Genomic DNA, 230,686 nt, shown 5'->3' on the forward strand with positions numbered 1-230,686 from the left:
CCCTCTTTTTCGTATCTATCAAACACTTCAACACCACTCTTACATAGTATGAAAGTATATTTTATGCGATCTGTTTCTTTAGTTTCGGGGATTTTATCGAAATCTTCGGGAGGAACAACAAATGTTTCAAAAAACACACTGTTTTTTCCATAAGGACTGTCAATGTCTCTGCTCAAGACGTAATTTAATCTTTGTATCATATCATTTGAATTTATTATGAGCCAAATGTAGATACAGGTAGCGACAGAACTTGACGTATTACATTTTAATCTTGTTTCAATTTTGTTTTTCCAAACTTCAAGCCCAACAGTATGTTTGATTTATTGTAAATAAATACATTGTTTTGAGCAGAAACTTTCATTCCTTTATTGAATTTAAAATCTTCTGAAAATAAATCATCGGTAAACAAAAGGCCACAGTCAAAGTAAATGCTGTCTAATTCATGTCCGTTTTCTGAAAACGGAGAGATTTTTTTGATTTCAAGATTCTGAACCTCTACTTTGTTTTCAAGCATTACTTTTAAATCATAATCTACCTGCTAAATTGTTTTTTTGGGAGCAGGAGAACAAGAAGAGAACAATTATCAGTAATAAAATATTTCTTTTTCGTCATTTCAAAGGAAATTTAGTTTGTTGAACTTCGGGGTCAATTCCTCGATCAGAAACATTTTGAACCATTAACAACTTATCATCTGAACCGTACATTTTGATTTTTACCAAGCCTTATGCTTTTGGTAGTATTCAATGTCTTTTTCAAAACGTTCTGTTGAGCCATTATTTGGAAATTCTTCTCGCACTACTACCAATTGTTTTTCTTTTCCTTTTTTCGAAAATCTTTTTTGTTCGTTAAAATTTTTATTTCCTTTCTTTAACTTTTGTTTTTTACAACTTGACAGCTTCAAGATTTATAAATTTTGGAAACCAAAAAGAGACTGCCTTTGATTAAGACAGTCTCTTTATGTTAAGAGTAAACTAAAAATTACTTGTTATTACTCAAATTTATCAACTATTTTCTTCAACAAATTTTTTAAAATCCTGCAAAAATTTAATGAACTCATCATGATTCAAATCTAAATCCTGCTTTTTAGATTTTTCTCCTGCCCTTTGTTTCATGAGGTCTACGAAGAAAAACCCATATTTATTGCTTCGGAAGAAAACATCCTCGTTTTGCCAGTCAAAAGACACATCAGGTTCTTTATTTTTGCTTTGCTCGACACCTTCAATTAATTTTTGAATTTTTTGTGGAGTCCAACCCGAATCTCCGAACCTAAACAAAACATTATATTTTTCTTCTTCAGGCATTATTCCAAAAGTAACTATATCTTCTATTACTTCAATGTAAAATTTATATTTCATTTTCTTTTATTTTTAAATAATTGGATAAGCATTCATGATTTTACCTGTATTGTCAACTTCTATTCTAATTTTAAATCCTACTGAAGTTGAACCCTCGTACTTATCAAATAAGTCAGTAGGTGCCTTTATTTTTTTATTTAACCCTTTAGCTACCGTATTTTCATATACATACGCTATTTCCTCTTGTATTCTTTTAAGATCCCAATTTTTGGGAAACATAGAAGATTCTGCATTTTTTACAAAATAACCGCCTAATCTCTTAGGCGGTTAGAATCTAACTGTTTTCCTCTACAAACTTTTTAAAATCCTGTAAAAATTTGATAAATTCATCGTGATTCAAATCCAAGTCTTGTTTTTTAGATTTTTCACCTGCCCTTTGTTTCATAAGGTCTACAAAGAAAACCCCATATTTGTTGCTTCGAAAAAAAACGTCTTCGTTTTGCCAGTCAAAAGACACATCAGATTCTTTATTTTTGCTGTGTTCCACACCTTCAATTAAAGTTTGAATTTTTTGTGGTGTCCAACCTGAATCACCAAAACGAAATAACACATTTATTTTTTCTTCTTCTGGCATTACGCCTAAAATTATTGTACCTGTTGTTTCGATTATGTCTTTATAAAATTTATATTTCATCTTTTTTATTTTTAATTTATTATTGGATAAGCATTCATAATATTACCAGAAGTATCTACTTCTATTCTAACTTTAAAACCATTTGTTGTTAAGGCTTCATATTTATCAAATAGATCTGTTGGACTCCTTCTTAATTGTCCAACTCTCTTTACCACAGTATTTTCATACACATACGCTATTTCCTCTTGTATTCTTTTAAGATCCCAATTTTTAGGAAACATAGAAGATTCTGCATTTTTCACTAAATAGCCATCTTTGTATTTTATACTGATTTTAGCCTTAAAAGGAACATCATCTGCTAATTGTGCCATAGAATAAATTCCTTCAGGTTCTATTATTTTCTCTACATCAATAATTCCGTCAAGAATAGCTGAACCTCTGTGCCCACCTTGTGAAACCAAAAACTCATCAAGATATTTAAACCCAGAAGGTTGTATACGCTCAAGCAAACTTGTATTAAATTCTCCATCTAAATGATTGAAAAAACCTTTGTCAAATTTACTGAGCCATCTTCCGAAAGCCAATTTACGCAAACCTTCCACATCATCTGTCAATTCATAGAATTTTTTCTTCAAATAATGAGCTAAATTCCCGCTTTTTACTGCTTCTACTAACTCTAAAAATTCCTTTTTTAACCATTTCCACAGGTCTGCCAATGAATTACCAATTTTCTTACCTATGTTTTTAGAAAAATTTATTGCTTTTCCTAATTTTGCTGATTTTTGAGATACTCTACTAATTTTACCTGCTGCCTGTGCTATCTTCTCAGAGATTTTTCCAGCAAGAGATGCGCCTCCTGTAAAATATGCAATAATAGCATCCAAAATAAGTTCAAAAGCAATAGCACCTACAAAGTATGCCCAAAAATAGTCATTAAGCTCTGAAAATTTCTTTTTTAGCATGTCAGTAAATTGTGAAATTTCTTTCCAAATTTTACCTTTGCTAAAAATATTTTTAATTCCACTAAGAAACTCTTTTGAGTTTTCAGCAAATAAATCTACAAAATCTTCAATAAACTCTAACTTTTCTTGATGTTTTGTAAGCTCTACAGGGCTTAATTTCTCCATATTTAAAAAAGGAAGATTGTCAGTAATCATAGCTAATAATATAATTACTGTTTGAGCCAATGAGATAAGACCGTTAAGTAATCCACATAAAAAAGCATTGATTTTTGCTACTTCCTGATTGATTTTTTCTCCTATAAACGCTCCAATCCCAGAGATGACATCTAAAACATCCTTAAAGAATGATTTTAGTTTATTATATACATTTTTAATGCTTTCAGGGATATTATCTTCTATGAAATTCTTTAAATAGAAGACTACAGCAAAGAAAATATCGTCTGCTATTGTTGGGGTTGCTTTAACAACAGTTGAAACTATTGCCAAGGAAATTTCATCAAAATAATCTACAAAATCTTTGAGCTTGTTAAATCCTTCACTTGCTATTTCAGAAGCATTCTGCATAGTTTTGTATTCTCTGGCAGAAATAGGAACAGGAATAATGGGCTTATATTTTGCTTCTTGTTTTTGAAATCCGCTTGTACCTACTTTATTTTGATAAGTACTGTACATCGGTAATACAAAATACTTCTCGTAATCATAATTTTCTTCCGTGAATTTCCAACTTTCAACAGTTTCAATACCTCCTCTAAGCCAATCAGCCAATTGATTATTTAAAGAAAATACCTTTTTAAAGGCTTCATTCAATTTGGTTTGTTCTGCAATTTCCAAATAGATTGCACCCTTTAAAAGAGTTTCGTTTATCTTTGTATCATCTGCAAACTCTCTAACAAGATTGTCAAACCCACTTACTGTTATTGATTCTGTTGGAGTTACATATGTGGTATTTTGATTATTACTATAAATTCTGTTAAAGAAGTTTTTGGCATCTTTTCCCATTTTTACCCGACAGGCAGTGCCAAAAAAGTTACTTTTTTTAGGGTCATCTTCTTCATAGAAAACTTTAAATTGTTTCTCTTCTACCCCCTCTTTTTCGTATCTATCAAACACTTCAACACCACTCTTACATAGTATGAAAGTATATTTTATGCGATCTGTTTCTTTAGTTTCGGGGATTTTATCGAAATCTTCGGGAGGAACAACAAATGTTTCAAAAAACACACTGTTTTTTCCATAAGGACTGTCAAGGTTTCTACTCAAGACATAATCTAATCTTTGCATCATAATAGTGAATTTTAATTATTATGAGCCAAATGTAGATACGAGTAGCGACAAAACTTGACGTGTTACATTTTAATCTTGTTTCAATTTTGTTTTTCCAAACTTCAAGCCCACCAATCTGTTTGATTTGTCATAAATAAACACACTGTTTTGAGCAGATACAGTCATTCCTTTGTTGAATTTGAAATCTTCTGAAAACAAATCATCGGTAAACAAAGTTCACAATCAAAATAAACACTGTATAATTCCTGACCGTTTTCAGAAAAAGGAGAAATTTTCCTGATTTCAAGATTCTGAGCCTCTACTTTGTTTTCAAGCATTCCTTTTAAATCATAGTCTACCTGCTCTACTGTTGTTATTTTGGAGTAGGAAAGCATTGTTATTGCTAAAATTTAAATTTTGTTAATATTTTCAATTTTTTCGCACGAGAAAATGTTAAAACCTTTAACATAGGTTTCTTTAACATTTATTAACCTTTGAAGGCATTGAATTTTCTTGTGGAAAAATAAGTTCATGGAAAATTCACGGCACACCTACGAAACTTCGACAAATCGTGTATGGGGAGAGTATCAAAAAAAGAAGTGAAAATCAAAAAACTTTTGTTATATTTGCCAACTCAAATTTATTTAAGTATAAAAAATTAGCCAATTATTTAATCTATAGGCTACCAAATTTGATATCATGCCGGATTTAAAAATACAGGAAGCAAAACTTCTTTTTAAGAAAATCCACTCTAACCCAAAAAGTTACGATTTACAAATCAATGAAGAGGGGATTACAGGCAGAGATGATAAGATAAGTTTCAGACTTTACAGGACAGGAGAAAGGGTTGCCTTTGAAGTAACAATTGACGGACTTTCCTTTACCAATACCACTGGAGAATGGAACAATGCGATGATCATGCTGAGCAGCACGATCAAGAAAATAGAACGAGAACAAGAGAATTTAAAAATAGAACAAGCAATAGATAAACTCAGAAAATACCTGTCTGAAGAAAATTGAAAAATTTTAAAAAATAATTTGGCAGATTAAAAAAAAGTTTATAGTTTTGCACTCACATTTGAACGATATGGCAAATCATAAATCAGCATTAAAAAGAATTAGACAAAACGAAGTTAGAAAAGTTCGTAACAGATATTATCATAAGACTGCTAGAACTGCTCTTAAGGTCTTGAGAAATGAAGAAAACAAAGCTGCTGCTACAGAGCAACTGCCAAAAGTTATTGCTTTATTGGATAAATTAGCTAAGAAAAATATTATCCATAAGAATAAAGCAGCTAACTTGAAAAGCAAGTTAACAAAACACGTTAATAAATTAGCGTAAAAGTATAGTAGGCCCGTTCGTCTATCGGTTAGGACCTCAGATTTTCATTCTGGTAAGAGGGGTTCGATTCCCCTACGGGCTACAAATTTAATCACTACTAACCGAGTGGTTGATAAGAGTTGAAACTTATAAAAACAAAAATCTAACCCGCTAATTTTAGTGTTAGATAGATGGCCCGTTCGTCTATCGGTTAGGACCTCAGATTTTCATTCTGGTAAGAGGGGTTCGATTCCCCTACGGGCTACTTAACAGGAAAAGTAATTTAATTACTTTTCCTGTTTTTTTTGATATATGTGACTCATTGGGGAGCTAAGAAAATAAATACATAAATTTCATATATTCTACCATGCCTTTCATTAAATTTGCCTACTAGCATATTCACTAAATCACGATAGATAGTTGAGCGGTTTACAAAATTTAATTGATGCGATCTCAAAGCATATTAAGCTTACAAAAGAGGATCAGGTCCTCATGGATACTTTCTGGTCAAAAAAGATTTTAGAGAAAGGGGATTATCTATTGAGAAACGGAGAAGTTTGCCGCACGGATAATTATATTGTATCCGGAACCCTGAAGGCATTCTATATCAATGCCGACACCGGTAACGAAGAGATTCTTTATTTTGCCATAGATGACTGGTGGGCAACGGACATGGAGAGTTTCCGGAAACAGAGGCCTTCCATATACAATATTCAGGCATTGGAAAAAACAGAACTTTTACAGATAAGCTATCATTCTTTTCAAAAAATGCTGGAGCAAATTCCCTCTCTCGAAAGATATTTCCGGATTATTCTAGAGAGCTACCTTGGAGCTTTACAAAAAAGAATTATCTATAACCATATCTACACTGCAGAATACCGGTATCTGGATTTCTTGCAGACCTATCCAAAAATCGCAGCTAAAATACCACAGTATTTGATTGCTTCATATCTGGGAATTTCGCCAGAATTTCTGAGCAGGATCCGGAAGAAAAATAAGATCCGTTGAACTAGATCAATATTCTTCATCTTTTATGTTCAGAACTTTGCTTTATTAAATTTAAATAGATGAACAATTTACTTATTATTAATGCAAGTATCAGAGATGAACGGTCATACAGCAGAAAACTGACCCAAATATTCGTTAATAACTGGATGGATAAACACCCCGGCGATCATTTCTCCTTCAGAGAGGCAGGCCTGGAAATCATTAAACCTATTAATGAAAAATGGATAGCTGCTGCTTTTACAAAACCGGAACATCAGAATGAAGAACATCAGGAAGCTTTACAGTTTAGCAATGAATTGGTAAAGGAACTGAAAGACAATAATATTTATGTCATCGGAACACCTATGTATAACTGGTCTATTCCCAGCGGACTGAAAGCTTATATAGATCAGGTCATGAGGATTAATGAAACCTGGAAGTTCCGCTCCGGAAAACCTGATGGAGATTACGTAGGAATGCTTGAAAACAAAAAGCTGTTCATTCTTTCCAGTAGAGGCGATACCGGTTATGGTGAAAACGAAAAAAATGAGCATATGAATTTCCAGACAACCTATTTAAAATTTGTTTTTGGGATAATGGGAGTTAAAGATGTAACTATAATTTCACTGGATAACGAAGAGTTTGGCGGTGAAATATTTGAGCAGTCAAAGCAAGAGATTTTTCATATACTCAACAGCATTGAATAATGAAAATTTTAAAAAATAATTTGGCATCTTCAGCAGCAAATATAATAGAGGTCTTGGACCTCTATTATATTTGCTGCTTAGTATTTGCATCATTTATTGTCAATTAATGCAAAAAATCTTACCTTTGTATTCGTCAGATGATAAGATGTATATGCAAATTCAAAGGAAAACATTAGCTCAGGAGGTCGCAGACAGATTAATTCAAGGAATAATCAACGATGAATATGCCATTGGTGATAAGCTTCCGACTGAACCGGAACTGATGAAAATTTATGGGGTTGGTAGATCCAGCATCCGTGAAGCAATAAAAATCTTATCGATAAAAGGAGTCCTGAGTGTCCAACAAGGTGTGGGCACATTTGTTATTTCGAAGAATATCCAGGAATCACTGGAAACTAAGATCAATAAAGCTGAATTCAATGAAGTATATGAAGTACGCTCACTCTTAGATTCAAAAATAGCGGCGAGAGCAGCAGTTCATCGCAGCGAAAAGGAATTAGAGACTATTAAAATGTATCTAGATCTCAGAGATCAGTTTGCAGAAGAAAATCAGGCCTTGAAATGCTACCAGGCTGATATCAACTTTCATATATCTATTGCTGAAGCATGTGGCAATAACCTTTTAAAAGAAATTTACAAAATCACTAGTAAACATATCTTCAGAACTTTTGAAAGCAGTCATAACAATAATACAGATTCTTTTAAGCTTTCTCAAAAAATACATGCGGATCTTTATAGTTGTATTGAGAATAAAGATCCTGAAAATGCAGCCCGTATTGCCCAACTCATCGTTGATAGGGTATATTAATAAAAAAAATTAACAAAATTCATCAGATGACATGATGAATTTAAAATTATAATTCATGAAAAATCCACAAACGCAGACAATTGATGCCAACAAAATTGTTTACCCAATCTTATTTATGATCAGTTTTTCTCACTTTTTAAATGATCTGATACAATCTACTATTCCTTCGTTATATCCTATTTTAAAAGGCGAATTTAGCCTGTCTTTTGCGCAGATTGGTATCATTACGTTGGTGTTCCAGCTTACTGCATCTATTTTACAGCCCTTTGTTGGAATTTATACGGATAAAAAACCGAATCCGAGATCTTTAGCAGTAGGAATGGGATTATCAATGGCTGGATTGTTACTTCTGGCAGCAGCCCATCAATATTATATGATCCTGATTTCGGTTGCATTAATCGGGATGGGATCTTCCATTTTTCACCCCGAGGCGTCCAGAGTTGCACAATTGGCATCCGGCGGGCAAAAAGGACTTGCCCAATCCATTTTTCAGGTAGGAGGAAATTCAGGAAGTGCTATCGGCCCTCTATTGGTTGCTTTAGTTGTGCTTCCTTTGGGACAGGGCTATGTCAGTCTTTTTGCTATTGCCGCTTTTATAGGAATTATAGTATTATGGAGAATTGGAAACTGGTATGCCGAAAGATTGTCTCTAAAAAGAACAGCTCAGCATTCCAGTAATATTATAACTGTAGAACTATCCCGTAAAAAAGTTATATTTTCAATTACAGTTCTGCTGGCACTGGTATTTTCCAAATATATTTATTTAGCATCAATGACTAATTATTTCACGTTTTTTCTTATTGATAAATTTCATATTTCTGTAAAAGATTCTCAGCTATATTTATTTATGTTTCTTGCGGCGGTTGCTATAGGAACAATTTTAGGGGGAAAACTGGGTGATAAATACGGAAGAAAGAAAATCATATGGATTTCTATACTTGGAGCTGCCCCTTTCACACTTTGTCTTCCTTATCTTCCGCTGGTATGGACTGTAGTATTTGCGGTTTTAATCGGGTTAATTATAGCTTCAGCATTTTCTGCGATTTTAGTGTATGCCACAGATCTTTTGCCCAACAAAATTGGATTGATAGCAGGGTTGTTTTTTGGTTTTATGTTTGGGATGGGCGGAATCGGTTCTGCCGTATTAGGAGCTTTAGCAGATGATACCAGCATTGAATATGTATTTAAAATCTGTGCATTCCTACCTCTTATGGGGATAATAACAGCTTTTCTGCCTAATATTAAAGGACGAAAAAAATAATTTCTTTGAAAGAAGAGTTTCATGAAAGCCTGATGAGCTAACAGAGACAGCATCTGATAAAATCTTTGTTGAAATATTTAAAGATCACATTTTTTGTAATTCACATTAATTAGAAATAATATTGCTCATATACACTTTTATGCTTAAATTTGGATTAAACATTAACCAAAAAACTCTATAATATGAAATCTATTCTATTTTCAAAAAGTCGCCTTTTTCAGGCCGCACTATTTTTAGCTTTTTTATTCCAATCGGGCAATACACAGGCACAAAACAGAATCTATGCTCATGATCAGCTCTCCAATGTGTATGGGGTATGCCTGGGCTGTGCCGTACAGAATCCTTTAAATGCCTTGGGAGATAACGAAGATAACTATTCTACCATGGTCATGGGTACCGTTTTATTGGGAGGCGTTGAACAGACACTGAGATTCCCTGAAGTGAGGCTCAATACTAAATTGGTAATCGGTATCGGTACCAATAACATTCCTCTGACTGTTCAGCTCTTAAGCGGCGTATACATAGAAACGCTGAGCGGACCGACAGCCAACAATGACAGCCAAATGGTAACCGGCAACTTGCTAAAACTTTCAGACAACCCTGCCAGAGCAACTATTGAATTTGTTCCTGTCAGCTCATATGACGCAGTTAAAATAAGACTGAGTGGTGGTGTACTAAGTCTGGGTGGCGGATTCAGAGTATATTACGCATACCAGGATCCTCTTTCCACCATTATGGCTTACAGTAAAGGCGGACAAATCACTTTAGGAGGTACTGTTCCATTGGAAGGGTCTGAGGTTACCCTGAGAAATACTTCCGGCAAAGAAGTGCACCGCTCTACCCTTCACTCCAAAACATTTGAGTTGTCTTCTCCACAGCCTGAAGGAATTTATATCCTGACCGTAGAAACAAAAGATAAAAAGACCTATTCGCGTAAGATCAGAATCAATAATTAAAGAATATCAAGGAATCGGGCTGGCTTTTAGCCAGCCCGATTCTCTTTTTACTGCGTGCTTTAAAGCTAAAAAACCGGCGGCCCAAATGGGCCGCCGGTTCATTGAAATATATAGACTGTGATGGTTATTTTTTAATCAGCTTCTGCTGGTAGACTGCTTTATCAGTTACAGCCTTCAGGATATACACTCCGTTTGGAAGCATACTTACATTGATCTTACCGTTGTTCAGCTGTGCATTTACCATTTTACCGGAAGCATCATAAACAGAAACGTTTAGGATTTTCTCCTGAGTTTTAAGAGTCAGAATATCTGTTACCGGATTCGGATAAATACTGAATTCTATTTTCTTCACTTCTGCTGTGGCCAACGTAGAAGCTGTACTGTTGACAGTAAGCACTTTTTCAACTACTCTTCCATTTGAATTAAAACTGATTTTAATATCAGCCGTTCCCGAAGCAACCGGAGTTAAAACAAGTTCATCATTCGCATTGATCACTGCAGAAACCGCTGCAGGATTTGAATTTGACTTAATTGATTTTACAATAGCTGAAGAAAGATTGTCTTCGTCAGAAACTACTGTTTTCAGGTCAATTACAGAAGCATTATTCACATTAACCTGCGATGGAAATGTACTGCTCACCGTAGGAAGCGTATTATCCGGGAATACTGCCATAGCCGGGAACCAATAATAGTCATTGAGTGTTTTTGTATTGGTAATGGTTCCGTTAACACCGATAGTATGTATCCAGTTTTTCTGATAATGTGCGCCAAAACCACTTTCAGTAGTGTTTAGAATCAATTCATCAGTAGTTGGATTCACACGAAGTCCAGCACCGTATGGAATTTGCTTATAAGTACCTGTCTGACCGGGAATTGCTGCAAAGTTTTCGTTGAATGTCTTTGTCGTAACATCAAACTTAACAATCTGTGATCCTGAAACAAAACTGTTAACTGAATTGATCCAGTATAAAACATTCTGCTTGCTGCTCGCTGAAAAGCTTCCTGCATTCCATGCTCCCCAAGATCCTAAATACTTAGTAGTTGGAATGGTATATGAAGTAGTAACAAAAGTAGTTGGGTGAATACTCACCACTTTCTGGTCCTGAATCGCCCAGATACTTCCATCTTTCGCCTGAGCAATAGAATGGAAAGCTCCAGGTATTGTACTGATCAAGGTATCAGTTGCAGGATCAATGACTAAAATTCCGGCAGACTGCTTCACGGCAAATACATATTTAGATGAACGGATCATATTCCCAATCTGTCCGGCATATTGGCCTCCACCGCCTGTTCCAGCGATTACACTTCCAACCTGTAAATTCGCAATGTCAAATATATAAATTCCGTTAGAGGCTCCAATATATCCTTTATTTTCATCCACTCCAACGAATGATCTTCCGTCACCGCCTCCGATATTGTTGAAACCTGCAATTTTCTGCATCGTCTGTGCATTGGCTACTACCAGCCTTCCTCCAGGAGTATATTGTGTATCTCCTCCATCTGCTGCCTGTTTTGAGATAAAATAGAATTTGTCTCCGTAGATTGTTCCATACTGTGTTGTAGCTCCAAAAGCATGGTTGTTATTTGCATTGCTATAGACACGGTAATTAATTTGTCCATTATTGCCAATGAAATTTACAGACCCGTTGGTATGCCCGTACCATTCTTCATTCACCATAAAGTAGCCATCAGTAAAATTGGTAGAAACAACAGAAGCAGCAAAAGCAGATACCGGCGTCAACGTTGAGGAAATAGGAAAAGAAGCGAGTCCAGGATTAAAATTCCATACATCCCAGGAACCGTTCTGAAGCGCACGGGAAGAAGCTCCTACCCCTGAATATCCAAAATCAGCATCCGTAGGATCTTTTACCCAATAAGACCAGTAGCTGTTATACCATCCTGATCCCCAATGATCCCCGGCATCTGCCGCAGTAAAATCATCGAAGTCATACGCCCCTGTATTTACAATACCATTTACAGGGTAAAAAGGATAGGTTGTATTCCCGTTTTTATAAAGTGCATTGGTATTTTGCCCATTAAGATCAAACCCCATTCCTCCGATGGCTGTTCCGAACTGTGTTCCCGGATAAAACAATGTGAAAAATCTGTGATCTGCCTTTGCAATGGCTTTCATCATATCTTCTCCGGTAGCGTTTCCGTTCCATCGGAATCCCCATACCAAAGCATCAGGATTCTTGCTGTCGTTCCACTGGACCACAAATGCGGCTTCATTGGTACCACTTCCTACCCAATACTGGATGTCAGAGAAACTGATGTTGGTGGTTACTGTCGTATTTAGTTGATTGCTGCTTCCCGGAATATCATTTCGGGGCACACCCTGCACTTTTACCTGCGCATTAGTAAAGAGCGCAAATAAAAAGAGCATGGTCAAAAGGTAAAACTTTTTCATTTTGAATTATTTATTAAATTTTTGTTATCAGTACCGTTTAGTTAAGATGCATGTCATAAGCTCCCGCCACTTCCGTAGAAACTTCCCCAAGCCATCCTGCTTCCTGATTGATTCCCGTGTACACCTTAATAAAATCAATACCCGGAAGTTTTACATACTTCCCGTTTTTGTCTACAGCCCAGGAAATATCAATGTTGGAGGCTTCATCATTATTGGGTGCGTTGTCTGCATAGCCGTAGTCATAAGATGTTCCCACCCAATAAGTCCCCGTTCCGCTCTGGTCGTGGAAATTATCCTTCAGCCTTGTTCCCGTAAGACTGTAAGAAGCACCGGAAAGCCACAAAGGATAATAGCTTTGTGTATGGAAGGTGTTTTTAGTTTTAAATCCAGAATTCCCAAAATTATCCTGCCATTTGATGTACTCCACATCAGTCTGCCAAAACTCACTTCCGGGAACAGGGGGCTTATTTTCATTGGGTTTGAAGTAGGTTATGCTATAGTTTTTAGTGGTCGTATTTTTAAAATATTCGCTTCCGGCAATCTCGTACCATTCGTCTTCGTCGGGTTTACCATTTTTGTTTTTATCGTAGCCCACCATGATGATTCCGGGCTCACATGATCCCGATCTGGTTGTGCCGGCATTGTTTCCCCAGAATGCATTTCCGAGAATTTTGAAATCTCTTCCCTCAAGATTAGGAATGGTATGGTCAAAGCCGAAAGCAACATAACCTCCGAAACCGCCAAGCGTGATCATTGTAGCATTTTCTCCTATCAATGATTCCTTTGCTCTCTGAAGCATATTGGCTTCAGTATTTCCGGTAGCATATTCCGGAACCTCGTTCGTAAACTGCCCTACAGCCGGACGAAATTCAAAGACATCTGAAATATATTTACTATAAGGTGTAAGCTCTTTATTAACAATAATTGTTGACTTATAAATTTTCACAGCTCCTTTCACTTCTACTTTTAAGGTTAAAGGGTAAGTTTTTACAAGAGGACTTACAAAATCCAGCTGCAGCTGATCGGAAATCACAGAATCATTGATACTCCACGTCAGCTTTCCTTCAATTTTTGGATCTATATTCAAGAGTTTCAGTCTGTCAACAGTATAGGATTCCTTAAGAGCTTCCGCAGGAAAGGTCACTTCTTCCATTACTTCTTCACTGTCGTTCTTACAGGCTACAGTTCCCAACAAAACCGAAGAGAGAAGAATTGTTTTTAAAATATGTTTCGTTTTTCTTTCCATTTTTTCTGATCTGATTATTTATATAAAAAAGCAAAGTGAGCGGGGATATTCCCACCTTCTGTTTTCCACTTGAATTTCCCGGTCTTGTCGAAACAGTATACATATCCTGTGGTCACATAGTTTTTCGCATCCGTTAGATAGATGTCTTCCGTATAAGGATTTACAACAATTCCATAAGGCGCTTTGATCTCATCCACATATTGCTGGTCAATAATTTTGTTGGAAATGACCTGCTCGGTTTTTACATCGATGATTCCGAAAGTTTTAACGTAGGTATGGGTATTGTAATTAAATTCATTCCCATAATAATACAGCTTGTCATTCACGATCGTCATTCCACTGACAGCGACATGAAAATCTTTTTTCACAGTTCCTGTAGCGGCATCCACAAGGAAAAGACTGGATGGAATATTGTAATAATCCCCTCTTGAACTCACATAGAGATCTCCATAGTTATCCTTTTTAATACGGTGAAGATTAATGGCTACATCAATTTTTTTTGTTTCCGTGAATGTATTAAGGTTGATGACAGAAACAGTTTTATCATAATTTGGAAATCTGTAACCTCCGGAATTGGCCACAAAAAGCTGATCTCCCATTACTTCTATCTCTTCAGGCTGATACCCGACTACTACCTGTCTTTCAATATTCAGGGATGTGGTGTCAATTTCCACTACTTTTCCCGGTGGAGAGTTCGGATTCAGCTCAACGGGACCGGCATAGCTGCTGGCATAAACTTTATTGCCCTTAAAAGCCAGATAACGGCAGTTCTGCAACTGTATGGTTTTGATGCGTTTGGCTGTTTTTGCTTCCAATACTTCAATTTTATTGGAAACATTCACCACAACATACATTTTGCTACCGTAGATCATGATATGATTTCCCACATCACCCAATTCTTTTACCACAGAAGGATTGGTTTCCCCGTAAATATTCTTGCGGTACGTTCCTGTAGCATAATCGAAATAGTCGAGTGTACATTTGTTGCTGCCCATATTTCCTTCGTTCAGAAGATAAAATCCTTTAATAGGCAGATCTTGTCCGGTACTTACCTCTTTTGTTTCCGAAGGAACTATGTTGTCATCTGTCCTGCATGAGAACAGAAAGAAAAGAGTAAAAGCCAGCAGGCAAAAGTTTAGTTTTTTCATAATGTAAAGCTTACAATAAGTTTAAAATTTCTTCCGGGCATCGGATAATTCCTGACCACGTCATAGTATTGATTAAGGACATTGTTGACCTCAAAACCGGCTTTAATCTGGTGAGAATGCCAGTTGAATTTTTTCTGAACGGATACATCATGCGTGTACCATGGCTGAAGATAATTGGCTTTGATATTATTCAGCTGGGCATCATAGCGTTCTCCGGTGTACATAAAACTGTAATTGAAACTCCAGTCTTTATAGTCTGCCATCATGGTAAAGGTCAATGCATGCCATGGAACATAGGAGATCTGGTCACCGTAATAATCGTCACTTTTATCAGTATAATCTCCGGCACGCTGATAGGTATAGCTTACCAAAGGTTTTAGTTTCACTTTATTAATGTCAAATTCAGCCTGAACATTTACGTCTGCCCCAATGATTTTCACTGTACCCAAATTCACCATCATCCATCTGAAAAGATTGGTGGTAGGAACAGCGATAATCTTGTTCTCTACTTCATTATAATAGCCATCCACTTTCACATAGATGCCTTTAAAAAATTGATGGTCATAGAGCTTCTCGTAGGTAAAACCTGCATCGTACTGATTCGTGTATTCAGGTTTCAGCATGATATTCCCGATCATTGTGTAATACAGATCATTGAAAGTAGGCATCCTGAAGACTCTTTTGTAGAAAGCCCGTACGGTAAGCTCTTTGGATTCAAAAGGCTGATAGTTCAGGAAAACGGAAGGGGTCCATTCGGTTTTATCGGGAGATTTTGCATTCATTTTCACTTCTTCGTGGACGAAAGTTCCGAGAATACTTCCCAAAAACTTAAAACGGTTCCACTGATAGGTCGTGGCAAAAGAAACAAGCGAAGTATATCGGGTAGGATATGAAAAATCTCTCAGACTGGCATTGAGATTATTATATTGAAAGTCAAAGCTCGCACTTACATCCCAGTTTTTATTAATAGAATACATATTGGAATTGGAAAAATAGAGTTCTCTCTGAACATAAGAATTATCTATCGGCAGAACGGTTGTTGCCACATTCACCGTATCTAAAAACCGGGTGTAGTCATAAGCAAATTTAGCTTTGAACTGTGTTTCGAATTTTGGAAACAGTTTTTTGCGGAAACTGGCCTGAACAAAATAGTTTTCATCCAGCATCTGCTGACCTTTAGGTGTGAAATTATTGTTAACAATGGCCGTAGGAACTCCGCGATCGGAAATATAGCCGTATCCGCGTACATTCCAGCTTCCTTCATTAATGGTTCCGTTTAAGGCTCCTTCAAAACGCTTCGCCCGGATATAGGAATCATATCTTCTGGCAATGGTATCATTGGCAACAGATCCGTCAGAATTTTTCTTTTCGTATTTATACTTATACAATCCATCAGTCTGTACAAATTCCGAACTGAGACTTGCTGAAACTCTGCCTGAAAGCTTCTGCTCCAAACGGAAGGAAGGATTAAATAAACTGATGGAGCCTAATTTCAACTTCACCGTTAAGTTGGTCTTCTGATCGCCTTTAAAAACTGGTATTTTAGGCTGAAGATAAATAGATCCGGAAGATCCGAAATCCTTTGCAGGCTGAAAAATTTCACTTTTCTGTCCGTTGTATAAAGAAATCGCTTCAAGATCATCCAGTGAAAACTTTCCAAGATCCACGATTCCGTTCTGAACATTTCCCAGCTGGATACCATCATAGAAAACACCCACATGCTGGCTTCCCATACTCCGGATATTGACCGTTTTCAGGCCGCCCATCCCGCCATAATCTTTGATCTGAACTCCTGAAAAATACCGTAAAGCATCGGCCACCGACTGGCTGTTCAGTCTTTCAAGCTGTTCTCCGGAAAGTACCTGTGCAGGAAGAATTTCTTTAAAATCTTTTTTGTAAAGCTGGATAGGAAGAATGGTTTTCTCCCTGATGGTGTCTCCGGATTGAGAGAATATAAGTTGAGATGCCATCACAAATAATGCGATAACACCTTTTTTAAACTGTGAAGCAGTACATTTTCTGACCATTAGCTCATTGAGAATAATGCTGACGCTAATGGATATAAGATAGCAAAGATAAAGCACAGCTGTCACTGCACAGAATCCTTGTTGTCCTAAGCTTTATTCCACGAAAGCATCAAACGTTTATCTTCTGGCAGGTCTTCTGACTTACTCCGTTTTTGAAATCCTTCCCATTAAAAACAGTGGATATACTCTTCAAAAACTTTGATGTGGAGCTTACAGCAGCGGGTCTGTTCTGGATTTTCACCGGATTCCCTTTTAAGTGCTTTTTACAGCGCACCAGATTGCGGCAAAGATAGAAAATAACTTAATATATGCAATAACGGCATAATAAATTAATTCTCAATACTATGAAAAAAAGCAAATATTATGAAGATGCATTAAAACAGGTGGCTTCGGGAATCTCAGCCACCTGTTTTTAGATAAAGTTTGAAATTTTTATGAGACTAAAGATTGAATAATTTGTACCTGATGGCTTTAGGCCATTATATTAAATTCCAAAATTGATAAAAACACTGAACCTGGATTTTGCTTCAATGTCCCTGCTTGCCAGATTGGAATAAACAGGCAGCATGACTTCTCCACCCAGACTGAATTTTTTATAGGAAGCTTCAAAACCGAGCTTTCCGTATAAGGCACTTCCTGCTGTTTTGGGCAATACCTCGTCAAACTGTTTGTTTTTATCATAGACCTCGCCCTGAAGTCCGGCTTTGGCAGAGAAAATGGTCTTTTCATTTCCTGCAAGCTGATAAAAACCTGTTGCGGCATAATTCCACTGGTTTCCGAAACGGTAATTCTTTTTGTTTTCGGTTTTTACGGTGTAATCGGTATTGACCAGCACAGCCAGTTTATTCTTTTGAAACTTATAGTTCAAAGCGGCCTGATAATCCCAGCTTCCCGTTCCCAGCTGAAAACTTGGATTGACTCCTGAAGCTCCTTTTTCATCAAATTTTCCCAAAGGAATTTTTACTCCCAAACCACCATTCAGCTGATGAAAATTATCTTTGGAGCTAAGGATCCGGTAAATTCCCATCAGGTTCAGATCTCCGATTCCATTGATATTGATATCGCCCTGCATTGTTCTCTTCTCATGAAAATGAAATGGCAGGCTGGCGTATACACTCAGCTTTTCTGTCAGTGGAATTTTTCCCCAAACCTGCAGGGTATTGAAATACTGATCCTGTGTAAGATCTTTTACAAAAAGGTTTTCTTTGGCTTTATAATGCTGGGCAAAATATTTGATCCCGATAAACTGCGGGTTCAGCAAAGATTCAAAACCGGAGGAACCATTTCCTGCTGCACAGCCACACGCATCACAGTCATCAAATACAAGTTTATCTATATGATCTGTGATAAACAGACTGTCGTTGATGGTTTTAGCCTGACAGCCCCATGATAGTGTCAGGCCCAGTATAAAAATTATTTTTTTTATGTTCATTCTGCTCATTCTGCAAATTTTGGATTAGAAATAAAGTTTTTATCGGATAAGGTTTTCAAAAAGGCGATGACAAACTGCTTTTCCTGCGTATTCATCGCAATTCCGATATGGCCGTTCTGTTTCAGCCGCGGATCCAGATTGGGATTGTCTTCTACGTTATCTGAATAGAAATTAAGAACGGCTTCCAACGTGTAAAATCTTCCGTCATGCATATACGGTGCGGTATATTCTACATTTCTAAGACTAGGTACACGGAATTTCATCCAATCCACCTGATCAAGGGTTACCCGATAACGCCCGGCATCTTTGAACTGGGCATTGTAATACATTCCTGTATTTCTAAAGCTTTCGTCCGTAAATAATTCTCCACTGTGACAGCTGGTACATTTCTGCTTAAAAAGAGCAAATCCCTGGGATTCCTCTGGGGTAAAAGTTTCTTTTCCCTGTTTTACTTTGTCGTATTTCGAGTCTGCAGAGATCATACTTGCCATAAACTGCGATAACGCTTTCAATATTCTTTCACCCGTCATATTTTCGTCACCATAAGCTGCCATGAAGAGTTTTTTATATTTCTGATCATCCTTTAATTTAGAAATCACCTCAGGCATGGAACTGTCCATTTCATTGACATCCGTGATCGGTATGATTGGCTGTTCATTCAGATTATGGATCACACCATCCCACATATATCTTTTGAGAAATGCCATGTTTTGAATAGGTGGCGCATTACGGATTCCTATTCTGTCGTCTACTCCATGACTAACCGTATGGCCATGGTGCGTGAAAGCATTTTCCTGAATATGGCAAAAGCCACACGATATGGTATTATTTCTTGAAAGCTTTCCTTCGTAAAATAATTTTCTACCCAACTCTACTCCGTTTTTTGTCACCGGATTACCGGATGCTTCAAACGTCATTTCCGGAAAGTACGACGGAAACTGTAAGGAATAGGCTTCATCTTTTTCCAGCGGCTGGATGACCTCATCTGAACAGGACCAACAGCTCAGAAAAGTAATGACCAGCAGCATTGTTTTTAATAAAATCCTAATCATTATGGACATGATCTACTTTAAACATCGCGGTAAGGTTATTGGTAACATCCACCAAATGCTGGCTTGAACCCATCATCATATTATTTTCTGTATTTAGGGAAAGTGTTTTGCTGCCGCTCAGAAACTGATTAAGATCTGCAAGAATGTGGATGGAAGGTCTTATCTGAGCCGTTACTCTGGCGGTTGTCGGAAGATTCAACGTAATTTCCCGGTAAAGATCCGGAGTATTATTAGCCGTTACATTTCCCATGTTTCCGGTGTGATTCATAAATTCCGTATCTGCAGAGGCAGTTCCGTATTTCCCTTCCAGTTTTACAAAGACATAACCGGCTGCCCACGACCAGGACATTCCTTTCTGCTTGGCTTTCGTCCAGAACTCTGCCTGGCCGTCCTGTCCCAACAGATAAGCCTTCTGACTGATCCCAAGTCCAAATCTTACTTTCTTGTAATTGTTTTTCGGAATTCCGTTCAGATCGAGATAAACAACTCCTGCAACAGCATCTGCCTGATCTATGATGAAAGCGCCTTTGTCGGGATTGTTTTCATTGTATTTGAATTCTTTTCCGTTTTCGTCAATCAGTGTGATGTTACTGATGACATATTTTACAGCGGAGAAATTATGTTTCTGCCCGGCTGCTGAGGTTTGTACTGTTTGGTTCAGTACGATATTCCCCAGATTATTGAATCCGTTTTCAAATTTTATCTGAAGGTTTCCGGTTGAAGTATCATCCTGTGGATCGTCATCATCGCTGTTCCGGCATGATGATAAAGTGAATAAACTAAAGGCAATAAAGAATAATGATAAAAATTTATAGGTTTTCATTTTGATTTTTTAAGTTGAATTTTTAAAATAGAAATGCTTTTGAATGGGTGAGCATTCATTTTTTTAACCACAAAAGGCGCAAAAGTTTTTTGACACTTTAGTTACTTGAAGTTGAAATGCTTTTGAATAAGAAGATCACTTAAGTTTTAAAAAAATCAAAGATTTTTATCCCGAATAATATGCGTAAACATCTGTGCAATTTGTGATGAAAATCTCACATCCAAGGCACAAAAGCTTTTGACACTTTAGTTACTTGAAGTTGAAATGCTTTTGAATAAGAAGATCACTTAAGTTTTAAAAAAATCAAAGATTTTTATCCCGAATAATATGCGTAAACATCTGTGCAATTTGTGATGAAAATCTCACATCCAAGGCACAAAAGCTTTTGACACTTAAGTTTTTTAAAGTGAATTGGAAAACGGAATAAAAGAACACTTAAGTTTTGAAAATCAAAGATTTTTAAACTATATGAACTTTTCTTTGTGGTTTTTGTAAATGATTAAAATTGAACTTAAAAAACCGGTGGTTTGAATATGTGTTTGAGAAACAGAAAAGAATAGGCGTTTTCGTAGAGAAAATTGGAGTGTACAGAAAGAAAACTTTCTGCTTTTTTTATTCCTGTAATTTCAGGAAGCGTACAGATATCAAGAATTTTCTGTCCTGAGTTTTTGATTTTGTTTAAAGGCGAAGAATCAGAATTATTAGTTTTTGCGAGTTCTTTGCTCAGGTAGCATTTACCGTTACAGTGAAGCTCCGGCTTGCTTTTATTGATGCAGAGAACGGTGGAAATATAATCATAATTTACAGCATACTCCACCAATGGGATCAGAGGTCTGAACGCCATATAAAGAGTGAGGAATATGCTGCAAATTAAATTCATCTTTTATTTCTTGCTTACGGCTTCATCATATCTTCTGCTTACCTCTTTCCAGTTCAGCACATTCCAGATGGCAGTAAGATAGTCTGCTCTTTTGTTCTGGTATTTCAGGTAATAAGCGTGTTCCCAAACATCAATTCCCAAGATCGGAGTTCCTTTTTCTTCCACAACGTCCATCAAAGGGTTATCCTGATTCGCTGTAGAAGACACAAATAATTTTCCGTTTTTATCTACAGAAAGCCATGCCCATCCTGAACCAAAACGGTCTGCACCTGCTTTGCTGATCTTTTCTTTGAATGCATCCATGCTTCCGAAAGTTTCCGTGATCGCTTTAGCCAGCTTTTCAGAAGGCTTGGTGTCTTTTACAGGTGTAAGAACGGTCCAGAAAAGCTCGTGGTTGTAATGTCCTCCTGCATTGTTTCTTACTGCCGGCGTAAGTTTGGAAACTTCTGAAAGGATCTGGAAGAGGGTTTGCTTCTCCTGAGGTGTTCCCGCAATTGCCTTATTCAGATTGGCAACATAACCTGCAGCATGCTTTGAATAGTGAATTTCCATTGTCTGTGCGTCTACCGAACCTTCCAGTGCATTGTATGCATAAGGAAGCGGTGTCTGCTTAAACTGCGCAAAAGCAAACTGTGCGGCGAATACGGCACTTAAAGCTGCTATTTTCAAAATCTTCATAACGTTTTGTTTTATGGTTTAACAATATTTTTATACTTATAGAAGGAAAGCAGGAGGATGGAAAAGGGAAGTCATTTCTGTCTGAAGATGAGTATACTCCATTGATACTTCTTCATCTCATCTTTTTAACCCTCTGCATTCATGACTTTCTCCAATCATTATCCCAGTCATTACTTTCTACATTAAGACTATCCTACTTCATGATTACCAATTCATTCAGTCTTTTAATCCTCTACATTGATGACTCTCATTCATCATTACCCTCATCATTAAACTTCCATCTTCATTCTTCCATCTTCCTTTCCCTACTCTATTTCAATAATTTCTTAATATCCTCGATCAATATTTCCCGATCTGGATGATACTTCCCGTTAAGTTTAGGGGTTTTTCCCTCAGGATCTTCATAATTCAATCCTGAATAATACAGGATGGGCATATTATCTTTATTGTATCTGCAACGGATATTTCCTTCTTTATCCACCAAGGCGATCATTCCGCTGTGGTTAAGGCTTTCGCTGTCGTCTTCCTTATCTCCCACATAGATATTGAACTGGTCTGCCAGTTTTCCGATATAATCTCTGTTTCCGGTAAGAAAATGCCAGTCCGGAGATTTTGCGCCTACACTTTTAGCATGTTCTTTCAATGCGGCAGGTGTATCATTTTCCGGATCTATACTTATTGAAATAATCCCAAATTCAGGACTGTTTACCTCATCTTCAATAAATCTCATATTCCGGTTCATCACAGGACAAATCGTAGGACATCTGCTAAAGAAAAACTCTACCAGATATACTTTTCCCAGCATGTCTTTATTGGTGATTTTTTTATTATTCTGGTCGGTGAGTTCAAAATCGGGAACCTTCATTACGGTATACAGGTTCTTCTTAAAATATCCCATTCCTACACCTATTCCCAGAAACAGCAAAGCAAAAATAGCAATCGGAATAATCACCTTTCTCTTTGCTCCGTTTTTGGTCTTATTATTTTTGGGCATATTTCTCAGGATTTTTTTTGAACTCGTCCTTACAGTAGCTGCTGCAAAAACCGTACGTTTTATTTTTATAGACTGCCGTATCTTTCATATCATCTTCCGTTTTCATGTGACAGATAGGGTCTTCCGCATTGGCAAATTTTACTTTTTTAGTTGTCGATTTTGAAGAGGCAGTGCTTTTTTTATGCTTTACTTTAGGGGTTTCCTGGGCACAAGCGAATAATGAAACTGACAATAATGCAGTCAAAATAATTTTTGATTTCATTTTAATGGTAAATTGAAATTGATAGTATTATGAATGTATGAATTAATTTTTAACACAAAGAGAAACACCGTTTTTACCATAGATTGTTTATAAAAAATCAGGTCATAAAAAACGAAGGCACTTTGAGCAAAAACTAAAAGAATAGTTGAAATTAAGCTAAAGGAGGATGGAATATTCTGGAAAAGTATTCCGAAGTATGTTCAATACTATAATCTGAATGTATAGTATCATTTTCAGCATCAGATCCTTTCTGTCCTAAAAATGAAAGGATATCGTGGAAAACAAAAACATCCAGAACGGATATTTTGATGACCTGGGAATTGTTGGACTGTTTTTCAGTTTTCGCCAGTTCTTTGCTTACGTAACACTTCCCTTTACACGTTGACTGAGGAATATTCCTGTTCTCACAGAGATTTTTTACAATATAATCATAGTTCACGGCATAGTTTACCAATGGCAAAACAGGGCGTAATGCAATGGTAAAAATGATGAATATGGAAATAAAAAGTCTCAATGATCAGTTCTATTGTACAAATATACTACTCAAATTGATTTTATAGCTTAGTATATGATGAATGTCATTGATTATTTTTTAGATTAGGGATTAGGGATTAGGGATTAGGGATTAGGGATTAGGGATTAGGGATTAGGGATTAGGGAAAATAAAGCTTCTTACAATTGCGCTAGCTTTCCTCTCGTAGATTATGGGGATTTTGCAGATTTTTTGCTGTAATAAAAAACCTTATAGGTTTTAGAAACCTATAAGGTTTGGGTGTTTCTTATTTTTTTAATGAAAGATGTAGGGTTTTTAATCGCAAAGGCGCGAAAGAGATTACAAAAAGGTTGTTTTAAGGCGCTAGGATTTTATCTCCGATAAAATTTTGAAATGCTAATAATTTTCCGTTTTATCTTACAGCCTAAAACCTATTATTTTACACCTGCTAACTACAACCTATAGCCTAACATCTGCTACCTAACTAAACTTCATCCTCTGAATCCTAACTGCATTTAAAATAGCCAGCATCGCTACTCCTACATCTGCAAATACAGCTTCCCACATCGTTGCCAGACCTCCGGCTCCCAGGGCTAGGACTACAGCTTTTACCGCAAAGGCTAAAACAATATTCTGCCAAACGATTTTTTTGGTCTGTTTACCTATATTGATCGCCATTGGGATTTTGCTCGGTTTATCGTCCTGGATAACGACATCTGCGGTTTCAATCGTGGCATCACTTCCGAGTCCGCCCATAGCTATTCCTACGTCACTGAGTGCTACTACCGGAGCATCATTTACGCCATCGCCAACAAAGGCTACAGTTTGATTTTTTGCTTTGATTTCTTTTACTTTATTGACTTTGTCTTCCGGTAAGAGATCTCCAAAAGCACTGTCAATACCCAGTTGGTCTGCCACATATTTAACAACAGTACTTTTATCGCCGCTCAGCATAGTGGCTTTTACGCCCATTCTATGCAGGTTGTCAACAGTTTCTTTCGCATCGCTTTTTATACTGTCTGCAATGGTGATGTAGCCCGCAAACTTTTTATCATAAGCTATGGCAATAAGTGTGTAGACAATATTGGCATGATTGGTATCATAGGTGATATTGAATTTATCCATCAGCTTAAAATTACCAACCAATAATTCTTTTCCATTGACTGAAGCTTTTAAGCCATGTCCTGCAATTTCTTCCACATTTTCCAGGGGAAGAGAATGGTCAATCTCTCCTGCATAGTTATGGATTGCTGTGGCTACAGGGTGTGTACTTTTGCTTTCCAGGGCATTGACCAGTTTCAGGATCTCTTCTTTATTGAATTCGGACTGAATACTTACTTCCTGTACTTTGAATACGCCTTCCGTCATGGTTCCGGTTTTATCCATCACCACATTCTGGATTTCTGCGATACTGTCTAGGAAATTACTTCCTTTAAATAAGATCCCGTTTCTGCTTGCTGCTCCAATTCCCCCGAAATATCCTAAAGGAATGGAGATCACCAATGCACAAGGACATGAGATCACCAGAAAGATCAAGGCTCTGTATAACCAGTCTCTGAACTGATAATCATCAACAAAGAAATACGGCAGAAGACAGATTCCTATGGCCAGAAATACGACAATCGGTGTGTATACTTTTGCGAATTTTCTGATGAACAATTCGGTCGGTGCTTTCTGCGCAGTAGCGTTTTGAACCATTTCCAGAATTTTACTCAGCTTGCTGTCTTCGTAAGCGGTATTGACTTTTACGAGAGCAATGCTGTTCATATTGATCATCCCGGCCAGTACGGCTTCCCCTTTTGTTTTAGTGTCCGGTTTACTCTCACCTGTGAGCGCTGCGGTATTGAATGAAGCTGATTCGGTCATCAGCTCACCGTCAAGGGCCAGTTTTTCACCGGGCTTCAACTGGATGATATCTCCTATTTTGGTTTCTTTGGCTTTAATGGTCTTTGGTTGACTGGCTTCAATGATCGTCACCTCATCAGGTCGCTGATCCAATAAGGCCTTGATATTTCCTTTGGCTCTTGAAACGGCCATTCCCTGGAATACTTCTCCTACGGAATAGAAAAGCATTACAGCCACACCTTCGGGATATTCCCCGATCACAAATGCACCTACTGTAGCGATTCCCATCAGGAAAAATTCGGAGAATACATCTCCCTTGATGATGCTTTCATAGGCTTCCTTTAAGACCGGAATACCTACGGGAGCATAGGCCGCCAGATACCAGACCAAACGTACCCAGCCCGTGAACCATTCTGTTTTTACATAATTGTCTAATGCTATTCCTATCAGCAGCAACAGGAAAGAGATGATGGCAGGAAGAAACATCTGAAAAGGTGTTTTGTCTCCTGTATCGTGAGAGTGATCATGCCCGTCTCCTTCGGAATGATCGTGTGTATGCTGTTCTTTCTTTTTGGGTTTTGTACTGCAACATTCTTCCATAAATACTATTTTGATGTAAAATTAGGGTTATACTCCATGCAATACTATTGCAAACTTTCAAGACAGTTTTCGCAGATTCCTTTGGCAAAAAGTCTTATTTCATCGATTCTGAAATTGGCCTGAACATTTTCAGGGAAGGAAATATCTTCTCTGCAGGTGGTCTGCTTGCATATTTTGCAATAAAAATGCAGATGCCAGTCTTTGTGGGTTTTCTCATCGCAGCCGTCATCACATAATTTATATTTTGTAGTGGTATTTTCCTGTATGCTGTGGACAATTCCTTTTTCTTCAAACGTTTTCAGCGTCCGGTAAATGGTGGTCCTGTCCGCATGATCAAAATGATTTTCCACTTCCGAAAGGGAGAGTGCCGCTTCCTGCGTACTCAAAAAATCATACACCAGAATTCGCATGCTGGTAGGCTTGGTATTTTTATCGATGAGTTTGGTTTCTATATCTTTTTTCATTTGTACGATTATTTTAATGGATCACATTTCGTAATACAAAGAATTATCTTTTTTGACAGGAACGTTCTGATCTCCTGCCATCTGTTTAATATTAATTTCTATGGTCAGTGCCAATGCGGTCACAGGCGTATCCACAGGTCCGTTTTCAAAAGGATCCTGCATGATGATTGATGTTTTTTCTATTGCAAGAAACATGACCGGAATAAGGAACGTAATGATAATTTCAACAGCCAACTGTTCATCATCCAGTCCAAAAGGAAGAATGGCAGCAAAAACATAGATTAAGGTATGCAGCAAAATACTGTACGACCTTGGAAAAACTGTATTTTTAAGCCTTTCACATTTCCCCATACTGTCGCAGAGCCTGGTGATAATGTCATTCAGCTGCATCTGCTGAAAATCCGTTAGAACTTTTGAAGAAGCAATTTCTCTGAGCTGTTGGGAATGTCCATCCAGAAGGGCATTCGGAATATTCGCCGCTTTGATCTGATGGTCATCCAGATAATTCTGAACCCTGTCTGAAAAAGGCTGTCTTCTCAGAGATTCACCAAGAGCATACGTCCAGATGATCTGCCTTTCTGCAAATTCCTTTATGATTTTATCTTCTCCTGCCGGGAAAAACTGGATCACCAACCTCATCAGCGTTCTCGAATCATTCACTATCGCTCCCCAGACTGTTCTGGCTTCCCACCATCTTTCATAGGATTGGGAAGTCCGGAATGCCAGCAGCAATGAAACAGCCGTTCCCAAAAGAGCCGGAATATTAAGGGGAAGTGAAATTTTCCGGAACCACGGGAGAAGGTCTAATAATCCTATGGACACAGCAAATATTCCCATATACAGAATCTGGGTTTTTATTTCACGGATGAAATACCAGATGGATATTTTTTTGTTTAACAGCATAACTGAATGATGTATTAGAATGTTTCTTATTCTTACCCTGAAAATGTACCGTAAACACCTCTAATTTAGGCATAAAAATCGGTAGTTCTTCAGGCCGGTTTCTATAAATCGATGAGCATTTCCTTATTTTAATGCTCATGCCCGCCGGAATTGGAAAGTTTAGCATTAATGAAAAAAGCTCCTTTTACTACAATTCTGGCATCAGCAGGAATTCCTTTAACAGGCGTAATGGCTGTATAGCCCATGTCTGACGTTCCTTTTATCACTTCTAACTTTTCAAAATTTAAGGTTTTTTGATGTTGGACAGGTTCTCCTTTTTCATTTTTGTGATCGTCTCCACCTTCTTCCTCTTCATGCTCCTCCGGTTTTTTATCTGTGCGGATGAAGACATAGTATTTTCCGTCTGCTTCTACAATGGCTTCATTAGGGACGGCGGGCGTTGTATTTTTATCAAGACTGACGATGCCGGTGATATTCATGCCGTCGATCAGACCAGCTTTATTTCCGGTCACTGTGCCATGTACTGAGACCGTTTTGCTTTCGTTTTCAAAAGAAGATCCTACACTGTACACCATGGCATCATATTCTGTTTCAGGATTATTGGTCAGCTTAAAATGCACGATCTGCCCTACTCTCATTTTTGGAAGATCTTTTTCAAAAACCTGGAGGTCAAGGTGGATAGAATTGTTGTCAATGATTTCCGCCACAGGTGATGAAACATCTACATAGCTTCCGATCTGTGCTGAAATACTGCTTACGGTTCCGCTAATGGGTGCTGTAATCACCAACCCTGATCTCATATTGCTATTATTTACTTTTCCCGGACTTATTCCCATCATCTGAAGCTGTCTCAGCAGGGAAGCTTTTTTCGTTCTCAGGGTTTTAAGTTCTGCATCTGAACTCTGCAGGTTTTTCTTGGCACCTGCATCATTGTCAAAAAGCTCACGTTGTCTTCTGTATTCCTGTTCTGCATAGGTAATTCTGCTGTTCGTCGTCAGATATTCTTCCTGTAGCCGGATAAATTCAGGATTTGCAATGGTTGCGATCACCTGTCCTTTTTTTACGATACTTCCTACCTGTACATTCAGGGTTTTGATCACTCCGCCGTACAGAGAGGTGATTGTTGCTTTATTATTATTAGGAACTCTCAGAAGACCGTTTGCTTTGATGGTGGAAGTAAGTTCCTTCATTTCTATGGGACCTAAAGATATCCCGACGGATTTGATCTGGTCTTCGGTTAATGATGCGATAGTCTGGGGTGCTTCTTTATGACCGCCTTCAGTTTTTTCAGTCTTTTCTTCGTTTTTTTCAATCTGCGTTTCTTTTTTTCCGCAGCTTGAAAGTAAAAGTGCTGTGACAGTAAGAGATATGATATTGTGCTTTATTTTCATGTTACTTATTGATGATTGAATTAATGGTAACTACAGATTGGTTGACCTGCTGAATGGATTCTAAATATTTCAACTGAATATTGGTGGCGGTCTGCAGGGCAAAAAGATATTCTACATAAGAGATTTCCCCTGTTTTGTAGCCTAACTGAGCTGCTTTGACAATTTTTTCTGCATTCGGAATAGCCTGACTTACATAATATTCATACTGCTGTATATCCTGCTGATATTGTGCAAAAGCATTTTCAAGCTGTGTAGAAAGCTGATTCTGTTTCACCTTTGCATTGGTTTCAGCGGCCAGCTTTTCATATTCCAGAGACTGCATTCTTGCTTTTGTTGCTCCAAACGTCAACGGAATGGCAACGCCTACAGAGAAAGAATTGAAACGATCGCCCGCATTATAGAATTTTTCCTGCCCGTTTTTGGTATGGAAACCGATTAGCGACTGACTTGTCAAACCAAGACTGAATTCTGGAAGTCCCTGTGATTTTTCCACGTTTTTATTCTTTTCAGCGATCTCCATTTCGTGATAGAAAGCTTTGACCGTAGGATTATTAGCTACAGAAGAACTGTCGAGGATATTTTCTGTTCTCAAAGGTTCGTAATCGCTTTTAAAGGGAACTTCAACATCTTCGGAAGTATTTAATAAGGTCTTTAGATTTTTATAGGCATTGTTTAAATACACTTCATTCTGTTTCAGCAGCAGACTGATTTCACCCTTTTGGGTTTCTGCTGTGTTAATTTCAATCTTCTTGATATCTCCCGCTTTAAATCTTACGGTTGCAATCCTGATAAAATCCTGATAAAGACTGTCAAGATCTTTCAATTTAAATTTATTGTACTGAAGATATTCGATCTGATAATAATAGCTCCTTACCTGTTTGGTCAGCTCGTTCGCTGAAACTTCTTTATCGATCTGTCTGCTTCTGATATTTTCGGTGATCAATTCTCTTCTTGCTTTGAACAGCGTGGGAAAAGGAATGCTTTGTGAAATGGCAAATGACTGGTCAAATTTCGGGCTGTTGTATTGTCCAAGCTGGGCTTCAAAATTTAATTTGGGAAGTTCTTTTGCCGTTCCTTTCAAAACTTCGGCAGATTTTATACTGAGATCTTTTGATTTTAAAACCAAATTATTTTCGGCAGCCATTTCTACTGCCTGATCTACGGAAATCTGTCTGGTCTGCGCATTGAAGGTCTGTCCGAACATCAGAAATCCAAGAACGATAACTGTTGTGACTGGCTTAATTCTATTCATCTTTCGTGGAATCTTTGAATTAAAAATAATATAGAGCATTGGCAGGACAAATAAGGTAAGGAATGTTGCAGTTACTAACCCTCCGATGACTACGGTTGCCAATGGTTTCTGTACCTCAGCTCCCGCTCCCGTAGAAATCGCCATTGGCAGGAATCCTAATGAGGCTACCGTTGCCGTCATCAGAACGGGTCTCAATCTGGTTTTTGTTCCTTCATATACTCTTTTCAATACATCCGTCTCGCCCTCTTTTTCCAGTTGGTTAAAAGTTCCGATCAAAACGATTCCGTTAAGAACTGCGACTCCGAAAAGAGCAATAAACCCGATTCCGGCGCTGATACTGAACGGCATATCTCTCAAAAGAAGCGCAAATACGCCTCCGATGGCACTCATCGGAATGGCTGTAAAGATCAATGCGGCCTGCTTAAACGAGTGGAAGGTAAAATAAAGCAGCATAAAAATCAGAAAGAGAGAAACCGGAACAGCAATCATCAGACGCTTGCTGGCTTCCTGTAAATTTTCAAACTGTCCGCCATAGGTAAAATAATATCCGGAAGGTAACTTGATCTGTTGATCCAGTTTGGCCTGAATATCTTTCACCACACTTTGTACATCGCGGTCTTTTACATTGAAACCGATGACGATTCTTCTTTTTCCTTCTTCACGGCTGATCTGTGCAGGCCCCAGTTTATAGCTGATATTGGCGACCTGAGAAAGAGGAATCTGTGCTCCTGTACCTGTTGCGATCATTAAGTTATTCACATCATCAATATTCGTTCTGTGAAGACTGTCGAGACGGACTACAAGATCAAAACGCCTTTCGTTTTCAAAGACCTGACCGGCTGCTTTTCCGGCAAAGGCTGTACTTACGGCATTGTTTACATCTTCTATATTTAAACCATAATTGGCCATTCTTGTTCTGTCGTATTCTACGTTAATTTGGGGAAGTCCACTTATTCTTTCAATCTGGGGAGGAGTGGCTCCATCAACAGTCTGGATGATCTTTCCTACTTTATCTGCATAAATAGACAGCGAATCCAGGTTTTCACCGAAAATTTTAACGGCAACGTCCTGTCTGATCCCCGTCATCAATTCATTGAAACGCATCTGAATCGGCTGATTCTTTTCAAAAAACACCCCGGGAATGGTTTCTAATTTTTCACTGATCTCATCAGCGAGTTCTGTATATGATTTTTTTGATTTCCATTCGCTTTGTGGTTTTAAAACGACAATCAGGTCGGTAGCTTCGGGAGGCATCGGGTCGGTAGGAACCTCAGCGGAACCGGTTTTTCCAACAACCATTTTCACCTCATCAAACTGTTTGATAAGCCTTGAAGCCTGCATGGAGGTTTCGATACTCTGGCTGAGTGAACTTCCCTGCGGCAGGATACAGTGGAATGCATAATCCCCTTCCTGCAGCTGCGGAATAAATTCGCCACCCATATTTTTGAAAATAAAGGCACTGATGACGAAGATGAAAATCGTGACCGAAACAATGATGTATTTTACTTTAACAGCTTTCTGCAGCATCGGCTGATAGATCTTCTGCAGGAAGTTCATCATCTTATCTGAAAAGGTTTCTTTATGGGAAATCTTTTTGGACAAGAACAGGGCACTCATCATCGGAATATAGGTCAGTGAAAGGATCAACGCTCCTAAAATGGCAAATCCTACTGTTTTAGCCATCGGAGTAAACATTTTTCCTTCGACTCCGGCCAGTGTAAGGATTGGAATGTAAACGATAAGGATAATAATTTCTCCGAAAGCGGCACTGCTTCTGATCTTTGATGCCGAAAGAAAAACTTCTTCGTCCATTTCGTTCTGAGTAAGATTCCGTACAGATTTTCTTACGCCTAAATGATGCAAAGTGGCTTCAACAATGATCACGGCGCCATCCACAATCAATCCGAAATCTATAGCACCAAGACTCATTAAATTGGCACTGACTCCAAAAACATTCATCATTCCCAAAGCAAAAAGGAGCGATAATGGAATAGCTGAAGCCACAATAAGTCCTGCCCTAAGATTTCCAAGGAAAACCACCAGGACGAAAATAACAATAAGAGCACCTTCAATAAGATTTTTTTTTACGGTATTGATCGCTCTTCCAACGAGGTCTGTTCTGTCTAAGAATGGTTCTATCACCACATCATCGGGAAGCGATTTCTGAATGGTTGGGATTTTAGCTTTAATACGGCTAACCACGTCGTTACTGTTGGCTCCTTTCAGCATCATGACAACACCGCCTACCGCATCTACTTTTCCGTTGTAGGTCAATGCTCCGTAACGCACAGCGCTTCCGAAACACACCTCTGCAACATCTTTTATAAAAATCGGAACGCTTCCAGTTTCATTTTTTACGGAGATATTTTTAATGTCCTCCAATGAGGTTACAAAACCGATTCCCCGGATAAAATAGGCATTCGGTTTTTTGTCTATATAAGCTCCACCGGTATTCTGGTTGTTTTTTTCCAGGGCTGTAAAAATGTCGGAAATACTTACGCCCATTGCTTTAAGGCGGTCTGGATTCACACCGACTTCATATTGTTTCAATTCTCCTCCGAAACTGTTGATTTCCGCAACGCCCGGCGTTCCGTTCAGCTGTCTGCGGACAATCCAGTCCTGCATGGTTCGGAGCTCTTTGGCTGAGTATTTCTTTTCGCTTCCTTTTTTAGGATGGAGAATATACTGGTAAACCTCTCCCAGACCGGTACTTACAGGCGCAAGCTCGGGAGTCCCTACTCCCTTGGGGATTTCTTCAACGGCCAGCTTCAGCTGTTCATTGATAAGCTGCCTGGCAAAATAAACGTCTACATTTTCTTTGAACACTACGGTAATTACAGAAAGCCCAAACCTTGAGATACTTCTGGTTTCCTGAATATCAGGAACATTGGCAATACTCTGCTCTATGGGAAAGGTAACCAGCTGCTCAACTTCCTGTCCTGCGAGTGTAGGACATACTGTGATGATCTGCACCTGATTATTGGTAATGTCAGGAACCGCATCTATGGGTAGTCTTGTAGCACTCCATACTCCCCAGATAATGAGAAGCAGGGTCATGATACCCACTACCACCTTGTTTTTGATACTGAATTTTATGATTTTATCTAACACGATCTGTATTTAATTTTTTATTGGTAATAGGTGCATACGGCAATAATGCCGTTGCAAAAATATCACGAAGACCTCTGCAATGGTATTACAAAGTTCAATAGATAGAAAGTCTAACTTTCTACTCATCAATAAAAATTAAATCTTAGGAGGCTGCCAGATATGGTCGTACATCTGGTAAGCGAAATTGTTTTTCTGAAAAAGAATTTTCTTTGAAAAGTAAGCCTGAACAAGGCTCTGAACTTCAAACAAAGGATCCATTTTGAAAGAAGAAACCGTCATTTGACAGCAGCTGCATGTACACATTGGTGAGCAGATATCTCCTTTATCTTTTGAATGGGATTCCTGAATACTGAATGATAGTTTGATTTCTGAAGGCCCTGCAGGACGGTGCACATCTTCGCAAGGCATCAGTGATAATGCCATGAAATAGAATGCAAGTATCCATCTTAACAGGTTCATATGGACAAAGGTAAAGTTTTTTTCTAAAATGGGAAGGTTGTGCGAGGATTTAATATATTTTTGGCATCTAATTACTTTTTAAGGAGCATTAATTTTTCAAAAAAATTAACACTGATAAACAATCATCTACAAATTCAAAATCCAGTATTTCATTTGCCTTTCATACTTAATATTTTTTTGATTTAAAAGGAATTTTAACTAAAAATATTATGTTTTTTTTAAAATTCATCATCATATAATTCCCATTTTAATGATTTGCATCATTATTGTCAGTTTTTGATTTAAATATTCTTTATTTTTGCTGAAAAAACATAACCTCATTACTAAAAAACACACCCTTCAGTCACTAGTTATTGACGTTTCATTAAATCCACAATACCGAGCTAAAATTCTTTTAATCATCTCACTGCCAAATTCGGTGGAAAATATTATAAAGAAAGTTTAGTAATGAGGAAAATAGCTAAATTTATTTAATTGAAAAAAACAACTTTAATATTCAAAAACAGATGAAAGTTAAATTATTATCATTAGCCCTATTGGCATCGTCCTTTACTTTTGCCCAGTTATACACTCCAGCCGGCACATTGCAAACCTCCTCAACTAACTATATTGGCATTGGAACCAATGCTCCTGAAGCGAGTCTTGATATTAATGCAAACAGCAGTATTCCTATCATTAGAGGTAGTGGGAACTATATCCCAACCGGACTGAGATTTATTGATGATTCATATACACAATCCGGCCAGGTAAAGGAATGGAGTATATGGAAAGGTAATACCTGGGCAAAAGGGTTGGGATTCATGAGATATGATGCCGTTAACAGTTGTGCAGGAGGAATTTGTGATGTGCCTTTATTCTTAGCAGACGATGGTAATATAGGTATAAATACAAGTTCACCCCAAGAGAAACTTTCTATTTATGGGAAGCATTACACTTCTACAATCTTATTGCATGCAGACAATGATGGTAATGCTCCTGCTGATTTAATGATTTGGGCTTCTGAACCAGGATTAACCTATTCCGGAGTAGGTATTGGAAATAATATAAAGAATCGTTTGAATGGGGTCAGTATGGAAAGAATAAACCCTTCAAAAGGAGGTTCATATATTCGATTGTTAGATAATGAAATTAATTTTAATCTAGTATCCGGTGGAGGGCTCAAGCAACAGACTCTGACTTTACATTCCAACGGCAATGCATCATTGCAAGGTAAATTTGAAGCTAAAGAAGTAAAAGTAACTCTTACACCTACAGCTGACTTTGTTTTTGATGAGAATTATAATCTTCCAAAATTAGAAGATGTAGAAAAGCATATCAAAGAAAAAAAACACCTTCCTGAAATTGCTTCAGCAAAAGTAATGGAAAAAGAAGGAGTAAATGTAAGTGAGTTTCAAATTAAATTACTGCAAAAAATAGAAGAACTTACCCTATACTCAATCGAGCAAAGTAAGCAAATAAAATCTCAATCAGAACAAATTAGTTTGCTGAAGGAAGAAAACAAATCCTTAAAGATACAATCTGAAAAGCTGGAAAAATTTGAAAAGCAATTGGAAAAACTTCTTTCTGAAAAAAAATAAACACTCATGAAAAAAAAAATACTTTCTTTCTCCTCCCTAATGATAGGATTTTTAGGATTCTCACAAACTGAAGTCTATTTCAAATATGACGAAGCTGGCAACCAAAGATACAGAGGCCCTAATGTTGCAGGAAAAACAGCTCCCGCTGAAACAGCAAAACAGGAAACTAAAACAGTAACTCCCCTGCAACAGCAAGAAGCTCCTGCCATGGATGAAAAAACTTTCCTGAAACAGATAAGACTATATCCTGTACCCGTTAATGACGTTCTTACCATAGACTGGACTGAAGAAGCAGACGATCTTATAGAATCCGTTTCGCTGTATCAGCACAGTACGGTACACTGGAAATTCCAACAGCAGAATATTCCTGCATTGAACCGTCAGCTGAAGATCAATATGACAGGATATGACTGGGGAATCTATATTCTACGCTTCACACTGAAAGACGGAAGAGTCTTCGGTAGAAACGTTACTAAAAGATAAAAATACAAACATGAAATTTTACGATAAGAAAATAAAGTTATTTTCATCATTTATACTGTCCTTGTGTTCAGTATTGGGCTTTTCGCAGACCATATTGTACCAGACAGAAAGTACCACACGAACGGTTCAGGATCCGCAAACAGTTATTTTAACTGAAGGATTCCATGCAAAATCAGATATTTCCAATCCTTTTATTGCTAAGATTGGTCCTGCTACGGAAAATGCGGGAGGAGGACCTGTTGATTCCGGAGCAGGAGCAACCAATCCATCAGGGACAACTGCTCCGGCAGGAAAAAGCTTCCACGACACCGAGGGAAACATCGAAGTTAACGGGGGTGGTCAATTACAGTTTACTTTACCCATTGCTTTACCACCGGGAATTAAATCTGTAGCTCCTCAGATCAATTTGGTGTATACCAGTGGTTCGTCCAATGGAATTTCCGGCTATGGTTGGAATTTATCTGGATTAACAGCTGTATCAAGAGCCGGAAGAACCGTGGAAAAAGATGGAGAAGCTAAAGGTGTACAATTAGATGAATCAGATTATTACAGCTTTAATGGACAAAGACTCATTTTAAAGTCTGGAGAATATGGTAAGGACGGTGCAGAATATGTTACTGAAAAATACTCTAATGTAAAAGTTAAATCCATTGGCTCAATCACAGGACAAGCTTGGAAAGGTCCTGAATATTGGGAAGTAACTTTTGAGGATGGCTCACAGGCTTGGTATGGGGCAACTGCTTCAGGGCTTAGTAATGCCAGAACTCCTATCGAATACAATATTGTAAAATGGAAAGATAGTAAAGGTAATTATATCACTTATAATTATTTGCAGGCAGGTTTCTCAAATATCGCTACGATTTCAAGCATTCAATGGGGAGGGAATGAAACACTGGGCAAACCTCATTTTAACAAAATAGATTTTACTTACATTAGCAGAAGCTTAGCCGAAGATTCTTATATAGGAGGAACTCGTTTTTTACAGACTCAACTGTTATCTGAAATTAAAGTAAGCTCCAACGGAAGCCAATTTAAAAAATATGGAATTGATTATTTAAAAAACGGGTCAAATTATCAGGTAGTTGATAAAATAACAGAATATAATGCCGATAACATTGCCGCCAATCCGGCAACTTTTACTTATCCAACTCCTACACAGCCCGTTTTAGAGTTTTCAAACAACAATGTAGATAGTTTTGATAACGTAAAAATAACAGGTGATTTTAATGGTGACTCTTATCTGGATTTCATCTTAAATAATGGCATTGTAAAGCTTGGCGGCCTCAATGATACCTTTACTGATGTTTCTACAGGTAAAATTTTTAATTCAGAAGCAAAGGTTGTCCATACTTTATTGGATGAAGAGGGGCAAGTCTATAACGGAAATGGGATTGTCCAATACGAAGGCGGTAAAGTAGTAGGTTATATTTTTAGGGATAATACTTTTGTTAAAGTATTTGAAAAGGAGGTTTATGTTGATTCTAACTGTACTTACCAGGGAGGCGGTGTAGGTTGTCGAATAGAAAAGGCATCATTTAATGAAGGAGATATCAATGGAGATGGTATTTCGGATGTATTTGTGACTATCAATAAAGAAGAATGTCAGTTTGAGCCGACCCCGGGATGTAATGATTTAAATTCTACTTCAGCACCAGCGGGTGATGGTGATGTTAACAGGCCACCACCATGCCACGAACTAAAATGTTATACCTATTTGGTGGGAAATTATATCGTTGATTTAAAAAATGCAAACAATCCTCTATCTACCTATACTGTTGATTCGGGAATCAATGAAAGTACCTATTATCAACAACAGTATCTGGATGTAGATGGTGATGGGAAAGTAGATATTATTAATGTTTCCAATACGGCCTATACCGTATTTGAGTTTGTAAAAACTGCTCCTAATCAATATCTCAAAAAAATAAGATTCACAGGTAATTTAGCCGAAACAAAAGCACCGGATTCTCCTGTATTATTTGGAGACTTTAACGGTGACGGAAACCTTGACTTTACAATTCCAACTTCAGATACACAGGAAAGAGATAACTGGAGGTTTTATATAGGTACTGAAAAAAACTTTTCTAATATCTTAAAAACAAACTTTTTGAAATATAGAAAACCTAATGACTATCAAAACAGTAGTCACCCTACTTTTAATATATACAGGAATTATTATTCAGCATTAGATATCAATAAAGACGGTAAATCTGATATTGTACATATTAACTCTTTTAATAAAGCAGGTCAGGTAAATTCAAGCGGAGCTATACTTAATAGATATTTTGGTTATACTATCGCCGCTTATACAGCTAACGGAGCTGCTACAAATGGCGGTCTTGATTTCTTTACCAGTTATACTTATGGAGGATATAATTATGTAACCTGGGATGTTGGCAATTTTACGTTATTTTCCCCGATCACTTCACAGGTTAAAGTTAATAATAACTATTATGATGTATTTTTATTCTGGAAAGAAAGGATGCACAAGCTTAAATCACCCTCTTCGGTTGGAAAGCTGTCTCGGGTACAAACAATTACCCAGGGAGGAATTACTACATCAGCAGATTATTTGGAGGTAATTCCGAATAATCCTCTTAACCCTAATTTTTATCAAAAGGTTAAAAAAGAGTATTATCCATATTTTTCTTTAAGCAGGGTTGACCAATCCTATGCTGTATCCCAGTTAAGACAAGAGGGAAGAAAGCAGGATTTCCGATACAGAGGTATGACCGGACATATGCATGGAAAAGGGATGATGGGCTATCATCAGTCTGCCCGCTCGTCTTGGTATGCTGATGGATTTGAAAATATCAAGATCTGGTCTGGAGCAGAAACCGATCCTCTTTTTGATGGAATTCCGGTAAAAGAATGGAGCATTAAAACCAATGATGAATCCAACATATTCCCTGCTGATATTTCTGAAAACAACACCCAGTTATTAAGTTTTAAATCTACTGTTTACCAAACAGATAAGCTATTAAACGGACAAATTGTAACAGGAGTAATTGCTGATACGGATAAACCGAAAGTTGTAACAGCTACTGTTCCCACAAGTACTAAAACAAAGGACTTCCTGAATGGTACATTAACAAATACTTCTATCACTTATGGGGATTATTATCTTCCAAAGCAAAGTGTATCGAATGTTAATAATGGATATGCCATAACAACTTCTAATTTTGAATATATTCATAATTTCTCAGGAATTGGACCAGATTACTTTGTAGGTCGTCCTCAATCTAAAACCGATGCAGTACAGGCTTATGGAGATACCAAATTGGCAAAAGAAGAATACGTTTACGAAAATAATCTTCTTAAAACCTTAAAAACCTGGAGCAGGGATAATACAGGCTACTTACAGGAAACCTACAATTACGATGGTTTTGGTAATATCACCGGAAAAACAGTCAGCAATAGCGTAGATTCTCAAACTCAGACAGAAGCAAGTGTATATGATCCGAAAGGAAGGTTTGTAGAGAAAAAGACCGATAATTTAGGATTAGAAACGAATATTGAATATAATGACTGGGGACAGATCAAAAAACAAACTGATCCGTTAGGAAATATCCTTACCAATACCTATGATGCATGGGGTAAACTCCTTACTTCCAAAACAAATCTTGGAGGAACAACTACCTATAAGTATGAAAGAGATGATAATGCTAATATTACTGTTATCCAATACGATCCTGATGGAAATATCTCTAAAAAATTTACTAACAGATTGGGTCAGGATTATAAAACCTCTGCTAAAGCATTTGGACAGGGACAGTTTATTTCTAAAGATACCCAATATGATGTACTGGGAAGAAAAATTAAAGAATCTGAGCCTTATTTTGACGGTCAAAGTGCCAACCAATGGAATCTGATTGCTTATGATGATTCTGTTTTTCCTATCACCAAGGCAACTGCTACTGGGTTCAATGGGAAGCAGATGGAAACTACTGTTTCAGGCTTGACCACAATTGTCAAAGAACTTAACGGTTATGGAAGAACTACTTCCAAAACCACTGATGCTTTAGGAAATGTAATTTCTTCGACAGACAAAGGAGGAACGATTACTTTCACCTATAATGCAGCCGGAGAACAGATAAAGGCACAATATGCTGAAAATATTGTTACCACTAAATATGACTCATGGGGGAGAAAATCAGAGTTCCATGATCCTTCCAACGGATTGTATAAATATGAATATGACGGATTCGGGCAACCGAAGAAGATCATTAGCCCGAAAGGAACCAAAGAATATACGTATAATAATCTGGGGCAGCTGATAACTCAAAATGAAATTTCAACCACAGACGGAGGACAGGCTACCAACAAGACAATTTCTTTTACTTATGATAATAAAGGAAGGGTAATCTCAAAAGGTGGAACCTCAAAAGGAAAAGCGTACAGTTCAAATATATCCTACGATCCACAAGGAAGAGTATTGTCATCTTCGGAAAGCAGCAACGGGAAATACTTTATTCAGAAAGGTATTACTTATGATGATAAAGCAAGGGTAATTTCTTATGAGAAGCAACTCTATTCTTCCGGTGTTCTTACCAAGGTTCAGATTGAAAATGTGTATAGTGCATGGAATGGAGAATTATATCTGGTAAAAGATAAAAATTCAGGAAAAATCCTTTGGGAGCTTAAAGAAACTAATGCCAAAGGACAAGCCCTAAAAGCAAAGCTGGGAGCAGCAGATATCAACAATACTTACGATACAAATGGATTCTTAACAAATGTTAATCATTCATCAGCTGTTAAGCCAAGTATTTTACAACTTTCCTATTCATTTAATGCCATAAAAAATGAATTGAATAGTAGAACAACGGGAGGAGATTTCAATATTGTAGAATCTTTTGATTACGATGATAATAACCGTTTGGTAAATTGGACAAATCCGGTAACAGGAGTTAAACCATCTTCCAACCGAAATGTCTACGATATTAAGGGTAGAATCATGGAGAACGATCAGGTAGGAACGATGAAGTATGAAAATTCTGCCAAGATTTACCAGCCAACCGGAATGACGTTGAATGCGGCAGGAACTCAGAATTATAACAATGACTTAATCCAAAGCATTGCTTATAACGAAAACAATGATCCAGTTTTTATTGATGGAATGAAAGGCGATGTTGCTTTCCAGTACGGACTCACCAGCATGAGACAAAGAGTTAGCTATGGTGGTAACTTCAGCATTGATGGAGACGGTAAGTTTACCAAATTCTACAGTGAAGACGGAAGTTTTGAAGTTTTAAAAGACAACACTACAGGAAAAGAAAAACATATTTTATATATCGGAGGAACACCTTATGAATCAAATATTGTATATTTAAAGAACTTTGATGAGACTAGCGGTTCCTATAAATTTTTACATAAAGATTATATAGGTAGTATCTTAGCGATCAGTGATGAAGCTGGAAATAAACTAGAACAAAGACATTTTGATGCATGGGGTAATTTTACTCATCTACAAATAGGAAACGGAGCAATCATTACAGATAAGAATATTATTGATAATGCCTCTTTATTAGTAGATAGGGGCTACACCAGCCACGAGCATTTTGCAGAAGTAGGAATCATTCACATGAATGGTAGATTATATGATCCGTTATTAAGAAGGTTCTTAAATGCAGATGAGAACATTCAAGATCCCTATAATACCCAGAATTATAACAAATATGGGTATGTAATGAATAATCCGTTGATGTTTAATGACCCGAGTGGGGAATTCTGGCAGTTTTTAGCAATTCCTATTGTTAAAGCGGTACTTTTTGCTGTAGTCTCTTACACAGCTATTACTTTGATAACTGGTGCGAAGTTTAATATTCTGAACTTATATTCTTCCATCGTAATGGGACTGATAAGTGCGGGGATAACAACTGTTATAGGAGATGTCTTTTCTACTGCTACAGCAAGTATAGGTAATGAGGCTTTAAGAAGTCTCGTCCACGCAGGAGTACAGGGAACACTGAGCTTTATGCAGGGAGGTAATTTCTTTACTGCGGCAGCGAGTGCATTTTTATCAAGTGCGGTATCTTTTGGGTATGGGCAGGCTGTTGGAGCTGCAGCGTACAACGGTGCAAGCCAGGTAGCATTGGGAATGCTTTCCGGCGGTGTAGGTCATGCTCTTGCAAGAGGTAACTTTTGGGAAGGTGTGAAGATTGGAGGTATTGTTGCGTTATTTAATCATACGATGCATAAAGTTTCTACCTCTATTGAATATAAAGAAAAACTTACACAGTTTTTAAAAGATAATGGAGTCGATCCATCTGCAAAACCTACACAAGCAGTTTTAGATACATATAAAACTATCTTTAAAGAATATTGGGATCAAAGTGCCCAATGGGTAGAATTTGCAGATGGAAAAAGTATTGCCCAATGGGAAAAAGGAGACGGCTCTAAGTTATCAGTCACTACAAGAGGAACTTTAAAACTTAGCACAGGAGGTAGTGCTTGGGGAATCACAAATTCTAAAGGAGAAGTAATTTTAGCTCCGGGCCTTCTTTCAAAAAACAATTATAGACTTGCCTCTACATTTATACATGAAATGAGACATTCTATCGATTATGTTTCAGGATTTTATAATACGTTTTGGCAGTTGCCAAATATCACTCATATTATGGAATATAGGGCGTATTTTGAACAATACAAATGGACGGGAACTATGGAAGCGGAAGGTTATAATAATAAAGTTAAAATGGGATCTGTACCCTCTTTTTTACTCATAAAATAATTAAAAATGAAAAGATTTTATTGCTTCTTTGGAATGTTTATATTCGGATTTTACTTTTCCCAAACAAAAGTAAATAAAAGAAAAGATGTAGAGATTTTCTTAATGGATTCAGCTGTATCGATGGAAAGGTATCTTGATGCAAATAAAGCATACAAATACAAAATTGTAAATCATACAGATAATAATTATATTATAGATCCGCAGGGTTTTCGGGGTAAAACTTATGTATATGAATGTAATGAATTATACAGTCGTCCAGAAAAGATGATTCCTAAAGGTTATTATTCGAGAGATTTAGAAGATTGTAAAGAAGATCTTTTACTATTAAAAAAGAAGGAGTCGTTAATAGTAGAAATGACTATTTTAAATATTGATTTTTTTTATCAGATCAAACCTAACAAAAGTTACTATTTAGATATTGAGTCTAAGCATAATGAGTATACTGCTACATTATTAGGTTGTACGGATTATATTAAAAATTTAAAAAAACAAGGTTATAAAGTTTTTGAGGATCAAATAAAAGTAAAAATACCATTAATTCCATAGTAACTATAGCTATTATATTACTTAAAATTCCTGGGACTTATTAATAATAAAGTAGAACGATAATTGAAGAATATTATAATTGAGATAAGGCATATTGTCAAATATTTTGGTTAAGTATGATAGATTTAAAACATCTTTTAAAATATTACAAATTTTTTACTAATAATTTTAAATAATATGAAAATCAATATATTTAGCATTTTGTTTATTATTTTAATATCTTGTTCATGTCATTCACAAAACAAAATAGATAAAAATAAAATAGAAATAGTATTTCCAGAATCAGTGGATATGAATATGGTAAGAGCTGGGCAAGAAGCAGTAATAATTAATAAGTCAGATCACACCTATATTATTGATCCCTATTCTTTTACTGTAAATGTAAAAGTAATTGAAAATAACAATGAAATACAACCTTATCGGCAAAAATTATATGGTTCCTACTTAAGAGATGTTGATGATTGTAAAGAACAAATATTAATAATAAAACCTAAAGGAAAAATTATAGTTAAAGTATTTTTCTTCCCTCTTAATCATTATAATTTTTCTGCAGATAAAAAGTATGTATTAAAATCTATGGTTTCATTTAACAGAAATTCATTAATTGGCTGTACAGAATATATTGACCAATTAGTAAGGAAAGGATATAAAATTCCTGATATACAGTTGAATATTACCTCTAAATTAATTTTAGATAACTAATTGGAATAGAAAAATAAAGCCGTAATGTTTAAATATTATGGCTTTTTAAAAAATCAAATCTAAATAATTTTTATACTTCAGTTTCGATTAGATAAAACGTTTAAAACTCTTAGATTTTGCCAGACAAAATTTAATAAAACAGCTTATAAGAAGATTATTCCAGTTTTTCAACGTTCAATGAAATAATTATCTTATGAAGAATTATATATAAGATTTACTCAAGAAGATTTAGAAACATTTATGAATTATATGCTTCTTCAAAGTCAGGAATGAGTGCTTGTTATTTTGAAAATAATGTAATTGTAAATAAATCAATACTCATTCAATTCAAAGAAGGATAATTTCAATGAAATAGAATGCAGTAATAATGGTAATTTTATTTTTACTAAAATTGCAAATAAGATTGAAAGTTATACTAGTTCTTCTGACAACTATAAAACGAATTTTTACTGGGAATTTTATAAAAAATAAAAATCATGATAAAACTTAGATGGAAAGATTACACAGTATTAAAGTTGAGTTTCTGCTATTACCCATTATTAGCTTCTTTTTAGGGTGTAAAAACCCAGAACATAGCAGTATAAATAGACAGCAATCAAATAAACCTGTTGAACAAAAATTCATTCCAAAGTATGGAAAATTATACTTTGATTATGATGCGATAGATCATTATCATATCAATATGGAGGAAAATTCAATCATGGCTTTAGATACTATTCTGAATCGCTCAAAAAAAGGATCAGTTAAAACTTGACATACTTATTAACAAAACTCCCAAAGATATAAATGATACGGAATTTATAAAAAGTCTGGATAAGCTTGGTTTCAAAAAATCAGTAATAAAAGCTCAAAACTTTAAAAAAATCAATGAGATATTTATTGAGAAAACCGTAAGTGAGATTCTTGAATATGCCTGCGTTCATGTATATCGGGATATTTTAGTTTTTAAAAAGGGAGAGAAAATTATTGGGATGGCAAAAATATGCTTTGATTGTCATCAAAAGCATATCGTCGGAACCAATGCTAATACAGAAAATTTTGGACAAGACGGTGACTATCCAAAACTCCTTCAAATTCTTAATACCAATTAGTTTAATAGAAAAGCCGTAATATTGAAACATTACGGCTTTTAAAAATCAAATCTAAATAAAACTACAAATTCGGATTATTTTCCACCTCCTTCTGCGGAATACTAAACAGATAATACTTGCTGTTTGGTGCAAAAGCAGTCTGGTCCGGGAAGTTAAAGACAGAATGTCCTCTTCCATTCACTGTTTTTATCGTTCCGTCCGGAGTGGTAACCTGTACTTTTATAGGCTGGCCGCTGGCATCCACATAAGGTTTTCTTACTACTGTGCCTTGCGTTCTGATAATATCTGAAAGAGAGAATCCTTCCCCGAACAGTTCTTTTCTTCTTTCAATCAGGATTTCTTTTACCACCTCATCCTGAGCAAGAGATCCAGTGTAAGGATTGGCATTTCTTGCCGTTTTCAACTGGTTTAAAGCTGTCACAGCATTGGTAATATTTCCGTTTCTTGCTTCAGCTTCGGCCTCGATCAGGTACATCTCTGCGGCTCTCATCAATACGATATCTGCAATGAGACCGGCTTTAAATTTAAATTTAGAATACCTCAACAGACCTTCCCTGCCTGGAAGACCATCCCACTGAAACAGCTGGGATCTGATATCATTGGCATCAAATAAATTTTTGAAAAACGGATCTGCCATAAAACTGTAGTAATAACTTCCCGAAGAAGATACATCCAGATAGTGGAAAGCATAGCTTGCCCCCGACTGTTCCTGAGTTTGCCCATGCCCCCAGATCCATTCGCCATTGCTGATGTCATTGAAACCTTCCTTATATTTTTCAGCCGTCATGAGCGGATAACCTGTTCTGGCAATCTTTGCAGCCGCAACCGCTTTACTCCACTCTCCGGTATTCAGGTAGGTTCTCGCCAAAAGTCCGTTTACCACAGCTTTGTCGATCTTATCTTTATTATTTCTGGTATAATTAGTCAACAGATTATCTGCTTCCGTAAGGTCGCTTTTAATCAAAGTATATATTTCCTCCAGACTAGCCCTCTTCTTCGGAACTGAACCGATTGTTGAAGGCTCTGTGTAGATAGGTGCTGTAAGGGCTGTTTTGTCTTTTAAATAACTGAACTGGTAAAAGCTGGCCAGATTCAGATAACAGAAAGCCCGCAAAGCTTTAGCCTGCCCTTTCACTTGGTTCTTTTTCTCCTGGCTTCCCTCTGTTTGGTCAATACGGGTGATCACATTATTCATATTATTTATGGTTGAATATAATGTCGACCATATAAACTGCGGTCTTGAAGCTGTACTATTGATCATTTCCGTAAAAGCATAAGCAGACGGAAACCCGTATTTATTGGTCAGAACCGCCACATCGCTTCCCATGGCATCACTTGTCCTCAAGACTGTTGAGTAACCGATATTGGCATAAGTCGGACCGTCATCATTAAGTTTTGCCCAGGCACCATTGATCACCGTTTCTGCGCTTTCGGCCGTTTTGAAAACCTCTGCACCGTTAGCCTGATCTGTAGGAGCCGTTTCCAGTTCGTTTTCACAACTTGTCAGTGACCATGCTGTGATCAGGGCAAAAGATATGTATTTTAATTGTTTCATTGTTTCAATTTTAAATAGGTTAAAGAGTTGCCTGAAGACCGAAAGTTATCGTTCTCATGGCAGGATATCTGTAATAGGTGGTTCCATCCAGTGCCTGTTCCGGATCCATTCCTTTATGCTTGTAGAAAGTCAGAAGATTTTCTGCCTGAACATAAATTCTGAATTTTTTTAATCCTAACTTTTCAAAATAATCAGAAGGAAGTGCATAACCAAGACTCACATTTTTAAGTCTGGCATAGGTTCCGGAATATAAGAATCTTGAAGAAGTGGAAGTCCAGTTATTCGTTGTTGTACTTAATGCAGGAACATTGGTATTGGGGTTTTCCGGAGTCCATCTGTTCAGCATTTCTGCACTCCATGCACGTCCCCCGGCGCTTCCGTTAGACATTAATGATGTATAATCCGTATCAAGGATCTTCCCTCCAATGCTGAATGTCAACAATCCTGAAAGATCAAAATTTTTATAAGCAACGCTTGTCGTAACCCCTCCCGTTACTTTAGGCAGTGCAGATCCCTGTACTGTTTTGGTAGCTTTTGCATATTCTGAAGTCGTTCCATCCACTGTATTTCCATTCGCATCCTGGTAGATATATCTCCACAAAGGCTTTCCATTGGAAGGATCAACGCCCATCCACTCAGGAATAAAGAAATCATAGATTGAACCGCCTACTTCAAGGCGCTTGGTTCCCGTTATTACAGATCCTTTAGGAAGCTTTGTAATCTTATTGCTCAAAGTACTCAGGTTCACATCCACATTCCACTGGAAATTATCATTCTTAATGGGGGTTGTGAACAATGAGAATTCAAAACCTGTATTCTGTATCGTCCCAACATTAAACGGAAAATCACTGATTCCCAGAGATGGGGCAACCGGCATATTAAACAAAAGATCCTGGCTCTTACGTTTAAAATATTCTATATTCCCTTTCACCCTGTTATTAAGAACGGCAAATTCAAGACCTATGTTTAAATTAAGATTGGTTTCCCATTTTACATCATTGGTCTGTACTTTTTCAAGAACAGTTCCGGGCTCACCAAGATTATTATAAAATTTATACAATTCCTGATACGCATAATAAAGTGAAGATCCATTAGGCCTCCTTAATTTATCATTTCCCTGCCCACCATAACTTGCACGTAATGTCAATTGGTTGAAGACATTCAGATTCTTGATAAAATTTTCATTTGAAACTTTCCATGAAGCTCCTACTGACCAGAATTTTCCCCATCGGTTATCAGCAAAGAACCTTGAAGAGCCGTCTGCCCTTCCGGATACTGATAAAAAGTAGGTATTATTAAAATCATATTCCGCTCTACCTAAGAAACTCAACAACGAAAATTTGTCACTGTTTCCGCTGAAGCTTCCCAATAAAGCAGCTGCATCAGGCTCGTAATAGTAAGGAAGAGAAAACTGGCTTCTGGAACCGGATATTGTCTGATAATCATACTTATAAAATTCCTGTCCTCCTAAAACATTCAGGTGATGTTTCCCGAATTTTTTATCAAAAGTCAGAATATTGCTGGTTGTATAGGAAAGTGTCCTGTTGTTTGATCTTGTTACAGAACCATTCGTCTCACTTCCCTGTCCAATCAATGGATTCGAATAGTAATGTCCATTATAATTCACTAGATCAACTGAAAAACTAGTTTTAAACTTCAGTTCCGGAAGGAAAGTAAAATCTAAAAATCCTTTTCCCGAAAAATTGTCTTCTTTATTTTCATTTTTATCTAAAGGAAGCGTTGCCGCTGCATTTTGATACTGTAATGCGCTTGTAGGCCTGTATTTCCCGAAATCATAAATTCTATTTCCTCCCGCATCCAGCACATAGCTTCCATCTGCATTTCTTTCATAATACGGATAGAAAGACGGAATAACCCTTGCTGCATTGATGATATTGTCGGTTCTCGAATCTGAAGACGGCGGCGCATTCTGGATACTGTTGGTATAACTTAAATTGACACCTGCATTCAGCCATTTTTTAACTTCGGAATTGATCTTCAATCTGGTTGCAAATTTCTGAAAACCAGACTCTATCGCAATTCCTTTATCATCAAGATACCCTAATGAAAAGAAATAATTGCTTTTTTCGCTGCCTCCACTGATATCAAAATCAACCTGACTTCTGGAGGCTGTCCTTTGAAGAATATCCCGCCAATCATCATTCCATAAAGCTTTTGCTCCCGGAAGAAGTTTTCCGTCCGTTCCCACAGGATTTGGAAATCCGGTTCCGTAAGGATTGATTCCCAAAGCAGTTGTCAGGTTATCACTCGCCATCTGCGCTGCCTGCTGCGAAGTGATCTGTCCGGATTTGTACCCGTTTCTCAACGCTTCCCAATAGAGCTGGAAATATTCATCTGTACTTACCTGTTTATAATCTTTTACGGCTCTGCTGGAAAATCCCTGACTGATGTTAAAATTTACTCTCGATTCTCCCTTTTTACCGGATTTTGTTGTGATGATAATGATCCCGTTAGCTCCTCTTGAACCGTATAGCGAACTGGCTGTAGCATCTTTCAGAACACTGATGGATTCTATATCATTCGGGCTGATGGAGTTGATATTTCCGTCAAAAGGAATCCCGTCTACCACATAAAGAGGATCACTGGAGGCACTGATAGAACCTACTCCCCTTATCCTTACAGAGGCCGTTGAGCCCGGCTGCCCGGAAGCACTTATCGCCTGAACACCAGGAACCTGACCTTCCAGTGCTTTTGTAATATTGGTAACGGGTCTGTTATTAATCTTATCGCTGGAGATGGTGGCTACTGAACCGGTATAACTTGTCCTTTTTGCCTTACCATAAGCAATTACTACCACTTCATCAATTTCCTTTTCGCTGATTGTATCTTTTCTCGGTTTTGCTTCCTGTGCATGGACACTGATAATTCCTAAGAAAAATACGGCAACCGGAGGAATCCAAATTTTAGAGTTAATTAAATTTTTACTAATCATAATCAATTTTATTTATCACATATTAAAAATTTACCCTTTGCAGAAAATACAGCAAAGGGCATCGTTCAATACGATTAACCAAATGCTTATTTTTCCTTTAAAGGCTGAATGTAACACCTTGCACACAGGCAGGTTGTTAAGATCTCACAGGGTCAGTTCCCTCCATCTTTCTTTATAAGCCGATCGAAATATGTCTGCAAATCTAAAAACAATTAGTCTACAAAACAAGTAGACTTTAAATTTTATTATGAAATATTTTCAAAAATTAACTTAAAAACTTAATCAATGCTCGCTATAGCAAATAGTTACAGAATTACGAAATAGCCAAACATGATAAATATCATTATAGATAATGTAATTTGCTAAAACTGAAAAAAAAGGTTCGAAAATAGAACTAAACTATTTAAATTTATAGAATGAAAGTTTTAATTGTAAATGGCCCCAATCTGAATCTTTTGGGCACAAGAGAACCTGAGATCTACGGAAGCATATCCATGGAGGAGTATTTGGAAAAATTAAAAACTGAATTCTCATCTCATGAATTAAGCTATTATCAGTCGAATATCGAAGGAGAAATCATCAACAGGCTGCAGGAGGATAATTTTGACGCTCTTGTGATCAATCCCGGAGCTTATACGCATTATTCGTACGCGATTGCGGACTGTCTAAAGAATATCAGAAAACCGAAAATAGAGGTCCATATCAGTAATATTTACAAAAGAGAGGAATTCCGTCAGAAGTCTGTAACAGCAGCCAATGCAGATGCAGTATTATCAGGCTTTGGAATGGATGGGTACAGATTGGCTATTTTAAGCCTGAAACGATAAACTAAATACTTTTAATGCTTAAAGAATGCTTCGACTCCACTCAGCATGACATACCAATACTAAATGTTTCGTTTTATAACATATTGGCAATGTATCGTTATCAGAGAAACATTTGAAATATATAATAAAAAGCCTCATCGATGATGAGGCTTTTTGTTGTATTAGGTTGTCTGCTGCTGAAGCTGAGGCCCTGAAGAAACTAGCTTCTTCCCTTCTTCAGTATCACAGTACTGCTCAAAGTTTTTAATATATCTTGCAGCAAGGTCCCTTGCTTTTTCCTCCCATTCTGAAGCATCGTTATATGTATTTCTAGGATCTAAAATGCCTTCAGAAACATTTGGCAAAGCAGTAGGGATTTCTAAGTTCATAATTGGAACTCTGGTTTTAGGAGCATTTTCGATAGATCCATCGATGATTGCATCAATAATAGCTCTTGTATCTTTCAAAGAAATTCTCTTTCCGGTTCCGTTCCATCCGGTATTTACTAAATAAGCTTTCGCTCCATGCTCTTTCATTTTACCAATCAATGTTTTAGAATACATTGTCGGGTGAAGGGTAAGGAACGCCTCTCCAAATGCAGGAGAGAAAGATGGTTCCGGTTCAGTGATTCCTCTTTCTGTACCAGCTAATTTAGACGTATATCCACAAAGGAAGTGATATTGCGCCTGGTTTTCATCCAAGATGGAAACAGGAGGCAGTACCCCGAATGCATCAGCAGAAAGGTAAACAATCTTCTTAGCATGTCCTGCTTTGGAAGGAAGTACAATCTTGTTGATATGGTAAATCGGGTAAGATACTCTTGTATTTTCAGTGATAGATCCGTCTTTATAATCAGCAATTCCATTGTTTACGACTACATTTTCAAGAAGCGCATCTCTTTTGATCGCTCTGAAAATATCCGGCTCTTTTTCTTCTGAAAGATCAATAACTTTAGCATAACATCCTCCTTCATAGTTGAATACACCATTGTTATCCCAACCGTGCTCATCGTCACCAATCAGGAATCTCTTAGGATCTGCAGATAAAGTTGTTTTTCCGGTTCCGGAAAGACCGAAGAAAAGAGCTACATCACCGTCTTCGCCTACGTTGGCAGAACAGTGCATAGAAGCCATTCCTTTCAGTGGAAGGTAATAGTTCATCATAGCAAACATCCCTTTTTTCATTTCACCTCCGTACCAAGTACCTCCAATGATCTGTAGTTTTTCAGTAAGATTGAACATAATGAAGTTCTCAGAATTCAATCCCTGCGCTTCCCAGTTCGGATTGGTTGTTTTAGAACCATTAATTACTGTGAAATCAGGCTCTCCAAAGTTTTCAAGCTCATAGTGAGACGGACGGATAAACATATTAGTAACGAAATGCGCCTGCCACGCTACTTCTACAATAAACCTTACTTTTAATCTGGTATCTGTATTGGTACCACAAAAAGCATCAACAACATAGATTTTTTTAGCTTCAGAAAGCTGGTTCAGCACTAATCCTTTACAAGAATCAAAATTTTCCGCTGTAGTAGGAAGGTTTACTTTCCCATCCCAGAAAATTGTGTCTCTCGTAACATCATCCTGAACTATATATCTGTCTTTAGGTGAACGACCTGTGAAAATTCCGGTTTTTACTGATACTGCACCAGATTCCGTAAGCTCAGCTTTCTCAAAGCCTTGATTTTCAGGAGCTATTTCAGCCTGATATAACTCTTCGTAAGACGGGTTATAGACGACTTCATAATTTCCTTTAATCCCTAATTTTTCTAAATCCTGGATGATTTTAGCGTGTTTCATTTTACTTATATTTTCTATTTCTTTATTGGGCTCAACAAAATTAATATTAATTATTTGTTAAAGGTGGTTTAAATATAATGATATAAGTCAGAATGACAAATAAAAAAAAAGGATTGTAAATTGCTGATTATAAATTAATTATATCAGACCATTCAAAAACGGTATTGAAACCTTTTCCCCAAAAATAGTCCTTATAGCCGGGAAATTTAACACTCATCACAAAATCGCCACCCCAGGCTCCCAAACTTTTGACAAAAACGGGACCGTCTGAGAAAAACTTCTCTTTAACTGTGGGTATTTCAAGGAATTTTGATATTTTTTGCTCATGAATCACCATCAGTTTAGAAAAATTTTCCAATTCTCTACATAACAAAACTTTTTTTGTGATATCCGAAAATTCATCAACAAGGATTTGAGACTTTGGCTTTGACTTGTAAAAACTGATTCCTTCCCGGCTGTCCTGTTTCTGATTTAAATGAATAAAAATCAGCTCGTTTTTAAATGGTGGGTTAAAGTCTGCTTTTTCATAACTGATTTGGGGTTTGCTTCGGAAAAGGACAGCAGATTTCTCTTTTGCAACCGCAATATCATAGCCGCTTCCGCCCAGACTCATACTGTTGAGATGGAAAGGATCAATAGCCGCCCATTCTGCAAGGTTGGTCATTAAAGTAGAGCTGCTTCCCAGTCCATAATCTGCAGGAAACTGAAGGTTGGTCTTCAGATGATAAGTAAAATTGCTCTTGAATTTGAGTTTAGAAAGATGCTGAACATTTTTTAAGGTTTTCAGAATAAATTCAGCGCTTGAGGGAATATTGGTTTCGAGGATCTGCCAATTCTTATAATCAATGATAGCCTTCAACCATAATTTGTTCTGATGATGGGCTTCCCAAAAGATCAGGGATCTTTCATCTTCTTTTTCATCAAAAAAAAACTCTTGTCCAAGCTTAGTAGGTACTGCCAGGACAAGAGCTCCGTCTATTGCGAAATATTCAGAAGTAAGCATAAGCTTTCCCGGTGAAAATATTTCGCTCATATTTTTTTAATTAGATTGCAGAGGCAATATCTACAGAAGCATCAATTTTCTTGATCAATCCCTGAAGAGTTTTACCAGGGCCAACCTCCACAAAATTAGAGGCCCCGTCTTTGATCATATTCTGAACAGACTGTGTCCATTTTACAGGACCTGTAAGCTGAGCGATCAGGTTTTGTTTGATCTCCTCAGGATTAGTCACTGCTGTAGTTGTGATATTCTGGTATACCGGAATAGTTGCTTTTCTGAATTTTGTTTTTTCAATCGCTGCTGCCAGTCTTTCCTGTGCCGGCTGCATCAATGGAGAGTGGAATGCTCCGTTTACAGGAAGCAACAATGCTCTTTTCGCTCCTGCTTCTTTAAGTTTTGCACAAGCTTCTTCTACCGCAGGCGTTTCTCCTGAAATTACTAATTGGCCGGGACAGTTGTAATTGGCAGGCACTACAATACCGCTGATCTGTGCACAGATCTCTTCAACTTTAGCGTCTTCAAGACCTAAAATTGCAGCCATAGAACTCGGATTGGCATCACAGGCTTCCTGCATTGCTTTTGCTCTTTCGAATACCAGTTTCAAACCGTCATCAAAGGATAAAACTCCGTTGGCTACTAAAGCTGAAAATTCTCCTAAAGAATGTCCTGCAACCATTTCGGCTCCAAGACCGTTCACTGCTTTTAAAGCAGCTACTGAATGTATAAAGATTGAGGGCTGGGTAACCTCTGTTTTCTTAAGATCTTCATCCGTACCGTTGAACATCAAGGTAAGAATATCGAAACCTAAAATTTCATTGGCAGATTCCATTAAGTCCTTAATGTCTTTTCTAGAATCGTACAATTCTTTTCCCATTCCTACGAACTGAGAACCCTGCCCAGGAAATACAAGTGCTTTCATGTATTGAATTAAATATTATGCAAATATAAAGATAATGTTAAAAAAATCCTTTTAAAAAGGCATAAATCGGTTAAGGAACTAATCTTATCACACGGTATCCGGTATTTACGTAAGCTCCGTTTGCTTTAGATTTTACAAATTCAAACTTGGTAGCAAGCTGGGTCTGAACTTTATTCATCTGTTTAAAGATCTCTCCTTTTTTATTTTCTCTGGTCAACATGTCATTCACGACATCGAAACCTACGATTGCATATTTCGGAGGTGTTTTGCAGTACTTGCTTTTATAAGCAGCTAAGATTTCTTTCTCAAAGCTACCATCTGTATTGATCTTTCTGTCCATCAAATACACAAGGCTTGCCTGGCTCAGGTCATCCACTTTTTTCTCGAAAACCGGAGAATAGTACATACTGAATGCTTTTACTCCCTGTACTTCTTTAGAAAGTGCAATTGTTTTATTGGCAAAAGCTTCTCCGATAGCATCATTATCACTGGCAAGAATTGCAATAACCGGAGCGGATTGTCCTGTCATCATATTCTGATCCAACTGAATTTCTGAAGGAGAGTTCACTAGAATGATATTTGGATTTTTAACTGCTTTTTCAAGACCTCCTTTGATGTAGTTTGCAATTTCTTTTTTGCTGTCTGCCACTACATATATTTTCTGATCCGAATACACGGCTTTTACTTCTTCAACGATTTTATCTGCATAAGTCTGGTCATTGGTTTCAACGATGATCAGATTATTGTAATTGTATAGTTCAGGAGAGTTCGCAAAAGGTGCTACGATCGGTATTTTTTGATTTTTGGTAAAATCCAGGACATCAATCACATTGGATTTAAAGAATGGACCGATGATCAGGTCTGTATTATCAGGATTGATCTGGGTCATTGAGTTTTTAAATGAGGCTTCATTTCCTGAATCCACAATTTTGACATCAAGCTTCTGCCCGCCTCTTGCATTTCTTTCAATAGCCAATTTAGCCCCGGTAAGGAAGTCCAGCGCCATTGATCTGTACTGGGTTTCGTTGGTACTGTATCCGAAAGGAAGCATTAAAACAACGCTCAAGGCATCCCCGCTTTTCTTCACATACGCCGGATCCTGTTTTTTGATCTTTAAGACCATTCCTGCCTTCAGCCCTTTGGAAAGATCAGGATTCAGAGCGATCAGTTCATCGATTGAAACTCCGAATTTATTAACGATAGAGAACACAGTGTCTCCCTGCTGAACGGTATAGGTAACGTAATCATCAGCCACAGTAGTTACAGTTCCTGTTGCAGATTTTTCGCTTCCTGAATCTATTTTTGTTTTCGGATTTACGGGTTCGGAAACCACAGCTGAATCCGTATTTGTTCTTTTTATTCTGATGGTTTCACCCGGCTTAAGACCTTTCTCTTCCAATCCTGGATTTAAAGTAAAAAGTTCCTGCTGGCTGATTCCAAACTGTTTTGTAATTCTGTAATAATTATCTTTTGACTGGATCACATACTCTTTTCCTTCTACAGATGTGGGTGCCTCTGTATGAGTTTCCGCAGCTTTAGTAATTACAGCCGCTGAAACTGCCTGCTGTTCTCCGCCATATTTTTTTATGCTTTCGAGAGGCAAGGTGATCTCATCCCCTATTTTCATATGGGTATCCAGTTCCGGGTTCAGTTTTCTCAAATCTGTTTCGGAAATGCGATACTGTTTTGTAATTCCGTAAATGGTCTGTTTAGGCTGAAGAATAATTTTTCCAACCTGAGGATTTGAATGACTTGGTTTTGCTTTTTCTACGACTGCAGGTTTGGAAACGGGAGCAGTGTGCTTTTCAGCTTTCACTGTAACTACATCTCCTATGGCCAGCTTACCGTCTTTGAATTTTGGGTTCAGCTTTAGCAGTTCATCTACAGTAATCCCGTATTTTTTTGCAATATTATAAGGATTGTCTCCTTTTACAACGGTGTGAGAGTTCTGGGCAGATACCCCCAAAACCATACATAAACTGGACAAAATAAAAAACCTCTTTATCATACTCGATAATTATAATTTACAAAAATACTTCTTTAAAATTAAATGGCAACAATTATTAATTTGGATTCTTGAACCTCCATTTCTTCCCAACAATTTTCAAGCCATGAATAGCCATAATCTGAAAAGAATACGCTAAAGTTATAGACTCTTTCCTGCCATGTTTTTGAAGGATGAACATCTAAAAACAGGTTTTCCAGTCTATTGAGCAGCTCGCCCTGTTTTATTTTTTCTGCATGCAGAAGGCGCTTTTTCATTCTTTTAAATGATTTCAGCTGTCTTACTTCTTCTGCTTTGACCATATTCCCGAAAGAGCGTTCCGTAGTTTCTGCTATTGTTTTAAGTTCGGAAAAGCTTTTTTCGAAAAGTAGTTCTTTTTCTTCCAATATTGATAATACATTGCTGTCTTTTAGAATTTTCTGATTGGTAATAGCCGTAAAGTTTCCAAAGAAATCTTCGATATTAAGATTCAGCTTTTCAATTTTCCCAACTGTTTTCTCTTTAATGAAAAGCATGGAATTCCTTGGAATTAGAACAGGAAAAGGAATATTGACTGCTGCAAAATAGTCTTTGAGTTCCAGCCAGTACATAATCTCAGCATTTCCTCCAATGTATGCCAAATTAGGAAGCACTTTTTCCTGATAAACAGGACGCATTAAAGCATTCGGGCTAAACTTTTCGGGATGGCTTTCCAGCTCCTGAAGTATTTCTTCCTTTGAGAATCTTTTATCAGTGTCTACTACAATAAATTTTTCACCGTCAAAATCGATTCTGTCTCTGGTATCAGAAAGATAAAAAAGATTGATATCACGAGGATTGACCTGGACTTTTCCATATTTCTCCGTTAAAAAATCTACTTTTTCCTTTGAGTTTTTCTGCAAGCTGAAATTCAGCAGTTCATCTTTGAAAATATCTTTGATCTGGTTTTTGAGTTCTCTGGAATCACCATCTATAATGAGTAATCCAAATTCAGAAAAAAGCCTGTTTACCAATATTTTAATTGCATCTGTGAATGTATTCCCAGGCTTATAGGATTCTTTCAACATCAAAATCAGCTCTGTTCCGAATACGGAGTCTTTAAATTCTTTTTCAAATTCAGAAATAAAGAATGTATCACTTACTGTTATTCTGCCTACCGGTCCGCCAAACTTCTCGTTGATTTCGTAATAATTATGTTCTGTTTTGAAATGGTTGATCTCTGCAAAATCATGATCTTCCGAGGCCATCCAGTATACGGGTACAAAATTAAAATCAGGAAAATTCTCCTTCAGATAGACACAGGTCTTAATGGTCTGTAAAATTTTATAGACAAAGAAAACAGGTCCGGAAAACAGGTTTAGCTGATGTCCGGTAGTTATTGTAAAGGTATTTGACTGCGTCAGGTTTTCCAGATTCTCTTTCTGTTTTGAGGAAAGTATAAGACCCGAAAATTGTTTTTCCAGTACATCAGATAAGATCTGCCTCTGATCCTGTGTAAAGGAATTCTGTTTAAGATGAAGCTGATCTTTAAAGTGATTTAAAGAAAAAGTGTTTTTTTCAAAGCCCTCAATTTTGTGATTCAGAAAATCTTTTACCAGTTGAGGAATGCTTTCTATATCGTTAAATGATATTTTATCTATTGTTTTCAACTTTGTTTGGCTTTTAGTTGAACAAATACCACACAATTCCAATGTTTAATCTAAAATCATAAACCGGATAATGTGGAAATGCATATGCTTTATTGTTGGAAATAAACGTTCCTATCTGTTGCCCTTCTACGTAGAAGAACATTTTTTTAACCTTCATATTGATGTAAAGATCGGCAATAGGCTGTCCTCCGATAGAGAATGAATCTGCTCCGGGCAAAATATACTCGTTGAGAATCGGGAAGTAGTCTCTTGATGCAAATTTTGAGAAATAATAGACCTTCACACCCATCTGAAGCTCTGCCGCATCTTTAAAGGCCTTGCTCTGGAAGAAGAAATTGGCTCTTCCTATGAAACTTGGCATTGGAAGAAGTTCTTTATTCGTCAATGCATTCTGGAAATGAAGTCTCGTATTAAGATGGAATTTCCCAAAACTGAATGTAGCATCTCCGCCAATCTGGGAAATGTTCAATGAATTGCTGCTTTGCGCCGGCGCTCCATCAGCATTGAAATAGGTGTAATTATCTACTCTGAAATAGTTGGCGAAAATTTCGGTTTTAAACCATTTTAGATTAACACTCCCTCCTATCTCTGTTACCGTTTGGTTTTTGGCGTCTGCAAGATAATAATTGTATTTGTTGTAAACGGAAGTATTTAAGAGGTAGTTAAATGATGGGTAAGCACTCTGAAAATTTACTTTTGCATTCACAAAATAATCTTTTATCGGCTCAAATTTTATGTTGTTGGCAGTTCTCAGATAGCTTCCAAACTGGCTTCCATTTGAAAATTCTAAAAAAGATTTTAGCTGAAACTTGTCCCACAATTTTATCTGAAGATTTCCTACCGCTCCAATTCTATTTTCTTTAAATTCACCGGGAAGGGCTATACCATTTACTGTTGCAATGTCTCTCACTCCAAACTTCAGCATCTGATATCGTACTCCACCGTCAAGCTTGAATTTTTCATTATTAAAAACAAGACTTAATGTATTGCTGAAGTTATCAGAATATTTTTTGGTCGTAAGGGGAAAACCACTGATGAGTTCGGTAGCAGCATCATCATACCAATAAGTTTCTACCGCTCCCTGATTGTAAAAATATTTGTTCCCCTGATGGGATAAGGTATGCCGTATGCTAAAAGGAAATTTTTCCGAATTAAAGGGTGTAAACTGGTGGCTCAGGTAATACCTCCTGTATGAAAACTGAGAACTTGATGAAGCAAGATTCACCTGAGCATTCTGTCTGTTACTGTAGTTACTGTCACCACTCTGAAAGAGATCATCTTCCGTGATTCCTCCACTTTCCTGATTGTTTACATTCTGGTGAAGATAGTGGGCAAACAACTCATAATTTCCACTTTTGGACACATAATGCCCTGAAAATAAAGTATTGTTATTGGAAGCCAATGAGTTTCTGTAAAATCCCTGAGAACGAAGTCCCATATACTCCAATGCAAAGTTGAATCTTTTCCCGATATTCTGGGTATAGGTAGATTTTAATGCAGCCCCATTCTTCATCGCGGTATGATAAATAAAAGCAGCAGTAGGTGTTTTTACATCATAGTATTTTACGTCATCTGCTCCGATGATCATATATGATTTGTTGGAAGGAAGCAGAGAAAGGTTCTGTTCAGGATTCACTTCATAAATCAAAGGATTGAATCCTGCACCTATATTGGCAACCTGAGCTCTCCCAAAGTTATCAGTATTATTGTACTGCGAAAAAATATGAGTTTTATCAAACGTCAGCACAGTGTCAAAAATCTTCTTTTCAGAAAATTGGGTCTGATATAGGTAATCATTAATAGTAGGTTTAAAGATTTTCAGTGAATCTTTTTTTCCGGTGTCTATGACAAGGGTATCTTCTTCTTTTTGCGGAGTTTTAATATCTGTTTTATTGACTACCTGGGCCTTAACATTAAAGCATACGAAGATGATTATGGCAAAAAAATATTTCATTGTAACATTTAAGCTACAAAAATATAAAATCTGCTACAATGTATTCATATAAGTTACCAGTTTAATTAAATCAGCTTCTGATTTAAAATTTATCTGTTTTTCTTTGATGAATTTTTCCACTTCGTCTGACTTCAGTGAAAGATCACTAAAAAAACCTTTCTTGTTCTTAGCCATTTTTGTAAAAGTTTCATTTTTTCTGATGATATAAATGTCTTTTTCTTTGGCATAGTAGTCATTTCTGTCTTTTGTGATCCCGTTAGGACTCTTTTCTCCTTTTAACAGTTCCACCTTTTCTCTTTTATATAAAGAATATTTTTCAGGATTGTGTACTAATTGTACCAGATATCCAAATTTATCTTTTCCTTCTAAATTATAGTTCAGGCATTCATATATTTTACCATCAATGAATTTGATGATCTGCCCGTTTTCTTTATTCGCAGAATAGGTATCTTTTCCATTAAGAAACTCCATTTCATCACTAAAGGCGTTATAGCGGAGATCCGGTACATTACTGGAATATCCAGGGATATTTACCTTTTTAAAATCATCCCCATTGAGGTATGGGCTTCCCTCTCTCACTTCTGTATCACCTATTAATTTTCTTTCTTCAAAAGGAAGTCTCTGAACATTATTGGTACTTATATTTCCGCTTATATTAGCATTCTGTGCAAAAGAGAATAAACTAAATCCTACAAATAACAGAACCATCTTAAACTTATTCATTCTAATATATTTTTAGACATTTAATGTAAAAAAGCCTGTATGAACAGGCTTTTTTGTTAAATTTTTCTTAGTTATCGTAACCAGGGTTAGGTTTTACAAGAGTTCCAGCAATATCTGTTTCTACTCTAGGAATAGGGAACGATGTCAGAAGAGGGCTTGTACTAGCACCTGAAGGCCTTGGTACAGGATCTCCCCATCTCAATAGATCCCACAGTCTCAATCCTTCTCCAACCAATTCTTTAGCTCTTTCAAGCTTAAGGTCAGCCATAGTAACAGTTCCTGCAGCAGGAAGCCCCCTGTTTACAAGAATCATATTATAGTATTGAAGCGCTTTAGCAGCACTGCCACCGTTTAGTTCAGCTTCAACACCATTCAGAATAACCTCTTCGTATCTTACGATCTTAATGTTATCTGTTCCTTCCAGATTTGGATACTTTCCATTAAGATAATACTCTTCATCAAACTGGATCATTGAAGCATTTTTTCTAACATCATTTGGAGCATACTCAGCAAATAAGTCTTCACTCATTACAGTATTAGAATATCCGTTATAATTAAACATGTATCCCCATGAATCAGTACTGTTTGACCCTGCAACTCCTACAGCAAGCTCAAAAACACTGTTATTTTGTTGTGGAAACTTCCAAGAGCTAACATATGAAGATGCTGGAATAACATTAAATTCGTTAGAAGCTACAATATCATTAACAAGCGTTCTTACTTTCGCGTAGTCACCTTTGTAAAGATAATATCTACTCATTAAAGCTTTAACAGCATTAATAGTTACATCTACAGATCCGGACGGGCCTTCCCCAAAACTACTACTGTTAGCTTCCATCATAGCAAGACCTGCATTAAAATCTGATTCAATCTGTGCTTCATTTTCAGCAATAGTTCCTCTTGCCTGCATTGCTTTAGGATCATATTTCAAAGGGGTTACAATACCCAGAGTTCCTCCTGAATATTTCTGACCATAAAGTTTTAGTAGGTCAAAGAAGAAAAATGCTCTCATAGCATATGCCTGACCAATATGGTATTTTACTGCCTCTTTTTCATCTACCGTTCCTTTGATACCATTAGGATCCGTACCAATCAGAATATTAGCTTTGGCAACAGCTGTATAAATCTGTCTGTACGTATCTCTTGCATAAGCATCAGCTGATGTCATGCTATAGTTATTTACTGTATTGTAATATCCAGCAGCACCATTACTATACATTTCATCTGATCTTATTTCCGCAAATAATCCATAATCTCTTCCGTAATAACTAGGAGCTCTCATTGAAGTATACATCCCTCTTACAAATGACTGCACTTCAGTTAAACTTGTTAAAGGTGCCTGTTCTACATCTTGATAAAATTTTGTTTCTACGAAATCATCACTACAAGAAACTGTAGCTATTGATACTCCGACTGCCACGACAGCAGCTTTTAGAATATTTATTTTCATAATATTTTTTATTTATTTATTAAAAACCAATATTAACACCGATGCTGTACGTTCTCATAATTGGTAAATTCAGGTTAGAAGTTCCGTCTAGGTTAATTTCCGGATCCAGTTTAAGTCTCTTATCAAATGTATGCGTCCACATATTGGTACCCATTACAAAGATCTGTACTGAATTAAGTCCTGAACCGTTTAGGAACTCTCTTGTAAATGCATATGAAAGTCTAGCGTTACTTAATCTTAAATAATCACTGTCATATAAGAATCTAGTAGAAGCCTGGTTGGCACGTTTATTTCCAAGACCAAAAATCGGCTTTGGATTAGCTGCATCAGTATTAGTTGGCGTCCAGTAATCCAGCTGGTCTGCATATCCAGAATAGTTGGCAGTATACTGTCCATCACTCATTGTATAGTTAGCCCAGTTGTCATAGATTTTACCTCCGAATCCATAAGTTAACTGTGCATCAAGCCCGATTCCTTTGTAAGACATACTGATGTTACCTCCACCGAATATTGTACTTAAGAAACTTCCCTGAACAGCCTGCTTAGCTATATTATAATTATTGGTAGTTTCTCCATCAACTCCGTTGATATACCACAGCGGATCTCCATTTGAAGGATCTACTCCAGCCCATTTTCTAAGGTACCATGTTCTTGCACCTTCTCCTACTCTGGTCGTCTGTAGTGCCGTATTAACATCTCCTCCATATAATGAAGTAATCTCGTTATGCAAAGTACTTAGGTTTGCCCCAATGCTTAAATTAAACTGATCTCTGCCTCCTTTGAAAATATCTGCATTCACAGCAAACTCAAAACCTCTGTTAACAAGTGTTCCGATATTATCAACATAGCTGGCAAGCCCCTGAGCTGATGATAACGGAATGTTATAAATTAAATCTTCTGTTTTTTTGTTATAATAATCTGCGGAAACAGTTAATCTGTTTTTGAAGAATCCGAAATCAAATCCTACGTTGAAAGGTTTGATAGTTTCCCATTTCAGATTAGGATTGTATATTCCAGAATAAGTAGCTGCTGCTAGATCATTGTAATTTGTTGAGTAGGCAAATAATGCATACGGGATAGCAGTAATCTGATTACCTACTTTCCCATAAGACGCTCTAAATTTCAGGGTAGAGATCGCATCTATATTTTTCATAAAGTCAAGTCTTGCAAGGTCAACTCCTAAACCTGCTGACCAAAAGTTTCCTCCTTTCTGCCCAGGTGTAAAACGTGACAATACATCTCTTCTATATGATAAATCTAATAAAACTAATTTATCAAAATCATAGTGACCTGTTAACGCATAACCATATCTGCTGGTTTCAACTTTTGTCCCCGCAATTGATTGCATTTTCACAAAATTAGTGATCGTTCTAAGGCCTAGAGATCCTACCGATGATGCTGATGCAGTAAGATTCCTGAAATCAGATTTATAAGCTTCCTGAATTGCCGAGAAGTCAAAATTATGTTTGTCAGCCAGTCTAAAGTTATAACTTAAAATATTCTGAACGTTAAAGTTAAAATATCTTCTTGATCCTGCAACATTTAATCCATTATAGTTCGTTCCATCACCATGTACAGGGCTTCTGTATTCATCCTCTTCAAGTGTGATATATTCAGGAGCAAAAACGAATCTGTATTTTAAGTTTTTAAGAATGTCGTATTCAGCATACATATTACCAAAGATCCTCGCTGTTTTTCCTACCTGTGAATTTAAATCAAGTAAAGCTGCAGTGTTGAATAATCCATTGGACATCCTTCCGTTTCCTCCCCAATAATACGTTCCATCTGCGTTACGTACCGGATCAGTAGGTCTTAAGAAATATTCACTTAGAATAGGGTTCGCAAATCCTCCCCCGTTTGCAAGTGTGCTGATTTTACTGTAAGAAAACTGCAAGTTAGTCCCAAATCTGAATTTATCTGTTGCTTTTACATCTAATTTATTCGTAAAAGTCAATCTGTTGAAATAAGAATTCTTTACAATACTGTTCTGATCGAAATAGTTAATGGAATTGTAGTAAGAAATCTGGTCATTTCCTCCGGACATACTGATATCAGCACCTTGTACATAAGCACCTCCATTATGAGACAATTCTTTTCTCCAGTCTGTATCTCCTCCTAATCTGTAAATCGCTGCCACTCCTGAACCTGCATTTCCATTTTTCAGAAAATTTGTTGCCGCCTCAACTGTCCCAAGAGAAGGCAGCCTGTTCAACAACTGGTTTGCAACAAGATCCTGATACTCTGACGCACTCAATCCTCTATGTCCTTCAACAGCTCTGTCACTTACACCATGATTAAAGCTAACATTAAATCTAGGTTTCCCTTTTTTACCTGATTTAGTGGTAATAATGATAACACCAGCACCAGCATCTGCTCCATACACAGCTGTAGAAACCGCATCTTTAAGAACGGTTACACTTTCAATATCATCAGGGTTCATGTTAGCAAGGATGTTCGCAGTAACACTATTTCCTGTAAGGTCACCTGACGAAACTCTCACTCCATCAACAATATAAATTGGAGAAACACCTCCATTAATGGAAGCTACTCCTCTTACTCTTACAGAAGCAAAACCTCCAGGTTGTCCTGAAGATGAACCTGTCTGAACACCGGTTACTCGTCCCTGTAACATTTTATCTACCGACGCAACAGGAATATCCTCAATAGCTTTTGCTTTCATTGTAGACGTAGAACCTGTCATTTCTGAAACAGCTTTTTTTTGTCCGAATCCAACCATTACTACTTCGTCAATCTGAGTAGTAGATGCTGTGTCCTTTTTCGTCGTTTGTGCAAAAGCAGCCTGTCCTAAGAAAAACAAAGCTCCAGCACTTAATACACGTAGTTTAACATTCATATTAACAAATTTTAATATATTTAATTCGCAAATATGTTAATAAATATTAACACTCACAAGTGTATTGACAGCGGTATTAACAACTGTTAGTTAATTGTTCTGCTCATAATCTTTGAAATAATATGGATTAAATAATAATATTTATCTTATTTGTATAAAATATATTTTTTTTATTCATTTTGTCTTTTTTAACAAATTATTACCAATATGAAAAATATTATTTATAATAATTATAAATTAAATTTTAATAATATATCAAATGATAAATCTTATAAAAAAGTGGTTTTCATGCATTTATAATTAACAATTTAATTAACAAGCTTATAAGTTAAAGATATTGATTCAATACATCATAACCCAACTATTACTCTATGAATAACATTTATCAAGTTTACATCATTAATTAAAAGCTTTAATTTTATTAATGCCTTTTTAGTATACACATATTAGCTACCCTTAATTCGCCTATATCAGGCGAATTATATTACCATCAACAAAAAAAACCACTTTTCGAAAAAAGTGGTTTCAAATTTTATGATTAATTAACTATTATTTCAGTTTCTTCTTAACAGCTACCTGTTCGTAAACTTCAAGAATATCTCCGACCTCAATATCGTTATAACCTTTTAGGTTCAATCCACATTCGTAACCTTTGGTTACTTCTCTCACATCATCTTTGAAACGTTTTAAGCTTTCCAGCTCCCCATCAAATTTAACGATACCATCTCTTAATACCCTTACCTTAGACTGTCTGGTTACTTTTCCTGAAAGAACCATACATCCGGCAATGGTACCTACTTTAGAGATTTTGAATACCTCTCTGATTTCAACATTACCAATTACCTGTTCTTTGATCTCAGGAGAAAGCATTCCTTCCATTGCTTCTTTAACCTCATCAATAGCAGCATATATTACTGAATATGTTCTGATCTCGATTTCTTCCTTATCAGCCAATTCTTTAGCATTAGCACCGGCTCTAACATTAAATCCGATAATAATGGCGTCAGAAGCGGTTGCTAAGTTAACATCAGATTCAGTGATCTGTCCAACCCCTTTATGTAGGATATTAACGTTGATTTCTGCTGTAGATAATCTCTGTAACTGATCAGATAATGCTTCTACGGAACCATCCACGTCACCTTTAAGGATAATATTCAGTTCTTTAAATTCACCTAAAGCAATTCTTCTTCCAAGTTCTTCAAGTGTAGTATGCTTCTTAGTTCTTATTGAAAGTTCTCTTTGTAACTGTTCTCTCTTATTGGCAATTGTTTTAGCTTCACTTTCATCTGCATATACCTTAAATTTATCACCGGCTGTTGGTGCTCCGTCAAGACCTAAGATCGTAACAGGAATTGAAGGACCGGCTTCTTTAAGGTTTCTGCCTCTTTCATCAAGCATAGCTTTTACCTTACCGTGGTTCTTACCTGCCACTACATAATCTCCCACCCTCAAGGTTCCGGTCTGTACCAACATGGTAGCAACATACCCTCTTCCTTTGTCAAGTGAAGCTTCAATAACAACTCCTTGAGCTGCTCTGTCAGGATTAGCTTTAAGGTCAAGCATTTCTGCCTGAAGTAATACTTTTTCCAAAAGAACATCCATATTATTACCAAACTTCGCAGAAATTTCCTGCGCCTGAACGCTTCCACCCCATTCTTCTACCAGGATATTCATTCCCGAAAGTTGCTGACGGATATTATCAGGATTAGCATTTGGTCTGTCCACTTTATTTAAGGCAATGATCATTGGTACTCCTGCAGCCTGTGCGTGAGAAATTGCTTCTCTCGTTTGAGGCATTACATCATCATCGGCAGCAATTACAATAATTGCAATATCGGTAATTTGAGCACCTCTGGCTCTCATCGCGGTAAACGCTTCGTGACCCGGTGTATCTAAGAATGTAATTCTTTGTCCGTTTTCTAATTTTACGTTATAGGCTCCAATGTGCTGGGTAATACCTCCTGACTCACCAGCAATAACGTTGGTTTTTCTGATGTAATCAAGTAAAGATGTCTTACCGTGATCAACGTGACCCATTACCGTTACAATTGGTGCTCTTGAAGAAAGATCTTCCTCAGTATCCATATCCTCTTCAGATTCTACCTCTTCAAGGTCAGCATCCGAGAACTCTATTTTATAACCAAATTCATCTGCAACTAATAACAAAGTATCAGCTTCAAGTCTTTGGTTCATTGTTACCATTACCCCTAAAGAGAAACAAGCAGAAATAACTTCTGTTGGAGAAACATTCATTAAACTAGCCAATTCACCTACTGTGATAAATTCGGTAACTTTTAATGATCTGTCCTGAGCATCGATTTCCTGCTGACGCTCATCCTGCTCTCTACGGTAAGTTCTTTTATCTTTTCTGTGTTTAGCAGATTTGGATTTGCCTCCTTTATTGGTTAATTTTTCAAGGGTTTCCTTGATCTGGTTTTTAACCTGTTCGTCGGTAAGCTCAACAGGCATAGTTCTCTGTCCTGGCCTGTTGCTATTTCCACCTGGACCTTTTTTGAATCCGCCTCCCTGACCTGGTGGACGGTTCCCTTGATTATTTCCAAAGCGGTTTCCTCCCGGACCTCCTTGGCCTGGAGGACGGTTACCTCCTGGACCACCCTGTCCTGGAGGACGGTTTCCTCCCGGACCTTGAGGACGATTACCCTGGCCTCCTTGGTTATTGTTATTATTTCCTGAGTTTTGATTGTTCCCCTGGCCTTGTTGATTTGGCCCTCCGGGTTTTTCAATTCTCTTTCTTTTCTTCTTAGCCCCCGAACCCGGTTTTGGTGCAAACTGTGTCAGGTCAATCTTTTCACCAACAATCTTAGGGCCGTCGAGCTTCTGATAAACAGTTTCTATTTTTTGAGGCTCCTGAGATTCAGACTCAGCCGGCTTTTGAGGCTCTGCCTTATTTTCAGCAGGCTCAGGCTGCTTTGGAGTTTCTTTCACAGGTTCTGCCGGTTTTTCCTCTTCTTTTTTCTCCTCCATTTTGGGTTTATCTTTTTTTACAGGTCTATTTCTGGATTCTATTTGGGACAGATCGATTTTATCCAGAACTTTGAATTCCTGTTTTTCAGGAGCTGCTTTAACTTCCGGCTCAGCCACAACTTCTTCTTTCTTTTCTTCAACCGGTGCTGCTACAGGTACTGGCGCCGCGGGAGTTTCTTCAACTTCAGGAGTTTTAGATTCAAGATCTATTTTACCTAAAATTTTAGTTTCCGGTTTATTTGCTTTAGCTCTTATTACTTCAGGGGTTTTCTTTTCTTCAATTTCCAGTTTTTCTTCCGGAATTTTAGTGATCACCACCTCATGGGAAGCCTTTCTCTGTTCACCGTCTTTGGCAAACTCAGCCTCCAATGCAGAATATGCCGCTTCTTCTAATTGAGCGTTAGGATTGTTTTCAACCTCGAAATCCTTTGACTGTAAAAACTCTACTAATCTGGACATCGAAATATTGAATTCCTTAACCGCTTTATTTAATCTTATTTTTGGCATCTATATTATTTACTATTTTTTAATTCTTAAAATTAAAGTATTTCTTTTTTACTGTTTATTAAAATTCATTAAAATCTTAATCTTCAAATTCTTCTCTCAGAATACGTTTTACATCTTCGATGGTTTCTTCTTCAAGATCTACCATATTCAGAAGACTTTCGGTATCCTTATCCAGTACTGATTTCGCAGTAGTAAGACCTACTTTCTTAAATTCATCTAAAATCCACTGCTCAATATCGTCATTAAATTCTCTCAAATCAACATCGTCATCCTCGCTGGATTCTCTATAAACATCTATTTCATATCCGGATAGCCAAGAAGCCAGCCTGATATTCTGTCCTTGTTTTCCGATCACTTTGGAAATCTCTTCAACAGGAGTATAAACCAGCGCATAGTTTGCATCCTCGTTGATATCAATTTTGTTGATGGTAACATTTCCTAAAGCTCTCTTCACCATGATTTCAGGATTTTTAGACCACTGAATCACGTCGATGTTTTCATTTCTCAACTCTCTTACAACCCCATGAATTCTGGATCCTTTCACTCCCACACAAGCACCTACAGGATCTATTCTGTCATCATAAGCATCTACTGCAATCTTCGCCTTCTCACCAGGAATTCTTACTACTTTTTTAAGCATGATCGTTCCGTCCTGGATTTCAGGAATTTCCAGCTCCAGTAATTTCTCTAGGAATTTAGGTGCAGTTCTGGAAATAATAATTTGAGGTTTTGAACCTTTAAAATCTACTGTCTCAACAATAGCTCTGATATTTTCTCCCTTTTTAAAGAAGTCGGACGGGATCTGGTTTTCTTTTGGCAGAATGAATTCGTTCTCCTCATCATCCAATAAGATCACATGTTTGTGACGGATGTGGTGGATCTCTCCAATAACAATTTCCCCAATTTTATCTCTGAACTGCTCATAAAGCATTGCATTATTATGTTCCTGAAGTTTTGTAGCCAGGATCTGCTTTAAGGTAAGAATATTTCTTCTACCCAATTGGGCAACAGGAATTTCCATTGTAAAGTCTTCACCTACTTCAAAAGTAGGGTCAATCTTTTTAGCTTCAGAAAGCTCAATTTCCAGATCGTCATCTTCAGACATCTCGTCCTCTACAATCGTTTTATTTAAAAATATCTGAAAATCTCCTTTATCAGGGTTCACAATTACATCAAAATGATCATCTGAATCGAATCTTTTTCTCAAAAGGGTCTTCAGTGAATCTTCAATAATTGCCATAAGATCAATCTTACTGATCCCTTTTTCGTCTTTAAAATCACCAAAGGATTCAATCAACGCTATATTATCCATCTATTTTTTTTTCTTTTAAAATTTAATTATTACTAACGCTTTTTTTATCTCAGAGTAAGGAATTTCTTTTTCCTCCTCCACATCCACTTTCCCTTTCCCGATCTCTTTCGGCTTTCGGTAGCGTAAAACAAGTGTAATCTTTTCATCATCCACTTTTACCAGCTCTCCTTCAATTTTAGAAGAATCATTCAGCAACACTTCTATTTCCCTTCCTAAATTTTTCCTGAACTGTCTCGGAGCGGAAAGCGGCTCACTTAGTCCCGCAGACATTACCTGAAGGCTGAAATCGTGTTCCTCACGATCCATGTTAAACTCTATCGCACGGCTTGCATCAAGGCAGTCCTGAAGAGTCACCCCATTATCACCATCCAAGATCACAGTGATATCATCTCCTGCAGAAATTTTCAGATCAACAAGAAATAAATCCTTTCTGGTCTCAAGGAATTCATTTAATAATTCTTCAATTCTTTTTCTAAACTCCATACATTAATTATCTTGATTTACCAGTACGAAAAAAGGCTTTCTTCCGAAGCCTTCCCATTTTTCCCGTAAATCCACTGCAAATATACGCATTTTTTCTAAAAAAGCAAAATCTGCTTAATTATCAAGTAAATACCTTAAAATTTTGATTAAGGTAAATTAAACAGGCAGGTGAAAGTATTTTTATTATTTTTGTCCTGAAATTTAAAAACATACATTTTGAATATAACAATTGTAGGAACAGGTTATGTAGGGCTGGTTACAGGTACTACCCTGGCAGAGCTTGGCAATTCAGTATACTGTGTTGATATTGATGAAAAGAAAGTAGAAGGTATGAAAAACGGCATTGTTCCCATCTATGAGCCGAACCTTGAAGAGATGTTTCTTAGAAACATTCAATCCGAAAGATTATTTTTCACTACCAATCTTAAGGAAGCTTTAGACAAAAGCGAAGTCATATACCTCGCACTGCCAACGCCGCCGGGAGAGGACGGCTCTGCAGATCTTTCATATGTCATCCAGGTTGCCAATAATATTGGAGAAATGATGACAGAATATAAGGTCATTGTAAATAAAAGTACTGTTCCCGTAGGAACCGCGGATAAAGTAAGAGAAGTAATTGCTTCTAAAACGAACATCCCTTTTGATGTAGTTTCCAATCCCGAATTTTTAAGAGAAGGGTTTGCCGTGGAAGACTCCATGAATCCTTCAAGGGTCGTTGTGGGTGCCAGCTCTGAAAAAGCAAAAAATATTATGGCTCAGATTTATCAGCCATTTACCAATACAGGAATTCCGATCATCTTTATGGATGAAAAATCATCGGAGCTTACGAAATATGCCGCCAACTCATTCCTTGCCGTAAAAATCACTTTTATGAATGAAATTGCCAATTACTGTGAGAAAGTAGGTGCTGATGTAGATAAAGTGAGACTTGGGATGGGAAGTGATGACAGAATAGGACACCGTTTTTTATTTCCAGGTATCGGATATGGCGGAAGCTGTTTCCCTAAAGATGTAAAAGCCCTTATCAAATCCGGAATACAGGAGGATTTCAATTTCCAGATCCTTGAGGCTACTGAAAAAGTAAATACTTCACAAAAAGTAATTCTGGTTTCAGAGATTGAAAAATACTTCGGAGGAAATATCAGTGGAAAGAAAATTGCCATGTGGGGCCTGGCATTTAAGGCTAACACAGATGATATCCGTGAAGCATCTTCTTTGGACAATATTGCTCTTTTATTAGAGAAAGGCGCAGAAATTGCTGCGTATGATGCGGTAGCAGAAAGTAATGTACAGAAACTTCTTGGTGATAAGATACATTATGCAAAGGGAATGTATGATGCTCTTGAAGATGCAGATGCTTTATTCATAGCTACGGAATGGCCTGAGTTTAAAAATCCTAATTTTGAATTGATGGCTAAAAAAATGAAAAACAAAGTCATTTTTGACGGAAGAAATATGTATCCACTGGAAATTCCTGAACAGAATGGATTTCATTACAAAAGCATCGGAAGAAAGACCATAGAAAATAAATAGATGAAAAATATAATTATTACCGGAGGAGCAGGATTTATAGGCTCTCACGTTGTAAGAGAGTTCGTGAAAAATAATCCGGACACAACGATCATTAATCTGGACGCCCTTACTTACGCAGGAAATCTGGAAAATCTAAAGGATATTGAAAATGAGCCTAATTACGTTTTCGAAAAAGCAGACATTACAAAACCCGAAGAATTAAGAAAAGTATTCGAAAAATACAATCCCGATGCTGTAGTGCATCTGGCGGCAGAAAGTCACGTAGACAGAAGTATTACAGACCCAATGGCATTTATTAATACCAATGTGAACGGAACCGCCAATCTTCTTAATCTATGTAAGGAATTTTGGACCCTAAACCCGGATCACACGCATGGCAGGTTTCCTGATGAGAAAAGAAATAATTTATTCTATCACGTTTCTACGGATGAAGTATACGGAAGTCTTGGCGAAACAGGATTCTTTTTGGAAACGACCGCTTATGATCCACAATCTCCATATTCAGCTTCAAAAGCAGCGTCTGACCACCTGGTAAGAGCTTATGGAAATACTTACGGAATGCCATTCATCATATCTAACTGCTCCAACAATTATGGCCCGAATCATTTTCCTGAAAAATTAATTCCTCTGTGTATTTCAAATATTATTAATGAAAGGCCACTGCCAATTTACGGTGACGGGAAATATACAAGAGACTGGTTATTTGTAATAGATCACGCAAAAGGCATTCACCAGATCTTTAATGAAGCTAAAACCGGCGAGACTTATAATATCGGAGGATTCAACGAGTGGCAGAATATTGATTTGGTGAAAGAATTGATCAAGCAAATGGATTTGAAGTTAGGAAAACCGGAAGGTCATTCTGAAAAATTAATCACTTTCGTAAAAGACAGACCGGGACACGATAAGCGTTATGCTATTGATGCGACTAAACTTAATAAAGATCTAGGCTGGAAACCATCTGTGACTTTTGAGGAAGGACTTTCAAAAACTATCGATTGGTATCTTGAAAATAAAGAGTGGCTGGAAAACGTTACCAGTGGCGATTATCAGAAATACTACGAAAATCAATATAATTAACACACAAAAGATGAAAGGCATTATATTAGCCGGAGGATCCGGGACACGACTTTACCCTCTTACCATTGCAGTAAGTAAACAGTTAATGCCTGTTTACGACAAACCAATGATCTATTACCCTCTTTCAACTTTGTTGCTGGCTGGGATTAAAGATATTCTGATCATTACAACTCCTCATGACCAAGCAGGATTTATCAAACTTTTAGGTGATGGATCTCAGATAGGCTGTAATATAGAATATGTTGTACAGCCAAGCCCGGACGGACTGGCACAGGCCTTTATTTTAGGTGATAAGTTTATTGGCAATGACCCTGTTGCATTGGTTTTAGGAGACAATATTTTCTATGGTTCTGAAATGGGCACTTTGCTGAAGAACAAAACCAATCCGGATGGCGGAGTGGTTTTCGCCTATCATGTTTCTGATCCCGAAAGATACGGTGTTGTAGAATTTGATGATCATTTTAAAGCTGTTTCTATTGAGGAAAAACCTTTAAACCCGAAATCAAATTATGCAGTTCCCGGCTTATATTTCTACGACAACGAGGTAGTGGAGATCGCAAAAAACATTAAGCCTTCCGCAAGAGGGGAACTTGAAATTACGGATGTTAACAATGTTTATTTAAATAAAGGCAAACTTGAAGTAGGTGTTTTGGACAGAGGCACCGCATGGCTTGACACCGGAACTTTTGATTCCCTGAATGACGCTTCTGAATTTGTAAGTGTTATTGAAAAAAGACAGGGTTTCAAAATAGGCTGTATTGAAGAAATTGCCTTCCGTAATAAATTTATCAACGAAGAAAAATTGCTTGAAACTGCTGAAAAATATGGCAAAAGCGGTTATGGCGAATACCTTAAGAAACTTGTAAGAAAATAATATTATTAGATTCTGAATTTTAACAACTATTGACTATAAAGCCAATAGTTTTTTAATGGAATATTATCTTATGCTTTTCCTTAATCCAGAATAATTATTGATGTATTTTTTTATACATAATTACATAATATTAACAGGCTGTACTCCGATAGTAATTTTATAATTAACTTTGAGGGCTTAAAGAATTTTTATAACATTAATGGAATACAATAAACCGCACATCATTACATTCGATAAAATAGGATCATCACATCTGGGCTATATTACCATAGCGGAGACTCAGAAAAATATTCCTTTTGAGATAAAACGTGTCTACTGGACATATTATACACCTCATGATGTAACGAGAGGAGGGCATGCCCATAGGGCGTTGCAGCAGTTCATATTTGCTGTTTCAGGAACCATTACCTTTAATACTGAGGATAAAGATGGCCGTAAAGAAGTTTTTACTTTAGATCATCCTTCAAAAGGCTTATATATTCCCAAACTCGTATGGCGAGACATTCAGTTTTCCCATAATGCAGTGCTACTATGTCTGGCTTCAGAAGTATATGATGAAGCAGATTACTTCAGAGATTATGAAGAATTTAAAAAGACAACAGCTAAATAATATACGAAACCCAATATAGGAACGTATATATTAGTGAAAAAGCGATTACCTACTGCCCTTAGAATTTCTATGAAATATACCCGGGAGGTGAGGCTTTGAAAATAAAAAAACGGTTACGAAAAATGATTAACTTTTTAGATTTAAAAAAAATAAACCTTAAATATCAGGAGGAAATTGAAAATAAGCTTTTAAGTGTTTTCCGCAGCGGCTGGTATTTGCTGGGAAGCGAACTTAAAAATTTCGAGACTAATCTTGCCTCATATATCGGCTCAGAATACGCTTTAGGAGTAGCCAACGGGCTGGATGCCCTGCGACTTATCTTCCGTGCCTATATTGAATTAGGCATTATGAAAGCCGGTGACGAAGTTCTCGTCCCTGCCAACACTTATATTGCTTCGGTTCTGGCTTTATCAGATAACGGACTTATACCGGTATTTGTAGAACCAGACATCAATACGTATAATATTGATATTTCAAAAATTGAAGAAAAAATAACACAGAAAACAAAAGCTATACTCATTGTTCATCTTCAGGGGAGAATTGTTTTTTCTGAAGAGCTGAAAAGTACCGCATCAAAGTACAATCTAAAGATCGTAGAAGATAATGCACAGGCGATAGGCGCAGAATGGAACGGTATTAAATCAGGAAACCTTGGAGATGCTGCGGGTTTCAGTTTTTATCCCGGAAAAAATCTTGGGGCTTTAGGTGATGCTGGAGCCGTAACTACGAATGACAAAGAATTATTCGAGGCTATACGTGCTATAGCCAACTATGGTTCAAACCAGAAGTATGTTAACATTTATAAGGGATTAAATTCCAGACTCGATGAAATTCAGGCCGCTGTTTTGGATGTGAAGCTGAAATATATCGGCCACGAAAACGGTACCCGAAGAGAAATCGCTAAAAGATTCATCTCTGAAATCAACAATCCTAAGATCATCCTTCCTGAAAATCCGGCTGACGAAAACGAGCATGTATGGCATGTTTTTGTAATAAGAACAGAAAAAAGAGATGAGCTTCAGAGGTATCTTACGGAAAAAGGCATCAGCACTATTATTCACTATCCTATTCCACCTCACAAGCAGGAAGCATATAAAGAGTACGGTCATTTCTCATTTCCCATTACGGAGAAAATGCATGATGAAGTATTAAGCCTTCCGATTTCTTCTGTTTTGGAAGAGGAAGAGATCCAGACTATTATAAAAGCTGTTAACGCTTTCTAAACTAAACTAAACTAAAGAAATTAACTATAATTAGCTTCAAATCTATTTTAGGTAAAAAACTTTTCAATGAATATTCTAAACGATTCGTCAACAAATAAGATTCTTATTATAAATTTCAAGAACTATTAGCTTTATGGCTAATAGTTTTTTGTTCATAATAACAAATATTAATATATTAGTTGTTGGTTTCGGATTTATGTGAATAATTATTCACTAATTGAAAATGCTAAATAAGAATTAAATATTTTAAATTTGCAAAAACTTACACAAATGAATGAACCACAGCAGAAGTGGACAGAAACGATTGATGCCGATCATTCTTTATTTGACCTAAAACTTAAAGAGGTCTGGAGATATAAAGATCTGGTCTATATGTTTGTTAAAAGAGACTTTGTTTCCAGCTTTAAACAAACTGTACTGGGCCCGGTCTGGTTTTTTATTAACCCTATTTTGACCACGATAGTATATTTGGTTATTTTCGGCAGAATAGCCAAGCTTCCTACGGATGGGCCTCCTCTCCTATTTTACCTTGCAGGGGTTACCCTTTGGAATTATTTTTCAACCTCACTTATTGCAACGTCTAATACATTTGCCGGGAATGCTGGTATTTTTGGAAAAGTTTATTTCCCAAGACTTGTCACTCCTTTATCAATCGTACTATCCAATTTGATGCGCTTTGGAGTACAATTCCTTTTATTCATCTTGGTCTGGATATATTACTTCACAAAAGGAGAAGTCCATCCCAACATCTGGGTTCTTGCCACACCATTCCTTATAGTCCTGATGGCTTTTTTCGCTTTAGGGGTCGGAATGATTTTTTCTTCACTTACTACCAAATATAAAGACCTCAGCATGTTGTTGGGCTTCGGAATAAGTCTGTATATGTACACAACTCCGGTAATTTATCCGGTATCTGCATTACAGGGTGTTTTCAGAAAGCTGGCTTACTATAATCCGCTGACGGGCATTTTTGAATGTTTTAAATACGCATGGATCGGTACCGGAGATTTTTCACCTGCAATGCTGGGAATCAGCTCAGCGATCATTTTGATCCTTCTGATGATAGGCGTTGTTGTTTTCAATAAGGTTGAAAAGACTTTCATGGACACTGTTTAGGAACCATCTTTTATTAATTTTAAATTCCAATTAAACTATGCTGGCTTTAAAAGCAGAAAATATATCAAAACAATACCGTCTCGGACAAGTGGGAACTGGTACGCTTTCTCACGACCTGAACAGGTTTTGGCACAAAGTAAGAGGTAAGGAAGATCCGTATTTAAAAATCGGGGAAGCCAACGACAGAACAACAAAAGGAGATTCTGAATATGTATGGTCACTCCGTGATATCGATTTTGAAATTGAGCAAGGAAGTGCTGTAGGAATCATCGGCAGAAACGGAGCGGGAAAATCTACCCTGCTGAAAATTTTAAGTAAAGTAACCAAACCTACCACCGGAAAAATATATACCAACGGCAGAATTGCTTCTTTACTGGAAGTAGGTACAGGTTTTCACCCTGAAATGACGGGGCGTGAAAATGTCTTTCTCAACGGGGCGATACTCGGAATGACCCGAAAAGAAATCGCAAGAAAATTTGATGAGATTGTAGCCTTTTCAGGAGTGGAAAGGTATATAGATACTCCGGTAAAAAGATATTCTTCCGGAATGTATGTGCGTCTTGCATTTGCAGTCGCCGCACACCTTGAATCTGAAATACTGATCGTTGACGAGGTTTTAGCTGTAGGAGATGCCGATTTTCAGAAAAAATGCATTGGAAAAATGGGTGACGTTACCAAAGGAGAAGGAAGAACCATTTTATTTGTGAGCCATAATATGGCTGCCGTAAAACAATTGTGCAATACTGGTATCCTACTGAAAAACGGTAAGGTTACAGACCAGGGAGGCATAAATAAAGTCATGGAAAATTATATCATCCATGAATTATCCCCAAATTCTGAATTTAAGTATATTGAAGACCTCAGTAAAAAAGCTCAGATTCATAATGTCAAGATTTTCAATAATAGGAATATTGAGACCATGGAGTTCAGCCATACCGATGATATCAACATCAATATAGACTATGTCAACAGAAGCGTTGATAAGGGGGTACGCATCAATATTGCCATTTTAGATAAATTTGAAAATGTTATTTTTATTACAAGAAAAACATTTGATGACATGCATGAGAACAGCCTGTCTATACAGATTGAAGGCAATAAGCTTATTCCTAACACCTATATACTTTCTGTGGCATTAGATACTCCGGGAGTCGAGCTTTATGATTATATAAAGGGAGGCGTACAGATCAATATCGTTGAAACAGGGCATGAAAACTTTCTTACAGGAGATACGGATAATGGCATTATTCACCCCCCTGTCATATGGATGTAAGTAAATTATGAAAAAGATATTAGTTTTATCTACAGGTGATGTAAACGGAGCCTATGAAGCCATGTATAAAGTGGCTCATATTTTAAAAAATATGGGACATGAAGTAGTGATGTGCGTAAAGAATAAAACGAAAGCTGATGATTTTATAAAGCCTTATATTCATATACAGCATTCTCCTGTTACTAAAAACCTGTCTTTAACAGAGAGGGTAATACGGAAAATAAAAGCAAAATTAACACAGCCTCAACCTCAGACTGCAGTAAAAAAAGTCTTGACAACGGACAGTAAGTATTCTTTTTTAAGCAAAGATGAAATTACAGAGCATATCAATGTAGACAGCCTGTTAAAATCCGTGGGATTTATTCCGGATTATATTTTTACCGGTATGACCATTGATTTTCTTAACAGTACGGATCTTTTCAACATTCAAAAAGCCACGCAAGCCAAGGTATACAATATCACGGTGGATATGAATCATTTCACAGGAGGATGTCATTTTTCCTGGGGATGCGAAGGCTATATGAACATTTGTGATAACTGCCCGGCAATTCCCGATGAGTCTCAAAAAAATGTAGCCAAGGATAATCTTGAAAGGAAATATCAAAATGCTCAAAAAGCTTCTTTTCAAATTATTGCAGGATCTGGTTTAACGCTGGAACAGGCAAAGAAATCAAAAATATACAGGGAACAGGAGACTATCTACAATATCAACAGCCTGATAGATACTACTCTTCTCAACGATAAGAACAAAAGTATCGCAAAAAAGATTTTTTCTTTAGAAGAAGAAAATTTTTATATCCTCACCGGAGCGCAGAATATGGAAGATCCGAGGAAAGGTTTTAAATATCTTATTGAAGCTTTAGAAATACTGGATCAGCAGCTTCCGGAAGATTTGAAAAAGAAAATAAATCTTTTAGTTGTTTCCAACAGTATAAATAAGGAATTTGACAGGGTTACTTTTAAGAAGCAGAAAATAGACTATATCAAGGACTACAGACTGTTATCATTATTATATCAGGCGACGGACGTTTTTGTCAACTCTTCTATTGAGGATTCCGGCCCAATGATGGTTTCGGAAGCTTTAGCCTGTGGAACTCCCGTTGTAGGATTCGATACAGGAGTACTAACCAATATGGTTATAGATGATTACAACGGATATAAAATCCCTATGAAAGACAGCCTTCAGCTGGCAGAAGGGATCAAAAAAATATTCGAGCTGGATAAAAACCAATATGCAGTGTTCTCAAAAAACGCTGTACAACAGGTTCAGGAATTTTCCTCGTATGAATATGCGGAAGAAATTTTCACCAAAATTTTAGAGCAGGATGATCAAAAGACTTTATAATAAAAAAATTTCCGGGCTTGGCCTTTCCATTTTCAGAATTGCCTACACATTGGTGTTATTCTGTGAAGTTGGTCAGCTCAATTATTTCAAACATCTGATCTTTGATAAGATTCCATTTTTAGATCCCGCGGAAATCGACTTTGGAATTCCTATAAAAATATGGATGATTGCCCTCATTTTTATAATGCTGGGACTCTTTACAAGACTGGCAACCATTGTCAGCTATCTGATGACCGTTATTCTTATTGGTAGTATCAATAGTTATGAATATCATATGTTTTATGCCTATCTTGGAATGAACTTTCTCCTGATATTTTTGCCTATATCCCGAAACCTCTCTTTAGACAGGCTTCTGCTGAAGTATAAATATTCCAATACCAGGTTCCAGTACAGCCCTCCTGAAAAAGTAAGTGTTTTATCTTACCTTATTCCTGTTTTTGTTGGGATGGCTTTTGTATATTTTGATTCCATATTTTATAAATTTACATCCTCATACTGGACCACAGGCTTGGGTATGTGGTATCCTACCAGCATCCCTTTTACCAACTATATTTCTATTCCCAATATACTGGACCAGAAATATCTGATGCTTTTCCTGGGATATCTAACTATGGTTTTTGAATTGGTTTTCATTTTTACTTTTTTCAGAAAAAAATGGAGGGTTCCTCTACTGGTCATCGGATTAGGCTTACATTTGGGTATACTGATCTGCTATCCTATTCCGTGGTTCGGATTAGGGATGTGCGCCATTTACCTGTTGATGGTTCCTGTTTCCTGGTGGGAAAAATTATTTAAAACCTCTGAAAAACCTGCAAAGCTTACCTTTTATTATGACGGTGAGTGCCCTTTGTGCAACCGTACCAAAATTACTATCCAACATTTTGATATTGCAAAAAGCATTGATTTCAAAACAGTACAGTATTACGCAGAACAAAATGATTTATTGAAGAATATCCCTACAGATATACTTCTGGACGATATTCATTCTGTACGAGACGGAAAAGTGTATAAAGGACTGGATACCTATATTCAGGTTTTCAATGCCATTACTTACTTAAGGCCGTTAAGCTGGATCTTACGCATTCCTGGAATTTATCATACAGGAAAAGCAGTCTATCAGTATGTGGCCCAAAACAGAAATACAGAGCGCTGTACGGAAGAAAACTGTGGCTATACACCGCCGGTAATTCCTCTTGACGAAGATAAGTTGAAAATCCTTCAGCATTACACCCTTGAAGATCTCAAGATATCCCTCATCAAAATAAGCCTGTCCATCATCATATTGCTACAAGTAATCGTTTCATATAATTCGATACAAAAAAAGGGAGGTTTTGAAAACACTTCACTGGGAAAACAAATGAGTAAAATCTCAGATGCAGTAGAAAAGCCATCGAAAACCTATCTGGGAATTACCCATCATGCTGTTTTTATGGATTATCATTTTAGTCAATACAATCATATTATTTCTGTTGTTTACGTTGATAAAACAGGCCGGGAAGTTTGGCTTCCCATTATCGATAAGGATGGTACCGCCGGAGATTATCTCTATGGCCCAACATGGATCAAATGGTCTTTCCGCACTACGGATAACATCATTAACCAGGAAAATCTAAAAAAGGGAATTCGGGATTTTACAGCATTTTGGGCTAGTATGAATGGAGTAAGCCTGAAAGATGCTACATTTATAATCAAAGTAAAAAAGATTGATACCCCTCACGATTGGGAAAAAGGTTTTCTAAAGAGACAAATGGAAAAGCCTTGGATGGACGTAGGAACTGCCACCTGGCAAGATAAAGAATATTCTATTGACATTCCGGAAATTGAAAGTTTATAACATTCACTAAAAATATTATCCTCATTTTAAATAAACAATGAAAAAGATTGCAATATTAGGAGCCAGCTACTTACAGCTACCTCTTGTTCAAAAAGCAAAAGAGAACGGACTGGAAATTCATTGTTTTGCATGGGACGATGGCAAGGCTATTTGTAAAGATATTGCCGATTATTTTTATGACGTTTCTGTTTTAGAAAAAGATATTATTCTTGAAGAATGTAGAAAAATAGGAATACACGGCATTCTTACTATAGCTACGGACATCTGTATTCCCACTATAGCTTATGTAGCAGGCAATTTGGGACTGGTGGGGAACAGCATTGAATGTTCATTACTTACTACCAATAAATCCTTAATGAGAAAATGCTTTAAAGAAAATAATATAGAATCTCCCCAATCTATTACAGTTTCTGAATTTAATATAAAAGACTTTGAATCATTCACTTATCCTATCATTGTAAAACCCTCTGACAGATCCGGAAGCTTAGGTGTGATAAAAGCAGCTTCACCAGAAGAATGTGAAAAGGCAATAGAAAATGCGGTACACGTTTCCTTTTCTAAAACCTGTGTAGCAGAAGAGTTTATCAAAGGAAAAGAAGTAAGTGTAGAAACAATTAGTTACAAAGGTGAGCACCTTATTATTACCATAACTGATAAAGAAATAACAAAAGAGCCCTATTTTGTGGAGCTGGCACATCACCAGCCAAGTTCACTTTCTGAAGAAATCAAAAATAGAATCTATGAGATCAGTTACCATATCCTGAATGCAACAAAGGTCCAAAACGGAGCTTCCCATATAGAACTTATGATTACTGGAGAAGGAAAAATTTACCCTATAGAAATCGGAAGCCGTATGGGGGGTGATTTTATTGGTTCTGATCTCGTTCAGTTATCTACTGAATTTGATTATTTGCAGGCCGTACTGGATATAGCATTAGACCAGTATATTTTGCCTGAAAGCATACAGTCAATTGCTTATTCCGGTGTTTACTTTTTATCAGAAGAAACAGCATTTCTTCTTCCTGTTATCACCAGTGATAAAGAAGAAAGTTATATTGTCAAAAAAGAGCTCTTATCAGATAATCTTAAACCCGCACACTCCAGTAATGACAGATCTGGTTATATGATTTACAAATCCGACCGTAAAATAATTTTAGGATAAAAATTGATGTAACTTTATCAATAAAGCACAGAATAATTTTATAAAAAGTAATGAAACGAATTGCCATCATAGGATCCGGACATTTAGGACAGCAGATTGCCTATCATATTCATCATGACTCCAGCGATAAGGTGGTTGCTTTCTTTGATGAGTTTCAGCCGCTGAATACTATTATTGATCATATTCCTGTTATTGGAGGTAACCGTGATGTGATCGCAAAATATCAGCAACATGAATTTGATGCAGTTCTGATTGCTATCGGTTATAAGCATCTTGATGCAAAAAAAGAACTGTTTCAGAACCTTGAAGGAAAAGTTCCGTTTCATACTTTTATTCATTCTTCCTGTTACAAGGATCAGTCTGCATCTATCGGACAGGGATCGGTCATATATCCCGGCTGCGTTATTGACCAGAATGTAAAGATCGAAGATAATGTATTAATGAATATCTCCTGCACGGTGGCTCATGACACAGTCATTGGAAAACATTCTTTTCTATCTCCGTCCATTGCCATTGCAGGGTTTGTAAAAATAAAAGAACAGTGTATTATAGGTATTAATTCCACCATTATAGATAACATTACAATGGCTGCCAAAACCCAGATCGGAGGCGGAGGCGTAGTCATTAAAGATATTGATGAGCCGGGGCTGTATGTAGGAAATCCTGTAAAATTTGTACGATAAATAAATGGATTCAAAAAAGCATATTTTTTTTGGCGGATTAAATGAATTAAGGGCGATTGCCGCTTTTTCTGTCATTCTGCATCACATTGAGCTATTCAAACACCGGGATAAAATCGGCTCACTGTTTGGCTCAAAATATACGGCATATTTCATCGAGCATTTAGGTAAAAACGGCGTTTATCTTTTCTTTGTACTTAGTGGTTTTCTGATCACTTATCTTTTGTTATCAGAAAAAAAGAAAAATAGCCGTATAGATTTTAAAAAATTTTACCTGAGAAGAATATTCAGAATATGGCCGTTGTACTATATTATCATTTTAATTTCTTTTCTTCTCATTCCTGCCCTAGCAAATTCTTTTCAGATATTTTCAATAACACCTTCGTACTATAACCTGATTACAGATTCTTCAAATTATGATTTAACAGCGATATTACTTTATGCCTTATTTCTTCCTAATTTTGCTTTATATGCGGGAAAAGTAATTGTAGGAGCATCCCAATCTTGGTCTGTAGGTGTAGAGGAGCAATTTTATATAGTCTGGCCCGTCATCGTTTCTTTTATTACACGGAAATTAATAGCTGTAGTTTTTGGAGTTATTTTAATTGCCTTTATTATAGTCAATCTTCAATTCCCCAATTCTCTATTAGGCACACTGGCTGCTGTCATTCCGTTTGAATTTATGGCGATTGGTGCATTAGGAGGTTATTTTTATTCAGAATATTCCGGGGCTATCACACAATATACAAAAAGCAAATCCATTTATATAGCAGTACTAGTATTAATAGGATTTCTAATTGCTGTTCCGGTATTCACACTCTATATCCAGAATATTATTTTGGGATTTGCATTTCTGCTATTGATACTGGTCAGCATCAATCAGTCGAACCCAATTACCTTTAGAAACAAATATTTTTCCTACCTGGGAAATATCTCTTATGGAATTTATATGTACCATCCTTTTGTGATGTTTTTGCTATTCCCTCTTTTTTATAAGATATTAGCATTTTATAATAATATATTTATATTTAATATCGGAATATATATTGGTATTTCAGTTGCAACTGTTTTCATCAGTTACATTTCTTTCACATATATTGAAAAAAGATTTATAAAAATTAAAGATTCAAAATTTAAAACACTATGATCCCATTTAATAAGCCATTTATAGTAGGAAACGAACTTAAATATATTGAAGAAGCGGTAAAAAGCGGTAAAATTTCCGGAGACGGAATTTTCACAAAAAAATGCCACACCTTTTTTGAAGAAAAATTTGGCTTTCAAAAAGTGCTGCTTACCACATCATGTACCGATGCGTTGGAAATGGCTGCTATTTTATGTGATATTCAGCCTGGAGATGAAGTGATTGTTCCAAGTTATACTTTCGTTTCATCTGCTAATGCTTTCGTTTTGCGTGGTGCCAGAATAGTTTTTGTAGATTCATATCCCGACAATCCCAATATAAATCCTGCAGAAATAGAAAAGCATATTACGGAAAAGACAAAAGTGATCGTTCCCGTACATTATGCAGGTGTTGCCTGTGATATGGAAAAGATCATGGATCTTGCCAAAAAACACAATCTCTTTGTAGTGGAAGATGCTGCACAAGCTATAGACAGTTATTATACTTTTTCCGACGGCACTAAAAAAGCATTGGGCTCCATTGGAGATTTTGCTGCTTTCTCATTTCATGAAACCAAGAATATCATCTGTGGAGAAGGGGGAATGCTAGTGATCAACAATCCTGAGTACAATGTACGTGCTGAGATCATCCGTGAAAAAGGAACCAACAGAAGTGCATTTTTCAGAGGAGAAGTCAATAAATACGGTTGGGTAGATCTGGGATCATCATTTCTCCCGTCGGAGATACTTTCTGCTTTTTTATATGCACAGCTAGAAAACCTTGGCACCATTCAGGAAAAAAGAATCAAGATTTGGAATGAGTATTACAACAACCTGCTACCTTTACAGGATAAAGGATTCATAACACTACCGGAAATACCGGCTTTTGCGACCAATAATGCACATATGTTCTTTATGATCTGCAGAAGTTATGAAGAAAGATCCAGCCTCATCCAGTTCTTAAAAACAAAAGATATTCACCCCGTATTCCATTATCTGAGCCTTAATAAAAGTGATTTCTTTTTAAAAGACAACTCCCCTATTGATATTCCGAACTCAGATCATTTTACAGACTGTTTGTTGAGACTTCCGTTCTATTATGAACTTGAAGAAGCGGAACAAAAAAATATCAACAGCTTGATTCATGAGTATTATTCATCACTGAAAAAGTAGACCGGAAAAATATGAGCTCTATAAAAAAACATATTATTAAATTTTTATTCGGAATTTTGCATTCCGAAGCTTATAAAAAATATAAACAGCAGCAGGATAACAATTGGGCAAAAACCAATTTCAAAGTTTTCGGAAAACAGTCAGGCCTTCCCGAAACATTTTGGATCAAAAATCCCCAATATATAAGCATAGGCGATAATTTCAGCTCATTATTCAATCTGAGGCTTGAGGCCTGGGACAGTTTTTACGGAAAATCTTTCCAGCCGGAAATTCATATTGGAAACAATGTGAATTTTAACTCTGATGTTCACATCGGGGCTATTGATAAGGTCAGCATCGGCAACAATGTGCTTATGGCCAGCAGGATATACATTTCAGACCATTATCATGGAAATATCAGTGCTGAAGATCTGGACATAGTTCCAGCTGAAAGACCTCTGTCTTCCAAAGGCCCAGTGATTATTGAAGACAATGTATGGATTGGAGAAGGAGTCTGCATACTACCCGGGGTCACCATTGGTGAAAACTCTATTATAGGAGCTAATTCTGTTGTTAACAAAAGTTTTCCGAAGAACTCTGTTATTGCAGGAATACCTGCTAAACTGATAAAAACACTAGAAAAATAATTTATGAAACAAATAAAAACGCTTGCATTTTACCTTCCCCAGTACCATCCCATCCCTGAAAATGATGAATGGTGGGGAAAAGGATTTACGGAATGGACAAATGTAGGAAAGGCGAAACCTTTATTTGAAGGACATGAACAGCCTATCTGCCCTGCAGATCTGGGATATTATGATCTGCGCGTTCCCGAAGTGAGAGAACAGCAGGCCCAGATGGCACGCGATTATGGAGTACACGGCTTTATTTATTACCATTACTGGTTTGGAAATGGAGTACAGTTACTAGAGCGTATTGCTAAAGAAGTGTTGGAGTCCGGAAAACCGGATTTCCCGTTCTGCTTCTGCTGGGCCAATGAAACCTGGTCGGGAATCTGGCATGGCTTAAAAAATAAAATCTTGGCCGAACAAATATATTCTGATGAAGATGCAGTAGCTCATTTTGAATATCTACTGCCATTTTTCAAAGATCAGCGATATATCAAAGTAGGTAATAAGCCCGTATTGGTAGTCTATGACCCTATCCATATTCAGGAAAAAGCACCCGAATATCTTGAAAAATTCAGAAGTCTTGCAATGGAAAATGGTTTTGATGGCATTTATTTAATTGCCAGCAATAAAACAGAAGATAATTACGGGTATAAAGAAATAGGATATCAGGCAAAAATATCGAATGCCTTTATGAGAGCATGGCGCCCTCATATGAATAAAAAGCCTTATATCTCTGCAAAAGAATATTATACCAACAGAGTTAAAGGTCTTATCGGGCTTGAAACCACTGATTTTAAGAAACCTGTTGATATTCAGAATGCAACAGACGTAGTGAATGATCTTCATTTTGAGGAAACAGATGTTGATACTTTCCCATGCGTTCTTCCCAATTGGGATAATACCCCAAGAAGTGGTACCCGCGGAATTATTTTAGGAAATAACAGTCCGGAACTTTTTGAAAAACAGGTTGACAAGGCATCAGCTTTCCTGAAAGATAAAAATTATTCTGAAAAATTTTTAGTGGTAAAATCCTGGAATGAATGGGCAGAAGGAAATATCCTGGAACCGGACCGCAAAAACGGATTTGGCTACCTGGAGGCCCTTAAAAAAGGATTATCAAAAGGAGGATAGCAATGAGCAAAATAAGTATTTTAATCGCCAATTATAATAACGGACACTTTTTCAAAGAATGTTTCGACAGTATTGCTGCCCAAACCTTTACAGATTGGGAAGCCGTTATTTTGGATGATGCTTCAAAGGATAATTCCCTTGATCTTATCCGGAATATAACTAAAGGGGATTCCCGTTTTAAGATTCATGCTAATGAAGCTAATAAAGGAGTCGGTTATACCAAAAGAAAGCTTATTGAGCTAAGCAGTTCGGAAATCTGTGGCTTTTTGGATCCTGATGATGCTTTGACCAGTAATGCGCTGGAAATAGTATTTAAAGCACACTCAGAAAATCCAGAAGTAGGCTTGGTATATTCCAATTTTATTTTTTGTGATGATCAGCTGAATAAAATAAGAACTCATAAAGGCACGCAAATTACCGGTTTGGATGAAAAATATTTGAATTTTCATGCCGAAATCTCCCATTTTGCCACGTTTAAAAAAAACATTTATAATAGAACATCAGGTATCGACATCTACTTAAAAATGGCTGAAGATAAGGACTGGTATATGAAAATGTGCGAGGTAGCTCCAGTAAAATATATAGATGAAGACCTTTATCTTTATCGAGTACATGGTGGCGGGATCTCCAATAAAAGTGAAGATCAGGCAGCTTACTGGCATTGGGTGGCCCTTATAAAAATGGCTGAACGAAGAAACATTAATATCGAAGATTTTTTTTTAGCCAGCTATGTCCGGATAGAGCAATATAATAAGGAAACCATCCACAATACAAATCTGAAAAGAGAAATTAAGAATTCCCGATGGGTAAAACTTGGGAATATTCTGGGTTTATGCAAATTCTATAAACATCTGTAATGAACAATACATTAATCTCCGTAGTCGTGCCATGCTACAACCAAGCTGCCTATCTGGATGAATGTCTTCAGTCTGTTCTGGATCAAACACATCAAAACTGGGAATGTATTATTGTAAATGACGGTTCTACCGACCATACAGAAGAAACAGCCATAAAATGGACACAAAAAGACAATCGATTCATCTATACTTATAAAAAAAACGGGGGGCTTTCTTCTGCAAGAAATACAGGGCTTAAGAAAGCATCAGGAGGCTATATTCAGTTTTTGGATTCGGATGATACCATACACCCTGAAAAATTTTCAAAAAGCCTTTCCGGAAACAAAGAATATCCATTGATAGTAAGTCAATTTACTATTTACAGAAATCAAACCCAATACCCAGGATATAATCGTGTTGAGCAGAATTACCTTTCTTTTGAAGGAATCTTATTTGGATGGGATCTGAAATTCAGCATCCCTATCCATTGTGCATTGATATCGAAAAAACTTCTGGAGGATTTCCAGTTTGACACCACCTTAACAAGCTGCGAAGACTGGCTGATGTGGATATATATCACAAAAAATAACCCGGAAACACTTCTTATAGATGAGTCATTGGCTCATTATCGTAAGGAAGATAGCAACAGTATGTCATCGGATTTATACAAAATCCTTCACCAAAGGATCAAAATATTCCCAATGCTGAAAAAATTATATGGAGATCATATTCATGACAGATTAATGTATCATATTATAGAAGTACGGTCTACCCAATATATCCAGCAAAGAAACGAATTTAAAAAAGCAACCGGCGGAAAGGTAGTCTCCGGATATCTTGCCCTGAAAAGATATTATTACAGCCTTTTTCAGAAAAAAAACTGAAAAATCCAGATATTATGACCTCATCTGTAGCACTATGTACCTATAATGGCGAAGCTTATATTGCCGAACAGCTGGACAGTATCCTGAGCCAGACCTTACCGGTTTCTGAGATCATGATCTGTGATGACTGTTCTACGGATAGTACATTAAAAATACTTTCCCATTATGCAGAACGGCATCCGGAGATTATCCGGGTAAACCAAAACCATGAAAACCTGGGGTATGTACGCAATTTTGAAAAAGCCATGAGCTTATGCTCCGGTGATATTGTATTTTTGTGTGACCAGGACGACCGCTGGTACAGCAATAAAACCGAGGTGATCACCGGGGTCTTCGAAAAACATAAGGATATTGATGCAGTATGTCATAATATTAAACTTTTCGGTGAAACTATGAACAGCCAGGAAAGCCTGAATTATTGGGACATTGAAAGCTTTAATCCTGAGCATTTTAAGAATTCCAAAGAAATAATCAAACGATTATTATATCAGGGTAATGTATTTCCCGGAATGAGTATGGCTGTCCGGAATGTCTTTCTAAAAAAACATCTGCCACTGAAAAGAGTCAATGAGACGATCATTCACGATTACGAGCTTCTTCTTCTTGCTGCTGACAAAAATTCCCTTTGGATAGAAGATTCCGTTCTGGGAGAATACAGAATTCACCCTAAACAGAATATCGGATTTAATACCTTCTCAAAATTCACTGCTGAAGAGAAAAAACCGTTGACCCGTGAAAGTATTTTTGTACTATTCAAAAGATATTCTTTCGTAAAAAAGGCAGTCTCAGAATTGCATTTAAATACGAATCTTAATAAGGAATACATCAATTACTGCCACAGGAAGTACAGAGAATACCTTAAGCACCTCTCTTTTCCGGATCGTTTTATAACCCAAATAAAAATGAAATACTATTTTCATATCTTTGATTTTTTAAAATAAAAAACACTGATTTACAAGATATAAATATGAAACTTTGTTCCCCTTATATAAAACACTTAATGAAAAAAAACAACGTATGATTATCGGAAATGGTATTATAGCCAATGCTGTAAAATCTTATGACAGAAATGACACAATTTTTTTTGCTTCCGGCGTTTCAAACTCTCTGGAAACAAGAACTTCAGAATTTGAAAGAGAGCTTTCTCTTTTAAAAGCTGTACATGACGAGAATAAAGAAAAAAAACTGGTCTATTTTTCTACATTAAGCATTCATGACCAATCTAAACAGGACAGTGCTTATGTATTGCACAAAAAATCCGTTGAAAATTATATAAAAAATAATGCAGATAGCTTTATTATCCTAAGAGTAGGAAATGTTGTAGGTAAAGGAGGGAATCCGAACACACTTTTTAATTTTCTCAAAAAACAGATTGCAGATAAAAAAGCATTCTCCCTTCATCTTAAAGCAAGGAGGCTTCTTTTGGATATCGAGGATATTTCAAAGTTTTTAGATTCACACTGCTTGACTCTAAGCAATAAAACAGTCAATTTTGCCTTTCCCTATTATTATGATCTGAAGGAAATTATTAAAGCCATTGAGATGGTAACCGGTGATAAAGCCTGTTATTTAGAGGTGGATGAAGGAGATTTTTATACAGTGGATTTTGATGAAGGTATAAACACATTTTTCTCAGAAATAAGTCCTGAAGAATATTTGGAATCCATAATCCGAAAGTATATTTAGAAAAACGCCATGCTCAGTATTCACGTTATTATTGTTACTTACAACGCCATGAAATGGGCCGAAAGATGTTTTACCAGTTTAAAGCATTCATCTGTTCCGGTGCATTGCATCGTCATAGACAACGGATCTTCAGACGGAACTCAGGAATATATTAAAAATCATTTCCCGGAAGTCCATTTTATACAGTCTGAACAGAATCTTGGATTTGGAAAGGCCAATAATTTAGGCATAGAAACCGGCTACAAAAAAGGTGCTGACTTCTTTTATCTGATGAATCAGGACGCCTGGCTGTATGAAGACAGTATGGATAAACTCCTGGAAGTGTATCATGCTCATCCCAATAAAGAGGAAATAGGCATTATAAGCCCTATTCATATAGACGGAACTGAAAAGAAGCTTGATATATTTTTAGATAAATATATTGCTCACAACTATGAGAGAACAAGGCTGATATCTGACCTGTATTTTCAGACGCTGAAACCTTATTATGAGATCAGTTTTGTAAATGCCGCACACTGGCTGCTGCCTAAAAAAACGATAGAAACTGTGGGAGGATTCAATCCTTATTTCTTTCATTACGGAGAAGATAATGAATATGTAAACAGGCTTCATTTCCACAAGAAGAAAATTATTCTCGTTCCGGGCAGCAAGGTAGTCCATGACGGAAAACAGTCTCTAGGTAAAGTAGATTATACCCGGTATAAAGATCTTAGTATGGAAACAAAGATCATCAATCCAAATCTTCCGAATGCCCTGAAGTCAGAAAAAAAAGCTTTGCTTCAAAGTATCTTTAAAAATTCGGCATTGGGCAAACTTAGTATTTCGAAACAGCTGGTGGAGAAATATAAGAAGATATCTGCAGAGGCTAATATTCTGAGTAAAATAAGAACAGAGGTAAGCCAGAAAGGACCTACGTTTTTAAAAATATAATTATTTTTATGTATTTTTAAACTTTATTAACACAATGAATCGAAAAATAACCCTCGTAATACCGGTTTATCGTTCGGCCCAATTCCTTCACAAAACCTTAGAAGCCGTTGACATCCAAAGAAAGGAGTCCGGTTGGGATTTGGAAGTTGTTCTGGTTGAAGATGGAAGCCCGGATAACAGTTTCGAAGTGGTGGAAGAGCTTGCCAGGAAATATTCTTATATCAAAGGAATTAAACTTTCAAGAAATTTCGGCCACCAGATCGCTGTAAAAACAGGTCTCCATTATGCTACCGGCGATTACATTGCTATTATTGATGATGATTTGCAGGATCCTCCGTCTCTTCTTCCCCGTTTTTTTGCACAGCTTGACTTAGGATATGAAGTCGCCTATGGTGTGAGAAGAAAAAGAAAGGAAAGCAGATTAAAAAAATTGGCATATACCGGATTCTACAGACTGCTTGATTTTATAAGTGAGACCAAAATACCCTTAGATTCCGGCGATTTCTGTGTGATGACAAAGAATGTTAAAGATAAAATGCTGACCCTGAATGAACAGAACCCTTATCTGAGAGGAATAAGAGCCTGGGTGGGCTTTAAACAAATCGGCCTGGAATATGACAGAAGTGGAAGAATAGAAGGAGAATCCGGATATTCATTAAAAAAGCTTATAAAAATCGCTAAAGACGGCATTTTTTCTTTCTCATCCCTTCCTCTTCAAATCATTAGTTTATTAGGAAATATAGGATTGCTCATCTCTATAGTATTCAGCCTTTTTACAATCATAAGATATTTTACAAATGAAATTGAAGTAGCCGGCTATACCACTATTATCATTATTATTCTTTTCTTTAATTCTATCCTGCTGATCAGCTTAGGAATTATAGGAGAATATATTTACAGAATTTATAATGAAGTGAGAAACAGACCGTATACCATCATCGAAAAAACAGTCAACACCTAAAATTTATTTCAGTATCCCAATATTATTTACCCCTTTAAACGTTTAAATACACAGATGAAAGACAAAATAGAATCAATTATTGATACCGCTAAGTTTAATTATGAATACAAAAACGGAAAATTTGTATTTCTTGAATTCGATGAAGACATTGTTTCTGACTCCTTAGACAAGATCAAAACTTTTTTCAAAAAATATGTATGGCTATATGAGCTTCTCATTTATATCATCGCTCCTTTATACCCTTCACGGTATTTTTTCTTACGAAGAATTCTTAAAAAGACCAAAAATACAGATAAAATTGTTGTCAATCTCGGGAGCGGATATACAGATCTGAGAGATGATATCATCAATGTTGATCTTATTCCCTACAATCCGGTGAATGTCGTTTGCGATATTACCAAACTCCCTTTTAAAGATAACTCTATAGATCAGATCATCAATATTGCTGTTCTGGAGCATGTTCCGGATCCGCAGGCCGTTATTGCAGAGATCCACAGGGTTTTGAAACCGGGCGGGGAACTCTTATGTGAGATTCCTTTTATGCAGGCTTTTCACGCGTCTCCTTATGACTTTCAAAGATATACATATGAAGGGATCAAAGTACAGTTCAGTGCTTTTAAAGACCTTAAAATACACTCCATAAGCCCTACAGGAGGGATGCTTTGGCCTTTACAGGAATGGATTGTCATGCTGTTTTCTTTCGGTATAAAACCTCTGCACAATATCTTACTGATCATTGTGATGTGCCTTACCTTCCCTATTAAATTTCTGGATGTGATTTTACAGTATCACCCAATGAGTAAAAATATTGCCTCCGCATTTATTTTTGAATGCAAAAAATAATATGCCATGGACAAATTACTTCAAAATCCAGTTAAAATATCAATTTATTTTGTATTTATAATTGGATCTTTACTGCTGGCATATCTTACATATGCCAATCTTGATAAGGGATTTATCTTTAATGATGAAGCTTATTATCTTTCATACTACAAAAATAAGGGAGAGAGCTTAAGCTTTGACAGAACGAATTTTTTCAGAATATTCAGATTTCTTTATACACCTAATGTTTATCATTTCAGAATTATTTCGATCACAACACTCGTGCTGAGTAATTTTTTACTTTGCTTTTCGGTCTTTAAATACCTTAATTTAAAAAACAATATTTTTATTTTAAGCTTTTTGGGAATCCTTATCGGGTTTGAAAGCTGGGCAATCAGTAACCTTATTATTCATCAATATATTGGGAACACTATATTAGTGAATACTGGTGTTTCCTTGATATTAATATCATTGATTACCAAAAGGCAGATCATCCAGATTTTGGCAGGGTTTATTTTATCTTTTGTTTTGTTTAACGGAAACTCCCACAGTATTGTTATAGCTCCCATATTTGCTTTTATCATTTTATGTGATCTCAAGCGGTGGAAAACTAATATCATTTGGTTTTTAACGGGCCTTATATCGGGAATTATTATTTATTTCAGTTTCCTTGATACTTTAGACAACTTTATTGATCAGCTCAGATTCCTTAAAGATTATCTTGGTTTTCATAGGAAACAACATTCTAAAACCTTTATGGTACTTTGGTGTGTTTATCTTTTCTTAAATGGAATCTTACCTTCAGCAATCGCATTTTTTCTATTGTGGAGATCCAAATTTTCTGAGAATTCCATTAAAATATTCGATAAGGTTTTAGCTGTAATCGGGATTATCACTGTTGGATTGTTTATATTCTCGAACCCTTGGTATATTTTTTCTTTTATTGTTTTTACTCACCTGCTTGCCGTAAGATTTTGTACCGATAAAACAGAATCGAAAAGAAATAAATATCTGATTATCTTAATTTTAATAATCCCCTATTGTCTGGCATTTGGTTCTCAGACATGGTTTCATATACGTCTTTCTGTTTACAAATATTATTACTTCCTTCTGATATTTATATGCTTAATAAGACTGTATAGAAACATTCTGTCGATTTCAGGCTACCTTTTAGCCCTATCTGTAATGATCATTACCTTTCCCGATGTTCTTAAGACAAAAGGCTGGAAAGATTTTGTCTTTACAGAACAGACAGAAAAAGTAAAGATAAACGGATATGACCTCTACCTGGATAAACAAAGAAAAAAAGATATAGAAGATTTACGTCCCTATCTCCAAAATCAACCTAATGTCATTTACTCGAGTAATCACCTGATAGGATACCTGTATATTCTTGATGCCAACCCTCCTATCTATTATTACTTTCCTTTAAAAGATTATATGCATTATATCATCAAGAAATTGGGAAAAACCCCGGATGATTATATTTATATTGAAAGTAACGACTATCCTTTCAGCCCGAAAGAATTCGTACCTTTAAAATTCGTAAATCATCCTGAACACTATAAAGTGGTAAAAGCAGGAAGGTTTACCTTATATCTTCCTCCAAATTTCAAAAAAATTAAAACAAATGTGCGGAATAGCTGGAATTATAACTAATAATGCTGTAAACTATCAAAATGAACTTCAAAGAATGACAGATGCCATTGCGTATCGCGGTCCCGATTCTTCGCACTTTGAATTTTATGATAATGCAGCTTTAGGCCATCGCCGACTTTCAATTATAGATTTATCTGAAAATGGTAAACAACCTATGTTTTCCAGTACAAAAAAGGAATGCATTGTGCTGAATGGTGAAATTTACGGCTATCAGGCTATAAAAGATCAATATTCAGACTATGCTTATCATGGAAGCTCAGATACTGAAGTGATTCTGGCCATGTATCAGAAGAAAAAGAAAAACCTTATTCTTGATCTTCCGGGGATGTTCGCTTTTGCAATTTGGGACGAAGAAAAACAGGAGCTGTTCTGTGCGAGAGACCGTTTCGGAGAAAAACCTTTTTACTACACTATAGGAAAAGATGGTGAATTCATCTTTGCTTCTGAAATTAAAGCCATTCTGGCCTCAGGATTAATAAAGCCTGAAATTGACAAGGCACAGATAGCCTATTATCTAAAAAACGGCTACATTCATCCTCATAAAACGATTTATAAGAACATTTTCAATCTTAAACCTGCCCATACTCTGGTATATAAAGGAGGAAAAATAGATATAAAACCTTACTGGACTATTCCTGCAGAAACCTCAAAACTGAGTATGGATGAAAGTATTGAAAAATTCAAATATCTTTTAGACAATGCTGTAAAAAAACAGATGGTTGCCGATGTCCCTATAGGATCTTTTCTTTCAGGAGGCTTGGACTCCAGTACTATCGTCGCTATTGCCTCAAAATACAAGGAGAATATAAAAACGTTGGTTTACGGCTACGATGGCGGTGGCCTTAACGAGATGCCATATGCACAGGCCATTGCAGATAAATATAAAACAGACCATCATATCCTTTTAGATAAAAAACAAAAGATTTCTGAAACGTTGCAGGAAGTTTATTCATATATGGATGAGCCGTTGATGGATTCCTCCTTGCTTCCTACCCATCTTATTTTCAAGGAAGCTTCAAAAGATCTGAAAGTAATCCTTTCGGGAGATGTAGGCGATGAGCTTTTCGGAGGGTACACTTTTTATAAATACAATATCGACCTTTCACAAAAAGGCTATTACCCGGGGTATCTTTCCAAAATGCTTCTTTTGGCTGATAAATTCAGGGATATTGGATCGGAAAGACGTCTCAGAGCAGAATATAGTGATCCTCTGGATTATCATCAGAATAAAGTCCGGAATTATTTTTCTGTTGCAGAAATCAGAAAACTGGGAATCACCGATGAAGTTCCAGGGCAGGATTTCAGCTTTAAGCCAACTAATGACGATTTTAATGATCTCATGCGGATCGATCTGGAAAAGTATGTCCCGGCCAATATGTTATTGAAGGGAGACAGAACTTCCATGTACAATTCTGTAGAGGTAAGAATCCCGTTTTTGGATGTTGATTTTGCGGAATTCTGTATCCAGATGCCTTGGCAATACAAAGTCAATTCAACGGAGGATAAGATTATACTAAGAAAAGCATACTCCCAAGCCTGGACAGAAGAAATTGCGACCCGTAAAAAGACCGGTTTCGGGGCTTCTGTAAAAGACTGGTTTAAAGAACCTGAACTTCAAAATTTAAGCAGGGATCTTCTTGAAAATAAAAACAGCTATATATTTGAATTTCTGGATTTTGACGAGGTACAGAAAAAGCTTAACAGGGATCATCAGCACTGGAGCTTACTGATTTTAGCGCTTTGGTTTCAAAACAATAAAAAACATGTATAGAATCATAAAAATAGAACTGGTACAAAGTGATTATCCAAGTAAAAGAATATTTTAAATAAAATCACTTCCCTTCATTTTGAATGAACAATTAAAAGCAATATACAGCAAGGCATGAATATCTCTGTAATTATACCTGTTTACAATGCATCCGAGTTCTTGGAGAAAGCGGTAGATTCTGCTTTACAGTTTGAAGAAGTAAAAGAAATTGTACTGGTTGAGGATAAATCCACAGACAATTCATTAGAAATCTGTCAGAAGCTGGGTTTAAAAGACTCAAGGATTACATTATATCAGCATCCGGATAAAGGAAACCACGGGGCAGGAGCTACAAGAAATTTAGGACTCGAGAAGGCAGCCTGCGAATTTATCTCATTTTTGGATGCGGATGATTATTATCTTCCAAACCGTTTTGAGGCAGAAAAAGAAATCTTTAAAGAGCAGAAAGTTGAAGGTATTTTTGGAGCTATCGGCATAGAATATTTATCTGAAAAAGGCAGAAAAGAATTTCAGGATAAGTTTAAAAATATATCATTGACTACTGTTAATTTTCCTGCTGAAGGGGAAGACGTTTTGAAAGGTTTACTGGGCTTAACTTCTAAAATGTTCGGAACGTTCTTTCATTTGAACACCCTTACCCTCAGAAAATCAGCACTAATGAAGAATAATCTTCGCTTCAACGAAAATCTTCGGGTACATCAGGATTCCGATTTTATTATCAAATTAGCGTATCACTGTTATCTAAAATCAGGCGTTATAGATAAAGCAATTGCGATAAGAGGGGTTCATGACAATAACAGAATTACCAAAATCATAAGATATTCACCGCAATACAATCAGAGGCAGTCTCTTTTATGGAAATCATTAAACGACTGGGCAGATTCCAACCCATTGCCACCAGACTGTAAAAGAAAGATTTATTTAACGTACAAATCATTTGATTTATCCTTAAAAACAGGATTCAATAAATATCTTTGTACTTTTATAGAAGCGATTAAAAATCCCCAAATAATAAAAACACAATACCGTTTTACGTATCTCAACCGATAAAAATGAAAATATCCGTAGTTGTTCCCGTTTATAATGCTGAAGAATATGTCTCACAAGCCGTAGAATCAGCCCTTCAGTTTGAAGAAGTATATGAAGTTATCTTAATTGAAGATAAATCTCCAGATAACGCCCTCCAGGTTTGCCAGAAATTAGCCGAACAATATGACAGAGTTAAGCTTTACCAGCATCCTGACAAAGGAAACCATGGTGCCGGAGCTTCCAGGAATTTGGGAATAGAAAAATCTACAGGAGATTTCGTTGCTTTTCTGGACGCAGATGATTATTATCTTCCCAACCGTTTCGATGCCGAAAGGGAACTTTTTGCAGAATCAAAAGTAGATGGTGTTTATGGGGCACTGGGTGTACATTATTATTCTGAAAAGGCTAAAGAACAATATTACCCTTTATTTGGAGACAGGCTTACCACCGTATATAAAAAACACAGCCCTAAAGATGTTTTTCTCGGGCAGATCCATATGCTTGGAAGCTTTGGCCTTTTCAGTATTGATACACTGACTGTACGCAGGGAACCATTAATGAAAAAAATGAAAACCCTATTCAGAACAAATCTGAGGCTTCATCAGGACAGTGAATTTCTTTTTCGCCTTTCCTACTATCTTGATCTTTATCCTGGTATTTTAGATAAATCTATTGCTATGAGGGGGGTACATGAAAATAACCGCATCACCCAGGTAGACTCTAAAAAAATAAAACCATCCAGCACAAGAGTTTTATTCTGGAAAGAAATAAACAGCTGGGCAGCCGGTGAGGAAGCTATGCCGGATAATGTAAAGCGGCATATCAACAGGATGTACCGAAGCTTTCAGATAGCCAATGCCCCGACTGTAAAAAAATGGGGAATGATCCTGAAATACCTGATTGTAGATTATAAGAGCATACGTTCCGGACTTTACAATATCAATTTCAGAGATGATTTATTTTAAGCTGAGTTTGGATTATTTTAATTTTTGGTCTGATTTAATAGAATCTGCAATCTGTGAAGTAAGTACTTTACCGGATTCTCTGTACATATGATTTCCATCTGTATACATAAAATCATCAGCACGATTTGAAAAATCAAAAAACTTTACATGCTTTTTCTTTGAGAGATCTCCCATCAGCCTGCTGAATCCCGGAAATTTTTCATTTTCAAGAGTGATGATGTTTTTAGAAACAGGAATCCGGACCAAATAGACCGTCCCTTTTGGTTTTAGGTAGTCTATTATATCATTAATCGCTTTCAGCCTCTCCTGTGACAAAGTAGAATTTCCCAGCATTGCTTTATAATATTGCGTTTTTTCCGCAGTTCTGGCCGCTACAGAATCTTTATTCATGTCTACATTCACTTCCATCCACCCGTCTTTATGAAGATAAGTATTTGACCTTCCTAGGGCTTCCCTTTCAAGATATATTTTAAACCAGCTTCTGTTATAATTTTTGAGTAGGTATTCATAATTAGGGGACAGATCATAAAAACACATATTTTTAAGCGGAGAATTCTCTTCCGGAAAATCTTCTTTTTTCTTCACAATATTATTCAGGGACAGGTTCCAGGGATTCACGGTAAGGATAAAAATTCCATTCTTAGTGTCCGGATCCAGTTTTTTTTGTAAAGCATTGAAATAGATCTGTCCATAAGGAGATTGCACAATATTTAAAGAAAAGTTGTCAAACGGAACAGAAAGATTATTTTTCAAAACTTCAGGAACGATTCCCTGCACGCTTCTGGAGTCTCCCAAAATGATATTCTGTGGTTTTTCAGCAGCAAAATGCCTGTAATTATCATCTGTATTTCCGTCAGCATAAGACCCGAGAAACAGCAGGACGGCAACGATACCAATGATATAAAATGATATTTTAAATAAAAATTTTCCCATATTAAAACTGTTCATAGATAAAACTGCCGTTGGCAAATACTCCGTAATACATGATCATGAAGATCAAAAAAATATAAAAGGTTCTTCTCACCAAAGGATTAAATCTTTTAATATCAAGCCCATGCTCCTGATCTTTATTGATCCAGTCAATTAAGATAATTATTCCTATTAAACCTAAAATTTTAATTTTAAGAAACTGAGGAATGGAAAAAAGCGAAAGACTGAAAATCCTTTCATACATTCCGAAGGCACTTTTGAGATCCGGAGCGGCAAAAAGTACCAGCGCAAAACATACCATCAACATAGTTAACACCATATTTCCCAATTCCTTAAGTGTAGGAAAATTCCCCGAAATCTTTTTCTTTTTGTTAAGCTTATCCTTTATAATGAGTGGAATATAATAAAGCCCGTGAAGCAGCCCAAACAAGACAAATGTAAACCTTGGGCCGTGCCATGCTCCGATCAGCACAAAATTGAGAATAATGGCTGCAATAAGCCCTCTTTTCCCATAATCCCTGAACTGAATAACCAGAGGGGTAAAAACATATTCTGTAAGCCACGAAGTCAGCGAAATATGCCATTTTCTCCAGTATTCAGCAATGTTCTGAGCAAACAGCGGAAAGGCAAAGTTTTTGGTAATCTTAAAGCCAAGGAGTCTTGCAAACCCTACTGCCATATCGGAATACCCGGAGAAGTCTGCATACAGCTCAAAAAGAAACAGAATGGCTCCCAAGGCAACCGTACTTCCTGAAAGATTCTCGTAATTATGGAAAATCCCTTGTGTAACTGGCGTAATACTATTCGCTATAACCAGCTTTTTAAATGCGCCGTAAAGGATTTGTCTTGCGGCATCAGCACCTGCTTCTGTTGTGAAAACTCTCTCTTTTTTCAGTTGGGGGAGTAACAGACTTCCTTTATCTATAGGTCCCGAAGTCATACTCGGGAAGAAAGCAATATAATTGAAAAATGCCAAAATATCTGTTTCAGGCTTCAGTTTGTTATTTTTAATATCAAGAAAATAACTTACAATCCTGAAGGTATAAAAGCTGATTCCCAAAGGCAAAATAATACTAAGCGTAAGCTTGTTTTCAATACTGAATAACTTGGCAAAGGAATCAATAAAAAATCCGAAATACTTAAAATAGAAAAGGGTTCCTATCGCCAAAATCAGACCTAAATTGATATAAATCTTTTTTGTCCGGCCTTGGCTTTCACCAATTTTAAACCCTAAATAGTAAGCCAAAGCAGAACTTCCTGCCAGAAGAGCCAGAAATCTCCAATCCCAAAAACCATAAAAAACATAGCTTGAAATCAGTAAAAGAATATTCTGTAATTTCAGATTCTTTTTACATACAAACCAGTAAAAACCGAAAACGGCAGTAAAAAAAAGCAAAAAAGCAATAGAAGTAAACTGCATGATCTTTGTTTAAATCTCATTAATAGTGGGAAGCATCTACAAAAAGATGGTTTCCGTTAAAATGTTGCCCCCCGTTGATGCAGAGTTCAACGATAGCAGCCACATCTCCTCCTTCCAGCTTCTCTTTCAGAGGATATCCGGAAACAATCATTTCCTTCATCCTTTCATCCATATCTTTGTGAAAATCTGTAGAGATAAAAGATGGGGAAACAGAATTGCATGTAATCCCAAATTTCACATTCTCCAATGCCCAGCTTTTGCTCATCTGAAGCAGATATGCTTTATTGGAATTGTATACAGAAGCTCCAATGGCAGGTGAAAGCATTGATGAAGAAAGGATATTAATAATCCTTCCCAGTTTTTTCTTTCTGAAAACACTGATACATTTCTGTGTAACCTGGAGGGCTGGCATCACATTATTCTTAAAATCATCAAGGATTTTTTCAGCTTCTGTTTTATGGAAATAAGTATCGATAAATGTACCGCTGTAATAATTATTGATCAGAATATGTGGATCAAAGGTTTCTATCTCATTCAGAAAAGCAGTCATTTGCCCTTCAGATGTAAAATCGATCTGAAATGCTTTTGCATTGGGAAATTTACATTCAATCTCTCTAGCTGAATCTTCTGATCTCCAATATGTAAATAACACTTCATATCCTTTTTCCAAAAGAAAAAGGTTGATTATTTTACCTATCCCGGATGAACCCCCGGTCAAAACAATTTTTTTCATTAAAATTCCTTGATTTGTATTTTACCTGAAGCTACCGTTTTAAGGTCGGCATTGATAAATTTAAATGTAAATGTATTCACCTTTACAGCTTCTGACTGCTCTGTTACGACGGCTTCAAAATTTAAAACATCATCCAGATACACCGGATTTTTAAAATTGATTGTCTGTGAAAGAATCATTACATCCTCCGATGGAAGCAGTTCCCCGATAAAATAAGAAAGAAAGCCGTTCAGAATATTACCGTGCATCACTTTTGACCGAAATCCTTTATTCTTTGCAAATTCCTCGTTGGTATGCAGAGAATTCCGGTCTTTAAAAACAGAGATAAAACCGTTATAAACAAGATCATCTACCTTAAACTCATGCTTAAAAGCCTGGTTTTCATAAAGTATCATTATTTAGTAAGTATACAGTCTATCATTTCTCCTACATTATTCCAACTTTGGATTTCTGATGATGTAAAACGTACTCCAAAGGCTTTTTCCACTGCTACAATTAGCTGAATATGAGAAAGAGAATCCCATTCTTCTACGTCTTCTGCAGTTGTTTCAAAACTTAGCACAATCGTATCGTTATCTAATTCATCGTGGAAAATCGTGGTCAGCTTTGCTAAAATTTCATCTTTATTCATAATATTTTTGTTATGATTTATTATTTATTGTTGATATATACTTGTTTCGGTTGGTAGCTGTCTACGTTCAGAATCCATTTCCCATTATGCTCAGTAAAGCCCAATCTTTCATAATGATCTTTCACCATTTGGTTTTTGGAGGTAGGAAGATATTCTCCCAGAACATTTTTGAATCCGTGCTTTTTGGCAGTTTCCACAATGGTGTTCAGAGTAAAATCCTCCATTCCTCTTTTAAGGACACGGCAGCTCATCAGCCAGGTATCTATGAAAAGGGTTTCCGTATCTTTCTTTTCCAAAACAATAACACAGATCAGTCCATTGTCACCATATTTATCTTCCAGTGTGAAAGAAATAGTGTGATGCTCCTCAGAATTAATCAAGCTGTCAATATCCTGCTCCGTGTATCTCACCGTTCTTAAATTAAACTGGTTGGAACGCTGCGTGAGCTGTGAAACTCTTGGTTTTGAAAAGCTGTCGAAAGGTTTCACATCAGAAACCATATTCATACTTTTCAGGAAATCTTCCACATTGGTAAAACTGTCCAGATCGACTGCTCTCTGTGCTTCAACCTGATACTGTTTGGTTCGTTCAGCGTCATTCTCTGAGAAGCTGGATGTTTCAAAAAGATTCAGCCCGTATAGATATTCCAGATATTCTGCCGGATCTTCTGGTAGTTCGGGAACGCAGACTTCAGGAAGGTTTTCACGTACGATATTTCGTTCAAACGGATTGTCATCAAGAAACACCATGGAATCCAATCCTATATTAAGAATACTTTGGATCTTTCTGATATTATCCGCTTTATTATCCCAGTTAGCTACAAAAACCGCAATATCATTCAGCTTAAGGACCATATCGGGATGCTTTTCAAAAGGTTCTTTGGCCTTATCCTCATCATTCTTGCTGCAAACAGCCAAAATTACACCTCTTCTCTGAAGTGCCTTAATCCAGTGCTGAAACTCGGTGAACGCTTTTCCTATTCCCAAACTCCCTATCTGAATCTTTTCCAGGCCATCATCACCAATGATTCCACCCCATGTGGTATTATCCAGATCCAGAATTAGACATTTCTTAAACTTTCCTTCCAAAGAGGAAATAATACCGTTGATATGGTGGGCAACAATCGGGAGAGCATCCAGTGAAAGCACCATTTCTGTGTTTACATAGATATTTGGAGAGAACATGAAATTTCTTCCCCATTTATTCTGGATCGAAAGAAGATCTGCAATAAAGAAGTTGTCATTCTTGATCGCCAGTTCCGCCGAAAGCAGATAATTCAGTTTATTCAACTGAAAGACAAAGGACGATTCTACCTTATTGGAAAAGTTTCCGAAAATCTGATTATTGATCGCCGGAAAATTACAGTAGATCACCCTGCTTTTGGTTCTGTTCTGAATAGTGTGGTAAAGGTCCTCGATATAGGAAATCTTGGTGTCCGCAAAAGCAATCTGCGTATCATAGGATTTGTAATATTGGCTTAATAATTTATGAGAGGACTCAAAGATGATCGTATAATCTGCATTGAACTCATAATATTCTGAGGTAGGGTCTAAAATCTGCCGGGAAATCTGTCCGAAATCGGCTTCGAAAATTTCAAGTACGAAACCTTCATTCATAGCCGTTCCTTTCATAGCAATATTAAGAAACTGTGTAGCAGTATCGCCCAGTAATGCCACCTTAATCTTTTTAAGATGAGGGATGTCTCTGCGGAGTCCTTTTTTCAGTTCCGAAAACGTTTTGTACATGAATTTTTATTTTATTAAAATATGAATGTACCTGTTCTCAATGCTGCCAATTCCGGATTATGTCTTTTAAAGGCTTCCGTAAGTCCCGGATCTTTAGTATAGCTGCATACTGTATATGCTTTGAGAACATTCGCATTTTTTTTCATTGTGTTTGTTTTGTTGCAAAAATAAAGATTTTATCTGATATTTACTTTTCTAAGATAATCTCTAAGCGGTTTTTCAATAAACTGATAGAACAACATCGAAGTCATGATAAGTACCGCCAGATAAATCCAGAACACGCTGTTAATATCGAGTTTATAATTTTGCCATTTCAGAATTTCCCTCAGGATATACAAAACGGGGATATGGGTAATGTAAACCGCATAACTTACTTCACCCAGGTATTCCAGCGGCTTCAATTCCAAAATTTTTGTCACCCTTCCGTTATTCCATGAGATTAAAAGAATAAGCGGAATAAAAAGCACTGCCATAAGTCCGTTATGATAAAAAAGAGGGACAAAGATCAGCGAAAGCATCACAGCGGCAAAGACCAGAATTACAGGAATATCATAGTTTTTCTGCTTAAAATTATTCATAAAGAATAATCCGGCAAGGTTTCCCACTAAAAATTCGCTTATATGCATCAGCGGGAAATAATACAGAAACTCATGGCTTTCTGTATGTGGTCCTTTGTAGGATGGTGAAGCTTCATAAAGATGGGAGAATACCTGTGTAATGATCCACAGTACAATACCCGTCACCCAGATGCTTTTATTTTTTTTGGAGTAAAAATAATTGTACAGCACAGGAAAAATCAGATAAAACAAAAATTCCACTGAAATAGACCATCCCGGGAAATTCAGGATCATTGCTTTACCCGGAATCCAGCTCTGCAGCCCAAACAAATACAAAAAAACATTGATAATACTGAAATTTGAATATCTGGTGACCAGATAGAGCAGCAGCCCCACTACATATAACGGATATATCCTTGCGAACCTGTTTTTATAATATTCTAAATACCCAATTTTCTCTTTTTTATGATACGCTACAATCATAATAAAACCCGAAAGAATAAAAAAGTAGCTCACCCCAACGTTAGCTTTTAAAAAGACATTTGAAATATAATCTGTCTTATAAACAAACATATCTTTATTAAAATGAGAAATAACTATAGCTATAGCTGCAAGGAATCTGGTAAAGGTAATCTGGCTTATCTTCATTCACAAGAACTGTTCAACAGCTTTATAATAATAGTTAGTTAGAGATAAAATATTTAGAAGGCCTTTTAAAACATTTCCCCTCCCGTTATGAAAATATACGGTCGGGCAACATGAACAATATCGCCTTCTCTAAAAACTATTTGACAAAAACTCCGATATACTTCCCTTCATATTCCACAACCGTAGTTTCTATGTTATTTTTTTCACAGAAATCCTGGTAGGCAGAGTTGTCACCAATATCATCACTGATAAAGACACCTCCTTTTTTCAGATGTTTATATAGCTCATCATACGCCCACATTCTTCCGTTGTAACTTTTATCAGAATCATAATGGAGAACATCAAAAACTGAATTCTCAGCAAAAATCTTAGGTAGCGATTCTCTATCTGCAAAACGGAATAATTTCCAATTTTTCTTAAGATTCTGCGGCACAATGTAGCCTACGTATTGGTCTCCATCCTGAGCCAGGTAAGGCATATCTGAGCTGTACAATGTCCCCTCCCTTTTCGTAAGAGACAGAAGTGAGGCCAGCGATGACCACCCATATGCTACACCTGTTTCCACCACATGCTTTGCATTGGCAAATTCGCATGCATAATACATCAGCTCCAAAGCTCCGGGGCCACCCATTTTTACGGGGCACGCCTTTTCCTTTTGTTCTGCCGTTTCTAATACCTCTGCATAATCTGTACGAAAAGCATCTATGGTAAACCCGAACAGTCTTGAAACAGCCTCTGTCTGGGAAACGGCTTTTCCGGCAGCCCACGAATTTGTTTTTTCCTTTCCTTTAAAGGCATTACCTCTGTTGACTGTATTTTTAATTATTTTCCGGCCCAATTCCGGATAAAGATCGGGTCTTTTCAAATACCCTATAAATGTCTTGAGAACCCTTGTTATTTCACTCACTGTGTTGTATTTAATACCGCAAAAATAAATATTTTTTTCTCATTTATGTAAAAACAGATTATATTTGTGAGACCCAAGTGAAATAAAAAAAAATAAAAGCTCCCATATGCTCTACAATTTTTTCGAAAAAATATACAGAAGGCAGCAGCTTTCTATCCTGAAAAAGAACCCTAAAGTATTTTTTGAAAATATCAGATTGGGTATAGGAGGACGCTTCATTCTGGATAAGGATATAAAAAAAATAAGCATCGGAAAGTCTGTAGAATTTAGAAATTATACTTGTATTCTGGTGATGAAAGATGCTAACTTAGAGATAGGTGACCATTTTTTCATGAATAATTTCTGCTCGATCAACTGTCTGGAACATATTTCAATTGGTGAGAATACATTATTTGGTGAAAATGTCAAACTTTATGACCATAACCATACTTATGAGACCTCTCCGGCATTCAAGCTCCATCCGTCTAAATTTACCAAAGCTCCTATAAAAATAGGCAGCAACTGCTGGCTGGGAAGTAATGTTACAGTACTGAAAGGTGTTACGATAGGTGACAACTGCATTATCGGAGCAGGATGTACCATATATAAAGATGTTCCTGCCAATACGCAGGTTATCAATAAGCAGGATTTAATATTCAACTCTCTTTAAATTCAATTGAAATCATCGCTAATTTGCTCATAGTACTTATATCTTGTAATTCAGACTGCTGACCCATACCTAATAAAAACTGGGATAAAAAACTTCCATTACTTTACAGAAATTGTCAGGGAATATCAAGGGAACAGAAACTAATTTTAAAACAAAAAAATGAAATTTTCTATATTGGTCGCTCATTATAACAACGCAACTTTTTTCAGAGAGTGTTTTGAAAGTATTATAAAACAAACATACACCAACTGGGAAGTAATTATTGTAGATGACTACTCATCAGAATCAGAAAAAAATGAGTTGAAAGAATTAATTGCCGGTGATCATCGTTTTGTTCTGTTTGAAAATGAAAAAAACCGGGGTGTGGGGTACACTAAAAAAAGATGTGTAGAACTCGCTACCGGTGATATCTGTGGATTTGTAGATCCTGATGATGCTCTAACTCCCGATGCCCTGGAAGAAAGTATAAAGATATATTCGGACAGTAAAATAGTTGCAACGTACTCACAATTTTATATATGCGATGAAAATCTTGCTATCAATAAGCTGTTTCCCTATTCTAAAAAAATAAAGAACGGAAGAAAAACTTTTTTCAATATACAATTTGATATTGCTCATTTTTTCACTTTTAGAAAAGAAATTTATCATACTACAGAAGGGATAGACGAAACACTTACTTCATCTGTAGACCAGGATTTATACTTAAAACTGTATGAAAAAGGGAATCTATTTTATATAAATAAAAGTCTTTACTTATACAGAATTCATACAAATGGGGTTTCTCAAGACAAAAAGAAAAAAGGAAAACTGCATACAAACTGGCACATCGTATTATACAATACCCTTAAAAGAAGACAAATTCAAATGCTTTACAATAAGGATATCAACACCATTGAATCTCTTCCAAAATTTATCTTTGATAAACAAAATACATTAATTTCAAAAATTTTAAGAAAAATATCATGTCTGAAAATCAGAAAATAAAAGTCCTTTTCAGACACCGTTCCATGGAGATGGGCGGCGTAGAAAAAGTGATTCTCAGTATTCTCAATAATCTCAATCCTGAAAAATTTGATATAACAGTATGTCTGAATATGAATCAGGGTGAGCTTAGAAATGAATTCCCGGAACATGTTAAAAAAATATATTTTACTGACGGAAAGGAAGATCTATCAAAAAATCCATTGATCCTTAGGCTCCAATTGATTCGCAGGAGACTGAAGCTTTCCCGCACCCTGAAAAACAATAAAATCTCTGACCATCTCTTAGGGAATGAAAAATTCAATATTGAGGTTGCTCCTACTTATTCAGCATTTTCATCTGTTATCAATTCCAGCAACATAGCCTCTAAGAAATTAGGCTGGTTTCACTCTGAAATCAATTTGCCTAAGCTACAGCCACTGGTTCCTGAGATTCTGGACAATTTTCAACAATTTGACCATATGATTTACTGTTCGCAAAAAATCAAGGACCTGATGCACAAATATTATCCGGAGCTAAAGTATCCTGAAGAAAGTGTAGTGATCAATGCTATTCCTATTGAAGAAATCAAGAGAAAAGCACAGGAAAAAATAGAACCTCTTCCTCAGGGCCCTGTTTTTGTTTCTGTAGGGCGCCTTCACGATAGAAAAGGGTACCACAAGCTTATTGATGCCCACAAAAAATTAATTGATGAAGGTTTCCACCATAATATTATCGTTATAGGCAGCGGTGAAGAAATGAAAAACCTTACCGAGCAGATCCGGATGAATAATGTTCAGGATACGTTCATCTTAAGCGGTAATAAGATGAATCCTTATCCTTATGTAAAAAATGCGGATTATTTCATTCTGCCTTCCGAATCTGAAGCGTGGCCGCTGGTCATCGCTGAAGCTTTAATACTTCAGAAACCTATTATTGCCACCGATACGGGAGATGTAGGAGTGATGATCAAAGACCGAGAAACCGGTTACCTCATCAATTATGAAACGAATGAGATGTATGCTGCCATGAAGACTTTTCTTACAGACCCTGAGCTTATTGCCCGGATCAGAAAAAATCTGGAAACCATAGAGGACCAGTTTGATAATCAGAAAATTTTTAATGCAGTGGAAGGAATTCTTGAAAATCTTTACAAAAAAAATTAATGGGCGGAATATCCTCCGGCCACCACAAGATTCGAGCCTGTAACCCACTTTGAAGCATCCGAAAGCAGGAAAATACATGCGTTGGCTACATTTTCAGGCTGCCCTATTCCCAGCGGATGCTTTTTAAGAATATCTTTTACGGCGTCTTCACCTATGTTTTCAAACATTTTTAATCAGTTCTTCAAGATTTGCAGCATTGGTAATATCCGCAATAATGGTTTTTGCTTTGGTATCCGGACCCAGCATAGATACTGTTTTCTGCAACTCTTCCTGGTTTCTGGCAATGAGAATAAGATCTGCTCCGCTCTTGCTGCATTCTGCAGAACAGCTTCTCCCGATACCGGAAGAAGCGCCTGTAATAAGAATTATTTTATCTTTTAAAGAAAACTGATTCACTAATCTTCGAAGTTTTCTTGACCAATAATATTCATGAGATCAGAAACAGTCTCTATATCTTTAAAATAATTTGCATCAATTTTCTTATCGAAACTTTCATCAACAAAAGCAATTACAGAAAGCAGGCTGATGGAATCATAACTTTCCAGCTGTCTCAGGTTTGTTTCAATTGTTAATGCTTCTTTTTCTTCTAATTCTTCTTGCAATTTCTCTAAAAAAACGGATGTCTTCATATATTATTATTTTACCAATTTATACTACTTCTCTAAATATTCAGCACGGTTGCTCCCCAGGAATATCCCACACCAAAACCGGCCATCAATACCCTGTCGCCATCTTTCACTATTCCTTTATCCATCATATCTTTCAGGGCAATGGGAATGGTTGCGGAAACTGTATTTCCTGTGTTCTCCATATCTATATAAAACTTTTCTGCCGGTATTTTGGTTTTCTTCCTTAAATAATTCAGCATAAAAGAATTGGCCTGATGAAAAACAAAATGATCAACATCTTCCATCGTCAGCCCATTTTTTTCTAAAGTTTCTCTTACCAATCCCGGAATATTTTCAATAGTAAAATTAAAAATTTCAGGTCCGTTCATGTAAAGGTTCTCCGGATCAAAATCATGTTCAGGATTAAGTTCAAAATCTTTTTTGAAAGCTCCCTTCTTTACAATGAGATTTTCAGCGCCACTTCCGTCTGTACCAAGGCAGAACTGATAATCCCTGGCATTTTCATCCTTCTCCACAATTACAGAGGCTGATGCATCCCCGAATATGCTTCGGTTGGCCTTATCTTTTGGATTGATATGCTTTGTATAAGTTTCTGATGTGATTAATAAAATACTTTTCGCAATACCGGCTGCTACTAATCCTTTAGCAAAAGCCAGTCCATAAATGAATCCGGAGCACCCAAGATTAAAATCCATTGCTCCGATATTCCTTCTAAGGCCCAATCTGTCCTGAAGAATACAGGCAGTAGTGGGAAGAAAATAATCCGGGCTTTGGGTACAAAAGAGGATAAAATCTACCCTTCTCCTATCATAATTCACGAAAAGTTTTTCTGAAGATTTTACAGCAAGTTCCAGAACAGTTTCTTTGTCTGAAGAAATATGACGCTGTCTGATCCCTACTTTTTCATGAATCCTATCAGAACTCCAGTCAGGAAATTCTTTCTCAAGATCCTCATTGGTAAGAATCTTATCGGGCAAATAATATTCTATTTTGGAAACTTTTATCATAGAAATTCTTTTTCTTTGTAAAAATAAAAAACAAAATTCACAATAATGATGCTCCTATTCAGAATCATATTGAAAATCCGTTCCCTATATGAAGACATGGTGAAAAATGCTGCAATAAAAGTAGCAATACATCAGGGTATGAAAGTTGGTGACAATTTGTATGTTCAAGGTATTCCAAACTTTGGTTCAGAATGTTTCCTTATAGAAATGGGTGATAATGTAACAATTGCAGAAAGTGTTTCGTTCATCAATCACGGCGGAGATGGCCGGGTAACCAAAAGAATTGAAAAATATAAAAACGGAAGAACTTTCGGAAGAATAAAAATCGGCAACAATACCTTTATTGGAAAAGGAACTATTCTTTTGCCCGGGGTTTCTATTGGAAGCAATTGTATTATAGGCTCATTAAGTGTTGTCAGCAGTTCTATTCCTGATAATTCAGTTTATGCAGGAGCTCCTGCAAAATTCATCTGTACAATTGAGCAATATGGGGAAAAATTATTGGCAAACAACACGGTTTACCCTTTAGAATTAGAAGCAGATCGATCTGCTTTAGAAAAATACCTCATCAAAAATCTCCCTCACAATTATAAACCTGTAAAAAAATAAATGTCACAAAAAAAGAAAGTCCTTATTCGTATAGGTTCTCTCCGGCATGGCGGCGCAGAAAAAGTTCTCATCAACTTTCTCAAAAACCTTCCTGAAGACAAGTATGAAATAGACCTGCTGATCAATCTTTATACAGGAATGTATATCAAAGAGGTTCCGTCATGGGTCAACCTGCAATATCTTCTTAAAGGTGAGATGATTACCACCAACAGACCTCACGAAATTCCTGTGAAAGCATGCAGGGTACTCTATCAGAAACTATTTCTTTGGTTTCCGGCTCTTCTTTACCGGTTTATTCTGAAAAACAAAAAATACGACGTAGAAATAGCAGCTATCCACGGAATGTACAGAGAACTTCTTTCCAGTCCTCAAAAGGATTCAAAAAAAATCATCTGGATACAGAACGATATTTTTAATCTGAAAGAATATACACCAGATGTGATCAGACAGCTTTTCAGGTTTGACAGGATACTGGTTATTTCTAACAAGCTTAAAGAGGAAATGCAGAAAGCTTCACAAAATGAAAGAGAAAAACAGGCGGTTATTAAAATTTATAACCCAATAGATAAGGATGACACTCTAAATAAAGCAAATACAGCCATCAATGACTATCCTTTTTCAAATACTATTCCCACTTTTATTACTATTGGAACTGTTTATCCCCAGAAAGGCTATGACAGGCTTCTGGAAGTACATAAAAAACTGATTGATGAGGGGCTGACGCATCAAATCATCATTATTGGTGATGGCTTTGATTTTGAGAATATTCAGACCAAACTTAATCAGTTGGGGCTTCAGGAAACTGTAAAAATGCTCGGCTTCAGAAGTAATCCTTACCCTTATCTGAAAAGGGCTGATTTTTATGTGATGTCTTCAAGACATGAAGGCTTCCCTACCATTATCGCGGAAGCTTTGATCTTGAATAAACCAATTGTATCTACAGATGTTTCCGGAATAAAAGACCTTCTTCAGGAAGGAAAACTGGGCGTCATTACTCCAAATTCTGAGGATGGGATTTATGACGGAATGAAAAAACTTTTGACCAGCAAGGAGCTCGCCACTCACTATGAAAAAGAAATTGCAACGACTGATTTGCCCTTTGTTCTACAGAAATCTGTAGCACAACTTCAGGAAATCATTGATGAATTATAAAAAACTTAAAATGGATTACACTGTTATACAAAAAGATTTTTACAGGGAAAGCGGAAAATGGCTCTCTTTATTCGGGATCTGGAAAAAATGTATTAATCCGAATCTGCATTTCATCTATGTTTTAAGGAAGGCTCAGGAGTACAGCAAAAAGCCTGTTTTAGGGATGTTCTGGAAATTTGTCCTCAGACATTATCAAATAAAATACGGCTATCAGATTTATCCCGAAACGGAAATTGGAGAAGGGTTTTACTTAGGCCACTGGGGAAGTTTAGTGATCAATCCTAAAGCTAAAATAGGTAAAAACTGCAATATCGCGCAAGGCGTTACGATCGGCCAACAAAACAGAGGCAAGCTTCAAGGTTTCCCTACAATTTGTGATGAAGTATGGATAGGAGCCAATGCTGTAATCGTGGGTGGAATTACTATTGGAAGCAATGTTTTAATTGCACCCAATTCGTATGTCAATTTTGATGTTCCTGCCAATTCTGTGGTAGTTGGAAATCCCGGAACAATTTACCCGACAGAAAGAGCCACAGAGGCTTATATCAATAATAAAATATAAAAATCCGTGCTATAAATTTATAAATCTATATAACATTTTCCTTAAAAATTAATTTCCCTATTGTAGGAAAATATTTTTTAATCGACTTTTGTTAAAGGAATTTTTAAAAATAAGGCTTTGTCTTAAATTTTAATCTTTCCAAAAAAACACAACCCATAAAAACTCACCTTCTAAGCGTAACCCAGTTTTCTATATTACCTCATTTTTTATTATTCCCTAAACCCATACTTCAAGAATCTGATTTAAACCAAAAGGTAATCTTACATAAGAAAACAGTAAATAGCCAGAGTGTTCGGGGTAAATACTGATCAGCTCTTCTATCATTTTGGAACCACAAAGATGACGATTCCCAATATTATAATATCTATCAGAAACGTAAATAAAAATGAAACTGAAGTTTGAAATTTTATGAAAACTTTACTGCCCGGATATTCAGTTCTTCTCTTCTTATTTTCAAAAAATCCTGAGGACGAATACCATTCTGCTCATAGAAGATATTGGAAAAACTTTGTCTGTTACTAAACCCGCAAGCTTCTGCAATATCCTCAATAGAATATTTCGCCCAATTCCTATCATTACATATCTTTTCTGTAGCGTACCCTATCCTTAGTTTATTAATATAGGTATTAAAGTTACTTTGCTTAAATTCGTTGATATATTGTGAAAGATAAGAAGTATTGGTTTCAAAATCTGAAGCAAGCTTTCCTGCGGTTAATCCTTTTTCAAGAAATCCATTACACTTCTCAAATTCAGAGAAATTTTGTTTTAATTTTTTGAGTAGTTTTGAATCCATTTTGGAAGTTCTTTCTTTGCTGGCTTTCTCTTTAGGAAAATCAATATTGTTGATTTTAGTGAGAAGCTCCTCGTATTTTCGCTGTACTTCTTTTTTGCTTTTCGATCGGTAATATAAAACAGATCCCAGAATCAAAATTAATACGCCACTTACTATAAGGAGATACTTTCCATAAGAATTTGTATGCTCCAAATTTGCTTTTGCCTCCAATAATGCTTTCTCATCATAATCTTTATGTATCCGTGTAGACAGATATTTGAAATCATTTGAAATTAATTTATCCGCTTTTAAGAGTTGTCTGGTGTAGTATAATTCCTGTTTCGGGTCATTATATTTTTTGTAATAGTTAATAAGTTCCTCAAAATTTTTCCGCAATTCCGGAAGGATAAAATGATGCTTGTTGAAAATAGAATCCACTTTCCTGTAATTTTCCAAAGCCAGTTGTTCCTTACCCTGTTTTTGAAAGCTTTGACCTTTGTAAAAATAAATTACGGAGATCCAGGTAAAATCATTTATTTTAATTAATTCCGGAAGAGCAAGATCAAAACTTCTGATCGCATGATCATATTTTTTCTGATGGAAATCGGAGATACCTTTAGCTTTTTCAAAATAGCTTTTTTCCAGATAGAAAGATTTGTCTTTTGGTATTTTATTCAGACCTTCATTTATTAATTTTTGGACTTCCTTATCTTTTCCAAAAGACTGATAACAGATGATTATCTGGTGTAGCGTATTAAGATAACCTTTCTGATTATTATAGATGAGATTGGGGTGGATATTCGCTTTTGTATTGGCTTCAAAATAGTTTAAGCATTGCTGGAAAATTGCCATGGCTTCCTGATAATATCCCAAATAGCTTTTTACAACCCCTACATGATACAGATTTTCATATTTCAAATATTGGTCTTTAGCATTTTTGGTGTATTCATATCCTTTTAGATATTCATCCAAAGCAGGCTGGAATTTTCTGTAATTAAAATAGTAGATAACTCCTTTATTCATATAGGAGTTACCGATAAGATCTTCATTTTTTGACAGTTTTGCAGCTGCAATTGAGCTATCGGCATATTTCAGTTTTTTGTCCGGTGAGAATAATATAGCATCCTTATAAATTTGATAGAGTTCGGCATAGTTTTTTTCTTTTTTGGCAGTAGATATTGCCAGATTGACAAAGACAAACGCCCGGGTATCGTTTTCATCATATTCCCAATATTTATTTCGCAATTTCGAATAGAAATCTTGCGCTTGCAAAACTGTGGTTAGGAAAAATAAGAAAAATCCTATTTTTTTTTGGATCATTTGCGTGTTTTTATAAAAAGTAAGCCAAAAATAAAGAAAAAAACTACTGATTAGATGAGATAGTTTGAAATTAATTACATTCTTTTTAAAAAAAATAACAAATTAATAATCAATTACTTACCAGAGGTCAATGTAAAGATTTATAAATTTTTACATCAGGATTCATAAATCTGCCCTACAATTTCTTGGATGCATTGCTTCACCATCTTACCTTAGCAATGTAAAAATTCAAAATTTATGGACATAAAATTTTGTTAAACCATTTAATCTATGAATACTAAATAATAATTTAAAACAAAAAAAATGAAGAAAAAAATTATTGTCAACTGCCATAATTAGCTTTTGTCAATAACTTTCTATTAAAACGATAATGATGAATTAAAAAGCCATGGCCAAGTAGAACATACAGACATTGAAGTGTAAGTAATTTATGAGGAACATTTTTGGGGAGTCTTACCGCATATTGCTTCTTCCCGACAAAACTGCCCCTCGACTTAAAAAAAATAAATGACGGTCAGCCATTTTTACACTTTACTTAACCTCAACTCAGGTAATATTTTATTTATTGCGAATTCTATTCTTCAATAATAGTTGGGATTGGAATTCATTGTCTATAATATAGATTTCCCTGTATCATACAAAAATCAAACATCCTATTTCGAAAAAACACTTTTAATTTTATACGTATGAAAAAAAAATCGACACTAAAGATTTTTGCTGCAGTATTCTGTATTGCATCGTCTCATACATTTTCGAGGACAATTCCCGTCCCCGGGCATAATGAGACCAGTATTGGATTCAAACACAAAACACCCGTCCCGCCGAGTGTTTACGATTTGGATCCTCTTATCATCGTTTCACAAAATGTGAACGAAAAAGGGCTTGTCGTCATGAGCGGCCAGCTTTCCAAACCTTTTACTGACAGTAATATTCTCCTCTCTGTCAAGTATCAAAACGCTCAGGGAGAATGGATGACAGCATGGTGTAAAACTTTATACTCCTACAATCAGTATAATGAGATTCTAAAAGCAACTTTTGAATTGCCTGCTTCTGTAAACGCCACTTATAATTTAAAGGTTGAATTAAGCTCAGATTCCGGCACAGCTAATTTCAGCAGCGTGTACTGGGGTAAAACAGTAAATCATTACAAGTTATCTGATTATTCAGCAGCCAATTGCGATCTGGATGAAAATGAATACACTATTCTTCTAACACCAAAAAAAGAAGGAACTCTTATCACAGATGCTAATGGAAAAGTAACAGGGGTAAAGGACAGGGTGACCTCAGCATATTGGTGGAATAAGCTGGGCACTGTTATTATGAATAACAAAAAGGATGACAACGTTTTTTCGCCCACATCCCCTGCTGTTATCGACAATGATAATGGCGTAAAATCGGTTAAAATGACGAATTCAGGAGCCCCTACGGATATATTGGGAGCAACTCCCGAATCGATATACAACGAAATACCCGGACATCCTATTCCATATTTGTACACGTATAATGATCCTGTATATATGTTTGCAGGAAAATTTTCTATCAATGGTTTGTTGCTGAAATTCAGCCAATGGCCGGGAGATCCAAACGGACCAGGTTATCATGATTTCAGGAATCCAAATCAATTACAAAGCAGATATTTCAACACCTACAATACGATCTACGAAAAGCTGGCAGATTTTATTACAGATCAGGAGCCAGTTGTTGTAGTTTCCAGCCAGGCAACAGGATTCCGGGTTTATAAAAGTGACGGACAGTTTATCAGTATAAAATCGGCAACGGGACAGAGTAATTACGGAGCGTTATTTTTTGGATATGGCAACGATCAAGGGGGAACTAGAAGAGGTCCGGGATCTGAAAACCTAATCATTTCAAATACTCCTGAAATGACACTTTACGGAATGGGTGCTCTAAGAAATGATGCTACAACTTCCTCTCAATCTGTAAGATCTCTATCAGACATCGAGTCTGAGATTGCTAAGTTCATCAATTATGTAGGCGTTTTTGGCAACGTTAAACTGAGTACTACAGATTGTGCAAATGCCTGTTATCTATTAAATGCAGGAGCTGTTCCCGACAACAGTGCAGTAGACTGGACCAAAGCTCCAAACAGTTATGTTTTTACCGGAAAGGATAAAAATGGAAGCCAAGTGGATGGTTTATATATTCCTGTAAAAAAAGCTTACGAAATGTGGGCTAAAGGAGGAGATTTTATGAAAGATGACAATGGAAATTATACTAAAATTCCGGATGGTATTGCCAAAGCAGGGCTGTATTGGGAAGATGAACCTGGACTCATAAAATCTGTTACTTTAGAAGGCACAGGAAAAGATGCAAGGATCAAAGTAATGATCAACAAAATAAAAGAAGGTAATGCTGTTATTTCATACAAAGTGGATGACAAAATCTACTGGACATGGCACGTATGGGCAACGGATGACCCTTCTATAAACGGAAGCACTTATCATCACGGTTTCGAAAAAGATAAAGATGGTAATCCCGTTACCAACTGGAAGTGGATGGACAGAAACCTGGGTGCAACTAATGCGAATTTTGTAGGCAACGACTGGCATAAATCTGCCGGACTGCAATACCAGTGGGGAAGAAAAGATCCGTTTCCATCGTTTGGTCTTAAGGACTTAAGCCTTTATCCAATCAATGGGGAGATCAATTTGTCTTACACAGATCCTGCTTTTCAGTCTAAATTCATAAAAGTAAGGGGAAATAAATACACTGCCGAAATCAATACGGGAACAGATACGCCTAACGGAAATATCAGATTTTCTATACAAAACCCGATCAGCTTTATCGCAACGCCGGTGTTTGTAGCTAAAAAAGGGGAAGCTTTATTAAATGATGGTGAAGATTTCTTAAAACAGAATGACAACAACAGCTGGACACAGGTTGGCATCACCACGTGGTTTTCAAAAGAAAAATACAAGAAATACCTTCCTCCTTACCGCGAAAATATCGCAGCGTGGGATCTTTGGGGAGATACTCGCCAGGGGAATTATTCAGATATTGATGATGCTGTGGTGGGAGAAGCCAGTTCAAGATATGCTCTGAAATCACCATATGATCCATGTCCGTGTAACTGGAGAGTTCCTTCAAATTATTTTTCAGGAGGAAGAAATTCCGGTACTCCAATGCCTAACGAAAACAGATACAGTCCTTGGGGAAAACATACCGGAAATACGGTTGATCCTGAGTTCAGCCCTACAGCTTTAAATGCTGATTATCCGGGGATCAAGGTTTATCCTCAGTTTGGATTCGATTTTTCAGGGGTTTCCGGAATGAATCTGGGCAAATTCCCTATTAATGGAAATTATGAATCATATCCAAATGGAACAGGTCCGTTAAAATACGGAACAGGATGGATCACTCCGGTGGTGAACTTCCAGGATCAGAGTGCAGATGGTGGTTTATTAACGTCTACATTTATGACGGCAACTGAAGTAATCAATCAGGTAAGATATCCTTCATTTGGTGCTGCAGGTCTAACTTTAATTTCAGATCCGTTAAGCGGCTCCAAACCAAGACCGGGATGGCACAGATTCTCCAGCAGTGCTTATATAGGCAGTGGCGGTGTTCGTTGTATATACGACCCTAACAGTGCCTTTATGCCGGCAGCTTTTGAAACGGAATTCGTAGCTTCAACTACGGAAACCTATTCTCCGGAAACTGTAAAATCATGGACTAAACTACCAAACAGTTATGTAGAATACACCAATCCTGCTTTGGTAACTCCTAATCCGAACGGAAATAAAGTAGATCCCAATAAGGATAATGACAGGATCATTGAAATTCCAATAAGAAAAGCCTACGCTATGCACAAGCTGCATTTAAGCACAGATTTCTCTTTCCCGGCAGAAAGCACAAAGTCTTCTTCCGTGGTTTGGACCAACAATACGAGCCTGATCCAGAAGATGGAAATTGTAGATGGCCCGATAGATACTGCCATCTTAAAAGTTACCTTAAATCCTAATGCTACAGGAAATGCTGTCGTTGCCCTTCACGTAGGAAGCGGTACCTGGACAGCGAATAAGCACAATGATCCGGTACTGTGGAGCTGGCATATCTGGGCGCCAAGATCGGTTATTGAAACGTACACATATGATCCCGAAAACGCGACCAACGGCGGAGTTATTCCTGCCAATGATCAGTTTGTAGACCCGATGACCAGTGCAGGTGTTCCTATGAAGACTACCTTTATGGACAGGGATTTAGGGGCAAAGCTTCCTTTTATCAGTGAACATATTTATGGATATAATACATCTGCTTATACAGGGCCGTTAGGTTCTTATAACAATAATAATCCGGCTGCAGTGGCAAGGTTGGACCAAATGCATGACAGCGGCGGGCTTCATTTCCAGTGGGGAAGAAAAGATCCGTTACCGGTATTTTATAATCCGGGAATGTTTTACAATCATTTCGTTAATAATAGAAGACCATTCAATGACTATTTTGTGTACAGACAGAATAATCCTGCCAACCCAACTACAGGAGTTATTCCATATGCAAACAATATGTTGGAGCCCGAATATTTAACGAACTATACTCAACCTTACACTACCTATTCTACCACAGCCAATGTCTCTGCATCTGATTCGAAGGCAGATAAATTGAAGAAAGTAGTAAAATATTCTGTAAGCAACCCACTTAGCTATTTATATCAAACAGATACAGCAAAAATAGACTGGGTGTCTGATGAAAACGGGAATATGCCTGAAAGATGGGGACATGCTACAGAGAAATCTCCTTACGACCCTTGCCCTGCAGGCTGGAGAATCGTGGATATGGAAAGTGTGTCTACTGGTGTCATCCTTGGAAACCTTATTTCAAAAGGAAATACGCCTTGGTTCTACAATGCAAAATTCACGAATTCTTACGGGATTGATCCTGGTAAAGACAATACCTATGTAAGCAATGAGGCTTATGACATCAACAAAATGAATTATCTGGGCGGTTTTGTTTACGGAAATGCCTCAGGTATGGGCTCATTCAGATATGGATTTATTTTAAACAGGCCTGAATACAATATCGGCACATTCCCTAACAACGGAATAAGAGGATTCAACGGAGGAAATACCTTAGAGGCTTCCAAACTGGGAGGAAATCCGGATACCTTTATGAAGTCCGGAATCTGGACTGCCGCCAATCAGGGTGGTGCCGGTTCTTCTTTAGGAATGCTGTTTAATGCGGTGATCACCCAAACTGTTGGGGCTACGGATAAGCTGTATTATTTAACGCCAACGTTCGGTTTCCGTCCGCAGGCTGCGATGTCATGCCGTTGTGCAGAAATCAAGTATGACGCCAATGGAAACGAGATCGGAAGATACGAACCTTTCGCTATTCCGGTTCCTAAAAATGCTTTGGCAAAAGCAAAAGATGTCCTTGCAAAATCAGTGATTGAGGAAAAAGTAGCTCAGAACAAGCTTGAGTTCTTCCCGAATCCTGTAAAGAATATGCTGTATATCAAAGGCAATGATGTCGCTAAAGAGTACTATTATCAGATTTATAACCTGTCTGGCCAGCTGGTAAAATCAGGGAAGTTTGAAAATGACCGTACGGATCTCTCTTCTTTAATATCGGGAGCTTATTTAGTAAGAATCAACAATTCCGAAACAATAGTGAAAGTTATTAAAGAATAATAGCCAATTACTATTTAAAACTTGAACCGTCTCATTTTTGAGGCGGTTTTTTAATAGAATTAAGAATATTTTAATCTCCGGTTTTTATTTTTATCATTTATAGTTTGTAATTTTATGCAAGTTTTTAGTTTAGATCATTTATTCTTCAAAACAATTTGTCAGAAATGCCAGAAACAGCCCTTTTAAAACATGATTTTAAGCATATTTTAATATTAAACTTTGTTAAAAGTGGCTGCCTTTTCGGTAAAAATTATATTTTTGCATGATTATTGATTTAATCTATTGAATTTGAAAATAATTTAAACGAAATAAATAATTATAAACCTTTTAAGAAAATTATGTCACAATCGTACGAAATTATTTTTGAAAACAACAAGAAATGGGTAGAGTCTAAAATCAAGCAGGATCCAGCTTTCTTCGAAGAATTAGCTAAAACTCAAAATCCAGAATTTCTGTACATCGGATGTTCTGACAGTAGAGTGACAGCGGAAGAACTGATGGGCACAAAACCGGGCGAAGTTTTTGTAACAAGAAATATCGCTAATGTGATAAATACTTTAGACATGAGTTCAACAGCGGTAATCCAATATGCCGTAGAACACTTAAAAGTAAATCACATTATTGTTTGTGGACATTACAACTGCGGCGGTGTAAAAGCAGCGATGACCCCTCAGGATCTGGGATTATTAAATCCTTGGTTAAGAAACATCCGCGACGTTTACAGATTGCATCAGGCTGAATTAGACGCTATCGAAGATGAAGGAAAACGTTATGACAGACTTGTTGAACTTAATGTTCAGGAGCAGTGCATCAACGTGATCAAAATGGCCTGCGTACAGGAAAGATATATCATAGATGAATATCCTATTGTACACGGCTGGGTATTTGACCTTAGAACAGGTAAGATCATTGATTTGAAGATCGATTTTGAGAAAACTCTGAAAGACATCCAAAAAATCTACAACCTTACAAGTTCTGATTGGGTAATGAGCAGAAAAACAGACTAGTTTTTCTAAAATGAAAATGTAAGATGAAATTCTGGAGTATTATTGTATTGACCTTTTTCCTAAACTTCACAGCACTGCCGGGCATTGCTGCGGTTGCAGGCTGGGATATAGCAAGGACCAATGTAATCATAAATGAAGAAGAACCACATTCTCACCCATCATCTTTTATTGTTTACGAAAAGACTCTTCCGAAAACTTTGGACGTTTTCGATTATGTGAAGTTTTCAGAACCTGATCTTCAGGGCATATCTTTTGAGCTGATAGATGATTCCTTTCATCTGTCGCCCTTACTCACCATATTTTCTCCGCCTCCGGAAGCTTAGTTTTTAAGTATAGTTAAATTTTTATAGTATTCATATCAAAGCTGATATCGTATACATGTGCTTTAAAATTAAATTTCCAATCTTTTATAATTGATTATCTGAAGATAGATCAATCGGTTATAGTATTTTTCAAAAACATCATGAAAAAAACATCATTTATAGGAGGAATCAAGGAGAATTTCCCTTCAGGACTCGTTGTATTCTTAGTCGCGCTTCCATTATGTCTCGGAATCGCTTTAGCATCAGGAGCACCGCCTTTATCAGGTGTAATTGCCGGTATTGTAGGAGGACTGGTAGTAGGATTTCTAAGTAATTCAAATATATCGGTTTCTGGTCCCGCAGCAGGGCTTACAGCTATTGTTTTAACAGCTATTACAGATCTGGGAGCTTTCGAACTTTTCCTTTGTGCAGGGATCATTGCAGGGCTTATCCAGTTAATCCTGGGATTCATCCGAGCCGGTAGTATATCCAATTACTTCCCGAATAATGTTATTGAGGGAATGCTTGCCGCTATCGGTATCATTATTATTTTGAAACAAATCCCTCACGCCATGGGATTCGATAAAGATTACGAAGGACATGAATCTATTTTTGACAACGGTCTTAATTTCGGATACTTCACAGAATTATTCGGCGCAATACATATGGGAGCTATCCTAGTAACACTGGTTTCTGTAGGTATTCTTATTGCATGGGACAAGATCCCAGCTTTAAAAAGAATGAAAATGCTTCCCGGAGCATTAGTAGCAGTAGTGGCAGGTATACTTCTGAATGAAGCATTCAAAATGTCCGGAAGCTCTTTGGCGATCAGTACTCAGCACTTGGTTTCATTACCGGTTCCTCAGTCTTTGGCTGACTTCAAAAATCTTATCACAATGCCTGATTTTCATGGATTCACCAATCCTAAGGTATGGATAGTAGGATCAACCATTGCCATTGTCGCTTCTATTGAAACCCTGCTTTGTATTGAAGCCTCAGACAGATTAGACAGACAGAGAAGAATTACCGACACCAATCTTGAGCTTAAAGCACAGGGAATCGGAAACTTAATAAGTTCATTTATCGGAGGGCTGCCAATGACATCTGTGGTTGTAAGAAGTTCGGCCAATGCTAACGCCGGTGCCACCACAAAGCTTTCCGCCATGATCCACGGTTTGCTTTTATTAGTGTGCGTGCTTACTATTCCTTTCATACTGAATTTAATACCACTTGCCACACTTGCCGCAGTATTGATTCTGGTAGGATATAAACTGGCAAAACCTGCCACATTCAAGCATTTCTGGCATTTGGGTAAATTCCAGTTCATTCCGTTTGTAGCTACCGTTGTAGCTGTTGTGGCAACCGATCTTCTTAAAGGAGTTGGTATCGGTCTGGCTATTTCCGTATTCTATATCCTTCAGGGGAATATGAAGCGTGCTTATTATCTGAGCAGAGAAAAGCTGAATGATGCCGATGAAATCAACATTAAGCTTGCTGAAGAAGTTTCTTTCCTGAATAAGGCAGCCATCAAAAAAACATTAAAAAATATCAAGTCTAATTCTACCGTGACTATTGATGCAAGGGGGACTTCATATATTGCCACAGATGTACTGGAGATGATCCAGGATTTCGCCAATATCCGGGCCAAAGAAGAAGATATCAATGTGGAACTTTTAGGCTTCAAGACTTCATACAAAGATTATGAAACTGATGAAGACTCTCACATCCTGATCACACACAGAAGAGCTATGTAAGCTCATTACAGTAATTTTTAATTTTAAAAAGAATAAATCAATCATATGAAAGCACATACATCCGAAACTCAATCTACCATTAATCCTGAAAAAGCATTAGATTTTTTAAAAGACGGAAACCAAAGATTTGTGAATAACCTAAAAGCTAACAGAGATCTTTTAGAACAAGTTAATGCAACACGTGAAGGTCAGTGGCCTTTTGCAGTAGTTTTAAGCTGTATAGACAGCCGTACTTCTGCAGAACTTATCTTTGATCAGGGATTAGGAGATATTTTCAGTATCAGAATTGCCGGTAATTTTATCAATCAGGATATTTTAGGCTCAATGGAATTTGGCTGTAACGTTGCTGGTTCCAAGCTTGTTGTCGTTTTAGGACATACTAAATGCGGCGCATTAAAAGGCGGTTTGGACGCCGCACAAATCCAGGGAATGGGAATGGATAATCTGAATCATTTAATTAATCATTTCGATCCAATCATCAATGAAATCATTGAAGAAGGTGAGGAACGTTCATCAAAAAACGGTGCGCTTTTGGAAAGACTGAATCAGCAAAACGTAAAAAGTGCTATCGAAGATATCCGTACCCAGAGCTCAACACTTAAAAAGCTTGAAGACGAAGGTAAGATCAAAATAGTTGGAGCCAATTATGATGTTGAAACCGGAGTTGTTACCTGGCTTTAAGATGTAAAAACCTGTACATTTTTATTACATATAAAAATCATGTTATAGTTAGATTAGGAATTGATTTTAAAGTACAATAAAAGACCATCGGAGATTTTCCGATGGTCTTTATTTTTGAAATAACTATGATTGTGAGCCATTAAGACTTCATAAAGCTGTTAAGAAATAATTAAGGTAAAATTCAATTATTTTTTTAAGTTGACACTTAATTATTTTCCGTTGAATGCTGACATCGTATTATTAATACCGGCAAATACAAAGGACAGACTGGCTTTGGAGAATTTTTCAATTCTTTCACTCAGTTTTTCAGATTCTTCTTCATTCCAGATTCCCAATACATAATCTACCTGGCGGCCTTCGGAAAAGTCTGCAGAAATCCCAAACCTCAACCTTGCATAATTCTGGGTATTAAGCGTTTCATTAATACTTTTCAGTCCGTTGTGGCCTGCATCAGAACCTTTCATTTTCATTCTTAAAGTCCCGAAAGGAAGCGCAAGATCGTCTGTAATGATGAGTACATTTTCCAGTGGAATATTCTCTTTCTGCATCCAAAACTTTACAGCATTTCCTGAAAGATTCATATAAGTATCCGGCTTCAGGACAAGAACCTTTCTTCCTTTGTATTTTCCTTCTGCCATCCAGCCGAAATTGGTCGTATTAAATGAAGCTTCCAGTGTTTCAGCTATTTTTTCAGCTACTTTGAATCCTATATTGTGACGTGTATTTTCGTATTCAGGGCCTTTATTTCCAAGCCCGACTATTAAATATTTCATTCAGAAATTTTTTGCAAAATTAAGGGATAAAAAATAAAAAGCCCAATCTTACAAAAGATTGGGCCCGTATATTTTAAAGATTCTTTTAAAAAGGCTTATAAATGTAGTTTACACCAAATCCTTTAGTCATATAAGTCTGCGGATCATAGTTGTAATTAGTTGTCCAGCTAATCGGAGACGGGATAGGAGGAATAAGATCCGTTACCGATACTTTTTTAGGGTTATTCGGAGATAAGATATGGCTTTCCTTATCATTAATTTCAGTAGATAAAAGTCTTGAAATTTTGTATGCTGAAGGAAGCAGTGTAAATGGACTGATCTCAGTATCGTAATTTACAAAGTCATAGGCAAATCTGTTAATAGGCCTTCCAAATGCCCCTCCAGCCATAGGACCATAATTTCTTACCACTCTGGATACATTATCCCCTAAATAAGTATATCCTGTTTTAGAATAGCTGATAAACGCAAATGGTGTTCCGGAAACATCAGGACCATTTCTCATGATAATAGAATCCAGCTTTGCTGTAGATGCGTTATATTTTAAATCGTAAAGAGCCTTTGTTTTTCTTAAAAGCGTTTGTGGTCCAGGATTAGTTGCCGGTGGCACAGGTGGAGGTCTTCTGAAAACAGAACGGTTTTCAGAAATAGTTACCAGTTTATCATTGGGCCCATAAGTAAATAGCTGGCTGTAAGAAACACTGTCTTTATCAAGCTTCCCGTTTCCATCCAGATCCAAAAATCCATTAAAGTTAATTTGGCTTACTTTGTCACCGCTGTATGCAATGTTTATGACTGAAGCACTATCTGTGATTACTTTCGTAACCAAAAGTCCACTGTAGTGATATTCTGCTAATGTATCCTTATCTGTAATTTCTCTGTATAATGCTCTCGGGCCAATCAGCCCTCCTGTTTCATTAAGGTCCAATAAAGGATCCCCGTCTTCGTCTAACATGTCTTTACAGGAATGTATTGATGAAAGTCCTGCTATTAGTAAAATAAAGTAGAAAAGCTGTTTCATTTCCAGGTAATTGTTTATTTTTTGACAAATATAACTTTTTTTTGAACAAAAGTTATGTTTTTATTTATATTCCAGTAAAACCGATAATCAATTGGGCTTTATAGAGTTCTGTAAGTATATTTAAGAAGCAGATCCTTATCCGAAACAGGATAATTATAGGCATCATACAAATAGGTCATAGGTGTATTTACTGCAGGCGCGGGAGATGGCGGCATTACATATACCGATGTTGGATTATTCGGAGAAATTCTATAAAAATTCTCAGGACGGACCAGGCTCCATGCAGTAAAGAATGTTTTAGGGAGTGTGGAGAACGGATTAACCTTGGAATCATAATTCTGGTAGCTGTAAACAGTCATCTTCGCAGTAGCCATATTAGGTTCTCCGGTTGCTGTCAGCGTTCCTTTCGCACATTCAGCCTTGAAAATATTATCTCCCATATAGGTAAAAGTACTTTCTGTGAATAAACTGTATGCTGTATTTCCGGCCACCTTTCTTTTTTCAAGGATTTTCACAAGCTTCTTACCGCTGGCATCATAAGTAAATATATAATCACTTACAAAAGAATCGAATGCAGTAGCAGCGGTACCGGTACACGTGGCACTGTAAACATTGCCCTTGCTGTCTTCACTTACGCTAAAATCATAAGTCATACTTCCGGTTAGGCTTCCAAGAAACTTTATTTTCCCAATTTTATTACTGATATAGGTTACCGTACCCGTATAATAATTACTGGTATTTCCATCTCTAAACATACCTTTCTGAAAAGCAGTACCATTGACTGTATATTCTTCCTGAATAATGCCATTTACTGTAATCTTTTCCAGAACTCTGGCTGGAGGAGTAGGGTTCCCGTTGTTTCCGCCATTATTGGCGCTCGGCTCGAATTGATCTGAAGAAGAATTGTCACATGAAACCATAAGTCCGAAAAATACCCCGGCAATGATTTTAAAAAGATAGTTTTTTCCCATGAAAAAATATTTTAGTGAGTTGACAAATATAATTCATTTTTTTGACGAAAACATTTACTTATTCAACAAATTCATAACAATCTGTATCTTTTTACAAAAAAAAACCTAAAAACATAATGTTTTCAGGTCTTTATTTATGATGCATCATGAAATTAATAAGGCTGCAGGACAGATGTCGTTAAAACAGACTGAGACATTTCATTGTTCAGATACTCTGTGTTTACTGCCCTTCCTATTCCCAATGTTCCAGAATTAAGGTTTCTTTTTGTACAGGCCACCTTTACATTATAATTGTTCTTAGGAGTAAGATTCGTAAGTGTTGCATTAAGGTTGAATATCTTGTAACTTCCTTCAGAGCCTATTAAAACATCTGTCCTCACTGCTCTGAGTGAATTGTCTACGAAGATACCGCATGCAAAACCTGTTGAAGCATTCGAATTTCCCGTTTTTTGGGCGGTGGTCTGAAAGGTAAACGCCACTTTATTCACAGCATTGGTAATGGAAAAAGTGTCAACAGTTCCCGGAAGAACTGTCCATTCAGAGGTAATCGTTGTCCCTTCCGAATAAGGAGAGGTGGAACCGTTAGGAGTAGAAAAGCTTGCTCCTGTCTGGTCTGCAACAGTATTCAATGAAAATACTGACATACTTCCCTGCCCATCGGCAATTTTTATATTTTTCCAGTCATTCACATTCAATTCTGAATTGTTGTGAAAAATAGTTCCCGCAGATCCGGCAGATCCTCTCAGCAGATTCGTCCCCCCGGTCCTGATTTCTCTTCTAACGTTTAGGTCACCGTTTACATCCAGCATATTGACAGGATTTGGCGTGTTCACTCCTACTTGCGCAGTTGCCCACACTGCAAAAAATAAAGACTTTATGATAATAATTTTTTTCATGCCTGGATTAATTTATAATTGGATTAAATACCTGAGGAACCTCATACACATCAACTTTCAGGGAAGACTGAGTAATAAAACTGTTAATGTTGGTATCTGCATTTATTCCTATAGCCAATACAACATCACTTGCAGTTCTGTAAGATCCCAGCCTTGAACAGGCAACACTTACGTCATGCTGTCCTTTGGAAAGATTAGTTACTATCCCTATCTGATTGTGTGTAATAAAGGTACTCCCTGCACTACTTGCCTTTAAGTTTCTCTGTCTGAGATTAACCAGCTTATTATCCACAAAAATACCGCATGCATAATCTATGGAAATATCAGGTGTCCCATTCACAGGAAGATTAGCCTGTACCACAGTTTCAAACTGAAAATACGTTTTACTTTCTGTGCTGAATACATTGATAGGCTGTGACAGGCCTGTGATTTTCTTAAATCCCGGGAGGCTTGAAATGTCTGCTCCTTTAATAAAAACCGTATTTTTGGCAGTAATACTGGATTGTTCACTATTGGTAAATTTTACTCCGGTTCTGTCTGAAAAGGAGTTATTGAAGATAAGATAAAACTTATTCGGCTCATACTCAGGAATACGCAGTGACTTCCATATCGGAGGATAACCTTCTCCCTGAGAAACAAGAATCTGATCATTATTACCCTGAGACAAAGTATTATCCGTAACGTTAAGAACAACGATTTTATTCCTTAGATTCATATCACCGTTTATATCAAGCTTCGCTTTTGGTGAATCCGTTTTAATTCCCACTTGGGCAGAAAGAGACAGCCCTGTCATAAAAAACAGGATCGAAATAATATTTTTCATCACAATTAATTGCTTTTATAAGTTACGTATTCAATAACATCAATCTTCATAACAGACTCCAGGGTAAATGCATTGGAAACCGTATTGGTATCAGATACATTACGCCCGATTGTAAACTGTGAACTTAGATTTGAGGAATTGATTTTTCTACAGGCCACCTCAAGCTTCTGTGCGCCTAGCGGAACATTCTGCTCTGTATAATTAAGGGTGAAAATATAATCCTGAATCCCCAGCTTCTCTGTATTATTGTTCGAAACGATCTTATCCGGACGTACCGCTACCAATTTGCCATTTCTGAAAACCCCGCAGGTAAAAGTGACAGACTGGGAAGTTGTTGCAGACGGAGCCTTCATTTCAACACCTGTTTGAAACTGGTAAGTAAGCCTGTTCTTTCCGTTTTTGATGATAAAATTGTTCTCAAGTCCGGCAATTTTTAACCATCTCCCTTTTGATGTATCGCTAATGTCATCCCCTACATTGTTCTTATAAACATTATCTGCCGCAACACCATTGGAGAGTTCTGTAATACCTGCCTGATCTGATGACAAATATGAATTGATCAATTTGTACTGCCCTTCCTCCATAAAGGAAACATTCAATGATTTCCAGACAGGAGGCAGACCTTCTCCCTGTGAGACCAAAACTTGCCCGTTCAGACCTGCATTTCCAACCTGGGCGGATGTACCGCCTACTCTAAGTTCTTTTCTTAAGGTGGTTTTCCCATTGATATCGAGAGTAGATTTAGGAGTAGATGTCCCAATTCCCACCTGCGCGTTCACACAAAGCGATAAAAGCCCGGCTGCGCAATAAATAATTCTTTTCATAATAAGGGCTGCAAAGGTATGAATTTAAATCATAAAAAACCATTTACAAACCCGTAAACCCGTACTAATAAAGCAATTATGCTGTAGAATTTAATGTAATAAAAAGTAGAATTATTACTACAAAAAACACTTTTAAAACCGGCCTGAATGAGATTGCATCAATCAAACCCAATGTCAGCCGATGATTCAGCATTATTTTTTATCATCATATTGTGACTTCAAATGCTTCTAAATCCGCGTGATACCCTATTTTTTTCGTGTAAAAATCATGTTTTTTTTCAATAAAAAAAGACCTTAAAAAGTAAATTTTTAGGCCTTCTTTGTTTTTTGATTATTAAAATGAGGTATTTTTCTTTTAATTATGTGCGATAATCGTTTTCAAAAGTACATTAACCTCATCCACATTTTTCACTTTTTCCTTTCTCATCATCAGCAGATTCCCATCTTTCCCGATCTTCTCTTTAAGCTGAGCTTCCTTCGGATTTTGGGTTAAATAACTGATAATATGCCTGAACCTGTCTGTCTGATAGAACTTATCCTGAGGATTGGCAGGAAAATACCCTAAAAACACACCATTTTTCATGACGATCTTTTCAAATCCTATGTCTGCGGCAAGCCATTTCAAGGCAACACTCTTCAATAGATTCACCGCTTCTTTCGGCAAAGCCCCGAAACGATCGATCAGCTCAAGCTCAAATTTATAAAGATTTTTTTCATTATCAATCTCTGCAAGTTTCTGATAAAGCAATAATCTTTCTTCCGTATTGGAGATATAGAAATCCGGAAGCATCAGCTCCAGGTCAGTATCAATATTGACTTCTTTTACAGATTTGAAGAGCTTCTGCCTGTCTTCCTCATTGTCGAACAGGTTTTCAAAATCTGCATCATCTTTTAATTCCTCCAATGCTTCCTGCATCAGTTTCTGATAAGTCTCAAAGCCCATTTCATTAATAAAACCACTCTGCTCAGCCCCGAGAAGATCTCCAGCCCCACGGATTTCAAGATCCTTCATAGCAATCTGGAACCCGCTTCCAAGATCTGAGAATTGCTCAATAGCCTCAAGACGTTTTCTGGCATCTGAGGTCATCATATCATAAGGAGGCGTGATCAAATAGCAGAAAGCTTTTCTGTTGCTCCGCCCTACCCTTCCCCTCATCTGGTGAAGATCTGCCATCCCGAATCTTTGGGCATCATTGATGAATATGGTATTCGCATTGGGAACATCCACCCCACTTTCAACAATCGTTGTAGAAACAAGAACATCGTACTTCCCTTCCATGAAATCAAGCACGTTCTTTTCCAGCTGCTTACCCTCCATTTGGCCGTGTCCTGTAATAACTCTTGCATCCGGAACCAGCCTTTGGATAAGTCCGGCAATATCTTTAAGGTTTTCAATCCTGTTATTGATAAAGTATACCTGCCCATCCCTCTGAATCTCATAAGAAACAGCATCCCTGATAGTTTCCTCATTAAAACCTATCAGCTGCGTATCGACAGGCTGCCTGTTGGGCGGTGGTGTTTTGATCACTGAAAGATCTCTTGCCGCCATGAGGGAGAACTGAAGCGTTCTCGGGATGGGAGTGGCCGTTAGTGTAAGGGTATCTACATTGCTTTTCAGTGTTTTCAGCTTATCTTTCACCGAAACTCCGAATTTATGTTCCTCATCAATGATCAGCAGTCCAAGGTCTTTGAATTTAACGGAACTGCTTACCAGCTGATGGGTTCCGATTATAATGTCCACCTTCCCGTTTTTAAGGCCGTCTAAAGCCTCTGCTTTCTGTTTAGCTGTTCTGAATCTGTTGACATAAGAAACGTTCACCGGAAAATCTTTCAGCCTTTCTTTGAAACTTCTGTAATGCTGAAACGCCAGAATAGTTGTAGGAACCAATACGGCAACCTGTTTCCCATCTGTTGCCGCTTTAAATGCGGCCCGTATAGCCACTTCAGTCTTTCCGAAGCCTACGTCACCACAAACCAGCCTGTCCATTACTGTATCCGCTTCCATATCACGCTTTACATCAATGGTTGCTTTTTCCTGATCCGGAGTATCTTCATAAATAAAACTGGCCTCCAGCTCATTCTGCAGATAAGAATCGGGAGTATAGGAAAACCCCTTTGCAGTCTTCCTTTCAGCATATAATCTTATAAGGTCAAAAGCAATTTGCTTTACTTTTGCTTTTGTTTTCTGTTTTAATGATTTCCAGGCCGGGGATCCCAGTTTACTCAATACAATTTCTTTTCCGTCCGGACCGTTATATTTTGAAATTTTATGCAGGGAGTGAATACTTACATATAATAAGTCTCCGTTTTTATAAGTCAGCTTAAAACATTCCTGGATTTTCCCATCGTTATTTACTTTAACAAGCCCCATGAACTTCCCAATTCCGTGGTCGATGTGGGCAATATAATCGCCTATCTTCAGAGACATAAGGTCTTTAAGTGTAAGCTGTTCAGATTTTGCAAAGGTATTTTTCGCTTTATATCTTTGATAGCGGTCGAAAATCTGGTGGTCCGTATATACTAATAATTTATGACCATTATCTACAAACCCTTCGTGCAGCTCAGATTTGAAACTTTTAAAAGGAAGGTCATGTTCAAGCTCTTCAAATATAGATTCCAGCCTTTCTTTCTGCTTTTCTGTAGAAAAAGAGATCCACGTATCAAAACCTTCGCCTTGCTTTTCTTCAATATCTTCTATCAGGAGTTCAAAATTTTTATGAAAGGAAGGTTGAGGAACCTGCTCAACTTTTATTTCTGTGATTTCTTTAAGCCCGCCAATAGGAATTCCGGCAAAATCAATGGTTTTAAATTTCTTAAAATCAAACAGAAATTCCTGATCTGAAATAAAAAGTTCCTGTGGAACCCTGTGAGCAATATCTTTATTCAAAGTATCGTATTTTTCCAGTGCTTTCTCATAGAAAGTCCTGATTTTCTGCATTCCAACGGCGCCATTTCTGGAAACAACAAAGCTTTCTTTAGGCAGTAGCTCCAGCAGCGACACCCGGGTTCCGGTTACTGAAAAATTCATATTGGAAACCAGCTGAAAGTCTTTTACCTTATCTATGGAAAGCTGTGTTTCTATATCAAAGGTTTTAATATTTTCTACCTCATTTCCAAAAAAGGTAAGGCGGTAAGGCTTTTCGTAGGAATAAGAAAATACATCAACGATCCCTCCTCTTACTGAAAACTCTCCCGGCTCGGAAACAAAATCGGCCTGCTGGAAATGATAATGGTTCAACAGCTCATCCACAAAATCAAAATCCAGCTGATCACCTACTTTTATATGATGTGAGATCGCTTTAAAGTCTTCCTTTTTCAAAACCTTTTCTGATAAGGCCCCGGCATAAGCCACAATAACCTTAGGATTTTTCCCGGAATTGATCTTATTTAAAACCTCTGTCCGGAGCACAAGATTTGCATTTTGTGTTTTTTCAACCTGATAAGGTTCAAGATGGGTTGCAGGAAAATACAGTACTTTGTCCTTTCCAAGCAGGTCTTCCATTTCAGTATTGGCATACAATGCATCTTCTTTATCATCTACCAGATACAGAATGGTCTTCTTCTGAATTAGAAAAAGTTCGGCAACAAAAATAGAAACCGAAGATCCTGCACTTCCTTTCACGGAAATATGCTGGCTTTTCTCTAGCTGGGTAAAGATCTCTTTTCCAAATTCTTTCTGAAGCAGGTCGGGAAGAAACTTTTCGTGAATGGGTTTTAGCTGCATAAATAGTAATGATATAAAACGACAAAAGCGATTTCGGGAGTGTTCCGAAACCGTTTGCTTACAACAAAGGTAAGGATATTTTTTTCTTTCCCGGAAAACCAGATATTATTAAAAACACAATCTAAATAAAGAACACCTGAATAAGTCTTAATTTATTACCAATTTATCTAATTAAAAGTTAAAAAAACACTGATAATCCGGCATGGCATAGTGTTTGGAAATTTCACCTTATCAAACTTTTAAAGAAATAAAATTATGAAAAAAGCAATCAGAATCTTAGGAATTTTTATGCTGGTCTTTGTTGCCACATTATCTTTTGCGTCATGTAGTAGTGATGATGATCCTGTAAACAACGATTTCTTCGCAGGAACATATAAAGGAAGCATTTCTTATAATGACGGATCTACCAGTAACAGTACAGATAACGGAAGTGTATTTGTAACCAAGATCGCGAGCGGGACGAAATATAATTTCGCATTTTCTAACGGTATTCCGGATCTTAACGGAGTGGAATTTCAGCAGCAGGGGGATCATACTCTTGTAATGGTTGGCTCAAACGCAACATCATATATAAGAATTGACAATAATGAATTGAAGATTTTATATATCAAGGATGGTAAAACCTGGACTGCTAACTGTACACGTTAAACCAACTACTCATACTTACATATAAGCCTGATCCTATTAAAGAATCAGGCTTATTATATTTTAAAAGCTTTTTATTAAGTTTTTTTTAAGCAGTAATAAACTTTAGTTAAGGTTGAAAATCTTGGATTTTCAGCCTGCTTTTTGTATATCTTTATTCAAGAAAAAAACAAACGTATATCTATGAAAAAATTATTAACAGCAATGTCCCTAGCTCTTGGACTGGGATTTGCAACCGCTCAGCAGACTGCTCCGACAGCGCCTCATCACCAAACTGTAAAAAAAGTAAAAGCTCCTGAAGCTAAAACCGCAAAGCCTGCAGCTAAAATGAAAAAGGACGGAACACCTGACAAAAGGTATAAGGAAAACAAAAAACTGAAAAAAGACGGTACCCCAGATAAAAGATACAAAGAAAACAAATAAACTTTAACATATAGTTGTTATTTTCATAATCAAATTTCGAAGAACCGGTGAGATCATTCGCCGGTTTTTTTGTGACATATATGGTCGAAAAAATGATTTCATATTCTATACTTATTTATAAATTTGAAGCATGTTAAATTTCTTCAAGAAAAATGCGGCACTTGTCTGGGCAAAGAAACATGTTCAGAAAACCGGGGAATTCAAAAAAAACTCAGTAAAAAATCAGGAGGCACTTTTACTTTCTTTGGTAAAAACGGCTCAGAAAACTCTTTTCGGAAGAGAACATGATTTTGAAAACATTCAGTCTATCAAAGAATTCCAGGACAGAGTTCCTGTTGCTGATTATGAAGATCTGAAACCTTATATTGAGAGGGTGAAAAAAGGACAGGCCAATATTCTCTGGACGGAAACTCCTGAATATTTTGCAAAAACCTCCGGCACCACCTCCGGCTCGAAGTATATTCCTATCTCCAAAGAAGGAATGCCGTTTCAGATTGCTGGCGCACAGAGTGCGCTGTTCCATTATATCACCCGGAAAAAAAATGCTGATTTTGTGAATGGAAAAATGATCTTTCTGCAGGGAAGCCCTGAGATGGAGGAAATTTTCGGAATAAAAACAGGACGGCTTTCGGGAATTGTTGCCCACCATATCCCAGCCTATCTCCAAAAAAACCGTCTTCCGAGCTGGAGCACAAATATTATGGAAGACTGGGAGGCGAAGGTAGATAAGATTATTGAAGAAACGGAAAACGAAAATATGACGTTAATTTCTGGTATTCCGCCATGGCTCATCATGTATTTCGAAAAGCTTACTGAAAAACACGGTAAAAAGATCAAGCAGCTTTTTCCAAACCTCCAGCTTCTTGTGACAGGTGGCGTGAACTACGAGCCATATCGGGATAAAATAAATGACCTGCTGGGTGGAAAAGTGGATATTATCCAGACGTTTCCGGCATCTGAAGGTTTTTTTGCTTTTCAGGATGATTACACTAAGGAAGGCCTGCTTCTTTTAACGGATCATGGAATTTTTTATGAGTTTATTCCTTTGGAAGAGTACGGTAAACCCGAAGCCCGAAGATTAACGTTAAAGGATATAGAGCTTAATAAAGATTACGCACTGATCCTCACTACAAATTCAGGTTTATGGGCTTACTCAATAGGTGATGTTGTAAGATTCATTGATAAAGATCCGTATAGAATCCTGGTGAGTGGGAGAACGAAGCATTTCACCTCTGCTTTCGGAGAACATGTAATCGCCTTTGAAGTAGAGGAAGCAATAAAAGCTGCCTTAGAAAGACATACAGCTCAGATTATAGAATTCCATCTTGCCCCACAGGTAAATCCTACGGAAGGTCTTCCGTATCATGAATGGCTGATAGAATTTGAAAAGGAACCGGAAAATTTAGAATTGTTCAGAAATGAGCTGGACCGTCAGCTTCGCGAGAGAAATACTTACTACGATGATCTTATTACCGGAAATATTCTTCAGCCATTACACATTACTCTACTGAAAAGAAACGCTTTCCATGAGTATGCAAAATCGCAGGGCAAATTGGGAGGCCAAAATAAAATACCAAGACTTGCCAATGACAGAAAAATTGCAGATTTATTGGAAATATACAAACTTTAGAGATATTTTTTCAATTCCAAAAACATATATTAGAAAAAAATTATAAATTTGAAAAAATAAAAATAATAATGAAAGCATCTGTACTTTTAAAATCATCTTTACTAACATCCTTATTTATAATTTCATCCTGCGCTACGACAAAATACAGCGAGGACATTTCAAAAAACAATTATTCTAATCTTCAGGCTGGAAAAGTGTATGTTGTTACCATGAAGGATGGTTCTACCAAACAGAAAATGCTATTCCGAAATATAGATGGAGACAACCTTATAGGAACTGCAGGTAAAAAGGACAGTACAGAGGTAATTATCCCGAAATCTAATGTAGCAGCCGTAAAGGACAGATCTAAAGCAAGAGTAACAGCAGGTGCCACTGTGATTGGTGCAGCCGGCGTTGCAGCTATTGTAATCAGCGCACTGAGAGCAGACTAAAATAGATTTTATCTTTCGGGATCTATATGATTTATCATTCGAAAAAACAGTATATAAGCGGCCTTAAATAAATATTTAGGGCTATTTTTGTGCATGATTTCCTTTACACCGTTAAAAACATTGCAAAATGTTGAATTCAGGAATCTTCTTACGGGAAGATTTTTTATTGTTTTAGCCTTCAGAATGCTCGCAACTTTATTGGGATGGTGGGTGTACCAGTTAACAAAAGATCCTTTTTCAATAGGCCTGATAGGGCTTTCGGAAGTAATTCCTGCGGTAAGCTGTGCTTTGTATGCAGGTCATGTCATTGATATGAATGAAAAAAAGAGGCTGCTGCTGATCTGCAATTATACTTATATTTTTCTGATCGGTCTTTTGCTGATCCCTGCTTTCTTCAATGTAGAAATGCATTTTAACGGGCATGAAATCACTTATTTTATATATGGTGTCATATTTTTCACAGGAATTGCAAGAGCCTTTATAGGACCTATCGTTCCTTCGATGATTCCTAAAATAGTAAAGAAAGAGAATCTTCCGAATGCAGTAACCCTGAACCAGGCTACATTTCTGATCTCTTCGGTATGCGGACATGCTGCAGGAGGCCTTCTTATCGGGTTTTTCGGAGTAAAATGGACACTAATCGTTATTATCTCTTTAATATTTATTGCCTCTCTCTTCTTCTGGCAGCTGAAACAGCAGCATTCTGAATATAAAAAGGAGAATGTAAATGTGGTGGAAAGCATGCGTGAGGGGATTTCCTATATCTTTAAGACAAAAGAAATTTTAGGCGCGCTATGCCTCGATATGTTTGCTGTTCTTTTTGGAGGGGCTGTCGCTATGATCCCGGTATTTGCCACTGATATTTTAGATGCAGGAGCAGAGGGCTTCGGGCTTCTGAATGCTGCTTCAGATATAGGTTCTATGTGCATCATCACACTTCTGGCGGTTGTTCCGTTAAGAAAGAATCAAGGCAGGATTCTTCTTGCCGTTGTTGCCGGATTCGGACTTTGCATCATTGGCTTTGGCCTGTCCAAACTTTACTGGCTGTCCTTTATATTCCTTGTCATGAGCGGAATGCTTGATGGAATTTCGGTGGTAATCAGAGGAACAATAGTTCAGCTGAAAACCCCTGACAACATTAGAGGACGTGTACTGAGTGTCAATTCTATATTTATCATGTCCAGTAATGAAATGGGTCAGTTTGAAAGCGGTCTGATGGCAAAAATCCTCGGGGTGGTAAGGTCTGTGGTCTTTGGAGGAACTATGACGGTTTTGGTAGCCCTTCTTGTAGCAAGTACAAATCCCAAGCTGAGGAAAATGAATTATTAAACAATAATTCACTGATTCTTTTAAATATATCACAAAAACTTTAATTTAACTTTAATAATTTTTTATATTTGTCTTTTTTAAATCCCCCTTTATGAAAAAAGCATTACTTGTTTTTCTAATCATCTGCTCACGCATTTTATATGCCCAGTCGGATTGCATTAGTGCAATATCTATCTGTGGAAATTCAGATATTTCTTATACCCCTTCAGGACCTGGAAATGTACTGGAAGGTATTGGCGCCAATTCCTGCTTAAGTTCTACTGATAATGAACACTTTTCCGTATGGTACAGCTTTACAGCATCAACTTCCGGAACATTAGCCTTTGTTATTAATCCTAATATTGATACCGACGACTATGATTTTGCCGTCTATGGCCCTACTACAAACGGATGTACTTCTTTGAATAATAATAATATTTTTGTAACCCCACTCAGATGTAATTTCAACGGTACAGGTTCATCCCAGGGAAATACAGGCTTACTGTTAACAATACCGCCACCACCACCGCCAAACACCAATGGAAGTGCAGGAAACCAGGCCGAATGGAGTCCACATATGGTGGTACAGGCTGGTGAAACGTATTATCTTGTTGTAGACAACTTCAGAAGTTCTCCGGATGGTTTCTCCTTAACTTGGACGGGTACTGCGAGCTTAAGTTCTGCCTTTAATGATCCTAGCCTTGCTCCGTTTCCGTTTGTTACTCCGGGACTTCCTGCAGCCAATCCTGCAGATCCGAACGAAGTAACAGTATGTTCACTTGCCACTCCATTCAATTTTACGACACTGAGCACAGCAATTATCAATGGCAACAGTCCGGACTTCAAGGTATCTTATCATAAAAATACAAATGATGCTATTACGGGAGGAAACCCTGTTACTACAGAGGTCGTAAACCTTACAGCAGTTTACTACTATAGAATTGTATATCAAGACCCTGCGAATCCGACAAACCCTATGAATGGCTGTTTTATTACAGGGAAATTCAAATTTAGAGACGGTGGATTTACACTAAACAATGCCACACTTACAAGCTGCAGCAACAACGGTTCCGGAACAGCAATGTTTGACCTTACCACTGCTACTATAGGTGCGGGTCCTACTCATACTCTACAGTATTATCCTACCATGTTCGACCTGAACGCAGGAACAAATGAGATCACCAGCCCTACCATCTATCAGTTTGTTTCAGCTGAAGGAAAAATATTCGTAAAAGCGACCAATGAATTCGGATGTACGGCAACAGCGGAAATAACTCTGAAGTTCCATCCTCTGGTAGCAGTTACTGATACCTCTTTAAGATCATGTTTTCTTGAAACAAATCCTTCACTGGGAACATTCAATCTGACTACTGCCACGGTAACCACTGTAGTAGGCGCTACTAAAAAGTATTATCCTTCTTTAACAGATGCGGTAAACGGAACAAATGAAATTTTAAATTTCTTAGCCTATACCGCTCCAGCCGGAGTAATCTATGTAAAGGTATTTAATGCACAGGGATGTTATTCTATTGCAAAAGTAACATTAACTGTACTTTCCCCTGTTTATTCAAATGTGCTTCAGGACAAAATTATCTGTGTTGAAGACAAAACAACACTGGACGCAGGCCCTGGATTCAACGGGTATGAATGGAGCACAGGAGCAACTACGCAGACTATCAATAATGTAGGTGTAGGAACATACTGGGTTAAATTAAAAACCGGCGACTGTATCACATTACAGGCTGTAAAAGTATACGCTTCTGAACAACCGGTTGTTTCAAACATTGACATTTCCAGCAATACGATAACTGTAAATGTTATTGCCGGAGCTCCTGAATACAAATACTCTATGGATAACATCAACTGGCAGGATTCTAACATCTTTACCAATGTTTCAAGAGGAAACCATACTATATATGTAAAAGATGCTTATGATTGCGAACCTATTGAGATAACAGTTGTTGTCCCTAACCTTATTAATGTTATCACTCCAAACGGAGATGGCGTAAATGATGTAATAGATTATTCAGCATTATCCGGTAAAAACGGACTTATATTCAGTATCTTCGACAGATATGGTACTAAAATCCACCAGGCTGATAAGTCTAACGGGTACAAATGGGACGGAACGGTAGGCGGTAAAAAAATTCCAACAGGAACTTACTGGTACTCTGTAACATGGAACGAAAATGACAAAAAGAATACTCCATTTAAATTCTCAGGTTGGGTAATGGTAAAAAACAGAGAATAACCAAAAATAAAACCGCTCTAAGGGGCGGTTTTTTTAACATAAATGCTGATAACTAATTTTGCTTAAATCTAGTTTCACAAAAATCATTTTTAAACATGAAAAAAACATTACTTCTTTTAATTTTATTTATAGCACAGGGGTTTTATGCACAGTCGGACTGCGTCACGGCAATTCCGCTCTGCGGAAATTCGGACATCTTCTATACGCCGACAGGACACGGAAATATTGAAGAGGAGCTATCTGAAAATGGATGCCTGAGCAGCGATGAAAATTATTCAGTATGGTATACTTTTACGGTCGCAACATCAGGTACCCTTGCATTTACTATTAATCCCAATGTTAACACCGATGATTATGACTTTGCCGTGTATGGCCCTACAACCAATGGCTGCACCTCTTTAAATAGCGGCAACACCTTTGTTACACCGCTAAGATGTAATTACTACGGTACAGGTGCTTCACAGGGAAATACAGGTCTTTCTTTAACAATACCGCCGCCACCGCCGCCAAATACCGATGGAAGTGCAGGAAACCAGGCTGAATGGAGCCCGCATATGGTAGTACAGGCCGGTGAAACCTATTATCTTATTGTAGACAACTTCAGAAGTTCACCCAATGGATTCTCACTGACCTGGACAGGTACCGCAAGCTTAAGCTCTGCATTCAACAATCCTACTCTGGCACCTAACCCTTTTATCCCACCAGGCATCCCTGCAGCTGACCCGACAGACCCTTCAACGGTTATGGTATGCGGGCTTCCATCACAATTTAATTTTACTACTCTTACCCCTGGTATTATCAATGGAAATAACTCCAATTTCCAGGTTACTTACCATGATAATACCAACGATGTTGTAACAGGAGAAGATCCTCTTACCATTGCAACGGTAAATGCAACAACCGATTATTACTACAGAATCCGATATCTGGATCCCGACGATCCTAACAATGTGGTCAACAAATGCTTTATAAGCGGTAAGTTCAAGTTTGTAGATGCCAGCATCACAGCGAAAAATGCAACTATTTTCGCATGTAATAACAATGGTGAAGGTACAGGAAAATTTGACCTGACAACGGCAGATGTGTTCACCGGAACGGTTACGAAAAAATACTATCCTACCTTAGCTGATCTGAACGCTGACACCAATGAAATTACTAACCCTACCGATTATATTTCCCCAGAAAAAATCGTATATGTTAAAGTAATTTCCGCCTTTGGGTGTACAGCAACAGCAGCAATTACATTAACATACCATCCGGTTGTTGCCCTAAGGGATGCGCTAATGGAAGAATGTTATATTGAAAATGACATTATGCAGGCTAGATTTGACCTGACAACAGCTAATGTAGGCGATATAGCAGGGCAGACAAAAAAATTCTATAAGACATTAAATGACGCTAAAGCGGAAACCAATCCTATTGCCGCTCCGAATACTTATCTTACAACAAGCACTGAAGTATATGTAAGAGTTACCAATGCCAATCAATGTTACTCTATTGCCAAAATCACACTAAAAGTTCTTCCTCCGGTAAAATCTGCTGTGCTGAAAGACAAAACAATTTGTGCGGAAGCAAAGACAACTTTGGACGCAGGACCTGGATTCGACGGATACGAATGGAGCACCGGCGATACTACACAAGCTATCAATAACGCAGGAATAGGAGTTTATTGGGTGAAGCTGAAAACCGGGAAATGTTTTACGCTTCAGACTGTAACTATTTTTGCTTCTTCGCAACCGGTAATCTCCAGTGTAGATATCAGCAACAATACCATCACTGTGAACGCTTCAGGTGGAACTCCTCCTTATATGTATTCAATAGATGGTACCAACTGGCAGTCGACTAACACGTTCAGTGGACTTCCTAGAGGGGATAATAAGATATTTTTGAAGGATTCTTACGACTGTAATCCTGTTCAGATCACCATCACTGTACCGAATCTGATCAATGCGATCACTCCGAACGGAGATAAGATCAACGATGAAATTGACTACTCTGCTCTGTCTTACAAGAAAAACCTTGTTTTCATCGTATATGACAGATACGGAAACAAGCTTTATGAAGCTAATAAGATGAGAGATTATAAATGGGACGGAACAGCTTCCGGTAAGAAAATACCTACCGGTACTTACTGGTATACCATTTCATGGAACGAAAACGACAAGAACAATACTGAAACGAAATATTCAGGATGGATACTGTTGAAGAATAAAGAATAAGTTTATTTTTAGTCATAAAAAGACTGTCAGTTGTGACAGTCTTTTTTATTTATCAGCTCAGCCATTCACTTCAACATTTGAAATAAAAAAATTATTAATCATTTTCACTTCGATGAATAGCACTTATTGAATTTTTTCTATTTTTGATCCCCGCTTTTTACTAACACACATTTACGTTCTGCCGCTATGGATTGCGGCAGGATTGCTGATAACTTGTTAGTTACTATTTTTTAATTATTTTTTTTAAATAAACTATCTTTGCATCATGGCGCAGAAAGAAACATTATCATCCCTTACACACGGAAATTTTGCAAGAGAACTGTCTATTGCGGATGGAAAAATGCCACCCAATGCTGTAGATTTTGAAAGACTGGTTATAGGAACTTTTTTAATAGATAAAAAAGGTCTTGATCATTCCATTGACCTTCTTACTCCTGAAGTGTTTTATGATCCCAGACATCAGGTTATTTTTGCTGCGATTCTAAAACTTTACGAAGGTAACCATCCTGTAGATCTTATGACGATTATCCAGGAATTAAAAAAGGAAGATAAATTAAGCCAGGCCGGTGGCGATCATTATATTATTGATCTTACCATGGGAGTAAGCTCGTCTGCTCACATTGAATATCATGTCCGTGTTATTCTTGAAAAATATATCTTAAGAAGTCTGATTAATGTTTCTGCGAACGTGATCGATTCATCCTATAAAGAATCTACCGATGTATTCGAACTTTTAGATAAGGCTGAACAATCTTTCTTTGAAATTACCAACGGTACGATCAAAAAAGGATTCGACACCGCCAATTCATTGGTAAAGCAGGCTATCGATACTATTAAATCTTTGAAAGATAAGGAAGGGCTTTCAGGAGTTCCTTCCGGATTCAGGGATATTGACAAAGAAACGGGAGGCTGGCAAAATTCTGACCTTATCATTATTGCAGCCCGTCCGGCGATGGGTAAAACAGCATTCCTTCTGTCGATGGCCAGAAATATTGCAGTTGGCCATAAGATTCCAATGGTCCTTTTCTCCCTGGAGATGGCATCTGTACAGCTTATCACGAGGATGATTGCTTCGGAAACGAAAATCTCTTCCGAAAAACTGAGAAAGGGAACTTTAGATGACGAAGAATGGCAAAGACTTTTTTCCAATGTATCCGAGCTTGAAAACGCTCCGCTTTTTATTGACGAAACCCCTTCTCTTTCTATATTCGATTTCCGTGCAAAATGCCGAAGGCTGGTGATGCAGCATGGTGTAAGGCTGATCATGGTGGATTACCTTCAGCTGATGACTGCAGGAGGTGGAGGTAAAGGAGTTGGAAACCGTGAACAGGAAATTTCCATGATCTCGCGTTCATTAAAGGCTATTGCCAAAGAACTGAATGTACCTGTTATTGCCCTTTCACAGTTATCGAGAAGTGTGGAGGCACGCCCAGGAAAAAGGCCTCAGCTTTCTGACCTTAGGGAATCCGGAGCGATTGAGCAGGATGCGGATATTGTATCTTTTATTTTCAGACCTGAATATTATAAAATTGCCGTTTGGGATAATGACGAAGAAGGCCAGGAAACTCCAACGGAAAACCAGGCTGAACTGATCATCGCAAAGCATAGAAATGGTGCTACAGCCGACGTCAGATTATCATTCTTAAAACATTTTGCAAAATTCGGGGATATCGAAGCAGCATTAGATGGTGGCATGGGAGGTTATCCTTCTAATTTCGGATCTAACGAGCCCAGTGGTTTTGATAAAATAAGGACTACTATTCAACCTGGAGCTGCATTTGATTTACCAGACAGTTCAAAGCTATCAGGGTCTTCGATGAACGATCTTGATGATGATGACGATTTCCCATTCTAGAACCCATACTATTTTAAATTAATAACAGCTTGGCATTCTCCAAATTTAGTTTTACAGAATACCAGTTTTATATAGACTTAACTTTTGAGAATAGAAATATACACCGACGGTGCATGCAGCGGAAACCCCGGAAAAGGAGGCTATGGAATCCTTATGCGCGTTCCTGAAAAAAATTATCAGAAGACGTTCTCCAAAGGTTTCAGAAAAACCACCAATAACAGAATGGAGCTATTGGCAGTTATTTCTGCTATGGAAAAACTAAAGTCTTCGGAGAACGATATTCACATTTACACAGACAGCAAATATGTAGCTGATGCCGTGAACCAAAACTGGATTGCAGGATGGATCAAAAGAGGATGGAAAAATGTAAAAAATCCGGACCTCTGGAAAAGATTCATTGAAATGTACAACAAACACACTCCAAAAATGCATTGGGTAAAAGGCCATGCAGGACATTTCGAAAATGAACTTTGTGATAAACTAGCTGTGGCAGCTGCAAACTCACCTGACTTGGAAATCGACACTTACTTTGAAGGGCTGGAAAGCAACTCTCTTTTTTAATAAATATAAAATTAATACTTTATATGTTTCATTATTCACCCATTCACTTTGTTATTCATTGATAAATCATTATCATTTTCGGTAAAATTAACATTAAATACACATTAATCAATTGGGATTTAATATATTTACAGCATCTAAATAAAACTAATCCCACCTCAATGAAAAAAAATTTACTGTCTTATATTTTCCTCATTGTATTTTTTCTATCCGGAAGTCTATATTCTCAAACTTACCAGTTAATAGGAAATCCTGTAAATACTACCGGATGGAGCATTGTCGCTCCAACACAGGTGCTAGGCGATTTTGTGCAGCTCACTCCTGACACCAACAACCAGTCCGGATCCATAAGGCTTAATGACCAGATCAACTTAAAATACTGTGACAAGTGGAGAGTTGAATTCGATTTCAGAATGGATTCCAACCAAACTTCCAACGGAGACGGAATTGCATTTTGGTATCTGGCGAACCCGCCTGTTGCAAGTGTATTGGGTTCCGGTCTTGGAGTTTCCCAAAATGCGGTAGGTTTTATTGTAGGTTTTGACACTTACAACAACACAACTACAGCCACAATGAGCAAGATACATGTTGCTTACGGACAGGTTGCCAACACAACAGACAACAACAATGTAGAATACTTTAATGTTCCCGGAAGCTCTTTTCATTCACCTGACCTGAATACCACCCAGCCTTTTCAGGGGACAACCTATAAGCATGTTGAAGTAACAGCCCAGGTAGATCCGGCTGTCCCTACCAACTGGATTGTAAAAATAACACTTGATGGTACAGTAATCTGCGATCAGTCATTCGCCCCTTCAGGTACTGCAGCTGCAATGACGGTTGGATATTTCGGATTTTCGGCTTCTACAGGATCTGCAAGATCAAGACATTCTATTAAAAATGTAAAAATCTATACTGACAAGGTCCCTATTTTACAAAGTACTGCAACACAATCTTTCTGCCCGAATCCAGCTACAGGCTATGCCTCTGTAAATTTAACAGCCTTCAATTCTCAATTCGTAAGCAATCCTTCCAATTATACTTTTACGTACCTGCAAGGCTCAACACCCATTACAAATCCCACCAATTTCCAATTCAATGCAAATACTACGGTTACTGTGATTGTAAAGGACAATGCAGGAATATTATGTGATAATCCGGATGGAAAGATACAGCTGGTCCTGGCTCCTCTTACACTTACCGATAAAACTTTAACGGCATGTAACAATAATAAGACAGGAACAGGAATATTTAACCTCAATACTGCAGATGTAACGGATGTATCTGGCGCCACCAAAAAGTATTATAAAACACTGAATGACCTGAATGCCGGAAACAATGAAATCACGAATCCCAATTCTTACACTTCCGCACCAGGCATAGTCTATGTAAAAGTGACTACGCCGCAGGGATGTACCGGTACGGCAAAAATCACCTTAACATTTTACCCCGAAACTCCGGTAAAAGAAGCTACACTTGAGTCATGCTTTCTGCAGGATAATATTGCGACTGCCATATTTGACCTTACTTCAGCCAATGTGACGACACTGACGAGCGGGTTTACAAAGAAATATTATTTAAGCGTGGCAGATGCGTTAAGCGGAACCAATGAGATTGTCAATCCATCTCAATATATGTCTGTTAGTACTGCAGTCTATGTAAAGGTAACAGACTCAAACGCATGTTTCGCTATAGCAAAAGTCAACCTCGTTGTACTTTCACCAGTGAAATCAAACGTTTTAAAAGATAAAATTATCTGCATTGATGGGAGAACTGATCTGGATGCAGGTCCGGGCTTTGATGGTTACGAATGGATTACCGGAGCAACTACTCCTTCTATACAGGGAGTAGGTGTTGGTCTTTATTGGGTAAAGCTAAAAACAGGAAACTGTATTACATTGCAGACCGTGAAGGTTATTGCTTCGGCAAACCCTGTTATTTCAAGCATTGATATTAATAATACAACGGTAACTGTAAATGTTTCAGGAGGTACTCCACCATATAAATATTCTTTAAACGGTATCGACTGGCAGGATTCAAATACATTTACCGGCTTGCACAGAGGAGAGGTAAAAGTTTTTGTCAAAGACTTTTACAACTGTTCACCCGTTGAAGTTCAGATCACGGTTCCCAATCTGATCAATGCCATTACACCGAACGGCGATAACGTTAATGACTTTATTGATTATTCCGCATTGGCTTATAAAAAAAATCTGGTTTTTATAGTATATGACAGATATGGCAATAAACTTTATGAAGCTGATAAAACAAGAAACTTCAAATGGGACGGAACTGCCTTCGGCAAAAAGATTCTCACAGGGACTTACTGGTATTCTATTTCATGGAATGAAAATGATAAAAACAATACTCCTACGAAATATTCAGGCTGGGTATTGGTAAAAAACAGAGAATAATAGCTTTTCATACAAAAATCACTCCTTCACCGGAGTGATTTTTTAATAGGATTGGGCTTGTGGAATCAAGACTTATCATATCTTGACTTAATAAATAAGATATATTTTATTTTTAACCATTTCATATAAATTTTAAAAATTACTTGTAAAATTGACAATTTTTGTTAATCATTTGACAATTATACATTATATCTTAGAAAATAAAATAAATATATTTACAGGAATAACCTCAAAAACTAATCGCTTCATATGAAAAGAAAACTACTCCTTTATTATTTAACTATTTTTCTATGTTTTTCAGGCCAGCTGTTTTCACAAACATATCAGCTTACAGGAAACCCCGTCAACACAACGGGCTGGGACCTTGTTTCAAATGCTGCTGTAGACACAGATTTTATAAGGCTTACAACTGATAACGGGAACCTGTATGGCGCTATAAAACTTGCCACTCCTATCACATTAAGTTATTGCGACAAATGGAAGGTAGAATTTGACTTTAGAATTGACGGAAACGGAACAACACAGTTCGGAAGAGGAGACGGATTTACTTTCTGGTATCTTGCCAATCCTCCGACAGGCTTCGTATCCGGTGGTGGACTAGGAATTCCCGGAAATGCTTCCGGATTAATGGTAGGATTTGATATTTTCAACAATACCACTGAAGGCCAGATGAGTAAAGTACATGTTCTTTACGGCACCAACAACACAGCCGGAAACAATATTGAATACAATACAACACCCGGCAGTACATTTCACTCTCCGGACCTCAACCCTACTCAGCCATTCGTAGGCCCAAACTATAAACACGTAGAAGTAAACGGGGAAACAGACCTTACCAACCCTACGAACTGGATCATTAAAATAAAAATTGACGGTGTTCTTATTACCGACCAGTCATTCGCTCCTTCAGGTGCTGCCATTGGAATGTCACAGGGATACTTTGGATTTTCGGCAGCTACAGGAGGTGCCAGCGCAAGACATTCCATCAAAAATGTAAAAGTGTTTGTAGATAAAGTTCCGATCCTGAATGCTACAGTAACTCCATTTGTATGTACCAATCCTGCAACCGGCACCGGAACTGTGGATCTAACGTCTTTCAATGCTCAGTTTGTCAATAATCCGGCAAATTACATATTCACTTATTATGTTTTAGGAAGCTCAACACCTATTGTCAATCCTTCAAATTTCCCGTATTCTGGCAACACCACAATTAAGGTGGTTATTAAAGATCCCAGCTCTACGCTTTGTGACAACGGAGACGGGGTCATTCAGCTAAACCCAACACCATTTGCAGCCACTGATGCTTCGCTTACGGGATGTAACAACAATAATGCAGGCACTGCAACATTTGACCTTACCACAGCTGCCTTAACAACTGTGCCCGGATGTACGATGGAATTCTACAATACAATGGCTGACCTGAATGCAGGGATCAACCAGATTCCCAATCCTACAGCTTACGCAACAGGACCAGCCATATTATTTGCAAAAGTGACGACTCCCCAAGGATGTGTAAGTGTTGCAAAAGTTACCTTGAGCCTGAACCCAGTTGTTGTCGTTACTGATACGTCATTGAGATCATGCTTCCTTGAAACCAATCCTTCATTGGGAATATTCAATTTAAGCAATGCTCCGGTTACAGTATTGACGGGGGCAATAAAAAAATACTATCCATCTCTTGCAGATGCTGAAAACGGAACCAATGAAATTTTAAATTTTCTGAGCTATACCGCTCCATCCGGAGTAATCTATGTAAAAGTGTTCAATGCGCAGGGATGTTATTCAATTGCAAAGGTAACCCTCACCGTTTTATCTCCGGTTTTATCCAGCATATTAAAGGATAAAATCATCTGTATTGAGGACAAAACCACCTTGGATGCAGGTCCTGGATTCAATGGCTACGAGTGGAGCACAGGAGCAACGACACAGGCTATCACCAATGTAGGCGTAGGAACTTACTGGGTAAAATTAAAAACCGGAGACTGTATTACGTTACAGACCGTAAAGGTATATGCTTCGGAACAGCCTGTGGTTACCAATATTGATATTTCAGGAAGCACAGTAACTGTTTTTGTTAATGGAGGAATGCCGCCTTACCAATATTCCATGGATAATATTCAATGGCAGGACTCTAATATATTCACTAATGTAACAAGAGGTGAAACTAAGATCTATGTAAAGGACAGCTATGATTGCGAGCCTATCCAGATCAACATCACGGTTCCTAACCTCATTAACGTCATCACTCCAAACGGCGACGGGGTAAATGATGCCATTGATTATTCGGCACTTTCCAACAAAAAGAATCTGGAAATCGGAATCTTCGACAGATATGGCTATAAGCTTTTCCAAGCTGATAAATCCAACAGATATGTATGGGACGGCACTACCAACGGAAGCAAAAAAGTTCCTACAGGAAATTACTGGTACTCTATCTCATGGAACGAAAACAACAGCAAGAACACTCCTATTAAATTCTCGGGCTGGATCATGGTAAAAAACAGAGAATAAAGTAAAACTGATTATTTTTTTAATACCGGATCACTCCAAATTTGGAGTGATCTTTTTTTTACTTTCGTAAAAAGAGATATTTCATTATAAACGCACTTTATTCGCATTCTATTCTTAAATTTGTCCTATGAATTATTTGGAAGCTTTAAGCAGAAGATATTCTGTGAAAAAATTTAATCATGAGATTATTCCTCAGGATATCCTTCACAATATTCTTGAGTCGGGAAAACTTTCTGCCAGTTCGCTTGGGCTTCAGCCTTACAAAATACTGGTAGTGGAAAGCGAGGAAATGAAGCAGAAACTGATTCCGGCTTTTTATAATCCTTCACAGGTTTCCACCTGTTCGCACCTTATCGTTATCATTTCCAAGAAAACTATTGAGGAAAACTATATTCACGGTTATTTTAATCACATTTCCGAGGTAAGGAAGACTCCTGTTGAAAAACTTGACCTGTTCAGAAAAAGCATTAATCAGCATATCACCCAAAAAACACAGGATGAAATTTTCAACTGGGCAGAAAAGCAGTCTTATATAGTACTGGCCAATCTGATGTATGCCGCCGCTATTGAAAATATAGATTCCTGTCCTATGGAAGGCTTCCGGCAGGATCTGATAGAAGAGATTCTGGACATCAATCCTGAGACAGAAAAAGTAACCGTCACTCTGGCTGTAGGTTACCGTTCTGAAGAAGATCATTTTCAACATATGAAAAAAGTAAGAAAACCAAACGAAAAATTGTTTAAATTTATTTAATATTTAAACGATTGTACCTAAAGCAAGCATATGATAAAAGCGGATGTATTAGTAATTGGTTCCGGCATCTCGGGACTTTCCTATGCCATTAAAGTTTCTGAACAGCTCCCCGACGCCAAGATCATCATCGTAACAAAATCCGACGAAGACGAAAGCAACACCAAATATGCACAGGGCGGACTGGCTGTAGTCACAGACCTTAAAAATGATAATTTCGAAAAACATATCGAAGATACCATGCGTGCCGGGGACGGGGAAAACAAACGCAATGTTGTAGAAATGGTCGTAAGGGAAGCTCCCACAAGATTCAATGAAATAGTAGAATGGGGCGCCAATTTCGATATGAAAAACGGAGAATTTGCTTTGGGAAGAGAAGGCGGCCACACTGAAAACAGAATCGTTCACCATAAAGATATTACCGGATTCGAGATCGAAAGAGCTCTTTTGGCAACGGCCAACAGCAGCCCGAATATTGAGATCCTTGACCATCATTATGTTATTGATATCATCACCCAGCACCATGTTCCGGGAAAAGAAGTAAGCGATGGTGACATTAATTGCTACGGCGCCTATATTCTTGATGAAAAATCAAAAAAGATTAAAAAGATCACTTCCAAAATAACATTGGTTGCTACAGGCGGTGCAGGACATGTTTATAAAAATACAACAAATCCTACCATTGCTACCGGAGACGGAATTGCTTTTGTAGCCCGTGCAAAGGGCAAAGTTTCCAATATGCAGTACTACCAGTTTCATCCAACAGCCCTGTACAGCAAGATCAACGGAATGCTTTTCCTTATTTCTGAAGCGGTCCGGGGAGATGGTGCCAAATTAAGGACTAAAAAAGGTGAAAAATTCATGCACAAGTATGATGAACGTGAAGAATTAGCCTCCAGAGATATTGTAGCCAGGGCCATTGATAATGAGATGAAGATTTCCGGTGATGAATTTGCCGGTCTTGACTGCCGCGATATGGATCATGAAAAATTCCTGGAACATTTCCCGAACATTTATAAAAAATGTAAAGAAGAAGGAATTGATCCTTTCATTCAATTGATTCCTATAGTACCCGCATGCCATTATCTTATGGGTGGTATTGAAGTCGACAGTGACGGACAGTCTTCTATCCGCAATCTTTTTGCAGTGGGAGAATGTACCAATTCCGGGTTGCATGGTGCGAACAGGCTTGCATCAAACTCATTACTGGAAGGCTTGGTTTTCGGACATAATGCTGCTATAAAAACAGTTGCTCTGCTTAATGAAAACAACTTCAACTTTGATGATCTTAAAGCCGTTCCGGAATGGAACGAGGAAGGCATGAAGATCATGGACGAGATGGTTATCATAAGCTACCTCAGAAAACAGCTTCAGGAAATGATGAGCGATCTTGTAGGTATCGTGAGAAGCAACAGACGTCTGAACATGGCTTTACAGAAGCATCAGGAGATTGCAGCAGCTGTGGACGAGATTTACCACTATTCTATTCTTTCACCGCAACTATCTGAATTAAGAAACCTGACAACTGTTGCCCACCTCATTATTACCCAATCTATGGAAATGACTGAAAATAAAGGCGCATTTTATAATAAAGACTTAGCTTAAAACATATATAATGAAAAGACCAGCGTACGCTACAGATAAAGTATTAAAAGCATTCATCAAAAATGCCCTGGAAGAAGACATTCAGGATGGCGACCATTCTACTCTTTCCACCATTCCGAAGAACCTGGAGCAGAGCGCCAAACTTTTGGTCAAGCAAGACTGTATTTTAGCAGGTGTTGAGCTGGCTGAAATTATTTTTAAAACTTTTGATAAGGATTTAAAAGTTGAAACCTTCCTTAAGGATGGAGAAGCAGCTAAAGTCGGTGACGTGGCCTTAACGGTAACTGGGAGCGCAAGGTCAATCCTCTCAACAGAAAGGCTTGTTTTAAATTGTATGCAGAGAATGAGCGGAATAGCAACCCTTACCCATGACTGGGATTCCCGACTGGTAGGAACGAAAACAAAACTTTTAGATACCCGAAAAACAACTCCTAATTTCAGAGTATGTGAAAAGTGGGCTGTAGCCATTGGCGGCGGAACCAATCACAGGTATGGCTTATATGATATGATTATGCTGAAAGATAACCACATCGACTATAACGGAAGTATTACGAATGCCGTAAAAATGGCAAAAGATTATGTTAAGAATACAAAGAAAAAATTAAAGATTGAGGTTGAGACAAGAAATCTGGAAGAAGTAAAAGAAGCCATCAAAGCAAAAGTAGACAGAATCATGCTTGACAATATGAATGTAGCTATGATGAAGCAGGCAGTAGAAATGATCAATGGCTCTTGTGAGTCTGAAGCCTCAGGTGGAATTACCCGTGATATGTTAAAAGAAATTGCCTCTACCGGGGTCACTTATATCTCTGCCGGAGCCCTTACCCACTCGGCCGAAAATATAGATTTGAGTCTCAAAGCCGTGAAATAGCGTTATATTTTTAATAAAAAGAGTCTCTATTTATTAAAAACTCAATAATATGATTTTTTTCATATAAAAATTCAATTTTTAACTACAGGCCTGAAAATCAATACATTGAACCTTATTAAGATTGAGTAAAAATTAACATACAGTTAATATTAGTTAAATTTTATTTCGCGAATTTTGCAGAAAATTAAATCTAACTATTACTAACGATTATGAAATTAATCAACAAATCGATGCTATCCGTAGTAATTACATTATCTACAGCTAGTGTTTATTATGCTCAACAAGTTCAGGATACAGTAAAAACAACATCCAATGACATTGAACAAGTTGTATTAACTGGTGTTGCCGATATCGCCAAAGATAGAAAAACACCAGTAGCAGTTTCAACAATTAAAGAAGCACAAATTGTTGAAAGATTAGGAAATCAGGAGTTCCCTGAAATTCTAAATACTACTCCATCTGTATATGCTACAAAAAGTGGAGGTGGCTTTGGAGACAGTAAAATAGGAATTCGAGGGTTTGATCAGATCAATATCGCTGTAATGGTGAATGGTATGCCAGTAAACGACATGGAAAACGGTGCCGTATACTGGTCTAACTGGGCAGGTCTTTCTGATGTTACCTCTGCGTTACAGGTTCAAAGAGGACTTGGATCATCAAAGCTTGCAATTGCGTCTGTGGGAGGAACAATTAATGTTCTGACAAGAGCTGCCGATAAAAAAGCAGGAGGTAATATTACATTAGGATTAGGTAATGACGGTTATTACAAAACATCTTTTGCTTACAATACTGGCAAGTCTTCAAAGGGATGGTCGTCTTCTTTCTTAATGTCTAGGACAGCAGGAAGTACTTATGCAGATGGAACTAAATTTGAAGGATATAACTATTACTTCGCTTTAGGTTACCAACCAAGTGCGAAGCATGATTTTCAGTTTACTATAACAGGTGCTCCACAATGGCACAACCAAAGGTCTTACCAGATTAAACTTTCAGAACTTTTAAAATATGGGAAAGACGGTAAGCCGAACAGAAGATATAATGCGGATTGGGGATATTTAAACGGTGAGGAGTTTGCTAACAGAGGAAACTATTACCATAAGCCAGTAATGTCTTTAAACTGGGACTATAAGATAAGTCCATCTTCTAAATTAAATACTGTTGCTTATGCGTCCTTTGGTAGAGGTGCAGGGACTGGAGATCTAGGAAGTGTAGGCGGAAAAAGATTAAGTAATTTTAACAGAACACAAAACGGATTAATAGATTTTGATGCAATTTATGCAGCAAACCAAGCCTCAAATCCTGATGCAGGACAATTAATCCGAAGATCTTCTGTCAACTCTCATAACTGGTTCGGTTTAATCTCAAGCTTTAACCATAAAATTAATGAAAATTTTAATTTTAGCGTTGGTATTGACACAAGATATTATAAAGGATATCATTATCAAGTCGTAAGTGATTTATTAGGAGCTTCTGCGTATAAAGATACTGCAAACAAGAATATTCCTGCAAACTATGTTTCAACTGCTTATGCACTTAAACCAAACTGGAATCCTTTTGGAGGAAAAACAGAGCCGATGAATGAAAGAATTGGTTATAGTAATGACGGAGAAGTTCTTTGGTACGGAGGTTTTGGTCAAATAGAGTATTCTAATGATAAGTTATCTTTGTTTGCACAAGGAGCCGTTTCAAATCAAGCTTTTCAAAGAGTTGACGAATTTATTAAGGACGGTACAGCTATCACTGGAGGGGTGCTAAAAACTAAAACAGGATTTAAGGATATTGTTGGTTACAATTTAAAAGCAGGTGCTAATTATAACATCAATGATCATCATAATGTCTTTGCTAATATTGGTTATTATTCTAAGCAACCTTTCTTCAATGCTGTTTATCCTAACAACCAAAACTTGATTAACCCTTATCTAACTAATGAAAAAATATTTGGTCTGGAAGCCGGATATGGTTTCCGTTCTTCATTCTTCAATGCGAATATTAACTTATACAGAACATCATGGAAAGATAGATTCCAAAGAAGAAGTGAAACAGTTAATGGAGTAAGAGGTTATTCAAACATTACTGGAATTACAGAAATCCACCAAGGTATTGAAATTGATATGAACGCCAAAATCAATGATATGATTTCATTAACAGGGATGTTCTCTCTTGGAGATTGGAAATATGAAGGAAATGCCCAAGGTAATTTATTTAATGATAATAATGAACCTATGGATGCTAATGGTAACACAGTATCAGAAGCTGCTACATCTATTTTATACTTAGACAAGGTTAAAGTTGGTAATTATGCACAGACAACAGCAGCTTTAGGTGTCGATCTTAAACCATTCAAAAACTTTAAATTTAACGCTCAATACAGATATAATGCTAATCTTTATGCAAACTTGAATGTGCTTGATTTCAGAACACAAGATGCTGGTGAAAAAGGCGCATTAAAATTACCTAGCTTTGGTCTGGTTGATTTAGGAGCATCTTATGTAATTCCTGTTAATACAAAACAGTCATTTACAATCAGAGCCAATGTATATAACTTATTTGATACATTCTACATCCAAGACTCTTATACTAATATCCACCAAGGGACATCTAAAGCCACAGGAACATTATATGACGGTATTGATGTGGCAAATGAGGTATTTTACGGTTTCGGAACTACTTGGGCTGCTTCATTATCATTCAACTTCTAATAACATCACAATATTAGATTTTATAAATATCTATCCCGGCTTTTCGCCGGGATTTTTGCTATATTTGTGTACAAAAAATTGAATATGGATTTTTACAAGATTTTGCTTAATGCACACAAAGGATTTGGATACCTTGAACTTCTTTTGGTCTCATTATTTATTATTGCCCTTTTAGCCACAATGTTTGGTTTCAGTGGTAAAGTGAACAAATTTTTAAAGAAGACTACCCTCTTTACGATGATTTTCTTCCATGTTCAGTTTTTAATAGGGATCATCATGTTGGTGATTAATTTCACTAAAGGATTGGATATGGGATCAGTAATGAAAAATGCTGACTTAAGATTCCAGTATGTAGAGCACCCATTTTCTATGCTGATTGCAGCAGTATTGATGACCATCATCAATAAAAAAGTGAAGTCTAATGATACTATTTCTCTGGGAATTGTGATCATGGGTCTTATCGCTGCAGGTTTATTTGCATTTGCCTTCCCCTGGACAAGAGTCTTCGGGGCCTAAAACATAAAAAATAAGTTATCAATGATGAGTTATAACTTTGTAATAGTTTAACCTTAAATTTTTTAATTAAATCAATGAAAGTAGCTGTAGTCGGTTCAACAGGAATGGTTGGACAAGTTATGCTGAAAGTTTTGGAAGAAAGAAACTTCCCTGTAACAGAATTAATTCCGGTAGCATCCGAAAGATCTGTAGGCAAGAAGGTGAAGTATAAACAGGAAGAATTTACCATCGTAAGCATGAAAGACGCTATAGCTGCCAAACCGGATATTGCCATTTTTTCTGCCGGAGGATCTACTTCTCTTGAATTCGCACCACTTTTTGCTGAAGCCGGCACCACTGTGATTGACAATTCTTCAGCATGGAGAATGGATCCTACCAAAAAGCTGGTTGTTCCGGAAATTAATGCCAATGTCCTGACTAAAGAAGACAAGATCATTGCCAATCCCAACTGCTCTACCATTCAGCTGGTAATGGTTCTGGGCCCATTGAATAAAAAGTATGACCTGAAAAGAGTGGTTGTTTCTACGTACCAGTCTGTAACAGGAACAGGAAAAGCTGCTGTAGATCAGCTTAATGCTGAAATCAAAGGTGATGATTCCGTTGCCAAAGTATATCCGAACCAGATCTTCAAAAATGCTTTACCCCACTGTGACGTTTTCGCAGATGATGATTATACCAAGGAAGAAATTAAATTAATGAAAGAACCTAAAAAAATCTTAGGTGATGATACATTTAATTTAACGGCAACTGCAGTAAGAGTCCCTGTTCAGGGAGGTCACTCTGAAAGTGTAAATATTGAGTTTGAAAATGAATTCGAAGTGGATGAAGTAAGGAAAATTTTGTCAGAAACTCCGGGAGTAATTGTACTGGACGATGTTAAGAACAACATATATCCCATGCCGCTGTACTCCGAAGGTAAAGATGAAGTTTTCGTCGGCAGGATAAGACGGGATCTTTCACAGCCCAAAACACTGAACCTCTGGATCGTAGCAGACAATCTGCGAAAAGGAGCCGCAACGAACGCTGTACAGATTGCAGAATACCTTGTCGCAAACAACTTAGTTTAAACTAACAAAATAAAAAAGAGTCTCAGAATTGAGATTCTTTTTTTTATCAAACTATGGAAAATAAAAAGACCATTACCCACAAAAACAAAATAGGATTTCAAAAGCTGATTGCCGCTTTTGGGCTTATTCTTTTTGTAGGAAAGATTATTGCCTGGAAACTTACTAACTCAGATGCTGTTTTTTCCGATGCCATGGAAAGCGTAGTGAATGTTATCAGTGCGTTTATGGGGCTTTACTCCCTCCATCTTGCCGCAAAACCCAAAGACGAAGACCACCCTTATGGCCACGGAAAAGTAGAATTTGTAACAGCCGGTATTGAAGGAGCTTTAATAGCCATTGCGGGCATCATGATCATCTATGAAGGCGTCAACAGCCTTGTTGTAGGAAAAACACTGAGCAAAATAGATCTGGGAATATGGATCATTGCTGCAACCGCTGTTGTTAATTATCTCCTGGGATATATTTCCATTAAAAAAGGACAGGCAGAAAACTCGCTGGTTCTTGTATCATCAGGAAAACATCTTCAGTCTGATACCATCACGACATTAGGCGTTGTAATAAGCTTGGTTATTGTTTATTTCACTAAAATTTACTGGCTTGATTCAGTTGTGGCTCTTATTTTTGGATTTTACATCATCTATGTCGGCTATAAGATTGTCAGAAAATCTCTAAGTGGTATTATGGACGAACAGGACCCTGATCTCCTTAACCAAATTATCAGAGTACTCGAAGAGAACAGAAAAATAGAATGGATCGATGTTCACAATATGAAAATCCAGCAATTCGGCGCCAATCTCCATATTGATGCCCATATTACTTTACCTTGGTACTATAGCCTTCGTGAAGCTCACAATGAAATGGAAAAAATGATTCTTCTTTTAGCTAAAAACACAAAAAGAAGTGTAGAATTCAATTTCCATATGGACGACTGCAAAACAGTATCATGCCCTGTATGCCAGATCAAAGACTGCCCTGTCCGCGAAAAAGATTTTGTAAAAAGAGTAGAATGGACCCCGGAAAATGTTACCAGTATAGACAAACATACCATAGACTAAGCTTGAGAGTCAGAGCGTTTTCGAGTTTACTGGTTTACAATAAGTAATTAATGAATTATCATCTAATGTCTTAGCCCATTCACGATTCACTTGCGAAGCAACATTCACAATTGACATTTTCCAATCTTAACCTTATTCTAAAACTTGGGCAACTTGTACGTTAATGAGTCTTCCCGTCTATTCGCCTGTTTTTTCTAACTGCTTTCTATAATAAAACATGGGAACAATTAAAAGCAAAGCCAGCGGCTGGATTACAAACCTTCTCATATAAAAAGAGAAAAGATACCCTATCTCGAACTTATCATGTATACAGTAAAGATAGATGGGGAAAGTAATAGCAAAAATAATGATAATCAGCAATGCTCCCTGCGCCGTCCACCGGCGGTTTTTAAAAAGACATTGAATGATCAGGCATGAAAAAGCAAGATTAAGCATAAATCTGAAAAGATGCCCTGCAATTAATTTTCCCCATTCAAACCGGGGAAATGCAATGTTTTTAATAGCTTCATGAAAATATTCAAGAAAAGGATCATAGAAAATTTTGCCTTCAAGCATCCGCACACTTATAAGACCGCAGATTCCTGCTATCACCAAAAGCCAGTTAAGAATTTTCATTTTTTAAAGCAAAGAATTTGATCCACACCAGCCAAAGAACCACAACAGTTCCGTAAATAACTGCCGGAAAAATAAAATCATGGAATATTTTTCCATATTCCTGATGATCTACCATAACGATATTCAGTCCTACGATTCGCAGGAGATTCATAATGTAAAGCAAAACAAGCCCGGCCAAAGCAAAAATATACGTTTTAGCACCTTTATAAAATGCAAAAACGAAGGCTATAAATAAGATCATGACGGAAACAGCATTACACCCTTCCACCATTCTCGTTACGTAATTTTTCTTTACATAAAACCAAACCTGCTCATTTTTCACATCATCATACAGCAGTGTAGGAAATCCCGCAGCATTTTGAATGGATGCAACCTGATCGGCGATCATGCGGGAAAAAGAATCCAGCCCATTGGCCTTACCGCTGTTCAGATAAAACTGGTACCCTAGAAGCAGCACCAGGTAGATAACGATGAACCTCAGCAAAATGTTTAAAACCGGTTTAAAATCCTTTAACATACTGCAAAGATAGAAATTAGACTGATACTTAGGTTAATAAATATTTGATTTCAGATTTCAGACACAAGATTTTAGATTTTACAAAATAATTTAAATCGCATCAACTCTTAATCATCATCCAGAACTCCAAATCCTCTGATAATCCTACTCCAACTCTAATACTCTCAAACCCTCAAACAACCAAAACAACCAGAACAACAAACTCCCATTAAATTAGTATATTTGTTTCCATATTATGACTTCCGAAAACGCAAAACGATTTTTTGAAAATTATCTGGGTGAACCATCTACTGAGTTCGTTACGCTGGCTCAAAGTGGTTCCGCGAGGATGAATTTTCTGGCCAAATCCAACACCGGGAAATATATTGTCACCAGCAATGAAAATATCCCGGAAAACGAAAGCTTCCTTTATTATTCTGAAATCTTTTCAGAGCTTAGCCTAAACACCCCTGATATTTTTGCTGTTTCAGATAACAGAAAGATTTATATACAGGAATTTCTCGGAGAACAGACCCTTTCAGACGTTATCGCAGCAGAAGGGCTTTCCAATAACGTAAGAACATTGGTAAAGCAAACACTAGAAAAGCTTTTCCAGCTTCAGATCCGGACTCAGGGGAAGATTGATTTTTCAAAAACTTTTGAATATGAAAGGTATGACGAGCTTCCAGTTATCCATGATCTGTATTATTTTAAAAATTTTGTAGCTGATGTTTTGGAACTGCAATATCGTAAATCTGTCTTACTGAAAGAATTTAAACAGATTTCCCAACTTATTGAAGATCTTGAACCCAAAGGAATTATGATCCGCGATTTTCAGGCAAGGAATATTATGGTGAATGAAGATCGTAAAGTTTCGTTTATCGATTACCAATCTGCTATGGAAGGACCATTGATATATGATGTAATCTCTTTCCTTTTCCAGGCTAAGGCAAATTTCCCGGAAGATTTTAAAAATGAGATGCTTGATTATTATATCGGACAGTTTGAAAACGAAGCGGTTCAACATCAACTAAAAGAATCGGTGAAACCAATTCAAATGATGAGATTTCTGCAGGTACTTGGAGCCTATGGCTTCAGAGGGCTGATTCAAAGGAAGCAACATTTTATGGCAAGCCTTGAAAAAGGCATTCAAAACATCACCCATTTTACTCAAACCTGGGAATATATGAAGGGCTATCCGGAACTGAAGAAAGTGATAGAACAACTGTCTTCGGAAGAATCAAAATTGAAAATTAATGCTATTTTGAATCATTAAGATTTATTTAGTTGTTTAAGAGTATTAAGCTTATGACAAAGAAAGAAGTTACACAATTATCACATGAAATTACGGGCTTTGCTATTAAAGTACATAAAGTTCTTGGTCCCCGTCTTCCGGAAAGTGTTTATGAAGAATGTTTAAAGATTAAGCTCATTAAAAGATATTCCTGACTAAATTTTGATTTATCAAAATCTTAACTTACCTTAAAAAACTAAATAAATCTTAATGGTTTTTAAATAAAAAATATAAATAATGCTACACATCGATATACACAGTTTTTCATACAAAAAAGGAGGAATTCCTAAGGACAATTCAGGAAACGGTGGAGGTTTTACCTTCGACTGCAGAGGAATTTTAAATCCGGGAAGAATTGAAGAATACAAAATCCAAACAGGTAATGACATTGGGGTCCAGGAGTATCTTGAGACAAAAACAGAAATGCCGAAATTTCTCGAACTGGTAAAATCCATTATTTCAATCAATATCGACAATTATCTGGAAAGAGGTTTTGAAGATCTTCAGATCAATTTCGGATGTACAGGAGGGCAGCACAGATCTGTATATTCTGCGATCAAGATTGCCGAATTCATCAAAGAAAAATATCCTGAAGGAATAGAAATAAGCCTTCACCACGATGAACAGCACCAACTGAATATAAGTAATGGATATTGAACAATAAGTAATATTTTTACTTGTTCATCTACTTCTGAAATTACTCATTACTAATCACTCATTATCTATACTATATGAAAGCTTTAATTTTCGCAGCCGGAAAAGGCACAAGGCTCAAACCTTTTACAGACAACCATCCAAAAGCACTGGTTCCTGTAAACGGCATACCGCTTTTGGAAAGAAATATCAATTATCTTAAAGGCTTCGGAATAAAAGATTTTGTGATCAATATCCATCATTTTGGAAATCAGATTGTTGAATTTTTAAATAAAAACAGTAATTTCGGATGCAGTATTGAAATCTCAGATGAGACGGATGAGCTGCTGGAAACCGGTGGCGGCTTGATTTTTGCTAGAAGATTCCTCGATCACGGGGAAGATTTTCTGATCATGAACGCGGATATCTTAACGAATATCAATATTGATGCTCTTGTTGAATACCATAAAAAGATAAAAGATTTCGCTACTTTAGCGGTTTCTGATAGAGACAGCTCCAGAAAGCTGCTTTTCAATGATGATATGGTTTTGAGAGGCTGGCTTAATGTACAGTCGGGAGAACAGAGGCTTGCGGAATTCAACAAAGGCTTTAAGGCTCTTGCCTTCAGTGGTGTTCACTGTATCAACCCTGCTATCTTTGAAAAAATAAAGAGAACCGGCAAGTTTTCTGTTATGGAGGAATATCTTGACCTGATGCAGACTGAACATATTCACGGATTTGTACATGACAGCATTCTGATAGATGTCGGAAGACCGGAATCTGTAATAGAAGCCGAGAAATATTTTAAATAATTTTTGCAATGGAAATGGATGGAACCAGGGATGAAAGTTTAGTAAATCCTGCACTTAATATTAACGAAACAAAACTTCATAACAGTCTCAGACAGAAAACCTGGGACGAAACCATCACCAAAGACAGCTGGATGGTTTTTAAAGTAATGGCTGAATTTGTGGACGGGTATGAAAAGCTGGCTAAGATAGGGCCATGCGTTTCTATATTTGGCTCTGCAAGACTGAAGCCTGAAAGCAGATATTACGAAATGGCTGTTGAGATTGCTGAAAAGATCACCAAGCTGGGCTTCGGAATCATTACCGGAGGCGGACCGGGAATCATGGAGGCTGGAAATAAAGGAGCTTTTAATGCCCAGGGAAGATCTATTGGACTTAATATTGACCTGCCGTTTGAACAGCATTTTAACCCGTACATTAATAAATCCTATTCTATGAACTTCGATTACTTTTTCGTAAGAAAAGTAATGTTTGTGAAATATTCTCAGGGATTCGTAGTAATGCCTGGAGGTTTCGGAACCCTGGACGAGCTTACGGAAGCAATGACTTTGATTCAGACTAATAAAATAGGCAGGTTCCCGATTGTTCTGGTAGGAAGTGAATTCTGGGGCGGATTGCTGGATTGGTTCAAAGCAACACTGTTAAAAGAAGGAATGATTGCCGAAGATGATCTAGAACTATATCGTGTGGTAGACACGGCTGACGAGGCTGTTGCACACATCAAGGCATTCTATGATAAATATTCTGTGAACGTAAATTTTTAATTGGCATATTATTTGTGACCTATAATTAGCAAGAATGATTGTAAATCTATTAATTAAGATGAAAAAACTTTTATATATATCAGGAATTTTAACATTTTTTGTGTTAATGAGTTTTATGTATGTAGACTTTTTCTCTTCAATGACTAAAGTTGATTATATAGATGGAAGCAAAACATTGAAGTTTACCACAAAAATGAATACCAACCATATTTCTGATGCTATTAAAATCAATCCCAGTACAGCAGGATTTGAAGCAGAAGTAAAAAAATATGTAAATAATAATTTTGATGTGTTCGTCAATGGATCTCCAAAAACTATAACCTTCACCGGAAGTCAGGTAAGCGGAGAAACTGTATGGGTATATTTTGAGACCGGTGGTGTTTCCGATATCAATACCTTAAAGATTAAAAACACTATTCTTTTAAGCGCCTTTCCTAAGCAGATCAACATTGTTAGTGTTGCTTACAAAGGAAGTCAGAAAGTAATGAACTTCCAGCGAGGCAAGGAAGTAAATGAAGTTTCTTTCTAAACAGAATAAATTTTAAAAATAAAAAAACCACTGCATCTGCAGTGGTTTTTATTTTTACCTTTACCTGAACACTTCTTCGTAGGCCGTTTTTAAATCGTATTCTATATCACCAATACCATTGTGCATGTCTGTTGCAGGAAACTTATTATACGAAACTACTGTACAAACAGTTGCTAACGGCACAAGAAATTCTATTAACCAGGAATAAAATAATTAATTCTCATGAAAAGTAAGAGGGGTCTCCTATTAATAATAATAATCTGCTCTATAGGCTGGATCATATATTTTTTAAAGTATAAGGCTATAAGCCCGCCAACAGCATTAATACTTAAAAATGCCAAATATACCGTAGGAGAAATAACTTCTGATTATTATGGAGACAGAGCACGTAACAAAGGAAATGATTTTAGATTCAAATATGAGAAAGGATTCATTAGAAATGCCCATCAAGACGGAGAGTTTATTAATGGAAGAAAATATCTTGTTATATATGATTCTCTCAATATTAGAAATGGATTTCTCATATTAGACAAATTTGACATTACAGATTCTTTGAGTAAATATCATATCTATAAAAATTATGATTATTATGATGTCGGATGGTCATTACTCAAAATACCATTTCAATATGATAAAAGTGATATTGACTATGAGGTAAAAATGAATCTCGTAAGTGAATAGATTCTGGTTGCTTTGTAAATTTATTTTAAGACCTGGCAAATGAAAAAGGTCGTCTTTCACAAGACGACCTGTATTTAAAATATCAGATTTAGATTATTGAATCTGAATATTGTCTAATTGAACAGTTGTAGTCACACCACTTCCGTTTCCTGTATATTCGAATAAGATATATCCGTTTCCTGTCAATGTACTTGGAATAGTATAAGTCCCCGCAGGAGCTAATGTTCCGTAACCACTAGTTGGCGTCTGCGGAATTGTAAATTCAGAGGTAATATCCGTTTTCGTTGCAGCCGTAATGTCTCCCAGTGGCGTATAGTTGGTGCTATAGTATACTTTTAAGGCATTCCCGTTCCAGAATCCAACATTCACATCAAATTTCAATGTATTTGCAACTGTAAAGTCAACCGGCACGATGAAGTAAGTAGTATATGGCCCTGTTCCGGAATTGGCTCCCAGTTGGATGTATTTATTACCGCTAAACGATTTCAACTGCCAGTATCTGTTTCCTAAAAGCGGATCGTTGATATACTTAGGGAATACTTCCAGGTTGGCAGGAGTGGTTGCATAGCTTTCAAAGTTCTCAAGGAAAGATCCTGAATAGGTAATTGCAGTACCTCCTTTAGGCGGAGTAGCATCTATTCTGGTTCCTTTGAAATTAATATCTTTCGTATTTCTGATAAGCATCTGCCATGTAGAATTATAACGGCTCACTACGAAAGTAGCATCTCCGTTTCCTGTTGGTAATAAAGTAGCTCCTTCAGAGAAGAATCCGGAGTTTCTTATAGTAGTAGAGTTTCCTGAACCATCCTCCAATGTTCTGTCTGTATCTACACCTGCTCCTGCAACATAATCGATATAAGTTTTGTTTACAGGATAGATATCACCGATTGAAAACTGGGTGTTAGAAACTTTAACCAATGTATTGATATACTGCTCGCTCTTAGCTGCAGCAAGATTAGGCAATTCAACCGGCTTAATATTGACCACTTCAAGACCGTTACCACCACAAACTCCGGAAACATATCTGCTTACCAGGGATGCTGGAACTCTTCCGATAGCATAAGTAGGATCTACGGAACCTATTTTTACCGTTCCTCTGTCGATACCCAGTCTCAATCCTTTGGCATTAATTCTGATGTGTGCTCCTACAGGGAAATCTGCATAGTTACTTGATTTATCAACTTCGATCTGGAGACCGGCAGTAGGGTTTTCAGCCTTGTCCTGGAAAGAAATTGTTTTATAAAAATTTCCGCTCTCGTCAGAAGAAATTACATATCCGTCAAAAATCTGATCGGTAGTAATCAAAAGATATCCTGTAGCCGGAGCCTGAGCTTTAAAATCTGCAAGAGAGATGTTGGGCGAAGGAAATTTGTTTTCACACTTAATGGGTGGTGTTTCCCACTCGTCTTTTTGTACACAAGAGGTAATAGCAACGGCTGCAAAGGCAGCTCCTGTTATTAAACTTAAGTATTTCTTTATGTTCATCTTAATAATTTTTAAAAGTAGTTAGTTGACTGATTATTAGAATCTAAGCTGTAAATTCACAAAATATGATCTTCCCTGGGTGTACCAGTATTTAGGTGCAAACAAAGTAAACTCTCTGTCAAGATCCTGAGAGAAAGTAGGATATTTAGCATTTCTGGTCTGCTCAAACCCACCTGTGATATACTTTCTGTTATCTAAGATATTATTTACAGTCGCAGAAATTAATACATAATACTTACCAATTACCCAGGACTTTCCTGCATTAGCATTCAAGAAGAAAGAGGAAGGCAGTATGTTCGGCTGTAAAACTCTTCTCAGCTCAGATTCTGTTAAACCGGAAAATGGAGTCCCTGTATTATCATTCTGTACAAATGATTCTGTTCTTACCAGAGAAGCAGGATCCAGATAATTTTCATCAAAATAGTTCCAGTTGGCACCTACCCACCAGTATTTAGGGTTATTGTAACGGAAACCTAAAGAGAATGCCTGCTGAGGAGTTCCTCCCTGACGGTAAGAGTTAAGGTAAGATTTACCCATGCTTGTGTAAGGAAGTCCATTTCCAAAAGCCCCCACTGCGTCTGAAGCAAAATAAGTCATTGGATCATTCTGATAGGTATACTGACCGATACTTGCCAGACCTTGTAGAGATAGTGTAGGCAATACCTTCACGTCAACTCCCAGTTCCAAGCCCATATTTCTTTTCTTTACATCCGTCATGATCTGGGAAACAAATGCACTCTGAACGTTGGTTTGGTTACCGTCCGCATCAACACTTTTCAACGGGATACCATCTGCGAAAAATCTTTGAACGGTAGTTTCGTTATCCGTATCCACCAAATAACCTGTCAATCTCAATTTCAGGAATGGAGAAGAAATAACGTAGCTAAGGTCATTGGCATTTACTACCATATTTTTCACTCCCGGAGCCACGGATCCGTTTACTCTCGGATTAACGAATAAATCTTCCAGATAAGGAGCCTGGGAATAATAAGCACCATTATAAACAAGGAAGTTTCTTCCGTTTAGCTTATAGATAACCTGCCCTTTCAGACCGTAGTTCCAATAGTTATAATCAGCTCCTTTTCCATAAGAGTCTTTATATAAATAATGTTTGAACAAACCTTCTCTGTTGGAAGATGAATATCCTGCCATGGCAGAAACAAATACATCAAACTTTCCGGTTGAGAATTTTAATCCCGGGTTCACTTTCACTTCTTGTCTTCTGAAAATGTAGTCATAACCCATTTTGTCGCCTACTCTTTTTGCTACATTATCTTCACCTTCATTAAACAAACCTGATTTTCCCGGCTGGTTGGTAGCAGCAAACGGGTCTCTGTTCAGTACAAAATCAGCTCCCAAAAGGTCATTGACTTCTCTGTACTGCTCAGAATAGTAGTTTTGGTATGATACGTTTAATAAGAATTTAGTCGTATCGGTAAAATTATGTATAAGGTGCGTTGCAGCGTTCCAGATTTTATCATCACTTACATCATTTACCATGTAATACAAAGCTCTTTTACCAGTCTGCCCATAATAGGTTCCCGGAGCCTGCTGCATATTTCTTCTGTAAAGCTTATTCCAATCCAGCTGGGTAACGCTTGTATCTCCTGATTGCCATGCTGCCAGCGCTGTTCTGTAAGCATCCTGTGCAGTGGTGGTTGTTCCGTCAGGATTGGTAATAGAAGCATTAGGATCTAAAGAATCGTAATAACTTGGTAAGTTCCTGTAATAGGTAGGAGACGGATTCTGAACATTCTGCCAGTCTAAACGGGAACCTTTGTCTTTCCCGAACTGATAAGAAACAGATGTCCAAAGACTTGATTTTTTATTGATTTTCCAGAAATCCTGAATCTGGAAGATCGGCTGGAAACCTTTTCTTACCCTTTCACTTCTCTGCTCTCCGTCCTGATATCCCCAATAAGAATTATAATGTACTCCTCTGTAATCATATACTTCCTGGGTGCTCGGGCTTGAAGTGGATCTTCTGTAAGGTGCTCCGATAAAGTTGAATGTCATTGAATGCTTGTCACTAAACTTTTTCTCAATTCCTAAATAAGTTCCGTAAGCATCATAGAAAGTTCCGTCCTGGATACCTTCTTCTGCCCATCGTCTTGCTCCCATTACAGTAAATGCCCATCCTGATTTGCTCATTCCTGAGCTGTATCTTAAAGAAGTTCTGTTTCTGTAATTTCTATTGGTTAAAGACTGAGTAAACTGAAAACCTTTTCTATACTCACTCGCTTTTGTATTTTTATAAACAACCGAACTGTTTCCACCAAATGCGTATTCAGACGGAGAATGGTTGGAGGAGATTTCAGGGTATCTTGTAATCTCGTTAAGACCGCCCCAGTTTCCGAAATCTACATTTCCGTTATCAGATTTTATCATGGAAATACCATTAAGCATGGTCTCTCCCATTCTACCGTCAATCCCTCTTGGACGGAACCAATAGAATCCTAAATCAAACGCAGCAATTCTACTGAAAATGTCCTGAGACGACTGCAGCAAACCTACCGTAGATGCCTGGCCGCTGTTGCTGTCTTCATCATCACCATCACTATCAATAATAGCTAATCCCTGATCTGCACTGGTAAGTGCAGAATATAGAGTTATTACCCCTAGATCCTTTCTTTTCTCATTGGTTACGTCAAACTCCATCATTTTGGTTTCGAAGTTGGGTTTCGTAATCATAATTTGATAATGGCCCGGCTGCAGATCTACAAACTGGAAATATCCAATTTTGTCAGCCGTTACATCATTTTCGCTCCCTTTAAGATCTACTTCCGCCCTTTCAACAGGCTTTCCATCAGCATCCTTAAGATACGCAAACACAGTAGTCTGCGCAAAATAGAATGAAGCAGGAAGTAAAGTAAATAAAGAGACTAATGATAATTTTTTAATCATGAGTATATTATTTTTTTTAATACTTTTCTTATTAATTCTCAACAGTTTAAAAGTTGGGGGCACAAATTTAGTCAAAATTTGGAATCTTCAACTTTTTTAACAATATTTTTTCTTAACATGGCAGCCTTTTAAGATTCATTATATAAGAGAATTGTTTTATCTTGTTTTAAATTTACAAATATTTAAATGGAGTGAATTAAAAAAAGGTAAATTTGTAGTTTAAATAATTTTAATACTCTAGAGGATGAAGAGATTTATGAGTTTTGTGGCTGTTATTTTTTCAATAATGGCTTTTGCACAACAGGGAAAACTTAGGAAAGTAGCTACTGTTGGCTTTTTGAATGTTGAAAACCTTTGGGACACCATCCGTTCTGCGGATTATATTGATGGTACTAAAGACATCCGTAATCCGGCTTTCCACAGAAGCATTCCAATGGATTCCATTAAGTTTTTAGAAGCAGAGAAACATGACGGCCCCTGGAGTGACGGTGCATTAATGGGTAAAAAAGCAGTAAGATATCAAAGTGGTTCTGACGAATTTACGCCAAACAGCAGTAAAAATTATAATACTAAAATTTATAAGGCAAAGCTTGCCAACGAAGCAAAGGTAATATCTGAAATGGGTGCACAGTATACAAAAACAGCACCTGCAGTAGTTGGACTTATTGAAGTTGAAAACAGGCAGGTCATTGAAGACTTGATAAAGCAGCCTGTTCTTGCCAAATATGATTACGGAATTATTCATTATAATTCTTATGATTACAGAGGAATTGATGTTGCATTAATTTATCAGAAAAGAAGATTTACCCCAACCAATTCATTGAAAAAAGAACTAAAAATTTTCGGTAATGATGGTAAAAGAGAATACACAAGAGACATTTTGGTCGTAACAGGTTTCCTCGATAATGAAAAGGTTGCATTTTTCATGAATCACTGGCCATCAAGAAGAGGCGGCGAAGCCGTTTCATTACCTAAAAGAAATGCTGCTGCCGCTTTACTGAAACAGCAGATGGACAGTGTAAGAGCAGCAGACCCTTCCACTAAACTTTTTGCAATGGGTGATTTTAATGATGATCCTGTGAGCCCAAGTTTGAAAAATCATCTAAAAGCTGTTGCAAGCCCTAAAGATTTGAGTGAAACCACACCATATCTTAATTTAATGTATCCTTTATATAAAAAAGGGATCGCTTCACTCGCTTACCAGGATGCTCCGAACCTTTTTGACCAGATTATTGTTTCCAAAAATTTAATAGCTGATCAGGTGACAAAAGAATACTCTGTATATAAAGCAGAGATCTTTGCCCCGCCTTATTTAGTGAATAAAGAAGGCAATTATAAAGGGTATCCTTTCAGGTCGTGGAACGGAGATCAGTTTACAGGAGGATATAGTGACCACTTTCCGGCATTTGTTATTCTTCAGAAAGAACCATAAAATTAACTTAGGCACTCATTTTGAGTGCTTATTTCTTATATCAATGTTCTTATTATGAAAAATTTTATTATCCTGCTTTTCTTCGCAAGTATTCCTTTCAGCTGTTTTTCCCAGAACAGCCCCAAGAAAGATGAAGAAAAATCAGAATTGAAGCCTTCTAAGAATGAAGACGGAGAGTGGGAACTTACTGTGATTGATACCCAGTTCGATTATTTTCTGAATGCGGTAGCAAAACCAATAAGCCAGTATTCAGAATCTTATCTGAAAACAAAGAATACATTCCTGGTTGCTGAATGGAATTCTTACTACAATTCAGGAAAATACCGGAATATCATAGAGTCAGGTATAGATTACGACCAAAGAGAAAACTACGGAATAAAATTCGAGTATAAGCTGTACCAGGTCTTTGCTTATGTCAGCTGGAAATACGGACTAAGAATGAATGGGCTTTCCGGAAGTGATGCTTTTAGATAAATAAACACTACTTTTTATACATTTGATCTACAATAAAAAAGGTTCAGAATTTCTTCTGAACCTTTTATTTTTATAATAGCTAAAAATTATTTGTTGAATAATTCCTCCACTTTATCCCAGTTCACAACATCAAAAAATGCTGAAACATAATCAGGCCTTCTGTTTTGGTAGTTTAAATAATAAGCATGCTCCCAAACATCCAATCCAAGAACCGGAGTTCCTTTCACATCTGCAACAGGCATTAATGGGTTATCCTGGTTTGGAGTAGAGGAAACAGATACGGATCCGTCTGTATTTTTGATCAGCCAAGCCCACCCTGAACCAAATCTGGTTTTAGCAGCATCAGAAAAATCAGTTTTGAATTTTTCAAAACCACCATAATTTTCAATGGCTGCTTTTACATTTCCTACAGGCTCTTTGCTTCCTCCCGGAGTTAAGATCTCCCAGAATAAAGAATGGTTAAAGTGCCCTCCTCCGTTATTTCTTACTGCTGGCTTATCAGTTCCTGTCTGGCAGATCTCTTCGATAGTTTTTCCTGCCAATTCAGTTCCTTCAATAGCTTTATTTAAATTGTCAATATACGCCTGGTGATGTTTTGTATGGTGGATTTCCATAGTTTTTGCATCAATAGTCGGCTCTAATGCATCGTATGCATATCCTAATTTAGGTAATTCAAATGACATAATTTTTATTTTTAATGTTATATCCAAATTTAGCCAATATTTAAGCTATTATCAAAAAGTGGGAGTTACTTTAATAAATCTTTAACATTGATATATTGATTTAGAATGAATTAATTTTTATAAGTATGAAGGCTCAAGCTAGAAGATGGAGGTTATTATAGTCTAAAGCATGGCTCAAAGTCAGACTCTCAAACCTAGAGAAAGTTTACAAAAAAGCACGGAGATCAGCTGATCTCCGTGCCTTATTAACAATTAAATTAATCTATTTATTCATAGACATCAGAAATTCCTCGTTATTTAAAGTTCCTCTGATGTTTTTATTTACAAATTCCATTGCTTCTACAGGATTCATTTCGGAAAGATATTTTCTGAAGATCCACATTCTCTGTGAAGTCACCTCATCTAAAAGAAGATCATCTCTACGTGTACTTGAAGATACAAGATCGATCGCCGGATAAATTCTTCTGTTCGCAATCTTTCTGTCCAGCTGAAGTTCCATATTACCTGTTCCTTTGAATTCTTCGAAGATTACTTCGTCCATTTTAGAACCGGTATCAATAAGTGCAGTAGCAATAATCGTTAATGAACCACCCCCTTCAATCTTCCTGGCTGCTCCGAAAAATCTTTTCGGCTTGTGAAGAGCATTAGCATCCACACCACCTGATAAAACTTTACCTGATGCCGGTGTAACTGTATTATAAGCTCTCGCCAATCTTGTAATTGAATCCAGTAAAATCACTACATCATGTCCGCATTCTACCATTCTCTGAGCTTTTGCTAAAACAAGATTCGCCACTTTTACGTGTTTGTCTGCTGCTTCATCAAATGTAGAGGCAATAACTTCCGCATTTACGCTTCTTTCCATATCGGTAACTTCTTCAGGACGTTCGTCAATCAGAAGAACCATCATGTACACTTCAGGATGATTGGCTGCAATAGAGTTGGCAATATCTTTCAGCAACATCGTTTTACCTGTTTTAGGCTGTGCAACGATCATCGCTCTCTGTCCTTTTCCGATAGGCGCGAAAAGATCTACAATTCTTGTTGAAAGCGTAGAACCATTTCCTGTAAGATTGAATTTCTCTTCAGGAAAAAGCGGAGTTAAATATTCAAAGGCAACACGGTCTTTGATGAACGCAAGATCACGTCCGTTTACTTCCGTAGGCTTTAATAATGAAAAGTATTTTTCACCCTCTTTTGGAAGTCTTACAATTCCTTTAACCGTATCTCCGGTTTTCAAACCAAAATTTCTGATCTGTGCTGTAGATACATACACGTCATCAGGAGAAGAGATATAGCTGAAATCCGATGAACGAAGGAATCCGTAGTTATCCGGAAGGATTTCCAAAACCCCTTCAATACTTACCATCCCATCAAAACTGAATTCTTTTCTCTGTTCAGAATGATGTTCCTCATTTCTGTCAGCATGTTGTCTTTGCTGATTTGGATTCTGATTCTGGTGTTGATTTGGATTTTGATTCTGACCCTGATTTTGGTTTTGATGCTGATTAGGGTTCTTATTTTGGTTTCCGCTGTTTTGCGGATTGTTGTGCCCTTTTTGTTGGGATCTGGCCTGAGGTTGGGAAGTAGCAGGCTTTTCTTCTGATGGAGCAGATTCCTGAGGTTCTGCATTTTTAGGAGCTTCTGCTCTTTCTTGTGGAGTTTCTGTATTGCCTGTGTTAGCAGTCACTCTTTTTCTTTTTTTCCTAGCCTGTGCTGAATTGTTTTCTTCAGGAGCGGAAACCGTTTCTGCTTTGGGCTCTTCCTGCTTTATTTCTTCAGCAGCCGGCACCTTTTCTTTTACTTTCTCTTCAGCTTTAGGGCTTTCTTCAGTAGGTGCTTTTACTTCTGCTTTGGGTTTGGCAGGTTGTCTTTTAGGCGCTGCTTTTTTTACAGGAGCCTTTGCAGGTTTTTCTGCGGGTTTTTCTTCAGTATCCATACTGGTTTCTGTGGCGTTGAAATAATCTTTTGCAACTTTAGGGTTAGAAGCCTGAAAGTCAAGAACGGCAAAGATTTTATCATTATCATTGCTGTTTCTAGCAACTTTAACGCCTAAATCTTTTAAGATTTTAGTCAGTTCCGTTACGGATTTTGACCTTAACGTTTCTATGTTAAACATACTTAATGTAAAAATGTAATTAATTGTGAGTAAGAAAAGTAAGTCCGGTGACTTTTGTTTTCAAGTACATATGTATAATGCAAATCTACACTTATTTTTGAATTGTGCAAAATTTATGTTATTTTTGCCAGGTATTTAATAATCTATGTTACAGAGAATACAGACTATTTGGACTCTTTTGGCGGTTTTGGCTGCTGTTTTCCTTTTCATTACAGGACAGGATGTTGACGTTTTCGGCAATATTCCGGTGATTGATATAAGCTGTATTGCCCTGGTTTTGATAGGAGCATTGAGTATTTTCAGTTTTAAAAACAGAAAAAGACAAATTTTGCTGAATACATTCAGCATCATTATAAACGTTTTGTTGATTGGTGTATTGGCGTACTGGTTACTAAACTTATCCGGAGGAATTCAGATTCCTGAGAAGGGTATTGAGCCGGTTTTCCCATTGATCGCGGTGATCTGTCTGTTTATTGCAAATGTATATATCCGCAGAGATGAGAGGCTCGTAAAATCTGTAGACCGACTTCGATAGCCTTACAACGATTTTTTGAGTGAGAACAGTTCCGAAAGGAGCTGTTTTTTTATTGTAATGATTTGCTTAATTTCGCCCAGCACCTTAAAAATTCTTAATGATTCAAATGTAAGCTCGTCTGACTAATTTTATATCATTTCATGCAACATTTCCGTTAAGAATACGACTGATCCTCTTAAATTGTATCAAAAAATGAAAAAACTAACCTACCTTGCCCTGACCTTCTTCTCAGCATGTACGTTTGCTCAGGAAGTTTCAAAAGAAAGAGTAACCACAATACTTGCAACCCTGGCTTCAGATGAAATGAAAGGCCGCGAGATCGGAACTCCTGAAAATGATAAGGCTGCAGAATATATTGCGCAGCTTTTCAAAGAGAACGATCTTGAATACTGCACAGGAAATTCTTACCTGATCCCTTTCGATTATGAAGGAAAGAAAGCCTATAATGTATGTGGAATCAAAAAAGGAAAAACAGATAAATACTTAGGGTTCTCAGGACATTTCGACCATATCGGGACAAGTGAAAAAACCGGTGACAACATTTATAACGGTGCAGATGATGATGCGAGCGGAATTACCACTTTAGCAGGTATCGCCGATTATTTTAAAAATAAAAAACCTGAATTTTCAATGGTTTTCATGGCATTCAACGGTGAAGAAAAAGGAATGCTGGGATCAAGAGCAATTTCCACAGATACCGGTTTGGATAAGGTATATAATAATATGACGGCACTTTTCAATTTTGAAATGGTAGCTACAGAATCCCAGTTCGGAAAAAATGCATTATTTATGACAGGCGATGAGTTTTCCGATTTTGATGAACTTTTTAATAAGTATGCGGCAAACGGATTAAAAATCAACTCCGATCCCTATGCTGCACAAAAATTATTCTACAGATCAGATAATGTAAGCTTTGTCAAGAAAAAGATCATTGCTCACTCATTCTCTACCGTGGATATGACGAAAGCTTCCCATTACCATAACGAAAGTGATGATGTAAACGTTGTAGATTTTGATAATTTAACAACCATCATCAATAACGTTGGAAAAACGTTGGAAAAACTGACTCCAAAGAATTTTGCCCCGAAATATAACGACAAGGTAAAATTTTAAATAATAAATGACAGAAACAAAACCGCCGGACTGGCGGTTTTTTCATGCCCTGAACCCTTCTGATCACTGAAAATTAAACAAACGTTTGTAACAAAACATATCTAATTGAAACATATTAACTAAAGTAAAACAGGATTAAGAACGTCTTTTCCTTTAATTTTACGTAATTTTGCTATCCAATTTTTCTTGAATGAAACCATTACAAAGAATACTTTATTTCGCGAAACCGCATCAAAAATACCTTTTCGGAAGTATGTTTTTCAATATACTGTACTCCTTACTCAATATCTTATCTGTGGGAACTATGCTTCCTATTTTGGGGCTGATGTTCGGCACAATTGAAAGACAAGGAAAAGAACCGGTATGGAGCGGAGCCTTCGGCGATTATTTCAACTATATAAAGGATAAAGCTTATTATTTTGTACAGACGCAGATTGATCAGCATGGTGCTGTTTATGTACTTGCTGTTCTGTGTGCAATTACAGGAGTTTCATTTTTACTAAGGAATATTTTCAGGTATATAGGAGCTTTCCTGTTGGTGAATTACCGTGTAGGTATTACCAAGGATCTCCGTACTGCGATGTACAATAAATTCCTTCAGCTTCCGGTTTCTTTCTTTACAGAACAGAGAAAGGGAGACATGATGTCCAGGATTTCCAATGACATCGGGGGTGTAGAAGGTGGAATTATGGGTGTATTGGTAGATATCATCAATGCTCCGTTTATGATCATTTCTTCACTGATCGCATTATTTTTACTGTCTCCTCAGCTGACCCTGTTTTCACTGGTTGTTTTCCCGGTTATGGGATTACTGATCTCATGGACTGGAAAAAGCTTAAAAAAGCAGGCTCATTATGCGCAGGCTGAACTCGGAAATCTGTTTTCACTGGTAGATGAAACTTTAAAATCGTCTAAAGTCATCAAAATCTTCAATGCAGATAAGATCCTTAAGAACAGATTCAACGAAACAACAACCAACTGGCAGAAATTTGCCATAGATATGAGCCGAAGAAGAGAACTGGCTTCTCCTATGAGCGAATTCCTTGGTTCTATTACTATTCTTATCATAACGTGGTATGCCGGAACTCAGATTTTAGAAGAGCAGACCATGAAACCTCAGGCTTTCCTGGTTTTCATCGGAATGTTCTTTCAGATTTTGGATCCTGCTAAAAAGCTTTCCAGCGCAATTTCTTCTATCCAGGGAGGAATGGCAAGTTTGGAAAGAGTAGCTGAAGTTCTTGATTATGATCTAAAGGTAGAGGAAATTGCAGAGCCTGTTTCTATCTCTACTCTTAGCAACCAAATTGAATTCAAAAACATTGGATTTTATTATGATAAAGACAATGTCATCCTTAAAAATTTCTCGCTGATCATTCCGAAAGGAAAAACTATAGCCCTTGTGGGACAGAGCGGAAGTGGAAAAACAACGATTGCCAACCTTCTGGCCAGGTTCTATGATGTGAATGAAGGTGAAATTTTAATTGACGGAACTGACATTAAACATTTAAAATTAAAAGAATACCGCCAACTTCTGGGAATGGTAACTCAGGAGTCTGTATTGTTCAATGATTCGGTTTATAATAATATCCTTATGGGTAAACCTGATGCTACCAAAGAAGAGGTAGTTGAGGCTGCAAAAATTGCTAATGCCGATGCTTTTATTTCGAATCTTCCTGATGGATATGATTCCAATATCGGAGATGATGGGAATAAACTTTCCGGTGGCCAGAAACAAAGGGTTTCTATCGCCAGAGCCGTATTGAAAAACCCACCGGTGATGATTTTGGATGAAGCTACTTCTGCCCTGGATACGGAATCTGAAAGATTCGTTCAGGATGCTTTGGATAAAATGATGGAAAACAGAACATCCCTGGTTATTGCCCACAGGCTTTCAACAATTCAAAAAGCAGACTGGATTGTAGTGATGGAGAAAGGAATTGTAGTGGAACAGGGAACACATCATGACCTGATCGCTAAAAAAGGAATGTATAATAAACTTGTTGAACTTCAAAACTTCGACTAAGATTTTAATTCAATTAAAATGAATCCCATACAAGAGTATTTCTACAGAATCAAAGAGCCTGAGAGAAGTACTCTTTTATTTTTACGTGATTCTATTTTAGCTTCAGATCCCGAAAATATTACAGAAACATTTAGTTTCGGGCTTCCTTTTATCAAGTACAAAAAGAAGATGCTGTGTTATTTTTATTACAGCAAAAAATACAAGAAACACTATCTGAGCTTTTATCACGGTGACAAACTGGATTATCCGGAGTTGATTCTGGATGGCAGAAAGAAGTTTAAAATCCTCTTGATTGATCCTGAAGAAGATCTTCCCGTAGAATTCATATTAAACCTCACAGAAGAGATTAAAAAGTATATAAAATAAAAAACTCCGGCACGAATCATCGTACCGGAGCCCTCTTTAAAAAACTTTATCATTGTGTGTTTATTCCGCTGAATTCTGCCTGTTTAATTGCCCAGGCGATCATATTGGCAAAAAGAATTGAATTCTGCACCTGCATTGATCCTGTTGCATATCCGTTTCCGGCATATCCGTAAGAAGATTTCCGAACCGGGAAATATCCTCCCGAACTTGGTGCTACAAAAGGCTCAATGGTATTGCTTGCATATTGATTTCCATTCGCATTTTCATTACTTAAAAAACCACCGTCACCAAACCATATAAAGTTTAAACTGGTATTTCTTAATCCCGAAATTCCTGTTCTTGCAGTTGTACTGTTAATAGGCTGTGCATAGCTGTAAGGAACAAATCCACTTGTCAATCCGGAAATATTGACGGTTGTAGAAGCATCTTCACCCCAGTTTTTACCTCTCACATCTCCAAAAGGTCCGTTAAGGATAGGATCATCAGAATTGGTAAGAGCATAAACAGAGCCTGCACCGCCTCCATAAGAAGCTGAAATGGTAGGATCAGAGAATATTCCTCTGAATAGGTTCTGAGCTGTACCTGTATCATCTGTCATAGCAATTACAACTCCTTTTTTATTAAGATAAGAAGCAATATAACCTGCATCTGTAGCATTAGGTGTATAGTTATAGCCAATGACAACAATATCTGGCTTGTTATTAAGAGCCGTCTGAAGAGCTGCTGATGAAGGTGAGTTTCCTAAAGATATATGGGTAAAACCTTCATATTTGACAATACTTGAGGCTGTTGTTCCAAAATTCGTCGGAGCGTCCATCAGACTTCGTGAAGGACCGGTGTAAGCACTATAGCCGTAAGCTGTTTCTAATCCGATATGAAGTACTGTCTTCTTAGGAATTACAACCACTACATTTACAGAGCAGGTTGTAGATACTCCTCCCTGGCTGTCTGAAGTAATAGTAATGGTTTTCACTGATGTAGAAGACGGTGTTCCTGTTCCGCCTAATGTTATATTTTGATTTCCTGTAGCTGTAAATGTTCCTGATCCACTGAAAGAAATTCCGTCAACCGTATTGGATGTAATGGTGTAGCTTCCCAATGTTGAAACATTGACCGGTAACGTAATGGTATTGGAAGCTGTAAGAGCCGTTCCTACTTTGTACACTCCATTTACCGTTGCACTTCCACAGCTCATGGTATATGTTCCTGCAGGGCTCAATACTGTAATCGAAATCGCCGGAGTACAGGTAACAGCAGTTCCATTAGCTTCAAGTGATACATTATCTGTCTGGATATTCTGAGGAGTTCCCTGCCCCGGAATCTGTATTGTTTGTGTTCCTGTATTCAAAAACACTCCCGTTCCGTAAAAGTTATATCCGTTTGTTGTAGTTCCGGAAATAGTATAGTTACCAACTTTAGTAACATTGACCGCAATAGTCAGATAATTAGAATTCGTAAGTTCTTTTCCTTTTACATAGCTCCCCATTGCTTTAGACACGGAGCAATCTATAGTAAAAACAGATTTTCCCATCTGCCCGCAGACACTTTTCCATTCGTTATCCGCAAGACTCCAGTAATTAAAACAATCTTCTGTAGTATTGTAAACCGTCAGTCCGTCATCTTTGGATTGATTAATTACAATGGCATTTCTTTGTGCTTCTGTAAGCCGTGGAATCAGCACTCCTTTGTTGTTATTTCCTGAGATAACATCCAAAACAGAATTAGCATTAGGGGTAGTAGTGTTAATTCCTACCGCTCCATTATTGGCTTGTGAATAAAATTTTCCAAAGGCAAAGAGCAACGCTATCAGCAAGACTTTGATTGGGGGAATTGTAAATTTTGTTTCCATCATTTTAAAGTTATAATTTGTTTAATGATTAAAATTTCAGCTAAGTCATTTAACCGTCACAAAATTATACCCCTCAGACAATTACAAATTAATTCTCACTACGCAATACTACTCACGCGTAGTAAAACTCACAAAATGCCAATAACTTATTATAACATTAAACGCAAATAAAAAAAGTTGAGTTATTTAACAAAACCCAACCATAAATTCAAAAAAATAAAATCAAAACAGTATAAAACCAATTCTTTCTTACGTAATAAAAAAAATAAAACAATTAGATTAAACAGAATATAACACCCTTCATGATTTAAAAATGGCTTTCCATCTGGCAATTGTATTTCGGCTTATCTTAAAATGATTACTCACCTGAAGATTAGTCAGTCCATTTCTTTTTTGATAACTTAGAATTTTCAAAATAGATTCTTTATCATAAGAGCGGAGTCTCTGATTATCACATTCAATTGTATATTTGGCGTCTCCAAAAATCAGTTGATTAAATTTCAGAATATCAAAAGATGAATACAATGCTTCCAGCTTAAGCCTTATGGCAGCATCTAGTAATTTTTCAGGAAACTCTTCTTCAAGAATATCGGTATAAATCTGCTTGTAATCAGGAATCATATTATATTTTTTTCATCCATTTATATAAAGTGGTTTTGGGAATTCTATACCTTTTAACGGCATCATTAGCTGTCATTTTCCCAGTTTTTATTTTATCCAGAATAAAATCCTTAACCTCCTGTGTATAGATGCTTTTTCTGAAAACCAGAGTATTTTTCTTTTGACTGAATTCATTATCCATTCTGGACTGCGGGGCATACAAAATCAGATGTCCTGTATAGAATCTGAAGAAATCGAATTTTAAAAGCTTACACCATTTCAGGAGAATATCAGTATCCATACTTTTGGCATGATACATCTTCTCTACTTCATCTTCCGCCTTGTTTAAAAATCGAGAAATTCTTTCTATGGAAATCTGATGTTCTTCAACTTTGGATCTGATCAGATTCCCAATATGAATGTTCTTAATATTCATCACACTATTTTTAAGTAAAAATATCAACAAGAAAAACAAGAAATACTATCAGAGACTACTCAACACTACGTACGAGTAACAAAAATCAAAATTTTGCCTAAATTTTAATCAAAAAGCTGTTGATGTTGATCTCAGAGGAAATATTAAGTTTTTTTCTAATCCTGTATTTTTTACTCTCCACAGCCCGAATACTGTTATTGGTACACTGCGCTATTTTCTTGGTATCAAAATCAAGCTTCATCAAAGCACAGAAATACAGCTCAGAATGAATAAGGTTAGGATTTATTTTTAAAACACCGGGTATAAAATGAGGAAAAAACACCTGGAATTTTTCAAAAAACATGGGTGAATTACTTTCTGCCAGACTTAAAATTTCCTCAATATTTTCTTCTGAAAGATGGTTGATAAGCATCTGGTGTTTCATCAGTTCCGTATTTGTTTTTACCAGATCTTTAATGGTAGAATCTTTCTCTTTTTTATCAGAAATCAAGCCATGAATCAGCGCATCTTTCTGAGTAATAAAAACGATATCCATCAGGAAAGAGGCAACGGAAAATAAAATATTCAGCAACTTTATTGTTTTAAAATCCCCGGCTTCTATATATCTGCTTTTGGGCAGGAAATCAAAATCAAAATACAGAACTACAATAAAATTAATACTGATCATAAACGTAATTAAAAAGATGGCAAAAGCGTCTTTTTTATAGTTCAGGAAGAATGGAACCGCAAACAGAAGACAAAAATAAAAATACTCTACTCCCGCATTTTTATAAGTATAAATATTGAAAAAGCTCACTATAAAAGTCAGCAAGACAAATATGAAGAGGATGAAACTTTTCAAGATATTCCTAAACCGTTTTGTCTTCCCTTTTAGTGCCATTAGAAACAGCCAGAAAAAGGTAATAACCGTAAGAAATGTTGAGATCAGCATATCCCCGAAAAAAGTAATAATAAAAACGGAATAAAACATGAAGATAAGGAACAATAAAAGCAGATAACGATTAATAAGATTAAGATAGTTACTGTCAAAATCATCGTTCATTTTCTCCGTTTCATCATTGATCATCTTATAGAAAAACTTATAAATCATCGTGTAGTTTTTTTATGTTTTCACAAGCTCAGGTTGGCATTTGTACTACTGAAAGCATAAATTTTCCAATATTAACAGCTTTTAAATAAAAACTCACAAAACAAAATATAGGTCTGTAATTTTTAGCGATAAAAGAATATGATTTGTGTTTTCCAGTTACAATTTACTAAAATCCAACATTAAAATTATCAAATAAAAACATTTTCATAAAAATTAATGCCTGTTTGTTCTATCTCATTTAAAAGTATAAATAGCTTGTGTGTGTTTTAACAGGCAAAATTATTAATACAAACAAAAAAATATTCTTTCCCTAATACGCAATATTACTCATGCGTAGTTAAACTCAAAATGAGCGAATCACTCTTTCTATCCAACAAATAAAAAAGAGAGCCATAAAGGCTCTCTTTTCAGTTTATATTCGATAAGAATCTTAATTTTCTTTCATTTTGGCAATAACATCCAAACCTCCTTTTGTAATATCTCCGATCTTGCAGATGATTTCAGTGTCCAAAGGCAGAAAAACATCCATTCTTGAACCGAATTTAATGAAACCGAACTCATGCCCGGCTTTTGCCTGATCGCCCTCATTGCAGTAGAAAACAATCCTTCTTGCCACATATCCTGCGATCTGTCTGAATACTACCTGATGATTTGTTGCTGTTTCCACAGCTACCGTCGTCCTTTCATTCTCTGTAGATGACTTTTCATGCCATGCTACAAGATATTTTCCAGGATGGTATTTTTTATAGATCACCTTTCCCGAAACCGGATATCTGCAGATGTGAACATTAAGCGGTGACATGAAGATGGAAACCTGAATGGCCTTTCCTTTAATAAATTCAGTCTCATCCACTTCTTTGATCATAACCACTTTTCCGTCTACCGGAGCAATCACGTTTTCTCTGTGCTCAAGTATATCACGGTCCGGAACTCGGAAAAACCAAAATACCAAACTGTAAACAACTAATAATGGCATAATGATCAGCAACGACCATATTTTAAGAAAATAAATAGCCAATACACTTATGATGATAAACAGTATCGTTGCTACGGTAATCGTTCCTTTTGATTCCTTATGTAATTTCATGAGATTAAATAAATTTTTCTAAAATAAAGTACAAATATACGACAGGAACGCAGATTAAAAAACTGTCCAGCCTGTCCAGCACGCCACCATGCCCCGGAATGATGTTTCCGCTGTCTTTCACCGCGAAATTTCTTTTAAGCTGGCTTTCTACCAGATCACCCAATGGAGCGAATGCAGCAACGAGGAAACCTACCACCATCCAGTTCCCGCGAAGTTCGGGCTGATAGTGCTCTACAAAGTAAGATAAAACCAATGTTAGCACAACTCCTCCGGCATACCCTTCCCAGGTCTTCTTAGGAGAGATTTTTGGGGCCATTTTGTGCTTTCCGAAAAACTTTCCGGTAAGGTATGCAAAAGTATCACTGCTCCATATCAGGATAAACAGGAAAAGTACTTCCAGTGAAAAGGTTCCTTCAAAAGTGGAAAACTTAGGCAGACCTAATGCAAAACTGAAAGGCAATGCTACATAAATTACCGTGAATATCAGTTTTCCGCTGTCATAATATAATTCGTTGGAATATTTGAATAGCGTAACCACTGCAATAGCGATCAGGGAAATAGCCAGTATTTCATTCAGCCTGAAATCGAAAAAGAAATCGTGGTGGAAATATCTTTTGGAAAAAACATAATAAATAAAAATTACCAGCGGGAATACGATCCATTTTTCATAACCCTTCCCAAACTTCATGATCTTAACACATTCCCAGGTACCTACCAGCAGCAAAAGAGTGATCAGCCCATGATACAGGTATTCCTGTCTGATAAGGTCCGGATGGATCCTGTTCATCAGCTGGGCACCCAGCGGTGTTGTGCAAAGAATGATAACGGCAACGTAAACAAGTCCGGAAATGGTTCTTTGAATAAGGTTTTTGTCCAAAATGTAAAATTTATAAGTTGATGCTTAATCTTCAAGCAACAGTAAAAACAGTTTTGTATTCGTATTGGAAGAAGTATCTAAGCTTGACTGACCTCCGCTGATGGAAGTAAGATTCCTGATATTTCCATTCCTTTTTATTTTTCCCATTGCGTCATTAAGGTTGTTCACGATCTGTGATACATTGGCTATGATAATGATTTTACCCGGAAGTCTTGAAGAGTGGTAATGCAGAATATTGTTGTGCGAAAGCATGATCCTGCCATCATAGGCAATAAGATATTCGCAGGTAATGAAGGCGGCATCATTGGAGTGTTCCATTTCAGAAGTATAAGGTGTCTTCACCACGTTCAAAAAACTCTGAAGCTCCTGGTCCCAGCAGAAAACATTACTGATGCCTTCTATTTTTACAATTTGGTTTAAAGTCTGTAGAGCTTCCGCTTCATCTGCACAATAATTAAAAAAACCTCCTGAATGCGTAAATAATTGCGCAAACTTATAGTCAAGATCCGCATTTTTCAGCGAATCCCCGAGCTTCTCCAGACTCTGTTTTTCTTCTTCCTCAGGCTGGTTGGTAAGTTTGCTTACAATCCTCTTGAATAAATTCAACTTAATCTATTTTTAGTCAACTTTATACAAAAATAGAAAATTAATTACAATAGATTCTAAAAATAGTCCTTAAATATGAAAAAACCTGACAATTCTAAGAATGTCAGGTTTTTTTCAACTATGTTTTAGAAGTATTTTAAAGCTGATTCGGGCTTTCCGGAGCCTGAATTTCACTTTCTTCTTCTTTATCTTTGATAATAATCTGTTCGTCGGGTTGTTTCGCAGTAGAAATCGTACTGGTAACAGGCCTTTCTGTTAACTCAGGATCCCAAGCTCTTTTACCAAATATATCTTCAAGATCTTCACGGAAGATCACTTCTTTTTCTAAAAGCTTATTCGCCAAGGCATCAAGCTTATCTTTATTCTCAGTAAGAATTCTTACCGCTCTTTCATATTGATTTTCGATGATCGATTTGATCTCTGCATCAATTTTCTTAGCAGTCTCTTCAGAATAAGGTTTCCCGAAAGAATATTCAGACTGGCCTGAGCTGTCATAGTAAGAAATATTCCCAATATTAGGGCTTAAGCCATAAACAGTAACCATAGCCTGCGTTCTTTTCGTTACTGATTCAAGATCAGACAGTGCGCCTGTTGAAATGTTATTGAAAATAACCTGCTCAGCTGCTCTTCCTCCTAAAGTTGCACACAATTCGTCCAGCATTTGCTCAGTAGTGGTCAGCTGCCTTTCTTCCGGAAGGTACCAGGCTGCACCTAGAGAACGTCCTCTTGGAACAATCGTCACCTTTAAAAGCGGCGCTGCGTGTTCTACCAACCATGAGATCGTCGCGTGACCTGCTTCATGATAAGCCACTCTTCTTTTTTCAGATGGTTTGATCGCCATGTTTTTCTTCTCAAGACCTCCGATAATTCTGTCTACAGCATCAAGGAAATCCTGTTTTGTAACCGACGTATGGCTGTTTCTCGCAGCGATCAATGCCGCTTCGTTACATACATTCGCAATATCTGCTCCACTGAATCCAGGGGTTTGTTTTGCAAGGAAGTCTCTGTCAACCGTATCATCCAACTTAATTTTCTTCAAGTGAACATCAAATATCTCTCTTCTTTCGTGCAGTTCCGGAAGGTCTACGTAGATCGAACGGTCAAAACGTCCGGCTCTCATCAAGGCTTTATCCAAGATATCTGCTCTGTTGGTAGCAGCCATTACAATAACGTTAACGTCTGTTCCGAAACCATCCATTTCTGTAAGAAGCTGGTTCAGGGTGTTTTCTCTTTCGTCGTTTCCGCCTGAGAAATTATTTTTTCCTCTTGCACGTCCGATAGCATCAATTTCATCAATAAAGATGATGGCCGGAGATTTAGCTTTTGCCTGAGCAAAAAGGTCTCTAACTCTTGAAGCTCCTACTCCAACGAACATTTCTACGAAATCTGAACCTGAAAGGGAGAAGAACGGCACTTTGGCCTCACCTGCAACAGCTTTTGCCAATAATGTTTTACCGGTTCCCGGAGGACCTACAAGAAGGACACCTTTAGGGATCTTACCACCCAGCTTTGTATACTTTTCAGAATTTTTCAAAAAGTCTACTACTTCCTGTACTTCTTCTTTAGCTCCTTCAAGGCCTGCAACATCTTTGAATGTCACCTGAATTCTTTCTTTTTCGTCAAAAAGTTTCGCTTTGGATTTCCCGATTGAAAATATCTGTCCGCCAGGGCCTCCACCGCCACCCATCTTTCTGAAAAGAAGGAAGTAGAAAAGTCCTAAGATCGCGATCCATATCAATGCTGAAACCAGGATGTCCATGAACGGATTTTTACCTGCCCCGTAATCTTTTGTCGTCTTGATATTAGCATCTGCGGCTTTTATCTGATCAAATTTTTGAAGGAAAAGCTGAAGATCTCCGTATTTTACGGAAAAATCTGCCTTTGGAGCCATCTCGAATGCAGAAAGAGGATTGTTTTGGTTGGCCGTTTTATTGACCATCGCTGTCTTTGCTGCTTTTGTCAGGAAAACATCGGCTTTCTCTGTGTCTTTGTATATGATAACGTTTTGGACCTTTCCTGCCTGCATTTCCCTAAAGAAAGCATCCTCATCAATAGATTTTGCACTATCGCCTCCTAAAAAATTGGAACCGAAAAATAACAAAAGAGCCACGATTGCAATTGGAAAAAACCAGTTGAATCCTTTATTGTTCATTTATACTTTTTAAAATTTAAAATTCATATTCTATTTTGGTAATTGCTGCGTCTCCCCAAAGTTCTTCAATATCGTAATATTCACGTACTTCTTTCTGGAAAATATGCACTACCACTGTTACGTAATCTACCAAAACCCACATTGAGTTCTCGGTACCCTCTACATGCCAAGGTCTATCTTTAAGATCGTTTCTTACTTTTTTCTCTACACTTCCTGCCAATGCAGAAACCTGTGTATTGGAATTTCCGCTACAAATTATAAAAGTTTCTGCGACAGAATTTTCAATTTTTGAAAGATCAAAAATCATTATATCTTCTCCTTTTACATCCTGGATGGCTTCAACAATTTTATCTATTAGCGCCTGCTTTTCTGCTGTTTTGTTCATTAAAATATCTATAATCTGCAAATTTATTGTTTTTCTTTTACTTTAGCCTTATTTTTAGCCCTTTAAAGTCTTAAAGTTTTCTTAAATGGGTCAATTATTTTATTTAAAAGAGTGTTCTTCTACTAATGACGAAATATCTCGGTTTTTACTTTACGGAAATTCAGATTTTACGGCTTTATATACATTCAATCAAACCAAAGGCCGCGGACAATACGGAAATACATGGGCGGCAGCGGCCGGAAAAAACATTGCGTATACGCTGGCTGTTAAGGCTCAGAGCATTCTGCTCTCAGATTTTATATTCAATTACTATACCGCGGTTATTATCCGGGATTTCCTTGCCAATTTGACTGATAATGATGTAAAGATAAAATGGCCGAATGATATTATCCTTAAAAATAAAAAAATCGTTGGAATTTTAATTGAAAAGAAAAAAATTAATCAAAACAATTATTTCATCATTGGAGCAGGCTTCAATGTTCTGCAGGATTATTTTGACGAAATATCGCATGCAGGATCACTTCTGACGCAGACAGGACAGGTTTATGACCTTGAGGACTTTGTATCAAATCTTCACGAATACCTGTCAGAAAAGCTGAAAAATATTCCATCTGAACAGAAAATTATTGATCAATTCAACCGGAATTTATACCGTAAAGATGAGATCTCGGTCTTTGAAATAGAAAAAGAGAGACAAAATGGCATTATACGAAATGCTGACGAAAAGGGAGAACTGTGGATAGAGCTTGAAAAGGATGGGTTAAAGTCTTTCTATCATAAAGAGGTCAAACTTCTTTACTGATTAGCTCTTTTCAGATACAGGTATAAGGTAAGCGGAAAAAATACCATATTAGGAAGCCACATGGCCACGGCCGGCGAAAGACTTCTGTTCTCTGAAACTACTTTTAAGGCTTCAAAGGAGAAAACGAAAACAAACGCCAGAGAAATCCCTATCGCCAGGTTTACACCAAGACCTCCTCTCTTCTTCTGAGACGCCAGCGAAAGTGCCAGGAATGTTAAAATAATAATAGCAACCGGCATTGAAGTTCTCTGATGAAATTCATTAAGATAAGAATTCAGATTACTGTTTCCTCTTTCTTTTTCCCTGTCGATGAATTTGATAAGTTCGGGGGTGGTTTTATTCTGACCAAGCAATTCATTCGGGAAAAGCTCTTCAGGAGAATGCCCATAATTTTTCCTCATTTCAACCCCGTTACCCAGCTTTTCAGTATTATCTTTATTGACGGTTTTTTCCAGGTAGTTGGTAATGATGAACTGTTTTTTAGCTTTGTCCCAATATACTTCTGACCCTTTCAGCTCATAGATCATCTTTCTGTTTTTATCAAATTTCTGATAAACAAAACCTGAACCTCTGGTTTCTCTTTTATTCCAGGAATTCACGAAGATGTATTCTGATTTACTGAACTGGGCAGACGCAGGGCCTGTCCCCAGGATCTTTTCTTTGTTCGCGGCATTATAAGTATAGGCTTCCAGCTCATTTTTCTTGATATTTGCCCACGGAAGCACCATATGATTCACCACAAGCGATATCGCTGCAATTAAGACAGATGTATACAGATAAGGTTTTGCAAATCTGTGGAAACTGGCTCCACTACTGATTACGGCAACAATTTCGGTATTATTTGCCATTCTTGATGTGAAATAAATCACAGAAATAAACACAAGGATAGCCAGGAAGGTTACGACAAGGTTAATAATCCAGAACGGATAAAAATGGATAAGGAAATACATTACATCCAGCTTGGGATCCAATGCTTTTGCATTTTCTATTCTTGGAATCTTTTGCTGCACATCGATCACCAATACAATTATAGACAGCAATATCAGCATGAAACTGAATGTTCCAAGGTATTTTTTAATGATATATCTGTCTATAATTTTGATCATGATGTTTTGTTCTTTAAAGTCTCTGTCTAAGGACCGGTACTACAGATTTTTTCCATTCATAGAAATCACCTGCCACAATATGCTCTCTCGCCACTTTTACAAGGTCCAAATAAAAGGCCAGATTATGTACGGACGCAATCTGTTTGGCAAGATATTCTTTCGACACAAATAAATGGCGCAGATATGCTTTTGAATATTCTCTGTCTACATAACTCGTTCCAAATTCATCCAGAGCAGAAAAATCACGCTTCCATTTTTCATTTTTAAGATTCATTACGCCCTGCCATGTGAAAAGCATTGCATTTCTGGCATTTCTGGTAGGCATTACACAATCCATCATATCAATACCCAAGCCGATGGACTCAAGGATATTCCATGGAGTTCCTACCCCCATAAGGTATCTTGGTTTATCTTTTGGAAGAATATCCGTGACTTCATCCGTAATTCTGTACATTTCTTCTTCCGGCTCTCCTACGGAAAGTCCTCCGATTGCATTTCCTTCTGCACCTGCTTCGGAAATAACTTCTGCTGACATTTTTCTAAGATCCGAATAGGTAGATCCCTGAACAATCGGGAAAAGTCTTTGTTTATATCCGTAAATCTCTTTATTTTGCTCGGTCCACTCAATACATCTTTTCAGCCAACGGTGTGTAAGCTCCATAGATGTTTTGGCCTGATTGTATTCACAAGGATAGGGCGTACACTCATCAAAAGCCATGAAAATATCTGCCCCAATCTGTCTCTGGATTTCCATAGATTTTTCCGGGGTAAACATATGATAACTTCCGTCGATATGAGATTTGAATTTTACGCCTTCTTCGGACATTTTTCTGCTTTTGGAAAGCGAAAACACCTGAAAGCCTCCTGAATCGGTAAGAATCGGCAGATCCCAGTTCATAAACTTGTGCAGCCCTCCTGCTTCCTGCATAATATCCATTGTTGGACGAAGATACAGGTGGTAGGTGTTACCCAGAATAATCTGGGCTTTAATGTCTTCTTTTAATTCTCTCTGATGAACTGTTTTCACACTTGCTACAGTTCCTACAGGCATAAAGATAGGCGTCTGGATCTTCCCGTGGTCTGTAGTGATTTCTCCTGCTCTTGCTTTTCCTTCAGAGGTTTTCTCTATATTAAAAAATTTCATTCGTATATTCTTTTAATTCGCTGGTATTGCGTTTCAGCTTTACAGGCAGAAACGTTTCCGCATCATAAATTACCTGTTTAGGACGGGTATATTTCCGCTGTTTTTCAGCTTGTCTTGTATGTATTTATCCGCTTTCGGGTCTTTTTTTAATACTATTTTCTGTGCGTCTTCCGCAATATCCTTCATTTTGTCTTTAGCAACATAATATTTAAAACTTTCTACAAAATTTTCAGCTTTTACCTGATGTGTTTTAAGGACAAATCTTGTTCCTTCTTCTAAATTTTTGTTTTGATATATAATAACAGCCTGATCTGTAATCGCCAGGTCAGCCAGAATTTCAGCCATCTTTTCAGGCTCGATCAAATTTTTAGGCTTGTCGATATAGTCGCTGCATGAGAACATACAAAGCATAACGAAAATGAAGACCAGTTTTCTCATAATCTTTTGATTATTGATTTCCATTTTAAATTTAAAACTCCAAATACAGCTTCATGAATAATTCCACCGTTCATTTTACTTTCTCCTAAAATTCTGTTGGTAAATATAATAGGAACTTCTACAATTTTAAAACCTTTTTTAAAAGCTCTGAATTTCATTTCGATCTGAAAGCCGTATCCTTTAAGCTTCACATTATTCAAACCTATTTCTTCGAGAACTTTTCTGGAAAAACAGACAAAGCCTGCGGTTGTATCATGAATCGGGAGTCCCAAAATAAACCTTACATATTTGGAAGCAAAATAGGAAAGCAGAACCCTTCCCATTGGCCAGTTCACCACATTTACTCCTTTTGAATAGCGTGATCCTATTGCCATATCTGCATTTACGCAGGCTTCAAAAAGCTTAGGCAGATCACTTGGATTATGTGAAAAATCGGCATCCATCTCAAAGATATAGTCATATTTGTTTTCGATAGCCCATTTAAATCCGTGAATATATGCTTTTCCCAATCCGTCTTTCACATGTCTTACCGACATATGGAGATGATGTGGAAATCTTTTCTGAAGGTCTCTAACTACTTCTGCTGTTCCGTCCGGGGAAGAGTCATCCACCACTAGAATATGAAAGTCGTCTTCCAATGCAAAAACTGCGGAAATAATATTTTCTATATTTTCCTTTTCGTTGTAGGTAGGGATGATGACGAGTTTTTTCATTTCAATTTGCAAAGATAGTTTATTTAACCTTTTTATTTTATACAAAATAATCTATAATTTTGCAAAAAACATTCCTTTGCTGTTATCACAAAACTATATAAACCACGTAAGAATACCTGAGAACAATGACTGGGTAATCTTTATATTAATAGGATGTATATTTCTGTATGTGTTCATGATGAATATCATAGAAAGGGATGCCAGCCTGAAAGACTTTCTGCTTCAGAAATATTTTGATGCCAGCAATAACCTTCCGAGCTGGATTATCACTTCCTGTGTAACGGCACTTACTTTATCTGCTTTACTTTCACAATACATTCCCATTGTTCCTAAATATATTAATGATATGCAGCTTTTCGGGTATCAGCTTAATAAATTTGGGTATACATTACTGGCAGTCATATTTTTTTACACCTCGAAATCTGCATTGGGCTTTTTATTTTACCAAAGCATAGGCGATGGCAAAAAATGGACTATTTTTTATTTTACCTCTACAAAATTTTACTTCATTCTTTCGTTTTTATTAATAATTCTGTGTATAACCCACTATTATTTCCCGATAGACAGAAATAAAATATTTTTGTACTACTTCTACTTCTTTGCATTTGTCGCAGTTTTCAAGATTTTCTTCTATTTGTTTCACAAAAACAATATACTTCCCGAAAAATGGTATTATAAATTTTTGTATATTTGCACCCTCCAAATCGCACCTTTATTGTTGCTTTGGAAGTTGTTATTTTTTTAATAAAAGTCAATGATGAGAATAAAGTCTATATTGGTTTCTCAACCAGCGCCTAGTGAGTCTTCTCCATATCTGGATATAGCAAAGAAGGAAAAAATAAAGATTGATTTCCGTCCTTTCATCCACGTCGAAGGAGTTGACAACAAAGAACTAAGAACTCAGAAGATCGATCTGACGCAGTTTACTGGGATTATTTTCACCAGCAAAAATGCGATAGACCATTACTTCAGACTCGCCGAAGAATTGCGCTTTGCAGTTCCGGATACGATGAGATATATCTGCCAGTCTGAGGCTATAGCCAACTATCTTCAGAAACATATCGTTTATAGAAAGAGAAAGATCAGCTTTGGGGAGAAAAACTTCTCGGATCTACTGCCTCTATTTAAAAAATTTCCTACTGAAAAATATCTTCTGCCATCTTCAGACGTCCTAAGCCCGGATATTGTAAAAACTATGGAAACTGCCAATGTGGACTGGACAAGAGCAATCATGTACAGAACAGTATGCAGCGACCTTACGGATATCAATGCTAAAGATTATGATATGCTAATCTTTTTCAGTCCACAGGGAATCAAATCTCTTCAGCAGAATTTCCCGAATTTTAAGCAGGAAGAAACAAAGATTGGTGTTTTCGGAAATACTACTTTAGCAGCAGCGGAAGAAGCGGGCCTAAAGGTAGACCTCATGGCACCCACAAAGGAGACCCCATCTATGACAATGGCACTTGAAAAGTACATTAAAGCTCTTCATAAATAGACTTTAATACTCAATAGAAAACAGCCATCTTTTCAATACAGGAAAGATGGCTGTTTTTTAACTAAATTTGAACAAGAATTAATATTGAATGAAAAATGTCCTGTAAACTCTTTTCAAAACAAGAAAAACTATAGCACATTACACCAGGCCAAATAAATTTAAAATATTTAAATGAAAGCTCCACAGGCAAAAAAAATAGAAAAAATACTAGAAATACACGGCGACAGAAGAATTGACAATTACTTTTGGCTTAATGAAAGGGAAAATCCTGAAGTCATGCAATATCTTGAAGAGGAAAATGCCTATGAAGAGTTTATGATGAAAGACACCGAGGCATTTCAGGAAGAACTTTTCGAAGAAATGAAAGCCCGCTACAAAAAAGACGATGAGTCTCTCCCTTATTTTTTTAACGGATACTGGTACATCGTACGCTATGAAGAAGGAAAAGAATATCCTATCTTCTGCAGAAAGCATAAAAGCCTGGATAATGAAGAAGAAATTATTGTTGATGTAAATGTTTTAGCAGAAGGCGAAACCTATTTTGAAGTAGGCAGTGTAGCTGTTTCCCCTAATAATGAACTGGTTTCTTTTTCATCGGATAACGTAAGCCGCAGGATTTATACCATTAACTTTAAAAACCTTATAACAGGAGAAATTTTCCCGGACCAAATCCTGAACACTACAGGAAAGGCAGTGTGGGCCAATGACAATGAACACGTTTTCTACATCAGAAAAGATGAGAGTTTACGAGCCTTCCAAGTGTACAGACATAAGCTTGGCACTGATGCTTCGGAAGATGTTTTGATTTTTCATGAAGAGGATGATACTTTTGACGTGAATGTCTTCAAGACAAAATCAATGCAGTATATTTTCATTGCCAGTTCCAGCACGATTTCCGACGAGCACAGATTTATTCCTTCTGACAATGTTTTTTCGGAATGGAAAATCATCCAGCCCAGAGCAGATGATCTGGAATATTCAGTAGAACATTTTGAAGATGAATTTTACATCATCACCAATGCAGATGACGCAACTAATTTTAAAATCGTAAAGACGAAAATTGAGAACTGCGGAATGGAGAACTGGATAGATGTTATTCCACACCGTCCTGAAGTTCTACTGGAAGGTTTTGAAATTTTCAGGGATTATCTGGTCCTTGAAGAAAGAGAACACGGGCTTCTCCAGATCAAAATCATTGATGAAAAAACCCAGGAATCTTATTATCTCCCTTTTTCCGATCCAACATATACTACTTACATCGGGATCAATATGGAATTTGACACTGAAGTTCTCCGTTATGGCTACACGTCACTGACACAGCCAAGCTCAACATATGAGTACAACATGAAGGAGAAAACAACTCAGCTCCTGAAACAGCAGGAAGTTCTTGGCGGAAAATTTGTTCCTGAAAATTATATTTCAGAAAGAATCTGGGCAGAATCCAGAGACGGAAAAACAAGGATTCCAATTTCTTTAGTCTATCATAAAGACACCAAAAAATCTGCAGACACGCCTTTGCTGTTATATGGTTACGGAAGTTACGGACATACTGTAGATGCGAGTTTTTCCAATGTAAGACTTTCTATTTTAGACAGAGGGTTTATTTACGCCATTGCTCATATCCGCGGTGGAGAATATCTGGGCAGAGAATGGTATGAGGACGGCAAAATGCTTTTCAAGAAAAATACATTCTTCGATTTCATTGATGCCGGAAAGCATTTAATTAAAGAAAATTATACATCTTCCAATCACATGTATGCGATGGGCGGAAGCGCAGGCGGACTTCTGGTAGGGGCCGTTATGAATTATGAGCCTAAGCTTTTTAACGGAATTGTAGCACAGGTTCCATTTGTAGATGTGGTGACAACGATGCTGGATGAAACTATTCCATTGACAACCGGAGAATATGATGAATGGGGAAATCCGAATGACAAGGAATATTATCAGTACATGAAGGAATATTCTCCTTATGACAATGTTGAAGCGAAAGATTATCCCCATATGCTGATCACAACAGGCCTTCACGATTCTCAGGTACAATACTGGGAACCGGCAAAATGGACTGCTAAACTGAGAGAACTGAAAACAGATGATCATCTTTTACTATTCAAAACCGATATGAGCTCAGGACATGGCGGAGCAAGCGGAAGATTTGAATCACTGAAGGAAGATGCCCTGGAATATGCGTTTTTATTAAAATTAGAAAATACAAAAAAATGATCAACGAAGGAGAATACTGGAAAAAAGTAGAACAGTTTTTTGAAGACAATTTTGAAACTGAAAAAAATCCTCCGATTGAAACACTTTTGTTTCTGATCGGGCTACAGGAACTGGGAAGCGGCCAGCAGAAATATACCAAAGAAGACAAAGTAAACCTGATCCATATTGCAGTGTGCAGACTTCTGGAGCCTTTCGGCTACTACAAGTTTACTCATTATGAAGATGGATGGCCACAGTATGACAGGCTGGAAGAGCTTCCGGAATTAAAACCAAACGAACAGTCTCTTCTGATGAAAAAAGCAATTATACAATATTTTCAGGAAGAGGAACTGATTTGATGTGCTGATGGTAATCTACTAATAGGCAATTTGCAATGATGCATGAATCAATGCATATATAAAATCAAAAAAAGACGGGCTAAGCTCGTCTTTTTCTTACAAAAAGCCAAAGATAAAAATACATTCTGGCGTTTTAAATTTCACATTACTTGAGAATTTCATCAAGCTGTGTCAGTCCCATTTTAAATCCTTCCTCAAAGCCCATTTCCAGCTGCTGCTTCATGGCTTCAGAAGTTGGAAAGTGAATATTGATGGTTACTTTTGTACCTTCTTCTACCCCTGTAAATCCAAGCAGCCATTTTGCCTGTGCAAAATCTTCATTGATATTTCCTTTTTCGTCACAGAAGGCATCTACCCCGTCAAAATTTCTATGCTCTGTGATTTCGCCGTATTTTACCTGACCATACATTTTTTCACCTTCCGGCCCTACCATGGCATAATGCCAGATTCCGCCTTGTTTAAAATCCTGTTTCACCGTTTCACACTTCCAGGGCTTCGGCGCCCACCATTGATCCAATAATTCGGATTTTGTAAAATAGTCCCACACTTTTGAAACATCAGCATCATATATTTTCATGACATAGATACTGTTTAAATCAAAATCTTTGTTAAAAATCATATTAGATTCCATAAGTAATTATTTTTATTAAAGCTACATCTTTATCCATTTACAGGACTTTTCATATGGCAAGTTCTTTTAAATTCATAAATATTTGTTAAAAAACTCGCTTTTAAGAAAAATTAAACAATTTTTTGGCTCGTTTTTTGTTTATGAAGTCTTAAAATAATTAATTTTAACATTCATTTTTTTCCAATATATAAAATTCAATAATGAATAATAAATTCATCCCAATAATTTCGGTGTTTATGACAATCTCGCTGATTGTTTTTGTCACGCTCCAATTTTATTGGCTGAAAGGTTATTACGGTGCTCTGGAGCAGGAATTCTCCAATAAAGTATACGCTGCTTTAGAAAATACTTCAAAAAGTATTGAAGAAATTGAAGCTGACAAATACCTGAATCAGGATTATACTAATCTAAGAAACAATATTCTTGCCAGCAAAGATCAGCCTTCTTTAACGACAATCCAGCAGGTAGAAGATTCCGGTACACAGCGTCAGATCATCTATTCTAAAAATATCATATCTAAAACCCAGCTTCCGATCTCTCAGAAAGGTGATTCGGTAAATCTGACAACTCTGTATACTGACGATGCGACTTATAAAATAAAGAAAGATACCACAAACCGCGAACTTCTTACCACAGACCTTAACAATGATATTGAAAACGGGGATTATGCTATAAAAGAATTCGTAAAAGTGGTGGGCACCAATCTGCCCATCGATAAAAGAGTGGATCCTAAAGTACTTGATTCAGTAATCGCTAAAGAACTGAAAATAAAGGGCATCACTGCAAAATTCGGATATGGTGTAATTGACAAGAACAACAAAATTACAAGTGTTGTCAACAAGGTTTATAAGGAGAAAAAAGACAGCAATACCTATAGCTATCCTCTATTTACAGATAAAAAAGACCGGACTTTGTACAGTCTGGCTTTGGTATTTCCTAAAAAAGAATATTCCCTGGCGATGAACAACTGGCCGATGCTGCTGGGAACCTTTCTCTCGTTGTTAACTATTCTTGGGATCTATATTATTTCCATCAATTATATGATGAGACAGAAAAAGCTGGCGGAAGTAAAGACAGATTTCATCAATAATATGTCTCATGAGTTCAAAACACCTCTGGCAACGATTTCTGTAGCCACAGACTCTTTAGCCAATGATAAGATTGCTACCAATCCGGATAAGGTAAAATACTATTCGGAGCTAATTAAGCAAGAAAATTTAAGGATGAAAAAACAGGTGGAAAATGTCCTGAATATGTCCAAGCTTGAAAGAAATGAGGTAGAACTGTTCTTAAGGGAAACCAATGTGCGGGAACTGATCAAAAGAACAACAGAATCTTTTAATCTTATCGTTCAGCAGAGAAGCGGTTCTTTGACCCAGGAATTTAATGCGACGAACTACACTTTTAAAATAGATGAATTCCACATCTCCAATATGCTGGTGAACTTACTGGACAATGCCAACAAATATTCCCCTGAAGCTCCTGAGATTAAAGTAAAAACAAGTAACGAAGGAAACTGGTATGTCATAGAAATTTCCGATAAGGGTATGGGAATGGAAACCCAGAATAAGACCAAGATTTTTGAAAAGTTCTTTAGAGAAGAAACTGGAAATATCCACAATGTAAAAGGACAGGGACTGGGGCTTTCCTATGTAAAGAAAATTGCAGAACTCCACAAAGGACAGATACTCGTAGACTCCCACAAAGACAAAGGAAGCACGTTTACGATAAAACTGCCAATGAGCTAGAAAAGATAAATAACGATGGATAAGTGATCATTCATCAATTATAAAATAGAAACCAAATAACAAATATAGAAGATAGAGTGAGAACGTTCATTCTTAATTTTTAATCATTAATTTTTAATTATTAAAATCATGAGCAACAGAATATTATTAGTAGAAGACGATCAGAGTTTCGGAGCGGTGCTAAAGGATTATTTAACGATCAATAACTTTGAGGTAACCCTTGCTACAGACGGAGAACAGGGTTTGAAAGAATTTACAGAAAATGAATTTGATATCTGTATTTTTGACGTGATGATGCCTAAAAAAGACGGGTTTTCATTAGCTGAAGACGTAAAAAAAATCGATAAAAACACCCCTATCATATTTCTTACGGCAAGAAATATGAGAGAAGATATCCTGAAAGGATACCAACTGGGTGCGGACGACTATATTACAAAGCCGTTTGATACAGAACTTCTTTTATATAAGATCAAAGCTATCCTGCAGAGAAGCTCTACTCTAGAAAATGAGGAGCAGGAGCAGTTCAAGATCAGTAATATTTTCTTCGACTCTATGCTGAGACAGCTGAAAGTAGGTGATAAAGAATATAAACTTTCTCCAAAAGAAAATGAGCTGCTAAAACTTCTTTGTATTCACAGAAATGATTTCATGCCGAGAGATCTGGCTTTGAGAAAGATCTGGAAAAAGGAAAACTACTTTACGGCAAGGAGTATGGACGTATATATTGCCAAGCTTCGTAAATTGTTAAAAGACGACGAAGGACTGGAAATCATCAACGTTCACGGAGAAGGATTTAGGCTTTTAGTTAAAAATTAAGCCTAAAAACATATTATAAATATAAAATTAGCAAAACAATTAAAAATGTTTTGCTAATTTTGTTTCATACGATTGGATATGAAAAATACATTTTTGGGCGTTATTGCCATTTCCTTATTAGCAATTTCATGCAATAAAGACGAAAAACCTACTTATTTAAAGGAAGAAGCGGGTGTTCAACAGCCTGCTGTGGCAGTTAATTCAGCTCCTAAAACTTCCCTGATAGATCAGGCAGGCGTACAATCCAATCCAAATCTGGCTTCTATTAGTGCAGCTCCGGGAATTAAAAACCCTCCGCATGGGCAGCCTGGCCACAGATGTGACATCCCGGTAGGACAACCGCTTAATGTAAGTCCAACAGCCATACAGACTGCTCCGGGACAAAATCCCAACAATGCTATTAAAATAGATGCCAATTCTATGTCAGCAGGCAAAGTGGCAATCAACAATAATGCACAGCCGGTTAAAACGGCTCCGGGAATGAATCCTCCGCACGGACAGCCCGGCCACAGATGTGATATCCCGGTGGGACAACCCTTAAACAGTAAGCCAGCGCCAGCTCCAACACCACAACCTGTTCAAAGCGCAGCGCAAAATGTCCCGGGACCGGTAACAGCTGCTCCGCCAACAGGTGAAAAACCCAAGCTGAACCCTGCCCACGGGGAACCTTGGCACAATTGCGCCTTAAAAGTTGGTGATCCTTTGTCATAATTTTTGTATTTTTGCAAAGATGAAGCTGTTTCACATTCTTACAGTTATTTTTTTTCTAGGAATTTTTTTGGTTCCTAAAGACAGCTTCTACTCTCAATCTATGCAGGATACCTGCTGTAAGGCAAAGGCTGAAAAAAGCAGCTGCTGCAAAAATCACACTTCAGAAGACAGCAAGAACAACACAACAAAATCTTCATGTAATGACGATTGCTGCTCAACCTGTGTTGCATGCTATACTTATATAGAAACACCATTTTCAAAGAATTTGCATTTTGAACTGTCTTATTATAAAGCGAATAAAAATCCGCAGTTCCAATATTCACCGCCTCATTTATCAGACCGTTTAAAAGAGATCTGGCAACCTCCTAAACTAGGTTAATTAGCCAACTGGTCGTCCGTTAAAAATTTTAATGGACAGTTTTTATTAATCTAAACTTTTAAACAAATGAAATTATATATTTCCAAGTTCATTCTTGGTCTCATGATCCTGTCTGTACACTTTATATCAGCTCAAAATCTTTCGAAAAGCCAGTTTCAGGTCAAAGGAAACTGTGAAATGTGCAAAGACAGAATTGAAACTGCCGCTAAAAAAGCAGGCGCTAAAACTGCTGCTTACTCTATCGATCTGCAGACTTTAACCCTGGAAACTGACAGCACAGTTTCTACAGACGAAATTTTAAAGAAAGTTGCTGATGCCGGCCACGACAATGAAAAATTCAAATCATCTGATGATACTTATAAAGGTCTCCCGGGATGCTGTCATTATGAAAGAGATCTTCAGCCTTCTCCTACAGAAGCTCACGAGCATCATGCTAAAAAAGAAAATGAATTTTATGTAAAAGGAAATTGTGGCTCATGTAAAGCCAGAATCGAGAAAGCAGCCAAAGCAGCTGGTGCCGATTCCGCAGAATGGAGCGCAGAAAAGCAGACGGTAATTTTAAATTTTGATCCGTCAAAAACCTCATCAGATAAGGTTTTAAAGGCTATTGCCGATGCGGGTCATGACAATGAAAAATACAAATCGTCAGATGATACTTATAAAGGCCTTCCGGGATGTTGTCTGTACGACCGAAACATTCCTTTCGGAGAAGCGAATCCAAAGGTACATTTCGAGGAAGAGGCAAAACATGATGACCACAAAGATCATCAAATTACTCCTGCTGAAAACCATGAACAGCCCGAAAAAAACATTGAAGGAGTCACCGTTACCGGTTCAAAAGCAGCGACTGCATTAAGCAAAAAGGAGGCAGGCCTTGTTTTTAATATTGATAAGAAAGAATTATTGAAAGCAGCTTGCTGTAACCTTTCTGAAAGCTTTGAAACCAATGCAACCGTAGATGTTTCATTCAGCAATGCCGTTACGGGAACCAAGCAGCTGAAAATGCTTGGCCTGGATCAAAAGTATACGAGTTTAACGAAGGAGCTTTTACCGGAGATCAGGGGTCTTGCTTCGGCTTACGGACTGAATTTCATTCCGGGAAGATGGATTGAAAGCATTCAGCTGACAAAAGGCGGAAGTACAGTAACAAACGGATATGAAAGTATCACAGGACAGATCAATACTGAACTTTTGAAGAATGCCAAAAAACCTGAAACTTCCTTAAATATTTTCGCTGATTTCAATGGAAGAGCGGAAGCCAATATTACCAGTGTCTCCCCTATCAATGAGAAATGGTCACAGACATTCTTATTGCACGGAAACGGAACGTTTGGAGATACGGATATGAATCATGATACTTTCCTGGACAGACCCAAGGGAACGCAGATCAATGCAGCCTATCTCCTTAATTACAATGATCTTGAAAAATCGGGATTTGGATCTCATTTCGGGATCAATTTTATAAGAGATGAAAGAACAGCCGGACAGGTTGCTTTTGATAAAAAACTGCCTCAGGACGAACAGGGTGCATATGGTGTGGGCATTGATATTTCAAGATTCCAGGTTTGGAATAAAACAGGGTATGTTTTTAAAGGAAAACCTTACCAGAGTTTAGGCTGGATGAACCAGTATGTGTACCATCAGCAGGACAGCTTTTTCGGACTGAGAAATTATGCCGGGAAGCAACATACTTACTATTCAAATTTAATTTTTGAAAGCATCATCGGGAATACGAACCATAAGTATAAGGCCGGAGCGAGCTTTTTGTATGACGGATATGAAGAAACTTATCTAAAGGACGATATGAAAAGGAATGAAATCGTTCCCGGAATTTTCGCAGAATACACGTTGACCGGATTAAAATATACTTTGGTGGCAGGAGCCAGAGCAGATTTTCATAATCTTGCAGGAACTCAGTTTACTCCGAGGGTTAATTTTAAATATGATTTCACACCGCAGACTATCTTAAGGCTTTCTGCCGGTCGAGGATTCAGAACGGCTAATGTCTTTGCGGAAAACCAGCAGTATTTTGCATCGAACAGAAATATTCAGGTCTTGCAGAACAGCGGAAATATTTATGGATTAAGACCTGAGATTGCTTGGAACTATGGAGCCAGCTTACAGCAGGAATTCAAACTTTTCGGTAGAAAATCTTCCATTGTCGCGGATTTCTTCAGAACGGATTTCCAGGACCAGGTTCTTGTAGATCTTGACAGGTCTCCACAGCAGCTTACTTTTTATAATTTGGAAGGAAAATCTTTTGCAAATTCTTTCCAAACCCAGTGGGATTTTACCCCTTTTAAAAATTTTGATGTAAGGCTGGCCTATAAATATTATGATGTTCAGGCAGATTATATCGATGGCAGAAGAGCAGTTCCGTTCATGGCCAAGCACAGAGGTTTTGTGAATCTTGCCTATGCAACAAATAAAAATGATAACGGAGGATTCTGGAGTTTTGATACCACCCTGAATTGGGTAGGAAAGCAGAGGCTTCCCAATACATCAAGCAACCCTGCTGAATTCCAGTTGCCGGTATATTCTGATTCTTACGCTGTGTTGAATGCGCAGATTTCCAGAAATTTCAATAAAAAGATCAGAGCTTATTTAGGAGGAGAAAACCTTACGTCTTACTATCAGAAAAATGCAATTGTTGATTTCAGAAATCCTTTTGGAAATTATTTTGATGGTGGAATGGTGTACGCCCCTATTATGAAGGCTAATTTTTATGTGGGACTGGATGTGACTTTCTAAATGTTTTTAACACAAATTGAGGAGTATAAAGAATCAACAAGTTGATTAATAAATCTTATCAACTAACAACTATAAGGAGACTGTTTCAAAATCAGTCTCTTTTTTTATTAAGTGATACTGCTGCGACATTTGAAAATCCTTACTTTCAGAATGAAATGACAGAACTAAATTCATGATCAGAAAAAAGTATTTAATGAAACCTTTTCTATAGATAAACATCTATGACTCATCGACATATATCGATACCGTTTATAGGGAATTTTATTTTAGAAATCTGTTACTTTGTACCAGTAAAATTAACCTAACAAGAATTTATTCCAAAACGGGGAATTTTACAAGAAACAAAAATGATGAAACAAAATCTTGATGTACAGGTAACCTCAAGAACTTTCCGAAAACTTAAAAAACACAAATAAGTAAAAAAAATTAACTTGGTTTTAAGGTTATTTGACACCAATAAAAAAGACTGTTTTTGAAACAGTCTTTTTTTATTTTTACAGATATTATCTTCCGAAATCGTCCTGTACCCGTACAATATCATCTTCATCTGAAGGATTGGAAGCATCGGTATGCTGCCAGATTTCCGCTACTACGCCCCAACCGGATAAACCGATCAGCCTGTGTCTTTCCCCCTGCTGAAGCTTGATCTGATCTTTTGGATGGTATTCTTTCAGCTCCCCTTCTTCATCGGTATTGCTTGTTTTGATCCCAACGGTACCTTCCACTACCTGCCAGATTTCAGCTCTGCGGTGATGGTACTGCCAGCTCAGACGGGCATTGGGAGCAACCAAAAGGATTTTAGGGCTTAGCTTTCCTCCAATTTTAAGACTTTCTACATTGATTCCATCAAAGTACTGATTGGCAAAATCCTGAGCCTGATTTTCATCGATCACGAAAAACCCACCCCAAGGCCTTGTATCATCCTTTGCCGCAATAATAAAACCCTGGCTCACTAACATTTTTTCCACCTTATCGAATATTTCTATTTTCTCTGCATTCATAATTTATTCCTGTTCTAAAATTATTTTCAAATATAAAGTTTGTTGATCATTATTCCTTCGACATCGAATAGGGAAAGTCTTTTTCCTCAGAGCCTCTTTCTTTATTGGGCTTATTATCCATCTGGAATTCCAACACAGCTCCATTCATCAGTTCTTTGTGGCTGAGCCAGTTTTTTGAATAAGACCGAAAGTTTACGTTTAGTGATTTAACATATAGATTTTCAGCGCTGTTTTCCGGTGCCTTTATTTCAATTTTCTTACCGTTTTCTAAGTGAATCACAACTTCTTTGAAAAGCGGTGCTCCTAAAACATACTGATCCGTGGCTGGCGTTACCGGATAAAATCCTAACGCTGAGAATACGTACCAGGCGGAAGTCTGTCCGTTGTCTTCATCACCGCAATAGCCGTCCGGTATTGCATAATATAGTTTATCCATCACCTGCCTCGTCCAATACTGTGTTTTGTACGGCGCTCCGGCATAGTTGTATAAATAGATCATATGCTGGATAGGCTGGTTTCCGTGGGCATACTGTCCCATATTCATGATCTGCATTTCACGGATCTCGTGGATAACACTTCCATAATAGCTGTCGTCAAAGACCGGCGGAAGTGAGAAAACCTCATCCAGCTTGGCTTCGAATTTCTTTTTGCCACCCATTAGTTTAGACAAGCCTTCAATATCCTGGAAAACAGACCAGGTATAATGCCAGCTGTTCCCTTCTGTAAAGGCATCGCCCCATTTAAACGGATTGAATGGCGACTGAAATTTTCCGTCTTTATTTTTACCACGCATCAGACCTGTTTCCGGGTCAAATACATTTTTATAGTTGTAGGCTCTTTTTTTATAAATATCAATTTCCGAAGCGGGTTTTCCCAATGCTTTTCCTAACTGATAAATTGCAAAATCATCGTAGGCATACTCCAGAGTTCTGGCTGCATTTTCATTGATCTTTACATCGTAAGGAACGTAGCCTAAAGTATTGTAATATTGCACTCCTCTACGGCCAACGGCATCGATTGGGCCTTCGTTATTGGCTCCATGTTTCACTGCCTGCCAAAGGGTTTCCACATCATATCCGCGAAGTCCTTTGATGTATGCATCTGCCACCACAGATGCTGAATTGTTCCCGATCATAATGTCAGAATATCCCGGGCTGCTCCATTCCGGGAGAAATCCTCCTTCCTTAAAAGTATTGACTAAGCCTTCCTGCATTTCAACATTGATGCTTGGATAAACAAGATTCAGGAAAGGATACAGGGCACGGAAAGTATCCCAAAAACCTGTTCCTGCGAACATTTTCCCATCCAGAATCTTTCCGTTGTAGGGACTCCAGTGTTTTACTTTGTTCTCAGCATCAATCTCGTATAATTTCTGAGGAAAGAACAATGTTCTGTACAGAGAGGAATAAAATGTTCTCATCTGCTGATCAGTTCCGCCTCTTACTTCAATTCTGCCCAGAGTTTTATTCCAGATATTTTTAGCGTCTGTTTTTACCTGTTCAAAATTCCTGCCTGCAATTTCTCTCTTCAGGTTCAGTTCTGCCTGCTCGAAACTAATGAATGAAGAAGCTGTTCTTGCATAAACGCTTTCTTTATTTTTTAATTTAAATCCGACAATTGCCCCGGCATGATCACTTGTGATTTCCAGCTGGTTTTTCACAAAAACACTGTCTTTCCAGGTAGTCGTCAAATCAAAATCCTTATCAAACTGGACCACAAAATAGTTTTTGAAATTGTTATATTTTCCTCTGGAATATTTAGTGGTGTACCCAAGGATTTTTCTTTCTTTGGGAAGAATTTTAATGTAAGATCCTTTGTTCAGGGCATCAATAACGACATATGCACTGTCTGTTTTAGGAAAATCGAATTTGAAGAAAGCTGCTCTTTCTGTGGGAGTAAGCTCTGTGGTCACATTGATATCAGCCAGATAAACGCTGTAGCTGTAAGGTTTTGCATTCTCTGCTTTATGGCTGAACCAGCTTGCCCGTTCTTCTTCCTTAAATTTTAGTTTACCGACTCCCGGCATGATGGCGAAAGCACCGTAATCATTCATCCAGGGAGACGGTTGGTGGGTTTGTTTAAAACCTTTTATTTTGTCTGCGTCGTAGGTATATGCCCATCCGTCACCCATTTTTCCGGTTTGCGGGGTCCAGAGATTCATTCCCCAGGGCAAGCCTATAGCGGGATAAGTATTCCCGTTGGATAAAGATGGCTTGGACTGTGTTCCCATCAAAGGATTCACATAATCGGCAGGAAGTATTTCCTGGCTAAACGCAAAGACATTTAATAGAATAAAAAAACTTGAGAATAAAGACTTCATGATATCATTTTGTTAAATTGATCCTGGCTTTTTTCAAAGCATACCCTGCGGCACCAAGAATAGCCGCATCTTCAAAAATAGCGGAAATTTTAATAGGAAGATTGATTTTATGCTCTTGCAAATGTTGATTTAACCTGTTTTTAAAGTAAGGATAGACTTTTGCTATATTTCCGCCAATCACTAAAATTTCAGGATCATATTTTCTGACATATTTTACAATGAATTCCGCGAAAGAATCTGCGTATTCATCAAAAATTTTGGACTGAATATCTTCCGGCTTATCCAATAAGTCTTTGGTTCCCGATATTTCTCCACCTGTCAGGGCTTTATAATGATTCACGAACCAACGTGTTGCAAGATAATCTTCACAGATAGAATCTTTGAAAGGCGAATCCCACAAATCTTCATCTGACGCTGCCCCTCCATTATAAAGAGCTGTTCCCAATCCTGTTCCTAAGGTAATTCCAAAAATTCTGTTGTAATTCTTTACACAGCCTCCAAAAACTTCACCTTCCAGAAAAGCTCCGGCATCATTCACAAAATGAATCTGATCCGGTGAAATTGAAAGCCTTTCAGCCAATTCTTCTTTAATATTAACCTGATAAATATCCATAAATTTTCCCTGCTGCATCAGCGAAATTCCGTTTTCATAATCGAAAGGACCAGGCATCGCTATACCTATCAGAAGATCCATTTTAACTAAATCAATGGCTACTTTTTCGATAGCTGAGATCCACGCCGAAAAAATCGTTTCCCGGGCACCGAAAGAGTCTACGTATTCTCTTACGTAGGTAGAACTGATAATTTCCCGTTTCTCAGGATCAACCTGAGCCATGGTTATGTGCGAACCTCCAATGTCTATTCCTACAATATTCTGCATCATATTTTGTTTTATTTTCTGTAAATAATTCTTTCTCTTAAAAGGGACAGACAGGAAAGCATTTATACTCCCCGCCTGCCCATCCTAAAATCCCCTAATTTATTTCTACTTTTTATATGTCCACGAGGATTAAGCTATTATTCTATGATCACTTTTCCAGAGTATTTAACCTGGTTGTCTTTTGAATTTATTTTATAAATATAAGTTCCAGCAGATAAATTCTGGCTGCTGATCACCATATCATTTCTATCAACTTTTTTGCTGGCTATTAATTTTCCTGCCATATCATATAACGTGATTTCACTGGCAGATTTATCTTCAATGGTAAAATGAATATCATTTCCTTTTTTAACAGGATTGGGATAAGCATAATTTATGTTGTTTTTTTCTGAAATAATATCTTTTGTTGATAACACTGCGGTACAGGCTACGTCTGTTCTCCAATTGGTATTGGACATTCCGATCAGGGTTGCAAAGTGAGTGTTGGCTGTAGCATCCAGAGCACCGTTTCCACTGCCTTCATTCATTTTCCAATTGGCTTCAAGGTTGGAAGAATTGGCTGGAACATTACAGTTGTTGGCCAGAATTTCTGCAGGTGCCAATGCTCTTTTCCACACTCTGAATTCGTCTAAGAATCCATTAAGGGTACGGGCATTCTCATAATTTCTGGCCAGATAAAGAATGCCATTGGCCGTAAAATTCCCTGAAGCTGCTACACTGGCGTCAAGAACCCCGTTGATGTAGATTTTCATAGTCGAGCCATCATAAGTCGCTGCAATATGATTCCATGTATTGGTAGTAAGCCCTGTAACACTGTTAAGTTTTACCTGAGCAGATCCGAAACTTAATATAAATTGCAGCTTATTATTAGCCAGATTTCCATCTCCAAATCGCAGGATCGCAGAGTTACTATCCCCAACTTCAATTCCAATTACCGATGATATGTAGGGGAAGTTGGGTTTGAAAGCGTTTACTTTGACCCAGCCTTCAAATGTCAACGCATTTCCACTAAGATTAAATTGTCCTGCATTCAGATATTGAGTGCTTCCGTTGAACGAAAGTGATCTCGCACCAGGGCTCTGCACAGGAGCAAATCCACTATTAAAAGCCGTTTCAGCTGAGTATGTGCTTATAGTAGTTCCGCCACATACAGCCTGTACTTTCCATACATAATTTGTATTTTCCATTAGTCCCGGCAAGGTATAAGAGTTTGTAGAAATATTCTGAACATCAGTCCAGGTTGTTGCTGCAGCTGTTTTATACTGTAAATTATAGGATGAGGCACTTCCTACTGCATCCCAAGATATTTTAGTGGTTGTCCCCAAAAAGCTTTCGGATTTCATCCCGGATGGCGTTCCACATGTGCTGCCGGAATTAAAACGGGGAGCAAACAGGTAGGTGCTTTTTATGGTTGCTGAACAGTTCGACTGTATTCTCCAGTCATAATCCGTATTCAGGGTCAGGTTATTAACCATAATATTGTTTCCTGAATAATCGCTTGCCACGTTTGTCCAGGTATTTGAATTGGCTGGTTTATAGTCAATATTGTAGGTTTGGGAAGCATTGCCCGTCCAGTTTAATTTAGCTGAAGTTCCTGTGGTATTCGTCGCTTCAAGTCCTAAGGGCGGATTACATGCATCTCCCTGAGTCCAGGAATAGAGCGGACCGCTAAGCAGTGTATTTTCGTTATATAGAATATTTGAACCCGTACTCAGATAGCTGGCATTGTTAGTTCCATTAAGGTCGTACCACATAAACACTCCATAACTATCATTGATCGTATTGGTAGCAAGAGTGGAAAGTGTAGCGGCAGAAGTGGATTGAGGATTAGTATTCTGTATCCAGGTAGCCGCAGCTGAAAGTTTGGTATTGTTAAGTGGAGGCACTATAGGAGCACTATACGTTCCGTAATACGGATTCCAGCTGTAATTGATATAATTTCCGGCTGCATCGCCGTTGTAGCTTTGTCTTGATGTTGCCGGTCCTAAATAATAAAAGGTGATCAGCTTATCCGGCATTGCTGCCTTTAATTCCTGCAAAAGCATTACAAAAGAGCTGCTGTTGGGCTGTCCTGTCCCATTATTTCCATACCCTGCGTATTCGTCATCCAGATCAATACCGTCCAGGCCATAGGTGTAAACGGTATGGGCAAGCTGCTGTGCGAAATCCCGTGCCGCCTCACGATTCGGGAAGTTTGAAATTCCGGCTCCCTGATGGTTTCCTAAAATATCCAGCAACACCTTGATTCCTTTTTGCTGTAAAGGCCTTACATAAGTGTTCACATCATTCAATACCTTGGTCACATTGTTATTGTTGGAAATATAAGCCCTACTTTTAGAAACATCATAATTAATATTGGCAGCAAAAATAATCGCCACATCAAAAAGCTGTCTGTTGGTATTCTGTAGGGTATAAGATCCTACATTCAGCATATTGTTGTTATTCACCTCTACATAGCAAACCCCTAAAGGATTAAGCTGTTGCGCGTGAAGCATAGATGTCACCTGAGTGGCCAGTGCTATTAAAGCAGTAAAAATGGATTTTTTTTTCATATAATTTTAATTTTTATGGTTGGTAAAATCATTGGGCCTAAGCCCAATGACTGTTTTTTATTTTACAATTAGTTTTTCTGTCTGTTTTAAACCTCCATTCTGAGATTCAAACTGAATGATATAGGTCCCCATCGAAAGTTTAGAGAAATCGTACTGATGATCTCCGGTCTTCAACGTTTTTGTTTCGACAATATTCCCGTTAAAATTATAAACCGATAATTTTCCTCTGTTGTATTCTTCAGGAACAGAAATGATAAGCGGAGAAGATGTACTTACTGGATTTGGGTACAGATTGATCTGCTTTTTAGCGGTTACCTGATCAAGACTTACAGTCTTTTGATTTTTTGCCGCAACTTGATTTTCTGCCGGACATGGTATATCTGTTCCCCAATTGGACGCATCCACACCCGTCAATGTTAATGTCACTCCGTTTCCTGAACTGTCCTGAACCGATGAACCGCTGCCTTCATTGAATTTCCAATAGGCTGCAAGGGAAGCTGCCGGAAGGGTCACATTACACATATTCTGGCTGATTTCTGTCTGGCTCAATGCTCTTTTCCAGACTCTAACCTCATCTACTTTACCGTTGAAGTTTCTGGATGCATTGTATAAATACCCTACATTGAAAGCTCCATTGGAAGAAACGCTTCCGGTCTGAGATTTAGTTGCATCAAGAACTCCATTGATATAGATTTTCATTGCAGAACCATCATATGTTGCTGCAACGTGGTACCATGTATTGGCATTTAATGCTGTGGCAGCAGTCAGTTTTTGCTGTACATTATTAATACTTACCACAAACTGAAGCTTATTATTGGCAATATTGACATCTCCCAAACGCAGGAAAGCTGAATTGCTGTCGCTTACTTCCGTACCCATAACCGATGAGATATATGGTGATGCAGATTTGAAAGATGATGGCTTTATCCACCCTTCCAGAGATAATGCTGATCCGCTCAAAGTGAGGTTCCCGGCTGCACCTGATTCGCTGCTCCCGTCCAGGGAAAGAGAGGTAGAACCTGAAGGAGCTGTTCCTGTTCCGCTGTTAAATCTTGGAGCAAAAATATAAGTGCTTTTTACGCTGCAATTCGTTCTGATTCTCCAGTCATATTCAGTATTGGCAGTTAACCCTGATATGGTTACCGAAGTAGCAGAAACAGCCGTTGCAGCATTGGTCCAGGTGGCAGAGGAAGCCGGTTTATAATCTACATCATACGTATTGGTTCCCACTGCGGACCAGTTCAGTTTTACACTGGTTCCGGCAAGGTTACTGGTAAATAACCCGATAGGAGCATCGCAATTTGTTCCCTGCGTCCACGACTGTAAAGGAGTGCTTAAAACCGTCTGTTCTCCATATAAGGTCTGTGTTCCGGCTGAAAGCTGTGATGTTTCATTGGTTCCGTGCAGATCGTACCACATAAATACTCCGTATCCGCCGTTCTTCGTCTGGGTAGCCAGGCTGGTTGTAGTGGAATTGGAAGTATTTCCCAGCCATACAGCTGCCGGAGAGATCTGTGCATTGGTAAGAGGCGGAACATTAGGGGCGGAAAAAGTTCCGTACATAGCATTCCAGCTGTAGTTGACATAATCCCCTACTCTAAGTCCGTTCCATGAAAGTCTTGAAGCAGCAGGGCCATAGTAATAAAAAGTGATCATTTTATCCGGCAGTAAAGCTTTTAATTCCTGTACAAGCATCACAAAAGAACTTGCATTGGGTTGGCCGGTTCCGTTCTGTCCATAGTCTGAATACTCATCATCGAAGTCAATCCCGTCAAGACCGTAAGTATTTACGGTGTGGGCAAGCTGCTGGGCAAAGTCTCTGGCTGCTTCACGGGTAGGAAAATTACACAGGCCTGCTCCCTGATGGTTTCCCAAAATAGTTAATACCACTTTCATTCCTTTTGCCTGAAGCGGCTTTATGTAGGTATCTGCATTGGTCAGTACTTTCGTAACGTTATTATTACAGTACAGGTAAGGTCTGCTCCTGGCTGTATCGTAATTGATATTCGCTGCAAAAATATTGACCACATTAAACAAATATTTACCTGATGTCTGCAGTTTATATGATCCGGCATTCAGGATATTGTTATTGTTTACTTCCACATAGCATATTCCCGTAGGACTAAGCTGCTGTGCATACAGCACAGGTATTGCATGAATGATCGTTAAGATCAATGTAGTAAGGGCTTTTTTCATAATGTTTTTTAAGTGTTTGTTTTGGTATTATCTAAGATTTTCCATTGAAATTTAAATTTGCAATATACATCCGGGCTAGAATGCTCCTTCCGTTGACTTTTCCAGTTCACGGGCAGATTTCAAAAATTCTTTCACATCCATTTCTTTAAAAAAGAGCAGGCCATGTGTTGCCCTGAGACGCGGACTTTCATTATCGTAGAAATAAGGTTTCCCTAAAACCAGCTGAACATCTTTCAGTTGTTCTACCCACGTCTGAATGGAAAGATGACTGAATTTCCCATCATAACGATAACTTGGGAACGAAGCATCCACCTGGCTCATGTAACTGTTAGTAAAGCTTTCATCCATCGTACTCATGGCATTCAGCGATACAGGGAAAATATGGGTGACATCCGCTGCATTAAACTGGTACCAAACATTTCTGTACCCCCAGATTTTAATATTTGAAAGATCTTTTTCTTTGCCCCATTCCCTTACTGCTTCGGCTATGGCCTGCAGAACTTTGTAATGGGTGTCAGGACCGCTGCCTTCGGGATCAAATGCCAGGCTGATTACGGTAGGATTTATCTCCCGCAGCTGTTTGAGGATCGGGATAACATCTCTTTCCCGGTTGGGTTTCTCCGTAAAAATCGCACCGGTATAAAATCCCAGTCTCAGATGATGAACATTTTTGGTTCTCACTCCAAAGTGTGCCCATACCAGCTCTTCTTCATATTCACGAATCATTCCTTTTAAAGTCTGGATCTTTGGCTCAGGATTTTGTCCGTCATAACTGAAATTCACGGCAGTGATGATTTCACTGATCCTGGTTTCCATATCCTGTCTGTTTTTGAGATTCCAGAGCTCAACAATATTCCTTACCACTCTGTGGGAAACGGCTCTCGATCTTTCGTAAGCACTTCCGGAGGCAATATTGATCAGGTAATGGTAGACGTCTTTATCTTTTTTATTTTTATATCCTGCCTCAAAAAAATCGGCGTACTGAAGCATTTCTATTTCGTCTTTCTTCACAAAATAAAGTGCATCATTCAGAATTTTTATGAGAAACTTATTAGTGACCGCCGTAAATCCTGAAGTAAGAACCGAATAATGGGATGCATTGGTCTCATTACGCGACTGATAGTGGATATAAGGCAGCAATCCTAAAGAAATATCATCGTGATGCGGTCCTGTATGGTAAAAAACTTCGCTGCTGAGCCTTTCTGTTCCTTTTTTGATTTTTCCGTTAATGGAATCAATGACAGATTGAACGGTATGTTCTCCAAGGCCGGGAATAAGCTGTGTATACTGATCTTCTCTGAGATCATCCAATGTTAGATGTTCCGCATATTTATTCAGCTTCCGTGTCAGGGACATGACGGCTTTGTCTGTTTTTTCCTGTGACCAGCTGCCGGAACGGTAGTAATCATCAATATAATCATTCAGCATACTTGCCGCTCCCAGTGTAATATAGAATCTTCCATTCTGGAGCCCTGCAAGAACAGAGGCCGGATATATGTTGGATGGCGGAAGCTCAAGAGCATTTTTTATCACAGGAGCCTTTGCTTCTCCTGCCGCGAAAATAATGGCTACGGCATCTTTGTTATAGGTAATGGTTTCCAAACCAATGGTAATCACCATCCTTTCCTTTGAAATTTCAATCCCTCCGAGATCTCCTGCCGCGACAGCCTGGGTTTCGAAATTGGTGGCCGTAAGCCGGGTGGTAGAGTAAGGATCGGAACCTTTGATATTGAAGGCAATATGGCCATCGGGGCCTATTCCTCCCAGAAAAAAGCCTATCCCTCCCAATCCACGGATTTTCTGCTCATATTCTGAGCACCAGTTATCAATTAAGAAAATCGATTCTTTCTGTAGTTTTTCCAAAGGATTTCGGGCTTCACGGTATCTCAGCTCAAGGTTTACTTTATTATCCGGGAAAACTTCCTTAAAACTCTTGCTCTCTGCTAAAGGAATTTCATTGGAATTGATGAGCAGTGCATTTTCACGTTTCAGTCCAAAACCTTCGATATAATACTTATTCACGTAATGGTAAAAGCTATTCGCCTGGGATGACTTTATAGGATAAAATTCATCAATCTGAACAAAATAAAGATCTGCCAGTGAAGGTTTATCCTGAAAAATTAATCCGTGTTTCTTCCTCAGTTCAAGGATTCTTTCGTTTTGCCAGTTTTCAAGGATATGTTTGGTCCAGAAAATAAAATATTCCGGCGTTTTACCTGTAGGAAGACTGATGACTCCGGTTGGGTTTTCATGAACCCATTCCAGGAAGCGTAGTGCTGTAAGCATTCCTAAATCCGGAAAATTATCTACAACGATATAGGGAACATTTACCTTATTGTTGCGTGGAACATTATTTATAAATGATTGTTCTACGGGCGTAAAAGTTTTGTTCTTTTCCATTACGTTTTGTATTTGGTGTTATACGGCAAACCTTAAGTCAGCAGGTCAGGGTTCTTGTTAAAGGTCTCCCATAACAGTTCTCCAAACAGCGTATTGGCCCACGCAAACCATTCTCTGGTGAATTTCTTATCATTGTCTTTATGGAAGGACTCATGCATAAAGCCTGTTCCTCCATGGGTTTTCTGTAAAGTGTCTATACACCATTTGATTTCCTTTCTGTCTTTTGTCGTAAGGGCTTTCATAATGATGCTCATTGGCCAGATCATATCAAGACCGATGTGCGGACCGCCGATTCCTTCTGCCAGTTTTCCTTTGAAAAAGAACGGATTATCTTCTGACCAGACATAATTTCTGGTATTTATATAAACCGGATCATCAGCTTTTACAGCGTCCAGATAAGGAAGGCCCAGAAGGCTTGGACAGTTGGCATCATCCATTAAATTATAACTGCCGAATCCGTTGGTCTCAAAGGCATAAATCTTTCCGTACTCAGGATGGTCATAGATTCCATATTTCTTGATGGCTGCATCTACCTCATCTGCCAGGCTATTTAATTGCCGGGTCAAGGTTTTTTCGTTTTTGATCTGTGACACCATTTCTGCCGCCTGGCGTAAGCTTACTACAGCAAATAAATTGGAAGGGATCAGGAAAGCATAGATCGTAGCATCATCACTAGGACGGAACATAGAATTGATCAATCCTACGGGGTTTGTCGGATAACCATAACCACCCATCGGAATCCCGTCTGTGGCCCATGCTGTTGTACGCTCGAATTTGTAAGGGCCTAGGTCTGTTTTTCTCTGTTGTTCTACGAAAGTTTGTAAAGTCAGTTTGATTCCCTGTAACCAATTGTTATCAAAAGGTTTTATATCTCCTGTTGTTTTCCAGAAATGGTAAGCCAAACGAATAGGATAACAAAGTGAATCTATTTCCCATTTTCTTTCGTGGATCCCGGGTTTCATGTCGGTATGATCGTATTCTTTCCATTTGCTTATCTTATTATTATCATTATAAAAAGCATTGGCATAAGGGTCTTTCAGAATGAATTCTGTCTGCTTGTGAATCACTCCGGAGATGAGTTTATGTAATTTCTCGTCTTTCTTAGAAAACTGCAGGTAGGGGAAAACCTGTGCTGAGCTGTCGCGAAGCCACATGGCATCTATATCTCCTGTAATAACGTATGTATCAGGATTTCCATTAATTTCTTTATAAAAAACGGTGGTATCTAAAGTATTGGGAAAGCAGTTTTCAAAGAGCCACGACAGTTCTTTATTCTTCACTTTCTTTTTAAAAGCTGTGATGGCATTCTCTACCGCGTCACTGGTAAAATGTCTTTTATTTTTCGGAACGCGGACCACAGGAAAATCTTCCATGCTCAACGTTTTAGCAAAAACATTTTGAGTAAACAGTAATCCCGCTCCTGCTATTGCACTTGTCTTTATAAATTTTCTCCTTTCCATTATACTTTTAATATTTCGTTATATTTTTGATTTATTTTACAGGCTTACTTCCCATTACAAATTTCAGTTCACCACCATTCATAATATCACTGTGATTAATTTCCCAGCTTTTGAACTCTTTTCCGTTCAGGAATATTTTCTGAACATAAATGTTTTTATCTGATACCTTATCCGCTATTACTGTGAAGGTTTTTCCATTTTCCAGCTTTAAGGATACTTTGGGAAACTGTGGTGCACCAATAGCATATACAGGCTTTCCGGGAGTCACCGGATAGAATCCTAATGAAGAGAAAATATACCACGCAGACATCTGGCCGCAATCTTCGTTGTTGACAATCCCGTCCGGTTTTGCCGCGTACATATTATCCCGGATGAATTTGACCATTTTCTGGGTTTTGTAAGGAGCTCCCGCATAGTTGTACAGGTATGGAACATGGTGTCCCGGCTCATCACCAAATCCCAGAGAACCGATGAATCCTGAAATATCTACATGCTGCTCACCAATCATCTTAAGTTCTTCGGTAAAAGTTCTATCTAATTTTTCTTCAAAACCTTTTTTTCCGCCATATAAGTTCATCATTTCATCGATCTTATGGGGAACAAAGAAATCATAAGCCCAGATATTTCCGGAAACCCAGTGGGGCTGAAGTTTTTTCCAGTCGTTCAAAGTAAAATTCGGAAGGAATTCTCCGTTTTTCTGTTTTGGCCAGAAATGATTATTTTCTTTGTTAAAGGTATTAAGAAAGCTCATAGAACGTTTCTTATACACTTCCGCTTCGTCTTTTTTACCTAATTTTTCGGCAAGCTGCTGAATACACCAATCGTCATACGCATATTCCAGCGTTGCTGAAACTGAAGCACCGTTTTCGGATGGCGTGTAGCCTAACTTGATATAATCATTAAGACCCCCGCCACCATCGCTGCTGCTCATTTTGTCCGTTAAGGAAGCATCTTTCATTGCTGCAAATGCTTTCTCCTGATCGATACCCGGTACGCCTTTGGAAATAGCATCCCAGATTACCGATACACTATGATATCCTAGCATACAGAAGTTATCATAACCGCACAATTCCCAGATCGGCATGTGATCTTTACGGTCTGTATACCTGCTGATCAGTGAGTTGGCAAATTCTTTTGTATGCTTCTGATCCATAATGGTCAGCAAAGGATGTGTCGCCCTGAATCCGTCCCAATAGGAATACGTACTGTAGTTGGTAAACCATTTGGTATTCATATTTTCCTGAGCAGCTACATAATCTCCGTTAGTATCCATATACAGATTAGGAGCAATGAAGGTGTGGTATACTCCGGTATAGAAGATTTTTCTCTGGTCATCCGTACCGCCGGTCACCTGGAATCTGTTTATTAGATCTCTCCAGGTATTCTGAGCCGTTTCTTTAGCTTTTGCAAAATCTACGTTTTTAGCTTCGGCATCAAAGTTTTCCTGAGCACCTTCCGTACTTACAGGAGATAAGGAAACTTTTACTTCGATGCTTTCATTCTCCTCTGTTGAAAATCTCACGAAAGCTTTAGCATCTTTAGCAAGCGCTATTTTTTCGTTTTCTTTTATTTTTCCTTCAGAATAAGTTCCATAGGATTTAAAAGGTTTTGAAAATTCCATCACGAAATAAGCAAAACGTTTTCCGCCCCAGCCGTTGCTGTAGCAATATCCTTTGATCTTATTGTTTCCTTCTATGCTTACCAGCGTATGGTAAATATTCCCGAAAATTTTATTGGTAGGATCAATGATGACATTGGATTCTTCACTCTTTGGGAAGGTATATTTATGGAAACCTACTCTCGGAGAAGCGGTCAGCTCGGCTTTAATTCCGTAGCTGTCCAACATCACGGAATAATATCCCGGTGAAGCCGTTTCTTTTTCATGACTGAATGTCGACCGGTAGCCACTTTCCGGTTTGTCTTCTGAACCTGGAAGCATTTTTATTTTTCCAACGGTTGGCATCACCAAAATATCCCCTAAATCTGCCCAGCCTGTCCCACTAAGGTGATTATGACTGAATCCCATGATAGTTTTGCTGCTGTAATGGTACCCTGAACACCAATCCCAGTCACCGCTCTTGGTATTCTGATCCGGACTGAGCTGGATCATTCCAAAAGGCGTAGTCGCTCCGGGAAATGTATGGCCGTGTCCTCCTGTTCCGATGAAAGGATCTACCCATGAAAGAACATCATCCTTCCGTTGCTGGGCATTTCCCACATGAAAAAACAGGATCATTGATAAAAATATAAGCAGTTCTTTTTTCATAATCATAATAGGGAAATCTTAAAAATTTCTCAAGATAGGAGTTTATTTAACAATATAAAAACCGAAACAATGATTTCAACAAGCAGTGATCGGTATATTATTTATATTTTGAATCCGCTTACAGCGAATTCTTTTTCATAAAATCAATAATTTCAGAAATATATCCAAACGCAATGGCCACAACGGTATCCGCTGCTCCATAATATACAGTTACCTTATCTCCTTCTGAAAGGGCAGCACACGGGAAAACCACATTAGGAATATCTCCCGTAAGTTCATACAATTCTGCCGGAGCCAGTAAATAAGGTTTCGTTCTGTGCAATACTTTTGACGGATCTTCAAGATCAAGCAGTGATGCTCCCATAGAATAACGGAACCCTCTGCAGGTATTGATCACCCCGTGATAAAAAAGCAGCCACCCTTCATCCGTTTTAATCGGAACAGGTCCTGCCCCTATTTTTGTACATTGCCATGCACTGTCTTCAAACGGCGCCACCTTCATCACGCAACGGTGCTCGCCCCAGTATTTCATATCCGGACTGTAGCTGATATAGATATCTCCGAAAGGCGTATGCCCGTTATCGCTGGGTCTGCTCAGCATAGCATATTTACCGTTTATTTTCTCAGGGAAAAGAACCCCGTTTCTGTTGAAGGGAAGGAATGCATTTTCGCACTGAAAGAATTCCTTAAAATCAAAAGTATAGGCAATTCCGATAGTCGGCCCATGGTATCCGTTACACCATGTGATCCAATATCGGTCTTCTATAAAGGCAACACGGGGATCATATTTATAATCCGATTCTATCATTTCTGTATTTCCGGCTTTCATATCAATTGGGTCATGATTGATCTCCCAATTGATCCCATCTTTACTGAAACCTGCAAAAATATTCATCTGCACTGCTTTGTTATCGCAACGGAAAACTCCCGCGAACCCATCTTCAAAAGGAACCACCGCACTGTTAAAAATGCTGTTGGACGTAGGTATTGCATATCTGTTGATAATCGGATTTGCAGAGTAACGCCACATGATATCACGGCTATCTTCCGGACGATCCTGCCAAGGGATCTTTGCTGGTTGAAATGTCATAAAGTATTTTTACTTTTTTATTTAATGTATTTAATAAAATGATTTAGTGTTCTTTTAGTTTTTCAGGATATGAAAACGGAACCAAAAGGGTCACGACAAAAGCAGGTATGGTAGCAATAAGTACCCAGATAAAAAACATTTTGTAACCTACCCAATCACTGATCATCCCGCTGAACATCCCGGGAATCATTACCCCAAGATTCATAATCCCGGTTGCAAAAGCGTAGTGAGCAGTTTTATGTTCACCCGGTGCGATCTGCTGCATGATGTAAAGCATCAGCCCTACAAAACCGAATCCATAGCCAAAATATTCTACGACCACGGCAAGGCCTACCGGAAGCAGTTCTGTTGGTTGAAAATAAGCCAATAATGCATATACTATAAATGGAATATTAAAAGCAGAGCACAGCCAGATTAGTGATTTTTTCAGTCCTCTGGCAGCAATAAAATAACCGGCCAATACAGATCCTAAGATAAATGCCGCTGAACCGTAAGTCCCATAAATAAGCCCAATATCCGATGTGGATAATCCAAGGCCGCCTGAAGTTCTCGGGGCTTTGAAAAACAAGGGCGCAATCTTTATGGCAAACCCTTCTGCAAAACGGTACAGTATAATGAACAGTACTGCCCATATGATATTTTTCTTTTTGAAGAAGGAAGTAATGACTTCCAGTAATTCTTTACGGACATTTCCTGCTTTTCTGCTTTCTTTTTCCTGCTTATTTTCTTTCGGTAAAACAGCATAATGGTACAAAGCCAGGGCAAAAAACAAAAGACCATAAATTCCCATGATGATCATCCAGGCATTGGTGACTCCTTTGGTTTTCTCCAGAACTCCCGCGAAATAGACCAGAACGCCACTGCTGATGATTTTAGCAAGGTTATAAAAAGCTCCCTGCCATCCGATATATTTTGCCTGCTCTTTATTGGTCAAAAAATTGATATAGGTACCATCTGCAGCAATATCATGTGTTGCCCCACAAAAGGCAACAACTGCAAAAAGGGCAATGCTGTATTTGAAAAAATCAGGCATCGGCAAGCTTAGCACAATCAAAGCAAACAGAACTCCTATTGCAAATTGGGTGGCCACTACAAAGAATTTTTTTGTTTTATAAATCTCAAGAAACGGGCTCCAAAGAGGTTTTAAGGTCCAGGAAAACATAATCAGCGCTGTCCAGAAGGTGATCTTAGAATCTGAAATTCCCATGTCTTTGTACATGATTCCGGAGACCGCATTAATGGTTACAAAGGGAATTCCCATTGCAAAATATAATGTTGATATCCAAAAAATCGGTTTTACCGAGCGAATTTCAGAGCTGTTGTTTCCCATATTCAAATAAAATAGTAAAGAAAAGAAGGCCTCTCAAAAGCATCATTCCGAATTGAAACGAAACTAAAATTGAAGAATCTTTAAAACAAGTGTTTATCCGATATCTCTTCTGCCGAAATGAAAAAATTAAATCTAACTTTTGAGACGGCCTCTTTATCTTTATAATTGATCTGCTTAAAATTATTACTTTTTATCCCACCATAATTTGGTTCCGCCTGTATCGGGGCCTCCAAGTAATTGGACAGCTTGTGCATAGTTCAAAGTACTGTTACGGTATTTTGATGGAATAGGGATTCTTCTGATCATAGCATCAGTGCTTATCGTTCCCTGGCTATCATTCAATACATTTTTGAAGATGATCGGGTAGCCCGTCCTTCTTTGTTCTGCCCATGCTTCTGCCCCATCAGGATAAAGCGCAATCCATTTTTGGGTCATAATTCTTTCTAATTTTCTTTCAAAAGAATCTGTGGCATTCCATTTTATGGTAATTGTACTTAGCTGTGGGTTTCCCGCCAAAATATCGTTAGAATGATTTTTGGGATCTATATAAGGTGCTTCTGTAGAGGTAGAATTATTTACATAGGCATCATAGCCTCCAGCCTTTCCCCATTCTTCTAAAGACACAGAAATTCCCTTATTATAATTGGTTCCTGCATCACCAGCACCCGCATAGCCTCTTATAGCAGCTTCTGCTTTCAAGAACCATGCTTCAGCAGCAGTAAAAATTTTGCTTTTACCATTTGAGCCAGAAAAGTAATCTCCATTAGCAGAAATAGCTGCTGCCTTTGAGTAGCTTCCGTAACCTGGACTCAAATCCACACCTTGCCTTACTCCCACATATTGGTTTAATACACCTGCATCGGTTGCAGGCTGTGCATATAAGGAAATTCTCGGATCATTATAACCATTCATGTATGCCATTAAAGGGGCTCCGATTTTACAATCACCCCAAGAATAAATAATATCAAATAATGGAGAAGCCTTTCCATAAGAAACCAAAGCATTTTCTGAAGCGTCATCGATTAATCCGGCAGATGACGCAAGTGCTTCTTCTGCATATTGTTTTGCTTTTGCAGGATCTGCATAGCTGATTCTGATGGCATATCTCAGTTTCAGAGAGTTGGCCAGCTTTGCCCAATTAGCAGTATTCCCTCCAAAAACCAGGTCAGATTTAGAAATCACCGCTTTATCTTCTACTCCAATTGGTTTTTGTAATGCAACAATCGCTGCATTAAGATCGGTAACGAAATGATTATAGGCATCTTGTTGAGAGTCAAAATCTGTAATACCATTGGCACCGGGTGTTTCAAATTTGCTGTAAATTACCGGCCCGTGAGCATCTGAAACTTTTTGTGCAGCCAAAATTCTTGAAATATTAAGAACCGCTAAAGATTGAGAAAAATCTATTCCTGGATAATATTTCGGAGCATTTAATTTGAAATTTTTGTATTGCTGATTAACATCTTCCAATTGATTAAGCATAATTCTTTCGTTCCAGCCATCCATCATAAAATATGTGGTATTGTTTATTCCTCCATTATAACGTGTTGCTGTACTGAAAAAACCACTGTACATATCTGCATTTAAATTAGTTTGCAATTGATAAATCCAGTTTTGAGGATTTTGCAAATTGCTTTGTATCTGTCTTAAAGGATTGGTAAGCAATGCGAAATCTGCCAAAAGCTGTTCGTCATAAACCCCATTGTATTCAGAATCTATTTCTTCAAAATTGCCGGTACAGTTCAATAAGGGTAAAAGTCCTATTGTACCCAACATTAATATTTTAAAATATTTATTTTTCATTATTATTGTATTAAAAGTTTGCTTTTACTGAGAAACCTATCGAACGGGTAACCGGCATACCAAGAATATCTACTCCAACTCCACCCGGATTTACACCAGACACCTGTTCCGGATCGAATGGTGCTTTGTTGTATAGGAAGAATAAATTGGTGCCGATCAAGCTTAGTGTTGCATCTTTGAAATATTTACCGTTTATACTGAATTGATAAGAAATAGAAGCCTGTCTTAATCTTACATTTGTTGCATTATACATATACGCTTCATTAATACCTCCTGAACCTCCGACTACATCATAATATGCTCTTGCATCTGTTTTTCCTGTGTATGCCGTTCCATTTGCATATGCTGCATTGGCAATAGAAACGCCTCCATTGTCTCGGGCATCTGCAGAAACTTGGCTTACTCCTTTTTTGTCATTCAAAGCCTGTGTAATCCCCAGTACTTTACCCCCGAATTTACCATCAATCAGGAAATTAATATTTACTTTTCCGATATTAAATGTGTTATTAAAGCCTAACATAAATTTAGGATTTGGATTTCCTAAAAACGTTTGTCTGTCTTCAGCCAATTGCGGGACTCCGTCTGCAGTGACAACAATCCTTCCTTGTGCATCTCTTAAGAAAGCAGTTCCGTAAATATCTCCGAAAGAACCACCTACTTTAATTCCGTTGTAGCCACCACCAGTCAAGAAAAACGGTTTTACATCACCACTTCCTGTGTAGAAACCGATTGGGAATACTTCTTTTATTTTATTTTTATTTGCAGAAGCATTTACAGCAACCGTCCAACCAAATTTCTTAGAATCAAATACTTTATAAGACAAACTGGATTCGAAACCAGTATTCTGAATTTTTCCTGCACTGATGTCAATTCCTGCCAGATTGGTACCATATATACTGCCTCCTGTACTTACATTTTTTAGATATTGATTGGATACATTTGAATTATAGTACGTAAAATCGAAACTCAATCTATTATTAAACAACCTGAATTCTGTTCCCGCTTCAAACGTTTTATTCATTTCCGGTTGTGGAAACAGATAGGCAAATTGTGGAAAGTTTACAATATCAACAGGTGCTGAGCTATAAGATCCTGTAATTACACCACCATTAAAAATAGGTTGTGGATTTGTAGATGTAGGATCTAAAGCATTCCCCACAGTTGCGTATGATGCTCTTACTTTCCAAAAGTTAATAGCTTCAGGAAGCTTGAAAACATCACTTAAAATAGAGTTAAGACCTGCGGAATAATAATCAAAATTATTTTTAGGGGCTTTTGATAATGTAGAAGACCAATCGACTCTATACGTAAGATCTAAATACAATAATCTTTTGTATCCAAAATTGGCACTTGCAAAAACCGACTGATCTTGTCGATGCGGGGTGTCAATTTTGTAGCCATTCCCTTCACCATTCCAAGCGAGGTTATTTAAAGTAAAAAGATTGGCAGTAAATAATCTGTTGTTTTCTATATTGGTAATTGTATATTTAAGATCAGAAATACTTGTTCCAACCGTAAAATCAAAACTTAAATTATCACTGATTTTTGGGCTACCCGCTAAGATAAAGTCACTATACGTTGTGGTTTTCTCAATGGTGTTTTTTGATAATTTTCCATTGATACCACTCACAGTATTATTAGAAAACGCATAAATATTACGCTGTGTGTCAGAATTATAATAATTATAATTCCCTCTTAATTTTGCAGTTAACCAACTGTTTAAGGCATAACTTAAACTTGCAGATCCGTAGAAATTTTTATTTTTGGTCGTAACAGGGTTTTTGTTGAGAATCCAATAAGGATTTTGGGTTTCACTATCCTCAAAACCACCATCCGGCCTGATTGCCCACCAGTTTTGTGCAGGTAAAAAACGGGTGTTGTTAAAATAGGTATAGTTATCTCCACTGAATTGATCAAAATCGATTCCTCTTGGCAACCAATATAAATTGCTAATTGGCGAGAAGTAAGAACCCGGTGTTAATCTATTTTTTGAATTCTGCAAAGAAGCCATTACGTTGGCATCCAATGTCAGTTTATCGTTAAGAAATTTACTGGAATTTCTATAGTTAATATTATATTGATCAAATGTAGAAGTTGGGATTACACCGGTATTATTGGTACTCCCCAAAGAGAAAAAATTAGTTGTTTTTTCATTCCCTGCCTGGAAACTCAAACTATTGATCCTTGTAATTCCTGTGTCGAAAAAATTTTTCACATAATCTTTAGAAGCTCCTTTTGCGCCCCAGCTATCATAAGTACCTGTAGCTCCGGTAGCTGCATTATAAGGGGTTGACTGTAAATAACTGTTTTGTAATTTTGGTAAATTGTAAACATCATCGAAAGTAATGCTGGATGAAAACGAAATACTGCTCCTTCCTGCAACTCCTTTTTTCGTCACAATCAAAACCGCACCATTACTTCCTTGCGATCCATACAAGGCCGCCGCAGAAGCACCCTTCAAAAAGTTGATGCTTTCTATATCTTCAGGATTTATTGTGCTTAAAACATCTCCAGTGTCTGGCATTCCTGAAAAATAATCTACGTTTGGACCTCCTGTTCCTGTAATACCTGTATTATTGACGATAGGAACTCCATCAATAACGTACAAAGGTTGGCTATTTCTTGTGGATTTGTCACCTCTCATGGTGATTCTTACGGAACCTCCGACACCACCATTGGTTTTATTAATCTGTACATTGGAAACTTTCCCGTTAATAGAGTTTAAAAGATTGGGCGTTTTTACTTCTGTAAGTTCATCTCCTCCTATTTGCTGACTAGAGTAAGTAAGGGAGCGAGCCTGCCTTTTAATCCCCAAAGAGGTCACCACCACTTCTTCAATTTTGGTTGTTTTAGCAGTATCTGCCGTTTTTGTTTCCTGTGCGTAAGCAGATAAAGAAATAGCTAATAAAACCGGTATAACAGTTTTTCTCATAAGGTTAGTTTTATTAAGATTTATTTGAGAATCAACTACATTGCTTTAAATATTGTATGCATTTCAAAATGATATTTATCTTCATTTTTTCAGCAACATTTGCATCAAATAATTAAAGTTTTGTTAAGATTTAATTCACATTAACAAATCTAAATTTTGTTCACAGCCTGATATAATACTATTTTATCATAAAACGATATTATTTTTTCACCTGTTTTCTAGATAATTAAATTACTCGCTGATTTTCAGCATGATATCATAATTTCAAGCATATAATTTTCAACAATTATATAATGCTTTTTCAGCATATTTTGATTAAAATAAATCTGACATCCATAAAAAAACCGGATAGTAACTATCCGGATATCACGATCCCAAGGCGAATTTGTTTAATCCAAAAAGATTATTCGATTTTCTTCACCCCCTTAAAAAGCTCTTTAAATTCTGTAGGGGTTGTTTTTTTAATAGACTTGAAAACTTTATTGAAATTGGCAATATTATTAAAACCGGCTTCAAATGCAGTCTCAAAAACCGTCAGATTTTTCTCCATGAGCCATCTTGCCGCATAGCTGATCCTGATTTCATTCAGATAATTCACAAAGGTTTTGCCTGTTCTTTTCTTGATGAACCTGTTGAAAGTTACGCTGCTCATATTGATAAGTGATGCTGCATCATGGAGTGTTATTTTGCTTTCAAAATTCTTATGCACAAAATCATGAACTATCTTCATTTTATCATTATCAGCAAAGGTTTCAAGCTCTATACTGTAAGAGGATAACAATGTCTTGTCTTCGGCAATGGCCAGTTCATTAAGAATTTTCATGATCTCAATAAAAGATTCAAAACTGTTCATTTTGGATAAGTTGAAAAAAGAATCTTTAAGCTTTTCTGCCGTTTCCTGTGAAAATAAAATTCCCCGGATTGACTCCTTCATCAGGTTGCTGATAGGTTTCAGAATATTTTTATCCATCATGGACTGATTAAAAAAATCCTGGTTGAACTGCACCGTAATCTCATGGGTTTTCCGGTTTTTACACTTATGGTTGGCCCAGCAATGCGGCAGATTGGGACCCACCAACACCAGTTCAATGTCACCTATTTCTCCGGTGTGATCACCTATCATACGGCGGTAACCCTTTCCTTTGCTGATAAAATTGATCTCGATCTCCGGATGATAATGATACGGAAAATCAAAAGATGCTTTTATCCGGTCGAACACAAGAAAGCTGTCCTCGGGAGATAATGGAGTTATTTCTCTCAAAATATTTTCTAGCTTGCTCATCTAATCTTTGAAAAAATTAAAGTTATTATTCAATACAGAACTTTTTACAAATTTGATAAAAAACCAATCAATTAATATATAATTTTTATTTTTTCTTTATTTTTAATAAAAAAAGTAAATTAGAATTTAAATTAGTGTCTATTATAAATAACAATAATGCTTTTAAATAATAGATGTATTCTGTTGATAATGTCAAAACGCCTTTTTGTATCTTTAGCTAAATTATATGAGGCGACGGTTATTTTTGGAAGCCACTATAAAAATCTAAAGCCCATCAGCAGAACTCAATTCAGATATGACATTAAAATACTTTTTAATTTCGGAACTATAAATGTAGTATAGATTCTATCATGATAAAGTTTCAAAAATTACTTGTCGGGAAAAAAGTACAATATTTAAGGCTTTTTATCCATTGAATCCGGTTTACAACCGCTCTATCTTTGTATCATCAAAACAACATATTAAAACAACAACAAAACAAACATTATGAGACGTAACGCAACAGCCGTTTGGAACGGTAACATCAAAGAAGGTAAAGGACACTTAACTACTCAAAGCACAACATTAAACGAAACACAGTATTCTTTCAACAGCCGTTTCGCAGACGGAGTAGGGACAAATCCCGAAGAATTATTGGCGGCAGCACATGCAGGATGTTTTACGATGAAACTGAGTGCCGAGCTTTCCCAGGCTGGTTTTACTCCTGAAGAATTAAAAACAACCTCTGTGATCACCCTAGATCCAAGCGTTGGAAAAATCACAAAATCTGAACTCACTCTTACCGCAAAAGTTCCGGGACTTTCAGAAGAGGAATTCCAAAAATATGCTAAAATTGCAGAAGAAGGTTGTCCTGTAAGTGCAGCTTTCAATTTCGAAATTACTTTGAGTGCTACTTTAGCTCAATAACAGCAAAATTCTTATTGAACCATTAAGATTTTTTTAAGTGATTAAGGAAGGTTAAGAATATCAAACAATATTTTTAAGTAAACTGCTTCTATCCGCTGGCGGATTCTTAATTAATCTTACTGCTTAAAAGATCTTAATGGTTTATTTTTTTGGTGAAAACATTTTATCTGAAATTCTCAAATTAAGCAGAAAAGTGTTTCCCACAGATCACACAGATTACACAGATTTTTTATTAGACTTCAATAGATCATGAAAATCAAAGATTTTCAAAAAACTTAAGTGATCTTCTTTAGCACAATGATTTTAAACTTTAGATTAACTTAAGTGTCTTAAAACTTTTGTTCCTTTTGTGGCAGAGCCTTTTCAGGAGCATATTTGAAGTAAAGTACACAATTTTAAAACAAAATATACCAATCGGTATATTTTATGTATATTTGCAGTATACTAAATACTTAAAATGTCAAAAGCAGAAAAGACCAAACAGTTTATTATTGAGAAAACAGCTTCTTTGTTCAATACCAAGGGTTATCTGTCTACATCTTTATCTGACATTACGGAAGCTACAGGCCTTACCAAAGGCAGTATCTACGGAAACTTTGACAATAAGGATCAGGTCGCACTTGAAGTTTACAAATACAACTCAAGTCTTTTATCAAAAAATATGGCCAGATCTTTAGGAGATGAATTTCCAACTACCATTGATAAATTAAATGCCTTTGTCAATTTTTACCGGAAAAACTGGAAAGCAGTCTTTGAAAATGGCGGCTGTCCTCTGATGAATGCCGCCACCGAGGCCGATGATACTTTTCCCAGCCTGAAGAAACAGGTTACCCAATCGTTTGAAGGCTGGATCAAAAAAATAACTGCCATCATTGTTGAGGGACAGAAAACCGGGGAAATTCATGAAGATATAGATGCTGATGAATACGGATCGCTCTTCATTATGCTCGTTGAGGGCGGAATTCTTCTTTCTAAAACAACAGAAAATAAAAAATACTTAAACCTGGCTTTAGACAGAATATTATTCATGATTGATAAAGAGCTAAAAACACTTCCATCATAAAACTTTTCAATATGGAAACAAAAAAAGTGGCCATTGTAGGATACAGCAGAATTCCTTTTGCCAGAATTAATACAGCCTATGCAGACCTGGATAACCAAGAGCTTCTGGAAGCGTCTCTGAACGGACTGATTAACAAATATCATTTACAGGGGAAACTCCTAGGCGAAGTAGCTGGAGGTGCTGTTATCAAACATATTTCAGAGAGCAACCTCATCAGAGAAACAGTGATGAATACTGCGCTTGATCCTGCTACTCCAGCATGTGATCTTCAGCAAGCCTGTGATACTGGAATTGAGGCAGCCGTATACATTGGAAATAAAATTGCGTTGGGACAGATAGAAAGTGGAATTGCCTGTGGCGTTGAAGCGATGAGTAATATTCCGTTTGAATCAGCACCAAGATTAAGAAAAGCCCTGTTAAAAGCCAATAAAGAAAAGTCACCCTTCGGAAAGCTTAAACAGCTGCTCACTCCAAAGCTGAAAGACTGGATGCCTGTTCCTTATAAAGGTCAGGAACCGAAAACAGGTCTGGTAATGGGCGGACATACGGAAATTACAGCAAAATATTATCAGATTTCCCGTGAAGAACAGGATGAATTGGCATTCAAAAGCCACCAGAATATGGCCAAAGCTTATGATGAAGGTTTTTTTGATGATATGATTATTCCCGCATTCGGATTAGATAAAGACAATAATCTTCGCAGAGACACCAGCCTTGAAAAACTTTCACAGCTGAAGCCTGCTTTTGATAAAGAGAACGGAACTCTGACTGCCGGAAATTCAACTCCTTTTACAGACGGCGCTTCTTCTGTACTTCTGGCCAGTGAAGAATGGGCCAATGCCAATGGCCTTCCTGTTTTAGCCTACATTACTTTCTCAGAAGTGGCAGGAATTGAGTATGTAGAAAACAAACAAAATCTGCTTCTTGCCCCTGTTTTTGCAGCAGACAGAATGCTTAAAAAAGCAGGAATGAGCCTGGAAGATTTTGATTATTATGAAATCCATGAAGCTTTTGCCGCACAGGTTCTTGCCACCATTAAGATTTGGGAAAATGACGATCTTGCTAAAAAATTCGGACTGGAAAAAGCACTGGGGAAAATTGACAGGGATAAACTGAATGTAAAAGGCGGAAGCCTTGCGGCAGCACACCCTTTTGCAGCTACGGGTGGAAGAATAATCGGCACCTTAGCAAAACTCCTTCACGAAAAGGGCCGCGGAAAAGGGTTCATCTCTATTTGCGCTGCGCGCGGACAGGGTGTAACTATGATTTTAGAAAAGTAAAAAGAAAAATATGGACAGATTAACACAACTGCAGCAATTCATTGGAAAGGAATTTGACCAATCGCCATCACCGTTTATGAAATGGCTCAATCCTATTGTAGTTTCTGCAGAAGAAGGACATCTTGAATTCCAATATACCGTAAGACCGGAATGGCTGAACCCGATCGGAAACCTTCATGGCGGTGTAACGGCAGCCATTGTTGACGACATTATTGGGGCTACTATGTTCTCCCTGAATGAAAATTCTTTTGTAACAACCATCAATAATGTGATCGATTATTTTTCAACTGCAAAAGAAAATGATAATATTGTAGCCGAAACGAAAATTATAAAAAGAGGCAGGCAGTTTGTCAATGCACAATGCGAAATATGGAACGCAGACAAAACAAGACTGATTGCCAGGGGAACCTCTAATCTATTCAAAATTAATAACTAAGTATGAAAAGAGTTGTCATTACAGGACTGGGCGCGGTAACGCCTTTGGGGAACAATGTCGAAGATTTTTGGCAAAATAGCATTAACGGTGTCAGTGGAGCAGGTATAATTACTCATTTTGATTCAGAGAAATTTAAAGTGCACTTCGCCTGTGAAGTGAAAAACTTTGATCCGAAAGTATACCTGACCCATAATGAAATAAAAAGAAGTGACCTATTTTCACAATATGCAATGTATGCTTCTACTGAAGCAATTCAGGATTCGGGGCTCGAATTCGAGAAAATGGACCCATTCGACACGGGTGTGATCTGGGGAACCGGACAAGGCGGCATGATCACATTTGAAACTGAGGTTATGAATTTTGCAGACGGAGACGGAACACCAAAATTCAATCCTTTCTTTGTTCCTAAATTTATTGCCAATATGGCTTCAGGAATGATCTCTATGAAATTCGGACTGCAGGGAATCAATTATACAACCATTTCAGCCTGTGCAACAGGAAACACCGCATTGATGGATGCGTTCAACTATATCCGTCTTGGAAAAGCAAAAGTAATTATCAGTGGTGGTTCTGAAGCAGCGATAACACCTGCTTCTATAGGCGGGTTTTCAATTATGAAAGCGATGTCTACCAGAAATGATGATTTCGCCACAGCAAGCCGCCCTTATGATGCAGACAGAGATGGTTTTGTGATGGGCGAAGGTGCCGGCGCATTGATCCTTGAAGAATATGAGCACGCTAAAGCAAGAGGTGCTAAAATTTATGCTGAGCTGGCTGGTGCCGCTATGACTGCTGATGCTTATCATATGACAGCACCTCATCCGGAGGGAATCAGTGCCATTAAAGCCATGCAGCTGGCTATGAAAGAAGCTGGTGCCAATATTGAAGATCTTGATTATCTAAATCCACATGCTACTTCTACTCCGCTTGGAGATCTGGTAGAATTGAAAGCAATCAGTACATTATTCGGAGGAAATAAAAATCTTGATATCAGTGCTACAAAATCCATGACAGGGCATTTACTAGGTGCTGCCAGCGCTGCTGAGGCTATCCTTTCCATTAAAGCTGTAGAAAAAGGAATTATTCCTCCTACAATCAATCTTCACAGTATTGATGAGAACATTCCAAAAGATGTGAATATTGTTTTCGGAGAAGCTAAAGAAAAGGATATTAATTTTGCCTTAAGCAATGCTTTCGGATTCGGAGGGCATAATGCTACTCTGGTTTTTAAGAAGTTTAGCTAAATTAAATAAAAAAAGCAGTCAAAATTGACTGCTTTTCCATTTTATAACTGCTCCCAATAATGAAATAAATTTCCTATCTGGTATCAGCAATAAAATAATCCTCTGCATGATCAGCAATCGGAATATAAAGCCTTTCCCATTTCTCACCTCCTATTATATCCCAGCTGTGTCCTTCTCCTTTAATATCTTCAGCGAGCAAAATGATTCCCGGCTCAATAAGAAACGTAGAACCGTCACTTACCCTGAATTTTATATTTCCCTTTAATGTTACAACATATTGCCTTCTTGGAGCCGGATGGGTTACTTTCTCCCATTCTTCAACGGTATTGCTTATCCAAAAAGTGGTTGTATTCATTGGTTTTAGCGTCGGAATTCTCCCTTTTTCGAACGTACATGTTCCATCGGGATTATTCGTCAGCCTTACGGCAGAAACAAATTCTGAAGAATCTTCCATTTCAGATCATTATGACTTCAGCCACTCTGAAGAAGACAAATAATTCTGATCCGGATAATAGATGAAAAGACAGTTTCGTCCTTTTATCGTATTAATGATCGGCTGTGTTAATGCTCTCGGTACCGCGGGACATCCCCAGCTTCTTCCGATTCTTTTGTGCGCTGATGCAAATTCATCACTTACATAATCTGCTCCATGCATCACGATAGCTCTTCTGTAGGCCGCATCATTAAAACCTTTATCCATCCCCAACAATTTCAACGAATATCCGTTGTCTCCCTGGTAAGTAGCATCTGTGATATAAAATCCTAAGCTGCTCTGCAGCGAACTTTCCGTATTAGAAAAATTCGACGCAAATTCTTCGCCTGTATTTTTTCCGTGTGCTACCAGTGAATTGAACAGTACCTTTTTCTCATTGGTATCAATTACCCAAAGCCTTTTTGTATTCGAAGACATAGAAAAATCGCAGATAGTCAATAAATGCGAGTCCTGGCTAAGCAATCCTGCTTTTTTTAAATTTTCAAAACCTGTTAATGCTTTTGCGAAAACCTCGTAATTCAGCTCATGTTCAGGGTCAAATGGAATTGATTTGTACAATTCTTCTGACGAAGATGCTGTACCAGCGGTCTTCTCAGATTTCGTGTCTGCTACTCTTACAATTTTTGCTGTATTGACATTCTCATTCTTTACTGCCTTCCCCGGCGAAAGATAGAATGAAGTCGTGACCATATATACCAGGCCTAATACACTATAAATTCCTTTCATTCAATAATATTAAATTCCAAATTAGTGAGGC

The 230,686-nt window shown here is 37.4% G+C and carries 193 protein-coding genes, 2 tRNA genes, 1 pseudogene and 2 riboswitches; of the genes and pseudogenes, 99 read left to right on the plus strand and 97 right to left on the minus strand.

The window, feature by feature from the left end; genetic code table 11:
- From DRF60_RS21470 to DRF60_RS00040, 8 genes and pseudogenes are all read right to left on the minus strand, one after another.
- Positions 1–200, minus strand: a 200-nt coding sequence (locus tag DRF60_RS21470; RefSeq protein WP_238639936.1) for a hypothetical protein, incomplete at its 3' end; no start/stop codon positions are given.
- 65 nt (positions 201–265) lie between these two features.
- Positions 266–514 carry a hypothetical protein gene (locus DRF60_RS00010; RefSeq protein WP_116010091.1) on the minus strand — a complete coding sequence of 83 codons (249 nt, stop codon included), beginning with the start codon at positions 512–514 and terminating at the stop codon, positions 266–268.
- 198 nt (positions 515–712) lie between these two features.
- On the minus strand, positions 713–901 hold the full coding sequence (locus DRF60_RS00015; protein ID WP_116010092.1) for a hypothetical protein: 189 nt from the start codon (positions 899–901) through the stop codon (positions 713–715).
- Positions 902–1,001: 100 nt separating this feature from the next.
- Entirely contained in the window at positions 1,002–1,355 is a 354-nt protein-coding gene (locus DRF60_RS00020; protein ID WP_116010093.1) for a hypothetical protein, read from the minus strand.
- A gap of 12 nt (positions 1,356–1,367) precedes the next feature.
- Positions 1,368–1,580, minus strand: a pseudogene (locus DRF60_RS00025) (EndoU domain-containing protein); the annotation flags it as partial.
- Between the two features lie 49 nt (positions 1,581–1,629).
- Entirely contained in the window at positions 1,630–1,989 is a 360-nt protein-coding gene (locus tag DRF60_RS00030; protein ID WP_116010094.1) for a hypothetical protein, read from the minus strand.
- An 11-nt stretch (positions 1,990–2,000) separates the two neighbouring features.
- The gene (locus DRF60_RS00035; RefSeq protein WP_116010095.1) at positions 2,001–4,175 is read right to left on the minus strand and encodes an EndoU domain-containing protein; all 2,175 of its coding nucleotides are present in this window, start codon (positions 4,173–4,175) and stop codon (positions 2,001–2,003) included.
- Between the two features lie 161 nt (positions 4,176–4,336).
- Entirely contained in the window at positions 4,337–4,549 is a 213-nt protein-coding gene (locus DRF60_RS00040; protein ID WP_116010096.1) for a hypothetical protein, read from the minus strand.
- 304 nt (positions 4,550–4,853) lie between these two features.
- Between DRF60_RS00040 and DRF60_RS00045 the strand changes: the two genes are divergently transcribed.
- The 9 genes from DRF60_RS00045 to DRF60_RS00085 all read left to right on the plus strand — a co-directional run bounded on the left by DRF60_RS00045 (position 4,854) and on the right by DRF60_RS00085 (position 10,194).
- Positions 4,854–5,174 carry a hypothetical protein gene (locus tag DRF60_RS00045; RefSeq protein WP_111957012.1) on the plus strand — a complete coding sequence of 107 codons (321 nt, stop codon included), beginning with the start codon at positions 4,854–4,856 and terminating at the stop codon, positions 5,172–5,174.
- 67 nt (positions 5,175–5,241) lie between these two features.
- Positions 5,242–5,496, plus strand: a complete 255-nt coding sequence (gene rpsT, locus DRF60_RS00050; protein ID WP_048501176.1) for a 30S ribosomal protein S20 — start codon at positions 5,242–5,244, stop codon at positions 5,494–5,496.
- 10 nt (positions 5,497–5,506) lie between these two features.
- A tRNA-Glu gene (locus DRF60_RS00055) sits at positions 5,507–5,578 on the plus strand.
- 90 nt (positions 5,579–5,668) lie between these two features.
- Positions 5,669–5,740, plus strand: a tRNA-Glu gene (locus tag DRF60_RS00060).
- Between the two features lie 155 nt (positions 5,741–5,895).
- The gene (locus DRF60_RS00065) at positions 5,896–6,483 is read left to right on the plus strand and encodes a Crp/Fnr family transcriptional regulator (RefSeq protein WP_202974442.1); all 588 of its coding nucleotides are present in this window, start codon (positions 5,896–5,898) and stop codon (positions 6,481–6,483) included.
- 59 nt (positions 6,484–6,542) lie between these two features.
- Positions 6,543–7,169, plus strand: coding sequence for an FMN-dependent NADH-azoreductase (locus DRF60_RS00070; RefSeq protein ID WP_116010097.1), 627 nt, complete (start codon positions 6,543–6,545; stop codon positions 7,167–7,169).
- 106 nt (positions 7,170–7,275) lie between these two features.
- Positions 7,276–7,977 carry a FadR/GntR family transcriptional regulator gene (locus tag DRF60_RS00075; protein ID WP_116010098.1) on the plus strand — a complete coding sequence of 234 codons (702 nt, stop codon included), beginning with the start codon at positions 7,276–7,278 and terminating at the stop codon, positions 7,975–7,977.
- A gap of 55 nt (positions 7,978–8,032) precedes the next feature.
- Positions 8,033–9,238: an MFS transporter gene (locus DRF60_RS00080; protein WP_116010099.1), complete on the plus strand. Its 1,206-nt coding sequence runs from the start codon at positions 8,033–8,035 to the stop codon at positions 9,236–9,238.
- A 182-nt stretch (positions 9,239–9,420) separates the two neighbouring features.
- Entirely contained in the window at positions 9,421–10,194 is a 774-nt protein-coding gene (locus DRF60_RS00085; protein WP_116010100.1) for a T9SS type A sorting domain-containing protein, read from the plus strand.
- 124 nt (positions 10,195–10,318) lie between these two features.
- Here the strand turns inward: DRF60_RS00085 and DRF60_RS00090 are convergent, their stop codons facing one another.
- From DRF60_RS00090 to DRF60_RS00175, 18 genes are all read right to left on the minus strand, one after another.
- On the minus strand, positions 10,319–12,604 hold the full coding sequence (locus DRF60_RS00090; RefSeq protein ID WP_116010101.1) for a DUF5074 domain-containing protein: 2,286 nt from the start codon (positions 12,602–12,604) through the stop codon (positions 10,319–10,321).
- Positions 12,605–12,641: 37 nt separating this feature from the next.
- Positions 12,642–13,850 carry a cell surface protein gene (locus DRF60_RS00095; RefSeq protein WP_116010102.1) on the minus strand — a complete coding sequence of 403 codons (1,209 nt, stop codon included), beginning with the start codon at positions 13,848–13,850 and terminating at the stop codon, positions 12,642–12,644.
- Between the two features lie 14 nt (positions 13,851–13,864).
- Positions 13,865–14,998 (minus strand): YncE family protein, encoded by a 1,134-nt coding sequence (locus DRF60_RS00100; protein ID WP_116010103.1) that lies wholly within the window; start codon positions 14,996–14,998, stop codon positions 13,865–13,867.
- Positions 14,995–17,025, minus strand: a complete 2,031-nt coding sequence (locus DRF60_RS00105; protein WP_116010104.1) for a TonB-dependent receptor plug domain-containing protein — start codon at positions 17,023–17,025, stop codon at positions 14,995–14,997. Before DRF60_RS00105 ends, DRF60_RS00100 begins: the two co-directional genes overlap by 4 nt.
- Positions 17,026–17,134: 109 nt before the next feature.
- Positions 17,135–17,318, minus strand: a riboswitch (cobalamin riboswitch).
- A 191-nt stretch (positions 17,319–17,509) separates the two neighbouring features.
- Entirely contained in the window at positions 17,510–18,466 is a 957-nt protein-coding gene (locus DRF60_RS00110; RefSeq protein ID WP_238639937.1) for a transporter, read from the minus strand.
- The gene (locus DRF60_RS00115; RefSeq protein ID WP_116010105.1) at positions 18,463–19,509 is read right to left on the minus strand and encodes a cytochrome-c peroxidase; all 1,047 of its coding nucleotides are present in this window, start codon (positions 19,507–19,509) and stop codon (positions 18,463–18,465) included. The genes DRF60_RS00110 and DRF60_RS00115 overlap by 4 nt, the downstream gene beginning before the upstream one ends.
- Entirely contained in the window at positions 19,502–20,332 is an 831-nt protein-coding gene (locus tag DRF60_RS00120; protein ID WP_116010106.1) for an MbnP family protein, read from the minus strand. The genes DRF60_RS00115 and DRF60_RS00120 overlap by 8 nt, the downstream gene beginning before the upstream one ends.
- Before the next feature lie 511 nt (positions 20,333–20,843).
- On the minus strand, positions 20,844–21,212 hold the full coding sequence (locus DRF60_RS00125; protein WP_116010107.1) for a hypothetical protein: 369 nt from the start codon (positions 21,210–21,212) through the stop codon (positions 20,844–20,846).
- Between the two features lie 3 nt (positions 21,213–21,215).
- Positions 21,216–21,890 carry a superoxide dismutase gene (locus tag DRF60_RS00130; RefSeq protein WP_116010108.1) on the minus strand — a complete coding sequence of 225 codons (675 nt, stop codon included), beginning with the start codon at positions 21,888–21,890 and terminating at the stop codon, positions 21,216–21,218.
- 310 nt (positions 21,891–22,200) lie between these two features.
- Positions 22,201–22,884, minus strand: a complete 684-nt coding sequence (locus tag DRF60_RS00135) for an SCO family protein (RefSeq protein ID WP_111956986.1) — start codon at positions 22,882–22,884, stop codon at positions 22,201–22,203.
- Positions 22,871–23,146: a YHS domain-containing protein gene (locus tag DRF60_RS00140; RefSeq protein ID WP_116010109.1), complete on the minus strand. Its 276-nt coding sequence runs from the start codon at positions 23,144–23,146 to the stop codon at positions 22,871–22,873. Before DRF60_RS00140 ends, DRF60_RS00135 begins: the two co-directional genes overlap by 14 nt.
- Before the next feature lie 151 nt (positions 23,147–23,297).
- Complete coding sequence (locus tag DRF60_RS00145; RefSeq protein ID WP_116010110.1) at positions 23,298–23,660, minus strand: hypothetical protein; 363 nt, start codon at positions 23,658–23,660, stop codon at positions 23,298–23,300.
- 459 nt (positions 23,661–24,119) lie between these two features.
- Entirely contained in the window at positions 24,120–26,084 is a 1,965-nt protein-coding gene (locus tag DRF60_RS00150; protein WP_116010111.1) for a heavy metal translocating P-type ATPase, read from the minus strand.
- A gap of 44 nt (positions 26,085–26,128) precedes the next feature.
- Positions 26,129–26,548: a Fur family transcriptional regulator gene (locus DRF60_RS00155; protein WP_116010112.1), complete on the minus strand. Its 420-nt coding sequence runs from the start codon at positions 26,546–26,548 to the stop codon at positions 26,129–26,131.
- A 21-nt stretch (positions 26,549–26,569) separates the two neighbouring features.
- Positions 26,570–27,451, minus strand: a complete 882-nt coding sequence (locus DRF60_RS00160) for a bestrophin family protein (RefSeq protein WP_116010113.1) — start codon at positions 27,449–27,451, stop codon at positions 26,570–26,572.
- Between the two features lie 128 nt (positions 27,452–27,579).
- On the minus strand, positions 27,580–28,842 hold the full coding sequence (locus DRF60_RS00165) for an efflux RND transporter periplasmic adaptor subunit (protein ID WP_116010114.1): 1,263 nt from the start codon (positions 28,840–28,842) through the stop codon (positions 27,580–27,582).
- 1 nt (position 28,843) lies between these two features.
- Entirely contained in the window at positions 28,844–33,205 is a 4,362-nt protein-coding gene (locus DRF60_RS00170) for a CusA/CzcA family heavy metal efflux RND transporter (RefSeq protein WP_116010115.1), read from the minus strand.
- Positions 33,206–33,340: 135 nt separating this feature from the next.
- On the minus strand, positions 33,341–33,664 hold the full coding sequence (locus DRF60_RS00175) for a DUF6660 family protein (RefSeq protein WP_116010116.1): 324 nt from the start codon (positions 33,662–33,664) through the stop codon (positions 33,341–33,343).
- Positions 33,665–34,170: 506 nt separating this feature from the next.
- Here DRF60_RS00175 and DRF60_RS00180 point away from each other — a divergent pair.
- From DRF60_RS00180 to DRF60_RS00205, 6 genes are all read left to right on the plus strand, one after another.
- Complete coding sequence (locus DRF60_RS00180; RefSeq protein ID WP_116010117.1) at positions 34,171–35,241, plus strand: hypothetical protein; 1,071 nt, start codon at positions 34,171–34,173, stop codon at positions 35,239–35,241.
- Positions 35,242–35,247: 6 nt separating this feature from the next.
- Positions 35,248–35,724: a hypothetical protein gene (locus DRF60_RS00185; protein WP_116010118.1), complete on the plus strand. Its 477-nt coding sequence runs from the start codon at positions 35,248–35,250 to the stop codon at positions 35,722–35,724.
- Positions 35,725–35,734: 10 nt separating this feature from the next.
- Positions 35,735–42,454, plus strand: coding sequence for an RHS repeat-associated core domain-containing protein (locus DRF60_RS00190; protein WP_238639938.1), 6,720 nt, complete (start codon positions 35,735–35,737; stop codon positions 42,452–42,454).
- A gap of 6 nt (positions 42,455–42,460) precedes the next feature.
- A complete protein-coding gene (locus DRF60_RS00195) occupies positions 42,461–43,000 on the plus strand; it encodes a hypothetical protein (protein WP_116010119.1) in 540 nt (179 codons plus the stop codon).
- Positions 43,001–43,177: 177 nt separating this feature from the next.
- Entirely contained in the window at positions 43,178–43,702 is a 525-nt protein-coding gene (locus DRF60_RS00200) for a hypothetical protein (RefSeq protein WP_116010120.1), read from the plus strand.
- A gap of 490 nt (positions 43,703–44,192) precedes the next feature.
- Positions 44,193–44,456 carry a hypothetical protein gene (locus DRF60_RS00205; RefSeq protein WP_116010121.1) on the plus strand — a complete coding sequence of 88 codons (264 nt, stop codon included), beginning with the start codon at positions 44,193–44,195 and terminating at the stop codon, positions 44,454–44,456.
- Positions 44,457–44,854: 398 nt separating this feature from the next.
- Here DRF60_RS00205 and DRF60_RS00210 read toward each other — a convergent pair whose 3' ends face one another.
- Together DRF60_RS00210 and DRF60_RS00215 are read right to left on the minus strand one after the other, a co-directional pair.
- Positions 44,855–46,348, minus strand: coding sequence for a RagB/SusD family nutrient uptake outer membrane protein (locus DRF60_RS00210; protein WP_116010122.1), 1,494 nt, complete (start codon positions 46,346–46,348; stop codon positions 44,855–44,857).
- A gap of 19 nt (positions 46,349–46,367) precedes the next feature.
- Positions 46,368–49,301: a SusC/RagA family TonB-linked outer membrane protein gene (locus DRF60_RS00215; protein ID WP_116010123.1), complete on the minus strand. Its 2,934-nt coding sequence runs from the start codon at positions 49,299–49,301 to the stop codon at positions 46,368–46,370.
- A gap of 83 nt (positions 49,302–49,384) precedes the next feature.
- Positions 49,385–49,482, minus strand: a riboswitch (SAM riboswitch).
- A gap of 235 nt (positions 49,483–49,717) precedes the next feature.
- On the opposite strand from DRF60_RS00215, the gene aroQ reads away from it, so the two are divergent.
- Positions 49,718–50,128 (plus strand): type II 3-dehydroquinate dehydratase, encoded by a 411-nt coding sequence (gene aroQ / locus DRF60_RS00220; RefSeq protein WP_116010124.1) that lies wholly within the window; start codon positions 49,718–49,720, stop codon positions 50,126–50,128.
- A gap of 161 nt (positions 50,129–50,289) precedes the next feature.
- Here the strand turns inward: aroQ and pckA are convergent, their stop codons facing one another.
- From pckA to rimP, 12 genes are all read right to left on the minus strand, one after another.
- Complete coding sequence (pckA, locus tag DRF60_RS00225; protein ID WP_116010125.1) at positions 50,290–51,906, minus strand: phosphoenolpyruvate carboxykinase (ATP); 1,617 nt, start codon at positions 51,904–51,906, stop codon at positions 50,290–50,292.
- Between the two features lie 127 nt (positions 51,907–52,033).
- Positions 52,034–52,939, minus strand: a complete 906-nt coding sequence (locus DRF60_RS00230) for a GYDIA family GHMP kinase (protein ID WP_116010126.1) — start codon at positions 52,937–52,939, stop codon at positions 52,034–52,036.
- 10 nt (positions 52,940–52,949) lie between these two features.
- On the minus strand, positions 52,950–53,825 hold the full coding sequence (fabD, locus tag DRF60_RS00235; protein ID WP_116010127.1) for an ACP S-malonyltransferase: 876 nt from the start codon (positions 53,823–53,825) through the stop codon (positions 52,950–52,952).
- 70 nt (positions 53,826–53,895) lie between these two features.
- Positions 53,896–55,833: a LysM peptidoglycan-binding domain-containing protein gene (locus DRF60_RS00240; protein ID WP_116010128.1), complete on the minus strand. Its 1,938-nt coding sequence runs from the start codon at positions 55,831–55,833 to the stop codon at positions 53,896–53,898.
- A 38-nt stretch (positions 55,834–55,871) separates the two neighbouring features.
- On the minus strand, positions 55,872–57,458 hold the full coding sequence (gene bshC / locus DRF60_RS00245; RefSeq protein WP_116010129.1) for a bacillithiol biosynthesis cysteine-adding enzyme BshC: 1,587 nt from the start codon (positions 57,456–57,458) through the stop codon (positions 55,872–55,874).
- A 13-nt stretch (positions 57,459–57,471) separates the two neighbouring features.
- Entirely contained in the window at positions 57,472–59,412 is a 1,941-nt protein-coding gene (locus DRF60_RS00250; protein WP_116010130.1) for a putative porin, read from the minus strand.
- A gap of 33 nt (positions 59,413–59,445) precedes the next feature.
- Positions 59,446–60,135: a hypothetical protein gene (locus tag DRF60_RS00255; protein ID WP_116010131.1), complete on the minus strand. Its 690-nt coding sequence runs from the start codon at positions 60,133–60,135 to the stop codon at positions 59,446–59,448.
- A 67-nt stretch (positions 60,136–60,202) separates the two neighbouring features.
- Positions 60,203–61,585, minus strand: a complete 1,383-nt coding sequence (locus DRF60_RS00260; protein WP_116010132.1) for a RagB/SusD family nutrient uptake outer membrane protein — start codon at positions 61,583–61,585, stop codon at positions 60,203–60,205.
- A 19-nt stretch (positions 61,586–61,604) separates the two neighbouring features.
- On the minus strand, positions 61,605–64,439 hold the full coding sequence (locus DRF60_RS00265) for a SusC/RagA family TonB-linked outer membrane protein (RefSeq protein ID WP_116010133.1): 2,835 nt from the start codon (positions 64,437–64,439) through the stop codon (positions 61,605–61,607).
- Between the two features lie 549 nt (positions 64,440–64,988).
- Positions 64,989–67,931: a translation initiation factor IF-2 gene (infB, locus tag DRF60_RS00270; RefSeq protein ID WP_116010134.1), complete on the minus strand. Its 2,943-nt coding sequence runs from the start codon at positions 67,929–67,931 to the stop codon at positions 64,989–64,991.
- Between the two features lie 76 nt (positions 67,932–68,007).
- On the minus strand, positions 68,008–69,243 hold the full coding sequence (gene nusA / locus DRF60_RS00275; RefSeq protein ID WP_111959002.1) for a transcription termination factor NusA: 1,236 nt from the start codon (positions 69,241–69,243) through the stop codon (positions 68,008–68,010).
- A 15-nt stretch (positions 69,244–69,258) separates the two neighbouring features.
- Positions 69,259–69,726, minus strand: a complete 468-nt coding sequence (gene rimP, locus DRF60_RS00280) for a ribosome assembly cofactor RimP (protein ID WP_116010135.1) — start codon at positions 69,724–69,726, stop codon at positions 69,259–69,261.
- 216 nt (positions 69,727–69,942) lie between these two features.
- Between rimP and DRF60_RS00285 the strand changes: the two genes are divergently transcribed.
- The 26 genes from DRF60_RS00285 (at position 69,943) to DRF60_RS00415 (ending at position 98,033) form a co-directional block, all read left to right on the plus strand.
- Positions 69,943–71,259, plus strand: coding sequence for a UDP-glucose dehydrogenase family protein (locus tag DRF60_RS00285; protein WP_116010136.1), 1,317 nt, complete (start codon positions 69,943–69,945; stop codon positions 71,257–71,259).
- Positions 71,260–72,339 carry a dTDP-glucose 4,6-dehydratase gene (gene rfbB, locus DRF60_RS00290; RefSeq protein ID WP_116010137.1) on the plus strand — a complete coding sequence of 360 codons (1,080 nt, stop codon included), beginning with the start codon at positions 71,260–71,262 and terminating at the stop codon, positions 72,337–72,339. It abuts the gene before it with no gap.
- Positions 72,340–72,349: 10 nt separating this feature from the next.
- The gene (gene rfbA / locus DRF60_RS00295) at positions 72,350–73,213 is read left to right on the plus strand and encodes a glucose-1-phosphate thymidylyltransferase RfbA (protein ID WP_116010516.1); all 864 of its coding nucleotides are present in this window, start codon (positions 72,350–72,352) and stop codon (positions 73,211–73,213) included.
- A 199-nt stretch (positions 73,214–73,412) separates the two neighbouring features.
- Complete coding sequence (locus DRF60_RS00300) at positions 73,413–73,823, plus strand: sugar 3,4-ketoisomerase (protein WP_116010138.1); 411 nt, start codon at positions 73,413–73,415, stop codon at positions 73,821–73,823.
- A 122-nt stretch (positions 73,824–73,945) separates the two neighbouring features.
- Positions 73,946–75,046 carry a DegT/DnrJ/EryC1/StrS family aminotransferase gene (locus tag DRF60_RS00305; protein WP_116010139.1) on the plus strand — a complete coding sequence of 367 codons (1,101 nt, stop codon included), beginning with the start codon at positions 73,946–73,948 and terminating at the stop codon, positions 75,044–75,046.
- A 270-nt stretch (positions 75,047–75,316) separates the two neighbouring features.
- Positions 75,317–76,162, plus strand: coding sequence for an ABC transporter permease (locus DRF60_RS00310; RefSeq protein ID WP_116010140.1), 846 nt, complete (start codon positions 75,317–75,319; stop codon positions 76,160–76,162).
- Positions 76,163–76,199: 37 nt separating this feature from the next.
- Positions 76,200–77,435: an ABC transporter ATP-binding protein gene (locus DRF60_RS00315; protein ID WP_116010141.1), complete on the plus strand. Its 1,236-nt coding sequence runs from the start codon at positions 76,200–76,202 to the stop codon at positions 77,433–77,435.
- A gap of 7 nt (positions 77,436–77,442) precedes the next feature.
- Positions 77,443–78,780, plus strand: a complete 1,338-nt coding sequence (locus DRF60_RS00325; RefSeq protein WP_123902609.1) for a glycosyltransferase — start codon at positions 77,443–77,445, stop codon at positions 78,778–78,780.
- Entirely contained in the window at positions 78,761–80,614 is a 1,854-nt protein-coding gene (locus DRF60_RS00330) for a DCC1-like thiol-disulfide oxidoreductase family protein (RefSeq protein WP_116010144.1), read from the plus strand. Before DRF60_RS00325 ends, DRF60_RS00330 begins: the two co-directional genes overlap by 20 nt.
- 37 nt (positions 80,615–80,651) lie before the next feature.
- On the plus strand, positions 80,652–81,776 hold the full coding sequence (locus DRF60_RS00335; RefSeq protein WP_116010145.1) for an ATP-grasp domain-containing protein: 1,125 nt from the start codon (positions 80,652–80,654) through the stop codon (positions 81,774–81,776).
- A gap of 50 nt (positions 81,777–81,826) precedes the next feature.
- Entirely contained in the window at positions 81,827–82,459 is a 633-nt protein-coding gene (locus DRF60_RS00340) for an acetyltransferase (RefSeq protein WP_116010146.1), read from the plus strand.
- A gap of 4 nt (positions 82,460–82,463) precedes the next feature.
- Entirely contained in the window at positions 82,464–83,603 is a 1,140-nt protein-coding gene (locus tag DRF60_RS00345; protein WP_116010147.1) for an acyltransferase family protein, read from the plus strand.
- Positions 83,600–84,751 (plus strand): dTDP-4-amino-4,6-dideoxygalactose transaminase, encoded by a 1,152-nt coding sequence (gene rffA / locus DRF60_RS00350; protein ID WP_116010148.1) that lies wholly within the window; start codon positions 83,600–83,602, stop codon positions 84,749–84,751. Before DRF60_RS00345 ends, rffA begins: the two co-directional genes overlap by 4 nt.
- Positions 84,752–84,762: 11 nt before the next feature.
- Positions 84,763–85,377 carry a DapH/DapD/GlmU-related protein gene (locus DRF60_RS00355; protein ID WP_116010149.1) on the plus strand — a complete coding sequence of 205 codons (615 nt, stop codon included), beginning with the start codon at positions 84,763–84,765 and terminating at the stop codon, positions 85,375–85,377.
- 3 nt (positions 85,378–85,380) lie between these two features.
- Positions 85,381–86,493, plus strand: coding sequence for a glycosyltransferase WbsX family protein (locus DRF60_RS00360; protein ID WP_116010150.1), 1,113 nt, complete (start codon positions 85,381–85,383; stop codon positions 86,491–86,493).
- A 2-nt stretch (positions 86,494–86,495) separates the two neighbouring features.
- Entirely contained in the window at positions 86,496–87,350 is an 855-nt protein-coding gene (locus DRF60_RS00365; RefSeq protein ID WP_116010151.1) for a glycosyltransferase family 2 protein, read from the plus strand.
- Entirely contained in the window at positions 87,350–88,213 is an 864-nt protein-coding gene (locus DRF60_RS00370; RefSeq protein ID WP_116010152.1) for a glycosyltransferase family 2 protein, read from the plus strand. The genes DRF60_RS00365 and DRF60_RS00370 overlap by 1 nt, the downstream gene beginning before the upstream one ends.
- A gap of 14 nt (positions 88,214–88,227) precedes the next feature.
- Positions 88,228–89,154 carry a glycosyltransferase gene (locus DRF60_RS00375; RefSeq protein WP_116010153.1) on the plus strand — a complete coding sequence of 309 codons (927 nt, stop codon included), beginning with the start codon at positions 88,228–88,230 and terminating at the stop codon, positions 89,152–89,154.
- Between the two features lie 76 nt (positions 89,155–89,230).
- Entirely contained in the window at positions 89,231–89,899 is a 669-nt protein-coding gene (locus DRF60_RS00380; RefSeq protein ID WP_116010517.1) for an NAD-dependent epimerase/dehydratase family protein, read from the plus strand.
- 9 nt (positions 89,900–89,908) lie between these two features.
- The gene (locus tag DRF60_RS00385) at positions 89,909–90,829 is read left to right on the plus strand and encodes a glycosyltransferase family 2 protein (protein ID WP_116010154.1); all 921 of its coding nucleotides are present in this window, start codon (positions 89,909–89,911) and stop codon (positions 90,827–90,829) included.
- Between the two features lie 34 nt (positions 90,830–90,863).
- Positions 90,864–91,790 (plus strand): glycosyltransferase family 2 protein, encoded by a 927-nt coding sequence (locus DRF60_RS00390; RefSeq protein ID WP_116010155.1) that lies wholly within the window; start codon positions 90,864–90,866, stop codon positions 91,788–91,790.
- A 54-nt stretch (positions 91,791–91,844) separates the two neighbouring features.
- Positions 91,845–92,633, plus strand: coding sequence for a class I SAM-dependent methyltransferase (locus tag DRF60_RS00395; protein ID WP_116010156.1), 789 nt, complete (start codon positions 91,845–91,847; stop codon positions 92,631–92,633).
- A gap of 6 nt (positions 92,634–92,639) precedes the next feature.
- The gene (locus DRF60_RS00400) at positions 92,640–94,271 is read left to right on the plus strand and encodes a hypothetical protein (RefSeq protein ID WP_116010157.1); all 1,632 of its coding nucleotides are present in this window, start codon (positions 92,640–92,642) and stop codon (positions 94,269–94,271) included.
- Positions 94,243–96,042: an asparagine synthase (glutamine-hydrolyzing) gene (gene asnB / locus DRF60_RS00405; protein WP_116010158.1), complete on the plus strand. Its 1,800-nt coding sequence runs from the start codon at positions 94,243–94,245 to the stop codon at positions 96,040–96,042. Before DRF60_RS00400 ends, asnB begins: the two co-directional genes overlap by 29 nt.
- 111 nt (positions 96,043–96,153) lie before the next feature.
- On the plus strand, positions 96,154–97,089 hold the full coding sequence (locus DRF60_RS00410) for a glycosyltransferase family 2 protein (RefSeq protein WP_116010159.1): 936 nt from the start codon (positions 96,154–96,156) through the stop codon (positions 97,087–97,089).
- 2 nt (positions 97,090–97,091) lie between these two features.
- Positions 97,092–98,033: a glycosyltransferase family 2 protein gene (locus DRF60_RS00415; protein WP_116010160.1), complete on the plus strand. Its 942-nt coding sequence runs from the start codon at positions 97,092–97,094 to the stop codon at positions 98,031–98,033.
- A 12-nt stretch (positions 98,034–98,045) separates the two neighbouring features.
- Here DRF60_RS00415 and DRF60_RS00420 read toward each other — a convergent pair whose 3' ends face one another.
- From DRF60_RS00420 to DRF60_RS00455, 9 genes are all read right to left on the minus strand, one after another.
- Positions 98,046–98,966, minus strand: coding sequence for a hypothetical protein (locus DRF60_RS00420; RefSeq protein WP_238639939.1), 921 nt, complete (start codon positions 98,964–98,966; stop codon positions 98,046–98,048).
- Between the two features lies 1 nt (position 98,967).
- The gene (locus DRF60_RS00425) at positions 98,968–100,383 is read right to left on the minus strand and encodes an MBOAT family O-acyltransferase (RefSeq protein ID WP_116010162.1); all 1,416 of its coding nucleotides are present in this window, start codon (positions 100,381–100,383) and stop codon (positions 98,968–98,970) included.
- A 19-nt stretch (positions 100,384–100,402) separates the two neighbouring features.
- The gene (locus DRF60_RS00430) at positions 100,403–101,116 is read right to left on the minus strand and encodes an SDR family oxidoreductase (RefSeq protein ID WP_116010163.1); all 714 of its coding nucleotides are present in this window, start codon (positions 101,114–101,116) and stop codon (positions 100,403–100,405) included.
- Positions 101,116–101,511: a MaoC/PaaZ C-terminal domain-containing protein gene (locus DRF60_RS00435; RefSeq protein ID WP_116010164.1), complete on the minus strand. Its 396-nt coding sequence runs from the start codon at positions 101,509–101,511 to the stop codon at positions 101,116–101,118. The genes DRF60_RS00430 and DRF60_RS00435 overlap by 1 nt, the downstream gene beginning before the upstream one ends.
- Positions 101,511–101,747 carry an acyl carrier protein gene (locus DRF60_RS00440; protein WP_116010165.1) on the minus strand — a complete coding sequence of 79 codons (237 nt, stop codon included), beginning with the start codon at positions 101,745–101,747 and terminating at the stop codon, positions 101,511–101,513. Before DRF60_RS00440 ends, DRF60_RS00435 begins: the two co-directional genes overlap by 1 nt.
- A gap of 20 nt (positions 101,748–101,767) precedes the next feature.
- On the minus strand, positions 101,768–103,492 hold the full coding sequence (locus tag DRF60_RS00445; protein ID WP_116010166.1) for an HAD-IIIC family phosphatase: 1,725 nt from the start codon (positions 103,490–103,492) through the stop codon (positions 101,768–101,770).
- A 14-nt stretch (positions 103,493–103,506) separates the two neighbouring features.
- Positions 103,507–103,638: a hypothetical protein gene (locus DRF60_RS21695; RefSeq protein ID WP_262510850.1), complete on the minus strand. Its 132-nt coding sequence runs from the start codon at positions 103,636–103,638 to the stop codon at positions 103,507–103,509.
- Positions 103,639–103,668: 30 nt separating this feature from the next.
- Positions 103,669–104,697, minus strand: coding sequence for an acyltransferase family protein (locus DRF60_RS00450; RefSeq protein ID WP_116010167.1), 1,029 nt, complete (start codon positions 104,695–104,697; stop codon positions 103,669–103,671).
- A 136-nt stretch (positions 104,698–104,833) separates the two neighbouring features.
- Entirely contained in the window at positions 104,834–105,604 is a 771-nt protein-coding gene (locus DRF60_RS00455) for a class I SAM-dependent methyltransferase (protein WP_116010168.1), read from the minus strand.
- Between the two features lie 106 nt (positions 105,605–105,710).
- Here DRF60_RS00455 and DRF60_RS00460 point away from each other — a divergent pair, with 106 nt between their 5' ends.
- The 3 genes from DRF60_RS00460 to DRF60_RS00470 all read left to right on the plus strand — a co-directional run bounded on the left by DRF60_RS00460 (position 105,711) and on the right by DRF60_RS00470 (position 108,379).
- The gene (locus DRF60_RS00460; RefSeq protein WP_116010169.1) at positions 105,711–106,253 is read left to right on the plus strand and encodes an acyltransferase; all 543 of its coding nucleotides are present in this window, start codon (positions 105,711–105,713) and stop codon (positions 106,251–106,253) included.
- Positions 106,254–106,412: 159 nt separating this feature from the next.
- On the plus strand, positions 106,413–107,237 hold the full coding sequence (locus DRF60_RS00465; protein ID WP_116010170.1) for a glycosyltransferase family 2 protein: 825 nt from the start codon (positions 106,413–106,415) through the stop codon (positions 107,235–107,237).
- Positions 107,216–108,379: a glycosyltransferase gene (locus DRF60_RS00470; protein WP_116010171.1), complete on the plus strand. Its 1,164-nt coding sequence runs from the start codon at positions 107,216–107,218 to the stop codon at positions 108,377–108,379. Before DRF60_RS00465 ends, DRF60_RS00470 begins: the two co-directional genes overlap by 22 nt.
- Here DRF60_RS00470 and DRF60_RS21475 read toward each other — a convergent pair.
- Genes DRF60_RS21475 through DRF60_RS00485 form a run of 4 tightly spaced genes read right to left on the minus strand, consistent with a single transcriptional unit; the run spans position 108,376 to position 110,015 of the window.
- Positions 108,376–108,546, minus strand: a complete 171-nt coding sequence (locus DRF60_RS21475; protein WP_238639940.1) for an SDR family oxidoreductase — start codon at positions 108,544–108,546, stop codon at positions 108,376–108,378. The two genes, DRF60_RS00470 and DRF60_RS21475, sit on opposite strands and share 4 nt — an antisense overlap.
- Positions 108,539–108,775 carry an SDR family NAD(P)-dependent oxidoreductase gene (locus DRF60_RS21480; RefSeq protein ID WP_238639941.1) on the minus strand — a complete coding sequence of 79 codons (237 nt, stop codon included), beginning with the start codon at positions 108,773–108,775 and terminating at the stop codon, positions 108,539–108,541. The genes DRF60_RS21475 and DRF60_RS21480 overlap by 8 nt, the downstream gene beginning before the upstream one ends.
- A complete protein-coding gene (locus tag DRF60_RS00480; protein WP_116010172.1) occupies positions 108,775–109,008 on the minus strand; it encodes a hypothetical protein in 234 nt (77 codons plus the stop codon). The genes DRF60_RS21480 and DRF60_RS00480 overlap by 1 nt, the downstream gene beginning before the upstream one ends.
- Before the next feature lie 32 nt (positions 109,009–109,040).
- Entirely contained in the window at positions 109,041–110,015 is a 975-nt protein-coding gene (locus DRF60_RS00485; protein ID WP_116010173.1) for a ketoacyl-ACP synthase III, read from the minus strand.
- 45 nt (positions 110,016–110,060) lie between these two features.
- Between DRF60_RS00485 and DRF60_RS00490 the strand changes: the two genes are divergently transcribed.
- From DRF60_RS00490 to DRF60_RS00500, 3 genes are read left to right on the plus strand one after another with little or no spacing between them, the layout of a single operon-like run.
- Entirely contained in the window at positions 110,061–110,624 is a 564-nt protein-coding gene (locus tag DRF60_RS00490; RefSeq protein ID WP_116010174.1) for an acyltransferase, read from the plus strand.
- Complete coding sequence (locus DRF60_RS00495) at positions 110,625–111,776, plus strand: glycosyltransferase (RefSeq protein WP_116010175.1); 1,152 nt, start codon at positions 110,625–110,627, stop codon at positions 111,774–111,776.
- 10 nt (positions 111,777–111,786) lie between these two features.
- Positions 111,787–112,338, plus strand: coding sequence for a serine acetyltransferase (locus DRF60_RS00500; protein WP_116010518.1), 552 nt, complete (start codon positions 111,787–111,789; stop codon positions 112,336–112,338).
- 406 nt (positions 112,339–112,744) lie between these two features.
- Here DRF60_RS00500 and DRF60_RS00505 read toward each other — a convergent pair whose 3' ends face one another.
- A complete protein-coding gene (locus DRF60_RS00505; RefSeq protein ID WP_116010176.1) occupies positions 112,745–114,430 on the minus strand; it encodes a helix-turn-helix domain-containing protein in 1,686 nt (561 codons plus the stop codon).
- Positions 114,431–115,116: 686 nt separating this feature from the next.
- On the opposite strand from DRF60_RS00505, the gene DRF60_RS00510 reads away from it, so the two are divergent.
- The 5 genes from DRF60_RS00510 (at position 115,117) to DRF60_RS00530 (ending at position 123,822) form a co-directional block, all read left to right on the plus strand.
- Entirely contained in the window at positions 115,117–120,078 is a 4,962-nt protein-coding gene (locus DRF60_RS00510) for a T9SS type A sorting domain-containing protein (RefSeq protein WP_116010177.1), read from the plus strand.
- 338 nt (positions 120,079–120,416) lie between these two features.
- Positions 120,417–121,085 (plus strand): carbonic anhydrase, encoded by a 669-nt coding sequence (locus tag DRF60_RS00515; RefSeq protein ID WP_116010178.1) that lies wholly within the window; start codon positions 120,417–120,419, stop codon positions 121,083–121,085.
- 23 nt (positions 121,086–121,108) lie between these two features.
- Positions 121,109–121,408 (plus strand): hypothetical protein, encoded by a 300-nt coding sequence (locus DRF60_RS00520; RefSeq protein WP_116010179.1) that lies wholly within the window; start codon positions 121,109–121,111, stop codon positions 121,406–121,408.
- Between the two features lie 140 nt (positions 121,409–121,548).
- A complete protein-coding gene (locus tag DRF60_RS00525) occupies positions 121,549–123,141 on the plus strand; it encodes a SulP family inorganic anion transporter (RefSeq protein ID WP_116010180.1) in 1,593 nt (530 codons plus the stop codon).
- Positions 123,142–123,186: 45 nt separating this feature from the next.
- Positions 123,187–123,822 carry a carbonic anhydrase gene (locus DRF60_RS00530; RefSeq protein WP_116010181.1) on the plus strand — a complete coding sequence of 212 codons (636 nt, stop codon included), beginning with the start codon at positions 123,187–123,189 and terminating at the stop codon, positions 123,820–123,822.
- A 209-nt stretch (positions 123,823–124,031) separates the two neighbouring features.
- On the opposite strand, the gene pth is transcribed toward DRF60_RS00530, so the two are convergent.
- The 7 genes from pth to mfd form a co-directional block, all read right to left on the minus strand.
- Positions 124,032–124,595: an aminoacyl-tRNA hydrolase gene (gene pth / locus DRF60_RS00535; RefSeq protein ID WP_116010182.1), complete on the minus strand. Its 564-nt coding sequence runs from the start codon at positions 124,593–124,595 to the stop codon at positions 124,032–124,034.
- An 85-nt stretch (positions 124,596–124,680) separates the two neighbouring features.
- A complete protein-coding gene (locus DRF60_RS00540) occupies positions 124,681–125,613 on the minus strand; it encodes a hypothetical protein (protein ID WP_116010183.1) in 933 nt (310 codons plus the stop codon).
- A 98-nt stretch (positions 125,614–125,711) separates the two neighbouring features.
- The gene (locus DRF60_RS00545) at positions 125,712–126,584 is read right to left on the minus strand and encodes a hypothetical protein (RefSeq protein ID WP_116010184.1); all 873 of its coding nucleotides are present in this window, start codon (positions 126,582–126,584) and stop codon (positions 125,712–125,714) included.
- A 152-nt stretch (positions 126,585–126,736) separates the two neighbouring features.
- A complete protein-coding gene (locus DRF60_RS00550) occupies positions 126,737–127,480 on the minus strand; it encodes a hypothetical protein (RefSeq protein ID WP_116010185.1) in 744 nt (247 codons plus the stop codon).
- Between the two features lie 7 nt (positions 127,481–127,487).
- The gene (locus DRF60_RS00555; RefSeq protein ID WP_116010186.1) at positions 127,488–128,303 is read right to left on the minus strand and encodes a hypothetical protein; all 816 of its coding nucleotides are present in this window, start codon (positions 128,301–128,303) and stop codon (positions 127,488–127,490) included.
- Between the two features lie 5 nt (positions 128,304–128,308).
- Positions 128,309–129,127 (minus strand): hypothetical protein, encoded by an 819-nt coding sequence (locus DRF60_RS00560; protein ID WP_116010187.1) that lies wholly within the window; start codon positions 129,125–129,127, stop codon positions 128,309–128,311.
- Positions 129,128–129,482: 355 nt separating this feature from the next.
- Complete coding sequence (mfd, locus tag DRF60_RS00565) at positions 129,483–132,851, minus strand: transcription-repair coupling factor (RefSeq protein ID WP_116010188.1); 3,369 nt, start codon at positions 132,849–132,851, stop codon at positions 129,483–129,485.
- A gap of 255 nt (positions 132,852–133,106) precedes the next feature.
- Between mfd and DRF60_RS00570 the strand changes: the two genes are divergently transcribed.
- The 18 genes from DRF60_RS00570 to DRF60_RS00655 all read left to right on the plus strand — a co-directional run bounded on the left by DRF60_RS00570 (position 133,107) and on the right by DRF60_RS00655 (position 157,663).
- On the plus strand, positions 133,107–133,499 hold the full coding sequence (locus tag DRF60_RS00570; RefSeq protein WP_116010189.1) for a hypothetical protein: 393 nt from the start codon (positions 133,107–133,109) through the stop codon (positions 133,497–133,499).
- A gap of 180 nt (positions 133,500–133,679) precedes the next feature.
- Entirely contained in the window at positions 133,680–133,919 is a 240-nt protein-coding gene (locus DRF60_RS00575; RefSeq protein ID WP_116010190.1) for a hypothetical protein, read from the plus strand.
- 130 nt (positions 133,920–134,049) lie between these two features.
- A complete protein-coding gene (locus tag DRF60_RS00580; RefSeq protein WP_116010191.1) occupies positions 134,050–135,549 on the plus strand; it encodes a GH3 auxin-responsive promoter family protein in 1,500 nt (499 codons plus the stop codon).
- A gap of 68 nt (positions 135,550–135,617) precedes the next feature.
- Positions 135,618–135,980: a hypothetical protein gene (locus DRF60_RS00585; protein WP_116010192.1), complete on the plus strand. Its 363-nt coding sequence runs from the start codon at positions 135,618–135,620 to the stop codon at positions 135,978–135,980.
- Between the two features lie 93 nt (positions 135,981–136,073).
- Complete coding sequence (locus tag DRF60_RS00590; RefSeq protein ID WP_116010193.1) at positions 136,074–137,309, plus strand: MFS transporter; 1,236 nt, start codon at positions 136,074–136,076, stop codon at positions 137,307–137,309.
- Positions 137,310–137,400: 91 nt separating this feature from the next.
- Entirely contained in the window at positions 137,401–139,539 is a 2,139-nt protein-coding gene (locus tag DRF60_RS00595) for a T9SS type B sorting domain-containing protein (RefSeq protein ID WP_116010194.1), read from the plus strand.
- A 95-nt stretch (positions 139,540–139,634) separates the two neighbouring features.
- Positions 139,635–141,758, plus strand: a complete 2,124-nt coding sequence (locus DRF60_RS00600) for a T9SS type B sorting domain-containing protein (protein ID WP_116010195.1) — start codon at positions 139,635–139,637, stop codon at positions 141,756–141,758.
- Between the two features lie 265 nt (positions 141,759–142,023).
- On the plus strand, positions 142,024–143,613 hold the full coding sequence (gene dnaB / locus DRF60_RS00605; RefSeq protein ID WP_116010196.1) for a replicative DNA helicase: 1,590 nt from the start codon (positions 142,024–142,026) through the stop codon (positions 143,611–143,613).
- 84 nt (positions 143,614–143,697) lie between these two features.
- The gene (gene rnhA, locus DRF60_RS00610) at positions 143,698–144,174 is read left to right on the plus strand and encodes a ribonuclease HI (RefSeq protein ID WP_116010197.1); all 477 of its coding nucleotides are present in this window, start codon (positions 143,698–143,700) and stop codon (positions 144,172–144,174) included.
- A gap of 161 nt (positions 144,175–144,335) precedes the next feature.
- Positions 144,336–146,588, plus strand: coding sequence for a T9SS type B sorting domain-containing protein (locus tag DRF60_RS00615; protein WP_116010198.1), 2,253 nt, complete (start codon positions 144,336–144,338; stop codon positions 146,586–146,588).
- Between the two features lie 249 nt (positions 146,589–146,837).
- Positions 146,838–149,099: a T9SS type B sorting domain-containing protein gene (locus DRF60_RS00620; RefSeq protein ID WP_116010199.1), complete on the plus strand. Its 2,262-nt coding sequence runs from the start codon at positions 146,838–146,840 to the stop codon at positions 149,097–149,099.
- Positions 149,100–149,226: 127 nt separating this feature from the next.
- Positions 149,227–149,853 (plus strand): NAD(P)H-dependent oxidoreductase, encoded by a 627-nt coding sequence (locus DRF60_RS00625; protein ID WP_116010200.1) that lies wholly within the window; start codon positions 149,227–149,229, stop codon positions 149,851–149,853.
- Positions 149,854–149,883: 30 nt separating this feature from the next.
- On the plus strand, positions 149,884–151,455 hold the full coding sequence (nadB, locus tag DRF60_RS00630) for an L-aspartate oxidase (protein ID WP_116010201.1): 1,572 nt from the start codon (positions 149,884–149,886) through the stop codon (positions 151,453–151,455).
- A 10-nt stretch (positions 151,456–151,465) separates the two neighbouring features.
- Positions 151,466–152,326, plus strand: coding sequence for a carboxylating nicotinate-nucleotide diphosphorylase (nadC, locus tag DRF60_RS00635; RefSeq protein ID WP_116010202.1), 861 nt, complete (start codon positions 151,466–151,468; stop codon positions 152,324–152,326).
- Between the two features lie 209 nt (positions 152,327–152,535).
- Positions 152,536–155,025, plus strand: a complete 2,490-nt coding sequence (locus DRF60_RS00640) for a TonB-dependent receptor (protein WP_116010203.1) — start codon at positions 152,536–152,538, stop codon at positions 155,023–155,025.
- A gap of 84 nt (positions 155,026–155,109) precedes the next feature.
- Positions 155,110–155,541 carry a hypothetical protein gene (locus DRF60_RS00645; protein ID WP_040993398.1) on the plus strand — a complete coding sequence of 144 codons (432 nt, stop codon included), beginning with the start codon at positions 155,110–155,112 and terminating at the stop codon, positions 155,539–155,541.
- A 74-nt stretch (positions 155,542–155,615) separates the two neighbouring features.
- Positions 155,616–156,608 carry an aspartate-semialdehyde dehydrogenase gene (locus DRF60_RS00650; RefSeq protein WP_116010204.1) on the plus strand — a complete coding sequence of 331 codons (993 nt, stop codon included), beginning with the start codon at positions 155,616–155,618 and terminating at the stop codon, positions 156,606–156,608.
- A 53-nt stretch (positions 156,609–156,661) separates the two neighbouring features.
- Positions 156,662–157,663, plus strand: a complete 1,002-nt coding sequence (locus tag DRF60_RS00655) for a cation diffusion facilitator family transporter (protein WP_116010205.1) — start codon at positions 156,662–156,664, stop codon at positions 157,661–157,663.
- A gap of 177 nt (positions 157,664–157,840) precedes the next feature.
- Here the strand turns inward: DRF60_RS00655 and DRF60_RS00660 are convergent, their stop codons facing one another.
- Both DRF60_RS00660 and xrtF read right to left on the minus strand, forming a co-directional pair.
- Positions 157,841–158,278, minus strand: coding sequence for an exosortase F system-associated membrane protein (locus tag DRF60_RS00660; protein WP_116010206.1), 438 nt, complete (start codon positions 158,276–158,278; stop codon positions 157,841–157,843).
- Complete coding sequence (gene xrtF / locus DRF60_RS00665) at positions 158,265–158,795, minus strand: exosortase family protein XrtF (protein ID WP_116010207.1); 531 nt, start codon at positions 158,793–158,795, stop codon at positions 158,265–158,267. The genes DRF60_RS00660 and xrtF overlap by 14 nt, the downstream gene beginning before the upstream one ends.
- Before the next feature lie 235 nt (positions 158,796–159,030).
- Between xrtF and DRF60_RS00670 the strand changes: the two genes are divergently transcribed.
- The 6 genes from DRF60_RS00670 (at position 159,031) to DRF60_RS00695 (ending at position 162,803) form a co-directional block, all read left to right on the plus strand.
- The gene (locus DRF60_RS00670; protein WP_116010208.1) at positions 159,031–160,050 is read left to right on the plus strand and encodes an aminoglycoside phosphotransferase family protein; all 1,020 of its coding nucleotides are present in this window, start codon (positions 159,031–159,033) and stop codon (positions 160,048–160,050) included.
- A gap of 32 nt (positions 160,051–160,082) precedes the next feature.
- On the plus strand, positions 160,083–160,223 hold the full coding sequence (locus DRF60_RS00675) for a GxxExxY protein (RefSeq protein WP_238639942.1): 141 nt from the start codon (positions 160,083–160,085) through the stop codon (positions 160,221–160,223).
- 82 nt (positions 160,224–160,305) lie between these two features.
- Positions 160,306–160,725, plus strand: coding sequence for a RapZ C-terminal domain-containing protein (locus DRF60_RS00680; protein ID WP_116010209.1), 420 nt, complete (start codon positions 160,306–160,308; stop codon positions 160,723–160,725).
- 74 nt (positions 160,726–160,799) lie between these two features.
- Positions 160,800–161,513, plus strand: coding sequence for a nucleotidyltransferase family protein (locus tag DRF60_RS00685; protein ID WP_116010210.1), 714 nt, complete (start codon positions 160,800–160,802; stop codon positions 161,511–161,513).
- An 8-nt stretch (positions 161,514–161,521) separates the two neighbouring features.
- On the plus strand, positions 161,522–162,274 hold the full coding sequence (locus tag DRF60_RS00690) for an LOG family protein (RefSeq protein ID WP_116010211.1): 753 nt from the start codon (positions 161,522–161,524) through the stop codon (positions 162,272–162,274).
- Between the two features lie 58 nt (positions 162,275–162,332).
- A complete protein-coding gene (locus DRF60_RS00695; protein WP_238639943.1) occupies positions 162,333–162,803 on the plus strand; it encodes a DUF6702 family protein in 471 nt (156 codons plus the stop codon).
- A 60-nt stretch (positions 162,804–162,863) separates the two neighbouring features.
- On the opposite strand, the gene DRF60_RS21700 is transcribed toward DRF60_RS00695, so the two are convergent.
- Positions 162,864–162,986 (minus strand): hypothetical protein, encoded by a 123-nt coding sequence (locus DRF60_RS21700; protein ID WP_262510851.1) that lies wholly within the window; start codon positions 162,984–162,986, stop codon positions 162,864–162,866.
- Between the two features lie 39 nt (positions 162,987–163,025).
- On the opposite strand from DRF60_RS21700, the gene DRF60_RS00700 reads away from it, so the two are divergent.
- On the plus strand, positions 163,026–163,484 hold the full coding sequence (locus DRF60_RS00700) for a hypothetical protein (RefSeq protein WP_116010213.1): 459 nt from the start codon (positions 163,026–163,028) through the stop codon (positions 163,482–163,484).
- 93 nt (positions 163,485–163,577) lie between these two features.
- Here DRF60_RS00700 and DRF60_RS00705 read toward each other — a convergent pair whose 3' ends face one another.
- Both DRF60_RS00705 and DRF60_RS00710 read right to left on the minus strand, forming a co-directional pair.
- Positions 163,578–164,969, minus strand: coding sequence for a DUF5689 domain-containing protein (locus DRF60_RS00705; RefSeq protein ID WP_116010214.1), 1,392 nt, complete (start codon positions 164,967–164,969; stop codon positions 163,578–163,580).
- A gap of 36 nt (positions 164,970–165,005) precedes the next feature.
- Complete coding sequence (locus tag DRF60_RS00710) at positions 165,006–167,873, minus strand: carboxypeptidase-like regulatory domain-containing protein (RefSeq protein ID WP_116010519.1); 2,868 nt, start codon at positions 167,871–167,873, stop codon at positions 165,006–165,008.
- 244 nt (positions 167,874–168,117) lie between these two features.
- On the opposite strand from DRF60_RS00710, the gene DRF60_RS00715 reads away from it, so the two are divergent.
- Both DRF60_RS00715 and DRF60_RS00720 read left to right on the plus strand, forming a co-directional pair.
- Positions 168,118–169,305, plus strand: coding sequence for an endonuclease/exonuclease/phosphatase family protein (locus DRF60_RS00715; protein WP_116010215.1), 1,188 nt, complete (start codon positions 168,118–168,120; stop codon positions 169,303–169,305).
- A gap of 54 nt (positions 169,306–169,359) precedes the next feature.
- On the plus strand, positions 169,360–169,779 hold the full coding sequence (locus DRF60_RS00720) for a DUF6146 family protein (RefSeq protein ID WP_116010216.1): 420 nt from the start codon (positions 169,360–169,362) through the stop codon (positions 169,777–169,779).
- A gap of 86 nt (positions 169,780–169,865) precedes the next feature.
- On the opposite strand, the gene DRF60_RS00725 is transcribed toward DRF60_RS00720, so the two are convergent.
- Complete coding sequence (locus tag DRF60_RS00725; RefSeq protein WP_116010217.1) at positions 169,866–170,462, minus strand: superoxide dismutase; 597 nt, start codon at positions 170,460–170,462, stop codon at positions 169,866–169,868.
- Between the two features lie 262 nt (positions 170,463–170,724).
- On the minus strand, positions 170,725–172,581 hold the full coding sequence (gene rho, locus DRF60_RS00730) for a transcription termination factor Rho (RefSeq protein WP_116010218.1): 1,857 nt from the start codon (positions 172,579–172,581) through the stop codon (positions 170,725–170,727).
- Between the two features lie 145 nt (positions 172,582–172,726).
- Here rho and DRF60_RS00735 point away from each other — a divergent pair, with 145 nt between their 5' ends.
- The 4 genes from DRF60_RS00735 (at position 172,727) to DRF60_RS00750 (ending at position 176,618) form a co-directional block, all read left to right on the plus strand.
- Entirely contained in the window at positions 172,727–173,116 is a 390-nt protein-coding gene (locus tag DRF60_RS00735) for a DUF4293 domain-containing protein (protein WP_116010219.1), read from the plus strand.
- Between the two features lie 192 nt (positions 173,117–173,308).
- The gene (locus tag DRF60_RS00740) at positions 173,309–174,229 is read left to right on the plus strand and encodes a M28 family peptidase (protein ID WP_116010220.1); all 921 of its coding nucleotides are present in this window, start codon (positions 173,309–173,311) and stop codon (positions 174,227–174,229) included.
- A 190-nt stretch (positions 174,230–174,419) separates the two neighbouring features.
- Positions 174,420–176,252: an ABC transporter ATP-binding protein gene (locus DRF60_RS00745; protein ID WP_116010221.1), complete on the plus strand. Its 1,833-nt coding sequence runs from the start codon at positions 174,420–174,422 to the stop codon at positions 176,250–176,252.
- An 18-nt stretch (positions 176,253–176,270) separates the two neighbouring features.
- Positions 176,271–176,618, plus strand: coding sequence for a DUF1801 domain-containing protein (locus DRF60_RS00750; RefSeq protein WP_116010222.1), 348 nt, complete (start codon positions 176,271–176,273; stop codon positions 176,616–176,618).
- A 49-nt stretch (positions 176,619–176,667) separates the two neighbouring features.
- Here the strand turns inward: DRF60_RS00750 and DRF60_RS00755 are convergent, their stop codons facing one another.
- From DRF60_RS00755 to rsfS, 9 genes are all read right to left on the minus strand, one after another.
- Positions 176,668–178,470 carry a hypothetical protein gene (locus DRF60_RS00755; RefSeq protein ID WP_116010223.1) on the minus strand — a complete coding sequence of 601 codons (1,803 nt, stop codon included), beginning with the start codon at positions 178,468–178,470 and terminating at the stop codon, positions 176,668–176,670.
- Positions 178,471–178,767: 297 nt separating this feature from the next.
- Positions 178,768–179,088: a helix-turn-helix domain-containing protein gene (locus DRF60_RS00760; protein ID WP_116010224.1), complete on the minus strand. Its 321-nt coding sequence runs from the start codon at positions 179,086–179,088 to the stop codon at positions 178,768–178,770.
- A gap of 1 nt (position 179,089) precedes the next feature.
- Entirely contained in the window at positions 179,090–179,503 is a 414-nt protein-coding gene (locus tag DRF60_RS00765; protein WP_116010225.1) for a transposase, read from the minus strand.
- 97 nt (positions 179,504–179,600) lie between these two features.
- On the minus strand, positions 179,601–180,593 hold the full coding sequence (locus DRF60_RS00770; RefSeq protein ID WP_116010226.1) for a helix-turn-helix transcriptional regulator: 993 nt from the start codon (positions 180,591–180,593) through the stop codon (positions 179,601–179,603).
- 430 nt (positions 180,594–181,023) lie between these two features.
- Entirely contained in the window at positions 181,024–181,680 is a 657-nt protein-coding gene (locus tag DRF60_RS00775; protein WP_116010227.1) for a phosphatidylserine decarboxylase family protein, read from the minus strand.
- Positions 181,681–181,684: 4 nt separating this feature from the next.
- Positions 181,685–182,557, minus strand: a complete 873-nt coding sequence (locus DRF60_RS00780; RefSeq protein ID WP_116010228.1) for a phosphatidate cytidylyltransferase — start codon at positions 182,555–182,557, stop codon at positions 181,685–181,687.
- Positions 182,558–182,581: 24 nt separating this feature from the next.
- Complete coding sequence (locus DRF60_RS00785) at positions 182,582–183,163, minus strand: LUD domain-containing protein (RefSeq protein WP_116010229.1); 582 nt, start codon at positions 183,161–183,163, stop codon at positions 182,582–182,584.
- Between the two features lie 136 nt (positions 183,164–183,299).
- The gene (gene ftsH / locus DRF60_RS00790) at positions 183,300–185,315 is read right to left on the minus strand and encodes an ATP-dependent zinc metalloprotease FtsH (protein ID WP_116010230.1); all 2,016 of its coding nucleotides are present in this window, start codon (positions 185,313–185,315) and stop codon (positions 183,300–183,302) included.
- Positions 185,316–185,331: 16 nt separating this feature from the next.
- Complete coding sequence (rsfS, locus tag DRF60_RS00795; protein WP_111958808.1) at positions 185,332–185,700, minus strand: ribosome silencing factor; 369 nt, start codon at positions 185,698–185,700, stop codon at positions 185,332–185,334.
- Positions 185,701–185,785: 85 nt separating this feature from the next.
- Here rsfS and DRF60_RS00800 point away from each other — a divergent pair, with 85 nt between their 5' ends.
- Complete coding sequence (locus tag DRF60_RS00800; protein ID WP_116010231.1) at positions 185,786–186,502, plus strand: biotin--[acetyl-CoA-carboxylase] ligase; 717 nt, start codon at positions 185,786–185,788, stop codon at positions 186,500–186,502.
- Here DRF60_RS00800 and DRF60_RS00805 read toward each other — a convergent pair.
- The 4 genes from DRF60_RS00805 to DRF60_RS00820 all read right to left on the minus strand — a co-directional run bounded on the left by DRF60_RS00805 (position 186,496) and on the right by DRF60_RS00820 (position 189,903).
- Positions 186,496–187,605, minus strand: a complete 1,110-nt coding sequence (locus DRF60_RS00805) for an LptF/LptG family permease (protein WP_116010520.1) — start codon at positions 187,603–187,605, stop codon at positions 186,496–186,498. The two genes, DRF60_RS00800 and DRF60_RS00805, sit on opposite strands and share 7 nt — an antisense overlap.
- Positions 187,606–187,621: 16 nt before the next feature.
- The gene (gene tgt / locus DRF60_RS00810; RefSeq protein ID WP_116010232.1) at positions 187,622–188,752 is read right to left on the minus strand and encodes a tRNA guanosine(34) transglycosylase Tgt; all 1,131 of its coding nucleotides are present in this window, start codon (positions 188,750–188,752) and stop codon (positions 187,622–187,624) included.
- 69 nt (positions 188,753–188,821) lie between these two features.
- The gene (locus tag DRF60_RS00815; protein WP_116010521.1) at positions 188,822–189,190 is read right to left on the minus strand and encodes a DUF4296 domain-containing protein; all 369 of its coding nucleotides are present in this window, start codon (positions 189,188–189,190) and stop codon (positions 188,822–188,824) included.
- Positions 189,187–189,903, minus strand: a complete 717-nt coding sequence (locus DRF60_RS00820; RefSeq protein WP_116010233.1) for a polyprenol monophosphomannose synthase — start codon at positions 189,901–189,903, stop codon at positions 189,187–189,189. The genes DRF60_RS00815 and DRF60_RS00820 overlap by 4 nt, the downstream gene beginning before the upstream one ends.
- Positions 189,904–189,979: 76 nt before the next feature.
- On the opposite strand from DRF60_RS00820, the gene DRF60_RS00825 reads away from it, so the two are divergent.
- From DRF60_RS00825 to DRF60_RS00840, 4 genes are all read left to right on the plus strand, one after another.
- Positions 189,980–190,648 (plus strand): DUF4271 domain-containing protein, encoded by a 669-nt coding sequence (locus DRF60_RS00825; protein WP_116010234.1) that lies wholly within the window; start codon positions 189,980–189,982, stop codon positions 190,646–190,648.
- Between the two features lie 12 nt (positions 190,649–190,660).
- Positions 190,661–191,401, plus strand: coding sequence for a uroporphyrinogen-III synthase (locus tag DRF60_RS00830; RefSeq protein ID WP_116010522.1), 741 nt, complete (start codon positions 190,661–190,663; stop codon positions 191,399–191,401).
- Positions 191,402–191,572: 171 nt separating this feature from the next.
- On the plus strand, positions 191,573–193,621 hold the full coding sequence (locus DRF60_RS00835; RefSeq protein WP_116010235.1) for a S9 family peptidase: 2,049 nt from the start codon (positions 191,573–191,575) through the stop codon (positions 193,619–193,621).
- Entirely contained in the window at positions 193,618–193,959 is a 342-nt protein-coding gene (locus DRF60_RS00840; protein WP_116010236.1) for a hypothetical protein, read from the plus strand. The genes DRF60_RS00835 and DRF60_RS00840 overlap by 4 nt, the downstream gene beginning before the upstream one ends.
- A 145-nt stretch (positions 193,960–194,104) precedes the next feature.
- On the opposite strand, the gene DRF60_RS00845 is transcribed toward DRF60_RS00840, so the two are convergent.
- Positions 194,105–194,590, minus strand: coding sequence for an SRPBCC family protein (locus DRF60_RS00845; protein ID WP_116010237.1), 486 nt, complete (start codon positions 194,588–194,590; stop codon positions 194,105–194,107).
- A 200-nt stretch (positions 194,591–194,790) separates the two neighbouring features.
- On the opposite strand from DRF60_RS00845, the gene DRF60_RS00850 reads away from it, so the two are divergent.
- From DRF60_RS00850 to DRF60_RS00870, 5 genes are all read left to right on the plus strand, one after another.
- Entirely contained in the window at positions 194,791–196,338 is a 1,548-nt protein-coding gene (locus DRF60_RS00850) for a sensor histidine kinase (protein ID WP_116010238.1), read from the plus strand.
- 129 nt (positions 196,339–196,467) lie between these two features.
- On the plus strand, positions 196,468–197,154 hold the full coding sequence (locus tag DRF60_RS00855; protein ID WP_002982671.1) for a response regulator transcription factor: 687 nt from the start codon (positions 196,468–196,470) through the stop codon (positions 197,152–197,154).
- A gap of 78 nt (positions 197,155–197,232) precedes the next feature.
- On the plus strand, positions 197,233–197,865 hold the full coding sequence (locus DRF60_RS00860; RefSeq protein ID WP_116010239.1) for a hypothetical protein: 633 nt from the start codon (positions 197,233–197,235) through the stop codon (positions 197,863–197,865).
- A gap of 19 nt (positions 197,866–197,884) precedes the next feature.
- Entirely contained in the window at positions 197,885–198,244 is a 360-nt protein-coding gene (locus DRF60_RS00865) for a hypothetical protein (RefSeq protein WP_167443694.1), read from the plus strand.
- Between the two features lie 66 nt (positions 198,245–198,310).
- Positions 198,311–200,995, plus strand: coding sequence for a TonB-dependent receptor domain-containing protein (locus tag DRF60_RS00870; protein ID WP_185144560.1), 2,685 nt, complete (start codon positions 198,311–198,313; stop codon positions 200,993–200,995).
- Between the two features lie 503 nt (positions 200,996–201,498).
- Here the strand turns inward: DRF60_RS00870 and DRF60_RS00875 are convergent.
- The 13 genes from DRF60_RS00875 to DRF60_RS00935 all read right to left on the minus strand — a co-directional run bounded on the left by DRF60_RS00875 (position 201,499) and on the right by DRF60_RS00935 (position 224,507).
- A complete protein-coding gene (locus DRF60_RS00875; protein WP_116010240.1) occupies positions 201,499–201,996 on the minus strand; it encodes a cupin domain-containing protein in 498 nt (165 codons plus the stop codon).
- A 49-nt stretch (positions 201,997–202,045) separates the two neighbouring features.
- Positions 202,046–204,316: a GH92 family glycosyl hydrolase gene (locus DRF60_RS00880; RefSeq protein ID WP_116010241.1), complete on the minus strand. Its 2,271-nt coding sequence runs from the start codon at positions 204,314–204,316 to the stop codon at positions 202,046–202,048.
- Between the two features lie 4 nt (positions 204,317–204,320).
- Positions 204,321–205,199 carry an ROK family protein gene (locus DRF60_RS00885; RefSeq protein ID WP_238639944.1) on the minus strand — a complete coding sequence of 293 codons (879 nt, stop codon included), beginning with the start codon at positions 205,197–205,199 and terminating at the stop codon, positions 204,321–204,323.
- A 134-nt stretch (positions 205,200–205,333) separates the two neighbouring features.
- Positions 205,334–207,748: an endo-beta-N-acetylglucosaminidase H gene (locus DRF60_RS00890; RefSeq protein WP_116010243.1), complete on the minus strand. Its 2,415-nt coding sequence runs from the start codon at positions 207,746–207,748 to the stop codon at positions 205,334–205,336.
- A gap of 57 nt (positions 207,749–207,805) precedes the next feature.
- Positions 207,806–209,944 carry an endo-beta-N-acetylglucosaminidase H gene (locus tag DRF60_RS00895; RefSeq protein ID WP_116010244.1) on the minus strand — a complete coding sequence of 713 codons (2,139 nt, stop codon included), beginning with the start codon at positions 209,942–209,944 and terminating at the stop codon, positions 207,806–207,808.
- Positions 209,945–210,019: 75 nt separating this feature from the next.
- The gene (locus tag DRF60_RS00900) at positions 210,020–212,344 is read right to left on the minus strand and encodes a PIG-L family deacetylase (protein ID WP_116010245.1); all 2,325 of its coding nucleotides are present in this window, start codon (positions 212,342–212,344) and stop codon (positions 210,020–210,022) included.
- 32 nt (positions 212,345–212,376) lie between these two features.
- Complete coding sequence (locus DRF60_RS00905; RefSeq protein ID WP_116010246.1) at positions 212,377–213,804, minus strand: glycoside hydrolase family 125 protein; 1,428 nt, start codon at positions 213,802–213,804, stop codon at positions 212,377–212,379.
- 31 nt (positions 213,805–213,835) lie between these two features.
- Positions 213,836–216,070 (minus strand): GH92 family glycosyl hydrolase, encoded by a 2,235-nt coding sequence (locus DRF60_RS00910; RefSeq protein WP_116010525.1) that lies wholly within the window; start codon positions 216,068–216,070, stop codon positions 213,836–213,838.
- Between the two features lie 118 nt (positions 216,071–216,188).
- A complete protein-coding gene (locus DRF60_RS00915) occupies positions 216,189–217,160 on the minus strand; it encodes a glycoside hydrolase family 130 protein (RefSeq protein ID WP_116010247.1) in 972 nt (323 codons plus the stop codon).
- A 43-nt stretch (positions 217,161–217,203) separates the two neighbouring features.
- The gene (locus DRF60_RS00920; RefSeq protein WP_116010248.1) at positions 217,204–218,490 is read right to left on the minus strand and encodes an MFS transporter; all 1,287 of its coding nucleotides are present in this window, start codon (positions 218,488–218,490) and stop codon (positions 217,204–217,206) included.
- Positions 218,491–218,673: 183 nt separating this feature from the next.
- The gene (locus tag DRF60_RS00925) at positions 218,674–220,293 is read right to left on the minus strand and encodes a SusD/RagB family nutrient-binding outer membrane lipoprotein (RefSeq protein ID WP_116010249.1); all 1,620 of its coding nucleotides are present in this window, start codon (positions 220,291–220,293) and stop codon (positions 218,674–218,676) included.
- 10 nt (positions 220,294–220,303) lie between these two features.
- Positions 220,304–223,225, minus strand: coding sequence for a SusC/RagA family TonB-linked outer membrane protein (locus DRF60_RS00930; RefSeq protein ID WP_185144561.1), 2,922 nt, complete (start codon positions 223,223–223,225; stop codon positions 220,304–220,306).
- 403 nt (positions 223,226–223,628) lie between these two features.
- The gene (locus DRF60_RS00935) at positions 223,629–224,507 is read right to left on the minus strand and encodes an AraC family transcriptional regulator (protein WP_116010250.1); all 879 of its coding nucleotides are present in this window, start codon (positions 224,505–224,507) and stop codon (positions 223,629–223,631) included.
- Between the two features lie 486 nt (positions 224,508–224,993).
- Between DRF60_RS00935 and DRF60_RS00940 the strand changes: the two genes are divergently transcribed.
- The 5 genes from DRF60_RS00940 to fabF all read left to right on the plus strand — a co-directional run bounded on the left by DRF60_RS00940 (position 224,994) and on the right by fabF (position 229,436).
- Entirely contained in the window at positions 224,994–225,413 is a 420-nt protein-coding gene (locus DRF60_RS00940; protein ID WP_116010251.1) for an OsmC family protein, read from the plus strand.
- A gap of 457 nt (positions 225,414–225,870) precedes the next feature.
- Positions 225,871–226,476: a TetR/AcrR family transcriptional regulator gene (locus tag DRF60_RS00945; RefSeq protein ID WP_116010252.1), complete on the plus strand. Its 606-nt coding sequence runs from the start codon at positions 225,871–225,873 to the stop codon at positions 226,474–226,476.
- Positions 226,477–226,487: 11 nt separating this feature from the next.
- Complete coding sequence (locus DRF60_RS00950; RefSeq protein ID WP_116010253.1) at positions 226,488–227,756, plus strand: acetyl-CoA C-acetyltransferase; 1,269 nt, start codon at positions 226,488–226,490, stop codon at positions 227,754–227,756.
- A gap of 10 nt (positions 227,757–227,766) precedes the next feature.
- Complete coding sequence (locus DRF60_RS00955; RefSeq protein WP_116010254.1) at positions 227,767–228,192, plus strand: PaaI family thioesterase; 426 nt, start codon at positions 227,767–227,769, stop codon at positions 228,190–228,192.
- A gap of 2 nt (positions 228,193–228,194) precedes the next feature.
- Positions 228,195–229,436, plus strand: a complete 1,242-nt coding sequence (gene fabF / locus DRF60_RS00960; protein ID WP_116010255.1) for a beta-ketoacyl-ACP synthase II — start codon at positions 228,195–228,197, stop codon at positions 229,434–229,436.
- A gap of 73 nt (positions 229,437–229,509) precedes the next feature.
- Here the strand turns inward: fabF and DRF60_RS00965 are convergent, their stop codons facing one another.
- Positions 229,510–229,890 carry a cupin domain-containing protein gene (locus DRF60_RS00965; RefSeq protein WP_116010256.1) on the minus strand — a complete coding sequence of 127 codons (381 nt, stop codon included), beginning with the start codon at positions 229,888–229,890 and terminating at the stop codon, positions 229,510–229,512.
- Between the two features lie 9 nt (positions 229,891–229,899).
- Positions 229,900–230,655 (minus strand): murein L,D-transpeptidase catalytic domain family protein, encoded by a 756-nt coding sequence (locus DRF60_RS00970; RefSeq protein ID WP_116010257.1) that lies wholly within the window; start codon positions 230,653–230,655, stop codon positions 229,900–229,902.
- Positions 230,656–230,686 lie beyond the last annotated feature (31 nt).

This window comes from Chryseobacterium elymi, assembly GCF_003385495.1.
Classification (GTDB): Bacteria; Bacteroidota; Bacteroidia; order Flavobacteriales; family Weeksellaceae; genus Chryseobacterium; species Chryseobacterium elymi.

Excerpts from the sequence above, each read along its gene's own strand:
- DRF60_RS00010 (WP_116010091.1), bottom strand. The coding sequence starts at position 514 with ATGCTTGAAAACAAAGTAGAGGTTCAGAATCTTGAAATCAAAAAAATC.
- DRF60_RS00020 (WP_116010093.1), bottom strand. The coding sequence starts at position 1,355 with ATGAAATATAAATTTTACATTGAAGTAATAGAAGATATAGTTACTTTT.
- DRF60_RS00030 (WP_116010094.1), bottom strand. The coding sequence starts at position 1,989 with ATGAAATATAAATTTTATAAAGACATAATCGAAACAACAGGTACAATA.
- DRF60_RS00035 (WP_116010095.1), bottom strand. The coding sequence starts at position 4,175 with ATGATGCAAAGATTAGATTATGTCTTGAGTAGAAACCTTGACAGTCCT.
- DRF60_RS00040 (WP_116010096.1), bottom strand. The coding sequence starts at position 4,549 with ATGCTTTCCTACTCCAAAATAACAACAGTAGAGCAGGTAGACTATGAT.
- DRF60_RS00045 (WP_111957012.1), top strand. The coding sequence starts at position 4,854 with ATGCCGGATTTAAAAATACAGGAAGCAAAACTTCTTTTTAAGAAAATC.
- rpsT (WP_048501176.1), top strand. The coding sequence starts at position 5,242 with ATGGCAAATCATAAATCAGCATTAAAAAGAATTAGACAAAACGAAGTT.
- DRF60_RS00070 (WP_116010097.1), top strand. The coding sequence starts at position 6,543 with ATGAACAATTTACTTATTATTAATGCAAGTATCAGAGATGAACGGTCA.
- DRF60_RS00075 (WP_116010098.1), top strand. The coding sequence starts at position 7,276 with ATGCAAAAAATCTTACCTTTGTATTCGTCAGATGATAAGATGTATATG.
- DRF60_RS00080 (WP_116010099.1), top strand. The coding sequence starts at position 8,033 with ATGAAAAATCCACAAACGCAGACAATTGATGCCAACAAAATTGTTTAC.
- DRF60_RS00085 (WP_116010100.1), top strand. The coding sequence starts at position 9,421 with ATGAAATCTATTCTATTTTCAAAAAGTCGCCTTTTTCAGGCCGCACTA.
- DRF60_RS00090 (WP_116010101.1), bottom strand. The coding sequence starts at position 12,604 with ATGAAAAAGTTTTACCTTTTGACCATGCTCTTTTTATTTGCGCTCTTT.
- DRF60_RS00095 (WP_116010102.1), bottom strand. The coding sequence starts at position 13,850 with ATGGAAAGAAAAACGAAACATATTTTAAAAACAATTCTTCTCTCTTCG.
- DRF60_RS00100 (WP_116010103.1), bottom strand. The coding sequence starts at position 14,998 with ATGAAAAAACTAAACTTTTGCCTGCTGGCTTTTACTCTTTTCTTTCTG.
- DRF60_RS00105 (WP_116010104.1), bottom strand. The coding sequence starts at position 17,025 with ATGGTCAGAAAATGTACTGCTTCACAGTTTAAAAAAGGTGTTATCGCA.
- DRF60_RS00110 (WP_238639937.1), bottom strand. The coding sequence starts at position 18,466 with ATGAGCAGAATGAACATAAAAAAAATAATTTTTATACTGGGCCTGACA.
- DRF60_RS00115 (WP_116010105.1), bottom strand. The coding sequence starts at position 19,509 with ATGATTAGGATTTTATTAAAAACAATGCTGCTGGTCATTACTTTTCTG.
- DRF60_RS00120 (WP_116010106.1), bottom strand. The coding sequence starts at position 20,332 with ATGAAAACCTATAAATTTTTATCATTATTCTTTATTGCCTTTAGTTTA.
- DRF60_RS00125 (WP_116010107.1), bottom strand. The coding sequence starts at position 21,212 with ATGAATTTAATTTGCAGCATATTCCTCACTCTTTATATGGCGTTCAGA.
- DRF60_RS00130 (WP_116010108.1), bottom strand. The coding sequence starts at position 21,890 with ATGAAGATTTTGAAAATAGCAGCTTTAAGTGCCGTATTCGCCGCACAG.
- DRF60_RS00135 (WP_111956986.1), bottom strand. The coding sequence starts at position 22,884 with ATGCCCAAAAATAATAAGACCAAAAACGGAGCAAAGAGAAAGGTGATT.
- DRF60_RS00140 (WP_116010109.1), bottom strand. The coding sequence starts at position 23,146 with ATGAAATCAAAAATTATTTTGACTGCATTATTGTCAGTTTCATTATTC.
- DRF60_RS00150 (WP_116010111.1), bottom strand. The coding sequence starts at position 26,084 with ATGGAAGAATGTTGCAGTACAAAACCCAAAAAGAAAGAACAGCATACA.
- DRF60_RS00155 (WP_116010112.1), bottom strand. The coding sequence starts at position 26,548 with ATGAAAAAAGATATAGAAACCAAACTCATCGATAAAAATACCAAGCCT.
- DRF60_RS00160 (WP_116010113.1), bottom strand. The coding sequence starts at position 27,451 with ATGCTGTTAAACAAAAAAATATCCATCTGGTATTTCATCCGTGAAATA.
- DRF60_RS00165 (WP_116010114.1), bottom strand. The coding sequence starts at position 28,842 with ATGAAAATAAAGCACAATATCATATCTCTTACTGTCACAGCACTTTTA.
- DRF60_RS00175 (WP_116010116.1), bottom strand. The coding sequence starts at position 33,664 with ATGAACCTGTTAAGATGGATACTTGCATTCTATTTCATGGCATTATCA.
- DRF60_RS00180 (WP_116010117.1), top strand. The coding sequence starts at position 34,171 with ATGAAAGTTAAATTATTATCATTAGCCCTATTGGCATCGTCCTTTACT.
- DRF60_RS00185 (WP_116010118.1), top strand. The coding sequence starts at position 35,248 with ATGAAAAAAAAAATACTTTCTTTCTCCTCCCTAATGATAGGATTTTTA.
- DRF60_RS00190 (WP_238639938.1), top strand. The coding sequence starts at position 35,735 with ATGAAATTTTACGATAAGAAAATAAAGTTATTTTCATCATTTATACTG.
- DRF60_RS00195 (WP_116010119.1), top strand. The coding sequence starts at position 42,461 with ATGAAAAGATTTTATTGCTTCTTTGGAATGTTTATATTCGGATTTTAC.
- DRF60_RS00200 (WP_116010120.1), top strand. The coding sequence starts at position 43,178 with ATGAAAATCAATATATTTAGCATTTTGTTTATTATTTTAATATCTTGT.
- DRF60_RS00205 (WP_116010121.1), top strand. The coding sequence starts at position 44,193 with ATGGAAAGATTACACAGTATTAAAGTTGAGTTTCTGCTATTACCCATT.
- DRF60_RS00210 (WP_116010122.1), bottom strand. The coding sequence starts at position 46,348 with ATGAAACAATTAAAATACATATCTTTTGCCCTGATCACAGCATGGTCA.
- DRF60_RS00215 (WP_116010123.1), bottom strand. The coding sequence starts at position 49,301 with ATGATTAGTAAAAATTTAATTAACTCTAAAATTTGGATTCCTCCGGTT.
- aroQ (WP_116010124.1), top strand. The coding sequence starts at position 49,718 with ATGAAAGTTTTAATTGTAAATGGCCCCAATCTGAATCTTTTGGGCACA.
- pckA (WP_116010125.1), bottom strand. The coding sequence starts at position 51,906 with ATGAAACACGCTAAAATCATCCAGGATTTAGAAAAATTAGGGATTAAA.
- DRF60_RS00230 (WP_116010126.1), bottom strand. The coding sequence starts at position 52,939 with ATGAGCGAAATATTTTCACCGGGAAAGCTTATGCTTACTTCTGAATAT.
- fabD (WP_116010127.1), bottom strand. The coding sequence starts at position 53,825 with ATGAAAGCACTTGTATTTCCTGGGCAGGGTTCTCAGTTCGTAGGAATG.
- DRF60_RS00240 (WP_116010128.1), bottom strand. The coding sequence starts at position 55,833 with ATGATAAAGAGGTTTTTTATTTTGTCCAGTTTATGTATGGTTTTGGGG.
- DRF60_RS00250 (WP_116010130.1), bottom strand. The coding sequence starts at position 59,412 with ATGAAATATTTTTTTGCCATAATCATCTTCGTATGCTTTAATGTTAAG.
- DRF60_RS00255 (WP_116010131.1), bottom strand. The coding sequence starts at position 60,135 with ATGAATAAGTTTAAGATGGTTCTGTTATTTGTAGGATTTAGTTTATTC.
- DRF60_RS00260 (WP_116010132.1), bottom strand. The coding sequence starts at position 61,585 with ATGAAAATAAATATTCTAAAAGCTGCTGTCGTGGCAGTCGGAGTATCA.
- DRF60_RS00265 (WP_116010133.1), bottom strand. The coding sequence starts at position 64,439 with ATGAATGTTAAACTACGTGTATTAAGTGCTGGAGCTTTGTTTTTCTTA.
- infB (WP_116010134.1), bottom strand. The coding sequence starts at position 67,931 with ATGCCAAAAATAAGATTAAATAAAGCGGTTAAGGAATTCAATATTTCG.
- nusA (WP_111959002.1), bottom strand. The coding sequence starts at position 69,243 with ATGGATAATATAGCGTTGATTGAATCCTTTGGTGATTTTAAAGACGAA.
- rimP (WP_116010135.1), bottom strand. The coding sequence starts at position 69,726 with ATGGAGTTTAGAAAAAGAATTGAAGAATTATTAAATGAATTCCTTGAG.
- rfbB (WP_116010137.1), top strand. The coding sequence starts at position 71,260 with ATGAAAAATATAATTATTACCGGAGGAGCAGGATTTATAGGCTCTCAC.
- rfbA (WP_116010516.1), top strand. The coding sequence starts at position 72,350 with ATGAAAGGCATTATATTAGCCGGAGGATCCGGGACACGACTTTACCCT.
- DRF60_RS00300 (WP_116010138.1), top strand. The coding sequence starts at position 73,413 with ATGGAATACAATAAACCGCACATCATTACATTCGATAAAATAGGATCA.
- DRF60_RS00305 (WP_116010139.1), top strand. The coding sequence starts at position 73,946 with ATGATTAACTTTTTAGATTTAAAAAAAATAAACCTTAAATATCAGGAG.
- DRF60_RS00310 (WP_116010140.1), top strand. The coding sequence starts at position 75,317 with ATGAATGAACCACAGCAGAAGTGGACAGAAACGATTGATGCCGATCAT.
- DRF60_RS00315 (WP_116010141.1), top strand. The coding sequence starts at position 76,200 with ATGCTGGCTTTAAAAGCAGAAAATATATCAAAACAATACCGTCTCGGA.
- DRF60_RS00325 (WP_123902609.1), top strand. The coding sequence starts at position 77,443 with ATGAAAAAGATATTAGTTTTATCTACAGGTGATGTAAACGGAGCCTAT.
- DRF60_RS00330 (WP_116010144.1), top strand. The coding sequence starts at position 78,761 with ATGATCAAAAGACTTTATAATAAAAAAATTTCCGGGCTTGGCCTTTCC.
- DRF60_RS00335 (WP_116010145.1), top strand. The coding sequence starts at position 80,652 with ATGAAAAAGATTGCAATATTAGGAGCCAGCTACTTACAGCTACCTCTT.
- DRF60_RS00340 (WP_116010146.1), top strand. The coding sequence starts at position 81,827 with ATGAAACGAATTGCCATCATAGGATCCGGACATTTAGGACAGCAGATT.
- DRF60_RS00345 (WP_116010147.1), top strand. The coding sequence starts at position 82,464 with ATGGATTCAAAAAAGCATATTTTTTTTGGCGGATTAAATGAATTAAGG.
- rffA (WP_116010148.1), top strand. The coding sequence starts at position 83,600 with ATGATCCCATTTAATAAGCCATTTATAGTAGGAAACGAACTTAAATAT.
- DRF60_RS00355 (WP_116010149.1), top strand. The coding sequence starts at position 84,763 with ATGAGCTCTATAAAAAAACATATTATTAAATTTTTATTCGGAATTTTG.
- DRF60_RS00360 (WP_116010150.1), top strand. The coding sequence starts at position 85,381 with ATGAAACAAATAAAAACGCTTGCATTTTACCTTCCCCAGTACCATCCC.
- DRF60_RS00365 (WP_116010151.1), top strand. The coding sequence starts at position 86,496 with ATGAGCAAAATAAGTATTTTAATCGCCAATTATAATAACGGACACTTT.
- DRF60_RS00370 (WP_116010152.1), top strand. The coding sequence starts at position 87,350 with ATGAACAATACATTAATCTCCGTAGTCGTGCCATGCTACAACCAAGCT.
- DRF60_RS00375 (WP_116010153.1), top strand. The coding sequence starts at position 88,228 with ATGACCTCATCTGTAGCACTATGTACCTATAATGGCGAAGCTTATATT.
- DRF60_RS00380 (WP_116010517.1), top strand. The coding sequence starts at position 89,231 with ATGATTATCGGAAATGGTATTATAGCCAATGCTGTAAAATCTTATGAC.
- DRF60_RS00385 (WP_116010154.1), top strand. The coding sequence starts at position 89,909 with ATGCTCAGTATTCACGTTATTATTGTTACTTACAACGCCATGAAATGG.
- DRF60_RS00390 (WP_116010155.1), top strand. The coding sequence starts at position 90,864 with ATGAATCGAAAAATAACCCTCGTAATACCGGTTTATCGTTCGGCCCAA.
- DRF60_RS00395 (WP_116010156.1), top strand. The coding sequence starts at position 91,845 with ATGAAAGACAAAATAGAATCAATTATTGATACCGCTAAGTTTAATTAT.
- DRF60_RS00400 (WP_116010157.1), top strand. The coding sequence starts at position 92,640 with ATGGACAAATTACTTCAAAATCCAGTTAAAATATCAATTTATTTTGTA.
- asnB (WP_116010158.1), top strand. The coding sequence starts at position 94,243 with ATGTGCGGAATAGCTGGAATTATAACTAATAATGCTGTAAACTATCAA.
- DRF60_RS00410 (WP_116010159.1), top strand. The coding sequence starts at position 96,154 with ATGAATATCTCTGTAATTATACCTGTTTACAATGCATCCGAGTTCTTG.
- DRF60_RS00415 (WP_116010160.1), top strand. The coding sequence starts at position 97,092 with ATGAAAATATCCGTAGTTGTTCCCGTTTATAATGCTGAAGAATATGTC.
- DRF60_RS00420 (WP_238639939.1), bottom strand. The coding sequence starts at position 98,966 with ATGGGAAAATTTTTATTTAAAATATCATTTTATATCATTGGTATCGTT.
- DRF60_RS00425 (WP_116010162.1), bottom strand. The coding sequence starts at position 100,383 with ATGCAGTTTACTTCTATTGCTTTTTTGCTTTTTTTTACTGCCGTTTTC.
- DRF60_RS00430 (WP_116010163.1), bottom strand. The coding sequence starts at position 101,116 with ATGAAAAAAATTGTTTTGACCGGGGGTTCATCCGGGATAGGTAAAATA.
- DRF60_RS00435 (WP_116010164.1), bottom strand. The coding sequence starts at position 101,511 with ATGATACTTTATGAAAACCAGGCTTTTAAGCATGAGTTTAAGGTAGAT.
- DRF60_RS00440 (WP_116010165.1), bottom strand. The coding sequence starts at position 101,747 with ATGAATAAAGATGAAATTTTAGCAAAGCTGACCACGATTTTCCACGAT.
- DRF60_RS00445 (WP_116010166.1), bottom strand. The coding sequence starts at position 103,492 with ATGTACAAAACGTTTTCGGAACTGAAAAAAGGACTCCGCAGAGACATC.
- DRF60_RS21695 (WP_262510850.1), bottom strand. The coding sequence starts at position 103,638 with ATGAAAAAAAATGCGAATGTTCTCAAAGCATATACAGTATGCAGCTAT.
- DRF60_RS00450 (WP_116010167.1), bottom strand. The coding sequence starts at position 104,697 with ATGAAGATAAGCCAGATTACCTTTACCAGATTCCTTGCAGCTATAGCT.
- DRF60_RS00460 (WP_116010169.1), top strand. The coding sequence starts at position 105,711 with ATGCTCTACAATTTTTTCGAAAAAATATACAGAAGGCAGCAGCTTTCT.
- DRF60_RS00465 (WP_116010170.1), top strand. The coding sequence starts at position 106,413 with ATGAAATTTTCTATATTGGTCGCTCATTATAACAACGCAACTTTTTTC.
- DRF60_RS00470 (WP_116010171.1), top strand. The coding sequence starts at position 107,216 with ATGTCTGAAAATCAGAAAATAAAAGTCCTTTTCAGACACCGTTCCATG.
- DRF60_RS21475 (WP_238639940.1), bottom strand. The coding sequence starts at position 108,546 with ATGTTTGAAAACATAGGTGAAGACGCCGTAAAAGATATTCTTAAAAAG.
- DRF60_RS00480 (WP_116010172.1), bottom strand. The coding sequence starts at position 109,008 with ATGAAGACATCCGTTTTTTTAGAGAAATTGCAAGAAGAATTAGAAGAA.
- DRF60_RS00485 (WP_116010173.1), bottom strand. The coding sequence starts at position 110,015 with ATGATAAAAGTTTCCAAAATAGAATATTATTTGCCCGATAAGATTCTT.
- DRF60_RS00490 (WP_116010174.1), top strand. The coding sequence starts at position 110,061 with ATGATGCTCCTATTCAGAATCATATTGAAAATCCGTTCCCTATATGAA.
- DRF60_RS00495 (WP_116010175.1), top strand. The coding sequence starts at position 110,625 with ATGTCACAAAAAAAGAAAGTCCTTATTCGTATAGGTTCTCTCCGGCAT.
- DRF60_RS00500 (WP_116010518.1), top strand. The coding sequence starts at position 111,787 with ATGGATTACACTGTTATACAAAAAGATTTTTACAGGGAAAGCGGAAAA.
- DRF60_RS00505 (WP_116010176.1), bottom strand. The coding sequence starts at position 114,430 with ATGATCCAAAAAAAAATAGGATTTTTCTTATTTTTCCTAACCACAGTT.
- DRF60_RS00510 (WP_116010177.1), top strand. The coding sequence starts at position 115,117 with ATGAAAAAAAAATCGACACTAAAGATTTTTGCTGCAGTATTCTGTATT.
- DRF60_RS00515 (WP_116010178.1), top strand. The coding sequence starts at position 120,417 with ATGTCACAATCGTACGAAATTATTTTTGAAAACAACAAGAAATGGGTA.
- DRF60_RS00520 (WP_116010179.1), top strand. The coding sequence starts at position 121,109 with ATGAAATTCTGGAGTATTATTGTATTGACCTTTTTCCTAAACTTCACA.
- DRF60_RS00525 (WP_116010180.1), top strand. The coding sequence starts at position 121,549 with ATGAAAAAAACATCATTTATAGGAGGAATCAAGGAGAATTTCCCTTCA.
- DRF60_RS00530 (WP_116010181.1), top strand. The coding sequence starts at position 123,187 with ATGAAAGCACATACATCCGAAACTCAATCTACCATTAATCCTGAAAAA.
- pth (WP_116010182.1), bottom strand. The coding sequence starts at position 124,595 with ATGAAATATTTAATAGTCGGGCTTGGAAATAAAGGCCCTGAATACGAA.
- DRF60_RS00540 (WP_116010183.1), bottom strand. The coding sequence starts at position 125,613 with ATGAAACAGCTTTTCTACTTTATTTTACTAATAGCAGGACTTTCATCA.
- DRF60_RS00545 (WP_116010184.1), bottom strand. The coding sequence starts at position 126,584 with ATGGGAAAAAACTATCTTTTTAAAATCATTGCCGGGGTATTTTTCGGA.
- DRF60_RS00550 (WP_116010185.1), bottom strand. The coding sequence starts at position 127,480 with ATGAAAAAAATTATTATCATAAAGTCTTTATTTTTTGCAGTGTGGGCA.
- DRF60_RS00555 (WP_116010186.1), bottom strand. The coding sequence starts at position 128,303 with ATGAAAAATATTATTTCGATCCTGTTTTTTATGACAGGGCTGTCTCTT.
- DRF60_RS00560 (WP_116010187.1), bottom strand. The coding sequence starts at position 129,127 with ATGAAAAGAATTATTTATTGCGCAGCCGGGCTTTTATCGCTTTGTGTG.
- mfd (WP_116010188.1), bottom strand. The coding sequence starts at position 132,851 with ATGCAGCTAAAACCCATTCACGAAAAGTTTCTTCCCGACCTGCTTCAG.
- DRF60_RS00570 (WP_116010189.1), top strand. The coding sequence starts at position 133,107 with ATGAAAAAAGCAATCAGAATCTTAGGAATTTTTATGCTGGTCTTTGTT.
- DRF60_RS00575 (WP_116010190.1), top strand. The coding sequence starts at position 133,680 with ATGAAAAAATTATTAACAGCAATGTCCCTAGCTCTTGGACTGGGATTT.
- DRF60_RS00580 (WP_116010191.1), top strand. The coding sequence starts at position 134,050 with ATGTTAAATTTCTTCAAGAAAAATGCGGCACTTGTCTGGGCAAAGAAA.
- DRF60_RS00585 (WP_116010192.1), top strand. The coding sequence starts at position 135,618 with ATGAAAGCATCTGTACTTTTAAAATCATCTTTACTAACATCCTTATTT.
- DRF60_RS00590 (WP_116010193.1), top strand. The coding sequence starts at position 136,074 with ATGATTTCCTTTACACCGTTAAAAACATTGCAAAATGTTGAATTCAGG.
- DRF60_RS00595 (WP_116010194.1), top strand. The coding sequence starts at position 137,401 with ATGAAAAAAGCATTACTTGTTTTTCTAATCATCTGCTCACGCATTTTA.
- DRF60_RS00600 (WP_116010195.1), top strand. The coding sequence starts at position 139,635 with ATGAAAAAAACATTACTTCTTTTAATTTTATTTATAGCACAGGGGTTT.
- dnaB (WP_116010196.1), top strand. The coding sequence starts at position 142,024 with ATGGCGCAGAAAGAAACATTATCATCCCTTACACACGGAAATTTTGCA.
- DRF60_RS00615 (WP_116010198.1), top strand. The coding sequence starts at position 144,336 with ATGAAAAAAAATTTACTGTCTTATATTTTCCTCATTGTATTTTTTCTA.
- DRF60_RS00620 (WP_116010199.1), top strand. The coding sequence starts at position 146,838 with ATGAAAAGAAAACTACTCCTTTATTATTTAACTATTTTTCTATGTTTT.
- DRF60_RS00625 (WP_116010200.1), top strand. The coding sequence starts at position 149,227 with ATGAATTATTTGGAAGCTTTAAGCAGAAGATATTCTGTGAAAAAATTT.
- nadB (WP_116010201.1), top strand. The coding sequence starts at position 149,884 with ATGATAAAAGCGGATGTATTAGTAATTGGTTCCGGCATCTCGGGACTT.
- nadC (WP_116010202.1), top strand. The coding sequence starts at position 151,466 with ATGAAAAGACCAGCGTACGCTACAGATAAAGTATTAAAAGCATTCATC.
- DRF60_RS00640 (WP_116010203.1), top strand. The coding sequence starts at position 152,536 with ATGAAATTAATCAACAAATCGATGCTATCCGTAGTAATTACATTATCT.
- DRF60_RS00645 (WP_040993398.1), top strand. The coding sequence starts at position 155,110 with ATGGATTTTTACAAGATTTTGCTTAATGCACACAAAGGATTTGGATAC.
- DRF60_RS00650 (WP_116010204.1), top strand. The coding sequence starts at position 155,616 with ATGAAAGTAGCTGTAGTCGGTTCAACAGGAATGGTTGGACAAGTTATG.
- DRF60_RS00655 (WP_116010205.1), top strand. The coding sequence starts at position 156,662 with ATGGAAAATAAAAAGACCATTACCCACAAAAACAAAATAGGATTTCAA.
- DRF60_RS00660 (WP_116010206.1), bottom strand. The coding sequence starts at position 158,278 with ATGAAAATTCTTAACTGGCTTTTGGTGATAGCAGGAATCTGCGGTCTT.
- xrtF (WP_116010207.1), bottom strand. The coding sequence starts at position 158,795 with ATGTTAAAGGATTTTAAACCGGTTTTAAACATTTTGCTGAGGTTCATC.
- DRF60_RS00670 (WP_116010208.1), top strand. The coding sequence starts at position 159,031 with ATGACTTCCGAAAACGCAAAACGATTTTTTGAAAATTATCTGGGTGAA.
- DRF60_RS00675 (WP_238639942.1), top strand. The coding sequence starts at position 160,083 with ATGACAAAGAAAGAAGTTACACAATTATCACATGAAATTACGGGCTTT.
- DRF60_RS00680 (WP_116010209.1), top strand. The coding sequence starts at position 160,306 with ATGCTACACATCGATATACACAGTTTTTCATACAAAAAAGGAGGAATT.
- DRF60_RS00685 (WP_116010210.1), top strand. The coding sequence starts at position 160,800 with ATGAAAGCTTTAATTTTCGCAGCCGGAAAAGGCACAAGGCTCAAACCT.
- DRF60_RS00690 (WP_116010211.1), top strand. The coding sequence starts at position 161,522 with ATGGAAATGGATGGAACCAGGGATGAAAGTTTAGTAAATCCTGCACTT.
- DRF60_RS00695 (WP_238639943.1), top strand. The coding sequence starts at position 162,333 with ATGAAAAAACTTTTATATATATCAGGAATTTTAACATTTTTTGTGTTA.
- DRF60_RS00700 (WP_116010213.1), top strand. The coding sequence starts at position 163,026 with ATGAAAAGTAAGAGGGGTCTCCTATTAATAATAATAATCTGCTCTATA.
- DRF60_RS00705 (WP_116010214.1), bottom strand. The coding sequence starts at position 164,969 with ATGAACATAAAGAAATACTTAAGTTTAATAACAGGAGCTGCCTTTGCA.
- DRF60_RS00710 (WP_116010519.1), bottom strand. The coding sequence starts at position 167,873 with ATGATTAAAAAATTATCATTAGTCTCTTTATTTACTTTACTTCCTGCT.
- DRF60_RS00715 (WP_116010215.1), top strand. The coding sequence starts at position 168,118 with ATGAAGAGATTTATGAGTTTTGTGGCTGTTATTTTTTCAATAATGGCT.
- DRF60_RS00720 (WP_116010216.1), top strand. The coding sequence starts at position 169,360 with ATGAAAAATTTTATTATCCTGCTTTTCTTCGCAAGTATTCCTTTCAGC.
- DRF60_RS00725 (WP_116010217.1), bottom strand. The coding sequence starts at position 170,462 with ATGTCATTTGAATTACCTAAATTAGGATATGCATACGATGCATTAGAG.
- rho (WP_116010218.1), bottom strand. The coding sequence starts at position 172,581 with ATGTTTAACATAGAAACGTTAAGGTCAAAATCCGTAACGGAACTGACT.
- DRF60_RS00735 (WP_116010219.1), top strand. The coding sequence starts at position 172,727 with ATGTTACAGAGAATACAGACTATTTGGACTCTTTTGGCGGTTTTGGCT.
- DRF60_RS00740 (WP_116010220.1), top strand. The coding sequence starts at position 173,309 with ATGAAAAAACTAACCTACCTTGCCCTGACCTTCTTCTCAGCATGTACG.
- DRF60_RS00745 (WP_116010221.1), top strand. The coding sequence starts at position 174,420 with ATGAAACCATTACAAAGAATACTTTATTTCGCGAAACCGCATCAAAAA.
- DRF60_RS00750 (WP_116010222.1), top strand. The coding sequence starts at position 176,271 with ATGAATCCCATACAAGAGTATTTCTACAGAATCAAAGAGCCTGAGAGA.
- DRF60_RS00755 (WP_116010223.1), bottom strand. The coding sequence starts at position 178,470 with ATGATGGAAACAAAATTTACAATTCCCCCAATCAAAGTCTTGCTGATA.
- DRF60_RS00760 (WP_116010224.1), bottom strand. The coding sequence starts at position 179,088 with ATGATTCCTGATTACAAGCAGATTTATACCGATATTCTTGAAGAAGAG.
- DRF60_RS00765 (WP_116010225.1), bottom strand. The coding sequence starts at position 179,503 with ATGAATATTAAGAACATTCATATTGGGAATCTGATCAGATCCAAAGTT.
- DRF60_RS00770 (WP_116010226.1), bottom strand. The coding sequence starts at position 180,593 with ATGATTTATAAGTTTTTCTATAAGATGATCAATGATGAAACGGAGAAA.
- DRF60_RS00775 (WP_116010227.1), bottom strand. The coding sequence starts at position 181,680 with ATGAAATTACATAAGGAATCAAAAGGAACGATTACCGTAGCAACGATA.
- ftsH (WP_116010230.1), bottom strand. The coding sequence starts at position 185,315 with ATGAACAATAAAGGATTCAACTGGTTTTTTCCAATTGCAATCGTGGCT.
- rsfS (WP_111958808.1), bottom strand. The coding sequence starts at position 185,700 with ATGAACAAAACAGCAGAAAAGCAGGCGCTAATAGATAAAATTGTTGAA.
- DRF60_RS00800 (WP_116010231.1), top strand. The coding sequence starts at position 185,786 with ATGGGTCAATTATTTTATTTAAAAGAGTGTTCTTCTACTAATGACGAA.
- tgt (WP_116010232.1), bottom strand. The coding sequence starts at position 188,752 with ATGAAATTTTTTAATATAGAGAAAACCTCTGAAGGAAAAGCAAGAGCA.
- DRF60_RS00815 (WP_116010521.1), bottom strand. The coding sequence starts at position 189,190 with ATGAGAAAACTGGTCTTCATTTTCGTTATGCTTTGTATGTTCTCATGC.
- DRF60_RS00820 (WP_116010233.1), bottom strand. The coding sequence starts at position 189,903 with ATGAAAAAACTCGTCATCATCCCTACCTACAACGAAAAGGAAAATATA.
- DRF60_RS00830 (WP_116010522.1), top strand. The coding sequence starts at position 190,661 with ATGAGAATAAAGTCTATATTGGTTTCTCAACCAGCGCCTAGTGAGTCT.
- DRF60_RS00835 (WP_116010235.1), top strand. The coding sequence starts at position 191,573 with ATGAAAGCTCCACAGGCAAAAAAAATAGAAAAAATACTAGAAATACAC.
- DRF60_RS00840 (WP_116010236.1), top strand. The coding sequence starts at position 193,618 with ATGATCAACGAAGGAGAATACTGGAAAAAAGTAGAACAGTTTTTTGAA.
- DRF60_RS00845 (WP_116010237.1), bottom strand. The coding sequence starts at position 194,590 with ATGGAATCTAATATGATTTTTAACAAAGATTTTGATTTAAACAGTATC.
- DRF60_RS00850 (WP_116010238.1), top strand. The coding sequence starts at position 194,791 with ATGAATAATAAATTCATCCCAATAATTTCGGTGTTTATGACAATCTCG.
- DRF60_RS00855 (WP_002982671.1), top strand. The coding sequence starts at position 196,468 with ATGAGCAACAGAATATTATTAGTAGAAGACGATCAGAGTTTCGGAGCG.
- DRF60_RS00860 (WP_116010239.1), top strand. The coding sequence starts at position 197,233 with ATGAAAAATACATTTTTGGGCGTTATTGCCATTTCCTTATTAGCAATT.
- DRF60_RS00865 (WP_167443694.1), top strand. The coding sequence starts at position 197,885 with ATGAAGCTGTTTCACATTCTTACAGTTATTTTTTTTCTAGGAATTTTT.
- DRF60_RS00870 (WP_185144560.1), top strand. The coding sequence starts at position 198,311 with ATGAAATTATATATTTCCAAGTTCATTCTTGGTCTCATGATCCTGTCT.
- DRF60_RS00875 (WP_116010240.1), bottom strand. The coding sequence starts at position 201,996 with ATGAATGCAGAGAAAATAGAAATATTCGATAAGGTGGAAAAAATGTTA.
- DRF60_RS00880 (WP_116010241.1), bottom strand. The coding sequence starts at position 204,316 with ATGAAGTCTTTATTCTCAAGTTTTTTTATTCTATTAAATGTCTTTGCG.
- DRF60_RS00885 (WP_238639944.1), bottom strand. The coding sequence starts at position 205,199 with ATGATGCAGAATATTGTAGGAATAGACATTGGAGGTTCGCACATAACC.
- DRF60_RS00890 (WP_116010243.1), bottom strand. The coding sequence starts at position 207,748 with ATGAAAAAAAAATCCATTTTTACTGCTTTAATAGCACTGGCCACTCAG.
- DRF60_RS00895 (WP_116010244.1), bottom strand. The coding sequence starts at position 209,944 with ATGAAAAAAGCCCTTACTACATTGATCTTAACGATCATTCATGCAATA.
- DRF60_RS00900 (WP_116010245.1), bottom strand. The coding sequence starts at position 212,344 with ATGGAAAAGAACAAAACTTTTACGCCCGTAGAACAATCATTTATAAAT.
- DRF60_RS00905 (WP_116010246.1), bottom strand. The coding sequence starts at position 213,804 with ATGGAAAGGAGAAAATTTATAAAGACAAGTGCAATAGCAGGAGCGGGA.
- DRF60_RS00910 (WP_116010525.1), bottom strand. The coding sequence starts at position 216,070 with ATGAAAAAAGAACTGCTTATATTTTTATCAATGATCCTGTTTTTTCAT.
- DRF60_RS00915 (WP_116010247.1), bottom strand. The coding sequence starts at position 217,160 with ATGACATTTCAACCAGCAAAGATCCCTTGGCAGGATCGTCCGGAAGAT.
- DRF60_RS00920 (WP_116010248.1), bottom strand. The coding sequence starts at position 218,490 with ATGGGAAACAACAGCTCTGAAATTCGCTCGGTAAAACCGATTTTTTGG.
- DRF60_RS00925 (WP_116010249.1), bottom strand. The coding sequence starts at position 220,293 with ATGAAAAATAAATATTTTAAAATATTAATGTTGGGTACAATAGGACTT.
- DRF60_RS00930 (WP_185144561.1), bottom strand. The coding sequence starts at position 223,225 with ATGAGAAAAACTGTTATACCGGTTTTATTAGCTATTTCTTTATCTGCT.
- DRF60_RS00935 (WP_116010250.1), bottom strand. The coding sequence starts at position 224,507 with ATGAGCAAGCTAGAAAATATTTTGAGAGAAATAACTCCATTATCTCCC.
- DRF60_RS00940 (WP_116010251.1), top strand. The coding sequence starts at position 224,994 with ATGAGACGTAACGCAACAGCCGTTTGGAACGGTAACATCAAAGAAGGT.
- DRF60_RS00945 (WP_116010252.1), top strand. The coding sequence starts at position 225,871 with ATGTCAAAAGCAGAAAAGACCAAACAGTTTATTATTGAGAAAACAGCT.
- DRF60_RS00950 (WP_116010253.1), top strand. The coding sequence starts at position 226,488 with ATGGAAACAAAAAAAGTGGCCATTGTAGGATACAGCAGAATTCCTTTT.
- DRF60_RS00955 (WP_116010254.1), top strand. The coding sequence starts at position 227,767 with ATGGACAGATTAACACAACTGCAGCAATTCATTGGAAAGGAATTTGAC.
- fabF (WP_116010255.1), top strand. The coding sequence starts at position 228,195 with ATGAAAAGAGTTGTCATTACAGGACTGGGCGCGGTAACGCCTTTGGGG.
- DRF60_RS00965 (WP_116010256.1), bottom strand. The coding sequence starts at position 229,890 with ATGGAAGATTCTTCAGAATTTGTTTCTGCCGTAAGGCTGACGAATAAT.
- DRF60_RS00970 (WP_116010257.1), bottom strand. The coding sequence starts at position 230,655 with ATGAAAGGAATTTATAGTGTATTAGGCCTGGTATATATGGTCACGACT.